The following is a 225,281-nucleotide window of genomic DNA, read 5'->3' as shown; positions in this document are numbered from 1 at the left end:
CCCGACCGCACCGTGGTCCCGAAGCGGCCGGCCGAGAGCGAGCGGACGCGGCTGTTCGCCCCGTCGGCGGCGACCACCAGGTCGGCGTCCGGGATGTCGTGGGCGTCGGTCACCGCGTGGTCGTGGCGGACGTCGACCCCGAGATCGGACGCCCGTCGGGCGAGGATCTCGAGCAGGGCCGCCCGTCCGACGCTGTAGCCGTAGCCCCCGAGGTGCGCGGTCCGCCCGTCCAGGGTGACGCGCTGTTCCCGCCACAGCGCCGACGCGGCCCGCAGCGCCCGGGCGCTCTCGGCGTCGTTGCGGTACAGCGTGTCGAGCAGGTTGTCCCAGTAGACGACCCCCCACCCGTAGGTCGCCCCCGGCGGGTCCCGGTCGATCACGGTGATCTCGTGTCCGCCGTCGCGCAGGGCCGCGGAGATGGCGAAGTAGAGGCCGGCGGGTCCCCCACCGACGCAGGTGATCTTCATGAGGGGGTTCCTTCGACGGACGGGTGGGCGAGGACCGGACGCCCGCGCGTGACGGGGTCGGGCCGGGTCGGGTGGTGGAGCCGGTAGAGCGAGGCGTACCGCCCCTCGGCGGCGAGCAGCTCCCCGTGGGTGCCGCGCTCGACGACGCGTCCGTGCTCCACGACGAGGATCCGGTCGGCGTGGGTGACGGTCAGCAGGTTGTGCGAGATGACGACGGTCGTCCGACCGGCCATCAGCCGCCGCAGCGGGGCCAGGATGCGTTCCCCGGCCTCGGCGTCGAGGCTCGCGGTGGGCTCGTCGAGGAGGAGGACCGGGGCGTCGCGGATCATGGCGCGGGCGATGGCGACCCGCTGGCGCTGACCGCCCGAGAGCAGGCGGCCGCGCTGCCCGACGCGTGTGGCGTAGCCGTCGGGCAGCGCGACGACGAAGTCGTGCGCGTCCGCGGCGCGTGCGGCCGCGACGACGGCGTCGTGATCGGCGTCGGGTCGCCCGGCGAGGATGTTCTCCTCGACGGTGCCGTCGAGCAGGAGCGTCTCCTGCAGCACGACCGCGACGGCGGCGCGCACGTCCCGGGGGTCGAGGTCCCGCAGGTCGTGCCCGTCGAGGGTGATCCGGCCCTCGGTGGGGTCGTAGAAGCGGAGCAGGAGCTTGAGCAGCGTCGTCTTGCCCGCGCCGCTGGCGCCGACCAGCGCGACGACCTCGCCCGGGGCGGCGGTCAGGTCGATGTCGTGGAGCACGTCCCGGGTCGTGTGGGGGTAGGAGAAACCCACGCCCTCGACGTGCAGCCGCCCCTGCGGGCGCCCGAGGGGGACGGGGTGGTCCGGGCCCGTGACCTCGGGCTGTTCGTCGAGCAGCTCGATGATGCGTTCCGCGCCCGCGGCCGCCCCGAACACGGTGTTGGACAGTTGGCCGAGGCTGCGCACCGGCGAGTAGAGCTGCGAGAGGTAGATGAGGAAGGCCAGCAGCCCGCCGAGGGTGATCTGCCCGAGGCTGAGCTGCCAGATGCCCACCCCGACGATGGCCATCACGCCGAGGACCTCGAAGACCTGGGTGACGGGGGCGAACAGGGCCCCGATCCGGGCGGTGGCGAGCTGGGCGTGCACGCTCTCCCCGGCCCGGCGGTCGAAGCGGTCCACCTCGGCCTGCTCGCGGCCGTAGGCCTGGACCAGGATCGCGTTGCCGAGGCTCTCCTCGGCGACGACGTTGATGAGACCGGTCCGGCGTCGCACCTCCCGCGAGCCGGCCTTGATGCGCAGGGAGAAGGCCCGGGCGAAGAGCCAGAACACGGGGACCGCGGCGAGCGCGACGAGGGTCAGGCGCCAGTTCAGGTACACCATCAACCCCGTGAAGAGACCGATCTGCACGACGGCGGACGCGGCCTGCGCCACTCCGGCGAGCAGCAGCGATTCGATCGCGGCGACGTCCCCCGTGAGGCGGGCGAGGATGTCCCCGAGCCGGCGTCGGTCGAAGAAGCCGACCGACAGGGTGTGCAGATGCGCGAAGACGCGGGTCCGCATCCGCCGCAGGAAGTTCTCCCCGATCCACGCCGCGAGGTAGGCATCGGCGAATCCGATCGCGCCGCCGAGCAGGGTGATCCCGACGTAGGTCGCGGCGACGGCGGGGAAGACCGAGAAGTCCCGCGGCGTGATGACGTCGTCGACGAGAATCTTGAACATCCAGATCGCGGCGGCGTCGGCGGCGGGCGAGACGACGACGAGGAGCAGGCTCAGGCACAGCCGGCCGCGGAACGGTCGGACCTCCGGGGCGAAGCGACGGAAGATCTGCCGTAGTGCCACGGGCGGGGCGGGCGCGACCACGTCGTCGCCGGCCTCCGGCGGGCGCACCAGCGCGCGCAGCATCCTGCGGATCACGACCTCCTCACGTCGTCCGCTCGGTCGGGAGGACGGCAGGCGGTGGTGGCCCCGGCTCGTGCGGAGCCACCACCCGGGCCGGTCGCTCAGCCGCAGTCCTTGCCGCCGTGCCAGCCGCCCCAGCCCCAGCCCTTGCCCCAGTCGTGGTGGTCGTCGTCGTCCTTGCTGCTCCAGCCGCCCCAGCCCCAGCCCTTGCCCCAGTCGTGGTCGCTGTCCTTGTCGTGGCCGCTCCAGCCGCCCCACTTGTCACCCATGTCAGACCTCCGCATTCGTGTTCGACCTCTTGGCGGTCCGTCCGACCGCCCTTCTCATAGGAGGTGGGCGTGCCCGATGGATTGGCTCCGACCGGGTCACCACCCGGATGGCGGAACGGTCGGACGTCGTTCGCGCGAACAAGGGTCGAAGGACCCGGATGCCCGACGGTGAAGTCGGGACCGTCGCGTCTGTCGCGCCACCGGTGGAGGGGTCATGCACTCCACGGGGAAGTCGACCGATGCCCGGGAGCGTGATGAGCGACGAAATGCTGCTGGCCGGATTCCGGGTCGGGGATCCGGAATTGAGCGTCGCGTTCGTGCGCCGTTTCCAGCCGGTCGTGTACGGGGCCGCGTTGAGCGTGCTCGGCGATCCCGTCAGCGCCGAGGACGTGGCGCAGCGCAGTTTCGAACAGGCGTGGCGGCGCGCGGCGACCTACGACAACCGGCGCGGCAGCGTCCGCATCTGGTTGGCCGGCATCGCCCGCCACGAGGCGCTGGGCACGGTGCAGCGCCGCGTGCCGACCCCGTCCGAGCCGACGGCCATCACCGCCATGATCGGGCACGAGCCCGCCGGCTGGGAGACCGATCCCGAGTGGATCCCGTCGACGGCACCGCTGCGTGCGGCGCTCCATGCGCTGCCGCTCGACCAGGCCCGCGCGGTGCTGCTGGCCGCCGTGCACGGGTACACCGCCGCGGAGATCGCCGAGCAGGAGCGCGTGCCGCTCGGCACCGCCAAGACCCGGCTGCGCGCCGCGGTGGGCAAGCTCCGCGACCTCCTGCTGCAACCGGCCGCGGACGGCGGGGTGTCGACCGACCGGCGGGACGACCGGTCGTGACCGGGCCCGCGTCCCGGGACGACCCGTGCGCCCACTTCCGCGACCTGGCCGCCGAGTACGCCGTCACCGACATCGACGGCCGGGAGCGCACCCGGCTCGTCGACCACCTCGAGCGCTGTCCGCCCTGCCGCCACGCGTCGTGCGAGTACGCCGAGGTCGCCGACGCGCTCCTCGAGGTCCTGCCGCGGGTCGAGCCCCCGCCCGGCTTCGCCGCGCGTGTCCTGGCCCGCCTGGAGCGCGCGCGCCGCGACGGTCCGGTGGTGTCCGCGCCGGCTGCCACCGCGCAGCCCGGCGCCGTGCGCCCGGCGAGCCGCCGCCACGCCCGGGACGGTCGTGACGCCCGGTGGATCGCCCCCGCGGCGTGCATCGTCCTCGTCGGGGTGGCGGGCGCCGTCGTCGTCGCGCTCGGCGCACCCGGGGCCCCCGAGCCGCCCGCCCCGCCGTCGGCCGTGGCGGCGACGGTGCCGGCGCCACCGAGCACCGGAGCGGTCCTGCACTCCCCGGTGACCCGCGGGCGGGAGCCGGTGGGAGAGATCTACGCCCACCCCGGTCGGCGCTCCGGCGACCCCACGTGGCTCTACCTCTCGCTCGACGGCGACGGGCCCGACACCGCGTCGGGGACGATGACGCTGCAGCTGTGCACCCGGGGCGGGGCGCGGAGCACCGCCGGGGCGCTCACCGTGACGGACGGGTACGGCGTCTGGGCCGGGCCCGTCCCCGCGGACCCGTTCGACCTGACCGGGGCGCAGCTCCTCCGGGCCGACGGCACCCGCTACGCGACCGCGGAGCTCGCCGACCCGTGAGGAGTCAGCCGTCCCGGCGTGCCATCCGCCAGAACGTCACGCCCACGCCGAGCACGACGTAGACCAGCGCCCGCAGCGACGACGACTCCAGCCCGTCGAGCGGCAGCGGGTCGCGGAGCACGTCGGTGCCGGCGCCGAAGCCGGTGGTGAGCAGGAGCGGCTGCAGCCAGTCCAGCGACGGGATCGCGCCGAGCACCCCGAACACGATCATCCCGCCGAGCACGCAGGCGAGGACGACCAGCGGGTGCTCGGTGAACGTCGAGATCGCCAGCGCCACCGCCCCGACCGCGAGGAGCTGACCGATCGTCCACACTGCGACGAGCGCGATCCGACCGAGCGCCTCACCGACGCCGAGGGTGGTCCCGGACAGCGTGATGAGCGAGCCCGGCCCGCCGACCACGACCGTCCCCGCGATCATCCCGACCACCGCGATGATCAGTACCGCGAGCACCGCCACGGTGATCACCCCGGCCGCCTTCATGACGACGAACCGTGCCCGGCCCACCGGCGCGACCAGCAGCCCGCGCAGCGTCCCGGACCCGGCCTCGCCGGCCACCGCGTCGGCGGCGGCCGAGGCCACGGCGAGCGGCAGCAGCAACGTCAGCGCCAGCCCGAGCGCGACGACGGGCAGGACGAAGCCGTTGCCCGCGACCTGCGCGATCAGCCCGCGGCCGCCCCGGCCGGCGACGGCGATCCCGATGGCGACCGCCACCGGGATCAGCGCCAGCAGCCCGAGCACGACGAGCGTGCGCGGGCGGCGGAGCACCCAGCGGACCTCGGCGCCCACCACGCGGCCGAGCGGGGCGTGGGTCCGTTCGAGTACCGCGGTCACGCGTCCTCCTCGGTCAGCCGGGCGAAGAGCTCCTCGAGGTGGGCCCGTCGTCGGGACACCTCCCACACGCCGACCCCGGCGTGCACCAGGGCCGCCACCACCTCCGGCGGGTCCACCTCGGTGACCGCCAGCGCGTCGTCCCGCAGGTACGCCGCGAACCCGGCGGCACGCAGGGCCGCGAGGCCACGGGCGGGATCGTCGACGGTGACGGCGAGCTCGCCGTCGGAGGCCAGCAGCGTCGCGAGTTCGCCCGAGACCAGCAGCGACCCCCGCGCCAGCACCGCGACGTGCGTGCACACCGCCTCGACCTCGGCGAGCAGGTGCGAGGACAGCAGCACGGTGGTGCCGGCCCCGTGCAGCTCGGCGATCACCCGCCGGACGTCCCGCGTGCCGGCCGGGTCGAGCCCGTTGGTCGGCTCGTCGAGCACCACGAGCCGGCGCGGCACGAGCAGCGCCGCGGCGAGCCCGAGACGCTGCTTCATGCCCAGCGAGTAGCCCCGGTACCGCCGCCGCGCCGCCTCGGTGAGCCCGACCCGCCCCAGCGCCGCGTCCACCGGCGCCCGCAGGTCACCGTCGAGGCGCGGCTCGCAGGCCGCGGCGCGGAGCAGGTTGTCCCGACCCGACAGGAAGGGGTGGAACCCGGGGCCCTCGACGAGCGCACCGACATCGGGGAGAGCCCGCTCGAGCTGCGTGCCGTCGTGCCCGAGCAGCTCGACCCGACCCGCCGTCGGCGCGGTCAGCCCGAGCAGCATCCGGATCAGCGTCGTCTTGCCCGAGCCGTTGGGCCCGAGGAGCCCGACGACCGCGCCGGCCGGCAGGTCGAGGTCGACGCCGTCGACGGCCGTCACCGATCCGTAGGTCTTCCGTAGATCGCGCAGCCGGGCTGCGGGCTCCAGCACGGTTCCCGACGACGGGTCGGTGCGGGTCTCCAGGGTCTGCTCGGTCACGCTCACGTCACTACCCCCCGTCGCTGCGCTCGCCTCACTTGGTACCCAGCGCCTCGGCCACGACGGGCTCCGGCACCGCGCCGACGGCGACGCGCCCGTCGTCGGTGACGATGGCCGTGCCGACCGCGGTCGTGATCGCCCGCCCGTTGCCGAACGGGCCGGTGACCGGCGTGCCGAGCGCGTTGAGGTCCGGGGCGCCCTGGGGCGCCTGCCGGCCCGGCTGCTGCGCCGGGCGCTGGAACACGACGACGCGGTCCCAGCCGTCGCCCACCGTGCGGGAGCCCTGCGGCGGGCCCTGGCGGTCGGGGGCGCCCGGAGCGCCCTGACCGCGGGCCGGGGCGTCCTTGACGGTGGTCCCGGGCGGCGGGGTGAAGGTGAACAGCGACGGGTCCTGCGGTCCGAAGGTGACGTCGTCGAACCCGATCTGCAGGGCCGGCGTGGCGGACCCGGTCGCGAGGACCGTGAGCTGCAGCGGGATGCGCTTCTCGGCGTCGACCGCGACGCGGACCTCGCGCAGCATCGTGCGCTCGGAGGGCTGCGGGGTCAGCACCAGCGTGTACGCGGGGCGCCCGGCGACCTCGGCGGTGCCGTCGACGGCGACCTGGCTGGTCTTCCGGAGGTCGCCGATGATCTGGGCGGACGCGCCGGCCGGGTCGGTCTGCGGGTCCTTCTGCTCCGGCGCGCCGCCCGTCGACCGGGTGGCCGTGCGGTCGGTCGCGTCGTAGACCCAGCGGGTGGTGCCGTCGGAGACGAGCGTCTTCTCGCCGTCACCCGAGGGCAGCGCGACGCGGCCCTTGCCGTCGCCGCCGGACCACACCCGGGCGCTCTGCTGGCCGTTCCCGAGCTGCGGGGCGCCGGGCAGGGCCGGCAGGCCGAGCTCGTTGTCGATCCCGACGGTGCCGTTGAACGGCCCCGGCTGCGCGGTCATCACGGAGGCGACGAGGTCCTCCGGACTCACCGGCGGCAGCTGCGGCTGTGCCGACGCCGTGCCGATCCCCACCACCCCGGCGACGACGGCCCCGGCCGCCGCCACCGCTCCCGCTGCCCCGAACCATCTGCGCCTCATGGGGACCATCCTGCGGCGCCGAGGCTGAGACCCTCACAGCGTCGTCGGGACTACCGTCGCGCACGTGCCCCGTGTGCTGGTGGTCGACGACGAGCCGGGGGTGCGCGCCGCGCTCGTGCGGGGGCTGGGCGCCGAGGGCATGGACGTCGTCGCCGTGGGCGACGGGCCGGCCGGGCTCGCCGAGGCGTCGACGGGCACGTTCGACGCGGTGGTCCTCGACATCATCCTCCCCGGGCTGTCGGGCTACCGGGTCCTCGAGCAGCTGCGCGCGGGCGGGATCGAGACGCCGGTGCTGCTGCTCTCGGCGAAGGACGGTGAGGTCGACCAGGCCGACGGGCTGGACCTCGGCGCCGACGGCTACGTCGTCAAGCCGTTCTCGTTCGTCGTGCTGGTCGCCCAGCTGCGGGCGCTCCTGCGTCGCCGCGCCCCGTCGGCGCCGCGCCTCGTGGTCGGGGCGCTCACGATCGACGGTGACGCGGCGACGTGGGGCGGCGCGGAGATCGGGCTGTCCGCGCGGGAGCTCGCCGTGCTGCGCCACCTCGCCGGTCGCCCCGGCGTGACCGTCACCAAGGACGAGCTGCTCGCCGACGTCTGGGGCGACGGTGCCGCCGCCCGCAACGTCGTCGAGGTGTACGTCGGCTACCTGCGCCGCAAGCTCACGTCCGTCGGCGCGGACGGTCTCGTGGTCACCGAGCGCGGACGTGGCTACCGGCTCCACCCGCCGTCGTGAACGCTCCGCCCCCCGCCCCGCGTGAGGGGAACCCTCGCACCGCAGGAGCGCTCGGATCCTCCCCCCACGGCATCAGCACCTGGTGGGCGCGGCGGACGCTGCGGACCCGGATCGCCCTGGTGGTCGGCGTGGTGGCGCTCGTGGTGCTCGGCGCGTTGGCACGTCTCGGTGCGGGGTTGCTGCTGTCGGCGGTCGTGGCGGCCGGCGACGGGGAGCTGCGCGACCGGGCGGTGACCGCGGCACCCGCCGTCCGGAACGGAGCGGCCCTGCCGCCGCCGCTGCGGGTGACCGACGTGGCCGGCGCACCGGCCGACGGGCGAGGCCCGCTGCCGTTGGCGGAGCCCGTCGTCCGGGCGCTCGCGACCGGGGAGCCGGTGACGGTGGCCGGGCCGGGCAGCGAACCCCGGCGGTGGGTGGCCGTGCCGGTGACGCTGCCGGACGGGACACCGCGCCTGGTCCTCGCCTCGCGCGACCTCCTCGGCGCGACCTCCCTGCTCGGTGACGCGGCGTTCTGGTTCGTGCCGGGGGTCGTGGTCGCGGCCTTCGCGCTCGCCGCGGCGGCCTGGTTCGCGGCCGGTGCGGCCCTGCGGCCGGTGCGCCGCCTGCGGATCGCGGCGTCGCAGGTGGGGGAGGGGGAGCGGCTGCCCGTGCCGCCCGCGCACGACGAGGTGGCCGCGCTCGCCGAGGAGCTGAACGCGCTCCTGGCGCGGCGCGACGACGCGGTCTCGACCGTCCGCCGCTTCGCCGACGACGCCGCCCACGAGCTGCGCTCACCGATCGCGTCGGTGCGCGCCCAGGCGGAGGTCGCGGTCGCGCACCCGCGGCAGGGGGAGGACACGGCGGCGTGGGAGGGCGTCGCGAAGGACGCGGAACGGCTGTCGACACTGGTCACCGACCTGCTCGCCCTCGCCCGGGCGGACGGTGGGCGGCTCCCGGAGGCCCAGCCGGTCGACCTGGGCGAGGCCGTCGCGGAGGCGGTGGCACGGCAGCCCGGCGGGGCGAGCGGAGCGACGGGGGAGAACGGGGGACCGGTGGTCACGGTCTGGGCGCCGGTTCCCGTCTCGGCGTCCACGACCCCGGCCGAGGTCGGGCTGGTCCTCGACAACCTGCTCGGCAACGCCCGCCGCCACGCGCGGACGGTCGTCCACGTCTCCGTCGTCCCCGCCGGGGGCCACGCCCGGCTGCTCGTCGACGACGACGGGCCCGGCATCCCCGACGACGAGCGGGCGCGGATCTTCGACCGCTTCACCCGGCTCGACGCCACGGGTGGCACGCCCGGCTCGGGGCTGGGCCTGGCCCTCGTGGCGCGGCTCGTCGAGAGCCGGGGTGGGTCGGTACGTGCCGCGCGGTCGCCCGAGGGCGGTGCCCGCATCGAGGTTCGCTGGCCGGCGGCGGCCTGAGCCCTACCCTCGGACCGGTGCGCGCGCGGATGGACACGGTCGGGACCGTCCGGCGACTCGTCCCGCCCGAGCGCCTGACGAGCCGCGTCACCGCGCTCGAGGACGCGTTCGTCATCGGGCACTTCGGCCTCCCGGCACCCCGGCCGGACCGACCCGTCGTCGTGACCGGGCTGGTCGACCGCGCGGTGACCGTGACGCCCGACGACGTCCGGGCGCTGCCCACGCACCGGGTCGAGTCCGTGCACGAGTGCTTCGGCAACCCGCTCGCGCCCGGCGAGTGGGTGCGCCGGGCGGCGAACCTGGTGTGGACCGGCGCGCGGCTCCGCGACGTGCTCGACCTCGCCGGCATCGGGGACGGGGCGAGTTCCCTCTGGGCGCGCGGCGCCGACCACGGCGAGTTCGGCGGCGCGTCCAGCCCCGACTACCTGAAGGACCTGCCGCTCGACGCGGTCCTCGACCGCGCCCTCGTCGCGCACACCTGCAACGGCGTCCGCCTGCCCACTGAGCGCGGCGGCCCGCTGCGGCTCGTCGTGCCCGGGTTCTTCGGGACGAACTCGGTGAAGTGGCTGACCGAGCTCACCCTCGCCGACCACCGGCCCGAGCACCTGTTCACCACGCGGCTCTACGTCCGTCCCGGTCCCGACGGCCGGTCGGTGCCGGTCCGGGAGCTCGACGTCACGTCGGTGCTCACGCGGGTCGCGGACGGGGTGGTCCACGGCTGGGCGTGGAGCTCCGTGCCGGTGACCCGGGTGGCGGTGACGGTGGACGGCGCGCCGGTCGCGGTCGAGCTGGACCGGGCGCGGGGCCGGGCCTGGCAGGGATTCCGGGCGCGGGTCGGCGCCGGCGGCACGGTCGTCGCGCGGGCCACCGACGCCCTCGGACGCACCCAACCGACCTCCGGCGCCCGCAACGCCGTCCACCGGCTGCGCGTGTGACCCACGTCGCCGTAGGCTCCGCCCCGGGAAGATCGACTCAGCGCGGAGGTCACACATGACCGGCACCGACCGGCAGGGCTACTACTCGCACGTCCAGCAGGGCGAGCACGAGTACTTCGACCTGGGCGGGTACGTCCTGCAGTCGGGCTACACGCTGCCGGGCGCGCAGCTGGCCTACCGCACGCACGGCACGTTGAACGCGAACAAGGACAACCTCGTCCTCTTCCCGCACATGTACTCGGGCACCCCGTCGTCGCTCGACGACTACATCGGCCCGGGGAAGCCGGTCGACACCGACCGGTACTTCGTGGTGTGCCCCGGCCAGCTCGGCGGCGGGATGTCGAGTTCGCCGTCGAACACGCCGCCGCCCTTCGACCGCGGCCAGTTCCCGTTCGTCTCGATCGCCGACGACGTGCTCGCGCAGTACAAGCTGGTCACCGAGCACTTCGAGGTCGAGCAGCTGCACGCGGTACTGGGCTGGTCGATGGGGGCCCAGCAGACCTACGAGTGGGCGGTGCGCTTCCCCGACATGGTGCCCCGCGCCGCCGCGTTCGCCGGGACCGCGAAGACCCCGGTGCACAACCAGGTCTTCATCGACCTGCACATGGAGCTGCTGAAGTCCGACCCGGCGTTCGCCGACGGCTTCTACGCCGACGCCGCGGACGTGCGCCTCGGCCTGACCCGGCACGCCATCGCGTTCTCGCTGGAGGGCTTCACGCACGAGTGGTACCGCGGCGAGCACTGGCGGGGGCTGGGCTTCGCCTCGGCGAACGACTTCCGGCAGAGCTTCATCCGCGGCTACTTTGCCCCGATGGACCCGAACAACCTCGTCACGCAGGCGAACAAGTGGTGGGCCGGGGACATCTCGCCCCACGGCGGCGGGTCACTCGAGGCGGCGCTGGGCAAGATCACCGCCCACTTCTTCGTCGTGCCGTTCGGTGGGGACAACTTCTTCCCCGTCGAGGACTGCGAGAACGAGGCCGGGCACCTGCCCCACGGCGAGCTGCGGGTCATCGACACCCCGGCCGGTCACTTCGCGATGTTCGGTCTGCGCCCGCAGGACATCGAGCGGATCAGCGCCGTCATCGTCGAGATGCTGTCGAGCCCGGGCTACACCGTCTGAGAACCTGGGCGCATGACCGTCCCGACGATCACGCTCCACGAGACCCGGCCCGACGTCGAGCCGGGTCTCGGGGCGCTGCGCGGCTACGTCGGCGACGTGCTCGGTCGGATGGAGGGGCGGCCCGCCACCGACGACGAGATCGACGCCTTCGTCGCGGCGAGCCCGCACGGCGGCCTCGTGCCGCCCGACGGCGTGTTCGTGCTCGCCCTCGCCGCCGACGGAGCGGTCCTCGGCTGCGCCGGGCTGCGCCTCCGCGGCGCGGACGTCCCCGACGACGCGGCCGAGATCAAGCGGATGTGGACCGCCTCCGCCGCGCGCGGGCTCGGCGTCGGGAAGACCCTCCTCGACGACCTGCTGCGCCGCGCCCGCGAGGCCGGCCGCGCGCGGGTCGTCCTCGACACGCGGGCCGACCTGGTCGAGGCGCGCACGCTCTACGAGCGGGCCGGGTTCGTCGAGGTCGACGCGTACAACGCGAACCCGTACGCGCAGGTCTGGTACGCCCTGGGCCTGCGGTGAGGCGGGTCGTCGCGACCCGGTACGTCACCCCGCTGCGCGAGGGCGGGTCGCTCCCCGGGCTGGTCGAGGCGGACGACCTCGGGACCTACGTCGTCAAGTTCACCGGCGCCGGGCAGGGCGTGAAGGCGCTCGTCGCGGAGGTCGTGGCGGGCGGCATCGGCCGGGCGCTCGGGCTGCGGGTGCCCGAGCTCGTCGTCGTGGAGCTCGACCCGGTGGTGGCGCAGTCCGAGCCGGACTGGGAGGTCCAGGAACTCCTCGCCCGCTCCGGCGGCGACAACCTCGGCATGGACTTCCTGCCCGGCGCGATCGGGTTCGACCCGGTCGCGCACACCGTCGACGCCGACGAGGCGGCGCGGGTGCTGTGGTTCGACGCGTTCGTCGAGAACGTCGACCGCTCCTGGCGCAACCCCAACCTGCTGCGCTGGCACCGCGACCTGTGGTGCATCGACCACGGCGCCTGCCTGTACTTCCACCACTCCTGGGCGCGCGCCGCCGCGGTGGTCGGCCGCGCCTACGACGCGTCCGACCACGTGCTCCTGCCCTTCACGACGCCGGGTGCGCGGGCCGCCGCGGACACGTCGCTCTCGCCGCTGGTGAGCCGCTCGATGCTGGAGGAGGTGGTCGCCGAGGTGCCCGACGACTGGCTCGTCGGGGGCTTCCCCTCGGGTTCTGGGACTGCCGACTTCCCGACGGCGGGTGCGGCGCGGGAGGCCTACGTCGAGCACCTGCTGGCGCGCGTGGCGGAGCGGTCGTGGGCCCCGTGAACACGTACGAATGGGCGCCGCTGCGCGTGGTGCCGCGCGTCGACCGCGGCGAGTGCGTCAACGTCGGCGTGCTGCTCTACTGTCGGCACGCGGTGGTGCTGACGATGCGGCTGGCGCTCGACGTCGAGCGGTTGTCGACGCTGTTCGCCGACCTCGACGTCGACGAGGTGGCCACGGCCGTCCGGGCCTGGCCGCGGGTCGTGGCGGGAGAGGGCCCGGCCGGCGCGCTGTCGCCCGGCGAGCGGTTCCGGTGGTTGACGGCGCCGCGCTCGACCGTGGTCCAGGCCGGGCCGGTGCACACCGGACTGACGTCCGACCCGGAGGCGGAGGCGGACAGACTGCTGTCGCGCCTCGTGTAGTCGAGTGTGCAGCGGAGCGTCGTTGCTGTCGTCCAGTGGCAGTTCCGCCACGTCGTCATGTCCGCCCCTCAACCGGTCGGCAGCAGTTCGAGTCCCTCGTGCTCGGCGAAGTCCTCGAGGTCGCGGAGGTTCAAGGTCGCGAGCGGGACGCCCCGGGCGAGGCAGCACGCGGCGATCCAGGTGTCGTTGGCCGGCCGCGGGCGGCCACGGAGCTGCGCGTAGGCCTGGAGTTCGCCCCAGCGGAGCGCGACGGCCTCGTCGTACGGCAGGACCACGAGTGCGGCGAGGAAGCTGCGCATCGCGGCGAGCCGGCGCGGTCCTCACCGCCGCACCAGCGTCCACACGGTGAGTTCGCCGAGCGTCACGAACGTGATGGCCGGGACGTGCCCCGTGACGCTCGCGGCGAGCGCTGCGGGTGCCCGCCCGAGGATCAGGGCGGAGGCGGCGTCCGTGTCGAGGACGACGAGGGTCACGAGCGTCGGCGCGAGGCGTAGAGATCGCGGAGGAAGTTCTCGTACTCCTCGTCCGAGGAGAAGGCGTCCTCGCGGGCGAGTTCGTCGGCGGAGCGCAGGGGCTTCGCGCCCCGCCGTCGGATGATCTCCTCGGTCGGGACGAAGTCGTCGCCGTGCTCGCGCCTCGATGTGGTCGACATGGCGATCACCTCCCCGCCGTCGAGGATGGCACGCGCGGCGTCACCCCGAGGTCCGTTTCGAACACTCCTCCGCGGCAGGAAAGCGTCGTTGCTGTCACTGGACGACAGCAACGACGCTCCGCTGCCACGAGCGGTGGGGCTCAGCCCACGACGCGCCGGCAGAACTCCAGGACCAGCGCCCACTGGAAGGCCCGCTGGGCGTTGTCGGCCGCACCGCCGTGGCCGCCCTCGACGTTCTCGTAGTACTCCACGGGGTGCCCGTACTCGCGCAGGCGCGCGACGAACTTGCGCGCGTGCCCGGGGTGGACGCGGTCGTCGCGGGTCGACGTGGTCACGAGGATCGCCGGGTACGTCGCGTCCTTCGCGAGGTGCTGGTAGGGCGAGTACTGCGAGATGAACGCCCAGTCGTCGGGGTCGTCCGGCTCCCCGTACTCCGCCTGCCAGGATGCGCCGGCGAGCAGCAGGTGGAAGCGCCGCATGTCGAGCAGCGGCACCATCACGACGACCGCCCCGAACAGCTCCGGGTACCGCGTGATCATCACGCCCATGAGCAGCCCGCCGTTGGAGCCGCCGTGGATGGCGAGCCGGTCCGGCGTCGTGATCCCGCGCTCGACGAGATCCCGCGCGACCGCCGCGAAGTCCTCGTAGGCCCGGTGCCGGTTCTCGCGCAGCGCCGCGGTGTGCCACTCCGGCCCGTACTCCCCGCCGCCGCGGATGTTCGCGACGACGTACGTCCCGCCCTGCGAGATCCAGCCCCGGCCCATGATCCCGGAGTACGACGGCGTCAGGGAGATCTCGAACCCGCCGTACCCGGTCATGAGGACCGGCCCGGCCTCGGCCGACTCCTTCCCGACGACGAAGTAGGGCACCTTCGTACCGTCGTCGCTCGTCGCGAAGAACTGCTGGACCGTGACGCCGGTGGTGTCCCAGAACCCGGGGGCGGACCGCAGTGTCTCCAGCGGCGCGTCCTCCTCCGCGGAGGCGCCCAGGACGGTGCGGGCGAAGGTGGACGGGCGGGTGAAGCCGTCGGTGTCGAGGAAGATCTCGTCGGACTCGTCGGGGTCGATCCCGACCACCGCGACCTCGGCGAACGCCTCACCGGTCGGCAGCTCGCGGCGCGCCCAGTCGCCCGCGGCCCACTGCTCCGGGCCCGACGGCGGGGTCAGCACCTCCAGCCGCGTCGCCACGTCCTCGAGCACGGTGAGGATCAGGTAGCTCTTCGTCCACGACCACCCCGAGAGCGACCGCGACGCCGTCGGTGTGAACAGCACCGTGTGCTCGCGGGAGCCGTTCAGGAACCCCTCGGCCTCGAACGCGAGCAGCGTGCCCGCGGGGTACTCGGTACCGGCGACCGTCCACGGCGACCGGGTGCGCACCAGCAGCCAGGCGCGGTCGAGGTCGGTGTCGGCGTCGGCCGGCGCCTCGATCTTCACGAGCGTGGCGTCGGGGCGGAGCACGAACTCCTCGACGGTGTGGAAGTCGGGGCTGCGCCCGACCATCTCGCGCTCGAACCCGACCGTCCGGTCCTTGCCGGCGAAGGCGGAGACGTCGGTCTCCTGCGCCTCGAAGACGACGGGTGCCTCGGCGACCGGGGTGCCGCGCGACCAGCGCCGCATCACCCGCGGGTAGCCCGACGTCGTCATGGAGCCGGGGCCGAGGTCGGTCCCGACGAACACCGTGTCGTCGTCGACCCACGAGATGCGGCTCTTGGCCTCGGGGAGGACGAAGCCGCCCTCGTCCGCCGTCAGGAACCGCTTCTCGGCGAGGTCGAACTCGCGCACGACCGTCGCGTCGGCGCCGCCGCGGGAGAGCTGGACGAGCGCGCGGGTGTAGTCCGGCCAGCGCGCCGCGGCACCGGCCCACACCCAGTTCTCGTCCTCGTCGCGGGCGAGGGCGTCGACGTTGAGCAGCAGCTCCCAGTCCGGGTCGCCGCTGCGATAGGCGTCGAGCGTCGTGCGGCGCCAGAGGCCGCGCGGGTGCTCGGCGTCCTGCCAGAAGTTGTAGAGCAGCTCCCCCCGACGGCGGGTGTAGGGGATGCGGTCGTCGGAGTCGAGTACCGCGCGGAGCCCGTCCCGGAGCTCGCCGAAGTGCTCGGTGTCGGTCAACCGGCCCAGGCTCTCGGCGTTGCGCTCACGGACCCACGACAGGGCCTCGTCGCCGGTGACGTCCTCGAGCCAGAGGTACGGGTCGTCGGTCTCGGGGGCGTCAGCGGAGGAGGTCACGTGATCAGTCTGCCCATCCGGGCGCTCCTCCGCCGGGAGCCGGGGCGGCGACGGGCAGTCCTTCCTCGCGCGCGGCGTCCGCGAGGCGGTGGTCGTAGGCCACGAACGCGGTCAGGTGTAGCACGTGATGTGCTACACGACCGGCGCCGACCCGGCGTCGGGAAGAGCCCCGGTGCGGAGCAGGGAGCGCCATTCCGACGGGCTCCAGTCGGCGGGCTCGGTGGACGCGAGGAACTCCCGCAGCACCGTGACGAAGCGTCGGGGGTCGGTGTGGAAGGGGAAGTGCCCCGCCCGCTCGAAGATCACCAGCCGGCTCGCCGGCATCGCCTCGTGCGCGGTGCGCCCGTGCTCGACCGGGACCACCATGTCGTCGGAGCCCCAGACCAGCAGCGTCGGCATGCCCGCCGTCAGGTAGCAGCGGTCGAGCATCGTCACGACCTGGCCGCGCCAGTCCACGACGGCGCGCAGCGTGCGCAGGAAGGCCGACCGGCTCGTGGCGTCGGGCAGGGCGTCGACGAGCCGGACGAGGTCCTCGGCGTCGCGGCCGAGCCCGGTGTCGAGCTGCTGGAGGAAGCGCAGCACCAGCTCCGTCTGGAACCGCACCCCGGGCCAGCCCAGGACGGGCAGCAGCAGGTCGGCCAGCGGGAGCGACGCAGCGCGCAGCGCGGGGGTGACCGAGCGGGCCACCCCGCCGGCGCCGACGAGCACGAGCCGCTCGGTGCGCTCGGGGTACTGGTAGGCGAACTGCATCGCGACGCCGCCGCCGAGCGAGTGGCCGACCAGCGTGGCGCGGTCGACGTCGAGGACGGAGAGCAGGTCGCGCATGCCGTTGGCGTAGGCGCCGATCGAGTAGTCGCCGCGGGGCTTGTCGGAGCCGCCGTGGCCGAGCAGGTCGGGGGCGATCACGGTGTGGTCGCGTGCGAGGTCGTCGAGCACCGGGCCCCAGGTCGAGGAGTCGTCGCCGATCCCGTGGATCAGCAGCAGCACCGGTCCGGTCCCGGCGCGACGGAACGCCCGCCGGTAGCCGTGGACCACGCGGTACTGGAGCGCCCACCGCTCCCCGGCGACCCGGCGTGCGACCGGACCGGGGGCCGGTGGGGCGCTTCCTCCCGCGAACAGGCCGAGCACGTGCTCCTCCTCGTCGTCGCCATCAGCGGCGGTCGAGCGTAGGAGTCGCGTGTGACGGGCCTGTTGCGATCACGCGGTCCCGTCCGTCTCGTCGGTCGCGTCCCCGTTCTCCGGGGCGTCGACCTCGGCGAGCAGTAGGTAGAGCCGACGGCGGGCCTCGTCGAGGACCTTCGTCGCCTCGGTCACCTGCTCGGGCGTGCCGACCTGCGCGACCTGGGCGACCGCCCCGGCCAGCCCGCGGCCCGCCGTGCGGAGGTCGCCGAACCCGTCCTGCGCGCCGGCCGCGACCTGCGACCACACGGCGTCGAGCTCGGCGGCGTGCTCGGTGACGTACGTGCGGCCGGCCTCCGTGAGGTGCACGAGCGTGCGCCCCTCCGACTTCTCGGTGTGCACCAGGCCCTCGTCGGCCAGCTGCGAGACGGTCGGGTAGACCGACCCCGGGCTGGGCTTCCACGAGCCGCCCGAACGCTCGGCGATCTCCTGGATGATCTGGTAGCCGTGGCGCGACTCCTCGCGGAGCAGGGCCAGGATGGCCAGACGGACGTCACCGCGCGAGCGGCGACCACGTCCGTGCGGGCCGTGGCCGTGGCGACCGGGACCGCGCTCCTCGGCGGGACCCTCGAAGGGACCACCCCGACCGCGACCACCGCGACCGCGGGGGCCGAACCCACCGGGACCGCCCGGGCCGAAGGGCGGCCCGAAGTCCATGCCGAAGGGGCCTCCACCCCGACGACGGGGCGCGCCGCGGCGGGAGTCGCCGGGCTCGCCGTGCTGAGGGCCGTGGTGGCCCCGCTTGTGCGCCCACCCGGGGCGCTCGTTGATGTCGAACATGTCGTCCGATCCTCTCGGTAGGTATCGCCGACTGTCGGCGATGGCTCAACGATATATCGCTACTGCCCCGGTGCGCAAGCGCAGGTGAGCACTAAGTGGGGTCATAGGCCCACTTAGTGCTCACCAGCCGAAGGCACCTAGTGGTGCTTCGCCCGCTCCACGGTGACCTCGAGGGCCGCCAGCAGCTCCCGGGCGGACTCCAGCGAGAGCTCCACCGCGACCCGGGAGCCCGGCTCACGCCCCAGGAAGTCGATGTTCACGGTGTGCGCGTCGGGCGCGTGGACCGGGTGGTCGTAGTAGACCGTCGCCTGGCTCATCGGCTGCCAGCCGTCACGGGTCTTCCCGCTCGACCGCGCGAGGGCGACCTTCTCCGTCGAGTAGGTGCACATCAGTTGCTCCCCACCACGTCCTGGTGCAGGTGCCGGGCGAGGAAGTCGGCCACCTTCGCCCAGCCGTCGACCGCCGCCTCCGGGCGGTACGCGGGCCGGTCGACGGAGAAGAACGCGTGGCCCGCGCCGTCGTAGCGGTGGAACTCGTAGGTCTTGCCGTTCTCCTGCAGCAGCTTCTCCAGCTCGTCGACCTGCTCCGGCGACGGGTAGGAGTCGTCGTTGCCGAAGAGGCCGAGCAGCGGGGCGCCGAGCTCGGGGATCCGGTCGGCCAGCGGCCCGACCTTCAGCGGGAACCCGTCCGGCGGGGTGCCGACGACGAAGGCGCCGTAGCAGTCGACCGTCGCCTGGACGTCGACCTCGATGCCGGTGAGCACCGCCTGCCGGCCGCCCGAGCAGTAGCCGATCGCGCCGACCGCCCCGGTCGCGTTCGGCAGGCTCCGCAGCCAGGCCGCGGCGCCGCGGGCGTCCCCGACGAAGCGCTCGTCGGGCACACCGCCCTGCGCCCGGGCGGTGGCCGCGGCGTCGTCGGGCTCGGCGTCCGGGGCCTCGCGCGTGTAGAGGTTCGGGCAGATCGCCGAGTACCCCATCGTCGCGAAGCGGCGGGTGATCTCCTTGGACTCCCGGTCGTAGCCGGGCATGTGGTGGATGACGATCATCCCGGGGTGCGGGCCCGGGTCCATCGGGCGGGCGGTGTAGGCCTCGATGAGGTCGTCGCCGTGGCCACGGATGCCGATCGTCTCCGCGAGGGTCGCGTCGTAGCGCATGGGTCGGATCAGAGCACTTCCCGACGACGGGTGCAGGTCAACCGGGTGCGGTGTCCCGTTTGAGGCGTCAACCGGTGCGGGACCCTCGCGCCGTGACCACCACGGACGCTCCGCCCGAGCCGGATCCCGCGACCGACGGCTCCGGCCGCCACGAGGCGGGGCCACGCCACGGCCGGGCGGGGGATCGGGGCGACACGACCCGGGACGAGGCCCTCGAGCGCACGTCGATCGTGCTGCGCGCCTACGCGAGTCCGCTGCCGCTGGGGCTGTTCGCCTTCGCGATCGGCAACGTCCTGCTGGCCGTGACCCACCTCGGCGGGTTCTCGCAGCAGGACGCCCGGGTCGTCATGGTCATGCTCGCGACCTTCATCGCCCTGCCGCAGTTCCTCGCCGCGGTCCTCGGGTTCCTCACCCGGGAGCCGCTGGTGGCGACGCTGCTGGGGCTGCTCGCGGTCACCTGGCCGACCGACGTGGTGGTGCAGGAGTACACCGGCGCCACCACGAGCGCCCCGCGCGGCGTGCTCTTCTGCGCCCTCGCCGGGGTGCTGGTGCTGATGGCGATCCCGGGTCTCACCTCGAAGCCGCTGTTCTCGGTCGTCCTGATCAGCGCGGCCCTGCGGTTCGTCGCGGGCGGGGTCTACGACATCACCGCCTCCGCCACGTGGATGCGGATCAGCGGGATCGTCGCGATCGTCGTCGCGGCCCTGGCCGCCTACCTCGCCACGGCTCTCGTGATCGAGGACGTCCGGCACCGCACCGTGCTGCCGGTGGGCCGGCTCGGCGGCACCGAGTCCCGCTCGGCGATGGAGGCGGGCCTCGCCGAGCAGACCCGGTCCCTGCCCCACGAGGCGGGCGTGCGGGCCCAGCTCTAGACGGTCAGGCCTGTCGGCGGTAGCGCGCGGGCCCGTCGTCGTACAGGTCGCCGCCGTGCAGGTCGTTGACGACGAGGGCCGGGAAGTCGGAGATCGTCAGCTTCCGCACGGCCTCGGCGCCGAGATCCTCGTAGGCGACGATCTCGGCCGAGGTGATGCACTGCGAGAGCAGGGCGGCCGTGCCCTCGATCGCGCCGAAGTAGACGCAGCCGTGCTCGAGCATCGAGGACTTCACCTCGGCGTTGCGCCGCCCCTTGCCGATCATCGCGGCCAGCCCCCGCTCGACGAGCGCAGGGGAGTAGGCGTCGCACCGGCTCGCCGTCGTGGGGCCGGCGCTGCCGATGACGTGGCCCGGCCGGGCCGGCGTCGGGCCGACGAAGTAGATCGTCGCGCCCGCGACGTCGAAGGGCAGGTCCTCGCCGGCCGACAGCGCCTCCATGAACCGCGCGTGCGCCGCGTCGCGGGCGGTGTAGACGGTGCCGTTCAAGGTGACGGAGTCCCCGGCGTGCAGGGCGGCGGGATCGGTCAGGGGGAGGTTCAGGGCGGTCACAGGGTCACGCTCCGCACCCGGTGGGAGTGGCAGTCGAGGTTGATCGCGACGGGGAACGCCGCGATGTGCGTCGGGTAGGCCTCGACGTGCACCGCGACCGTGGTGACGGTGCCGCCGAACCCGGCCGGCCCGATGCCGGTGGCGTTGATCGCGTCGACCAGCTCGGCCTCCAGCTCCGCGAGCTTCGGGTCGGGCGACGGCGATCCGGTGGGGTTCCGCGTGAGCGCCCGCTTGGCGAGCACCGCGGCCCGGTCGAACGTCCCGCCCATGCCGATCCCCACGGTGACCGGCGGGCTCGCGCTCGGCCCCGCCTTCTCGATGGTCTCGACGACGAAGCGCTTCATGCCCTCGACGCCCGCCGCCGGGGTGAGCATCCGCAGGGCGCTCATGTTGTCGCAGCCCGCGCCCTTGACCAGCAGCGTCAGCTCGATGCCCGAGCCGGGCACGAGGTCGTAGTGCACCATCGCCGGGGTGTTGTCGCCGGTGTTCACCCGGTCGACGGGCGAGCGGACGAGCGAGGCCCGCAGGTACCCGTCGGAGTAGCCCTCGGCCACCCCGCGGTCGATCGCCGCGGCCAGTGAGCCGCCGACGAAGTGGACGTCCTGCCCGATCGTCAGGAACACCACGGCGTACCCGGTGTCCTGGCAGAACGCGATCTGCTCGGCGGCCGAGACCCGGGCGTTCTCGAGCAGCCGGTCGAACACCTCCCGGCCGATGGGGGACTCCTCGGCGGCCCGCCCCCGCTGCAGCGCGGCGACGTGGTCCTCGCGCAGCTCGTGGTTGGCCTCGACGCACAACTTCCGGACGACGGCCTCGACCTCGGCGACGTCGACCGTGCGCAACTCGCTCACGCGGCCGACCTCACCACAGTGGCCCCCCGCGCGCACCACGTCGACCATGATCACGTCGGGGTGACCGCCACGGCGGCCACGAAGATCGACATCAGCCACGACGGTCCCGTCGACGTGATCACGACGGCGAGGCGAGGGGCGCCAGCTGCGCGGCGAAGGCGTCGAGCACTCCCCGGGCGGCCGCGGAGTCCCGGTCGACGAGGTACGCGATCGTCACGCCGTCGGTGACCACCACGAGCATCCGCGCCAGCTGCTCCACCGGCAGCGACCAGGTCACGCCGCACGCCGCGGCCAGGGACTCCAGCGTCGCCGCCGCCGTCCGGTGGTAGGCGTCGTACTGCCGCTGCGCGACCCCGGCGAGCGACGGCTCGTGCATCGCGTGATGGGTGAGCCCGGTCAGCACCACCTCCCGCTCCGGCGCCGCCTCGACCGTCGCCCACCACTGGCGCAGCGTCTCGCGCAGGGAGGCCCCGATCCCGCCGACGATGTGCACCCCGTCGGCCTGCGCGTCCCGCAGCGCCGCCACGGTCACCTCGGTGAGCTCGACGAACAGCTCCTCCTTCGAGGCGAAGCAGTAGTGGAACGCCGCGACCGGAGCGCCGGCCTCGGCGCAGATCCGCCGCGTGGTGGCGGCCGCGAAGCCCTCGGCGCCGATCACCCGGAACGCCGCCTCGACCAGCTGGCGCCGCCGGTCGGCCGCCGACACCCGTGCCACGGTTCCTCCCCAACTTGGACAACCGTCCCGGACGCTTGACTCAGTATGACGCAGGTCGCACGCTGGGCACCCATGGAGGCCGGCTACGCGAGCGCGTTCCCGCGGGTGCTGCGACGGTTCGCGCTGTTCGCGATCGCGTTCTCCGTCGTCTCGATCACCACCGGCATCTTCGTCAACTACGCTTACGGGCTGACCACCCTCGGGCCGGCGGCGGTGTGGCTGTGGCCGGTGGCCGCCGTCGGGCAGCTCCTCGTCGTGCTCGTCCTGGCGGAGCTGGCCGCGCACATGCCGCTCGCGGGAGCGAACTACCAGTGGTCGGCCCGCCTGGTGAACACCGGCTTCGGCTACACCGTCGGGGCGCTCGGCCTGCTGTACTCCGCCGTCGGGCTCCCCGGGATCGCGCTGGTCGGCCTCGCGCCGCTCGCGGCCACCGTGCTGGGGCTCGACGCGGCCGACCCGCTGACGTTGCTGCTCATCGCCGTGGTCGCGCTCCTGCTGGCGTACGCGGTCAACGTCGTCCGGGTCCAGCTCGCCGCGCGGGTGAACAACCTCGCGGTGTTCGCCGAGATCGCCGGCACGGTCGTGCTGTCGGTGCTCCTGCTGGTGCTGTGGGCGACCCACCGGGGCGCCACCCCCGACGGCGGGCACGGCGTCGGCTTCCTCGCCGCCGTCAACCCGGGCACGCCCCTGGCCGACGGCATCGTCGGCGGGGCGCTCATCGGCATCTTCACCCTCGTCGGGTTCGAGGCCGCGGCGGACATGGCCGAGGAGGCCGTCGACGCCCGCCGCACCGTCCCCCGCGCGATGATCGTCGCGGCGCTGGTGTCCGGGGTGCTCGGGCTGGTCGCCCTCGTCGGCTTCACCCTCGCGATCCCCGACCTCGGCGCCGTGGAGGCCTCCCCGGTCCCGCTGGCCGCGATCGCCACGTTCTGGCTGGGGCCGGTGCTCACCGACGTGTTCCTCGTGGTCGTCGTCTTCTCGATGTTCGCGCTGCTCGTGGTGGCCGCCGCGTCGAACTCGCGGCTGCTCTTCGCGATGGCCCGCGACGGGCTGCTGCCGGCCTCCCGGGCGCTGTGCCGGGTGAACGCGGCGACGGCGACGCCCGTGGTCGCCCTCGTCGTCAGCCTGGTCGTCTGCCTGGCCCTGCTCGCCTACGGCACGCTCGACGGCGCGGCCTTCACGATCCTCGTCGGCGCCACCGCCCTCGTGCCGTACCTGATCTACCTGCTGACGCTGGGTGGCTACCTCGCCCGGCGCAGGCGACTCCGGGACGACGGGCCCGCGCCGTTCTCGCTCGGCCGCGCGGCCCTGCCGGTGGCGGGCCTGGCGATGCTGTGGCTCGTGGTCGTGGTGGCCGCCCTGACGCTGCCGGAGGCCTTCCGCGCGGCCGACTACGTGGTGCTGGGCGGGCTCGCCCTCACCGGACTCTGGTACGTGGCGGTGCTGCGGCGCCGCCTGCGCGACGGGACGGCGGGGCTGCCGCAGGCCGACCCGTCGTCGGGAAAGGAACGAGTTGACCTGGCGTAACTGGGCGGGGAACCAGCGCACGACGCCCACCCGGCGGGTGGTCGCCCGCACCACCGACGACGTGGCGACGGCGGTGAAGGAGGCCGCTCGCGACGGGCTGCGGGTGAAGGCGACCGGGTCGGGCCACTCGTTCACCGGAATCGGCGCGCCGGACGGGGTCGCCCTGGCGGTCCCGTCACAGGGGGTGCCGGAGGTCCGCGGGATGCTCGCGACGGTGCCGGCGGGCATGACGATCCGGTCGCTCAATGCGGCGTTGTGGGAGCAGGGGCTCGCGCTGCCGAACCTCGGGGACATCGACGCGCAGACGATCGCCGGCGCGGTCGCCACCGGGACGCACGGCACCGGGGCGCGGCACACCGGCATCGCGGCGCGGATCCGGGCGCTGGCGATGGTGCTCGCGGACGGCACGGTGATCACGACGAGCCCGACCGAGCACCCGGAGATCTTCCGCCACGCGCGGCTCGGGCTCGGGGCGCTCGGCGTCGTCACCGCGGTGACCCTCGAGTGCGTTCCCGCCTTCGCGCTGCACGCCACGGAGGCCGCGATGCCGTTGGCGGAGGTGCTCGCGGGCTTCGACGAGCTGGCCGAGCGGCACGACCACGTCGAGTTCTACTGGTTCCCCCACACCGACGTCGCCGCGACGAAGCTGAACGACCGGACGACGGCCGAGGGCCCGACCCGCGGCCGGCTCGGCGCCTGGGTCGGCGACGAGCTGCTGGGCAACGGCGCGTTCGAGCTGGTGTGCCGGCTCGGGGCGGCGGCGCCGGGCGCGGTCCCCACGCTCAACCGCGTCATGGCGGGGCAGATGGCGAACGCGGAGTACGTCGACCGCTCCTACCGCGTGTTCACCAGCCCGCGGCGGGTGCGGTTCAAGGAGATGGAGTACGCCGTGCCGCGGGCGGCGCTGGGCGAGGCGTTCGCCGGGCTGCGCGCGGCCGCGGCCCGGCACGCGGCGGACGTGACGTTCCCGGTCGAGGTGCGGGTGGCCGCGGCCGACGACGTCCCGCTGTCGACGGCGTCGGGCCGGGACTCCGCCTACCTCGCCGTCCACGTCCACCACACGCGCCCGCACGAGGCGTACTTCGGCGCCGTCGAGGCGGTGATGACCGCCCTCGACGGCCGCCCGCACTGGGGGAAGCTGCACACCCGCACTGCGGAGCAGCTGGCCGCGTCCTACCCGGAGTTCGACGCCTTCGTGGCCCTGCGCGACCGGCTCGACCCCGAGGGCCGGTTCGACAACGCCCACCTCGGCAGGATTCTCGGCGGGCGCTGGGAGGGCCGGTGACGCAGCGTCTCGCCGACCTGACGACCCCGGCGCTCGTCGTCGACGCGGCGGCGCTCGAGTCGAACCTCGCGGCGATGGCCGCGCGGCGGCCGGGGGAGACCCTGCGACCCCACGTGAAGGCGCACAAGACGACGGCGCTCGCGGCCCGGCAGGCCGCGCACGGGGCGGTCGGCTTCACCTGCGCGACGATCCGCGAGGTCGAGGGCATGGCCGCCGCCGGGCTCGGGGCCGACCTGCTGCTGGCCAACGAGGTGCTCGACACCCGCCGCCTGGGACGGCTCGACGCGCGGGTGACCGTGGCGGTCGACTCCCCGGAGACGATCGACGCGGCCGCGGCGGGCGGGGTGCGCGAGGTGCTGGTCGACGTCAACGTCGGGATGCCGCGCTGCGGGTGCCGACCGTCCGACGCCGGAGCGCTCGCCGACCGGGCCCGCGCGGCGGGGCTCACGGTCCGCGGGGTGATGGGCTACGAGGGGCACCTGCAGGCGTGGCCGGACGTCGACGAGCGGGCGCGACTGACGGAGTCCGCCATGGAACTCCTGCTCGCCGCGCACCGCGACGTCGGCGGTGACGTGATCTCGGGGGGCGGCACCGGGACCGCGGCGTGCAACCCGTGGGTCACCGAGATGCAGGCCGGCTCCTACGCGTTGATGGACTCCGCCTACGCCGCGGCCGGGGTCGGGTACGTCCAGGCGCTGCACGTGCTGGGGACGATCGTGCACGTCTCGGCGGCCCGGCCGGACATGCCCGCGTACGCCGTCGCCGACGTCGGGCTCAAGGCGCTGGGCATGGACCACGGCAACCCGACGATCCCCGGCGCGCAGGTGTGGTTCTGCTCGGACGAGCACGTGACCTTCGCGGCGGACGACCCGGTGCGCGTCGGCGACCGGGTGCTGGTGACCCCCGCCCACGTCGACCCGACCGTCGCCTACCACGATCGGATGCACGTCGTCCGCGACGAGGAGGTCCTCGAGACCTGGTCGGTGGATCTGCGCGGCTGGTAGGGGTTAGACCTCCCCCCGTCACCGGGTACGGCAGGCCGGCAAGCCAGCTGAGTTCGGCCGTCCGCACCATGGCGGCCAGGAGGAGGAACGACCTGATGGACCTGTCGCGCACGCGGGAACTCTTCGAGCGGCCGGGGCCGTTCGCGACGGTCTACCTGGAGGCGACGAACCCCGGCGAGAACGCGGCCAAGCAGACCGAGCTGCGGTGGCGCGGGCTGGCGGACTCGCTGACCGAGCAGGGCGCCGACGACAAGACGGTCGCCGCCCTCGGCGAGGTCTTCACCGGGACGCGGCCCGGCGAGCTCGACGCGTACGGCCGGGTGGTCGTGGCGGCCGGCGGCGAGGTGCTGTTCGACGAGGCCGTCGAGGGGGTCGACCGGTCCGGCGACGTGGCGACCTGGTCGCCGCTGCCCGAGCTGGGGACGTACTTCCGCTCGCAGTCGGGGAGCGTCCGCGTGGTGCTCGCCGTCGTCGACCAGACCGGCGGGGACGTCTACCAGGTGGTCGCGTCCAACGTCGAGGGCGCCCGGGAGGTCTCCGAGGAGACGGTCCGCGGCACCGCCGTCGAGAGCGTGCACCGGCCGCGCGGGGGCGGCAACGCCCACAAGCAGCACCAGCGGCGGCACGCCGAGGCGAGCTACCAGAACGGCGCCGACGTCGTGAAGGGCATCCGGTCGGCGGTGACGTCGTTCCGCCCGGAGATGATCGTGCTCGCCGGCGAGGTCAAGGGCCGTGAGGTCGTCCGCCACGAGATGCCGAAGGATCTCCTCGAGCTGACCCACGAGATCGAGGCGGGCAGCCGGGCGGCGGGCGCCAGCGAGGACGCCCTCGAGGACGCGCTGCTCACGCAGGCCGGGCTCGCGGCCACCGCGCGCGAGACCTCGATCCGTGAGCGGTTCCAGGAGGCCAAGGCGCACAACACGGCGGCCGAGGGCCTCGAGGCGGTGATGGAGGCGGCCCGCAACGGTGCCGTCGACACGCTGCTGCTGGTCGACGGCTCGCACGTCGAGGGCGAGCTGTGGACCGGTGCCACGCCCGAGGCCATCTCCACGGAGAGGGACCGCGCGGCCTCGCTCACCGACGGCGAGGTCGTGCAGCGGCCCGCCGAGCAGGTGCTGCTGCGGACCACCGGCGCGCTGGGTGGCTCGGTCGCGGTGCTCGGTGCCGGCGCCGAGCTGGTCGACCACGTGGGGGCGCTATTGCGCTTCCCCGTCGGGGGCTGAGACCCCAGGTTCCTGGGATGGGCCGGTCGTGGCCTCCGACGGAGAGTGATGGTGCGCCGGGACACCGGCGCACCACCTCCCACCGGAAGGCCACGATCATGTCCGTCACCGACCCCGCCGCCCTGCACGACGCCTTCACCACGGCGATCAACACCTCCGACGTCGACGCCCTGGTGGCGCTCTACGAGCCCGACGGCATCGCCGTCGAACTCGACGGCTCCGAGTGCACCGGGGCCGGCCCGATCCGCGCGATGTGCGCCGCGATGGCCCAGAGCATCGAGACCATCCACGGCACCACCCGGAAGCTCTACGTCACGGGTGACCTCGCGTTGTCCTCGGGCCGGTGGACCGCGAAGGTCCGACTCCCCGACGGCACCCTGATCGACGCCGAGGGCGTCACCACCGAGGTGTCCCGCCGGCAGCCCGACGGGACCTGGCGGTTCGTCATCGACGACCCGCTGTTCTGATCCGGGTCCCCGACGACGGGTGCGGCCGGGTCAGGCGGGACCGGCGCCGGGACCGCCCGGGGCCGCCGGGCCGGCCGGTCCGGCGGCCGCCGGAGCGGGCGGTGCGGCCTGTCCTGCGGCCGGGGCCACGGCGGCCGGGCCCCCGACCGCCGCCGGCCCCCCGACCGCCGCCGGCCCCCCGACGCCCGGCCCGCCCGGGCCGGCGAGGCCCGTCCCGAGGATCACGGCGGTCCCCACGCCGAGCCCGAGGACGAACGCGACGGCCGCCCCGACCACGGCACGGCCGAACCCGCCACGCTCGTCGTGGTCCTCCCGTCGCGACGGCGGCCGCGTCCGGTCCCGCTCGTCGGAGAGGGCGCGTTGCCACTCGGTGAACCCCGGGATCCCGGCGGGACTCGCGGGCATCGTGGACTGTCGTTCGCTCATGGGGGCCACCGTGGGAGACGGAACTGAAGCCTCCCTGAGTCGGGGACCTTCCTCAGGTCGGCTTCAGCGCCCGGGTCAGCGCCGGAACACCACCCACCGCATCGCGGCGTAGACGAACACCACCTCGGCGACCGCGGCGAGCACCCGCGCCGCCAGCAGGGGCAGCCCGAGATGGTGCAGGCCGACACCCAGCCCGAGGACGATCCCCAGGTAGTTCACCGTCACGACGACGAGATAGCGGCGCAGCTCCGGTCCGACGGGCCGGTCGCCGGCGTCGAAGGTGAGGCCCTTGTTGAGCCCGAAGTTCACCGCCTGCGCCCCCAGGTAGGCCAGCGCGAAGCTCGCCCACACCGCGAGCCGCGCGACGTCCCGCAGGAGCGCGAGCAGCACGAGGTCGACGGCGAAGGAGACCGTGCTGATCAGCAGGAAGCCGGCGAACTCCGGCTGCACGGGGCGCGGCCAGACGCGGGACAGCAGGCCCGCCAGACGGGCGCGGACGACCCGGAAGGCCCGCACGGCACGGGACGGCCGCGTCCGGCTCCTCACCGGGTCAGCCTGCCCGCCCCCGGCGACCGGCACCCGACCTCCCGGTGGCGGCGGGGTGAAGCCGCGCCACCCGTCGTCGGGACCTACCCGAAGGTCTGCAGGGCCCGGATCTTGTTCGTGGCGTCGAGGGCGGCGACCTTGTAGGCCTCGGAGAGCGTCGGGTAGTTGAGGACGGCGTCGACGAGGTAGTCCACCGTGCCGCCGCAGCCCATGATCGCCTGCCCGACGTGCACGAGCTCCGTGGCCGAGGTGCCGAACACGTGCACGCCCAGCAGCGCGTGCGTGTCGGGGTGGACGAGCAGCTTGAGCATCCCGTAGTCGTCGCCGACGATCTGGCCGCGCGCGAGCTCGCGGTAGCGGGCGATCCCGACCTCGTAGGGCACGGCCTTCTGCGTCAGCTCCGCCTCGGTGGCGCCGCAGTAGGACACCTCGGGGATCGTGTAGATGCCGTACGGCGCCAGCGCGGCGTCCGCGTGGCCCACCGGCTCGTCGAACGCGTGGTACGCGGCGAGGCGGCCCTGCTCCATCGAGGTCGCGGCCAGTGCGGGGAAGCCGATCACGTCGCCCACGGCGTAGATGTGCGGCACCGAGGTCCGGTAGTGCGCGTCGACCGTCAGCCGACCCCGGGCGTCGGCCTCCAGACCCGCCTTCTCGACGGCGAGCTCGGAGGTCACGCCCTGCCGGCCTGCGGAGTACATGACGGTCTCGGCCGCGATCTTCTTGCCGCTCGCGAGGGAGGTGACGGTGCCGCGGTCGGAGACGGTGACCCCGGAGACCTCCTCGCCGAAGCGGAACGTGACGGCGAGGTCGCGCAGGTGGAACTTGAGCGACTCGACGACCTCGGAGTCGCAGAACTCGAGCATCGCCGGACGGCGCTCGACGACGGTGACGCGCGTGCCCAGCGCGGCGAACATCGAGGCGTACTCGATGCCGATGACGCCCGCCCCGACGACGACCATGCTCGCCGGGATCGCCTCCATCGCGAGGATGCCGTCGGAGTCGACGACGCGACGGTCGTCGAACTCGACCGACGGCGGCCGGGCCGGCTTCGTGCCGGTCGCGACGACGATCTTCGCGGCCGTGACGGTCTGGTGCTCCCCGCGGCGTTCGCCGAGCACCTCCACGGCGTGCTCGTCGAGGAACCGGGCGGCGCCGGAGAGCAGGTCGATCCGGTTGCGCTGCAGCTGCGCGCGGATCACCTCGACCTCGCGGCCGATGACGAAGTGGGTGCGGGCCAGGAGGTCCTGCACCGTGATGTCCTGCTTGACCCGGTAGCTCTCGCCGTAGAGCCCGCGCATCGCGTAGCCGGTCAGGTAGAGCACGGCCTCGCGCAGCGTCTTCGACGGGATCGTCCCGGTCTGGGTGCAGACCCCGCCGACCATCCCGCGCCGCTCCACCACGGCGACGCGTCTCCCGAGCTTCGCCGCCGCGATGGCCGCCTTCTGGCCGCCCGGGCCGGAGCCGATGACGAGCAGGTCGTAGTCGTGGGTCGCCACCTCGCGACTGTGACCGGCCACGCTGCCCGCGGCAAGCGCCCGCGCGTGACGGGCCGGTGAAGGCTCGACGGCCGGTGCGTCCGTCCGGGTGATCCGTGGATCCGGAGCGACCCCGCCCGAGTCAGTGCCCGTGTGAGCACCCGGAAGACATCCCGCAGAGCCTCCCGTCCCCGCCCCCGTCCCCGCCCCCGTCCCGCGCGGTCGCCGCGGCGGGGTCCCGACGAGCAGGTGGTCGTCTCGATCTCCGACCCCGCCGACCTCATCGCCTCCGTCCCGCCGCTGTTCGGCTTCACGCCGGAGGAGTCGCTGGTCGTCCTCGGCATGCACGGCCCGGAACGGAAGCGCCGCCTCGGCGCCTCGCTGCGCGTCGACCTCGGCGCCGCCCCGGAGGACGACGCCGTCCTCGCCGCAGCGGCCCGCGACCGGCTGGCACCGACCCGGCCGGACGCGGTCGTCGTCGTGGTCGTGTCCGCAGCCCACCCCGGGCCCGACGGCCGCCCGCCCGGGGCCGGGTTGGTCGACGCGGTCACCGACGCCTTCGCCGAGCTGCGGATCCCGGTCATCGGCGCCACCTGGACCGAACGGATCGCCGCGGGGTCCCCGTACCGCTGCTTCGAGCGCTGCGCCTGCTCCGGGACGCTGCCCGATCCCGGCGGCACCCGCACCGCCGCGGAGACCACGGCCCTCGGCCGGATCACCTACGGCTCCCACGAGGAGATGGCCGCGTCCCTCGCGCCCGACCCGGGTGCCGACTCCCGCCGTCGTCGGGACCTCGTGGACGAGGCGTTCCGGGCCGCGGCGCTCGACCGCGAGCTCGCGGGGGTGGCCGCGGCCCGGCGCGACCTCGAGGCGGTCCGACGGGCGGTCGCCGAGGTCGACGCGGGGGGCGGGCTCGCCGAGGAGGAGATCGCGCGGCTCGCGGTGGCGCTGTGCGACCCCCGGGTCCGCGACATCTGCCTGGGCTGGGCCGCGGGGTGCGACGACACGGTGGACCCGGCGGCGGCGGAGGAGCTGTGGCGTGTCCTCGTCCGCGCCGTGCCCGCCCCCGAGGTGGCCGAGCCGGCCACGCTGCTCGCCTTCGCCGCCCTCGACCACGGCGGGGGCGCAACGCTGACGACGGCGCTGGAGCGGGCGCGCGCCGCGGACCCCGACCACACCCTCAGCGGTCTCCTCGCCACCATGCTCGCCGCCGGTCAGACCCCCGAGGCCGCCCGGCGGATGGTCGAGCGCGCCGCGGCCGAGACCCGGGAGCGGCTCGCGGTGTGAGGTGGAGCGGTGTCCGGTGGGGCGGGTCAGCGCAGCGCGTCGAGCGCGGCGGGCAGCGCGGCCGGGGTGTCGACGACGGCGACCGCCCCGGCCCCGACCAGCTCGTCGCGCCCGCCGAAGCCCCAGCCCACCCCCACGCACGGCAGGCCGTGGGCGCGGGCGCCGTCGACGTCGTGGTGGCGGTCGCCGACGAGCGCGAGCACCGGCCCCTCGTGCGCGGCGAGCGCGAGCCCGACGACGGCGGCCTTGCCCTCGACGCTGCCGTCGAACTCGGCCCCGAACACCCCACCCGCGAGGTACTTGTCGAGGCCGACGTGGGCGACGACCTCGTGGGCGAAGGGGCGGGGCTTGCTCGTGGTGACGGCGAGGCGGTCGCCGCGGGCGGCGAGCTCGGCGAGCACGTCCGCCACACCGTCGTAGACCGTCACCTCGCGCACCAGGCCGCCGCCGTAGACCTCGCGGTAGGTCGCCATCATCGCGTCGGCGGTGGCGACGTCGACGCCGAGGACGTCGCGGAACGCCCGGGGGAACGGCGGGCCGATGAGGGCCCGGAGCTGCTCGTCGTCGGGCGCGGCGAGGCCGACGGCCTGCGCCGCGAGCAGCACCGACGCCCGGATGCCCGGCCCGGAGTCGACGAGCGTGCCGTCGAGGTCGAAGCAGATCAGGGGCGAGCGCAGCGACGGGGAGTGGCCCGGGGCGCTCACGCGGCTCACGCCGACACCCCACCCCGGGCGAACGCCCAGGCGTCGGCGACGATGCCGTCGAGATCGCCGCGGGCCGGGCTCCAGCCCAGGCGCTCGTGGGCGCGGGCGGCGGAGGCGACGAGCACGGCGGGGTCGCCGGCACGGCGGGGCGCGACGGCGGCGGGGATCGGGTGTCCGGTGACCCGGCGGCAGGCCTCGATCACCTCGAGCACCGAGAAGCCGGTGCCGTTGCCCAGGTTGCAGATCAGGTGCTCCCCGGGCGGGGCGTGGTCGAGGGCGCGCAGGTGGGCGTCGGCGAGGTCGTCGACGTGGATGTAGTCGCGCACGCAGGTGCCGTCGGGGGTGGGCCAGTCGTCGCCGTAGATCGAGACCTGCTCGCGCGTGCCCGCCGCGACCTGCAGCACCAGCGGGATGAGGTGGGTCTCGGTGGCGTGCCGTTCGCCGACGTCGCCGTGGGCGCCGGCCACGTTGAAGTAGCGCAGCGACACCGCGCCCAGCGCCCGGTCCGAGGCCACGGCGTAGGAGGTGATGGCGTGGTCGATCGCGAGCTTCGTGGCGCCGTAGGGGTTGGTCGGCCGGGTGGGGGAGTCCTCGGTGATCGGCGTGCTCTCCGGCTCGCCGTAGGTCGCGGCCGTCGAGGAGAACACCAGCCGCGGCACGCGGTGCGCGCGGATGGCGTCGAGCAGGGCGATCGAGGTCACGACGTTGCCGTGCCAGTACTTCGCCGGGTCGACCACCGACTCGCCCACCAGCGAGCGCGCCGCGAAGTGCAGCACGCCGTCGAAGCCCTCGGCCAGCACGTCGGCCGCCGCGGCCGCGACGTCGCCCTCGACGAAGGACGCGCCGGCGGGGACCGCGTCGCGGTGGCCGGTGGTGAGGTCGTCGAGGACGGTGACGTCGTGGCCCCCGTCCAGCAGGTGTGCGGTGCACACGCTCCCGACGTACCCGGCGCCCCCGGTGACGAGCAGCTTCATGGTCCCCGAGTCTGGCCTACCGGCCTGTGCCCCCGGTGAGCGGCGCCCCCGGGGGTGACGTCAGACCGCGCGGACGAGCACCGCGTGCGCGACGAGCGGGTCGACCTCGGAGCGCCGGCCGCCCGCGCCGACGTTCACGGCGTCGCCGAAGCGGGGGATGCCGACGACCTCGACGTCGCTGCCCGGCAGCACCCCCGCGGCCTTGAGCCCGGCCATGAGCGGCTCGTTGAGCTGCACGTGCTCGGCGATCCGGCGGATGACGACCTTGCCGCCGCCGGCCCGCGCGAACTCGTCGAGGCGGACCAGGCCGGCCTCGTCGGGCGTGGGAGTGCGGGTGGGCAGCTCCGTGCCGTTCCCGCGCAGCTCCTCGAGGCCCGGGATCGGGTTGCCGTAGGGGGACACGGCGGGCTCACCGAGCAGCGCGAACACCTTGCGCTCCACGGCGTCGCTCATCACGTGCTCCCAGCGGCACGCCTCGGTGTGCACCTGCTCCCACTCCAGGCCGATCACGTTGACCAGCAGGAGCTCGGCGAGCCGGTGCTTGCGCATGACCGAGACGGCCTTGCCGCGGCCCTCCGGGGTCAGCTCGAGGTGGCGGTCCCCGGCGACGTGGACCAGACCGTCGCGCTCCATCCGCGCCACCGTCTGACTGACGGTCGGCCCGCTCTGCTCGAGGCGTTCGGCGATGCGCGCGCGCAGCGGCACCACGCCCTCCTCCTCGAGCTCGTAGATGGTGCGCAGGTACATCTCCGTGGTGTCGATGAGGTCGTTCATCCCCACCCCTTCCGATCCTGATCACCAGTCTACCGAGGAGCACCACCCTGACCGGGGCAGGCACGATGGACCCCGTGCCGAACACCGAGGGCCCGCTCGTCGCCGCCGCCGATCTCGTCGCCGAGCTGGCCGGGGGCCCGGCCGGGACCGACGGCCGGCCCGTCGTCCTCGACGTGCGCTGGCGGCTGACCCCGCCGCCGAAGAAGCGCACGCGCCGCCGCCCCGACCCGGTGGGCGAGCCGGACTTCGACGCGGGCCACGTGCCCGGCGCGGTGTTCGTCGACGTCGACTCCGAACTCGCCGGGCCGCCCGGCCCGGCGGGCCGCCACCCGCTGCCCGACCCCGACGACCTCCAGACCACCCTGCGCCGCGCGGGCATCGGTCCGTCGACCCCGGTGGTCGTCCACGACGGCGTCGGGGCGGGCGACGGCATGGCCGCCGCCCGGGCCTGGTGGGTGCTGCGGTGGGCCGGGCTCGCGCCCGGGCAGGTCCGGGTCCTCGACGGCGGGTTCGACGCCTGGACCGCGGCCGGCGGCCCGACCTCCACCGTGTCGGGGGGCGTCCGGGCCCAGGGCGACGTCGACGTGGCGGGCGGTGCGATGCCGGTGCTCACCGCCGAGTCCGCGGCGTCGGTCGCGCGGGACGCGACCCTGCTCGACGCCCGCGCCGCCGAGCGCTACCGCGGGGAGACCGAGCCGATCGACCCCGTCGCCGGGCACATCCCGGGCGCGGTCAACGTGCCCGTCGGCCAGGTGCTCGCCGCCGACGGTCGCTGGCGCCCGCCGGCCGAGCTCGCGGAGCTGCTGGAACCCGTCGTCGGGACGGGCAGCGGCGCGTACTGCGGGTCCGGGGTGAGCGCGGCGATGCTCGTGCTCGCGGCCGAGATCGCCGGGGTGCGGCCGCCGGAGGACCCGCTGGCGCTCTACGTCGGCTCGTGGTCGAACTGGGTGGCGGGGAAGCGGCCGGTGGAGACGGGCGCGCCCCGGTAGCCGGTCGAGCGCCGCTCCGCTCCGTCTCCCTGGGTAGGTTCGCGGCCATGCGCGCCACGGTCGTCTGGGACGAGGCCCTGCTGGCCTACAAGCTGTCGAACGACCATCCGCTGCACCCGGTCCGGCTGGACCTGACGATGCGGCTGGCCCGGAGCCTCGGCGTGCTCGAGGGCGTCGAGCCCCTGGTCCCGACCCCGGCCCCCGACGAGGAGCTGGAGCGGGTCCACGTCGCCTCCTACCTCGACGCGGTGCGGCAGGCGCCGCGCCACGGGGACGACCCGGTGCACCAGCTGGGCACCAGCGACAACCCGATCTTCGAGGGGATGCACGACGCGTCGGCCCTGGTGGCGGGCGGGTCGATCGCGGCCGCCCGCGAGATCGCGGAGGGGCGGGCCGACCGGGCGGTCAACCTGTCGGGCGGCCTGCACCACGCGATGCGCGACCACGCGTGGGGGTTCTGCGTCTACAACGACTGTGCGATCGCGATCAGCTGGCTGCTCGACCACGGCTACAGCCGCATCGCCTACCTCGACACCGACGTCCACCACGGCGACGGCGTGCAGGCGGCGTTCCTCGACGACCCGCGCGTCATGACGATCTCGGTCCACCAGCACCCCCGGACGCTCTGGCCCGGCACGGGGTTCGCGTCCGAGCTGGGGGAGGGCGCCGCCGCGGGGACCGCGATCAACCTGCCGCTGCCGCCCGGGACGCGGGACCAGGCGTGGCTGCGCGCCTTCCACGCCGTCGTGCCGGGCCTGCTCCGGGCCTTCGAGCCGCAGATCCTCGTCACCCAGTGCGGCGCCGACACCCACCACGAGGACCCGCTCGCGGAGCTCTCGCTCACCGTCGACGGCCACCGGGCGATCTACCGGGCGTGCCGGGACCTCGCGACCGAGTACGCCGGCGGCAAGTGGCTCGTCCTCGGCGGTGGCGGCTACAACCTGTTCCGGGGCGTGCCCCGCTCCTGGACCCACCTGCTCGCCACCGTGCTCGACCGCGACGTCGACCCGGACCGGACGATCCCGGCGGAATGGACGTCACACGCCGCCACGCTGACGAACCGGCCGCTGCCGACGACGATGACGGAGGAGGCCCCGACGGACTGGACCCCGTGGGGCGGGTACACCGAGATCGACGTCGATCGCTTCGTCCTGGAGACCCGCCGTGCCGTGTTCCCACTGCACGGTCTCGAACCGCAGAACGTCCTGGACTGACCCATGAGCACATCCCCGGTCGAGGAGATCTCGAGCCTCGACGCGGCGACCACCCCGGTCACCGCCGTGCCCGACGCGCCCTACCCGCGGCACTGGGAGGCCGACGTCGTGGCGGCCGACGGCGCGACCGCGCACCTGCGGCCGATCACGCCCGACGACGCGGACGCGGTCGTCGCGTTCCACGGCCGGCTCTCCGAGCGGACCCGGTACTACCGCTACTTCAGCCCCTACCCGACGATCCCGCCGCGCGACCTGCAGCGCTTCGTCGAGGTCGACCACCACGACTCGGTCGCCCTCGTGCTCTGGCTCGGCGACGAGATCATCGCGATCGGGCGCTACGTGCGGCTCGGGGCGGACGACCCGTCGGCGGAGGTCGCGTTCGTCGTGCGCGACGACCACCAGGGCCGCGGCCTCGGCTCGATCCTGCTGGAGCACCTCGCCGCGGCCGCCGAGGAGGTGGGGATCAGCCGGTTCGTCGCGGAGGTCCTCGCCGAGAACCGCGCCATGCTGCACACCTTCCGCCAGGCCGGCTACGACGTGACCCGCGCCCTCGACGGCTCCACGCTGCACCTCGAGTTCGACGTGGCCGCCACCGACCGCTCCACCGAGGTGCGCCGCTCCCGCGAGCAGGCCGCCGAGGCGCGGTCCGTGTCCAACGTGCTCACGCCGCGGTCGGTCGCCGTGATCGGGGCCTCGACCGACGAGCGCAAGCTCGGCCACGTGGTGCTCCGCAACCTGCTGCTCGGCGGTTTCACCGGGCCGGTCTACCCGGTCAACCCGGAGGCCCGGTCGGTGCGCGGCGTGCGCGCCTACCCGACGGTCACCGACATCCCCGACGACGTCGACCTCGCCGTGCTCGCGGTCCCGCCCGAGGAGGTCGCGGGGGTCGTCGACGGCTGCCTGGCCAAGGGGGTCCGCGCCCTCGTCGTCGTGACGTCAGGTTTCGGGGAGACCGGGGACGCGGGCATCGCGCGGCAGCGCGAGCTCGTCACCGCCGCCCGCTCCCGCGGGATGCGCGTGGTCGGGCCGAGCGCGCTCGGCGTCGTGAACCTCGCGCCGGCCGTCCGCCTCAACGCCTCGCTCGCGCCGACGCTGCCGCCCCCGGGGCGCGTCGGGTTCTTCTGCCAGTCCGGGGCGCTCGGCATCCAGATCCTCGCCGCGGCCGCGCAACGGCGCCTGGGACTGTCGACCTTCGTCTCGGCCGGCAACCGCGCCGACCTGTCGGGCAACGACCTCATGCAGTACTGGGACACCGACCCCGGCACCGACGTCGTGCTGCTCTACCTCGAGAGCTTCGGCAACCCGCGCAAGTTCGCCCGGGTCGCCCGCCGCCTGGCCCGGCGCAAGCCCGTGGTGGCCGTCGCCTCCGGCCGGCACGCGACGCCCGGGCTCGCGGCGAGCACCTCGCCGCTGGAGGAGGCCTCGGTCGCCGCGGTGTTCGACCAGTCCGGCGTGATCCGGGTCAATTCGGTCGACGAGCTGTTCGACGTCGCGCTGCTCGTCGCCAACCAGCCGTTGCCGCAGGGCCCGCGGATCGGGGTCGTCGGCAACTCGAGCGCGCTCGGCGTGCTGGCGTCCGACGTCGCCCTCGCCCACGGGATGCACCTTGCGTTCCCGCCGGTCGACGTGGGCGCGATGGCCGACCCCGCCGAGCTCGCCGACGCCGCCCTGCGGGCCCTCGAGGACGACCGCTGCGACGCCCTCGTCATCGTGTTCTCCCCGCCGGTGGCCACCGACGGCGCGGAGCACGCGGACGCGCTCGCCGAGGTCGTGACCAGCGCCGACAAGCCGGTGACGACGACGTTCCTGGCCTCCTCGGGCGTGCCCGAGCACCTCGCGGTGCCCTCCGAGCACGGCGGCCCGGCCGTCCCCGCCCGTGGCAGCGTGCCCTCCTACCCTTCCCCGGAGCGGGCGGTCATCGCCCTGGCGCGGGTGGTCCGGTACACGCAGTGGCTCGAGCGGCCGGTCGGCGACTTCGTCGTCCCGCCGGGCTGTGACCTCACCGCCGCCCGGGTCTTCGTCGACGAGCTCGGGCCGATCGAGTCCGCCCTGGTGCTCGACGACGAGCGGACCGCCGAGCTGCTGCGGCGCGTCGGCATCCGGGTCGCGCCCTTCCGGCGGGCGCGCTCGCGCGACGAGGCGGTCGAGGCCGCCAGGGCGCTGCGCGAGCAGGGCGCCCACGAGGTCGTCGTCAAGACCGTGGTGCGGACGTGGCGGCACCGCTCCGACCTCGCCGGGGTGCGGACGGGCCTGAGCGACGACGAGTCGGTGGCCCACGCCTACCAGCAGCTCACCGACCTCTCCGGGTCACCGGAGGTCGACGTCCAGGTCCAGGTGCCGCCGGGGATGCCGGTGGTGGTGGAGCTGCGCGACGACCCGTCCTTCGGGTCGCTCGTGTCCTTCGGGCTCGCCGGGGTGGTCACCGAACTGCTCGGGGACCGCGCCTACCGCGCCACCCCGCTCTCGACGATGGACGCGCACACGCTCGTACGCGCCCCGCGGGCGGCGCCGATGCTCGACGGGTACCGCGGCGCCCGGCCGATGGACCTGACCGCGCTGGAGGACCTCCTGCTGCGCATCGGGCAGCTGGCCGACCACGTGCCGGAGCTGCGCTCCCTGGTGCTCGACCCGATCCTCGTGGCCGAGCGCGGGGTGCACCCGACGTCGATGCGGGCGGTCCTCGGGCCCCCGCCGGGCCCGCGCGACACCGGGCCGCGCCGACTCGGCGGGTGACCCGTGCGGGTGAGGCGCAGGGCTCCGAGGCGTCCGGTCGGGCACCATCGCCGACGATGCGTGCGCTGCCGATGATCGTGATGCTCGCCGCCGCCCTGGTGCTCGCCGCGGGCTGCGGCTCCGGGAACGGGGCCTCGGGGGCCTCCGGGGCCTCGGGGGCGGAGCCGCCGGCCTCCTCACCGGCGACGGTCCCCACCGGGGCCCCGCCCGGCGGCACGTCGACGCCCGCGGTGCCGGACGACCCGCTGATCGCCTCGCCCCCGCCCGGCGGCACCGCGCTCGATCCCGCCCGGGTCACGACGACGGGTCTGCCGGCCGGCTTCCCGACGCTCGTCTGGACCACCGGCCCCCGGACCCTCGGCGTGTACGGCCGGGCCGGCGGGTGCACGGAGGCGGCGGCGACGATCGTGGCGCAGACGGCCGAGGCGGTGACCGTGCGGGTCACGCAGACGTCGACCTCCACCGGGCCGTGCACCCGGGAGCTGCGCTACCCGGCGTTCGCGCTGCCGCTGGACGCGGACCTGGGGGAGCGGCGCGTGGTGCTCACCGGCGAGGTGCGCTGACGCCACGTCCGCGAGCGTGGCGCGCGACGGACGTCGGGTGCCCGCCGTGTGCCACCGCTGACGTCACGGCTCGGCGCTGCAGGGCAGAGGAACCGGGACGGCCCCCGGCCGTCCCGGCCCCTCGTCGCGGGTGACCGGGCAGGGTCACCGTGTCGGTGGCCGGGCAGCGGTACCGCCGTCCCGGCGTGCGCCCCGTCACACGTGGGCGCCGAGGAGAGCATGCCCCTGTCCGGTCGGAGGGGTCAAGCGACCGGACGGACGGGCCGTCCGTGAACTGATGACTCGATTCCGGAGCGCGGCGTCACGGAGGACGGTGCCCCGGAACGACGAACGGCCGATGCGGAACCCCGTTCGGGGTCCGCACCGGCCGTCCGGTGTCGCGGTGGGTGTCAGCTGGCCGCGTAGGCCTTGAGCCGCCGCGCGCGGTCGCCCTCGCGCAGCTTCGACATGACCTCGCGCTCGATCTGGCGGACGCGCTCCCGGGAGAGGCCGAAGCGCTTGCCAATCTGGTCGAGCGTGCGCGGCTGCCCGTCGTCGAGGCCGTAGCGCAGCCGGATGACGTTCTGCTCGCGCTCGTCGAGCGTGGCGATGACCCGACGCATGTCGTCGTGCAGCAGGCCCGAGATCACCGTCGACTCGGCGTCGGTGGCCTCGGCGTCCTCGATGAAGTCCCCGAGCGGGGCCTCCTCCTCGGACCCGACCGGCATGTCGAGGCTCACCGGGTCGCGGCTGTGGTCGAGCAGGTCGGCCACCTTCTCCACCGCGAGGCCCGACTCCTCGGCCAGCTCCTCGTTGGTGGCCTCACGGCCGAGGGTCTGGTGCAGGTCGCGCTTGATGCGGGCCAGCTTGTTGACCTGCTCGACCAGGTGGACGGGCAGGCGGATGGTGCGGGCCTGGTCGGCCATGCCGCGGGTGATGGCCTGGCGGATCCACCACGTGGCGTAGGTCGAGAACTTGAAGCCCTTGGCGTAGTCGAACTTCTCCACGGCCCGGATGAGGCCGAGGTTGCCCTCCTGGATGAGGTCGAGCAGCGGCATCCCGCGGCCGGTGTAGCGCTTGGCCAGCGAGACGACGAGCCGCAGGTTGGCCTCGAGGAGGTGGGCGCGGGCGCGACGGCCGTCGCGCGCCACCATCCGCAGGTCCTTGGCCCGCTCGGGGTCGATCTCGGCGGTCGGGTCCTCGAGGAGGTGCGCCGCGAAGACGCCTGCCTCGATGCGCTTCGCCAGCTCGACCTCGTCGGCGGCCGTCAGCAGCGCGGTCTTTCCGATACCGTTGAGGTAGACACGGACGAGGTCGGCGGCCGGGCTCTGGGCGTCGAGGTCGCTCTGGATCTCGGCCTCGGTCTGCAGCACGGTGGTCTCGGAGGTGTCGCCGTCGGGGGTCGACTCGGGCAGGACGGCCTCGGCAGGAACGTCGGAACGAGACGTCTGCGGGGCGAGTGTCGCCGTCATGGAATCCTCCCTGCGCAGCGCTGGTCTGGCGCGCCGCGTCACATGGTCGAACGCGCGGTGACGCGCGATCGTTCCCGCGTCCCGGGTCGTCCTCCGGATAGCCGCTTGTGACGGTGATGACGCGTGGTTCCGGTCATCGGGACACAACGGAGCACGACCTCCGGCCCCTCAGACCTCCACCAGCACGGTGAAGGGGCCGTCGTTCACGGATGCCACCGCCATGTCCGCGCCGAACGTGCCCGTGGCCACCGTCGCCCCGCGGGCCCGCAGGGCCTCCACCACGGCGTCCACGACCCGCTCGGCCGCCTCGCCGGGCGCCGCCGCCGACCACGAGGGTCGTCGTCCCCGGCGCGTCTCGCCGTAGAGCGTGAACTGACTCACGACGAGCAGTCCCGCGCCGGTGTCGGCGCACGACGCCTCGCGCACCCACTCCCCGTCGCTGCGCTCGCCCGGCCCGAGGATGCGCAGCTCGTGCAGTTTGCGCGCCATCGTCGTCACCGGCTCGTCCCCGCGTCCCGGGTCGTCGCGGTGCACGCCGAGCAGGACGAGCAGCCCCGGCCCGTCGAGGGCCCCGACGACGGTGCCGTCGACCGTCACCGACGCCTCGGTCACCCGAGCGACGACGGCCCTCACGGCGCCGCGTCCCGCGGCACCAGCAGCCCGTGCAGGAACAGGTCCCGGACGACGGGCAGGGCGGCCGCGGTGAGCTCCTCGGCGTCACGCCCGTGGGCGACCGCGAGCAGCTCCAGCAGGTCGGCCAGGGGCAGGTGGCCCCGGCAGCCGGCGAGCAGGGACTCGCCGAGCTCGTCGAGGTCGTGGCGCCACTGCGGGCCGTCGAGGCGCACCAGCGTGCCCCCGATCCGCCGCCAGCCCTCGTCGGAGCCGGTGTAGCCGCGCTCCAGCGCCGTGGTCGGCGGGGCGACGAGCGGCTCGTCGAGCAGGTCGTGGCCCCGCAGCCACGCCACCCGGTCCAGCCACGCCTCGATCTCCGGGCCGAGCGGGTCGCCGATCGCCTGGCGCATGTCCTCCAACACGACCGTGCCCTCGTCGCCCGCGGCCGTCCGGCGCAGCGTGACGAACCCGAAGCCGATCCCCACCACGTCGTGCGCGGCGAAGAAGTCGAGCCACTCGGCGCTCCGGGCGCGGCCGACGGGGGAGGCCGGGTCGACGCCGGCGTCGCGCAGCCAGGTGCCGACGTGCAGCGCCGGGTCGGCCACGTCACGCTGCACCACCCACGCGTCCAGCCCGCCCGGCGCCGCCGCCCGCGTGGCCTCCTCGACCCACTGCCGCGGCCGCGCGGTCCAGCCGGTGCCCGGCTCGTCGGCCGCCTGCAGGTCGGCGCCGGTGATCAGCCACGAGGCGAGCAGCTGACCGACCCCACCCGGCGTCAGGAAGGCGGGGAGGGTGGAGACGAGCAGGGCGGAGGCGCCGTCGCCGCCGAGCCCGGAGTCGCGGTAGACGTGCTCGACGGCGGGCGGGCCGGGGACGAACGGCGGGTTGCAGACGACCTGGTCGAAGCGGCGGCCCTCGACCGGCTCCCACCACGGGCCGGTGAGCACCTCGGCGTCGACGCCGGAGACCGCGAACGTCGCGCGGGCGAGGGTGTTCGCGCGGGCGGACACGTCGGTGGCCGTGAGGGTCGTGGCGTGTCCCGAGCAGTGCAGGGTCTGCACGCCGCAGCCGGCGCCGAGGTCGAGCAGGGTGCCGACCGGTCGGCGCACCGTCGCCCGCGCCAACGACATCGACGCCGCGCCCGCCCCGAGCACGTGCTCGACGTCCTTGCCCTCGCCGCCGTCGAGATCCGAGACCACCCACCAGGAGCCGTGCTCGTCGGCGTGGGGGCGCAGGTCCAGCCCGGCCACCACCCCGTCGCCGCGGCGGCCCAGGAGCCCGGCGTCGAGGAGCTCGTCCAGCGCCACGGGGGCGAACGCCGCGGCGGCCTCCCCGGGCGTCACCGTCTCCGCGAGCAGGAAGAGGCGGACCAGGACGGGGAACGGCCCGTCGTCGGGAAGGCAGCGCCTCGCGGGTTCCGGCTCGCCCCGGTCGAGGGCGGCCCCGGCCTCGGCGCCCAGCGCCTCCGCGACGCCGTCGACGGTGAAGCCGGCGGCACGGAACACCGGCCCGAGGCGGCCCGCGACGGCCGGGAGTCGATCGATCACGATCACAGTCTGGCCTCGTGATCGGTACACCGGTCCCGGGGTCACTGTGACGGGTTGCACTCCGCTCTCACGGGGAACACGCCGTCCGGACGAAGGGGACCCCGCCACGTCGGACGTGGCAGGGTTCTTCCACCGGGCCCGGCGTCGTGACCCTGCGCACAGGGGCTGCCTCGGGCCCGGAGCCAGTGGAGAAGCGACGAAGCGGAGGCCAGCGGATGTCGGAGCAGGGCTCGAGTCAGGGAAACACGTACCCGCCGGACCCGGAGCTGTCGAAGACCGCCAACGTGCGTCCCGAGATGAAGGAACAGGACCTCGAGGAGTTCTGGGACTCCCAGGCGAAGGAGCGGATCAGCTGGTTCGAGCCGTACGACACGGTTCTGGACTGGCAGCTGCCCTACGCCAAGTGGTTCGTGGGCGGCAAGCTCAACGCCTGCTACAACGCGGTCGACCGCCACGTGGAGAACGGGCAGGGCGACAAGGTCGCGCTGCACGTCGTCCCCGACGACGGGCCCGACTCCGCCGACGCGCGCGACATCACGTTCGCGCAGCTGCAGGAGCAGGTCGTGCAGTTCGCGAACGGGCTGAAGAAGCTCGGGGTGGGCAAGGGCGTTCCGGTCGGGATCTACATGCAGATGATCCCCGAGGCCGTCGTGGCGATGCTCGCGTGCGCCCGCCTGGGCGCCCCGCACACCGTCGTCTTCGGCGGGTTCTCGGGCAAGGCCGTGGCCGAGCGGTGCAACGACCTCGAGTGCAAGGTCCTCATCACCCAGGACGAGGCGATGCGCGGCGGCAAGGCCGGCGCCCAGAAGACCAACGCCGACGACGGCCTCGACAGCGCGGGCAGCACGACGGTCGAGAAGATCGTCGTCGTCAAGCGCACCGGCGGGGACATCCCGATGAACGACCGGGACGTCTACCTCGACGACCTGATCGACGGCGAGTCCTCCGACGCGGAGAGCTGCCCCTGCGAGCCGATGGAGTCCGAGGACCTGCTGTTCCTCCTCTACACCTCCGGCTCGACCGGCAAGCCCAAGGGCGTCGTGCACACCACGGGTGGCTACCTCACCGGGGTCGCGACCACCCACAACCTCGTCTTCGACGTCAAGGACGACTCGGTCTACTGGTGCGCCGCCGACATCGGCTGGATCACCGGGCACAGCTACATCACCTACGGACCGCTGGTCAACGGCGTCACCTCCGTCCTCTACGAGGGCGTGCCGGGCTACCCGGACAAGGAGGTGTGGTGGAAGATCGTCGAGAAGTACAAGGTCTCGATCCTCTACACCTCGCCCACCGCGATCCGCTCCCACATGAAGTGGGGCGAGCAGCACGCGCAGGCGCACGACCTGTCGTCGATCCGGATCCTGGGCAGCGTCGGCGAGCCGATCAACCCCGAGGTCTGGGAGTGGTACCGCAAGTACGTCGGCGGCGACAAGGCGCCGATCATGGACACCTGGTGGCAGACCGAGACCGGGCACATCCTGATCACGCCGCTGCCGGGGATCACGACGCTGAAGCCGGGGTCGGCGCAGCAGCCCTTCCCGGGGGTCCGGCCGGAGATCCGTGACGACGAGGGCAACGTCCTCGACGTCGAGCAGACCGGCAACCTCGTCCTCACCGCCCCGTGGCCCGGGATGATGCGCGGGCTCTACAAGGACGACCAGCGGTTCCGCGACACGTACTGGTCGAAGTACTCCGACGCCTACTTCGCGGGCGACGGGGCCAAGTACGACGCCGACGGCGACATCATGCTGATGGGCCGGCTCGACGATGTCGTCAACGTGTCGGGCCACCGCCTCTCGACCTTCGAGATCGAGAGCGCCCTGGTCGAGCACGAGGACGTGGCCGAGGCCGCCGTCGCCGCGCGCAAGGACCCGGACACCGGACAGGCGATCGTCGCCTTCGTGTCGCTCACCGGCGACAAGGAGGGCACCGACGAGCTCGAGCAGGCCCTGCGCGAGCAGGTCGCCCAGTCCATCGGGAAGCTGGCCCGCCCGGCGACCGTGATCTTCGCGCCCGACCTGCCCAAGACCCGGTCGGGCAAGATCATGCGCCGCCTGCTCAAGAACCTCGCCGAGGGCGAGGAACTGGGCGACACCTCCACGCTGGTCGACCCGTCCGTGGTCGAGGAGATGAAGAAGCAGATCAGCAACTAGGTGCTCCGCACGTGAGCACTCGTCCGTGCCGGAGCACGGATGAGTGCTCACGGCCGGAGGCACCTCCGTGCCCACACGGATGACCGCCGCCCGCTCGACTGACACGGTGCCCTCGGTGACGACCCCGGTGATCCTCTCCATGGGCACCGGTCACGTCGACGTCCGGGGGGCGTGCCCACGGCCCGGGGTCGTCGCCTCCCTCACGGCGCTGGTGACGGGCGCCGTGGCGGTGGGGTGGTTGGCCCCGCTCGCGGCGTACGACCCACTGACCTACGTCGCCGCCGTCGCCGTCGCGATGGCCGTCAGCAGCACCGGCGTCGTCCTGGCGCTCGACGACCAGCAGTCGGGCACCGGCCGTCTCCTCATCGCGGTCGCCGTGGTGTGGCTCTTCTCCTGGAGCAACGAGTGGCGCGTCGGCCCGCTCCCGCTGCTGTCCGGGATCGTCGGCCCGCTCTGGTACGTCCTCGGAGCGCTCGCGCTGCTGCGCTACCCGCACTCGCGCCTCGAGCGGCGGTACGAGCAGCTGTTCCTGGTGGTCCTCGGCGTGTGGGCGTGCGGCGGGGCGTCGGCTCTCGCCGCGCTCAGCCGTCCCGAGTGGTCCGGCTTCCCGCCTGACGCGGTGTGGCCCGCCGTGGTGGCGGACCCGGACCGGGGGACCTACGAGGCCCTGGCCACCGGGTGGTTCGCGGGCCTCGGGGCATGCTTCGCGCTCCTGCTCGTGCTGCTCGGCGCGAAGGTCCGCAGGTCGCGCGGGCTGGATCGACGGGAAATCCTCCCGCCCGCGTGCGCCGCCGGCGGTATCGCCGTCGCCGGGCTCGCCTACGTCGGGGTGCGGCTCGTCGACGTGCCCGCCGCGGTCCGTGACCTCTCCCTCCTCGTCGTCGCGGTCGCCGTGGCCTCGACGCCCATCGCGTTCCTCGTCGTCGCCGTCCGGTGGCAGGCGGCGCGGGCGGCGGTCGCGGCGCTCGTCGTCGAGCTGACGACGCGCACGCCCGGCTCCGCCGCCGTGAGCGAGGCGTTGCGGACGGCGCTCCGGGACCCCGGACTGCGGCTGTCGTACTGGAACCCGTCCGAGGGCCGCTTCGAGGAGGTCGACGAGCCGCCCGCCCTCGTTCCCGACGACGGGTGGCGGGTGGAACTCCGCGACGCCGACGGGGAGCCGTTGGCCGCGCTGGTGCTCGACCCGCTCCTGCGCCGCCACCCGGAACTGGTGACCGCCGCGGTCGGTGCCGGGGCGCTGGCCCTCGCGAACGGTCGCCTGCACCATCGGCTCCGGGCGCAGCTCGCGGAGGTGCAGGCCTCCCGGCAGCGGATCGTCACGGCGACCAGGGAGGAACGGCAGCGTCTCGAACGGGCGGTGCACGACGGGGCCCAGGGTCCGCTGGTCGCGGTGACCGCAGCGCTGTCGACGGTGCGGCTGCAGGTCCGGGACCGACCCGACGTCCTCGCGGCGGTCGAGCGGGCCCAGGACACGGTCAGGACGGCCCTGGGCGACCTGCGCGACATCGCCCGGGGCATCCACCCGATGGTGCTCAGCGAGGAGGGTCTGCGGGCCGCCCTCGCGCGGCTCGCCGAGGGGCTGCGGGTCCCGACGACGATCGACATCCCGGACACGCGGCTGCCCCGGGACGTGGAGAGCGCGCTCTACTACACCGCCGCGGAGGCCCTCACCAACGTCGTCAGGCACGCGGAGGCGACCCACGTCCACGTCGTGGTCGGCGTCGAGCGCGACGCCGCGCGCATGGCGGTGACCGACGACGGTCGGGGTGGGGCCGCGCCGGAGGGGGGTTCGGGGCTGCTCGGACTCCGCGACCGCGCCCGTGCCCTCGGCGGGGACCTCGCCGTGGCCGACGGCCCGACCGGTGGGACGTGCCTGGTGGTGACGATCCCGTGCGGGTAGCGCTGCTCGAGGACGGCGTCCTCCGGACGGCCCTGCGCTACCTGCTCGAGGCGGGTGGGTTCGACGTGATCGGCGATGCCGGCACCGCGTCGGAGTTCCTGGAGATCGTCGCGCGGGAGCGACCGGATGCCGCGATCCTGGACATCCGGCTCGAGCCCGGTTCCGACGACGCCTCCGGACTGGTCGTCGCGAGCCGGGTCCACGAGCTCGACCCGGGCATCGGGTTGCTCGCCCTGTCCATGTTCGACGACGTCACCTGGGCCGATCGGCTCCTCGAGCTGCGGGAACGCGGCATCGGCTACCTGTTGAAGGACCGGGTCGACTCCCCGCCGGTGCTCTTCGCCGCCCTGCACCGCATCCACGGGGGCGGGACCGCAATCGACGCGGGGATCGTCGAGCGGCTGGTGCGCTACCGGGACCGGCAGGGGAGCCTCGCGCGGCTGACCCACCGCGAGCGCGAGGTGCTCGGGCTCGTGGCCGAGGGCTTGTCCAACGCGGCGATCGCGGACCGCCTCGTGGTCGGGCGACGGACCGTGGAGACCCACGTCGCGAGCCTGTTCACCAAGCTCGATCTCGACGGAGAGCGCCACGACCGCCGGGTGGCGGCGGCACTCACCTGGCTCCAGGCCGGACCTCGCTGAGGCTCTCCGGCGGTCAGTCCTTCGGCGGCACCTCGCCGCGCAGGATCGCCAGCTCGTCGGTGACCCGGCCCATGATCCGGTCGGTCGCCTGCTGCAGGGCCGTGCGCTGTCCCTGTCTGCCGACCAGGTCGGCGAGGTCCACGGGCTCCCCGGCGAGCACCCGCAGGGTGGCGCGCGGGACCAGGGTCCCGACCTTCGCCCGGGGCGGGAGCAGGAAGTGCGCCCCCCACTGCCCGACCGGGATCACCGGCGCGCCGGTGGCCAGCGCCATCCGCGCGATCCCGGTGTGCGCCTTCTGCGGCCACCCGTCCGACTCGTAGGGGAAGCCACCCTCGGGGTAGACCACCACGCACTCGCCACGGTTCACGGCCTCGACCGCGGCCCGGTAGGCCTCGATGCCCGATGCCTTCCGGTCGACCGGGATGTGCCGGCCGCCGCGCAGCGGTGCGCCCACCACCTTCATGCCCCACAGCTCCTTCATCGCGAGGAACCGGGGGATGCGGCCCTGCGCCATGCAGTAGGCCACGAGCACGATCGGGTCCACGTGCGAGAGGTGGTTGACCGCCAGCAGCACGCCGCCCTGCTTCGGCAGGTGCCGGCCACCGCGGAAGTCCCAGCGCGCCACGGCCATGAGCACCGGCCACAGCACCTCGATGGCGAAGCCGTACCCGAAGCCGCGGTCCCGACGCGGCATGAGCAGCCAGATCAGCAGCTTGCGCCACAGCCGCATCGGCCGGCCCGGCGGGCGCCGGTCGTGCCCCTGCGCGATGCGCCGCACGGTCGGGTGCGGGCGCGGCTGCTCGGCGTGCTGCGGGGCCTGCGGCGCGTTCCCGACGGCGGGTGCGGGTCCCGGGTCCGGGGGCGGGGCCGCCAGCGGCGAGGACCCGTCGTCGGGAAGGGGAGGCTGCGGCGCCTGGGAGGACATGCCCCGGATCATGTCCTGTCGTTCGCCGTGCCCGCACGAGTAGTTCTCCGTGGCGCGTCCCGTCGCGTCGAACCGCCGGCGCCGCTGACCCGATGATCCTGCCGAGGTCGATCGAGACAGCAGGAGGACCCATGGCAGGCGCAGCGACCCGGGTGGCCCGGGCGGCGAGCAGGTTCGTCGAGGGGCAGCTGCCCGTCCGGATCCGCGCGTGGGACGGCAGCGAGGCCGGCGCGTCCCGGGAGTCGGGCGCTCCCGTCGTCGTCCTGAACCACCGCCGGGCGCTGCGGCGCCTGCTCTGGCAGCCGGGCGAGATGGGGTTGGCGCACGCGTACGTGTCGGGGGACCTCGACGTCGAGGGCGACCTCGGCGAGGGCCTCACCGCGATGTGGGGCCTCGTCCGCGACGGCGCGGTGCGCCCGCGCAAGCCCGGCGTCGCGGAGCTGCCCGGCCTGCTCGGCGGCGCGGCCCGGCTCGGGCTGCTCGGTCCGAAGCCGGCCCCGCCGCCCGAGGCGATCCGGCTGCCGCGCTTCGCGAAGCTGCACTCGAAGCTGCGCGACCGGGCGGTCATCCACCACCACTACGACGCCGGCAACGACTTCTACGAGCTCATCCTCGACCGGAACATGGCGTACTCGTCGGGCTACTGGGCGGACCTGTCGGCCCCGGTCACCGAGGCGAACCTGGTCGCGGCGCAGCACGCCAAGCTCGACATGATCTGCCGCAAGCTCGGGCTCGGCCCGGGGTCGACGCTGCTCGACGTCGGGTGCGGCTGGGGCTCGCTGCCCATCCACGCGGCCAAGTACTTCGGCGCGCACGTGCGCGGCGTGACGATCGCGACCGAGCAGCGCGACCACATCAACCAGCGGATCCGCGCCGAGGGCCTGGCCGACAAGGTGCAGGTCGACCTCGTCGACTACCGCGACGTGCCGACGCGCATCGAGGGCTACGGCGAGTTCGACGCGGTGTCGAGCATCGAGATGGGCGAGCACGTCGGCGACGGGAACTACCCGACGTTCGCCTCGATCCTGTTCGGCGCGCTGCACCCGGGCGGGCGGGCGCTCGTGCAGCAGATGTCGCGCCGGCCCGGTGACCACCCCGGCGGCGGCCCGTTCATCGAGACCTACGTGACGCCGGACATGGTCATGCGTCCCGTCGGCGACACCCTCACGCTGCTGCAGCGCGCGGGCCTCGAGGTCCGCGACGTCCACGTCATGCGCGAGCACTACGTGCCGACGTGCCGGGCCTGGATCGCGACGCTGGAGCGCAACTGGGACCGCGCGGTAGCGCTGGCCGGGGAGCGCGGCGCCCGGATGTGGCGGCTCTACCTCGTGGGAGCCGCCCTCGCGTTCGAGGAGAACCGCATGGGCGTGGACCAGATCCTGCTGGCGCGGCCGACGGCGACCGGTCGTTCCGGGATGCCGGCGACACGGGCCACGTTCGAGCCGGCGGTGGAATCCGCCCGGGCGGGTACCTCGGGCGCATGAGCTTCGACTGGGCGGCCGCCGGCATCCTGCTGGCGGTCGCCGTCGGCGTCGTGGTCGTGACCTTCGTGGTGACGCTGCTGGTGGCGCGGGCGGTGGGCAAGCACTCGGTCGTCGACGTGACGTGGGGCCTGGGGTTCGTGCTGATCGCGGTGTCGGCGTACGTGACGTCGGGGCTGCTCGGCGTCGGGAACGGCACCGTACGGCTCGTGGCGCTGCTGCTCCCGGTGATCTGGGGCCTGCGGCTCGCGATCTACATCGGCTGGCGCAACCACGGCAAGGGCGAGGACCCGCGCTACAGCGAGATGCTCGGCGACGACCACGCGCCGGGCGCGATCACCTGGACCGTGGTGCGCAAGGTCTACCTGACCCAGGCCGGGGTGCAGCTCGTCGTCGTGCTGCCCGTGCTCGCGGCGATGGTCCGCACCTCGACGGTGTCCGTGCTGCTGGTCCTGGGCGCGCTCGTCTGGCTCGTCGGGTTCTTCTTCGAGTCGGTCGGCGACGCGCAGCTCGCGCGGTTCAAGGCGAACCCCGACAACAAGGGGAAGGTCCTGGACTCCGGGCTCTGGCGCTACACCCGGCACCCCAACTACTTCGGCGACTTCTGCGTCTGGTGGGGCATCTTCCTGGTCGCCGTCGGGCACCCGGCGGGGCTGGTGACGGTGGTCGGGCCGGCGCTCATGAGCTACCTGCTCATCGGCGTGACCGGCAAGGAGCTGACCGAGAAGGGCATGTCCGACCGGCCGGGGTACGCCGAGTACGTCGAGCGCACCAGCGGCTTCTTCCCGCTGCCGCCCGGCTCCGCCCCCGCCCGTGCCACCTGAGGAGAACCCCGTGCCGCTTCCCGACGGCCTCGTCGAGCTGCTGCGCCGCCCGGCGCCGTGCTTCATCGCCACGCTCATGCCCGACGGGTCCCCGCAGATGACGGAGACGTGGGTCGACACCGACGGGGAGCACGTCGTCGTGAACGTCGTCGGCGGCATGCAGAAGGCGCGCAACGTCGCCCGCGACCCGCGCGTGGCGTTGAACGTCGCCGACCCGGACAACCCGTCGCGGTACTACGGCGTCCGCGGCCGCGTGGTGGAGACGACGACCGAGGGCGGGAAGGACCACATCGAGGAGCTCTCGCAGCGCTACCTCGGCCGGCCCTACCCGAACTTCTCCGGCAACCCCGACGAGACGCGGGTGATCCTCCGGATCGCCGCCGACTCGATCCACGCGCCCATGGGCTGAGTCCGTCCCTGGAACGAGCGGCCCCTTCGGTCGAGCTATTCGACCGAAGGGGCCCTTCGCGTGGAACGGCTCAGTTCTCCCGACGCTTGCGCAGCGTCGTGAGCGCGGAGTCGGCGTGCTCGTCGAACTTCATCTCCCCGGTGATCACCTCGAGCACCGTGCGGTCGGTGTCGATGACGAACGTCTTGCGCTTGATCGGCAGGACCGGCAGCCACGAACGCTTCGCGTCGAACTTCTTCGCGACCTCGCCCTTCGGGTCCGAGAGCAGCGGGTAGTCGAAGGAGTTCGCCTGCGAGAACGTGTGCTGCTTCTCCACCGAGTCGGCGCTGATGCCGACGCGCTGGGCGCCGACCTCGGCGAACTCCTGCGCGAGATCGCGGAAGTGGCAGCTCTCCTGGGTGCAGCCGCCCGAGCTGGCGAGCGGGTAGAAGAACAGGACCACCGGCCCGTTCGTCAGCAGCTCCGAGAGCGTCCGGGTGGCCCCGGTGTCGTCGGCGAGCGAGAAGTCGGGCGCGGTGTCTCCGGCCTTCATCAGTGGGGTCCCCTTCGTGACGGCGGGTGTCGGTCCGCGTTCGATCGCGATCCTCCCGCGGTTCACCCGTGATCCGGACCTCACGACCGGAACCGACCTGACGTCGGGAACGAGCCGAAGATGGAGACGTGACCCTTCCTCGTCTCGAAGCCGCCTCCCCGCACGGGGACGGCAGCGCCGGTGTCGTCCTCGTGCTCCACGGCGGGCGGCCCGACGGACACCAGGGGGCGGGCGGCTTCCTGCTCTCGCACGTGCGGATGGTGCCGTTCGGGCAGGCGGTGGCCAGGGCGGGCGCCCGGCGGGGGGTCGAGACCGATCTGCTCCGCTACCGGGTCCGGGGGTGGAACGCGCCGGAGCTCGACCCCGTGGTCGACGCCCGGTGGGCCCTCGACGACGTCCGGCGGCGGCACGGGGACGACGTCCGCGTGGTGCTGGTCGGGCACTCGATGGGGGCCCGGGCCGCGTTGCGGGTGGGGGGCGACCCGAACGTCGTCGGGATCGCGGCCCTCGCGCCGTGGATCGAGCGCAACGAGCCGTGGGAGCACCTGCGGGGGCAGACGCTGCTCGTGGCGCACGGCGACCGGGAGCGGATGACCGACCCGCGCGCCTCGTTGTGGTTCGCCCGCCAGGTCTCGACGATCAGCGACCGCGTGGCGCGCTTCGACGTGCACGGGGACGGCCACGCGATGCTGCGGCGGGCGGGGGAGTGGCACGGCCTCACCGCACGGTTCGCCCTGGCCGCCCTCGGCCTCGAACCGTTCGAGCCGGACGTCGCGAACGCGATGGCGGTCGGTGCCCCCGAGGGCCTGTCCGTCCCGCTCTCCGCCACCGTCTGAGGAGTCGCCCGTGTCCCGGGATCGTGTCGCCGTGATCGGGGCCGGCGTGTCCGGCCTGACCGCCGCCTACGTGCTGCAGCGTGCGCACGACGTCACGCTCTTCGAGGCCGAGTCACGCCTCGGCGGGCACGCGCACACGCACGACCTGGAGCACGTCAGCGTCGACTCGGGCTTCATCGTCCACAATCACGCGACGTACCCGAACCTCATCCGGCTGTTCGGCGAGCTCGGCGTGGCCACGCAGGACTCCGAGATGTCGATGAGCGTGCGCGACGACGCGACCGGTCTGGAGTACGCCGGCGCGCGGGGTGCGGCCGGGCTGTTCGCCCAGAAGCGCAACCTCGCGAACCCGCGCCACCTCGCGATGCTCGCCGAGGTCCTGCGCTTCCACCGCGCCGCGCGGCGGGTGCTCGCGGGCCACACCGACCTCGACGACGAGGTGACGCTCGGCGAGTTCCTCCGGGCGCACCGCTTCTCGCCCTACTTCGTGGACACGTTCGCGGTGCCGGTCGTGTCGGCGGTCTGGTCGTCGGGCGCGGAGCTCTCGATGCAGTACCCGGCCCGCTACCTCTTCGCCTTCCTGGCCAACCACGGGCTGCTCTCGGTCGGCGGGTCGCACCAGTGGAAGACGGTCGTCGGGGGCTCGGCGCGCTACGTCGAGAAGGCCGCGAAGGGGCTGTCGGCGGTCGAGGTGTCAACGCCCGTGCGCGCGGTCGCCCGTGTCGGCGAGGGCTTCGAGGTCCGGGACGACGCGGACGTGGCGCACACGTTCGACCGGGTGGTGATCGCTACGCACGCGCCGACCGCGCTGTCGATGCTGGCCGCGCCGACCACCGACGAGCGGACCGTCCTCGGGGCGTTCGAGTACTCCGCCAACGAGACCTGGCTGCACACCGACACGTCGATCCTGCCGAAGGCCCCCGCGGCCCGCGCCTCGTGGAACCTGCTGCGGGTCCCCGGCGACGACCGCGTGCTCGTCAGCTACGACATGACCCGCCTCATGCGGCTCGACGCGCCCGAGACCTACGTCGTGACGCTCAATGCGACCGACCGCGTCGACCCCTCGAAGGTCATCGCGACGATGGACTACGAGCACCCGGCCTACACGCCGGCCTCGGTCGCCGCGCAGCGGAAGCTGCCCGGGCTCAACGACGGCCGGATCGCCTTCGCCGGCGCGTACCACGGCTGGGGCTTCCACGAGGACGGCTGCGCCTCGGGAGTGCGCGCGGCCGCCTCGCTCGGGGTCACGTGGTGACGTCCCTGTACGAGGTGCTGGTGGAGCACCGGCGCTCGCAGACCCTGGACGACGCCTTCACCCACCGCATGTACCTGTGGCTGGTGGACCTCGACGACCTGCCGTCGTACCCGGGAGTGGCCTTCCGCGGCGCCGACCACCTCGGCGACCCCGACCGGTCGATCCGTGAGAACCTCGACGCCTTCCTCGCGGCGCAGGGGCGGGAACGGCCGGCCCAAGTGCTGATGCTCGCCCACCCCCGGACGTTCGGCTACGTCTTCAACCCGATCTCGCTGTACTGGGCCTACTCCGCGACGGGCGCGCTGTCCGCCGTCGTCGCCGAGGTCCACAACACCTACGGCGGTCGGCACCACTACCTGCTCGACGTCGACGACGCCGGCCGCGCGCGGGTGGACAAGGACTTCTACGTCTCCCCGTTCTTCCCGGTCGACGGCGAGTACCGGATGAAGGTGCCGGAGCCGGGGGAGACCCTCTCGGCCACGGTGGTGCTCCGGCGTCCGGATGCTGACGGCGAGCTCGTGACCGCCTTCGTCGCGACCATGCGCGGGACCCGTCGGCCGGCCACCCGACGGGCGTTGCTCCGGGCCGCGCTGCGGCACCCGCTCGTCACCCACCGGGTCTCGCTCGCGATCCGACGCCGCGGGGTGTCGCTCTACCTGCGCGGGCTCCCGGTCATCACGCGGACCCCCGCCGACGTCGACCGCGGGCTCGGCCAGCTCGAGCGGGTCTGACCCCTCCCGTCTCCCGAGCGGACGAGCCGCGGTGTGCGGTACCCGACGGTGCCCCGGCCCGGGCGTCGGGCGCAGACTGCCCGACGTGACCAGTGCCCCGCTCACGATCCGTCCCGCCGTCGCCGAGGACGTCGACGCGCTCCTCGCCCTCATCCACGCCGCGTACCGGGGGGAGGGCGGTCACAGCGGCTGGACCACCGAGGCGGAGCTGATCGCGGGGCCGCGCACCACCCGGGACCTGCTGGCCGCGGACCTCGCCGACCCGTCGATCCACCTGATGGTCGCGGGGGACCACGACGGGTGCTGCGCCGTGACGCACCGGGCGGGCGAGGAGGTCGCGTCGTTCGGCATGTTCGCGGTGCGGCCGGGCCAGCAGGGCACGGGGCTGGGCAAGGCACTCCAGGCGGCCGCCGAGGAGTACGCGCGCGCGGCCGGCGCGACGACGATGGAGCTGTGCGTCATCGACCGGCGCGCGGAGCTGATCGCCTGGTACGAGCGGCGCGGTTACGTGCGCACGGGGGAGACCCGGCCGTTCCCGTACGGAGAGCCCGGCGTGGGGTTCCCGAAGGACGACGACTTCCGGTTCGCGGTGCTGCGCAAGCCCCTATCCTGACCGGCGTGGCACCGCAGCTGACCCTGGCCCAGGACCCGGCGGCCGACGAGGTCCTCTCGCAGAACCCGCTCGCGCTGCTGATCGGCATGGTGCTCGACCAGCAGTTCCCGATGGAGCGCGCGTTCGCCGGGCCGGCGCTGCTGGCCGACCGGATCGGTGAGATCACGGCCGAGAAGATCGCGGACTACGACCACGACGAGCTCGTCGCCGCCTTCACCGGGCCGCCCGCGCTGCACCGCTACCCGAAGTCGATGGCCGAGCGGGTGCAGGCGGTGTGCCGGGCGATCGTCGAGGACTACGGCGGTGACGTCACGCGGATCTGGACCGAGGCGGCCGACGGCCGGGACGTGTTCCAGCGCCTCAACGCCCTGCCCGGGTGGGGGAAGATGAAGGCGCAGATCTTCACCGCGCTGCTCGGCAAGCAGCTCGGGCTGGACGCGGAGGGCTGGCGCGAGGCGGCCGGGAGCTACGGCGACGAGGGCTCGCGGCGCTCCATCGCCGACGTCGTCGACAAGACCACGCTCGCCGAGGTGCGCGACTTCAAGCAGGCCCAGAAGAAGGCCGCCAAGGAGAAGGCCGCCGCGAAGGACTGAGCCACGAGGCCGGACCGTCCGGGCTCGACGAGGTCGGCTACCGCAGCGCCTGACCCGGGTCCCGCGGGACCCGTCGTCGTGCGGTGGGATGGCGGCATGCGCACCGTGCACGTCGTCGGCATCGGAGCCGGCTCGCCCGGCCACCTCACGCTCGACGCGGTCGAGACGCTCTCGCAGGTCGACGTCGTCCTGCTGCTGCACAAGCGCGGCGCCGCCGACGAGCTGACCGACGCGCGGACCGCGATCGCCGAGCGCTTCGCGCCGCAGGCCCGCGTCGTCCGTCGTCAGGACGCGCACCGCGAACGCGGCACCACCGAGGAGGGCCGCTACCTGCAGACCACGCAGGAGTGGCGCGACGAGCGCCTCGCGCTCTACGAGGAGCTCCTCTCCGGCGAGGTTCCCGACGGCGGGTCGGTCGCCCTGCTGGCCTGGGGGGACCCGGGGATCTACGACGGCACCGTGGACACCGTCGAGCGGATCGTCGAGCGCGGCAACGTCGAGATCGCGTGGACCGTGATCCCCGGGATCTCGGCGCCGGCGGCTCTCACCGCCGCCCACCGCGTGACGATGACGCGGACCGGACGACCCGCCGTCGTGACCCCGGCGCGGCAGGTCATCGCGGGCACGCCGGCCGAGCGGGCCGACCTCGTCGTCATGCTCGACGGGGCCGACCAGCACGGGGTCGACGCGCTCGACGACGACGCGACGGTCTACTGGGGCGCCTACCTCGGCACGCCCGACGAGGCGCTGATCAGCGGGCGCCTCGGCGACGTGCGGGCCGAGATCCTGTCCACGCGCGCCGAGCTGCGCGAGCGCAAGGGCTGGATCATGGACACCTACCTAGTCCGCCGCGGCTGACTTCAGGCCCTTCTCCCAGCGCTCCTCGACGCGCCCGAAGCGCCAGGCCGCGAGGGCACCCACCCAGGCGAGGACGAAGAGCCCGACGATCCAGAACCCGACGTCGTCGAGGGGCAGGTTCGCGATCCAGGCGAGCGGGCCGTCGGTGATCTCGAACTGGTCGGTGAGGATCGAGACCAGCTCGATCAGGCCGATCACCAGCGCGACGACGACCGACAGCGACGTGATGGTGATGTTGTAGAAGACCTTGCGGACCGGGCGCATGAAGGCCCAGCCGTAGGCGAAGCACATGAACGCGCCGTCGAGGGCGTCGAACAGGCTCATGCCCGCGGCGAAGAGGATCGGCAGGACGAGGACCGCCCACCAGGGCAGGGTCGCGGCCGCGGCGCCGCCGGCGAGGACGAGCAGCGAGACCTCGGTCGCGGTGTCGAAGCCGAGCCCGAACAGCACGCCCACCGGGTACATGTGCCCGGGCCGGCGCACCGCCTTCGTCACGCGGCCGAGGAAGCGGTTCATGAAGCCGCGCTCGTCGAGGTGGCGCTCGAGCTCGGCCTCGTCGTAGTCGCCATGACGCATCCGGCGGAAGATCCGCACGATGCCGATCAGCACGACGAGGTTGATCACGCCGATGAGAATCAGGAAGACGCCGCTCACGGCCGTGCCGATCAGGCCGCCGATGACCTTGAGCGGGGAGCCGTCGTCGCCGATCTGGCTCGTGACGGCCCGTACGCCGAGGCCGAGGAGCAGCACGAGGACGAACACGATCGTCGAGTGGCCGAGGGAGAACCAGAACCCGACGGTGAGCGGCCGGGGCCGGCTCCCGTCCTCGCGGGCGTCCCCGTGCGAGCTCCGCTCCGCCCCGTCTCCCGACCGATCCGCCAGGAGCTTCCGCGTGGTGTTGTCGATCGCCGCGATGTGGTCGGCGTCGAACGCGTGCCGCATGCCGAGCAGGTAGGCGGTCAGGCCGAGGCCCAGACCGAACACGCCGGCGTCGCCCAGGTCGTAGTTGTTCGGGGCGATGAACACCGCCAGCACACCCCAGCCGACGACGTGCAGCAGGAGCACGGCGGCGGTCATCCCGGCGACGGACAGCTTCTCCGGCCGCGACATCGCGAGGCGACGCGTACGGGCGGGGGCGGTGGCGATCACGGACGGGGACAGTCCCCCGTCCGGATCACAGATGCAATATTTGTGCAGCTGTGTATGTCCGGCAATGACACCTGCTGTGCGGGATGTCCGGAATTTCGCGTCCTGATCACCCGGTCGACCCCTGCCCGATGCGGCAGTGGTCTCAGGTCGGGACCTCGGCGGCGGCGTGGGCACCCTGCGCGCGCAGCCACGCGACGAGGTCCTCGGCGCCCTCCTGCTCCGCGGCGTCCAGGGGTGTGAGCGACGTCCACGGCGGAATCCGGTCCGGCTCGGCCCCGGCAGCCAGGAGGAGTTCCGCGCACGTGCGGCGGCCGCCGTGGCGGGCGCCCCAGAACGCCGCGGCGATCTCGTCGTCCGTCGCCCCGGTCGCGAGCTCTGCGCGGACCCGGTCGTCGAGGCCCAGTGTCGCGGCGTCGACGAGCGTCGTCGCCGCACCGCGGGCGAGCAGCTGTTCGGCGGCGGCCCACTGCTTGAAGCCCCGCGCGTCGGCGATCGGGGCGCCGCCGCCCAGCACCGCGCCGGACGCCTCGATGTCGGCGCCCGCGTCGAGCAGCGCGTCGAGGGCCTCGACGTCGTCGCAGCTCGCGGCCCAGTGCAGCGGGGTCTCCTCGTGCGGACCGGCGAAGCGGGCGTCGACGTCGGCCCCGTGCTCGACCAGTAGTGCGATCGTCGCCGCGACCTGCGGGAGGTGTCCGGGCCAGTCGGTGGCGACGTGCAGCAGGGTGCGGGACACGGCGCCCGGCTCCGTCGACCCGATCCGGGCCGCGGCCAGACCCGGATGCTCGTCGAGCAACCGTCCCAGCCCGGCGAGGTCCCCCTGCCGGACCGCCTCGCTCGCCGCGATCGCGATCGGATCGTCCGCGCGGATCACCACGCCGGGCAGCGTCGCACGATCTCGGGCGGAGGCGCACCGGGACCGGTGGCACCGGCTCTGCGGGGCGGCCACCGGGGAGGCCCGTCCGAGCGACGAAACACGGCGTCATCCGGACGCAGCCATCGCGAAACACGGGCTTGCCAGGGTCGGCACGTGCCCGAACTTCCCGTCGTCGACGCCCACCGCCACCTCGGGGTGCTGCCCTCCTACCCGTTCTACGGCGGCCCGCCGGTCAACCCCGACATCGGGGCCCGGGAGACGGTCGACCAGCTGCGCGAGGACCTCGACGCGGAGGGGACCGAGCTCGCCGTCGTGATCCCGAACTACGGCGTCCCGGACCCGGCGCCGTCGTTCGCGCTCAACGATCTCGTGCTGGAGGCCGCGGCGAAGGACGACCGGCTCCGGGCGGGCATCTGGGCGTCCCCGCGGCCGCAGGACGCCGAGCACACGGCCAAGGCACTCGAGCTCGCGGCCGAGGACGCGGTCCGCGTCATCAAGATCAGCTTCTTGCTCGGGGGCTCGCCGACCGATGACGAGTGCCGCCCGCAGCTCGACGCCATCTTCGAGACCGCCCGACGGCACGACCGCGTGGTCCACGTCCACACCTCCCCGGGGGCGGCATCGGACATCGACCAGGTCGGCGAGCTCGTCGAGCGCTACGCCGACGACGTCAAGCTGCACCTCGTGCACCTCGGGGGCGGCATGAGCGGGCACATCAAGCTCGTCGGCGGCCGCTTCTTCGACTGGATCGAGGCCGGGAAGCAGGTCTACACCGACACCAGCTGGGCCATCGGCTTCGCACCGCGCTGGCTGGCCGCGGAGATCGAGCGGCGGGGGATCGGGCACGACCGCGTGCTGTTCGCCAGCGACGAGCCGTGGGGCGACCGGATCGGCGAGCTCGTGCGTATGCAGGCCGCCATGGGCGACGGTGAGCTCGGCCGGCTCACGCTCGCGGAGAACGCCCGGGCGCTGTACGCCTGATCAGGCCGCGTCCCGACGGCGGGTGTGCCCGGCGGGCCGCTCCCGGCCGCCGGGCGCGCGGCCCGACGGACGGCCGCCCTCGGGACGGGGAGCCGGGGCGGGCTGCCGGGCGAGGTGGAGCGCGAACGCGAACCCCACCACGACGAGGCCGTGCGCCAGGATGCGCGCCGGCTCGACCCGGCCGGCCGCGAGGTCGACGGCGCTCAGCGTGCCGAGCACGAGGATGAACGCGCCGAGCACCGGCAGCAGGCCGGCGACGTGCCGGACCCACCACGCCCCCGCGAGGAACGCGACCCCGAGCGCGATGTTCCAGGCCGCGGACTCGTGGCCCATGTGCGCGAGGTCCGCGCCCAGCATCACGCCGTCCCCGTGGTCGGTGGCGCCGCTCAGCGAGAGCACCCCGAGGACGAGCTGGACGGCCCCGACGACGGCGAGCCCCACACGGGCCACGCGGGGACCGACGCGTCGCCGCGGCGCCGCCGGGAGCACCCGCGCGACCAGGTCCGGGCCCGGGTCGGCGGGGGCCGTCCGCACCGACCGGGTGACGACGGCCGCGCTCTCCCGCCAGGCCCGGCACGCCGGGCAGACCTCGAGGTGCACGGCGGCCGCCGCACGGCCGTCGGCGTCGCTCTCGCCGTCGAGGTCGGCCGAGATCTCCTCGCGGCACTCCTCGCAGGTCATCCCCGGGTCTCCCGGGCGGTCGCGCCGGTGTCCGCCGCGAGGGCCTCGACGAGGTCGGCCCGGGCGCGGGCGACCCGGGACCGGATCGTGCCGATCGGGCAGTCGCACACCGCGGCCGCCTCGGCGTAGCCGAGCCCGACGATCTGCGTGAGCACGAACGCCTCGCGCCGGTCGGGGTCGAGGGCGTCCACCGCGGCCCGCAGCACCACGCCCTCGGCGACGTCGCCGAGCCGGGTGCGGCCGAGGGGCTCGTCGGCGTCGTGCAGCTCGGCGGGCGTGGCGGGACGGCGGGCGTTGCGGCGCAGGTGGTCGGCCGCGACCCGCCGGGCGATGGAGAGCAGCCAGGTCCGGGCCGGCGCCTCGCCGCGGAACATCGGCAGGGACCGGAACGCCCGCTCGTAGGTCTCCTGGGCCAGGTCCTGCGCCACACCCCGGTCGGACAGGTGGGTCAGCAGCCGCCAGACCTGCTGCTGGGTGAGCTCCACGAAGCGTGCGGCCGCCGCCCGGTCGCCGTCCCGGGCGAGCTCCGCGGCTCGGGTCACGGCGGCGTCGTCCACGCCCGGCACGGTAGCCCGGCGGGATCCGGACCCGCCGTGAGCACCCTCGCAGCAGGTCGGCGGAACTCCCGACGCCCGCGCGACGACGTCCTGGCGCCGGGAACTTCCCCGTGGTCCGCGACGACCGGACGGCCGTGGACTGCGAGGGATGTCGCGAGGGGATCTCCGCCGGACTCGACGGCGAGGCGGGCCCGCGGGAGGCCGCACGGACCGAGGAGCACCTGGCGGGGTGCGAGGCGTGCCGCGCGTGGGCCGACCTGGCGGCCGTGGTCACCCGCCGCGTGCGGACCGGCCCCGCGGACCCGGCGCCGGACCTCGTCACCGCCCTGGTCGGGCCGGAGCCCGCCCTCCCGGCGCCGTGCGGGTGTGCGGCGAGCTGCGGGTGCGGCTGCCGGCAGGGCCTCGCGTGCCGGTGCACCCCACGGGCGGCGTGAGGGGCGGCCGCCGATCCCCCGTGTCGGTCGGGGAGCGGACCGGGTAGCGCCTGGACGCAGGCGCGGACGCCATCGTGCCCGCGCTTACTGTTTCGGTTCACCGAAACCAGGGTGTTCACGCATCGAAAACCAGGCTTACGATGGTCCGACCACGACGACCGACGGGAGCCAGCGGTGACGGAGCGCCTCACGAGGGGAGCCCACCCCGGCGCGGAGGCGGGCACCTGCCTGATGGAGCAGGTCTCGCTGCTGGCCGGGGAGCGGTTCTCCGACCGGCCCCGCTGCACGGCGCCCGCGCTCGCCGCGCTCGCCCAGCAGGTCAACGACCGCGTCTCCGACGCCGCGCGCGACCGGCTCCTCCCGCTCGTCCCCACCCTCGCCGACGCCGCGAGCTGTGATCCCCGCGACGCGTGGTCCCTCGTGGCCACGTGCGCCCGGGTCGCGCTCGCCGTCCGTCCCGACGACGCGCCGTCCCGCCGGCTGCTCACCCGGGCCACGCGGGCGCAACGTCGCTGGAGCCGGGTGCGCCTCGACGGCGCCGCCGGTCGCATCGCCGGTCTCCGGGCGCTCCCGGACCTGACCGCGGCGTTCCACCGTGCGGCCGTGCTCGCGGGGCCAGCCGGCTCGCCGGAGCGGGACGACCGGCTCGTCGGGCTGCTCCATGACGCCGTGGGCGTGCGCGAGCACGAGGTCGCCACCGTCGCCTGAGCGGCCGCGTCACGGCTCCAGGGGGTCCACCCGGCCGGTGGTCAGGTGCTCGACGTGGAAGACGGCCTCGTCGAGCAGCTGGGCCACGTGGTCGTCGTGCAGGCGGTAGCGGATCTGGCGGCCGTCCCGTTCGCCGACGACCAGCCCGAGGTGGCGCAGCACCCGGAGCTGGTGGGACACCGCCGACTGCTCCATCCCCACGTCGGTGACGAGTTCCCCGACCGTGCGCGGCTCGGCGCGCAGCCGCAGCAGCAGGTGGACCCGACTCGGCGTCGACAACGCGTGCATGGTCCGCGCGACCGCGTCGACGGCCTCCCGTGGGACGGCGTCGGAGACCGAGTCCTGGCCGTGGCCCATGACGAGAGCCTACTCACCTGAGCGGTTGGTCAGACATGAAAGTATGAACCACCGTTCATCCGTGTGTATCGTGCCCGGTCGTGACCGCCCTCGACGACCGCCCCGTCGCACCTTTGGCCCGCACGCCGCGCCGGGCGCTCCTGCTGCGCCTGCCCGAGGCGCGCCGGGCCGGGCTCGCGCTCGCGGCGTTCGCCGTCGGCGGGCTGCTGGTGCTGCTCGGCGCGCCGGTGTGGGCGTGGGCTCCCGTCCTGGCCGTCTGCTTCGCGGCGGGCGGGCGGGACCCGGCGCTCGAGGGGCTCCGGGCGCTGCGCGGACGCCGCCTCGACGTCGACCTGCTCATGGTCGTCGCGGCCCTCGGGGCGGCCGCGATCGGGCAGGTCGTCGACGGTGCGCTGCTCCTCGTCATCTTCGCGACGTCGGGTGCGCTCGAGGCCTGGGCGACCGCCCGGACCGAGGAGTCGGTCGGCGGGCTGCTCGACCTCGCGCCCGCCCGGGCCACCCGGCTCGCGGACGGGGCGGAGGAGGACGTGCGCGCCGCGGACCTCGCGGTCGACGACGTCGTCCTGGTCCGCCCCGGCGACGCCGTCCCGGCCGACGGGGTCGTGCTCGACGGTGCTGCGGAGGTCGACCAGTCGAGCATCACCGGCGAGCCGCTGCCGGTCCCCAAGATCGCGGGCGCCGAGGTCTACGCCGGCACCGTCGCGGCCGGCGGGGCGCTGACGGTGCGGGTCGCCCGCCCGGCAGGGGAGTCCGTCGTCGCGCGGATCGCCGAGCTCGTCAGGGAGGCCGCCCGGACGAAGGCGACCACCCAGCTCGTCGTCGAGAAGGTCGAGCAGCGGTACTCGATCGGCATCGTCGTCGCGACCCTGGCGATCTTCGCGCTCCCGCTCGTCCTCGGCGCCACCCTCGACGACGCCCTGCTGCGCGCCATGACCTTCATGATCGTCGCCTCGCCGTGCGCGCTCGTGCTGGCCACGATGCCGCCGCTGCTCGCCGCCGTGGCTCACGCGGGCCGCCGCGGCCTGCTCGTGCGCTCGGCCCGGGTGATGGAGGGCCTCGGTGCGGTCGACGCCGTGGTGCTGGACAAGACCGGCACCGTCACGGTCGGCGCGCCGCGGGTCGTCGGGGCCCCGGACGACGAGGTGCTGGCGCTCGCCGCCGCGGTGGAGGCGCACAGCGAACACCCGCTGGGGCGCGCCGTCGTCGCCGCGGCCCGGGACCGCGGGCTCATCGTCGGGGAGGTCGCCGACTTCGTCGCCGAGCCTGGCGTGGGCGTGCGCGGCACGGTGGCCGGGCGGCGGATCGGGGTGGGCCGCGCCACCTCCGACCGGCGCGAGGGGAACCCTCGTGCCACAAGAGCGCTCGCATCCTCCCCTCACGACCACGGAGCCACCACGATCGTCGACGTCACCGACCTCGACACCGGACGGGTGTTCGGCACCCTCGCGATCGCCGACGCCCTGCGCCCCGACGCCGCGGCGGCCGTCGCCGCCCTGACGGCCCGCACCACCGTCCCGCCCGTACTCGCCACCGGGGACCGCGCCGACGCCGCGCAGGTCATGGCCGGCCGGCTCGGGGTGGTGGACGTCCGCGCCGGACTCCTGCCCGCGGACAAGCTGACCGTCGTCGAGGGGCTGCGGGCCGACGGGCGCACCGTGGCCGTCGTCGGGGACGGCGTGAACGACGCCCCCGCCCTGGCCGGCGCGGACGTCGGGGTGGCCATGGGCGGCGCGGAGCTGACGATGCGCGCCGCCGACGTCGTGGTGCTCGGTGACGACCTGCGCCGCCTGCCCTGGCTGCTCGACGTCGGTCGGCGGGCCCGGCGCACCGTCGTCGCGAACCTCGTCGTCGCCGGGACGATCGTCGTCGGGCTGGTGACGTGGGACCTCGTCGGGCACCTGCCCCTGGCCCTCGGCGTGGCGGGGCACGAGGGGTCGACGATCCTCGTCGCGCTCAACGGGCTGCGCCTGCTGCGGGGGCCACGACCCTGACGGTCCGTCGGCGCCGTGTGCCGGTCACGACGAGCGGGCTCCCCGGACGTTCGCCCGGAACGACGGGCCTCGACCACGAGTTGCTGCCCTTTCCCTGATGCAGCAAGCTCGCAACAGCGAAGCACTGGTCGATCGACCAGCGCACCACCCGAGGAGACGTGCGAGCGATGGCGGAGTACTCCCTGCCCGACCTGCCCTACGACTACGGCGCTCTCGAGCCCCACATCTCGGGCAAGATCATGGAGCTGCACCACGACAAGCACCACAACACCTACGTGACCGGTCTGAACACCGCGATCGACGCCCTCGCCGAGGCCCGCGAGAAGGACAGGATCGGCACCACGGCGCTGCTGTGGGAGAAGAACCTCGCCTTCAACTACGGCGGGCACATCAACCACACCGTGTTCTGGCAGAACCTCTCCCCGGACGGCGGTGACCGACCGACCGGCGACCTGGCCTCGGCGATCGACCGGGACTTCGGCTCGTTCGACCTGTTCCAGAAGCACTTCACGTCGGTCGCGACGACGATCCAGGGCTCCGGCTGGTCCGTCCTGGGCTTCGACACGCTCGCCCGGAAGCTGCGCATCTTCCAGCTCTACGACCAGCAGGCGAACGTGCCGCTCGGGATCGTCCCCGTCGTCATGCTCGACATGTGGGAGCACGCCTTCTACCTGGACTACCTCAACGTGAAGCCGGACTACGTGAAGGCCTGGTGGAACGTCGTGAACTGGGACGACGCCGCGAAGCGCTTCGAGTCCGCACAGGGCACGCAGCTCGTCTGAGCCCGCCCCGCAGAACCCGCGGTGATCGTTCCGACCAGCTCGATCCACCGCGCCGGCACCGGCCCCCGTGGGAGCTCCTCCCGCGGGGGCCGTCGTGTCACGGCGGGACGGGCGAACAGGATTGCCCGCCATGCCATCGGGGACCCGAGGTGGGACAGTGATGACAGGGAGGTGGTGTGAGTGAAGCGGCGTCAGGACGACGAGCCGGTGCTCATCACCGAGGCCGCCGTCTCGTTCGAGGACGAGTTCGCCGCCCGGAAGAAGCGCTACTCGTTGATCATGGCCTGTCGTATCCCGTGCCTCCTGCTGGCCGGGGTCTTCGGGATCGGTTTCAACTGGCCGTGGGTCGCGGTCGCGTTCATCGTGCTGTCGGTGCCCCTGCCCTGGGTCGCGGTGCTCATCGCGAACGACCGGCCGCCGAAGAAGTCGCAGAAGGTCAACCGCTACCGCTCCGACCGGACGGCCCTGCCCGCGGTCAGCGAGGCGCGGATCATCGAGGCGGCCGAGGTGCTCGACGCCCGCTCGCACCGCACCGACGGCCCCCGTCAGTCGCAGCAGGACGGCCCCGACCACGCGCCGCCCCGGACCGGGACGGGCGGCTGACCTGGGACTTCGGTCCGGTTCCGCGCCGCGTCACCACGCCGTCGGCCCCTGGGTCACAATGGAGACATGAGCCAGACCGCGGTCCTCCCCGACGTCCGCCCGGACGCCACGGATCGGACGAACGACGACGATCCGAAGATGTTCCACTACGTCCGCAAGGACAAGGTGGTCGAGAGCGCCGTCATGGGGAACATGGTCGTGGCGCTGTGCGGCGAGACGTTCCCGGTCACCCGCTCCCCGAAGCCCGGCTCGCCGGTCTGCCCGGCGTGCAAGGAGATCTTCAACAAGCTGCCGCGCGGCGGCGGGGACGACGAGTAGGAGCCCGTCCCCGTCCTGCCCACCAGCTCCCCGGAGGGTCCTTGACCACGCGCGCGCCCGGCCGCCCCGGCTCGACGACGTCGGAGACACCGTCGGCCCCACCCCTGCGGCAGTGGCAGCGGCGGGCCCTGACCCGCTACCTCGCGGAGCGCCCGAAGGACTTCCTCGCGGTCGCGACGCCGGGTGCGGGCAAGACGACGTTCGCGCTGCGGGTCGCGGCCGAGCTCCTCGGCGACCGCACCGTCGACACGGTGACGATCGTCTGCCCCACCGAGCACCTCAAGCACCAGTGGGCGGGCGCGGCGGCGCGGGCGGGCATCGCGATCGACCCCGAGTACTCGAACTCGGTCGGGAAGCTCTCGGCGGACTTCCACGGCGTCGCGGTGACCTACGCCCAGGTCGCGGCGCACCCGATGCTGCACATGAACCGCACCGAGTCGCGGCGCACGCTGGTGATCTTCGACGAGATCCACCACGCCGGGGACGCGAAGAGCTGGGGCGAGGCCACCCGGGAGGCGTTCGGAGGTGCCACCCGCCGGCTCGCGCTGACCGGGACGCCGTTCCGCTCCGACGACAGCCCGATCCCGTTCATCACCTACGAGCCCGACTCGGCGGGCGCGCTGCGCTCCAAGGCCGACCACTCGTACGGCTACTCCGACGCCCTCGCCGACGGCGTCGTGCGGCCCGTGGTGTTCCTGGCCTACTCCGGGCAGGCGTCGTGGCGCACGAGCGCGGGCGAGGAGATGACCGCCCGCCTCGGCGAGCCGCTCACCGCCGAGCAGACGTCGCGGGCGTGGAAGACGGCCCTCGACCCCAAGGGCGACTGGATGCCCGCGGTCCTGCAGGCCGCCGACACCCGGCTGACCCAGCTGCGCCAGGGCGGCATGCCCGACGCCGGGGGACTGGTCATCGCGACCGACCACACCACGGCGAAGGCCTACGCGAAGATCCTCCGCGGTCTCTCCGGCGAGGAGCCCGTCGTCGTGCTGTCCGACGACCCGAAGGCCTCCGGCCGCATCGCGACGTTCGCCGCGTCGAACGACCGCTGGCTGGTCGCGGTGCGCATGGTGAGCGAGGGCGTCGACGTGCCGCGGCTCGCCGTCGGGGTGTACGCCACCAGTGCCTCGACGCCCCTGTTCTTCGCCCAGGCGGTCGGCCGCTTCGTGCGGTCCCGGCGCTCCGGGGAGACGGCGTCGGTCTTCCTGCCCAGCGTTCCGACGCTGCTGGGCCTCGCCAGCGAGCTCGAGCTGCAGCGCGACCACGTCCTCGGCGAGCCGCACCGGCTCAAGGAGGGGCTCGACGACGAGCTCCTCGAGCAGGCCAACCGCACCGAGGACGAGCCCGGCGAGCAGGAGAAGAGCTTCGAGGCGCTCTCCGCCGAGGCCGAGCTGGACCAGCTGATCTACGACGGCGCGTCGTTCGGCACCGCGGCGGCCTCGGGCAGCGACGAGGAGCAGGACTACCTCGGGCTCCCGGGGCTCCTCGACCCCGACCAGGTGCGGGCCCTGCTCCGCAAGCGGCAGAGCGACCAGCTCGACGAGGAGGCCCGCCGGGTCCGGGAGGCCCCGCCCGAGCCGGCCGCCCCGCCGCCCGCGCGCCTGAAGCCCTCGGCGGCGGAGAAGCTCAAGGAACTGCGCCGCGAGCTCAACACGCTCGTCGCCGCGCACCACCACCGCACGGGGCAGCCGCACGGCGTGATCCACGGCGACCTGCGCAAGGCGTGCGGCGGTCCCGCGACTCCGGTCGCGACGGCGGAGCAGATCGAGGAGCGCATCACCACGCTGCGGTCGTGGCGTTCCCAGCCCGGGCGCTGACGACCGCCCGCAGCCGTACCGTCGTCGCTGTGCTCGACATCACACCTGTGGGTGACGGCTGCAGCCCGTGTCCGTCACGTCGCGATACGTGTCCGTCATGGACGACACGCGGTCGTCACGCACCGTCGCGGACGCGCGGGCCGGCCGGCCGGGGCGACACGACCGGGACGACGACGGCCGGTGACCGCCCGGACCACCCGACCGTGCGCGTCCCGTCGGCGTCCGTCGCGTGTCGCGACCGGTCCGCACTCGACCTTGTCCGCGCGGCGGCATCCGGGGGTGCACACACGACGACGGCGGGTGGGGACCGTCATGGTCCCCACCCGCCGTCGTGTCGAGCCGTCTCGCGGCGATCAGCGTCGCCGCAGGTCAGCGCGCCGTCAGACCGACTCCCCAGCCTGCACGTCGATGGAGAGCTCCTTCAGCTTCGCCTCGTGCGTACGGGCGTGGTGCCCGCAGAAGAGCAGCTCCCCGCCGGAGGGCAGGACGGCGCGGACCTTCGCCGCTGCACCGCAGCGGTCGCATCGGTCCGAGGCGGTGAGTTCTGGCCGGGTCAGAGTTCCGGGCATCGTCATCTCCCTCCGTTCGGAGACCGGCGTGGGAACCGGCCCCGCAGGCTCCGGCCGAGTGACCGTCGCCCCTCCACTGTGTCAGAACGAGGCGACGACCGCTCGTGTTCACGTCGTGCTTTGTCCTCGGTCACGTACCGCTCATCGACGGATTGCGACCGTTGTTATCGGGGAAGGCGGGAAACCACACGATGGTGAGTCGATCTTCGACGACGAGCGGTCTGCCCGCGCCGTTACTCTTCGTGCTCGGCGGCGCGTCGATGTACGTGGGCGCGGCCCTCGCCGTGGGCCTCTTCGAACGCGTGTCGCCCGCGGGGGTGGCGTGGCTGCGGCTGGCCGGCGCGGCCGTGGTGCTGGCGGTCTGGCGGCTGGCGGCCCGGCGCTGGTCCCGGTCCGAGCCCGTGCGCTGGACCCGCCGTCGGGTGCTCCTCGCGGGCGCCTTCGGTCTCGTCACGGCCGGCATGAACATCGTCTTCTACGAGGCGATCGCGCGGCTGCCGCTGGGCACCGCGGTCGCCGTGGAGTTCGCGGGCCCGGTGCTCGTGGCCGCGTTGGGCTCGCGGAGCTGCCGGGACTGGGCCGCGCTCGCGCTCGTGGTGCTCGGGGTGGCCCTCATCGCCGACGTCCGGCTGGAGGGCTCGCCCGCCGGCGTGGTGTTCGCGCTGCTGGCGGCCCTGCTGTGGGCGGGCTACATCGTGCTCGGCGCGCGCGTGTCGAGCGGCTCGGGGTCGACGGGGGAGGGCATCGACGGCCTCGCGATCGGCTTCGTCGTCGCGGCCGTCGTGCTCTCGCCCCTCGCGCGGACCACGGCCCCGATCGCCGGCGAGCCGCTGCTGCTCGGCGCCGCGCTCGCGCTCGGCGTGCTGTCCTCGGTGGTGCCCTACGTGCTGGACCAGGTCGTGCTGCGGCGCGTCGGGCGGGCCCGCTTCGCCCTGCTCCTCGCGCTCCTGCCGCTCACCGCCACCGTCGTCGGTCTCGTGGGGCTCGCGCAGGTGCCGGCGCCGCTGGAGGCGGTGGGGATCGCGGCCGTCGTCGTCGGGGTGGCGCTGCGCCGCGAGCCGGCGCCGACCGCCGACCCGCCCCCGGACTGAGCGCGAGGGGAACCCTCGTGCCACGAGAGCGCTCGAATCCTCCCCTTACGGACGCGGCGGGAGCCGCTGACTAGCCTCACCTGCGCTGAGCGTCGACGAGGGGTGGGGAACGTGTCCGAGGAGTCAGGCGAGCGCGGCCGGGAGCTCGCGGCGGCGCTGGTCGCCGACGGGGTGGCCGGGCTGACGATCGCGTGGGCCGACAACAACGGCATCCCCCGCTCGCGGACGGTCCCGGTGTCGGCGCTGCCGCAGGTGGCGGTGGCCGGGGTCGGCGTCACGCACCTGTTCGCCGTGTTCGACACGAACGACGCCATCGCCTTCGGCTCCCCGGGCATGCAGAACGCGTCGGGCGACGTGCGGCTCGTCCCGCAGCTCGACCGCGTCACCCGCCTCGCCGGGCAGCCCGCCTTCGCGTGGGCGCCCGGGAAGCAGGTCACCGCCGACGGCGGTCCGTGGGCGTTCGACCAGCGCTCGGTCCTCGAGCGCGTCGTCGGCCGGCTCGCCGACGACGGGTACCGCGCCCTCGTCGGCTACGAGATGGAGTTCGGGGTCTTCGAGCCGGAGACCGACCCGGAGGACGCCGAGCTCCTCCCCGCCCACCACGGACCGGCCTACAGCCCGCACGCCCTGCTGCCGATCGACGGCTTCATCGCCTCGGTGATGCGCGACGCGGAGGCGAACGGGCTGCGCCTGGGCCAGATCCACGCCGAGTACGGGCCCGCGCAGGTCGAGCTCTCGCTCGCCGCGTCCGACCCGCTCACGGCGGCCGACCAGCAGCTGCTCGCCCGCCAGACGATCCTCGCGGCGGCCGAGGCGCACGGGCTGCGGGTCTCCTTCGCACCGCTGCCGACGCTGAACGGCGCCGGGAACGGCTGGCACGTGCACACCTCGCTGTGGCGCGGGGACGAGAACCTGCTCGCGGGCGGGGCGGAGGGACCGCGCGGCACGGCGGGCGCGGGCTACATCGCCGGGCTGCTGCGCGACCTGCCCGCCCTCGCGGCCGTCACCGCGCCCTCGCAGGGCTCCCTGGCCCGGCTGCGGCCCGGGTTCTTCGCCGGAGCGTTCTCCGGCTTCTGGGGCGTGGAGAACCGCGAGGCCCCGCTGCGCTACGTGCCGGGGTCGGCGCTGCTCGGCGAGGACCACGCGAACGTCGAGCTCAAGACCTCCGACGCCTCGGCCAACCCGTACCTCGCCCTCGCCGCGATCCTGACGTCGGGGGTGGCCGGGATCGAGGAGAACCTCGTCCCGCCGGCCCCGACCGCGCAGGACCCGGGCACGTGGAAGAAGAAGGAGCGGGCCGCCGCCGGTATCGCGAAGCTGCCGGCCACGCAGGCCGAGCAGGAGGAGGCGCTGCGCGACAACCCGCGGGTGGCCGGCGTGCTGGGTGAGGACCTCCTCGAGGCGTTCCTCGCCGTCCGCCGGGCGGACGCCGCGTGGGCGGGCGAGAAGGACACCGAGGAGGTCCTCGCCGCCTGGCGGTGGAAGTACTGATCACCCGACGGTGGCGCCGTCCTCGCGCCGAGGAGACGTCCCGTCCGCGATCATCGGTGGTCGTGGCACACCCCGGACGTATCGCGGCGGGCGCGCTCGCGGGCACCGTCGTCCTGCTGCCCGAGGCCCTCGGGCTCGACCGGACGGCGCCGTGGCCGATTCTCGACGCGTTCCGCCGTCGCCTCGCCCTCGGCGCCGCCGGGCTCGCCGCCCTCGCGGCGGCCCGCCCCGGACCGCGGCGGGACCTCGGGATCGGCGTCGGGCTCGTGGCCGCCGCCGCCCTCGTCGTCTCGACCGTGCGGCACCGGCCCCGGACCGGCGGGGGCCCGGACGGGGAGCCGCTGGCCGTGCTCGGGTCGAACGTGTGGATCGGCCAGGCGGACCCCGGGGCGCTCGGGGCGCTGATCCGCCGGGAACGTCCCGACGTCGTGGTGCTCCTCGAGGCCGGCGACCACTTCCGGCGGGCACTCACCCCGGAGATCGACGACCTCGGGTACCGGGGCTGGTCGGCCGCGCCGGGTCGCGCCGAGGTCGAGGCCCGGGGCGCGGGGGACCACGCCGCGACCACGGTGCTGGCCGCCCCCGGGCTCGGCGACGTCACGGTCCGCGCGGTCACCCGGGACACGGCGTCGGGCTGGATCGAGCTCGCCGGCGGGGCGCTCGGCGACACCCGCGTGCTCGCCGTGCACCCCGCCGTCCTGCGGCCCAGCCGCACCCCCGAGTGGCGCCGCGAGCTCGACCGGCTCGCCGCCCTCGTCGCCGACGACCCGCGGCCCACGGTGGTCGTCGGCGACCTCAACGCGACGTGCGAGCACCGGGCCCTGCAGCGCGTGCTGCGCCGGGTCCGCTCGGCCGCGGCGGAGACGGGTCGCGCCCGGGAGGCGACCTGGCCGGCGGGGCGGCCCCGCCGACTCGGCGTCGCGATCGACCACGTCCTCGTGTCCGCCGCCGTGGGCGTCGGGTCCTTCGAGGTCCTCGACGTCGCCGGCAGCGACCACCGGGCGGTGCTGGCGCGGCTCAGGCGTCCGAGAGGCGGCGCAGTTCCTCGGGGCTGAGGCGCAGCGACACCGCGGGCAGGATCTCGCCCAGCTGGTGCAGCGTGCGTCCCGAGGCGATCGGGGCGCCCACGGTCGGCCGGGCGGCGAGCCAGGCCAGCGACACCGCCGCCACCGGCACGTCGTGCGCGGCCGCGATCTCGTCGAGGACGCCGAGCAGGGCCACCCCGCGGTCGTCGAGGTAGGCGCGGGCGCCCTCGACGCGGGCACCCGCCATCGCGCCGGAGGCGGCCCCCGAGTCGACGTCGTCCTGCCCGGGCCGGTACTTGCCGGTCAGGAAGCCCTTCGCGAGGCCGAAGTACGGGTAGCAGACGAGGCCCTCGCGCTCCACCAGCGGCGCCAGGTCGCGCTCGTAGTCCCGCTCGACGAGGTTGTAGTGCGGCTGGACCGCGGTGAACCGCGTGAGGTCGTGCTTGTCGGCCAGCTCGAGGGCGGACGCGAGGCGCTCGGCGTCGAAGTTCGACGCCCCGACGGCCCGGACCTTCCCGGCGCGCACCAGCTCGTCGAACGCGCCGACGTAGTCCTCCTGCGGGGTGTCGGGGTCGTCGCGGTGGGCGTAGTAGAGGTCGATGTGGTCGGTCTGCAGCCGACGCAGCGAGTCGTCGCAGGCGGCCCGGATGTTCTCCGGGCGCAGGCCCTTGCGCTGCTCCCAGGACCCGACCTTCGTCGCGATGACCACGTCGTCGCGGCGCCCGGTGCGCGCGAGCCAGTTCCCGATCACCGTCTCGGACTCGCCGCCGGAGTTGCCCTCCGCGCGCGCCATGTAGGAGTCGGCGGTGTCGATCATGCGGCCGCCGGCGTCGACGAACGCGTCGAGCAGGGCGTGAGAGGTCGGCTCGTCGGCGGTCCAGCCGAAGACGTTCCCACCCAGGCACAGCCCGTCGTCAGGAAGGTTGCTCATGCTTCCGGTCTACCCCGCCGGGCCCGGGCAGACCCTGCACGTGCCCGACGGATCTTGGTCGCGTGATCGGCCGGGTGGCAGGGTCCCGGGCCGTGGAGGAACTGCTCGGCGAGGTGGCCGCTCTCGGTGACGCACCGACCCTGCTCGTGGCCTGCGGGTTCGACGGGGCCCTCGCCCCGCCGGGCGACGACCGGGCGCTGCAGCAGTCCTCGGAGGCGCTCAACGTGCTGCTGGCCCTGCCCGGGACCACCGTCGCCGTCGTCTCGCGGCGCCCGGCCGACGAGGTCGCCGAGCTGATGTTCCTCTCCGGGGCGAAGGGCGGGCTGCGGACGATCACCCCGGACGACGTCGACCCGCTGCGCCGGGAGCTCGCCGCGGTCGCCCTCGTCGTCGACACCGACCCCGGGACGCTCGCGGGCCTGACGTCCGACGACCTGGGCGTCCTGGTCGACGAGGACGCCGACCCCGACGCGGACCCGGAGGAGGAGGGCCGCTACCGCGTCGCCGGGGCCGAGGACGTCGTCGACGTGCTGGAGGAGCTGGTCACCGCCCGCCGGTGAGCACCGACAGCACCGCGGCGTGCACCGACGGGCGGGCGATGAGCAGGTCGGGGGAGTACGGGTCGTCCTGCCCGTAAGGCACCGGCGAGCCGTCGATCCGGGTCGCGAGCAGGCCCGCGGCCATCGCGACCGCCATCGGCGCCGCGTTGTCCCACTCGTACTGCCCGCCGGAGTGCAGGTAGACGTCGGCCTCCCCGTCGAGCACCGCGAGCGTCTTCACCCCGGCCGCCGACCGCTTGACCAGCCGCACGGGGAACGCGCGCTCGACCGCGCGGAGCTCGTGCGGCGGGCGGGAGCGGCTCACGGTGACGGCCAGCTCGTCGCCCACCGGTGCGTCGGCGATGTGCTTCACGGTGTCGGAGTCGACGAGGGCACCGAGCCCCGGCACGGCGACCGCCCCCGCGGCCAGCTGCCCGTCCACGACGAGCGCGACGTGGACGCCCCACTCGTCGGTCCCGCGGCCGAAGCCGGAGGAGCCGTCCAGCGGGTCGACGATCCACAGGCGGCGGCCCCGTCGGTCGCGCGGGTCGAGGGAGCCCTCCTCGGAGAGCACGGCGTCGTCGGGCCGGCGCCGGGCGAGCTCGCGGGTGAGGTACTCGTGCGCCTGCTCGTCGCCCGCGTACTCGCGGTCGCGGCCGGTGGGGGTGGCGTCGCGGAGGTCGAGCAGCAGGCGGCCGGTCGCGTCGGCCAGCTCCCGCGCGAGCGCGGCGTCCTCCGCGTAGGCGGGACTGCCGGGGGTCACGGGTTCCTGGGAGCTCACCCCCCGATCTTCGCCCACGACGTCGGGTCGGTGCGCGGTGGCCGGGCGGGTGGCGTGCGGGCCGGCCGGGCGTCCGGGACCCTCACCGCCGTCGTTCAGGGCGTCTCCGCGGCGATCAGCACCCGCGCGAGCTCGTCGAGCATCGCGGCCCGCGCCCCGTCCCGCTCCGGGGCGGTCTGCGGGTTCTGGTCGAGCAGCAGGCGCGCGAGGCTTGCGAGGCTGACCACCTGGGCGCCGTACTCCTCGGGGCCGCCGAGCTCGCCGAGCAGGGCGCCCACGGCCGGGAGGTCCCCGGCGTCCATGGCGCGGATGACGGCCACACTGCGCTCGTGCACGTCGGCCGGGTCGGGGCCGGGGAGATCGTCCGCCTCGGGGTGCTGGCTCATGGCAGCGAGCATCACAGACCGGCCGCGGGCGGGCCCGGCGGGCTCGGTGCTCACGTGGGCTCAGCGCAGCGTGATGACGGACTTCGTGATCTGGCTGCGCGCCACGAGGCGGTCCCCGACGGTGGCGGTGGCGCTCACGAACCCGAGCCGACGGGTGCGGCGTTCCAGGGTCGCGGTCACCAGCACCTCCTCGTCGCGCTGCCCGGGACTGAGCAGCTGCGTCGAGATGTGGTGGGTGACGGCGTGCTCGTCGTCCGCGAGCTCCGGGAGCAGCGTCAGGAAGCCCTGCAGTTCGAGGATCGCGCCGAGCGCGCCCGCGTGCAGCGTCCCGCCCGGGTTGATGGCGAGGCCCCGCACCGGGAACAGCAGGCCCGCGGTGGGCGCGGCGGGGTCGGCCGGGCGGGCGCCGAGCGCCTCCTGCAGGGGGATCGCCAGCGCGGCGGCGGCACGGTCCGCGAGCGAGGGCGACAGCGGCGGGGTCAGCGGACGCCCTCGCGCCGCAGCACCGAGAGTGCCCACGCCGACAGGCCGCCGAGGACGAGGCACGCCGCGAGGAGGGCCGCGAACCACCACACGCCCGTCAGCACCAGCAGGACCGCCCAGAGCACACCCAGGGTCCCGTTGAACCACAGCAGGAACACGTAGCGGCGGCGTTCGTCGGGGCGGACCCGCTCGTCCATCGGCACCCCGTCACGGTAGCCGGTCAGAAGCGCAGCACCGGCTTGATGGTCCGCCCCGCGGCCGAGTCGGCGAACGCCTGCTCGATGTCGGCGAAGTCGTAGTGCCGCACGAGCTTGTCGAACGGGAACGGGGCGTTCGTGGCGGGCACGACGGCGGCGGTGGTCCTCATGGCCGCATCGAACCAGAGCGGGTGTCGGCCGACACCTCGTCGCCGTCACGACGGCGGGGCCGGCCGCACCGGTCACCGCCGCGGCGATGACGAACCGCCAGAACAGCACCGTGGGCACGTCGGTGGTGCGGGTGGCGAGCTTCGCGACGATGAACCCCGAGGCCCACAGCAGCACGAACAGAACGCTGAGCAGCGGGACGGTCCACCGCGACGACGTCACGAACGATCACCCAACGCGGGATCGTTCGCGGGCGCAACGACGGCGGCCGCAGCGCCCCTCCCGCCGGAGGGGCGGGCTGGTGGACCCAGCGGGACGGGGCCGTTCGCCCGTACCGGCCCGGCGGGGCCCGTGCCGTGCTGGGGGCCCCAGCCCGAGACCGTCGGAGGGACGCCGATGGAGCGCCGGCCAGACGTGGCGGACGGACACCCCGGACCGCACCCGGTGCTTTCCCCGACGGACGGCGTGACCGACGAGGGGGCCGGCAGCACGACGAGCCTGCCCCGCGGCGTCGTCCCGCTGCTCGGCGCCGCCGCGGTGGTGGTGTGCGCGGCCGCGGACTCGTGAGCGGACGGGCGGCCGTGCACCCGACGTCGACGACCTTCTCGGACCTGATGGAGCACGTCGCCCAGGGGTTCGAGGTGCTCGCGGCCGCCCTGCTCGTGCTCGGCCTCGTCGGCTCCCTGATCGATGCGGCCGTCCGGTGGGTCCGGACCCGCTCCGCGGGGCAGGCCTACGGGAGGGTGCGCGCGGCCTTCGGGGGCACCCTGCTGCTCGGCGTGGAGATCCTCGTCGCCGCCGATCTGGTGCGCACGATCGCGGTGGCGCCGACGCTCGAGAACGTGGCGGTCCTGGGCATCGTGGTGGTCATCCGGACCTTCCTCAGCTTCTCCCTCGAGGTCGAGATGGCGGGCGTCGTGCCGTGGCGCCGGGCGCTCGTGGGCGCCGACGTGCCGCGCCGGCCGACCACCCGCGCCGGGACCCGGGACGGTGAGCAGACCGAGGGCGGACACCGACCGGACCGCGCGGGCTGACGGGACCGGGTGGCTGCGGCGCTCGAGCGGCGGTGGCCGCCCGGGCGGCGCGGTCGGCCGGACGGGCCGACACACGACGACGGCCCCCGAGCCTCAGCTCGGGGGCCGTCGTCGTGCCGGGTCGGACGGGACCTAGTCCAGGTAGTCGCGCAGTACCTGCGAGCGCGACGGGTGGCGCAGCTTCGACATCGTCTTCGACTCGATCTGGCGGATGCGCTCGCGCGTCACGCCGTAGACCTGGCCGATCTCGTCGAGGGTGCGGGGCTGGCCGTCGGTGAGGCCGAAGCGCAGCCGGACCACGCCGGCCTCGCGCTCGGAGAGCGTCGCGAGGACCGACTGCAGCTGGTCCTGCAGCAGCGTGAACGAGACCGCGTCGACGGCCACGACGGCCTCGGAGTCCTCGATGAAGTCACCGAGCTGCGAGTCGCCCTCGTCGCCGATCGTCTGGTCCAGCGAGATGGGCTCCCGGGCGTACTGCTGGATCTCCAGCACCTTGTCCGGGGTGATGTCCATTTCCTTGGCCAGCTCCTCCGGAGTGGGCTCACGGCCCAGGTCCTGGAGCAGCTCGCGCTGGATGCGGCCGAGCTTGTTGATGACCTCGACCATGTGCACCGGGATGCGGATGGTGCGCGCCTGGTCGGCCATCGCGCGGGTGATGGCCTGGCGGATCCACCACGTCGCGTAGGTCGAGAACTTGTAGCCCTTGGTGTAGTCGAACTTCTCGACCGCACGGATCAGACCGAGGTTGCCCTCCTGGATGAGGTCCAGGAACGCCATGCCGCGGCCGGTGTAGCGCTTGGCCAGCGAGACGACGAGGCGGAGGTTCGCCTCGAGCAGGTGCGACTTGGCGCGCTCGCCGTCGCGGACGATCCAGCGCAGGTCGCGACGCATCTGCGTCTGCAGCTCCTGCTGGGTCTCGGCGACCTTGCGGAGGCGCTCCGCCGCGTAGAGGCCGGCCTCGATCCGCTTGGCGAGCTCGACCTCCTCCTCGGCGTTGAGCAGCGCCACCTTGCCGATCTGCTTGAGGTAGGCGCGGACCGAGTCGGCGGAGGCGGTGAGCTCGGCGTCCTTGCGCGCCTGGCGCAGCGCCTCGGACTCCTCCTCGTCCCAGACGAAGTCGCCGGACTTCTTGTCCTCTTCGGTGGGCTCCTCGGCCTCGACCTCCTCGACGACGACCTCGGCGCCGAGCGCCTCGACCTCCTCGGTGAGGTCGGCGTCGCCGGGGGCGTCCTCGAGCTCGCCCTCGGGGGCCTCGCCCTCGGCGCCCTCGGTCTTCGCGCCCTTCTTGGCCGGCGCGGCCTTCTTCGCCGGGGCCTTCTTGGCGGGGGCCTTCGTCGCGGCGGCGCCCTTCGGAGCGGCCTTCGTGGCGGTGCGTGCCCGGGTCTTCGGCGCCGCGGCGGGCGCGGCCGTGCCCGCGCTGTCCTCGGTCACCACCCCGAGCGGGCCGGAGGGCTGCTCCGCCGTGGCGGTGGTGGCACGACGGCGGGCGGAATCTGCGGCTGCCACAAACGACCTTTCGCGACGATCGACTGCTGGGGCGACGAGCGGACACCGGATCGACGGACGGGGCGCGGACGATCTCGACACGGAGTGTTCGGGAAGGTTTGGGCGCCGGGCCCGGCGGTGAACCGCCGCGTGCTGACGTCCATTGTAACGACGCCGGGTGATGGGCGCCCGTACCTGACGGCCCGAGCAGCGGCGTGGCGGGACGATCCGCCCGTCGTCGGGAAGAACCTGCAGGTCAGGGGCTCGTGTCCTCGGCGGCGGCCATGGCCGCGCCGACGATGCCCGCCTGGTTCTGCAACTGGGCGACCACGATCTCGGTCCGCGCCTCCAGCAGCGGCAGCCACTTGTCGGGCTTCTTGCTGACCCCACCGCCGAGGATGAACAGGTCCGGCCAGATGAGGTCCTCGAGGACCTGCAGGTAGCGGGAGAACCGCTTGGCCCACTTCGGCCAGGACAGCTCCTCGCGTTCCCGGGCCGCGGTCGACGCCCGGCTCTCGGCGTCGTGCCCGTCGACCTGCAGGTGCCCGAACTCGCTGGAGGGGAGCAGCCGGCCGTCGAGGAAGAGCGCCGAGCCGATCCCCGTGCCGATCGTGAGCATGCAGACCACGCCGCGCCGACCCGCCCCGGCGCCGAAGCGCACCTCCGCGAGCCCGGCCGCGTCGGCGTCGTTGAGCACGAACACCGGCCGGCGTCCGAGCCGCTCCCCGAAGAGCGTGACCGCGTCGGTGCCGGGCCAGGCCGGGTCGATGTTGGCGGCGGTGTGGGCGATGCCGGTCTTCACCACCGAGGGCAGCGTGATGCCCACCGGTCCGTCGTAGTCGTGCTCCGCCACCACGGCCGCGACCGTGTCGGCGACCGCCTCCGGGGTGGCGGGATGGGGGGTCTCGATCCGGACCCGCTCGGCGAGCAGTTCCCCGGTCCCCGTGTCCACCAGGTTGCCCTTCACACCGGTGCCGCCGACGTCGATCCCCAACCGTCGCATCTCGTTCACACCCCGTCCCCTCGTGCGATATCGGGCGAGCCTAGCCAGGTGTGGTCGGATGAGGACGTGGACGACCGGGACCCCCTCGCGCTCGAGAAGACCGCGATCGAGGTGGCGCAGGAGACCGCCGCGCTCGCCCTCGCGGTCCGCGACCGGGTGGTCGGCGACCGCTCCGTCGCGGACATGACGACCAAGAGCTCCGCCACCGACGTGGTCACCGCCGGCGACCGGGAGTGCGAGGCCCTCGTCCGGGAGCGCCTGGCGGCGCTGCGCCCCGACGACGTCGTGCTCGGCGAGGAGGAGGGCGGGGCGACCTCGGCGGCCCCCGGCCAGGTCCGTTGGGTGGTCGACCCCATCGACGGCACCGTCAACTACACCCACGGCCTGCCCTGGTTCTCCGTCTCCCTCGGGGTCGAGATCGACGGGCGGGCCGTCGCGGGCGCGGTGGTCGAACCCGTGTCGGGCCGCGTGTGGAGCGCCGCCGCGGGGCATGGCGCGCGCCTCGACGACCGTCCGCTGCGCGCGTCCGCGCTGGACCGGGTCGAGATCGCCGTCGTGGGCACCGGGTTGGCCTACGACCCGGCCCGCCGGGTCCGCCAGGCCGCCCTGATCGGTCGGGTCGCGGGGGCCATCGGCGACGTCCGCCGCCAGGGCTGCGCCTCCCTGGACCTGTGCTCGGTGGCCGCGGGCTGGATCGACGGCTTCTACGAGCACGGCCTCAAGCCGTGGGACTGGTGCGCCGGGGCGCTGATCGCCGAGGAAGCGGGGGCGGTGGTGCGCCGTCCGGTCACCGGACCCGTTCCCGACGACGGGTGGGGCCCGGAGGCGACCTTCGCCGCCGGTCCCGCGCTCGCCGGTCCGCTCGCCGACCTGCTGCGCGGCGCGGGGGCCTCGGAGCTGTAGGGGCTCCTGCGCGAGGGACTACTGCGAGCAGTCGACCTCGCGCAGCGTGGAGAGCGAGGTCGGGTCGGTGCCGGGCACGGCGGACCCGGACTGGTTGCCCCGGGCGAGCGCCTTGAGGGCCTCGTTGACCCCGGCGCCCACGGTGATGTCGCGGTAGTCGCTGCCCAGCGCGAGGTCCACCGCCGCCCCCTGGCGGCCGTCGTCGACCAGTTCGGCGCACGGCACCACGAGCGAGAGCGTGCGGGCGGCGGAGGCGCCGTCGGGCCCGTAGCGGATCTGGCCGACGCAGCTGAGGTCCTGGGCCGGGTAGAGCGGGTCGTTGTCGGGCTGGGCGGCCTCGGGCATGCCGAGCTCCCCGAGCTCCACGGCGGCGAGCTGGGCCTGGCCGCGCTGACCGGCACCGTTGAGCACGCGGACGGCGACGGCGGAGGGCGCGGCGGCGGCCGTCCGGTCGAGAGCGGTACGGGCCTGCACGGCGCCGCCCCCCGACGGCGGGGCGTTGCAGGAGGTGACCGACGTGGCCGTCGAGTTCACGAACACCACGATCCAGGTCAGGATGCTCGCGACGGCGAGCACGATCACCAGGAGAGCCATCGGCAGCAGGTGCCGCCGCCGGTACCCGCCGGCGCGCGGGAGGGGTGAGGAGGCGGCCACGCCCGGGAGCGTAGACGCCGGGGCGTCACGCCGACGTCTCCGCCGCAGCCGTGTCCGTGGCGACCGTTCGTCGTCATGGAATGGCGCGCGATCGAATTGTCGGGCAGGCCACACGGACGGACGGGCGAACCCATGGGCAGCCGCCGTCGGCGTCGGCTACCCTTCCGCCGCCCGCGGCACGGAAAGACTCTCGACAGCTTCGCCGGTGAGACCCGGGTCACTCAACCGACCGGCACAAACCGTTGTCGTCCCGCGTTGTGCGGGCGCACGACACACACGGCATGACGAGGGTGGGACACACCATATGGCGACCGACTACGACGCCCCGCGCCGCAACGAGTCCGACGAACTCGGGGAGGACTCGCTCGAGGAACTGAAGGCCCGCCGCAACGAGGCGCAGTCCGCGGCCGTCGACGTCGACGAGACCGACACGGCCGAGAGCTTCGAGCTCCCGGGAGCGGACCTGTCCGGGGAGGAACTGACCGTCCGGGTGCTGCCCAAGCAGGCGGACGAGTTCACCTGCGGCAGCTGCTTCCTGGTCCACCACCGGAGCCGGCTGGCCGAGACCCGCGGCAACGCGTTCATCTGCCGCGACTGCGCGGCCTGACGCTCCACGACACACCGACCGTCCGCCCGGTCCGGGACCTCCCCGGGCCGGGCTTCGCCGTCTCCGGGCCCGGTGTGCAGCGGCTCCTACTCGCCGCGGACCTGCGACAGCAGGCGCTCGGGGTGCCGGGTGGAGACCACCCAGTACGGCGTGGGGTCGTCGGGGTCGACGACCTCCAGGCGCACCGCGGGTCCGATCCAGGGCCGGTGCAGCACGAACGCCGTCGGGTCGAGCTGCGGGCCCAGCGCGCGCTGCTTGCTCTCGCCGCGCACCACGTCGGCGCGCCCGACGAACCGCACCGGCAGGTGCGCGGGGCCGGCCCAGACCTCGCGTTCGCCGTCGGCCCCGGTCGCGACGCCCACCCGCGTGCGGCCGATGCGTGCGAGCACCAGGACCGCGAGCGACAGCAGGATCACGTACGGCAGCCACGACCGCACCCCGGGGAAGCCCATGTGGACCTCGGCGGCGAGCAGGCCGGCCACGAGCAGCGACGGCGGCCATGCCCACCAGGGCAGACGGAGGCGTTCGAGGCCGGCCGGGGAGGCGCTCGGAGCGGGGGCTCGGGTCACGACACCAGGGTAGGACGACCGGGTGGGCCCGCGGGGACGGCCGCGGGGTGACAGCGGGGTGAGGGCGGGATGAGGGCGGCTCGCGGCTATCCTCGACCGCCGTGTCCGAGCTCGACCTCGTCCGACTCGATCCGGGGCTGCCGCCGCCCGGGCGTGCGCACGCGGACGACGCGGGGCTCGACCTCCGCGCCACGACCGATGTCGTGCTCGGGCCGGGGGAGCGGGCGCTGGTCGGCACCGGGGTCGCGATCGCGCTGCCGCCGGGCCACGTCGGTCTGGTCTGCGCCCGGTCGGGCCTCGCCGTCCGGGAGGGCGTCGGCCTCGTCAACGCCCCCGGGGTGATCGACGCGGGCTACCGCGGCGAGATCCGGGTGTGCCTGGTCAACCACGACCGGGAGCGGACCGTCCGGCTGCGACGCGGGGACCGGGTGGCCCAGCTGCTCGTCCAACGGGTGGAGCTGCCGACGGTGCGGGTGGTCGACACCCTCCCGGAGTCCGTCCGGGGCCCGAACGGGTTCGGGTCGACCGGGTCGGGTGACGACCTCGCGTGACCTGGGACCGTTTACATCACGAGAAGGTCACGGGCAGGGTATTGAGTACGGGGCGCACGGCGCCGATGGACAGTTCGACATAGGACGGGACGGCCGCACGGCGTGGCCGGTGACGAGGGAGCTCTGAGGGCAGTGGTCGCGACCGAGCCGGCACGCGGGCGGCACCGCAAGGGCCGCATCGCCCAGGTGCCCGGGCCCGGCGACCCCGCGGGCCGACGGCACCACCAGCACCACGGTCCCTGGGACGGCGAGAACGCCCCGCGGGACGGGCGGCTGCGCCTCGACCTCGGGTCGGTCCAGCTCCCCGTGCCCCCGAACGCCACGTTGATCGCCGAGCCCGACCCGTCGGGACCCCTGCGCGCCGTCCACGTGATGGTGCCCGAGGGTCGGCTCACGGTGAGCGCGTTCGCCGCGCCCCGCACCGGTGGGCTCTGGACCGAGCTCGTCGAGGAGCTCGCCGCCCAGCTGCACAACGAGGGCGCCACCATCCGGCGGGACCGCGGGGAGTGGGGCCGCGAGCTCGTCGCCCGCAACGGCGACGTCGTCGCGCGCGTCGTCGCGGTCGAGGGGCCGCGGTGGCTGCTGCGCGGGGTCGGCACGGGGCCGGCCCAGCACGCCCTGACGCTGCACGGGATGCTGCGCGAGATGGTCCGCGGCACCGTCGTCGTCCGGTCGCCCGACCCGCTGCCGGTGCGGTCGCTGCTGCCGCTCGAGGTGCCCGACGACGTGCCGGAGCCCTTCCGCGACACGCTGTACCAGACGCTGCCCACGCGGCCGCGTCAGATCGCGGGTCAGGACGGGCCCGTGATCCCGATGATGCTGCCGCAGAAGGCGGACTCGGGGACGTCCCCGGGGCGTTCCTGATCGAGTTATCCTGTCGAAGGGTCCAAGGTGGGGCCCGGGTGGCGCCCGCGGGCGCCTGCAGCGAGGAGCAGCGGGATGGGCAAGAGCCCCGGGTTCATGTCGCGGATGGTCAAGAAGCTCACGTCCGACGTGTCGGAGCTGGACGCGGAGGATCTGTCCGCCGAGGTCGAGCGCTCCGGGTGCCAGAAGGCCAGCGAGTGCGCCGGCACGGGCGAGGCGATCACCGTGAAGGGCCGCCTGCGGTCCGTGGAGATCTGCCCGCGGGACTCGGTCGCCACGTTGGAGGCCGAGCTCTTCGACGGGACCGACGGTGTCACCCTGGTGTGGATGGGCCGTCGTCGCATCCCCGGGATCGAGCCGGGTCGCACGGTGCGCGCGAGCGGACGGGTGGCGGTCCGCGACGGCCGCAAGGTCATCTACAACCCGTACTACGAGCTGCAGCGAGCCCCCTGACAGGAGCGCCTCATCACCCCCCAGCACCGCGCCGGGCCGGCCGGACGTCCGGCCCCCCGTTCCGGACCCGCCGAACCCCCCACCGTGTCCTTCGCCCCGGTGCGGCCGGACGCCCCGACCGCCCCCGTCGCGGGCCCGGGAGCGCCGGGCCCGGAGCCTGCGGCGGCCCCCGAGGTCCCGGAGGCCCCGGAGACGGCCGCCGAGGAGGGTGGGGAGCGCGCGCCCACGCTGCTCGAGCAGATGGGCGGGGTCGCCGGGGTGATCACCTCGGCGGTGCCGGTGGTGGTCTTCGTCCTCGTCCAGGCGGTGTTCAAGAACCTGGTGGCCTCCCTCGTCGCGGCGGTGGTCTCGGCGCTGGCGGTCGCCGTCTGGCGCCTCGTCCGGGGCGAGAAGGTGCAGCCGGCACTGTCCGGGCTCTTCGGCGTCGCCGTGTGCGCGTTCATCGCCTGGCGCACCGGGGAGGCCAAGGGCTTCTTCCTCCTCGGGATCTGGACGAGCCTGATCTACGGCGGGGTGTTCCTGCTGTCGGTGCTCGTCCGCCGCCCGCTGGTCGGCGTGCTGTGGCACCTCGTCAACGGCGACGGCCAGGGCTGGCGCCGCTCCCCGGCGCTGCTGCGGGCCTACGACCTCGCGACCCTGGCCTGGGTCGTCGTGTTCGGCGCGCGGTTCGTGGTGCAGCGCTGGTTGTACGACTCGGCCTACGCCGAGACCTGGCTGGGCTGGGTGCGCCTGGCGATGGGGGTGCCGCTGGCGCTGCTCGCCGCCGCCGTGACCGTCTGGGCGATCCGGCGGGCGACCGACGCGGCGAAGGCCGAGCAGGCCGAGGCGGCGGGAGCCACCGCGGTCTGACTCAGGTCTCGACCCGGGCCGCCATGGCGGCCTCGGCGAGGGCCCTGATGCCCGGCACGTCGGTCGCCGGCGCGCCGTCCGCCCACACCGCCGCGCGGGTCAGGGCGCGCGAGCAGTGCACGAAGCAGTCCTCCACCTCGACGACGAGCGCCAGCGGCGGCGGGTCCTCCCACAGCCCGAGGACGGCCGGGTCGTCGACGACGCGGGCACGGCCCGACACGCGCAGCACGTGCGTCACCCCGGGCACGAGGAACAGCAGCCCCGTACCCGGCCGCTCGAGCACGTTGCGCAGGGTGTCGATCCGTCGGTTGCCCGGCCGCTCGGGCAGGGCCAGGCGCCGCCCGTCGTCGAGCACGCGGACGAAGCCCGCGCGGTCGCCGCGGGGCGAGACGTCGAGCCCGCCGTCCGCCCGGCCCGAGGCCAGCACGACGAGGGGGGCGGCGGCCACGAACTCCGCTGCCGTCGGGTCGACGCGGTCGCCGACCTTCGCGACGGCGAGCGGGTGCGGCTCGTCCACCACCTCCCGCAGGTCGGCCTCCGAGGCGAAGGCACGGCCGTCGTCGGGAAGGGGGTCGGGAGCACGGACCGCGGGCGTGACCCGGTGCCGCCCGACGGGGACGACGAGCGGGGTGCCCGACACGGGGTCGGGGACCACGCGCGCGGGGATGCCGAAGACCCGTTCGACGACAGCCTCGGTGACGACCTCCGTCGGGGTGCCCTCGGCGACGACCGCCCCGTCGCGCATCGCGACGAGGTGGTCGGCGTAGCGGGCGGCGAGGTCGAGGTCGTGCAGCACCACGGCCACCGTCGTGCCCTCGCCGAGGTTGCGGTCGACGAGCAGGTCGAGCACCTCGACGGCGTGTGCCATGTCGAGGTAGGTCGTGGGTTCGTCGAGGAGCAGCGTCGGGGTGTCCTGCGCGAGCACCATCGCGATCCACACCCGCTGGCGCTGACCGCCGGAGAGCTCGTCGACCGGGCGTCCGGCGAGCTCTGCGACCCCCGTCGCCGTCATGGCGCGGGCGACCGCCGGGTCGTCGGCGGCGGTGCGGCCGCCGAACCAGCCCTGGTGCGGGGACCGGCCCCGCTCGACGAGGTCGGCGACCGTGATGCCCTCCGGGGCGACCGGGGACTGCGGCAGGATCCCGAGGCGCCGGGCGAGCTCGCGGGCGGGGAGCTCCCGCACGTCGGTCTCCTCGAGCAGCACGCGGCCGGCGGAGGGCGCGATCAACCGGCCGAGGCCGCGCAGCAGGGTCGACTTGCCGCAGGCGTTGGGGCCCACGATCGCGGTGATCCGGCCGGCGGGGAGGCGCACCGACAGCCCGTCGACCACGACGCGGTCGTCGTAGCGCAGGGTCAGGCGCTCGGCGCTCAGGCTCATGACACTCCTCTCGTGCGGGCCCGGGCGAGCAGCCACAGCAGGTAGGGGGCGCCGACGACGCCCGTGACGACCCCGACCGGCAGCGGGACGTCGCCCAGCAGGTGCCGGGCGACGAGGTCGGCGACCAGGACCAGCACGGCGCCGACCAGGGCGGCGTGCGGCAGCGAGGCGCGGCCCGGGCCGGCGAGGCGGGCGGCGACCGGACCGGACACCAGGGCGACGAAGGAGACCGGGCCGGCCACGGCGACCGCGGCGGCGACCAGGAGGACCCCGACCGCGAGCAGCGCGAGGCGGGCGCGCTCCACGGGCAGGCCGAGCGCGGCCGCGGCCTCGTCGCCGAGCTCGAGCCGGGGCAGGGCCCGGGCCGCCACGAGCGCGAGCGGGACGAGGACCGCGACGGCCACGAGCAGCGGGGTGGTCCCGGCCCACGTGACGCCGTTCAGGCTGCCGGTGAGCCAGAGCAGGGTCTGCTGGGCGGTGGTGAGGGAGGCGGTCGTCATCAGCCACGACACCACCGCGAGCAGCGCGGACCCGATGCCGACGCCGATGAGCACGAAGCGCACGCCGTGCAGGCCGCCCCCGGTGGCGCCGCGCCGGGCGAGGACGACGATGAGCGCCGCGGCGCCGGCCGCGCCCACCACGGCCGCCGCGGAGACCCCAAATCCCGAGAGCCCGAACACGGTGAACGCCGTGACCGCCGCGGCGCTCGCCCCGGCCCCGACGCCGATGACGTCCGGGCTGGCCAGGGGATTGCGGAGCAGCCGCTGGAACACCGCACCGGCGAGCCCGAGCGCGGCGCCGACGGCGACACCCGCGAGCGCGCGGGGGAGATGCAGCCGGGTGACGACGAACTCCACCCGGGCCGGTCCGGCGCCGACCAGGGAGGTCAGGAGGTCGCCCGGCGGGATGGGGTAGTCGCCGAGGGACACCGTCGCGAGGAACGCGAGCACCACCGCGGCCGTGAGGGCCGCCCCGGCCAGCCCGACCCGTCGTCGGGAACGGGCACGGGCGGCCAGGAGAGCCGCCGTCATCGCACGAACCGCTTCCGGCGCACGAACCACACGAAGACCGGCGCGCCGAGCACGGCGGTCACGATCCCGACCTGGACCTCCCGGGGCGCGGCCACGACGCGGCCGACGACGTCGGCGACGAGGAGCAGCGTGGGCGCGGCGAGGGCGGCGAGGGGGAGGAGCCTGCGGTGGTCGGGGCCGGCGAGCGCCCGGACGAGGTGCGGGACGACGAGCCCGACGAAGGCGATCGGGCCCGCGACGGCGGTGGCGGCGCCGGCGAGCACCACGAGCGCGACGCCGCAGACCGCGCGGTCGCGCCCCACGTGACGGCCGAAGGAGCGGGCGACGTCGTCACCGAGCGCCAGGGCGTTGAGGGCGTGCCCGCAGAGCAGGGCCAGAGCGAGGCCCGCTCCCACGAAGGGCGCGGCCTGAGCGGCGATCACGAGGTCGCGGCCGGCGAGCGAGCCGACCTGCCAGAAGCGGTAGTCGTCGAAGGCGTTCGGGTCGGTGAGCAGGATCGCGGTGGTCACGGAGCCGAGCCCGGCGGTCAGAGCGGCCCCGGCGAGCGCGAGGGTGGCGGGGGACGTCGCCGGCCGGCCCCCGACCCCGGCCACCCCGGCCACCCCGGCCACGATCAGCGCCGCGACCCCGGCTCCGACGAAGCCGAACCAGACGTAGGCGGTCAGCGACCGGGCGCCCAGCACCGCGATCGCGAGCACGACGGCGAGAGCCGCGCCCGTGTTGAGGCCGAGGATGCCCGGCTCGGCGATCGGGTTGCGGGTCAGTCCCTGCGCGAGGACCCCGGCCGGGCCGAGGGCGAGGCCGGCCAGCAGCCCGATCACGGTCCGGGGGAGGCGGACCTCGGTGATGACCAGGTGGTCGGAGTTCGTCGGGTCGAACGCGGTCAGGGCGTCGAGCACGACCGACGGGGGCAGCGCCCGGGGCCCACTCGCGAGGCTCGCGACGACCGCCGCGACCAGGAGGGCCGCCAGGAGCAGCGTCGTCGCCGTCCCCGCACCGCGCCGGGTACGGGGCGGTGCGGGGACGGCGGGAGCGACGGCGCTGCTGGTCACGGCCGGGTGCTCACTGCTTCGCGACCGCCGCGCCGACCGGCCCGACGATGCGGTCGAGGGCGTAGAGCTGGCCCGGCACCGAGGAGCTCGAGAACGCGTTGGACAGCGCCTCGTCGTCGAGCACGATCCCGCGCCCCGCGGCGACCGAGGGCACTGCGTTCCAGAGCGGGTCGCCGGTGATGTCCGCGGCGTTGCCGCTGATGGCCTGCATGATCGTCACGCGGGCGTCGAGGAGGTTCATCTGCTCGCGGCTCACCGGCACGGAGAAGCCCTGGGTGGGGATGTCCTCGACGGCGGGGGAGTTCACGAGCCCCAGCTCGCGGAGGAACTCGACCCGGCCGGTGCGCCCGACGTACGCCGCGTACTCGCCGAGGGTGTTCTTGGCGCCGGAGACGACCGTCGCGCCGTTCAGGGCGGGGTTCTGCTGGCGGGCCCGCGCGAACCGGTTCTCCAGCTCGGACTGCAGCCGGGCCGCCTCGTGGGACTTCCCGAGCGCCGCGCCGACCATCCGGAGCTGGTCGCGCCACGGCGTCAGGTAGTTCTCCCCGCCCGCCGGGATGCCCACGACCGGGACGCCGAGCTGCGCCAGCTGGTCGTGGCGCTCCCGCGTGCCCGAGGCGCGGGTGTCGAGGATCAGGTCGGGCTGCAGGGCGGCGACCTGCTCCAGGTCGACCTCGAGCGTCCCGAGCTTCTGCGGCGGGGTGGTGTAGCGCTGCGTCACCCACGGGCCGAGGCCGTCGCCGCCCACGGCGAGCCAGTCCGAGGCACCGACCGGCTGCACGCCGAGCGCGAGCGCGGTCTCGGCGTCGCTCCACCCGAGGGCGACCACCCGCTGCGGCGCCTGCGGCACGGTCACGTCCCCGAAGGCCGTCGGGACGGTGACGGGGAAGGTGCCGTCACCGGCCGGTGCAGGCGCGGCCTGGTCCGAGGCGCCGGAGGAGCATCCCGCCAGGAGGGCGACGAGCACGGCGACGACGGCGACGAGCGATCTACGCACCGAGGACCTTTCGGACAGAACGAGTGAGGCTCGCCTAACCTAACTCCTCCGACTCGATCGGACGCGACCCGGGTGACGCGGGTCCCTCAGGCCCCCGGCGTCGGCAACCCGCCCGCCTCCTGGACGGCGTGGGCGCGGGCGGTGTCGGCGGGCGTCCAGCCCGGGGGCGGCACGACGTCCATCCAGGCGTCCAGGGACTCCGGGCCGTAGTTGTGGCCGTGCCCGAACGGGACCTCCTGCGCGCGGATCATGTCCATCGTGACCTGCCAGAACGTCACGAGCGGCACCCACCGCACCGTCGGCAGGACGTCGTCGCCCCGCGGCTCGGCGAGCCAGTCCGGCCGCTCCCAGAGCAGGCACGGCGTCCACCACACCACCGGATCGCTCGGGTGCTGCAGGTACACGGTCCGCGGGGCGGGCCAGGGCGCGGGCGGGGTCGTCACCAGGCCCGGCGTGGCGCTGCCCCCGCCGAACCGCACCTGCCGCCCGTTCCCGACGACGGGTCGGACCTCCCGGGTGCCGGGGTCCCGGCCCGCGACGAGGGAGCGCCACAGCGTCGAGGAGTTCGGCGGACCGTTCCACAGCGCCCCGTCGCGGACCTGGTCGACCGACCCGAACGCGGCCTGCGACCCGAGCGCGCCGAGCGACTCGCCGAACACCACCACCCGCGGGCGGGGCTGCCCGGCCGGGAGCGCGTCGACCGCCGCCCGGACGGCGTCGTACATCGTGGTGCCGGCCGCGGCGACGCGGTCGCCGTCGAGCAGCAGCGACAGTGCGCTCGGCATCAGGGAGTACTGACTGGCGACGACGGCCGTGTCCCCGCCCCACGCCAGCTCCAGCGCGTCGACGGCCTCGGCGTCGACGAACCCCGTGCCCGTCGTCGTCAGGACCGCGACGACCGGGCGGTCGAAGGCGCCCGTGCGGCGCAGCTCGGCGACGGCGAGCCGCGCCCGCTCGCCGGCGTCGGCCGAGCTCCCGAGCCCGACGTACACCCGGATCGGCTCGACGGCGGGTCGGCCCGACGCCGCCGCGAGTGCGGCCGGGGACGGCCCGGAGGAGACGAAGGTGCGCCCGCCCCGTCCGAGGGAGTCCCAGCTCAGCAGGGAGGCAGGCGACCCGGAGCGCAGCGGCGAGGTGGGCGGCGTGGCCCCGCCGAAGACGCCGTCGTTCTGGCCGGCGAAGGCGCGGTCGAGCACCGTCCGGGCCGGGTTGACCCCGGGGATGCCGGCGACGGAGACCAGGGCCAGGACCACGATCACCGTCACGAGCCCCAGCACCCCCCGCCGCGGCCACCGGGGCAGGGCCCGCACACCGCGCACGATCGCGACCAGCACCGCGAGCACCGCCACTGCCACCGGCACGGCGAGCAGCCAGTCCGCGGCCGTCGGCGCCCGGACGCCGAGCAGGGCGGCCTGCTCGACCTGCCCGCGGTAGCCGGAGTGCAGCGCGAGGACGACGACGGGACCGAGCAGCATCGCCAGCAGCACCCACCCCAGCGCCCGGGTGGTGTCCGACGGACGGCGGCGCACGAGCGGGCGCCCCACCCGGGCGAGCACCACGCCGAGCAGATGGCCGGCCGCGAGCATCACGCCCGCGACGAGGCCCTGGGAGAAGCCGGTCCGCGGGACGAGCGTCGGCGCGCACGAGAGTGCCGCGAGCGCGACGCCGCACGTCAGGCCGAGCGGGTGCAGCGACCAGGTGCGACGGGGCGGACGCGGCGACACGCCCGCAGTCTGGCCCGGCGGGCGATCAACCGCGCGGGCGACGGACGGTCACGGCAGCGGCAGGGACGCGACCCAGTACTCGACGAAGCGGCCGTCGGCGACGCGGAGCAGGTCGTTGCCGACGAACGTCACCGGGTTGCCCTCCTGCGCGCCGCGACCGCGCCAGCGGCCCGCGACGAGGTCGCCGTCGACGAGCGGGCCGACCTCGACCACGAAGGTCAGCACGTCGAGCAGCCCGTGCGTCTCGTCGATGATCGCGGCGAGTTCGGCGGGGCCGTGGACGTCGCGGTCGGGCCAGTGCCCCACGAAGTCGGCCGCGACGATCTCCCCGGCCACCTCGACCGAGCCGTTCCACAGCTCGTCGATCCAGCGCCGGTAGAGCGCCCGCGGGTCCATGGCGCGCACCCTGCCAGTCACCGGGGTGACTCCGCGAACCACCGCACCCAACGACGTTGGCCGGGCGTCTCCACCGCGCGGCGGTGGTGGTGCGCCCGGGCCCAGGCCACGGCCTCGTCGGGCGCCAGGCCGTCGAGCGTCGCCAGGCACGCGAGCACGGTGCCCGTCCGCCCGATCCCGCCGCCGCACGCGACCTCGACGTCCTCCGTCGCCGCCCGCGTGTACAGCGCCTCGATGGCGGCGCGGGCCTCGTCGGGATGGCGCGGGGTCCGGAGGTCGGGCCACACGAGCCAGCGGCGGGGCCAGGTCATCCCTGGGTCACGACGACGGGCCGCGCGCTCCGACCCGAGGTAGAGACCGAAGGCCGGCGGTTCGGCGGGCGGGACCCGCAGGGAGCGGGCCCGGACCTCCCGGCCGCCCGGCAACGTGACCATCGACGATGTGGCCTTCCTGCCACCGGACGACAGCGACGACGCTCCGCTGCCACGGCCGGGGGCCTCAGATCAGCTCGCGCCCACCGGGGTCGCCCGAGGTGAGCACGGAGTGGATCTCGTCCTCGACCCCTTCGCCGGCCACGAAGAGCATCTCGTCGCCTGCCTCGAGCGGGTCGTCGGACTGCGGCACGATCACGCGGCCGCCGCGCAGGATCGCCACGAGCGCGGCGTCGGCCGGGAGCGGCACGTCGCGGACCGGGCGCCCGGCCAGCGCGGTGTCCTCGGGCAGCGTGACCTCGACCAGGTTCGCCTTGCCCTGGCGCAGGGTGAGCAGGCGGACGAGGTCGCCGACCGAGACCGCCTCCTCGACCATCGCCGCGAGCATGCGCGGGGTCGACACGGCCACGTCGACACCCCAGGACTCGGTGAACAGCCACTCGTTGCGCGGGTTGTTCACCCGCGCCACCACGCGTCGCACCGCGAACTCGGTCTTGGCGAGCAGCGAGACCACGAGGTTGACCTTGTCGTCGCCGGTCGCGGCGATGACGACGTCGCAGTTCTGCACCGACGCGTCCTCCAGCGAGGCGACCTCGCAGGCGTCGGCGTGCACCCACTCGGCCTGCGGCACCGCCTCGGGTGCCACCTCGGCGAGGTCGCGCTCGACGAGCATGACCTCGTGGCCGTTCTCGATCAGCTCGGCGGCGATGGACTTGCCCACCGCGCCGGCCCCGGCGATCGTGACGCGCATCGGTCTACCCCCGCTCCGTCGGCGCCGTCAGGGCCGCACCGGTGACCGCGGCGACGGTGCCGCTCACGGCGGCCGCGTACACGACGTCGTCGGCCTGGATGATCGTGTTCGGCCTGGTGAGCACGCCGGTGCCGAACCGCACGATGAAGGCGATCCGGCAGCCGGTGGCCTCCTCGAGGTCGGTGACGGGGTGGCCCGACCAGTCCTCGTGGAACGGCAGCTGCATGATCGCGACCGTGCCGGAGGGGTCCCGCCACGCCGTGGCCACGCCGTCGGGCAGCAGCATCCGCAGGAAGCGGTCGGTGGTCCAGGGGACCGTCGCGACCGTCGGGATGCCGAGCCGCTCGTAGACCGCCGCGCGCTTGGCGTCGTAGATGCGCGCGACGACGGTCTCCACACCGAAGGTCTCGCGGGCGACACGCGCGGAGATGATGTTGGAGTTGTCGCCGGAGGACACGGCGGCGAACGCCTGCGCCCGGTGGATCCCGGCCGCGGTCAGCACCTCGCGGTCGAAGCCCACGCCGACGATCTCCTGGCCGTGGAAGTCGCTGCCCAGGCGGCGGAACGCCTGCGGATCCCGGTCGACGACGGCCACCTCGTGGCCGAGCCGCTCCAGCGACAGGGCCAGCGCGGACCCCACGCGGCCGCAGCCCATGACGACGATGTGCACACGCCCTCCGGTCCCGCTCCCCACCACATGACGCGCGCACGGTATCCCGTGCACCCACCGCTCCCACGCCACCACCCGCTCGGCCTACGCTCTGTGGGTGCCCAGGCTCGCTACCGCGGCGAAACGCCTCGTGCTCGGACTGCCGTTCCGCAGCGACGAGCTCTCGGACACGCTGCTGCGCAAACGCATCGCGCTGCCGGTGTTCGCCTCCGACGCCCTGTCCTCCGTCGCCTACGCGCCGCAGGAGGTGTTCATCACCCTCTCGCTGGCCGGACTCGGGGCCTACGTCTTCTCCCCCTGGATCGGCTTCGCGGTGGTGGTGGTGCTCGCCACCGTGGTGGTCAGCTACCGGCAGAACGTCCACGCCTACCCCTCGGGCGGCGGGGACTACGAGATCGCGACGACGAACCTGGGCCGCCACGCCGGCCTGACCGTCGCCTCGGCGCTGCTGGTCGACTACACGCTGACGGTCGCCGTCTCGGTCTCCTCGGCCGCGGACAACCTCGGGGCGCTGATCCCGTTCGTCGGCGACCACAAGGTGCTCTTCAGCGTGCTCGCGATCGCCGTGCTGACCGCGATCAACCTGCGGGGCGTGCGGGAGTCGGGCGCGGCGTTCGCGGTCCCCGTCTACTGCTTCATCGTCTGCCTCGCCGGCATGGTGGTCGTCGGGGTGGTGCGGCTCCTGCTCGGCCAGGACATGGTGGCGCCCAGCGCGGCCTTCGACGTCCGGGCCGAGGCCGACCACCAGCTGTCCTCGCTCGCCCTCATGTTCATCGTGCTGCGCTCGTTCACCCAGGGCTGCGCGGCGCTGACCGGCGTGGAGGCCATCTCCAACGGCGTCCCCGCCTTCCGCAAGCCGAAGTCGCGCAACGCCGCAACCACGCTCGCGATGCTCGGCCTGATCGCGGTGGTGCTCTTCGGTGGCATGCTCGCGCTGGCCCGCGCCACCGGCGTGCACATGGCCGAGGACCCGGCGACGCAGCTCGTCGGCGCCCCGCCCGGGTACAAGCAGGAGACGCTGATCGCGCAGCTCGCGGAGACCATCTTCTCCGGGTTCCCGCCCGGCTTCTGGGCCGTGACGATCTTCACCGCGCTGATCCTCGTGCTGGCCGCGAACACCGCGTTCAACGGCTTCCCGGTGCTCGGCTCGATCCTGGCGCAGGACCGCTACCTGCCCCGACAGCTCCACACCCGCGGCGACCGGCTGGCCTTCTCCAACGGGATCCTCTTCCTCGCGTTCTTCGCGGTGGTGCTGGTCGTCGGCTTCTCGGCCGAGGTCACGGCGCTCATCCCGCTCTACACCGTCGGCGTGTTCGTCTCGTTCACGCTCTCCCAGCTCGGGATGGTGCGGCACTGGAACCGGCTGCTCGGCTCCGAGACCGACGGCGAGGCCCGCTCCGGCCTGCGGCGCTCCCGCCTCGTCTCCGGCTTCGGCGCGGTGATGACCGGCGTCGTCCTCGTGGTGGTGCTGATCACCAAGTTCCTCGTCGGCGCCTGGATCGCGATCGTCGCGGGCGGGCTCGCCTTCCTGCTCATGCTCTCGATCCGCCGCCACTACGACCGCGTGGCCGAGGAAATCGCGGCCCCCGAGGTCATCGACGCGGTGCTGCCCAGCCGCAACCACGCGATCGTGCTGGTCTCCACGGTGCACAAGCCGACGCTGCGGGCCGTGGCGTACGCCCGCGCGACCCGGCCGGACGTCCTCGAGGCGGTGACGGTCAACGTCGACGACGCCGACACCCGCAAGGTCACCTCGGACTGGGAGCGGCGCAACCTGCCGGTGCCGCTCAAGGTCCTCGAGTCGCCCTACCGCGAGATCACCCGGCCGATCCTGCAGTACGTCAAGCGCATCCGGACCGACAACCCGCGCGACGTGGTCACGGTCTTCATCCCCGAGTACGTCCTCGGGCGGTGGTGGGAGCAGCTCCTGCACAACCAGAGTGCGTTGCGCCTCAAGGGACGGCTGCTGTTCCAGAAGGGGGTGATGGTCGTCAGCGTGCCGTGGCAGCTCGAGTCGTCGCACCGGCTCGCGGCGCCGCGCCCGCAGGGTGCGCCCGGCCTCGCCCGCCGCGGGTACGCGGCCCCGCCCACCAACGGCGTGAAGCCCGGCTCGACGTCGGCGCCGCCCACCCCGTCCGCGTCCTCCGAGCGGGCGGACGTCCGGTGAGCGCCGGGGGAGACGGAGCGCAGCGGAGCTCGACCCTGGAGGTCGCCGGCGACACCGGGACCGACCGGCTCGACTGGACCGACCGCATGCTCGATCTCGAGGTGGGCGCGGTCGCCCACGGCGGGCACTGCGTGGCCCGGCACGAGGGCCGGGTCGTGTTCGTCCGCCATGCCCTCCCGGGCGAGCGGGTGCACGCCGTGGTGACCGAGGACCACGGCGGGTCGTTCTGCCGCGCCGATGCGGTGACGGTGCTCGAGGCGGCGCCCGGCCGGGTCGAGCCGGCCTGCCCGTGGGCCGGCCCGGGCGGCTGCGGCGGCTGCGACTGGCAGCACGCCGACCACGACACCCAGCGCGCGCTCAAGGGCGCCGTCGTCGCCGAGCAGCTCTCGCGGCTCGCCGGGATCGAGCGGGACGTGGTGTGCGAGGCCCTCCCCGGCGGCCCGCTCGGGTGGCGGACCCGGATGCGGATGGCCGTGACCGACGACGGGCGTCCCGGGCTGCGGGTGCACCGCAGCCACGAGGTGCTGCCGGTCGGCGACTGCCCGATCGCCGTGCGCGGGGCCCTCGACCCCGTCCTCGCGCACACGTGGACGCCGACGGCGGAGATCGAGATCGTGGCCGACGCCGCGGGCGAGACGCACGCCACGGAGCTCTTCGAGGGGACGCGGCAGCTCGAGATCGGCTCGGGGACCGCCCACGAGCACGCCGCGGGCCGCGACTGGACGCTGCCCGCGCCGGCCTTCTGGCAGGTCCACCCCGGGGCGGCCGACGCCGTCGTCGCGGCGGCCGTCGCCGGCGTCGGCGAGCTCGCGCCCGACGACGTCGTCTGGGACCTCTACGGCGGCGCCGGCCTCATCGCCGCCGCCCTCGCGGAGCGGGCGGGCACCGTCGTCGACGTGGAGTCCGACCCCGACGCCACCGCCGCGGCGGGGGAGAACCTCGCCGACCTCCCGGCCGCCCGCGTCGTGCGCGGCCGCGTGGAGAAGGTCCTGGACTCCCTCGCCCGCACCACGCCCCCCGACGTCATCGTGGCCGACCCGCCCCGCAAGGGCCTGGGCCGCGAGCTCGCCACCCGGATCGGGGCCGTCGGCGCCCGCCGGATCGTCCACGTGGCCTGCGACCCGGCCGCCCTCGCCCGGGACGTCGCGGCCCTCGGCGAGGCGGGGTACACCCTGGCCGACCTGCGCGTGTTCGACGCGTTCCCGATGACCCACCACGTCGAGTGCGTGGCGACCCTCGTCCGGACCTGACCCGTGGGCTCCGACGGCGGCAGCCTCGTGTCGCTGGGGTTGGTGCCGGCGGGCCCGGTGAGCTTCCTCGACGGCGTCCCGCTCGTCGACCACCACTGCCACTCGGTGATGGCCGACGACCTCGACCGGCCCGGGTTCGAGGCCCTGCTCACCGAGGGCGCCGGGCCCGCACCCGGGCTGTCGGCGTTCGACTCGCGGCTCGGCTTCTCGGTGCGGCGGTGGTGCTCCCCGGTCCTGGGGCTGCCACCCCACGCCCCGGCCGAGGACTACGTCGCGCGGCGGGCCGAACTGGGGGCCGGGACCGTGTCCCGGGCGATGCTGCGGGCCGCGGGCTCCGGGGTGCTGCTGGTCGACCACGGGTTCGCCGCCGGCGGCCTGCTCGGGCTCGACGCGCTGTCGGAGGTCGCGGGCCTGCCGGTCGGCGAGGTGGTGCGGCTCGAGGCGGTGGCCGAGGAGGTCGCGGACGCCGGGGTGGACGCCGCCGGGTTCGGCGAGGCGGTCGCCGCCGAGGTCGCCCGCCGCACCGACGCCACGCGCCGCCCGCTGCCGGTGGCCTGCAAGACCGTCCTGGCCTACCGCGCCGGGCTCGACGTCGACCCGCGCCGCCCGGAGCCCGCCGCCGTCGCCACGGCCGCCGCCGACTGGCTGCCCCGCCGGGCGCGTGACCGGGAGCCGCTGCGCGACCCGGTGCTGCTGCGCCACGGCCTCTGGGCGGGCCTGGACACCGGCCTGCCGCTGCAGCTGCACACCGGCTTCGGCGACCCCGACGAGGACCTCCACCGCGCCGACCCGGCCCTGCTCGCGGGCCTCGCGCGCCTCGTCGACCCCCTCGGCGTGCCGCTGATGCTGCTGCACACCTACCCGTACCACCGCCAGGCCGCGTGGCTGGCGCAGGTGTTCTCCTGCGTGTACGTCGACGTCAGCCTCGCGGTGCCCTATGTGGGGTCCCGGGCCCCCGAGGTGATCGCCGAGGTGCTGGAGCTGGCACCCTTCGGCAAGGTGCTCTACGCCTCGGACGCCTACGGGCTTCCCGAGCTGCACCTGCTCGGCGCGCTGCGCTTCCGGGCGGCCCTGGGCGGGCTGCTCGAGCACGCGTGCGCGACCGACGAGATCTCTCCCGCCGACGCCGAACGGGTGGCCACGATGATCGCGCGCGACAACGCCCTGCGGATCTACCCGCGGATCCCCGCGTGACGGTGGAGGTCCCCGTCTCGGGCGGTCCGCAGGTCCCCGACGCCGGGTCCGCCCGCGCCCCGCGGCCGGTGCCGGTCCCGCCGGCGCTGGCCGAGGCCCTCGAGGCGGAGCTGCCGGCTGCGGTCGCCCTGCGCCACGAGCTGCACCGCGAACCGCGGGTGTCGGGCGACGAGACGGACTCGCGCGACGCCGTCGCCCGCGCCCTGGACCGCACGCTGGAGCCGGTGGCCGGGACGGGCGGGATGCTGCGGCTCGGCGGGCCCGGTCCGGCCGTGGCCGTCCGCGGCGAGCTCGACGCCCTGCCCGTGCACGAGGCGACCGGCCTGCCGTTCGCCTCGCAGCGCGAGGGGGCCGCGCACGTCTGCGGCCACGACGTCCACACCGCCGCCCTCGTGGCGCTCGTGCGGGCGGTCGGGGCGGCGGGCCCGGAGCGGCTCGCGGCCCCGCTGCTGGCGGTCTTCCAGCCGCGCGAGGAGGCGGCCCCCAGCGGGGCGGGCGACGTCGTCGTCGACGCGGCGTTCCGGGCGCACGACGCCGGGGTGATGCTGGGCGTGCACGTCCAGCCCGAGCTGCCGCGGGGGATCGTGTCGGCCCGTCCCGGCCCGGTCAACGCGTCGGCCGACGAGGTCGAGATCACGATCACCGGTCGCGCCGGGCACGGCGGCTACCCGCACCGCACCCGCGACCCCGTGCTCGCGGTGGCCGCCGTGGTCGTCGCCCTGCAGCAGATCGTCGCCCGGCGGGTGAACCCGCTGGAGGCCGGCGTGGTGACCATCGGGCAGATCACGGCCGGCAGCGCACCCAACGTCGTGCCCGGGCGGGCGACCGCCCGGGGCACGGTGCGCGCCCTCGACGCCGACCGGGATGCGATCCTCGCCGCCATCCGCGAGGTGGTGGAGCACACCGCGGCGGCCCACGGCTGCACCGGTGAGGTCGCGGTGGTGCCGAACGAGCCCGCCGTCGTGAACGACGCGCGGCTGACCGCGGCGGTCGCGGCGACGCTGGGCGGGCGCCGCGGCGACGAGCAGGCGGCCCCCACCGGGCTGCGGCTCGACACCGGGTTCCGCTCCTGCGGCGCGGACGACTTCTCGCACTACTCGGCGGCGGGCATCCCCTCGACGATGCTGTTCGTGGGCACCGCGGACCCCGATGCCGTGCCCGGGTCCGCCCCCGGCCTGCACCATCCCGCGTTCTCGCCGGACGACGCGATGGTGGGCGAGGTCGCACGCGCCCTGCTCGCGGCCGTCGTGGCGGCGGGCCAGACTCTGGCTCCCACCGTGTCCCCGGCAAAAGAGGCCCCGTGACCGAGATCAGGCACTTCTCGACCGCCTTCCTGCGTGACCCGTTACACGTCGCCGCGCTGTTCCCGAGCTTCCCGCCGCTGTGCCGTCAGGCCATCGCGCCGCTCCCGGAGACCGGTGACCCCGTGGTGCTGGACCTCGGCGCCGGGACCGGGTCGGTCACCGACGAGATCCAGGAGCGGCTGCGGGGTCGAGGTCGCCACATCGCCGTCGAGATGGACGAGGACATGGCGGCGGTCCTGCAGCGGCGCCACCCCGAGGTCGAGGTGATGTGCACCGACGCGCACACCGCCGTGGAGAAACTGCTGGCCGAGGGCGTGCGGGCGGACCTGTCGGTGTCGGGCCTGCCGTGGCTCGCNNCCNCCCCGAAGGACCGGTCGATCTTCCCGCTGCTCGCGCGGCTGGCCGCTCCCGGCGGCGCCGTGACGCAGCTCGCCCACGCCTGGATCCGATTCTTCCCCACGGCCAAGCAGGTGCAGCGCAACCTCGAGGCGACGTTCGAGGAGGTGGTCGTCAGCCGCACGGTGTGGCTGAACGCGCCGCCGGCCGTGGTCTACGTCGCGCGGCGGCCCCGGACCGGCTGAACGCCCCGCGGGTGGGATCCCCGTCGCTCCGCTCGCCCCGCCGGGACGCGGCGCTCTCCGTAGACTGGCCGCCGTGAGTCTGCTCCAGCGCGTCCGAACCCCGGCCGACCTGCGGGCCCTGGACGCCGGCGAGGTCGACGCGCTCGCGGCCGAGATCCGGGGATTCCTGATCGACAAGGTCTGCCGGACGGGTGGGCACCTGGGGCCCAACCTCGGGGTCGTCGAGCTCACCCTCGCCCTGCACCGGGTCTTCGACTCGCCGCGCGACGCGCTGCTGTTCGACACCGGGCACCAGAGCTACGTCCACAAGATCGTCACCGGGCGCTCCGGGGCGTTCGACGGGCTCCGGCAGGGCGGGGGCCTCTCGGGCTACCCGAGCCGCGCGGAGTCCGAGCACGACCTCGTCGAGAACTCCCACGCCTCCACTGCGCTCTCCTGGGCCGACGGGCTCGCGAAGGCCGACCAGCTGCTCGGCCGCGACCGCTCGGTCGTCGCCGTCGTCGGGGACGGCGCGCTCACCGGCGGGATGTGCTGGGAGGCGCTCAACAACATCGCCGGGTCGGACCGCCCCGTCGTCATCGTGGTCAACGACAACGGCCGCTCCTACGCGCCGACGATCGGCGGGCTCTCCGAGCGGCTCTCGTCGCTGCGGCTCGCCCCCCGCTACGAGGACGTGCTGGAGCAGGGCCGGAAGGCCCTGCAGCGCATCCCCGTCGTCGGGAACGCCGTCTATTCCGCCGTGCACGCCGCGAAGGCGGGCGTGAAGGACGCGTTCTCCCCGCAGGCGCTGTTCTCCGACCTCGGCCTCAAGTACCTCGGCCCAGTGGACGGCCACGACACCGAGGCGCTCGAGACGGCGCTCGGTGCCGCGCGCGACTTCGGTGGCCCCGTGATCGTTCACGCCGTCACCAACAAGGGCCGGGGCTTCGCCTCCGCGGAGCAGGACCTCGCCGAGCAGATGCACGCGGTCGGCGTGATCGACCCCGAGACGGGCCTGCCGGTGGGGCCGAAGCCGCGGGAGTGGACCTCGGTGTTCACCGACGCGATGCTCGAGCTCGGCCGCGAGCGCTCCGACGTCGTGGCCATCACCGCCGCGATGCCCGGACCGACCGGCCTGTCCGCGTTCGGCGAGATCTACCCCGAGCGGCTCTTCGACGTCGGGATCGCGGAGCAGCACGCCATGACCTCCGCCGCGGGCCTCGCCCACGGCGGCCTGCACCCCGTCGTCGCCATCTACTCGACGTTCCTCAACCGCGCGTTCGACCAGCTGCTCATGGACGTGGCGCTGCACCGCGAGCCGGTCACCGTCGTGCTCGACCGTGCGGGGGTCACCGGCAGCGACGGCGCCTCCCACAACGGCATGTGGGACCTCTCGGTCATGGGCATCGTCCCCGGGCTGCGGGTCGCGGCCCCGCGCGACGAGGTGACGCTGCGCGAGGAGCTGCGCGAGGCCGTCGGCATCGCCGACGGGCCGACCGCGCTGCGCTGGTCGAAGGGTGCGGTGCCCAGCGCGGTCCCGGCCCTGCGCCGGCTGGGCCCGGCCACCGGGCCCGGTGGCGTCGACGTGCTCGCGGAGCCGGGCCGGCTCTCGCTCGCCGCGCCCCGCCCGACGGCGATCGAGCGGCTCGAGCGCGCCGACGACGAGCCGCCGCAGGTGCCCGACGTGGTGCTCGTCTGCGTCGGGGCGTTCGGCCAGCTCGGGGTGGAGGCCGCCGACCGGCTCACCGCCCAGGGCATCGGCGTCACGGTCGTGGACCCCCGCTGGCTGCAGCCGGTGCCCGCCACCCTCATCGACCTGGCGGCCTCGCACCGCCTCGTCGTCACCGTCGAGGACGGTGGACGGCACGGCGGGTTCGGCTCGTCGTTCGCCGACGCGCTTTCCGAGGCCGAGGTGGACGTGCCGGTGCGACGGATCGCGCTCGCGCAGGAGTTCCTCACCCACGACAGCCGGGGCGTGCTCCTCACGGCGGCAGGGCTGACCGACCAGGACGTTGCCCGGCGGGTCACGGAATGGGTCGCCGCCGCCCGCGGGGACGCCACCGCCTCGTCGCTCACGCACGACGAGCAGTCGGCCTCCTGAGAACGAGCGCCGGCGCCCAGCTGATTCTCAGCGTCCGTTCAGGCGTCGGGTGGCACAGTGGATGACGTGCGCATTCTGATCGTGGAGGACGAGCAGGCCCTGGCCGACGCGCTGGCGCGCGGGCTGCGGCGCGAGGGGATGGCCGTCGACGTCGCCTACGACGGCGACACCGGGTCGGAGAAGGCGTCGGTGACGCGGTACGACGTCGTCGTGCTCGACCGCGACCTGCCCGGCCGGTCCGGGGACGACCTGTGCGCCGAGATCGCCGGCGGCGTCACGCGCGTGATCATGCTGACCGCGAGCGGCACCCTGCGCGACAAGGTCGCCGGGCTCGCCCTCGGCGCGGACGACTACCTGGCCAAGCCCTTCGACTTCCCCGAGCTCGTCGCCCGCATCCGGGCCCTCGGGCGCCGGGCCGTACCCGCCACGCCGCCGATCCTGGAGGCCGCCGGCGTGGTGCTCGACCCGGCGAAGCGCACCGTCGTGCGCGAGGGCACGCCGGTCGACCTCACGCGCAAGGAGTTCGGCGTCCTCGAGGTGCTGATGGCCGCCGGCGGCGCCGTCGTCTCCTCCGAGGAGCTGCTCGAGCGCGTCTGGGACGAGAACGCCGACCCGTTCACCACCACGGTGCGGGTCACCGTCATGACGCTGCGCAAGAAGCTCGGCGAGCCCGGCATCATCGACACCGTGGTGGGCTCGGGCTACCGCGTCCGCAGCGACGCCCACGCGGGCGTCTGAGCCGTCCCGGGTGCTGCGTCGCCGGGTCCCGCTCGCCCCGCCCGACCTGCTCCGGCGCGGCGGCGGCCCGCCGACGGTGGTGGCGGTCCCCGGCAACGGGCTCTCGGTGGACGGCTGGCGCGCGCCGACCCGCCTGCTCGGGTCGGGGACGGCCGTCGTCGCGCTCCCGTCCTTCGGCCTGCCCGCCCGGCGTGCGGACCCCCTCGACCCGGCGTCGAACGCCGAGCGCCTGCTGGGCCGGCTGGACGAGCTGGGCGTGCGGCGCGCGGTGCTCCTGGGCCACTCGGCGAGCTGCCAGCTGGTGGCCGAGGCGGCCCGGCGGGCGCCGGAGCGGGTCGCGGGCCTGGTCCTCGTCGGCCCCACCACCGATCCGGTCGCCGCGACCTGGCCGCGCCTCGCCGGCCGCTGGCTCGCGACCGCGGCGCACGAGCCCCCGACGCAGGTGTCCCTCCTGGCGCGGGACTACACCCACGGCGGGCTGATCACCTTCGCCCGCGCCATGGACCGCGCCCGGCACCACGCGATCGGGCCGGTCCTCGCCGCGGGCCCGTGGCCGGTCCTGCTCGTGCGCGGGCCGGACGACCACATCGCGCCCGCCGACTGGCTCGATCGCCTCGCCGCGCTCCGACCGGGGATCACGGCGGTGACCATGCCCATGGGCGCCCACATGGTGCCCGTCACCCACCCGCACGAACTCGTCGCGGCGATGCGGGGGTTCGTGTCCGCGGTCAGGCCCGCCCCGTCGTGATCCCCAGCGTCGCCCGGGCCTCGGCGCAGCTCGCGGGGCGCCGCCCGGACGCGGCGAGCAGCTCGAGCAGTTCGTCGAGCAGCTCGTCGTTGGTGGGCGTGCGCGGACCGGAGTAGTCCTCGAGGCCCACGCGGACGTGCCCACCGCGTTCCAGCGCGAGCGCGGCCAGCCCGCAGCCGACCACGTCCCCGCCGAGCACGGCGACCGACCACGGCAGGCCCGAGCCGTCGAGCATCTCGCAGTAGGCGTCGAGCGCGCGCTCCGTGGGCGGGAGGCCGAACTGCAGGTCGCCCCCGAAGTACAGCTTGACCATCGCCCCCGCCGGCACCCGCCCGTGGCGCTGCAGGGTCAACGTGGTGCGCAGGAAGCCGGGTTCGAAGATCGAGACGGACGGGGCCGCGCCGAGCTCGCCGGTGCGCCGGAACATGTACTCGGTGTCGGCGATGCTGTTCTGGTAGGGCTCCGCGGCCGCCGCCGGCGCGCACTCGCCCGAGCCCAGGAGCCCGACGTTGACCGACCCCGGGTCCACCAGCGTCATGCCGCCGAGCCCGCGCCGTGCGAGCTCCTCGACGTGCGCCCACTTCTGCTGCACCGGGATCCCGCGCGCCCCGGCGCCCATCGTCGGGTAGAGCAGGGCGTCGGGATGGGCCGCGACGACGGGGCTCCAGGCCGCCACGTAGGGGTCGGGGGAGTGCACCGCGTCCGCGGTGAACATCGGCTCGTCGTTGTGGTTGTGGACGATCGCCGCGCCGCGGTCCAGGCACGCCACCATGTCGGCGGCGATCTCGGGCGGGGTCCGCGGGACGTGCGGGTTCGTCGCGCGGGTGGTGGTGCCGTTGACGGCGACCTCGACGATCACAGCGCTCATGGCCCGAGAGGATGCCGCAGTCCGGCCGCGCGCCGGACGGCTCCGTGGCGCGCGAGATCCACCCGATCGACGGAACGGGTGTCGAGAACCGTGTCCCGGTGTTCCGGGCTTCGTTCACCACACGTATTCGGACAGCGTCCCCGTGAGTGTCCGGAAGCTCCCCCCCTCGAGAGGAACCCCTCATCATGTCGATGATGCGCAAGGCCGTCCTGGCGTCCGCCCTGATCAGCTCGGGTCTCGTCTCCACCGCCGGCCTGGCGATGGCGCACGAGAGCGGCGCCGACACCGTCCAGCGGGGCCTCGTCAACTCCTCGGACTTCGCCCCCAACACCCCGGTCAACGTCTGCAACAACGACGTCCCGGTCAACGTCCTCGGCGTGCAGGTCCCGGTCCAGGACAACGCCGTGGCCGTGCCGGTCGCCTCGAAGGCCAAGGACGGCAACGGTGCGGCCATCGCCAAGAGCTGCCACGCGCCGGTCCACGCGGTCAACTAGTCGCGTCGTCACCGGGCCCGGGGTCGTCCGCCCGCGGACGCGGCCCCGGGCCCGTGGTGCGCCCATGGTGTGCCCGGGGTGACCCGTGACCCGGCGGACCTTCACCTCCCCGGTGCCCCGCCCGCCGTAGGCTCCGTGACCGTGCTGCGCCGCGAGGACCGGACCGGGTCGCGCCCCGCGCGGGCCCGCCGTCGCCGCGGACCCGGCCTGCGGGTGCGCCTGACGCTGCTCGCCACCGGCCTGGTCGCCGCGGTGAGCGCCCTGCTGCTCTGGCTGGGGTGGATGCTCGTCGGCGAGGTCGCGGCGAGCCTGCCCACCCTCCCGCCGGGGACGCCGGTCCTCGTCGACGGGGTCGCGGTGCCGGCCGGCGAGATCGCCGCCGCCCTCGGCCACAGTGCCCGCGCGGAGGTGCTGCAGGTCGGCTCGGTCGCGTTCGCGCTCGTGGTGCTCGCCGTCGCCGTGGTGTCGTGGGTGCTGACCGGGCACGTGCTCCAGCCGGTGCACGACGTCACCGCCACCGCCCGCCGTCTCTCCGCCGAGTCGCTCGACGCGCGGATCGACCTCGAGGGCCCGCGCGACGAGGTCGCCGAGCTCGCCGACACCTTCGACGAGATGCTCGACCGGCTCCAGGCGGCCTTCGACGCCCAGCGTCGGTTCGTGGCCAACGCGAGCCACGAGCTGCGCACCCCGCTGGCCGTCCTGCGCACCGAGATCGACGTGACGCTGGCCGACCCGGACGCCGACGTCGACGAGCTGCGGCGGATGGCCGGGGTCCTGCGCGACGCCACGAAGCGCGCCGAGGGCCTCGTCGACGGGCTGCTGCTCCTCGCACGCACCGAGGCGGCGGAGCGTCGCGCCTCCGACGGCGACGAGCCGGTCGACCTCGACCTCGCCGCCCACGGCGCGCTCGACGCGGTCCGCGCCGAGGTGGAGGGCCGGCGCCTGCGCGTCGAGGTCCACCCGGCGGCCGAGGGCGCCGTCGTCGTCGGCGACGCCGCGCTGCTGGAGCGGGTGGTGGGGAACCTCGTCGAGAACGCCGTGCGCCACAACGTCGACGGCGGCTGGATCACGGTCGGGACCGACCGCGCCGGGGACCGGGTCGACCTGGTCGTGGCCTCCTCCGGCCCGGTGCTCGACCCGGCCCGGGTGCCGGACCTCTTCGAACCCTTCCGGCGCGGCGCCGACCGGGTCGGACCCGGCTCGGGCCTCGGGCTCTCGATCGTGCGCGCCGTGGTCCGCGCGCACGGCGGCACCGTGTCCGCGGAGCCGGTGGAGGGCGGCGGACTGTCGGTGCGCGTGGGCCTGCCGGGTCAGGTCTCCGGGTCGCTGAACACGGGCGTGACCGTCCCGACCTGAGCGGGCGTGCCACCTCCGCTCGTGCTCCGGCGACGGCGGCGGCGCAGTGCCCGGCGGGGTCCGTCGGTCCCCTCGGGCGTCTCCGCCGTCCCGGTAGCGGTCCCGCCGGCCGGCGCGGCGGCGGGGGGTGGGGCGGTCTCGGCGAGCGCCGCGACGAGGCCGGGCAGTGCGAGCTCGCGCTGCCAGGGCCGGGCACCACCCGACGTCAGGAAGGCGTCCACCGCGTCGGCGTCGGCCGGGTCGGGCGGGGTCCAGCACAGCCGGCGCACGAGGTCGGGCTGCAGCAGGTTCTCCACCGGGGTGTCCCACTGCTCGGCCAGCGCGGCGAGGTGGGCGCGGGCCGCGGCGAGCCGCGCGGCGGCGTCCGGGTCCTTGTCGGCCCAGCGGTTGACCGGCGGCGGTCCGTCACCGGCGGGGGAGGGGTCGGGCAGCTCCTCGGCCGGGAGCCCGCGGCCCGTGCGCACCGCGCGCCACCACCGGTCGGCCAACCGCCGCTGCCGGCTGCCGCGGAACACCGGCATCTCGGTCAGGGCGTCCCGGTCGGCGGGCTCGCGCAGCGCGGCGTCGACGATCGCGGCGTCGGGCAGCAGCCGGCCCGGGGCGACGTCACGGGACTCGGCGAGTTCGTCGCGGGACTCCCACAGGGCGCGGACCACCGCGAGCTGGCGGGGCCGGCGCACCTTGTGCATCCCGGAGGTGCGGCGCCACGGCTCGGCGCGCCGCGGCGGGGGACCGGCGAGGCGGACGGCCTCGAACTCCTGGCGGGCCCACTCGGCCTTGCCCTGCCGCTCGAGGTCGGCGGCGAGCAGGTCACGCATGGCGACGAGCAGCTCGACGTCGAGCGCGGCGTAGACCAGCCAGTCGTCGGGCAGCGGGCGGGTCGACCAGTCCGCGGCGCCGTAGCCCTTGCGCAGGCGGACCCCGAGCAGGCGCTCGGCGAGGGGGCCGAGCCCGACGCGCGGGTAGCCCGCGAGGCGGCCGGCCAGTTCGGTGTCGAAGAGGGCGTCGGGGCGCATGCCGACCTCGGCGAGGCACGGCAGGTCCTGCGACGCGGCGTGGAGCACCCACTCGACGCCGCGCAGGGCGTCGCCGAGCACGGACAGGTCGCCGTCGAGCGCGATCGGGTCCACGAGGGCACTCCCCGCGCCCTCCCGGCGCAGCTGCACCAGGTAGGCCCGGGCGGAGTAGCGGAACCCCGACGCCCGCTCGGCGTCGACGGCGACCGGACCGCTGCCCGCGGCGAGGTCGTCGGCGAGCGCCGAGAGGCGGTCCCGATCGGTGATGATCTCGGGAACGCCGTCCGCGGGGGCGAGGAGCTCGGTGACGCCGTCACCGAGCTCCTCGCCCCCGTCGACGGGCTCCGGCGGTGCGGTGCTCAGCGGATGACGCCCGCCCGCATGGCCAGTGCGACCATCTGGGCACGGTCACCCGTGCCGAGCTTGCGGCCGATCCGCGAGAGGTGGCTCTTGACCGTGAGGGCCGAGAGGCTCAGCGCCTCGCCGATCTCCTTGTTCGAGCGGCCGTCCGCCACCAGCTGCAGCACCTCGACCTCACGGGCCGAGAGCTCCCGCGGGGTGTTGTCGGTCGCGGGCACCCGGGTGCCCGCCGCGAGCAGCGGGGCGACCGACGGGTCGGCGTAGAGGCCGCCCTCGAGGACCCGGCGCACGCCGTCGGTGACGATGCCCGGCGAGGCGGACTTGAGCAGATAGGCCTGCGCCCCGGCCTGGAACGCCGCCCGCACCGCGGACGGGTCGTCCGAGGCGGCCAGCACCACCACGCGGTTCCAACCCTGCGCCCGCAACTCCGCGATCAGGTCGAGCCCGGAACCGTCCGGGAGACCGAGGTCGAGGATCGCGAGGTCACACGGGCCGGAAGCGAGTGCTCGGGTCCTGGCCTCGGAGATCGAGGCCGCCTCGTGGACGGTGCCCGCGCCCATCGAGGTGAGTCGTTGCGCGATCGCCTCGCGCAACAGCGGGTGGTCGTCGACCACCAGCACCGAGAACATCTCTTCCCGCGGATGCGGGACCATGGCCGGTGGCAGCAGGCCACTCGCGACGCCGCGAAGTGCCATGCCTGGGCCCACGGTAGCCACGTCAACTACCTCCCTGAAGTCGGTCTTGCCCCCCGACGGACACACCAGGAACCCCGGTCGCCGACCGCGCCGCCGAACGGCCGAGGAAGTGCGTCGCGAGAGAACATATCCCCCCTGGCGAGTTAACGAGAGCATTAGGGCCAACTTCGCTCGGTGGAGTTTCGCCCGTTACGGGTCTCTGGTCACTCCTTGGCGTGAGCCTCGTACTCTCCGTGTGCTGTCCGTGACACTCTGTGTAGTCGATGTGACTGTCCGTCGCGAAAGGCTCCGATCGCCGCAGAGCCACTGCGCTCATCGGTCCAATATCATCCGAGTAACGGACGCAACACGACGGCAGCGTTCGGAGTCCGGGCCGTGACCCGCTCGCTGCCGGACGTTCACCCGCCCTCCGCAACGTCGCCGCCGGGCGGACGACCTGCGGAAATGGTCGAATCGGCACCAGTGGTACCGGGAAATCGCTGAGAGTTCGCTGAATGGTGAACTGCCGCCGGTCCCGAGTTGAGACGCGAGAACCGTCGTCGTCTCGATCGCACACGCGGGCGGAACGCACCGGCCGATGCACGTGCCGACGCGTCGGGAACCCGTCGGGGCACCCGACGACGCGCCGTGGGCGGGCGTCGGCGCTCAGCCGAGCCGGCGGGCGCCCAGGCTCGCGACGCCCACCGGCGGCAGCCCCGCCGCCGTCGCCAGCACCGTCGTGAAGGCGGTGCCGTGCTCGGTGAGGTCGGCCGCGGCGTCGCCCCCGTCGTCCCCGTCGGGCAGGACGGGGGTCCAGGACGCCCGGAGCTCGAGGTCGCACACCTGGGCGGGGCCCGAGATGTCGCCGAAGCGCACCGAGGAGGTCTGGGTGACGGTGCCGCCGACGGCCGTCGCCGCGGCCCCCGACTCCTCGAGCGCGCCGGTGAGCCAGGACCACGCGACCTCGGGCAGCATCGGGTCGTTCGCGTGCTCCGGGTCGAGCTCGGCGCGCACGAAGGTCACCAGCCGCAGCGTGCCGTCCCAGGCCTCCTGGCCCTCGGGGTCGTGCAGCAGCACGAGCCGGCCCGTCACGAGCACGTCCGGCTCGGGGTCGCCCGCCGCGGGCGGGGAGACCACCTCGGCGCTCCAGGCGGCCGACCACGGCGCCAGGCGCTGCGGCGGGCGCATCTCGGCCAGCTCGATCTCGGGGCGGGGACGCAGAGCGGCCAGCGACTCCACGGCCCGGCGGAACGTCTCGGGGGCGGTCGCGGGTGCCGTCACCTGCGGGAGCGTAGGTCGCGCCCGCCACGAGCGGCAGGGCGACGCGCCGGATCCGCGCCACGCCGATCGGACGGCCGTCCGCGTCGGCTGGCAGACTGGAGCCACCATGAGCGCCCCGACCCAGCCCGACCCGAACCCCGTCGTTCCCGGGGTCGCGGCCGCCGCGTCGGGGCCCGGCGGCACACGTCGTGACCTGCCCGGCTCGGCCTTCCTGACGGCGGCGCGGGGCGGGACGCCGGAGCACGTGCCGGTCTGGTTCCAGCGCCAGGCGGGCCGGTCGCTGCCGGAGTACCGGCGTGTCCGTCGCGGCACGGGGATGCTCGAGTCCTGCCTCACGCCGGACCTCGCGTGCGAGATCACGCTGCAGCCGGTGCGCCGCTACGGCGTCGACGCCGCGATCCTCTTCTCCGACATCGTCGTCCCGCTCAAGGTGGCCGGCGTCGGGGTGGACATCGTCGCCGGGACCGGCCCGGTGATCGACGCGCCCGTCCGCACGGCCGCCGACGTCGCGGCCCTGCCCGCGCTCGACCCGGAGCAGGCAGCCCCGGTCGCCGAGGCCGTGCGGCTGCTCGTCGGCGAGCTGGGTGACACCCCGCTCATCGGGTTCGCCGGCGCGCCCTTCACGCTCGCCTCCTACCTCGTGGAGGGCGGCCCGAGCCGCAACCACGAGCGCACGAAGGCGCTGATGCACGCCGAGCCGGAGACCTGGCACGCGCTGCTCGACCACCTCGCCGACCTCACGCTCACCTTCCTGCGCGTGCAGGTCGAGGCGGGCGTCGACGCGGTGCAGCTGTTCGACTCCTGGGCCGGGGCGCTCTCCGAACGGGACTACCGCGCCCTCGTCCTCCCGCACTCGAGGAAGGTGCTGGCGGGCCTGGCCGACGCGGGCGTCCCGCGGACGCACTTCGGCGTGGGCACCGGCGAGCTGCTCGGCGCGATGGGCGAGGCCGGCGCGGACGTCGTCGGCGTCGACTGGCGCGTCCCGCTCGACGCCGCGGCCCGCCGGGCGCCCGGGAAGGTGCTCCAGGGCAACCTCGACCCGGCGGTGCTCTTCGCCGGACCCGCCGTCGTGGACGCCGAGGTCCGGCGCATCGTCGCCGAGGGCCACGCGGCACCCGCCCACGTCTTCAACCTGGGCCACGGTGTGCTGCCCGAGACCGACCCGGACGCGCTGCTGCGCGTCGTCGAGACGGTGCACTCCCTGCCCGTCCGCGCGTGACCGGCCGGGTGCCCCGCGTCGTCGTGGTCGGCGGCGGGGTGGGCGGACTGGCCGCCGCCCACCGGCTGCGGACCACCCTCGGCGAGGCGGCGGACCTCGTCGTCCTCGAGTCCGCCCGGGTGCTGGGCGGGAAGCTCGCGGCGGTCGAACTCGGCGGTCTGCGGGTGGACGTGGGCGCGGAGGCGTTCCTCGCCCGACGGCCGGAGGCGGCCGACCGCCTCGTCGAGCTCGGGTTGTCCGACGACCTCGTGCACCCCTCCGCCGCGTCCTCCGGCATCCGCGCCGGGGGCGCCACGCACGCCATGCCCCCGCGGACGGTGATGGGCGTCCCGGCCGACCCACCCGCCGTCGGGAGCCTCCTGTCCGACGCCGGCCGGGCCGCGCTCGCCGCCGACGCCGAGCTCGGACCGGTGGCGTGGGACGGGGACGACAGCGTCGGCGCCCTCGTGCGGGCCCGGCTCGGCGACGAGGTGGCCGACCGGCTCGTCGACCCGCTGCTGGGCGGCGTGTACTCCGGCCGCGCGGACGCGCTCGGCGTGCGCGCGACGGTGCCCGCGCTGGCCGCGTCGCTCGACCGCGACCCGTCGTCCCTCGTGGCCGCCGCGCGCGCCGCCCTCCCGGGCGGGACCACGCCCCCCGGCCCGGTGTTCGGGACGCTGCGCACGTCGCTGGCCGACCTGCCGCCCGCCCTCGCCGTCGCGGCGCGCGCCGAGGTGCGGCTCGCGCGGACCGTGACCGCCCTGGAGCGCCGGGACGACGGGTGGCGGGTGGTCGCCTCCGGTCCCACCGGCACGGAGACCGTGGACGCCGACGGCGTGGTCCTCGCGGTGCCCGCCCCGGCGCTGCGCCGCCTGCTCGTCGACGCGGCCCCGGACGCCGCGGCAGCCGCGGCGGGTATCGAGCTCGCCTCCTCCGCCGTCGTCGCCCTGGCCCTGCCGCCCGACACCGATCTCGGGCGCCGCTCCGGGGTGCTGATCGGCTCGGGGGAGCGGCGCCCGGACGGGACGCCGTGGACGATCAAGGCGGTCACCGTGTCGTCGGTGAAGTGGCCGCACCTCGTCGGGGAGCACGCGGTGGTGGTGCGGGCCTCGATCGGCCGGTACGGGGAGCCCGAGGCGCTGCAGCGCGACGACGCGGAACTGGTCGCGGCCGCGCGCTCCGACCTCGCGGCGCTGCTCGACCTGCATGCGGAGCCGCTCGAGACGGTGGTCGCGCGGTGGGGCGGGGGACTGCCGCAGTACGGCGTCGGGCACGCCGCGCGGGCCGCGCGGCTCGAGGCGCTGCCGGCCGGGCTCGCCGTCGCCGGGGCGACGCTGCACGGGGTCGGGGTGCCGGCCTGCCTCGCGACCGGTGACGCCGCCGCCGCGCGGATCGCCGAGCACCTGGCGTCCCCCGCGAGCGGCCTCGCGCCGTGACGGCGCTCGGATCCTTCCCGCCCCGGCCGCGTGGCACCATGGAGCCGTGGCCAGGCTGAACTACGACGAGCTGAACTCCACGATCCGCTACGCGATGTGGTCGGTGTTCCGTACCGACCCGGCGAAGCTGGGCGACGACCGGCGCACCGCCGCCGAGGAGTTCGCCGCGGTGATCGACGAGCAGGAGGCCAAGGGCGTCGTCGTCCGCGGGGTGTACGACCTCGCGGGCATGCGGGCCGACGCCGACTGGATGGTGTGGACCCACGCGCAGGACGTCGAGGCGCTGCAGGCCACCTACACCGCGCTGCGCCGTACCGCGCTCGGCCGGGCCTCGGAGCCGGTGTGGTCGAACACCGCCCTGCACCGGCCCGCGGAGTTCAACAAGAGCCACGTGCCGGCCTTCATCGCGGGGGAGGAGCCGAAGGGCTACCTCTGCCTCTACCCGTTCGTCCGGTCGCTGGACTGGTACCTGCTGCCCGACCCGGAGCGCCGCCAGATGCTGGCCGACCACGGCAAGGCCGCCCGCGGCTACGCCGACGTCCGCGCCAACACCGTGCCCGCGTTCGCGCTGGGCGACTACGAGTGGATCCTCGCCTTCGAGGCCGACGAGCTCGACCGGATCGTCGACCTGATGCGCGACCTGCGCGCCACCGAGGCCCGCCGCCACGTCCGGGAGGAGACCCCGTTCTTCACCGGGCCGCGGGTCGAGCCGGGCGCCCTGCTCGCACTCTCGTGACCGGGGTCGTCACAGGGACCCGCGCCGTCGTCACCGGCGCCAGCCGCGGGATCGGCCGGGCCGAGGCGCTCGCCCTCGCTGCCGAGGGCGCCCGCGTGGTCGTCGGGTACGGCCGCAGCGCCGAGGCCGCCGACGCCGTCGTCGCGGAGATCACCGGGACGGGCGGGGAGGCGTACGCCGTCGCGGCCGACATGGCCGACCCGGCCGCCGTCACCGCGCTCATGGACCGCGCCGCCGAGCTGCTCGGCGGCCTCGACGTGCTGGTCTCCAACGCCGGCATCGAGCACTTCGGGGCGCTCGGCACGCTGACGGCCGAGGAGTTCGACCACGTCTTCGCCGTGAACACCCGCGGCCAGCTGCTCGCGGTGCAGGCCGCGGCGGCGCACATGGGACCGGGCGGGCGCATCGTCTGCACCTCGTCGATCGCCGCCTCCACCCCGGTGCCCGGCCACGCGCTCTACGCCGGGTCGAAGGCCGCCGTCGAGGCGATGGTCAAGGTCCTCGCGCTCGACCTGGTGCCGCGTGGGATCACGATCAACGCGATCGCTCCCGGCGGCACCACGAGCGACATGTCGGCGGAGAACGGCAAGCACTACGACAACGACCTCGCGCCGATCGCCTGGCCGATGGGCCGCTACGGCGAGCCGGAGGACATCACGCCGCTCGTGCGGTTCCTGGCCTCGCCGGAGAGCGGCTGGATGACCGGCCAGACGCTGCGCATCTCCGGCGGCCAGTAGCCGTCCCGACGACGGGTGCCCCGCACCCGTCGTCGGGAACGCTCAGGCCGTGGGCTCGAGACGCAGCGACACCGAGTTCATGCAGTAGCGGTCGTCGGTGGGAGTGCCGTAGCCCTCGCCGTGGAAGACGTGGCCCAGGTGCGAGTGGCAGGTGCCGCACAGCACCTCGACCCGGCGCATCCCCATCGTGGAGTCCTCGCGGAGGATCACGTTGTCGTCGCCGGAGGGGGCGTAGAACGACGGCCACCCGCAGTGGCTCGCGAACTTGGTCTCGGAGCGGAACAACTCCGCGCCGCACGCGCGGCAGTGGTAGACGCCCTCGGTGAACGTCTCGTCGTACTCGCCGGTGAACGGCCGCTCGGTGCCTGCCTGGCGCAGGACCTGGTACTCCTCGGGCGAGAGCTGCTCCCGCCACTCGGCGTCGGACTTCTCGACCTTCGGCTTGCCGATCGCACTGCTCATGCGACCAGGCTAGTACGGGTCAGCCACCCAGGTAGGTGCTCAGCACGAACTCCAGCACCCCGTAGATCACGTAGCCCGTGCCGAGCAGCACGAGGACCACGAGCAGCCACGCCGCCCAGTGCTGCAGCCCGCCGATCCGGTTGGCCGACTCCGCGAAGTCGCGCACCCCGTTCAGCTCGCCCTCGACGGTGAACATGGGGCGCACCCGCTCCATGCGGTCGAGGTGCTCGGCGAAGGCACGCGCCTCCGGGTCGTCGGGGTCGAGGCCGACGAGGTCGTCGGAGAATCTCCGCGCAACGGCGTCCGGATCTCCCGCCCAGGTCATGGCCGCCACGGTAGCCTTCGCGGCCGTGGCGCGGTCAGCGGCGGTGGAACTCGAGGTCGGCGGGCGCGAGGTGCGCGTCTCCAACCCCGACAAGATCTACTTCCCCGAGCCCGGAATCACCAAGCGGCAGGTGGTCGAGCACTACGTGGCCGTCGCCGAGCCGCTGCTCGGGGTGCTCCGCGACCGGCCGACCCACCTCAAGCGCTTCGTCGACGGCGTGACGGGCGAGTTCTTCTACCAGAAGCGGCTGGCCAAGGGCGCGCCCGACTACGTCGAGACCGTCCAGGTGCGCTTCCCCTCGGGACGCGCGGCCGACGTGCTGTGCCCGACCGAGCCCGCCGTCCTCGCCTGGGCGGCCAACCTCGGCACCTTCGACTTCCACCCCTGGCCGGTCCGCCGCCCGGAGGTCGACGCGCCCGACGAGCTGCGCATCGACCTCGACCCGCAGCCCGGCACCGACTTCGCCGACGCGGCCGTGGTCGCGGCGACGCTGCGCGAGGTGCTCGGCGACGCGGGGCTCGTCGGCTGGCCGAAGACGTCCGGCGGGCGCGGCATCCACGTCATGGTCCCCATCCGGGCCGAGTGGGACTTCGTCGCCGTGCGTCGGTGCGTCATCGCGATCGGCCGCGAGGTCTGCCGGCGGCTGCCGGACGCCGCCACCGTCGACTGGTGGAAGGAGGAGCGCGGCGAGCGCGTGTTCCTCGACTTCAACCAGGCCGCCCGGGACCGGACGATCGCCTCGGCCTGGTCCGTGCGTGGCACCCCGCGCGCCACCGTCTCCTTCCCGCTGACCTGGGCCGACCTGCCCGATGCCGAGCCCGACGACTTCACGGTGCTCACCGCCGCGGGGCTCTACGCCGAGCGCGGCGACGCCCACGCGGGCCTGCACGACGACCCGGCCGGGCTCGAGACCGCCCTGGAGTGGGTCGAGCGCGACCAGCGCGACCACGGGCTCGGGGACATGCCGTACCCGCCCGAGTACCCCAAGATGCCCGGCGAGCCGAAGCGGGTGCAGCCGTCGAAGGCCCGCGCGGACACCACCGGCAAGCAGGTCTAGTCGTCCAGCGCGGACTGCAGGGCGTCGCCGGTCGGGAGGCTCCCCCGCCGTCCGGCGGCCCCCGCCGCCAGGCCTGCCGCGACGACGGCGACCTCCAGCGCGTCCGCGAGTTCCTCCCCGGCGGCGAGCAGGAGGGCGAGGGCACCGAGCAGGGCGCTCTTCGCGCCCGCCGGGTCGACGACCTGGGTCGCGTGCGCCGGGAGCCGTCGCACCCGGCCGTCGTCGGCGAGCAGCACGCCGTCGGCCCCCAGGGTCACGACGACGGGTGCGCCGCTCCAGGAGTGCAGGGTCGCAGCCGCCTCGGCGGGAGCCCGTCGCGCGGCCTCCGCACCTGCTCCGCGCCGTACGAGGTCGGCCAGCTCGTCGGCGTCCGGGGTGAGCACGGCCCCGAGGTCGAGCAGCCCCACGACGGCGGGGATCACCGGGTCCGGGTCCAGCACGCAGGGCACCCGCCGGCCGGCCGCCGTGCCGACCGCGGCCGCCACGACCGCGGCCGACTGGTCGGTCCCGACCAGCACCGCGCCCAGCTCCTCGATCGCGTCCAGCGTGCGGCGCACCGGGTCGGCGTCGAGGTGGCCGTCGAGGGTCACCGCGTCGACCCCGACGCCCTCGCCGGCGAGCTCGTCGCGGACCCGGACGTCGGTGGCCGTCCCGACGACCCGAACCTCGGCTCCCAGCCGGGCGGCCGCGACGGCGGCGTCCGCGACCGTGCCGGGCACGGCGCCGACCACGGCGACGACGGGAGCACCAGCGGGTCCGCTCACGCCCCGCATCCTGGCCCGGGCCGCCCACGGCTGTCATGATCATCGAGCATCTGCCGCGGGCCCCGTCGTCGGAAGAGAGCGGTACCACGTGACCTGCGTCGCGTCGGGGGATCTCTTTCGGCCGGTCAGCGCCGTGCGCTGGGCAGAAGGGGGCCGACAGGGGGCGGGGACGGGCCTATCCTGCTCCGGGTGAAGGTGCTCCTGCTCGAGAACATCCACCCGACCGCCGCCGAGGCGTTCCGCCGCGCCGGGCTCGAGGTCGACGCCCGGCCGGGCTCGCTCTCCGGCGCGGAGCTCGTCGAGGCGCTCGAGGGGGTGTCCCTGCTCGGGATCCGCTCCAACACCACCATCACCGCCGAGGTGCTCGACGCCGGCAAGGACCTGCTCGCGGTCGGCTGCTTCTGCATCGGGACCAACCAGGTCGACCTCGCCGCCGCCGCGCAGCGCGGGATCGCGGTGTTCAACGCGCCGTTCTCCAACACGCGCAGCGTCGTCGAGCTCGTCCTCGGCGAGATCATCGCGCTCGCCCGGCGGCTCACCGAGAAGACGCAGCGGATGCACGAGGGCATCTGGGACAAGTCGGCGAAGGGCAGCCACGAGATCCGGCGGCGCACGCTCGGCATCGTCGGCTACGGCAACATCGGCACGCAGCTGTCGAACGTCGCCGAGGCCGTCGGTCTGCGCGTGATCTTCTTCGACACGGCCGACCGGCTCGCGCACGGCAACGCGACCCGGAAGGGTTCGCTGGAGGAGCTGCTCGCCGAGGCGGACGTCGTCAGCCTCCACGTCGACGGCCGCCCGGGGAACGCCGGCCTGTTCGGCGCCGAGCAGTTCGCCGCGATGAAGCCGCGCGCGATCTTCATCAACGCCTCGCGCGGCATGGTCGTGGACTACGACGCGCTGCGGGAGAACATCCTGAGCGGCCACATCGCGGGCGCGGCCATCGACGTGTTCCCGGTGGAGCCGAAGGCCCAGGGCGACGCGTTCGAGTCCCCGCTGCGCGGCCTCGACAACGTCATCCTCACCCCGCACGTCGGCGGATCGACCGCCGAGGCGCAGGAGGAGATCGGGCACTTCGTGTCCACCAAGCTGCTCGGCTTCGTGGGCGGCGGCTCGACGGCGCTCTCGGTGAACCTGCCCGAGGTCATGCCGCCGAACCCGCCCGGGGCCTACCGCATGGGCTACCTGCACTCCAGCGAGCCGGGCGTGCTGGCGGGGCTGAACAAGCTGCTCGCCGACAGCGGCGCCAACGTCATCGGGCAGGCGCTGTCCACCCGCGGCGAGCAGGGCTACGTCGTCACCGACACCGACAAGCCGCTGGCCGAGCACGTGCTGACCGAGCTGAACCGGGCGCCGCAGACCCAGTGGCTCCGGTTCTGGGAGCCGCAGGTCTAACCCGCGCTGCGCGCCGCGGCCGCCATCGCCTCGAGTCCGGCGATGAGGGTCGCGGCGTCGTGCGGGCCCTCGAGCCGGCGCGGTGTCCGCCCGGCCGACCCGAGGAAGAACGTCGGCGTGCCCGGCAGCTCGCTGGTGCGGGCGTCGATCTCGTCGTCGGCGACCCGGTTCGCGGTGTCGCCGTCGCGCAGGTCCTCCTCGAGGCGCTCCTGGTCGAGGCCGAGCGTCGCGGCGTGCTCGTCGAGGCTGTCGCGGTCGAGGGCGTCGGCGTGGGCGAACAGGTGGTCGTGCGCGTCCCAGAAGCGTCCCTGCTCGGCGGCGGCCTCGGAGAACTCGGCCGCCTGCCGGGCGTCGGGGTGGTACTCCTCGAGCGGGAAGTGCCGGAACACGTAGCGCAGCCGGTCGCCGAAGTGCTCCCGCACCTGCCGGATGCTGCCGGTCGCCCGCCCGCAGAACGGGCACTCGAAGTCGGCGTACTCGACGAGCGTCAGCGGCGCGTCGGCCGGCCCGCGGATGTGGTCGCGCCGCGGGTCGACCGGGCGGAGCAGGTCCAGCGACGGTCCCTCCGGCCGCGGGGCCGCCCGGAAGACGAGCGCGCCGACGAGCAGGGCGAGGACCGAGGCGGCCAGCACCCCGATGCGGGCCTGGTCGGCCAGCGCCGGCTGGTCGGCGAGCGCGAGGTCGATGATGAACAGCGAGATCGTGAACCCGATGCCGGAGAGCGCCGCGCCCCCCGCGACCTGCGGCATCGTCAGGCCCGGCGGCAGCTTCCGCCGGAGCAGCGCCGTGGCCCCGCTGATGCCGACGAACTTCCCGACGACGAGGCCGAGCACCACGCCCCAGGTCAGCGGCGAGGTCGCCGCGGCGCGCAGCGTCTCCCCGTCGAGCCGGACTCCCGCGTTGGCCAGGGCGAACAGCGGCACGACGATGAACGCGGTGTAGGGCTGGTAGAGGCGCATGAGGCGCTCGTTGACGCTGACGGCGCGGTCGAGCCCGAGCCGGGCGGAGCGGGCGTACTCCGGGTTCGGTGACTGCCGGAACCGGCGCGTCAGCTCGGCCGCCCGTTCCACCTCGCGGCGTTTCGGTGGGTAGACCGGCAGCAGCAGCGCGATCAGGACGCCCGCCAGCGTCGCGTGCACCCCCGACTCGTGCAGCGCCACCCACGTCACCAGCGACACGACGAGGTAGGCCCCGCCGCGCCAGACCTGCAGCCGACGCAGCTGCCACACCGCCGCGAGCCCGACGATCGCGACGAGCAGCGGCACCCAGTGCAGCTCGTCGGTGTAGACCAGCGCGATGATCGCGAGCGCCCCGACGTCGTCGGCGACCGCGAGCGTCAGCAGGAAGATCCGGAGCCGCTCGGCCCGCCCCGGCCCGACGACCGCCAGCGCCCCGAGCAGGAACGCCGTGTCGGTGGAGATGACGACGCCCCACGCCGCGGCGGCCGGTCCCGACGGGTTGAGCAGCAGGAACAGCACCGCGGGCAGGGCCAGCCCGGCCATCGCCGCCGCGAGGGGGACCGCGGCCTGCGACCGGTCGCGGAGCTCGCCGATCGCGAGTTCGCGCTTCACCTCGAGGCCGATGACGAAGAAGAACAGCGCCATGAGGCCGTCGTTGACCCAGTGCCGCAGGTCGAGATCGATGCCCGACCCGCCGACGGAGATCCCGATCCGGGCGTGCCAGAACACGTCGTAGGTCCAGCCCCACGGCGAGTTGGCCCAGATCAGCGCGAGCACGGTGGCGACCAGCAGGAACACCGCGGCGAGCGTCTCCGACGAGTCACCCCGCCGGGCCTCGGCGATGCGTTCCAGGACCCCGTGCAGCCGGCCCGGTCCGCGGAGGGTGGTCTCGGTCATCGGGGACGATTCTTCCCGACGACGGGTGTGGTGCGGGAGGGGTGCCTCGCGGTCGACCCGCCGTTCCGGACCTCAGGTGAAGACCGACCAGCACAGGTGGTTGCGTCGCTGCTGGTCGGACAGCACGAGCTCGCGCACCGCCTCGGGCAGCTGCGCCCGCTGCCACGCGCACTCGGCGCGCCCGGCCCCGTCGGCCTCCGACGCGGGCACGGAGACCCGGGCGGCCTTGATCGCGTAGGCGGCCGCGCCCAGGTCGTGCTCGGCCACGTGCGCGACCGCGCCCGCCTGGCCGGCGGCGTACGCGGCGAACCGGGCCGCGCCGCGGAGGTCGCGCGCCGCCCCCATGGCGTGACCACCGAGCGCGCGGGACTCCATCATCCGCACCTCGCCCCGCACCCACGCGCGGATGGCCCCGATCGCCTCGCGCGGGCGGGCGTCCTGGGGCCGGACCGACTCGAAGAGCCCCAGCACGTGCTCGGCGCACGCGGCCGCCCAGAGCGCGAGCCGGTGATGGTCCTCGTCGGTCAACAGCCCACCCCGGCGGAGGGTGACGAGCCGCGGGTCGCGCTCCGACGAGAGGATCACGCACATGCTCCCGTCGGCCGTGTCGAACGCCGTCGCTCCCGTCCGACGTCCGGGTGAACCCACCCCGAGGAGGACATCATGCACATCGTCGTCACCGCCTTCACCAGCCTCGACGGCGTCGTCCAGGCGCCCGGCGGCCCCGACGAGGACCGCGACGGCGGTTTCGCGCACGGCGGGTGGTCGATGCGCTACTTCGACCCGGCGGTCATGGGCGCGGCGTGGAACGACGTGCTGACATCGGCGGACGCGATGCTCTTCGGACGGCGTACCTGGGAGGTCTCGGGGCCGGCGTGGTCGAGCCAGGCGGGCGACCCCTTCGCCGACCGGATGAACGCCATCCCGAAGTACGTCGCCAGCCGGTCGTTGACCGACGCGGGCGCCTGGGCGAACTCGACCGTCGTCGCCGACCTCCACCACCTGCCGGAGGGCGAGGGTCGGCTCCTCGTCATGGGCAGCTCGTCGGTGGTCCGGGACCTCGTCGACGCCGACCTCGTCGACGAGTACCGCCTCATGATCGAGCCGGTCCTCCTCGGCGGCGGGAAGTCGATCTTCCCGACGCACGGGAACAGCCGGGGGCTCGAGCTGGTCGAGGCGACGACCGCCGCGACCGGCGTGCTCGTCTGCACCTACCGCAGGGCCTGAAGGGCCGCGGCGTGCACGGCGTGGTCGTTGAAGGCGAGCAGCCGCGGGGACGAGCCGGACGTGTCGATCCGGCACACCGCCGCGTCCTCGAGCCACATGCGCCACGCCACCTCGTCGCCGACCCCGAGCGCCCACGCGATCGCCGCCTTGATGGGGGAGACGTGGCTGACGACCACCACGTCGGCCACCGCCGCGTCGGCGACGAGGTCGGCGCAGGCCGCGCGCACCCGCGCGCCCACGGCGGCCAACGACTCGCCGCCGGCCGGCACGTGGTGGGGGTCGTCGCGCCACGCCTGCCACCCCGCGGCGTCGAGCGCGGCGGCCGGGCACCCGTCGAGGGCCCCGTAGTCCAGCTCGATCCACCGGTCGTCGATCTCGACCGGCACCCGGAACGGCGCCGCGGTCTGCCGGGCCCGCGTGAGCGGGCTGCAGACGAGGCGGGCGGGTCGGGGCAGGCCCCGCGCGAGCACGGCGGCCTGCTCGATCCCCGGGGCGCACAACGGCGGGTCGGCCCGGCCCAGCATCAGCCCGTGACGGTTCGCCTGCGTCTGGCCGTGGCGCACGAGGATGAGCATCGCGTCACGCTACTGACGCAGGACCTGTCCGGGAGACGCATCGAGCCGAGTTCGGCGCAGCGGCGGTGTCGCCCTCGACCGGACGGGGGAGTGCGACTCGACCGAGCAGGAGCCCGAGGCCCGGTGCACAGGAGACGAGGGCGAGGACGCCGTACGTCACCGCCGCCGCGAGGCCCGTGGCCGCCCCCAGCCCGGCCGCACCGAACGCCGCGGCCATCACGGCCTCGCGCGGCCCCCAGCCGCCCACGTTCACCGGCAGGCCCATGGCGAGCAGGGCCAGCGCGAGCAGCGGCAGCAGCTCCCCGACCGGTGCGACGGGGCCGGCCGCCACGGCCAGCAGCGCCAGGTGGCCCGCGGTCGCGACCACGGAGCAGCCGACGACCCCGGGACCGGTCCGACGGGTGAGCAGGCCCGCCCGCAGATCCGCGCCCACCGTCGACAGTGCCCCGCCGCCCCGGGCGCGGACCAGCGGCACGGCCGCGAGGGCCACCGCCGCCACGACGGCGAGCACCCACAGCACCGTCACGGGGTCGATGAGGTCCCGCACGGGTCCGGGCAGGACGACGAGCAGCACCGCGCACGCCGCGACGACCACCACCTGCCCCGCGACCCGTTCGAGCACCACCGCCCGCACGCCACGGGCGACGTCGGCGTTGCGGCGGCCGTGGTCGACGGCGCGGTGCACGTCCCCGAGCACGCCGGCCGGGAGGACCGAGTTGAGGAACTGCGCGCGGTAGCAGTCGGCGAGCGCCCGGCCGAACCCCAGACGCAGCCCCACGCCCCGTGCGACGAGGCACCACCGGGCGGCGGCCGCGGCCGTCGTCACCGACCCGATCCCGAGGGCCGCCGCCACGGCGCCGACGGAGACCGCCCGGAGCCCGTCGAGGACCGCGCCCGCGCCCAGATGTGCGACGACCGCGGCCACCAGCAGCACCCCGACGCCCAGCTTCACCGCTCTCACCGTGGGAGCCCCAGCACGTCGACGTGGCCCACCTCGACGGCGAACGGCGCGGTCAGCCGCCGCGCGAGGTAACCGTCCACGTCCAGCGTCGGGTCCTGCACGGCCGCGGCGTCGCACCAGCCCCGCAACCACTCCTCGGCGAGCGGCCGACTCCCCGCGCTCCCGCCGGCCAACCGCCACGGCGTCGTCTCCCGCCGCACCTCCATCCCGGCGCGTCCCAGCGCCGCGGCCACCCGGTCCGGCGCGTCCGGGCCCGCCAGGCCGTCCCTGCGCTGGTGGGCGTCGAACGCGGCCGCGAGCCGCGCGTCGTCGCGGTCCGCCGGGTCGAACCGCACCCGCCCCGTGACCGACAGGGCGAACAGCACCGCCGCCCCGGCCGCGGCGCACGCGTCCACGAGCGCCCCGATCTCCACGGCGCTCAGCAGGTCGAGCAGCGCCGAACAGACGACCACGTCGGTGCCGGTCAGGTCGATGTCCGCCACGGTCCCGACGACGGGGGTGGCCGGGACGGGCAGCGACGCGGCGGCCCGGCGGGCGAGGCCGGCGTCGCGGTCGTGCACGAACCACTGCTGCCGCGCCCGCAGGCGTGGCGCGAGCCAGCGGCCCATCGACCCGGTCCCGCACCCGAGGTCGCGCACCACCACCGTGCCGTGCGTCCCCAGCCGCTCGTCGAGGGCGGCGGCGAGCGTCCCGGAGCGGGCGGCGTGGTCGGCGGGCTCGCGGAGGGCGAGCCAGTCCGGGGTGCAGACGGGGGACCCGGGCGCGCTCAGCCGGGCCCGGGTCCGGACTCGGACCCGAGCGCGAGGCGCAGCCGGTGCACGGTCGTGGTCCACCCGGACAGCGTGCCCCGGCGACCCGACGCTGAGAGCCTCCACCCGCTCCGCCGCACCGGGTCCACCAGCCAGTCCCGGAGTGCTCCGGCGAGGGCACCAACGTTCTCAGCGGACACCCAGGCCGTCGGTCCGGCCTCCCGGATCCCGCCCACGTCGGCGGCCAGGACGGGGACGCCCCGGGCGAGCGCCTCGGTCACCACCATCCCGAACGTCTCGGTCCGCGACGGCACCACGAGCAGGTCCGTCGCCGCCCACACCGTCTCGAGGGCGGGCCCGGTCCGCGGCCCCGGCACGGTCACCCGGTCCGCCAGCCCGAGCGCCGCGATCCGCGCCCGCAGCCGCACCACGAACCCGGGGTCCCGCCCGACGGGCCCGACCAGAGCGGCCGTCCAGTGGAGGTCGCGCACCGCGGCGAGGGCGTCGACGAGGAGGTCCTGCCCCTTCGTCGGGGTCAGCGTGCCGAGGCACAGCAGCCGCGGCCGGGCGCCCGTCACCGCCGACCCCGGGGCGGTCGGGGCGGGGTCGGTGCCCGGCGGCGCCACCACCACCCGCGCCGGATCGACCCCGAAGGCCGGGACGAGCCGGCGCGCGGTCCACCGACTCGTCGTCGCGACCGCCGCGGCGTGCCGCAGGGTCGCGGTCTCGAGCGCCCGCAGCTCCCGGGCCCGGCCGGGAGCGAGCCCGCGTTCGTCGGCGAGCGGGAGGTGGACCAGCGGTACCAGCCGCAGCCGGGCGGCGTGCGGGGCGAGCACCTCCGGGGCGCGGCCGCCGACGAGCCCGTCCACCAGCACCGACCCGCCGTCGGGAACCCCGCGGAGCGCCGCCGCCAGCGCGGCACCGTCACCCACCGGCACGCGCAGCTCGCGCCAGCCCGAGAGCGCCAGGACCCGGCGGTCGTAGACGTTGCCGCCGCTGGGCACGGCGTCGATGTCGTCCGGGACGACGACGTGAGGAGCCACGACACTCACAGCGGACGCTCGTAGCCCGCCCGCGCGACGTGCGACTCGTGCAGCTCGACCGCGACCGTCGCGATCGCGCGGGCGCCCTCGCCCAGCGCACCGGTGTGGATCGCGGCCACGAGGCGGTCGGCGATCACGCGCGCGAGGAACTCCGTCGTCGTGTTCTCGCCGGCGAAGGCCTCGATCTCGTCGAGGTTGCGGTAGCGCAGGTCCGCCAGCGCGGCCCCGAGGGCGGCGGTGGCGAGGCCGATGTCGACGACGACGTTGTCGGCGTCGAGCCCGGGGCGGCGGAAGGTGGCGTCGACGACGAACGTGGCGCCGTGCAGCGCCTGCGCCGGGCCGAACACCTCGCCGCGGAAGCTGTGGGCGACCATCACGTGGTCGCGGACCGACACCGAGTACACCGGTCAGCCTCCGTAGTCGACCCGTACCGCGAGGCCCGGTGCCCCGGCGGCGAGCCGCGCCATGGTCTCCGGCAACGCCTCGAAGGGCACGGTGTCGGTGACGAGGGCATCGAAGCGGTCGTCGGCGAGCAGGTCGAGCGCGAGCGCCATCCGGTCGGCGTGGGAACGCCGGGCGCGGCGGGCGCCCGCGACCGTCCCCACCTGGCTGGAGCGCACCGCGAGCCGACCCGCGTGGAACCCCTCGCCGAGCGGCACCGACACCTCCCGGTCGCCGTACCAGGACATCTCGATCACCTCGCCCTCCGTGCCGAGCAGTTCCAGCGACCGGGCGAGACCGGCGGCCGTCGCGCTGGTGTGGAACACGAGGTCGCAGTCGCCGAGCGCCGCCCCGGGAGGAGCGAACCCGACGCCGAGCGTCGTCGCGACCGCCGCGCGGGCCGGATCGACGTCGACGAGCTGCACCCGCACGCCCGCGATCGTCGCGAGCAGCGCCGCGACCGAGCACCCCACCATCCCCGCGCCGACGACCGCGATCCGGTCACCGACCCGCGGCCCCGCGTCCCACAACGCGTTGACGGCGGTCTCGACGGTCCCCGCCAGCACCGCCCGCCCCGCCGGGACCGTGTCCGGCACGACCGACACCGCCGACGCCGGGACCACGAACCGCGTCTGGTGCGGGTGCAGGCAGAACACGTCGCGGCCGAGCAGCGCCGCCGGACCCGACTCCACCACCCCCACCGCCAGGTAGCCGGACGTCACCGGCCCCGGGACGTCGCCCACCTGGAACGGCGCGCGCATCCGCTCCGCCTGGCCGGGCGGCACCCCGCCGCGGTACACGAGCAGCTCGGTGCCCCGGCTGATCGCCGACCAGCGCGTCCGGACCAGCACGTCGTCGGGCCCGGGGTCGGGCAGGGCGAGGTCGACCACGGCGCTCTCGCCGGGACGGAGCACCTGGAACCGACGGGCGGAGTACACGGAGTTCCTCCTGCACGACGGGGTGCCGGTCACGGGGAAAATCGTGTCCCATGGCAGGTCCGGACGCGACCCCCGCGACGCCGCGGCGGGTGCGGCACCACCCCCTCGCCGTCCAGCTCACGACGGCGGGTGCCGCGGGTCTCGCGCTGCTCGCGGTCCTCGGCACGACGACGGGTCTCGGCGGCGTCGGGCTCGGCGGCGGGCTCCTCGTGCTCGCCCTCGGCGGGGCCCTGCTGGCGCGCTCCGGAGTGTCGTCGCTCGGCCCGGCGGGCGGCGTGACGCTGCTGCGCCTCGTCCTCGTCGCCGGCGTCGCGGCCCTGGTGGCGCAGCACCTCGCGGGCCGTCCGGTCCCGACCGCCGTCCTCGTCGGGCTCGCCGTCGCCGCCCTCGTGCTCGACGCGGTGGACGGATGGGTCGCCCGGCGCACCGGGACCAGCACCGACGTCGGCGCCCGCTTCGACATGGAGACCGACGCGTTCCTGCTGCTCCTGCTCGCGGTGCACGTCGCGGCCGACCTCGGCCCGTGGGTGCTGCTCGTCGGCGGGATGCGCTACCTCTTCGTCGCCGCAGGCTGGGTGTGGCCGTGGCTCGAGGGAGAGCTCCCGCCGCGGTACGCCGCGAAGGTCGTGGCGGCCCTGCAGGGGATCGCGCTCGTCGTCGCGAGCACCCGCCTGCTGCCCGGGTGGGCGGACGTCGCGCTGGTCGGGGCGGCGCTGCTCGCCCTGGTGTGGTCGTTCGGCGTGTCGGTCGAGCACCTGGCGCGGCAGCCCCGGACCCCGACGCCCGGGCCGACCACCCCCGCCGTCGGGCTGTCGTGGTGGCGCGGGCTCGCGACGGGGCTGGCCGTCCTCGCGCTCGTCGCCGCGCTGGTGGCGCCACGGGACCCGTCGGCGCTGGCCTGGGGCTCCTACCTGCGGGTGCCGCTGGAGGGCGTCGTCGGGCTCGCGCTGCTGGTGCTCCTCCCCGACCGCGCCCGCCGTCCCCTGGCCGTGGTGGCCGGGGTCGTGATCGGGCTCGGTGCCGTCCTCACCGCGTTCGACGTCGGGTTCGTCTCGGTCCTCGCGCGACCGTTCGACCCGATCCTCGACAGCCCGCTGATCGCCGACGGGGCCGGGTTCGTGGGCTCGACGTACGGGCCGGTGGCCGAGGTCGCGGCCGTGGTCGTGGCCGTCCTGCTCGCGGTGGTACTCGTCGGCGGCCTCGGGCTCGCGGCCCGCCGCGTCGCGGGCGCGGCCGACCGGCACCGCCGGGCGACGTTGCGGGTGCTGGGCGCGCTCGGGGGCGTCTGGCTGGTCGCCGCGGTCGCCGGCCTCACCGTTGCACCGGGCGTGCCCGTGGCCGCGGCGACCACCGCGGCCGCGACCGTGGACCGGGCGGCCCGCATCCGCACCGCGCTCGCCGACGCGGAACGGTTCCGCGCCGAGTCCGGGTCCGACGCCTGGGCCGCCACGCCCGGCCCCGACCTGCTCGGCGCGCTGCGGGGGAAGGACGTCGTCGTCGCCGTGGTCGAGAGCTACGGGCGCTCGGCCCTCGCCGATCCCGGTCTCGCCACGACCGTCACCCCGGCGCTCGACGCCGGCCAGGCCCGCCTCACCGGCGCGGGCTACGGCGCCCGCAGCGGCTTCCTGACGTCGAGCGTGGTCGGCTCGGGCAGCTGGCTCGCACACGCGACCCTGCTCTCCGGCCTCCGGGTCGACAACCAGCAGCGCTACCTCACGCTGACCTCGTCCGACCGGTTGACGCTCTCCGCCGCGTTCGCCCGGGCCGGGTGGGAGACGGTCGCGGTCCAGCCCGGGACCACCCGCGCCTGGCCCGAGGGACGGTTCTACGGCTACCGGCGGGCGTACTCGGTGCACGACCTCGGCTACCGCGGCCCGTCGTTCGGCTGGGCGTCGATGCCCGACCAGGTCGTCCTGGACCGGCTCTCGCGTCTCGAGCTGGACCGCCCGGACCGGGGGCCGGTGATGGCCGAGGTCGACCTGGTGTCGAGCCACGCCCCGTGGACCCCGCTGCCGCGCATGGTCGCCTGGGACGCGCTCGGGGACGGCTCGGGGTTCGCCGACCAGGCCGCGCCCGGCGCCGTCGGCCGCACCGACGCGCAGGTGCGCGCGGACTACGCGCGGTCGATCGCCTACACGACGGACGCGCTCACCTCGTGGGTGCAGCGCTCGGCGGATCCGAACCTCGTCCTCGTGGTGGTGGGGGACCACCAGCCGGCGCTCACGGTCACCGGGCCGGGCGCGGGACGCGACGTGCCGGTGTCGGTGGTCAGCCGGGATCCCGCCGTGCTCGACCGGATCGGGTCCTGGGGATTCACCCCCGGCCTGCGCCCGGCGCCCGACGCACCGACGTGGCCGATGGAGGCGTTCCGGGACCGGTTCCTCGCGGCGTACTCGGGGCCGCCGGGACAGTGACCGCCGTCACAGTGGACCTGGTTAACGCCGCGGTGCCGCGGAGCGACTCCTCCATCGAGCCCGGCGCCGTCAGACCCCCGACCTGACGGCCCGGGCTCGCTCATTCTCCGGGGCCCGCCATCCCGGGCGCGGACGCGCGACGGGCACCCGCCCGGCCGTCCCCCGACGGCGGCCGGAGCAGATGCCCGTCGCTGGATCAGCGTAACCCGTCCGTGGAACCGACCGAGCGGTCTGTCCCTCGCCGGAGGCGTGCCGGACGGCTACGAGGGTCGGAACAGATCGGCCTCCCGGGCCCGGCGACGTCGACCGTGACGGTCCCACCCCGCCAGCGGACGCGGCCCCAGCTGACCGCGCAGGCGCTCCACCTCGTCGGGCGTCGCGACCTCGACGACGCGGGCCCCGGCGCTCCGCGCGTCGGGCAGACCCTCGCGGACGCGGCGGAGGACCGCCTCCCACTCCTCGCCGGGCACCTGCGTGCTCACGGCCCGGATCACGGGCCCGGTGGACGCGGCGACGAAGGCCTCCAGCCCGTCGGCGAGCCGGCGCCAGAGGGCGGCCAGCCGTCCGAGGCGCCGGTGGTCGTCGGCGGTGGAGAGTGCGGCGGATCGGTGCGCGCGGTCGGCGTTCACGCCGCGGGTGCTCCGCCGGGCCTCCGCCACCGCGGCGCGCAACGACTCGCTCCCGGCCCGCCACGTGGGGTAGGGCAACGCCGCGGGCGCGTGGCGTTCGAGCAGGGGCCACAGGAGGGCCTCCTCGAAGCCGAGCTGGCCGATGAGGTCCTCGCACAGCTCCTCGACGAGCTCGGCGAACTCCGTCCACCGGCGCCGGTCGAGGTGGCGCGTACCCGCGAGCAGGCTCTCGACGAGGTCCGCGACCCGGTCGACGTCGCGTCGCAGCACCCGCCGACCCAGCTCGAACAGGAGCAGGTCGTCCGGCGTGCGGGGCAGCGAGGGATCCGGCTCCACACCCGCGATGATCGACGACGGCCCGGGGCGCGACCACCCGCGATCTCGACGCCGTGGCCGGCGCACGGGAGGCTGTGCCGCGTGCACGTCCTCGTCGCGCCGGACAAGTTCAAGGGCTCGTTGCCCGCCGTGGGCGTCGCCGAGGCGATCGCCCGGGCGGTGACGGGCCACGGGCACACCGTCGAGCTGTGCCCCATCGCCGACGGCGGGGACGGCACGGTCGACGCCGCCGTCGCGGCCGGGTTCGCACGCTGCGCCCTGACGGCCGCGGGCCCCACCGGCGAGCCGGTCGCGACCTCCTTCGCGCGCTCCGGGGACACCGCGGTCGTCGAGCTCGCCGACGTGTGCGGGCTCGTCCGCCTCCCCGACGGCGTCCTCGAGCCGTACACGTCGTCCACCCGCGGGCTCGGCGAGGTCGTCCGCGCGGCCCTCGACGCCGGGGTCTCCCGGATCGTCCTGGGACTCGGCGGCAGCGCCTCCACCGACGGCGGCGCAGGCCTCGCCCAGGCGTTGGGCGCGGTCCTGCGCGACGCCGACGGGCGGGAGCTCCCGGCCGGGGTCGGGGGCGGGGGACTGCCCGCCGTCATGACCGCGCAGCCGCCGCCCGCGCCCGGCGCGACGATCGAGGTGGCCTGCGACGTCGACAACCCGCTCCTCGGCCCGCACGGCGCCGCGGCCGTCTACGGCCCGCAGAAGGGCGCCGGCCCCGACGACGTCGACGCGCTGGACGCCGCGCTCGCGCACTGGGCCGACGTCGTCGGCCGGGAGTTCGCCGAGGTGCCGGGAGCGGGCGCGGCCGGGGGAGCGGGGTTCGGGTTGATGACGCTGCTCGGGGCACGCCTGCGGCCCGGGTTCGACCTCGTCGCCGACCTGCTCGGGTTCGACGAGCGGCTGGCCCGCGCCGACCTCGTCGTCACCGGGGAGGGGCGGCTGGACGCCCAGACGCTGCGGGGCAAGGGACCCGCCGGGGTCGCCGCCCGGGCCCGCGAGGCCGGCGTCCCGGTCCTCGCCGTCGCGGGCCGCGTCGACCTCGAGCCCGCCGCGCTCGCCGGGGCGGGCATCGTCGGGAGCGCGGCACTGGCGGACCTGGAGCCCGACCTCGAGCGGTCGCAGGCGAACGCGGCCGAGCTGATCACGCGGAGCGTGGATCAGCTGCTGCGCGCCACCCGGTAGATCGCCCCGGCGCCGTCGTCGGAGACGTAGAGCGCGCCGTCGGGGCCCGGCACCGCCGCGACCGGGCGCCCCCAGCGCGACCCGTCGGGGGCCTGGAAGCCGCCGACGAGGGTGCGCTGGTCGCTCATCCGGCCGCCCGACCACGGGAAGAACGACACCTCGGGCGCGCGCGGCGCCGTCCGGTTCCACGACCCGTGCACGCCGGCGACGGCGCCCTCGCCGAGCCCCGGGAGGTCGGCGAACGCGAGCCCGAGCGGGGCGGAGTGGGCGCCGAACGTCTGCTCGATCGGCGGCAGCGTGGCGCAGTCGAGCTTCGAGCCGTCCGCGTTGGTCTCGACGTCGCGGGTGAACGGCAGGTCGGCGGTGCGCAGCGGCGGGTCCGCCTGTCCGGGGCGCACGTCGGGCTCGGGGTTGCAGTACGGCCAGCCGAGGTCGCGCCCCGGCGTCAGCGCGGCCAGCTCCTCCGGCGGGTGGTCGTCGACGTACTCGGGCAGCACCTGGCCGAACTGCGCACCTGGCCACGGATAGGCGATGTTGTCGCGGTTGTTCACCGCGGTCCAGAGCCGGCCGTCGGGCGCGAAGGCCAGTCCGGTGCCGTTGCGCACTCCGCGGGCGAAGACCTCCGGGGTGTCCGATCCCGCCGGCACGCGCAGGATCGCCGCGCGCTGCGGGGTGGCGTCCCGGTCCTGCGGGGAGACGTTCGCGGTGGACCCGACGGAGACGTAGAGCGCCCTGTCCGGCCCCACGACCACGGTCTTCAGCGCGTGCGCGTAGGCGCCGCGCAGGTCGGGGCTCTTCGCGTCGGGCAGGTTCGACACCACGACGCGCTTCCCGGTCGCCGCGCCGTTCGCGTACGTGTAGGCGGAGACCTGGTCGCTCTCGGCGACGTAGAGCGTGCTGCCGTCGAAGGCCATGCCGTGCGGCTGCGTCAGGCCGGCGAGGAGCGTCGACCGCTGCGGCGGCGCCCCGTTCGTCCCGGGGACGAGGCGGGTCACCTCCCCGTCGCCGGGCAGCGACACCAGCAGCGACCCGTCGGGCGCCCACGTCTCCAGGCGTGCCTTCGGCACCCGCACCCACACCGTGACCGTCCAGCCGGGCGGGGTCAGCACCGTCCGGGCGCTGTCGAAGGGCGCGTCGCCCATCCCGGACGGGACCGTGACGCCGGTCGGCACCAGCCCGTCGGGCGTGGCCGCGACCGGCGCGGTCGCGGCCACCGGCGACGGCGCGCCCGCGGTGGTCGACCCGCCGCCGGCGGAGCAGGCGGACACGAGCAGGAGCAGGGCGGCGGCACCGGCCAGACCGAGTCGACGGGCGCGCACGTGACGGGGAGGGATCATCGCGCCCGCCAGCCTGACCCGTGCCCGCCCCGATCACCACTCGGGGGTGGGCGCGTGGCCTCAGCCGCCCGGGTGGAACTCCACCCAGAGGGCGCCGGGCTCCTCCACGGCGCTCGTCCGGACCGTGTAGCCGTGCCGCCCGGCCACCGCCGCCGCGGCGTCCCGGTTGGCCGCGCGGATGGTGCAGCCGACCGGGCGCTCGTGGCCGACGCGGGCCCCGAGCCAGCGGTCCAGTCGGGTGACCTCGTCCTCGACGGTCCGGGTCTCGATCTGGGTGGTCATGCGGGCTCCCGTCCGGGGTCGTGCGTCTCGTGGCGAGCTGAGTGTTGACCCTCATCGGCACGCGTGTCTACAGTCCTCGGCAGTTGATATATCAGTCGGCGATGTGGAGCGGCGATGAGCACGACGACGGTGGGGACCGGGCCCCGCACGGTCCTCGACGGGTCCCTCGCGGAGGTCGACCCCGAGGTGCACGCCGCGGTCGTCGGCGAACTCACCCGCCAGCACCGCACCCTCGAGATGATCGCCAGCGAGAACTTCGCGCCGGTCGCCGTGATGGCGGCGCAGGGTTCGGTGCTCACCAACAAGTACGCCGAGGGCTACCCGGGTCGGCGCTACTACGGCGGGTGCGAGCACGTCGACGTCGTCGAGACCCTCGCGATCGAGCGGCTGTGCGACCTGTTCGGTGCCGAGTACGCCAACGTCCAGCCGCACTCGGGCGCGCAGGCGAACGCCGCCGTCATGGCGGCGCTGCTCACCCCGGGTGACACGATCCTCGGCCTCGACCTCGCCCACGGCGGTCACCTGACCCACGGCATGCGGCTGAACTTCTCGGGCCGGCTCTACGAGGTGGCCGCCTACCACGTCCGTGCCGACGACCACCGCGTCGACATGGCCGAGGTCGCCCGCCTCGCCCGGGAGCACCGCCCGAGGCTGATCATCGCCGGCTGGTCGGCCTACCCGCGGCAGCAGGACTTCGCCGCGTTCCGCCGGATCGCCGACGAGGTCGGCGCCTACCTCATGGTCGACATGGCGCACTTCGCGGGCCTCGTCGCCGCTGGCCTCCACCCCTCCCCGGTGCCGCACGCGCACGTCGTCACCTCGACGACCCACAAGACGCTCGGCGGCCCGCGCGGCGGCGTCATCCTCGCCGCGGACCGCACCCTGGCCAAGCCGCTGAACTCGGCCGTCTTCCCCGGGCAGCAGGGCGGCCCGCTGGAGCACGTGATCGCGGCGAAGGCGGTGGCCTTCAAGCTCGCGGGCACCCCGGAGTTCCGCGAGCGCTGCGAGCGGACGCTCGCCGGGGCCCGCGTCCTCGCCGAGCGACTGCTCGACGCCGGCATCGGGGTGGTCTCCGGCGGCACCGACGTGCACCTGGTGCTCGTCGACCTCCGCGACCACCCGCTCGACGGGAAGCAGGCCGAGGACCGGCTGCACCGGGTCGGCATCACGGTCAACCGCAACGCCGTCCCGTTCGACCCGCGCCCGCCGATGGTCAGCTCCGGGGTCCGGATCGGCACCGCCGCGCTCGCCACCCGCGGCTTCACCGTCGAGGACTTCCGCGAGGTCGCCGACGTCGTCGCCCGGGCGCTGCAGCCCGACGTCACCGCGATCGAGCTCGACGCCCTGGCCTACCGCGTCGCCGCGCTGGCCGACCGCCACCCGCTGTACCCGGAGCTGCACCCATGAGCACCCCCGAGCACCCGGACTTCCTCTGGCGCACGCCCGAGCCGAAGAAGTCCTACGACGTCGTCATCGTGGGCGGCGGCGGGCACGGTCTCGCGACCGCCCACTACCTCGCGCAGAACCACGGCATCACGAACGTCGCCGTGCTGGAGCGGGGCTGGCTGGCCGGCGGCAACATGGCCCGCAACACCACGCTGATCCGCTCGAACTACCTGTGGGACGAGTCGGCGGCCATCTACGAGCACTCGCTGAAGCTCTGGGAGGGGCTCGAGGACGACCTCGGCTACCCGATCCTGTTCAGCCAGCGCGGCGTGCTGAACCTCGCCCACACCGAGCAGGACGTCCGCGACTCGGTCCGCCGGGTCGAGGCCAACCGGCTCAACGGGATCGACGCCGAGTGGCTCGGCCCCGACGAGGTGGCCAAGGTCTGCCCGATCGTCAACGTCTCCGACGACATCCGCTACCCGGTGCAGGGCGCCACCTACCAGCCGCGGGCCGGGATCGCGAAGCACGACTACGTCGCCTGGGGCTTCGCCCGCCGGGCCGACGAGGCCGGCATCGACATCATCCAGGACTGCGAGGTCACCGACTTCGTGGTCGACGGCGACCGCGTGACCGGGGTGCGCACCTCCCGCGGCGACATCGCCTGCGGCACCGTCGCGCTGTGCGCCGCCGGCCACACCTCGGTGCTGCTCGACCGGCTGGGCGTGCGGACCCCGCTGCAGTCCCACCCGCTGCAGGCGCTGGTGTCCGAGCTGCTCGAGCCCGTCCACCCGACGATCGTCATGTCGAACGCGGTGCACGTCTACGTCTCGCAGGCCCACAAGGGCGAGCTCGTGATGGGCGCCGGCGTCGACGGCTACAACGGCTACGGCCAGCGCGGCGCCTTCAACGTCATCGAGCGCCAGATGGCCGCGGCGGTCGAGCTGTTCCCGGTCTTCGCGCGCGCCCACCTGCTGCGCAGCTGGGCGGGCATCGTCGACGTCACCCCCGACGCCAGCCCGATCGTCGGCCACACCCCCTACGAGAACGTGCTGGTCAACGCCGGATGGGGGACCGGCGGCTTCAAGGCGACCCCCGGGATCGGCTGGGCCTTCGCCGACACCGTCGCCCACGGCCGGCCGCACCCGCTCGTCGCCCCCTTCGCCCTCGACCGGTTCGTCACCGGCGCGCTCGTCGACGAGCACGGTGCCGCCGGCGTCGCCCACTGATCCGCCCCGCACCCACCCCTCGCACCGACCCCGGAGACCGCCGTGCAACTGATCACCTGCCCCTGGTGCGGGCCGCGCGAGGAGACCGAGTTCCGCTACGGCGGCCAGGCCGACCTCGCCTACCCGGCCGACCCGTCCGCCCTCGACGACGAGCAGTGGGCCCGCTTCCTCTTCTTCCGCGACAACCCGAAGGGCGCCTTCGCGGAGCGCTGGTGCCACGACGCCGGGTGCCGCCGCTGGCTGCGCGCCGTCCGCGACACCCGCACCTACGTCTTCGCCGAGACCCGTCCGTACGGGAGGTCGACGGTATGACCCGCGTCGAGGGGTACGGCCGCATCGACCGCACCCGGACCGTCTCCTTCACCTTCGACGGCGTCCCCTACACCGGCCACCCGGGGGACACCGTCGCCTCGGCGCTGCTCGCGCACGGGGTGACCACCCTCGGCACGAGCGTCCGGCTCGGCCGGCCCCGCGGCGTCGTCGGCTCCTGGACCGAGGACCCCGGCGGCCTGGTGCAGGTCGAGGAGCCCTTCCCCGAGCCGATGCTGCTCGCGACGACGCTCGAGGTCACCGACGGCCTCGTCGCCCGCGGTGTCGCCGGCCGCGGCCGCCTCGCGCAGGTGGCCGACACCGCCCGCTACGACCACCGGCACGTCCACTGCGACGTCCTCGTCGTCGGCGCGGGCCCGGCCGGACTGGTCGCCGCCCGCGCCGCGGCGCGCGCCGGGCAGGACGTGGTGCTCGTCGACGACCGCCCGACCCCCGGCGGCACCCTCACCGGCACCGAGACCGTCGACGGCCGCCCGGCGACGGAGTTCGTCGACGCCGTCGTCGCGGAACTGGCCGCGGCCCCGCACGTCACCCACCTGCAGGCCACGACCGCCTTCGGCCACTACGACGACGGGTTCGTGCTCGCCCTCGAGCGGCACGGGGAGACCACGGGGCGCAGCGCCCGCCAGCGGGTCCACCGCATCCGGGCCGGCCGGGTGGTCGTCGCCGCCGGAGCGATCGAACGGCCGATCGTGCTCGAGGACAACGACCGCCCCGGCGTGATGCTGGCGTCCGCGGCCCGCGACCTGCTGCACCGGCACGGCGTGCTCGTCGGGCGCGAGGTCGTCGTGTTCACCGTCGACGACGCCGCCTACGCCGCGGCGCTCGACCTGCACGGGGCCGGGGCCGCCGTGCGCGTGGTCGACGGGCGCGCGCAGGCCCCGGCGGGCTGGGCCGCACGGTGCGCCGCGGCCGGCGTGCCCGTCGAGGCCGGCACCGACGTCCGGGGGACGCTGGGGACCGACCGGGTCCGCGCGGTGCTGGTGGGGGAGACCCGCCGCGAGGTGCCGTGCGACCTGCTCCTGGTCAGCGGCGGCTGGAACCCCACCGCCCACCTGTTCAGCCACGTCGGCGGGCCGCTCGCGTTCGACGACGAGCTCGTCGGCTTCCGGCCCGCGGCCGCGCTGCCGGGCACCACCGTCGTCGGGGCGGCCAACGGCACCTTCGCGCTCGCCGACGTGCTGCGCGAGGCGGGCGGCGCCGACGCACCGTCCGCCGAGCCCGAGGTGATCACCCCGCGCAGAACGCTCTGGCGCACCCCGGGCGACCCCGCCCGGCAGTTCGTCGACATCGCCCGGGACGCGACCGTGGCCGACGTGGCCCGCGCGGTCGGCGCCGGCATGACCTCCGTGGAGCACGTCAAGCGCTACACAACGATCGGCACCGCGCACGACCAGGGGAAGACGTCCGGCGTCGTCGCCTCCGGCATCACCGCCGAGCTGCTCGGCCGGCCGGTGGGCGCCCTCGGGACCACGACGTTCCGCCCGCCCTACACCCCCGTGCCGTTCGCGGCGCTGGCCGGCCGCGACCGGGGCGACCTCTACGACCCCGTGCGCACCACTCCGGTGCACCACCACCACGTCGCGGCGGGCGCCGTGTTCGAGGACGTCGGGATGTGGAAGCGCGCCCGCTACTACCCGCACCCCGGCGAGGACATGGCCACCGCGGTCCTCCGCGAGTGCGCCGCCGTGCGCCGCTCGGTCGGCGTCATGGACGGCTCCACGCTCGGCAAGATCGACGTGCGCGGGCCCGACGCCGCGGTGCTGCTCGACCACCTCTACACGAACCTCATGAGCACACTGAAGGTCGGGCGCGTCCGCTACGGCGTCATGTGCGGCGACGACGGCATGGTGCTCGACGACGGGACGGTGCTCCGGCTCGCCGAGGACCGGTTCCTGGTCACGACGACGACCGGCAACGCCGCCCACGTCCTGGACCGGATGGAGGACTGGCTCCAGACCGAGTGGCCCCACCTGCGGGTCCGGCTCACGTCGGTCACCGAGCAGTGGTCGATCCTGGCGGTCGCCGGGCCGCGGTCCCGGGACGTCGTCGGGCGGGTGTTCGCCGACGTCGACGTCTCGAACGACGCCTTCGGCTTCATGACCTGGCAGGACACGGCGCTCGACGGCGTCCCCGTCCGCCTGGCCCGCATCTCCTTCTCCGGCGAGCTCGCGTTCGAGGTCAGCGTCGCCTCCTGGTACGCCGCCGACCTGTGGGTCCGGCTCCTCGAGGCCGGCGCCGAGCACGGCATCACGCCCTACGGCACGGAGACGATGCACGTGCTCCGCGCCGAGAAGGGCTACCCGATCATCGGGCAGGACACCGACGGCACCGTGACCCCGCAGGACCTCGGGATGTCCTGGGTGGTCTCGAGGAAGAAGCCCGACTTCGTCGGGAAGCGCTCCTTCGCGCGGCCCCTGAACAGCGATCCCGGACGCAAGCACCTGGTCTCCCTGCTGCCCACCGACGCGGCGACGACGCTGCCCGAGGGCTCGCAGGTGGTGGCCTTCACCGACAGGGATCCAGAGCAGCACGCCGACAGGGGGGTCCTGCCCCCGCCGCCGGTCCCGATGCTGGGCCATGTCACGTCCAGCTACCGCAGCGCCGAGCTCGGACGCCCGTTCGCGCTCGCCCTCGTCCGGGGCGGCCGCGACCGCCTCGGCGAGGTCGTCGGCGTCCCCGTCGGCGACCAGCTGGTCGCCGCCCGGATCGGCGGGACCGTCCTGGTCGACCCCGAAGGAGCCCGTCGTGACGGCTGAACCCACGCTCACCGCCCGCCACCCGCTGGAGAGCCGCCGGGCGGCGCTCGAGGCCCTCCCCGGCGAGCCGACGATCACGCTCGACCCGCTCGTGAGCGCCGTCGACCTGCGGGTCGACCCCGAGCCGGCGACCCTCGCGGCCCTGGGCGCGGCGCTCGGCGGGACGCTCCCGCACACCGCCGACGCCTGGACCGCGATCGCCGACGGGCAGGCGCTGCGGCTCGGCCCCGACGAGTGGCTGCTCACCAGTGCCGCCGCGACCCCGCACGCGTGGGAGGACCGGGTGGACGCCCTCGCGGCCCCCCACGGCGGCATGGCCGTCGACGTCTCCGCGCAGCGCGTCGGGCTGCGGCTGCGCGGCCCGGGCGTCCGCGACCTGCTGGCGTTCACCTGCTCGATCGACCTGCGCCCGGCCGCCTTCGGGCGGGGCCGGTGCGCCCAGACGCTGCTCGGCCAGGCCGCCGTCCTGCTCGTCGCCCACGGCGACGACGACCTCGCCGTGCTCGTCCGCACCTCCTTCGCCGGCTACGTCGTCGACCGCCTCGTCGACCACGCCGGCGCCCGGACCTCCCGGCTCGCGCCGGTCTGACCACCCCACCCGCACGGACCCGTGGAGACGCCATGAGCACCACCCCCCGCGTCGTCGTCATCGGAGCCGGGATCGTCGGCGCCAACCTCGCCGACGAGCTCACCGCACGCGGCTGGACCGACGTGACCGTCCTCGACCAGGGCCCGCTGCCCCTGGCCGGGGGGTCGACCTCCCACGCCCCCGGCCTCGTCTTCGCCACGAACGCCTCGAGGACGATGACCGAGTTCGCCACCTACACCAAGCAGAAGTTCTCGGCGCTCGGCAGTGCTCCGGGGCAGGGGGACGGCGCCTGGTGCTTCAACCCGGTCGGCGGCCTCGAGATCGCGACGACCCCGGAGCGGCTGGCGGACCTGCACCGCAAGCAGGGCTGGGCCACGTCGTGGGGGGTCGGTGCCGAGGTCGTCGACCCGGCGCGCTGCCTCGAGCTGCACCCCCTGCTCGACCCGGACACGGTGCTCGGCGGCCTGCACACCCCGACCGACGGCCTGGCCAAGGCGTCGCGGGCGGTGACCGCGCTCATGCGGCGGGCGCAGGCGCGCGGGGCGGTGTTCCGCGGCTCGACCCGGGTCACCGGGATCTCGCAGCACGCGGGACGGGTCACCGGCGTCCGGACCGACGCCGGCGAGGTGCCGGCCGACGTCGTCGTCTCCTGCGGCGGGTTCTGGGGCCGGGCCCTCGGTGAGCTCGTCGGCATGCGGGTGCCGCTGCTGCCGCTCGCCCACCAGTACGTGTTCACGGGGCAGGTGCCCGCGCTGGTCGGGCGCAACGACGCCGCGATCGAGGCGCGGCTGCCGATCCTGCGCCACCAGGACCAGGACCTCTACTACCGCGAGCACGACGACCGGCTGGGCATCGGCTCGTACGCCCACCGGCCCATGCCGGTCTCCCTCGACGAGCTGCCCGACGTCGACGACGTCACCGAGTCCCGCCAGCCGTCGATGCTGCCCTTCACCGAGGAGGACTTCGCGCCGCAGTGGGAGCACAGCCGGACGCTGCTGCCCTCGCTGCGCGAGTCGAAGGTCGACCACGGCTTCAACGGCATCTTCTCCTTCACCCCCGACGGCGGACCGCTGATCGGGGAGTCGCCCGACGTCGCCGGCTTCTGGATCGCCGAGGCGGTGTGGGTCACCCACTCCGCGGGCGTCGCGCGCAGTGTGGCCCAGCTGCTCGTCGACGGGCGCAGCGAGACCGACCTGCACGGCTGCTCGGTGCACCGGTTCGAGGAGTTCGAGACGACCGACGAGTTCGTCTCCGAGACCGCGCAGCAGAACTTCGTCGAGATCTACGACATCGTGCACCCGCTCCAGCCGCGGCTCTCGCCGCGCGACGTGCGGGTCAGCCCGTTCCACGCCCGGCAGAAGGAGCTGGGCGCGGTGTTCCTGCAGTCCCACGGCTGGGAGCGCCCCCACTGGTACGAGGCCAACGCCGGCCTCGTCGCGGAGCTCCCGGCCGAGTGGGCGCCCCCGCAGCGCGACCCCTGGGCCGCGCGTTTCCACTCGCCGATCGCGGCGGCGGAGGCGTGGCGGACGCGCACCGCGGTGGCGATGTACGACATGACGCCGCTGACCCGGATCGAGGTCAGCGGCCCGGGTGCCGTCACGATGCTCGACGGCATCACCACCGGGAAGATGGACAAGTCGGTCGGGTCCGTGACCTACACCCTCGCCCTCGACGAGGCCGGCGGGATCCGCAGCGACCTGACCGTCGCGCGGCTCGGCGACGAGGAGTTCCAGGTCGGCGCCAACGGCCCGCTCGACGTCGACCACCTGCGACGCGTCGCGGCCGGCCATCCGGGCGTCCGGGTCCGCGACGTCACCGGCGGGACGTGCTGCATCGGCGTCTGGGGTCCGCTCGCCCGCGACCTCGTGCAGCCCCTCACCCCGGCGGATCTCTCCCACGAGGGCCTGAAGTACTTCCGCGCCACCCGGGCGGTGATCGCGGGGGTGCCGGTCGTCGCGATGCGGTTGTCCTACGTCGGCGAGCTCGGTTGGGAGATCTACACCGGCGCGGAGTACGGGCAGCGGCTCTGGGACGCGCTGTGGCGCGCCGGGCAGCCGCTGGGGGTCGTCGCCGCCGGGCGGGCCGCGTTCAACAGCCTGCGCCTGGAGAAGGGCTACCGCGCCTGGGGCACCGACATGACCACCGAGCACGACCCGTACGAGGCCGGCGTCGGCTTCGCGGTCCGTCCGTCCACCAAGGGCGACTTCGTCGGGCGGGACGCCCTGGCCGGGCGCAGCGCCGACACGGTGACCCGGCGGCTGACCTGCCTCACCGTCGACGACGGGCGCAGTGTCGTGCTCGGGCACGAGCCGGTGCTGGTCGACGGGCGTCCCGCCGGGTACGTGACGTCCGCCGCGTTCGGGCACACGGTGGGGCGGCCGATCGCCTACGCCTGGCTGCCGACGGGCCTCGCGCCCGGCGACCCGGTCGACATCCAGTACTTCGGGTCGCCCGTCCGGGCCACGGTCGCGGCGGAACCGCTGGTCGACCCGGAGATGACCCGCATCCGGCGTTGAGCCGGGCTCCCGTCCCAGGAGGCCGATCCGTGCGTACCGAGACCCTCGAGGGATACCTGGCGCACCTGGCGTCGCGCACCCCCGCGCCCGGCGGGGGCGCCGGCGCCGCGCTCCACGCCGCCCAGGGCGCGGCGCTGGTCGCGGCGGTGGCGCGCCACGGCGACGGCGGGCGGTCCGCCGCCCACGCCGACGTCATCGGGAAGGCGCGGGCGCGGGCCGACGAGCTCCGGGAGCTCGCCCTCGACCTCGCGGGGCAGGACGCCTACGTGTCCGCGGCGGTCCTCGACGCCCGGCGGCCCGCGCCGGACGACGAGCAGGCGGAGGCCCGACGGACGGAGGCGCTCGCGGGGGCCGGCCGCACCGCGGTCCGGGTGCTCGAGGTGACCGAGCAGGCCCTCACGCTCGCCGAGACGCTGCGGCCGCTGGGGGACCGCGCGGTCCTCCCCGACGTCGCGGCCGCCGCCGAGACGCTGCGCGCGGCCGCGGGGACGGCCCGTGTGAACGTCGAGGTGGCCCTCGCCGGCCTCGTCGAGCCCGTGGTCCGGGAGGAACTGCTCCAGGCCGTCGACCACGTCGACGACCTCGTCCTGCGGGCCGCCAAGGTGACGGCCGCGGTGCGCGAGCAGCTGCTCAGATGACCGCGCGGACCGCCTTCTCGAAGCCCTGGACGTGCTGGCGGGCCCGGCGGGCCGCGCCGTCGGCGTCCCCGTCGGCGATCGTGCGCAGGAGGCCCGCGTGCTCCTCGACGTGGGAGACGAAGTCCGGCATGCGGTCGAGGAACAGGCAGAAGATGCGGGTGGCGAGGTTGTCGTAGCGCACGAGGGTGTCCTCGAGGTGCGGGTTGCCGGCCGCCCGGTAGATCGAGCGGTGCACGCGGAGGTCCCAGCGCATCAGCTCGTCCCGCGTCAGCGACGGCACGTCGAGCCCCTCGGTGGCATCGGCGAGCTCGCGCAGCTCGGCCCGGGTCTCCGCCCCGGTCCCGTCCGCGGCGCGGCGGGCCGCCAGCGGCTCGAGCTGGACGCGGATCTCGGAGATGTAGGCCAGGTCGGTGATGTCGACGGCGGTGGCGAAGGTGCCGCGCCGGGCGTAGGAGACGACGAGGCGGTCGACCTCGAGGCGCTTCAGCGCCTCCCGCACCGGGGTGCGCCCGACGCCGAGCTCGGCGACCAGGCCGACCTCGTCGATCGGAGACATCGGCGGGATGTCCAACATGATCAGTTTGTCCTGGACGGCCGCGTAGGCCCGCTCGGACAGCGACAGCGGGCCACGGGCGCTCGGCGCCTCCGGGAGAACGGTCACCCGCTGATCGTACCGGGGTTGCGCGCAGTCTTCACAATCACGCCGACGACTCATATATTAGTGACGTACGAAGCGCCCGGCCGGTCAGGAGATCCCCGATGAGCCTCTCGGTGTTCGACCTCTTCAAGGTCGGGATCGGTCCGTCCTCCTCGCACACGGTGGGTCCCATGCGGGCCGCGTTCCGGTTCGCCACGCGGCTGCGGGAGTCCGGGCTGCTGGAGCGGGTCGACGGACTGCGCTGCGAGCTGTTCGGCTCGCTGGGCGCCACCGGGCACGGGCACGGCAGCGTGCCCGCCGTCGTGCTCGGCCTGCTGGGGGAGCAGCCCCACCTGGTGGACCCGGCGACCACCGGTCCGGCCGTCGCGGCGGTGCGGGCCGAGCGGTCGCTCCTGCTGGCCGGCAAGCACCCCGTCGCCTTCGACGTCGACACCGACGTCGTGCTCCACCGCACGGCGACCCTGCCGTTCCACAGCAACGGGATGGTGTTCACCGCCTGCGACGCGCACGAGGCCGTCGTCGAGCGCCGCGAGTACTACTCGGTCGGCGGCGGGTTCGTCCTCGACGAGGACGAGACCGGCCGACCCGTGCTGCCCGGGGCGGACGTCCCCGTCGCCCACCCGTTCGCCTCCGGCGACGAACTCGTCGCCCGCGCACGGGCGACCGGCCTGCGCGTCAGCGACGTGGTCCTCACGAACGAGGCGGCGTGGCGGAGCGAGACCGAGACCCGCGCCGGCCTGCTCCACCGCTGGGCGGTGATGCGCGAGTGCGTCGAGCGGGGGACGTCCGCGGAGGGGGTGCTGCCCGGGGGCCTGCGGGTCCGGCGTCGCGCCGCGGCCATGCGCCGTCGCCTCGAGGCGGACGCCGCGGCCGGGCTCGACACCCAGCCCGGCGACCACGTCGCGCTGTGGGCGCTCGCGGTCAACGAGGAGAACGCCGCCGGGGGCCGCGTCGTCACCGCCCCGACCAACGGGGCCGCCGGGATCGTCCCCGCGGTGCTGCACCACGCCGCGCAGGTGCTGCCCGCCTTCTCCGACGACCACGTCGTCCGGTTCCTGCTCACGGCCGGGGCCGTCGGGATGCTGTTCAAGCGCAACGCCTCGATCTCCGGGGCGGAGGTCGGGTGCCAGGGGGAGGTCGGGTCCGCCTGCTCGATGGCGGCCGCCGGGCTCGCCGAGCTCCTCGGGGGCACACCCGAGCAGGTGGAGAACGCCGCCGAGATCGGGATCGAGCACAACCTCGGGCTCACCTGCGATCCGGTGGGCGGACTCGTGCAGGTCCCCTGCATCGAGCGCAACGCGGTCGCCTCGGCGAAGGCCATCACCGCGGCGCGGATGGCCGTGCGCGGCGACGGCGCGCACCACATCTCGCTCGACCAGGCCATCGCGACGATGCGCCGGACCGGGGCCGACATGTCGGTCAAGTACAAGGAGACGGCCCGCGGGGGTCTGGCTCTCACCGTCGTGGAGTGCTGAGGAGACGATCATGACCGACACGCTGACCCTCACCCTGACCTGCCCGAACCGCAGCGGCATCGTCCACGCGGTCGCTGCCCACCTCGCCGCGCGCGGGTGCGACATCGTGGAGCACCAGCAGTTCGACGACCCGGTGCGCCGACGGCTCTTCATGCGGACCGCGATCGCCGTGCCGGACGGCATGACGGTCGACGAGGTGGCGGCGGGCTTCGACGCGGTCGCCGCCACCTTCGACATGGAGCACACGTTCCACCCGGCCCGCGCGGTGCGGGTCCTCGTGATGGTCTCGAAGCTCGGCCACTGCCTGAACGACCTCATCTACCGGTGGCGCACCGGCGGGCTGGACGCCGAGCTCGTGGGGGTCGTGTCCAACCACGAGGACCTGCGGTCGATGGCCGAGGCCGCCGGGCTGCCCTTCGTCCACCTGCCGGTGACGCCCGCGGGCAAGGCCGACGCCGAGGCGGAGCTCCTCGCCCTGGTCGAGACGCTGGACGCGGACCTGGTGGTGCTCGCCCGCTACATGCAGATCCTCTCCGACGCGACGTGCACGGCGCTGCGCGGCCGGGTGATCAACATCCACCACTCGTTCCTGCCGGGCTTCAAGGGCGCCAAGCCCTACCACCAGGCCTACGACCGCGGCGTCAAGCTCGTCGGGGCCACCGCCCACTACGTCACCGCCGACCTCGACGAGGGCCCCATCATCGAGCAGGAGGTCATCCGGATCGACCACTCCTACGACCCGCACGCCCTCCAGATGGTCGGCCGAGACGCCGAGGCGCTCGCGCTCTCGCGCGCGGTGCGCTGGCACTGCCAGCACCGGGTGCTGCTCGACGGCCACAGCACGGTCGTCCTGCGCTGACCGGAGTTCCCGACGGCGGGTCGGCGCGGGAGCCGTCGTCAGGACGTGTGGTGGCCGAGCTTCGCGGCGATCTCCGCCGCGCCCTCCCTGAGCTCGCCGACGACGGCCCGGGCCCGCCGTCGCGGCAACCGGTAGGCCGGGCCCGTGACGGACAGGGACGACCCGACGGTGCCGTCGGCCGAGAACACCGGCACCGCGACGGCGTGCATGCCCACCTCGAGCTCCTCGAAGGAGCGCGCGAAGCCCTCGTCGAACACGCGGGCGAGCTCGAGGCGCAGCGCCCCCGGCGTCACGATCGTCTCCTCGGTGAAGCGCTGCAGGGGGCGGCGCAGGACGCGGCGCCGGTCCTCGGTCTCCATCCAGGCGAGCAGGACCTTGCCGGCCGAGCTCGCGTGCAGCGGGGTCCGCCGGCCGACCCAGTTCTCGCTGACGACGGACGCGGTCCCGCTCTCCTGGGCGACGGTGATCCCGGCCTCCCCGTCGCTGACGGCGATGTTCACCGTCTCCCCGAGCGAGTCGGCGAGGCGCCGGCAGACGGGCTGCCCGAGGCGGGCGACGTCGAGCCGCGCCGTCGTGGCGGCCGCGAGCCGGATGAGGCCGAAGCTCAGCGCGTACTTCCCGCGCTCGCCGTGCTGCTCGACCAGGGACCGGTGCTCCAGCGCCGCGACCAGGCGCGAGGCCGTCGACTTGTGGACGTCGAGCGCCGCGGCGATGTCGGAGATCCCGGCCTCGCCCCGCTCCGCGATGATCTCGAGGATGGCCATCGCCCGGTCGACCGACTGGACCGCGCCGACCTTGCCGCCCCGGTCCGGCGCGACGTCGCGCGACTCCGACATCGGCCGGAGGCTACCGGTCGCCGTCGTCGGCCGTGTCGAGCGCGCGCGCGAGGTCGCGCAGCAGGAACGGCAGGCGCCCCGCGCACCGGGGGCACACGCAGTCGTGGCCGTGGACGGCGAGCTGGTCGGCCACCGCGAAGGCGTCGGCGAGGGGCTCGGTGTCGAGCGGGCGGGAGGCGGGGTCCGGGTCGGCAGTCATGGCTCGTCTCGTCCGGTGGCGGGGGCGGCGGGGTGGGTCGGGCCGGGTGGGTGGCAGCGCGGCGTCAGCCGACGCGCTCGCGGACCCAGTCGTGGAACTCCCCGATGTGGTGCTCGCTGGGCACCAGCACCCCGCCGCGGGCGTAGGAGCGCGAGTCCATCGAGACCTGGCACCGCTCGCAGGCGTCGAAGTCCTGCTGGTTGACCCGGTGGAAGAGCTCCACGGAGCGGTCGAGGTCGGCGCCGGAGTCGACGACCTCGGGGAGGTAGAGCCAGTCGCACACCACGAGCGTCCGCGCGGCGGTCAGCGGGAACATGCGGTGGAAGACCACGTGGTCGGGCACCAGGTTGACGAACACCTGCGGGCGCACCGTGATCGCGTAGTAGCGCCGGTCCTGCTCCGCGGCCACGCCCGGGATCCGTTCGTGGCCGGCCGACCCGTCGACGGTGAAGCCCGCGACGTCCTCGCCGAACGCCGCACCGTGCCCGACGAAGTACTGCGCGGCGAGGCCGTCGGCGAACTCCGGGAGCACCTCGGTGAGCTCGGGGTGGATCGTGCCGCAGTGGTAGCACTCCATGAAGTTCTCGACGATCTGCTTCCAGTTCGCCGCGACGTCGTAGGTGATGCGCCGCCCGAGCTTCAGGCCGGCGACGTCGTACCCGACGATCGCGTCGGGGGAGCCCAGCCGGGTCGTCACGTCCGCGACCACGGTCTCGTCGAACGACGGCGGCTCGTCGGCGAGGCAGACCCAGACGTAGCCGAGCCACTCCTGCACCGCGACGCGGTTCAGCCCGTACTCACGGCGGTCGATGTCGGGCATCGAGGCGATGTTCGGGGCCGCGATCAGCGTGCCGTCGAGACCGTAGGTCCACGCGTGGTACGGGCACTGGAAGGACCGCCGCACCGACCCCTTCTCCTCGGTGCACAGCCGGGCGCCGCGGTGGCGGCACACGTTGAGGTACGCGTGCACGGCGCCGGTGCGGCCCCGCGCCACGATCACGCTCTCGCGCCCCACCTGCACCGTCTCGAAGTCGCCCGCGGCCGGGATGTCCGCGGCGAGGACGGCGCAGAACCAGCCGCTCTCGAGGACGAGCGCCTGTTCGGCGGCGAAGATCGTCGGGTCGGTGTAGTACCGCCCGGGCAGCGTCGCCCGGAGGCTCGCGGGGAGCTGGGTGTCGGCCATCGAGCCGACGAACTCACCAGTGGTCATCGTGCGTGCTCCTCGACGGGGGTCGGCCGGGCGAGCGGGAGGATTCCGGGATGTCGGAACCTCGGCGGCTGAGTTGCGCGATCCGGAACGACTCTGCTCATCGCGCAACGACACCGTCCCGGGTGCCGGGGAGCCCTGTCAAGGGCCTGCTCGCCCTCCGGGCGTGATGTCCGCCCGGCGGTCGGTCCTTGACAACGCCGTCCGCGTCTTCCACCGTCTGTGTTGCGCATGAAGGATCACGTGCGCGTAGGACGCAACGTCGGTCCTCTCCCCGGTGCCGCGGCCGCGCGTTCGCGCCGTGGCGTCTCTCCCGCGTACGTAGGAGCGCGCATGAAGACGATCGCGATCGTGGGGGCCTCCGTCGCGGGGGTCCGCTCGGCGGAGGCCCTGCGGCGGGCCGGGTTCGACGGCAGGCTCGTCCTGCTCGGCGACGAGCCCCACGCCCCCTACGACCGGCCGCCGCTGTCCAAGGCCTACCTGGCTGGCCGGGCCGACGAGGCCGAGCTCGCCCTCCTGGACGACGACGACCTCGCCGACCTGTCGCTCGACCTGCGCCCCGGCGCCCGGGCCGTCGCCCTGGACAGCGCCGCCGGGCGGATCCGGCTGGCGGACGGCGCGGAGGTGGACGCCGACGGCGTCGTCGTCGCCACCGGCGGGTCCGCCCGGCGGCTGCCCGGCACCGAGGGCGTCGCGGGCGTGCACGTCCTGCGGACGCTGGACGACGCCCGCGGCCTGCGCGCGGAGCTCGTCCCGGGCGTCCGGGTCGTCGTCGTGGGCGGCGGGTTCATCGGGGCGGAGGTCGCCTCGACGTGCCGGGGCCTGGGGCTCGACGTCACCGTGCTCGACGGGCTGACCACGCCGCTCTCCCCGGTCCTCGGGGAGACGGTGGCGCGCCCCTGCGTGGCCCTCCACGCCGAGCACGGCACCATCCTGCACACCGGGGCGGTCGTCGCCGGGTTCGCCACCGCGACGACGGCGGCGGGGGAGCGGGTCACCGGGGTGCGGCTGCGCGACGGCCGGGAGGTCGCCGCGGACGTGGTGGTCGTCGGCGTCGGCATCGCGCCCACCACGGCCTGGCTGCAGGGCTCGGGGGTGAAGGTCGAGAACGGCGCGTGCACCGACGACGGCATGGTCACCGACGTCCCCACCGTCGTCGCCGTCGGGGACGTCGCCCGCTGGTCGCGCGGCCCGTCGTCGTACCGGCACGAGCACTGGACCAGCGCGGGGGAGCAGGCCGCGGTCGCCGCGACGAACCTGCTCGCGGGCACCACGGTGCGCACCGTCGCGCCGACGGGCTACGTCTGGTCGGACCAGTACGGCCGGATGCTCCAGCTCGCCGGGCACCCTGACCCCGCGGACACGGTCGAGGTCCTCTCCGGCGACGTCGACGACCGGCGCTTCGTCGCCCGGTACCGCGGGGGCGACGGCACGACGACGGGGCTGTTCGCGATGGGTGACCCCCGCGGCTTCGGCCGGCTCCGCCGCACCGAGCTGCCCCGCGCCGCCGTCCGCTGAGGCGGGTCCCCGGTCAGTCCCGGGGGTGCTCGAGGAAGACGCCGTCGGGGGAGCGCTCCGGCGGCGGGAGGTCCGCGCTCGAGGCGAGCGGCCGGGCCCCCGCGAGCGGCCGGCCGGCGCTCTCGGGGAGGAACGCCACGCTGACGATCCCGACGACCCCGGCCGCCACCAGGAACCACCCGGCCCAGTCGAGGTACCCGGTCGCCGTGGTGAGGGCGGCGATCGCGGTGGGCGAGGTGCCGGCGAAGACCGACACGGCGACGTTGAAGGTGAGGGCGAGGCCGCCGTAGCGCACCAGCGTGGGGAACACCGCGGGCAGCGTCGAGGGCGCCACCGCGGCGAAGCACACGAGGCATGCGCCCATCAGCGCGAGCCCGCCGACCTGGCCGACCGGCCCCTGGCGGAGCAGCCACACCGAGGGCAGTCCGGTGACGACGAGCGCGATGCCGCCGGTGAGCAGGACCGGCCGGCGGCCCACGCGGTCGCTCAGGCGCCCGACGGAGGTGATCACCGCCAGCATGCCCAGCATCACCGCGACCTGCAGGCCCGTGGCCGCGGCCGTCCCGCTGCCGGCCTCGCCGTACTCCACGAGCGTGCTGGTGAGGTAGGTGGGCACGTAGCTCGTCATCACGTAGTTCGCGACGTTCCAGGCGACGACCAGGCCGCCGGCGACGAGCACGCTCCGGCGGTAGCGCACGAGCACGATCCGCAGCGCGCGACGCAGCGGCATCCGCGAGACCGCGGGGGAGCGGTCCATGAGCTGGCGGAACGCGGGGGTGTCCTCCAGGCGCAGCCGCAGGTAGATGCCCGTCACGCCGAGCGGGAGCGCCAGCATGAACGGGAGCCGCCATCCCCACGCGAGCAGCGCGTCGTCGGGCAGCAGGGCGATGACCAGCGCGCTGGCCCCGGCGCCGAGGGTGTATCCCGTCAACGTCCCGAACTCCAGCCAGCTGCCGAAGAAGCCCCGTCGCCGGTCGGGCGAGTACTCGGCGATGAGCGTCAGCGCGCCGGTGTACTCCCCGCCCGCCGAGAAGCCCTGCAGCATGCGGACGACCAGGACCAGCACGGGCGCGGCGACGCCGATCGTGCCGTGCCCCGGCACGAGGCCGAGCAGGAGCGTGGCGGCCGCCATGAGCACGACGGTGGCGGAGAGGACCCTCGTGCGCCCCACGCGGTCGCCGAGCGGCCCGAAGACGAGGCCGCCGAGGGGGCGCATCACGAACGCCGCGGCGAAGGCCCCGAGGGTGTAGACGGTGGCCCACGGGCCGGCGTCGGGGAAGAAGACGCGCGAGAGCACCGTGCCGGCCAGGTAGGAGTAGAGCCCGAAGTCGTACCACTCCGCGACGTTGCCGACGGCCGCGGCGGCCGCGGCCCGGCGCAGCACGTACTCGCCCTCGACGGCCGGCGGTGCCCCGGCGCGCCGCCAGAGGTGCGGCTGGTCGACCATGCGGTTTTCCCCCGACGAGTACGGGACGGACGCGGGCGTGCCCGCAGTGTGTCATCCGGATGACGCTGCCATGGGCGACGTATTGACATATCAGTCGAGTACCAGCCGTGTCATCCAATGGCAACAGAAGGACGCGAAATCGTCCCCCGTCGCCCTTGACGGCGCTTCCCGGGATCGTCACGCTTGTGTTGCGGATCGCAGGACTGAGCGCGTAATACGCAACAGGAGCAGACATGATCTACGTGGGTGAGCTCGCGGACATCCCCGACGGCGAGTCGGTCCGGGTGGAGGGGACGGTCGCGATCGCGGTCTTCCACGTCGAGGGCGAGCTGTTCGCCATCGACGACACCTGCACCCATCAGGACGCGTCGCTCTCCGACGGGTTCCTCGAGGGGTGCGCGGTGGAGTGCCCGTTGCACGCCGCCTGCTTCGACCTGCGCACCGGGCGCCCCGACGGGCCGCCGGCGAAGAAGCCGGTGCGCACGCACGCGGTGAGCGTGACCGACGGGCAGGTCTGGGTCGTCGAGACCGTGGCCGTGCCCACCGCCGGGGTCATGGAGATGGCGCCGGCCGTCTGAACCGGCCCCGCGGCCCTACGATCGCAGGGTGACGACGAAGGTCGCGGTACCCCGGCCACCGGGCACGGTCCCACCCGCCCGCTTCCGGCCGCGGTTCCACTACGAACTCATCACCTGCGGCCTGCGGGGCCACGAGCTGCTCGGGACGGACGCCGCCGTCCTCGACTCGCCCGACCCCGGATTCGAGGTCGAGCAGGTGGTCCGGGAGGGCGAGGACTGCCGCTGGCACCGCTGCCTGCGCTGCGACTCGTGGGTGCCGCTGCCGCCTCCCGCCGCACCGAGCCGCGACCGGCTCCCCACCCGCGACGAGGTCGACCTCCCGCTGCGCGGCCGCGCGCTGCGCGACCGCTTCGTCCTGCGGCTCATCGCGATCGACCGCCTCCTGCACTTCCTGGGGCTCGGCCTCGCGGCGGTGGGGGTGTTCGTGTTCCTCGCCGACCGCGCGGCGCTGCGCACCCCGTTCTTCGCGGTGCTGGGGACCCTGAACACCATCGGGTTCGGCGAGGGCCTGCAGGACGGGTTCGTCGGCGAGCTGCGCAACGCGTTCACGGCGCAGGACCGGACCATCGTGCTCGTGGGCCTCGTCCTCGCGGCCTACGCGCTGCTCGAGGGCGTCGAGGCCCTCGGGCTGTGGTGGGGCAAGCGGTGGGCGGAGTACCTCACGCTCGTCGCGACGTCGGTGCTGCTCGTCCCCGAGATCTACGAACTGACCGGGCGGGTGACCCCGACGAAGGTCATCGCACTCGTCATCAACATCGCGGTGGTCGTATACCTGCTCTTCGCGAAGCGGCTCTTCGGACTGCGCGGCGGGGCGGCCGCCGAGGAGGCGGCCCGCGCCGAGGACCAGGGCTGGGACGCCCTCGCGCGCACCGCCCCGCGCTGACCACCCGCGGCCGGCCCGCGTCGCCCCGCGGTCAGGGCTCGCGGGCCGACCGGTAGCGCTCGGCGTCGGGACGCGGCCGTCGTCGCCAGTCCGACGCGGCCCAGCTGCGCGCCCACTCCGGCGTGGTCATGATCGGGACCAGGCCCTCCCACGACTCGGTCATCCGCGTCCACAGGTCGTCCGGGCCGTCGGCGAGGCCGTAGTTCCCGACGGCGACCGCGACGATCGCCCGCGCGGCGCGCACGGGGTCGACGCCGGGGGCCAGGAGCCCGGCCGTCTCGGCCTGCGCCAGCAGCTCGGCCGTGGAGGACTCCCAGGTCGCCATCCACGTCGTGCGGTGCTCCCGCAGGTCTGGTTCGGAGATCGCGCGGCTGATGCCGCGCACGAGCGGGTCGTGCATCCAGCGGGCGACGTAGGCGTCGGTCTCGAGCAGCAGCCGCCACATCGGGTCGGTCCCCCGCCGGGCGATCTCCTCGGTCATGAGCAGCCACGAGTCGCACACCTCGGCCAGCAGCGCCTCGGCGAGCGCGTGCTTGGACCGGAAGTGGAAGTACAGCGCGCCCTTGGTCAACCCGGCGACGGCGAGGATGTCGCTGAGGGCGGCACCGCGGTAGCCCTGCGCGTCGAAGACCGTGGCGGCGGCCAGCAGGAGCCGGCGGCGGGTGCGACGGGTCCGCTCCCCGACGTCGAGGTCGGCCCAGGCCGACACCGGGACGGGGAGTTCGGGGACCGACGTCGCGGGCTCGGACGGCGTCACGTCGATATCGTACGGTCCCGGACGATCATGGTCGCCGGAGGGCGTGGCGCGACGCGCGCTCCTCCCGGGCGGCCGCGAGCAGCGCGAGGACGGTCCGTGCGGTGCCCGGCGTCCCGGGGCCCGCCGGGCTGAAGGTCAGCATCGAGGTCCCCGCCGTCGCGTCCCGGGCCCACCGGCCGACCTCGTCGAAGATGGGCGTGGGCCGGAACGGGTCGACGTCGGAGGACCGGGCGGACGACATGCCGGATGACATGTCGGACGACGGTGCCACCGGCCGGCGGCCCGGCCCAGCGCCGTCATCACAACGGGCGTGGCCGTCCGCCCGTCCGGGGAACACCGGGCGCATGCGAGCCGTGGGAGTGACGGAGTTCGGCGGGCCCGAGGCCCTGCACGTCGTCGAGCTGCCGGACCCGGAGCCGGGACCCGGCGAGGTGGTCGTCGAGGTCGTGGCCGCCGCCGTCAGCCCCACCGACACGTTCACCCGCAACGGCGCCCGGGCCGAGGCGCTGCGGCACGACCCGCCGCCCTACGTGCCGGGCATGGACGTGGCCGGGACCGTCGTCGCGCTGGGCCCGGACACCGACGACGCCGGGCTCGCGGTCGGCGACCGGGTCATGGGCATCGTCGTGCCGTCGGGGTCCCACGGCGGCTACTCCTCCCGGATCGCGCTCCCGGTCGATTCGGTGGCGCTCGCGCCGGCGGGGGTCACCGACGCCGAGGCCGCGACGCTGCCCATGAACGGGCTCACCGCCCGGCTCGCCCTGGACCTGCTCGCCCTGCCCGCGGGCGCCACGCTCGCCGTGACGGGCGCGGCGGGTGCCTTCGGCGGCTACGTCGTGCAGCTCGCGAAGGCCGACGGGCTGCGCGTGGTGGCCGACGCGGCCGCGGCGGACGAGGACCTGGTCCGCCGCCTCGGCGCGGACGTGGTGGTCCCGCGTGGAGACGGCGTCGCGGACCGGATCCGGGAGGCCGTCGGGGGCGGGGTGGACGGCGTCGCCGACGGGTCCGTGCAGACCGATGAGCTGGTGCCGGCCCTGGTCGACGGCGGCCGGATCGCCACCGTGCGCGGCTACGCCGGACCCGAGGGCGGCAGCGGCCGGGGCATCACGTGGCACCCGGTGCGGGTCCGCGACTACGCCCGGAACCGCGCCGCCCTCGACCGGCTGCGCGAGCAGGTGGAATCCGGCGCGGTGACGCTGCGGGTGGCCGGGACGGTGCCGGCCGAGCGCGCGGCGGAGACCCACCGGCGGCTCGAGGCGGGTGGGGTCCGCGGGCGCCTGGTCATCACCTTCTGACCGACGGCTCCTGACCGACGGCTCCTGACCGACGGCCTCTCACCGACGGTCCGGGGCGTCAGACGGTCGGGAGCACCGCGATCACGAGGAGCGCGACGACGGCGAGCGCCATGCCCAGCCCCGCCACGGGACGCCGGAGCGCGGTGCGCAGGCCGACCGCGCCGGCGACGAGGCCGCCGAGGGCCAGCGCGATCCCGACGAAGCCGTCCCAGCCCAGGGCCATGCTGCCGAACGCCAGCGGGCGCAGGGAGACGAGCAGGGCCAGCACCCCGAGCGCCACGGACGTCGCCGCGGCCGGGTTGCCGGGGGTGCTCGGGTCGTCCGCGTCCTCGACGATGGGGGCCCAGCCACCGGTGGCCGGCGGGTAGGCGCCGTAGCCGTGTCCCGGGGGAGCCTGCCGGGGCATCCCGGGCGGCATCGTCGGCGGCGTCATCGGCGGCGGCGTCATCGGGGGCATCGTCGGGTGGGGCGCGTGGGGGGGCCCGGCTTGCGGCGGGCGACGGTCGGGCCGCATGGCACCGTCGCGCTCCTCCGACCCCGGTCCGGTCTGGTGTCCCGTGCCCTGACTCATGCCCCGCCCCCGATGGCGTCGGCGGCACCGCGCGGTCGCGGTGCCCTCGACCGGCGCATCGTCGGGCGGAGGGCCCGCGTTAACGCCCGACGCCGGATCGGGTGAACGGACCCTCAGCGAGCCCTCGGGCCGCGCTCAGTGGGCCTCGGCGTCGTGGGTCGCGTCCACGCACAACGTCCACAGCGCGGCCCGCTGCGCGGCGCTCTCCTCCCCGAAGAGGTAGTGCGTCGGGCGGGGCGCGCGGTCGTGCCAGAACAGTCCGCTGCAGTGGCCCGGCTCGGTGGCCGCCTGGAGCCACACCGCGGTGTCGGCGCCCTGCTCGGGCGAGCGCAACAGGGGACCGGTGAGCCGGTGGAAGCCGGGCAGCGAGTCCGCGACCCCCGGGGTGTCGGCCCAGCCGGGATGCATGCTGTGGACCACCACGCCCGCCGGGGCCAGGTCGTCGGCGAGGAGCTCGGCGAGGACCACCTGCATGCGCTTGGTGCGCGCGTACGCGGCGCCGCCGGAGTAGCGGCCCTCGGTGTACTCCGGGTCGTCGGTGCGCAGCGAGGCGGTGTACATCCCGCCCGAGGAGACGAGCACGACGCGGGCCGGGAGGCCCGGCCGGTCCGGCGGCGATCCGGCCCGCAGCAGCGGCAGCAGCTCGCGCGTGAGGAGGAACGGAGCGAGCACGTGGGTGGCGAGGCAGAGCTCGTGGCCCTGCCGGGTCTCGGTGCGCTCGGCGGGCAGCACCCCGGCGTTGTGGACCAGGCCGTGCAGGGCGAGCAGGCGGTCGCGGGCGTCGAGGGCGTAGCGGCGGACGTCCGCCAGGTCGGACAGGTCGCAGCGGGCGACCGTGATCCGCGCCTGCGGGTGCGTCGCGAGGATGGCGTCGCGGGTGGCCTCCCCGCGGGCGCGGTCGCGCACGACGAGCTCCACCGCGGCGCCCAGCCCGGCGAGGCCCGCCGCGGTGGCGGTCCCGAGCCCCGAGCTCGCGCCGGTCACCGCGACGGTGCGGCCCTGGAGGGCGTCCGGGGCGAGCGCGGGCCAGCTCGCGGAGCGGGCGAGGTAGCCCAGCCTCGAGTAGCCGGGGACGACGAGGCGGTCGAGCGCGGCGTCGACCAGGCGCGGGAGTCGCGGGAGCGGCACGGGACAGGATCCTACGGGCGCGGGGAGCACGCACGCAGGACCGTGATCATCGGCTCACGGTGCCCGTCGTCCGAGCTCCGCCGCGCTCCGTCTCACGGTGCTCCTGGTTCGAGCTCCGCTGCGCTCCGTCTCACGGTGGACAGACGGTCTCCTCGCGCGGCACGTCCTGGCGGAGCAGGTAGTCGTCCACGATCCCGCTGATGCACGGCGTGGCCGGGTACGCCCCGTGCCCGGCGCCGAGCCACGACACGAGCGCGGAGCCCTGCATCCCGGCCGCCACGCGCTGGCTCTCCGTGAGCGGGACGACAGGGTCGGCCGAGGTGCCGAGCAGGAGGGTGGGCACCGCGGTCCCGGCGAGCGGGGCCGGGACGTCCGTGGGCACCGGCCACGACGAGCACACCAGCGCCCGCTGCGCGAACCAGCCGCCGAACACCGGGTCGACGGCGCGTTCCCGGCCCGCGGCCTGGGCCACCTGGTCCACCGTCGGCCGCTCCGCCTCCTCGTTGCAGGTGGAGACCAGCCCGAGGTCGAACCCGCCGTCGTCCTCGGTCCGCGCGGCGAGGGCGAGGACCCCCGCGGGGTCCCCGGACCGCGCCGCGGCGAGGGCGGTGGCGAGCGCGGGCCACCGGTCGGGGTCGGCCAGGGCGGGCACGAGCACGCTGACCACGGTCCCCGCGGTCACCCGCCGTCCGGGGACCGCCCCGGTCGCGGTCGGCGAGGCCGGGAGCGGGGCCGTCCGCAGCCGGGCGACGAGGTCGGCGACGGCCCCCCGCGCGTCGGCGCCGAGGGGGCAGCCGGTCGCCGCGCAGTTCTGGGCGAACGCGTCGAGGGCCTGACGGGCGGCGGCGGCCCGCTGATCGGCGGTGAGGCCGACCGGGGCGGTCGGGTCGGGCAGCGCGTCGAGGACGAGCCGCCCCTGCTGCTCGGGGTGGTTCTGGGCCCACCGGGCGAGGGTGGCGGCGCCACCGCCGAGGCCGACGGCGTGCAGCCGCACCGCGCCCAGGGCGCGGCGGACCTGGTCGAGGTCGTCGGCGTCGGTCGCGGTGTCGTACTCGGTGAGGGAGTCCTCCAGCAGCTGCGAGCACGTCCGGGCCGCCGTCGCCGCGGCCGCCGCCAGGGGGGCGAGCGCGGTGGGGTCGGCGGCGGCCGGGTCGGTGTCGGCGAGGGCGGCCCGGGTGCCGGGGGTGATGCAGTCGACGCCGCCGGCGGACGCGCCCCGGACGTCCACGCCGTAGAGCGTGCGCCCGTCGAGCAGGTCGACGGGGGCCCGCGCGGCCAGTCGCACGGCCTGCTCGACCCCGGTCCGCCGCCCCGGGTCCCCGAGCACGGCGATCGGGACCGTGGGGACGCCGGGCGCCGGGCCGAGGGTCACGCGGACGACGTCGACCTCGGCGGCGCTGGTCCCCGAGCCGCTCGCGAAGGCACCCCCCACCGGCACCGACGCGCACCCCAGCCGCAGGTCGCGCCCCCCGAACGCCGCGGCGCCCCCCAGCCGGGTGAGCTGCCCGGCGGTGCACTCGGTGAAGTCGAGCTGCGGGCTGGACGCGATCAGCGGGGGCAGCAGGGACGGCGGCGGGGACGGCGGGGCGGAGGTCCCCGAGGGCGGGGCGGCGGGCTCGTCGCTGTTCACGGTGGCGACCGGCGGGCGACGGCTCGGGCCGACGGCACACCCGGCGAGGACCACCGCGAGCAGCACGAGGAGCAACCACCTGGGACGACGGATGGCGGGACCTCTCGACGGGCGGGGACGGGCGCGCGCCCATGATGCCCGGCGTCCGGTCGCCCCGCGGTGAGGGCCCGGGAGCAGGCCCCGGGAGCGCCCTACCGGGTCGGCGGCAGGATGTCGGCGAGGTCGAAGCTGGTCGGGCGGTCCAGCTGGTCGTAGGTGCACGACGACGGGTCGCGGTCCGGGCGCCAGCGCACGAACTGCGTGGTGTGCCGGAAGCGGTCGCCCTCGAGGTAGTCGTAGCGCACCTCGACGACCCGCTCGGGCCGCAGCGGCACGAACGACAGGTCCTTGCCCGCGTTCCACCGGCTGGTCTCGTTCTTGCGCGGGGTGCGCTCGCCCTGCTCGTGCGCGGCCCAGTTCCACGGGTGGTCGTCGAAGGTCGTCACCAGCGGCGCCAGCTCCGCCATGAGCTCCCGACGGCGGGCCATGGTGAAGGCACCGACCACGCCCACGCTCGCGAGGGTGCCGTCGGCGGTGTGGAGCCCGAGCAGCAGCGACCCGAGCGCGTCCGGCCCGGACTTGTGCACCCGGTAGCCCGCGACCACGCAGTCGGCGGTCCGCACGTGCTTGATCTTGCTCATGACGCGTTTGTCGGGCTGGTAGGTCAGGTCCGGCTTCTTCGCGATGAGCCCGTCCAGCCCCGCCCCCTCGAAGCGGACGAACCAGTCCTGCGCCTCGTCGTGGTCGGTGGTCATCGGCGTGACGTGCACCGAGGCCCGGTCGTCCACCGCCTCGACGAGGCGGGCGCGGCGCTCGGCGAACGGGCGCCGGGTCAGGTCCTCGTCGTCGAGCGCGAGCAGGTCGAACGCCACGAACGACGCGGGGGTCTGCTCGGCGAGCAGGGTGACCCGGGAGACGGCGGGGTGGATGCGCTGCTGGAGTGCCTCGAAGTCCAGACCGTGCCCGTCGGGGGTGGCGACGATGATCTCGCCGTCGACCACGCAGCGCGGGGGCAGGTGCTCCCGGAGGGCCTCGACCACCTCCGGGAAGTACCGCGTCATCGGCTTGGTGTTGCGGCTGCCGATCTCCACCTCGTCGCCGTCGCGGAACACCACGGCCCGGAAGCCGTCCCACTTCGGCTCGAAGCACTGGCCGTCCGGGATCGACGTCACGGGCTTGGCCAGCATCGGCAGCACCGGGGGCATCACGGGCAGGTCCACCGCGACAGTCTCCCCCTCCCGTCCCGTCCTACTGCACGCGCGGGCTGTGCGAGGCCGTCGCGTCGAGCTCGAGGCGGACCGCCGTGGGCAGGGCGTCCACCGAGAAGGCCTGGCGCGCCCGGGCGAGGACCCGGCCGTCGATGTCGGCCCAGACGTCGCGCACGTCGGTGCCCTCGACGAGCCACAGCGACATCCGCAGCGCCGGCCGGCGCTCGGTGCCGACCATGCGGACGCGCGCGCGGCTGACGCCGTCGATGGCCTCGGCGTCGTGCCGGACGGCGTCGGCGACGGCGGAGTGGTCGACGGTGAGGCGCTCGCCGGGGGTCTCGGAGAGCACCACGTCCGGGCGCGGCTCGGGGCGCAGCGACCGGACCGCCCAGACCAGCCCGACGACGAGCAGCACGACCCCCGCGGCGATCGCGATCCAGCGGGTCAGGTCGACGTTCCGGGCCACCCAACCCGTGAGGACGGGGTCGAACAGCGGGCGCTGGGCGCGGTTGGACCCGAACACGCCGGCGCCGAGCAGGACGACCAGCACCCCGAGTGCGAGCAGGACGAGGCCCGAGAGGACGACGAGCGTGCGGTCGCCCGCGGCGGAGCGGGCGACGGCGGCCCGGGAGCGACGGCTCACTTGACCCCCTTGGTGGCGGCGACGGAGACGGAGACCCGCGGGCGGCGGGCGAGCGGGAGGCGGCCGAGGACCTCGTCGACACGCTCGCGCAGCGCCGTGCGGACCTCGTCGGGCGGGTCGAGCGTGCCCGCCTTCACGACCACCTTCTTCTGCGAGGCCACCACGGACGCCGACACGACGTCGGCGTGGGACCGGACCTCGTGCCCGACGGCCCGGGCGAGCGAGCGCGGGGAGGTGGTGACGGTGACCTCGGGGACCGGCTCGGTGAGCGCGACGTCGTGCCGGCGGGCCACCAGGCCGACCAGGAGCACGAGCAGGCCGACCACGCCGACGCCGATCGCGACGCCGCGCACGGTGCCCGACGACCAGGTCAGGCCGGCGACCGTGGCCTGCCAGGTCGGCCACGGGACGACGAGCGGCGACGACGCGGGCGCGACCCAGGCGACGATCACCTCGAGGGCGGTCACCACCCCGATCGCGGCGACGAGCAGACCGAGCAGCGGCGAGAGCAGCCGCAGGACGACACGCATCACTGCACCCGGGAGGTCGGGGCCGGTGGGCCGGAGGGGATCGAGAGGGCGGAGACGGTGACGTCGAGCGAGCGCACCGCGTACCCGGTGAGGGTCTGGATGCGGTCCCGGACGTTGCCGCGGACGGCCTCGACGGTGAGCGCGATCGGCGCGGGGTAGGCCAGTGGCACCTCGAGCCGCAGGTCGACCTGGCCGCCGTACCCGGACACCTTGGCCGAGGACCCGGCCTCGCCGAACCCCAGCCCGGCGACCCGGCGCTCGGTGCGCACCGTGCCCTCGGTGGAGTCCGCCGCGTGCTCCGCGATGCGACGCACCACGCCGAACGCGATGTCGAGCCGCCCGCGCTCGCCGACCTCGTCGGCGGCGTCGACGGGCGGCGACGCGACGACCGGCACCGGGGTGGTGGCGTCCGAGGACGGGGTGCTCATCGGTCGCGACCGCGGCCGGTGAACTGCGTGATGTCGAGCTCGCCGTCGAGCACGCGGCCGACGACGAGACCCAGGATGCCGAGGACGAGGGCGATGAAGAAACCGACGAGACCGCCGGCGGCGGCCGCGACGCCGAGCAGGAGGCCGACGAACAGGCCGGCCGTGGTGGCGCTCATGGGGGACCTTCCGGTTGCGTGGGGGTTCAGACGACCCGGCGGATACGGACCGGGTTGAGCGGGGCGCGGCCCAGCCAGCGACGGCCGGCCCGCAGGGTGCGGGGGACGACGTGGCCGGAGACCGCGACGATCGGGGCGTCGAGCCGCGGGTCGTCGTCGGCGATCCGCCACCGCGGCGCGGCGTCGGTGCCGGCCGGGTCGTGCCCGCCGTCCCCGTCCGGGACGGCCTCGAACGGGGAGCGACCGGCGCGGAACGCCGCCAGACCCCGGCGGAAGGTCTCCGGGTCGCCGCCGACGTCGGGGTGGTGCCGACGGGCGAAGGCCCGGAACTCGCCGGCCGGGGTCGGGGCGGCGCTCACGGGGTGCTCACGACCGCGCGCGCCCGGTGGCCGCGGCGGCCTCCGCCGGGTCGGTCGGGTCGGCGAGGTCGGTGACGACGACGTCGACCCGACGGGCGCCGGTCTCGGCCGCGACGAGGGCGCGCAGCGCCTCGACGGTCGGCCGGACCCGGGCACCGAGGCGCAGCACCACGCTGATCCGGGTCGGCTCGTCCGCGTCGCCGAGGGCGACGCCGACCAGCCGACGGCCGGGCAGGTAGGTGGCCACGGAGCCGAACGTCCCACCGGACAGGCGGACGACGTCCGGGTGGGCGAGGAGCGCCCCCGCGACACGCTCGGAGAGCGAGCCGAGGCCCGGGGCGTCGGGCGAGCCCGGGGACACGGCCCGCACGCCCGCCGCCGCGGCCGTGCCGAGCTGCGGGCCCGATGGTGGCACCGCGCCCGCTCCGACGGCCGGGCCCCGCCCGGCGGGGCCGCTCACTCGACCCGCGAGGTCGGGGCCGGCGCGGGCTCGGCGTCGTTGTCGTCGCCGGGCATGTGGATGTCGTTGACGGCGATGTTGACCTCGATGACCTCGAGGCCGGTCATCTGTTCGACGGCGCCGATGACGTTGCGTCGCACCGCGCGGGCGAGCTCGACGATCCCGGCGCCGTACTCGACGACGATGTCGAGATCGATCGCGGCCTGCTTCTCGCCGACCTCGACCTGTACGCCCGCCGCCTGCGAGGTGCCGGTGCCGCCGGGGATGCGCTCGCGGATCGCCCCGAAGGCGCGGGAGACGCCGCCGCCCATCGAGTAGACGCCGGAGACCTCGCGGGCCGCGATGCCGGCGATCTTCTGCACCACGCCGGAGGCGATCGTGGTCTTGCCCTGGCCCGAGTCGTCGGCGAGACGGGCGGGGTTGGCGCCACCGGTCCGCGGCGCGGCCGGCGTGGTCGTGGCCGAGTCGGAAGGGGTCGTCATGAGGGGCGCTCCTCTGCGCAGGGGTTCGGGGGGCGGTCGTGCACCGCCGTCGGCTGCGACCGCTGTGCGGGGCCGACTACCCGTCCGACACCCTGCGACGGAAGACCGTCACGGATTGTCACTCGAACGGACGAACGGCGTACCGCAGCAACAGTCCGTCGTCGTGCGCCAGGGCGGAGACGAGGTGCAGCGGCAGCGGCACCGGGAGCTCCGGACCGGCCAGGATGCGGCCGGGTCCGGAGCCCACCAGTTGGGGGGCGAGCGACAGACACAGCTCGTCGACCAGCCCGGCGCCCGCGAAGGACCCGACGAGGGCCGGTCCGCCCTCGCAGAGCACCCGGCGGCACCCTCGGGCGGCGAGGGCGTCGAGGACGGCGGCGGGGGAGAGGTCGCCCGCGTCGAGGACCTCGGCGACCGCGCCGTAGCGCCGGCGCGCCTCGGGCGCCGCCCCGGTGGTGGTGACGACGAGCGGGGGGACGGCGGTGTCGGTGAACAACGCGGCCCCCGGATCGAGGCGCGGCGCGGCCGTCACCACGGCGACCGGGGGCACCGCGGCCTGGCCGCGCGCCCGCCGCCGGGCCCGTGCGGGCGCCGACGTCCGCGCCCCCCGGTAGTTCTCGGCGCGGACCGTGCCCGACCCGGCCACGATCACGTCGGCCAGCTCCCGGAGCACCCCGAAGACCGTCCGGTCACCCGGTGCGGCCAGACCGGTGGAGCGCCCGTCGACACTCACCGCGCCGTCGGCGCTGGCGACGAAGTTGACCCGGACGAACGGCCGGTCGGCAGGCGCGGGGTGGGTGTAGAGGTCCGCGAGGGCGGTCCGGTCGAGTTCCCCGGCCGGACCGCCCGGCGGCCACACGTGCCTCACGGCCGCCTCACTGCTGCGTGCGCTGCTGCAGGTCGTCGATCGCGCGGGACGCCTGCGACTTCGTCAGGTCCGCCGGCGGCTCCTCCCCGGCCCGCTGGGCGAGCGTCTCCAGGTAGCTGGCCTGCGGGCCCGTCATCGGCTCGTCCCCGGTGACCCACTGGTCGGTGGGCCGTTCCTGGCGGTCCGAGTCGGCCGAGCCCTGCAGCCGCTCGATCTCGTCGGATGCCTGCGCCTTCGTCAGGTCGGTGGGCGGCTCCTCGCCCGCCTGCTGCGCCAGCGTCTCGAGGTAGCTGGCCTGCGGACCGGTCATCGGCTCGTCGCCGGTGACCCAGTTCGCCGGGTCCTTCTCCGCGACGGACCCCTCGCCCTGCTGCTTCACCTCGTGCGGATCCGGAGGTGTGACGCCCGTGTGACGGGCAGGGTCTTGGCCGGACGGCGTGTCGCCCGGCAGACTGTCCCGCGTGTCGGTCTCGCTCATGATGGCTCCCGAGGTCTCGGCCGTCGTGCGGCGTGGTCGGCTGGTGACGGGCGACGATCGGACCGCGGGTCGGCACAGACCCGCCGCTCGATCGAACACCCGTTCGACACGGTAACGGCATACCCCGACACCGGGGCCCCGATACCCGACGGTCCCCGCAGATCGGGCTGCGGCAGGGACCGTCGGACGACCGGGACCGGCCGCCCGCCGCGGTGACCCCGCGCGGCGAGCCGGACGCCGTACCACCACCACACGTGCCACCGCCGCGGACAGCGTCGTCCCCGCGCGGTGACACCCGGGCGGCCGGCTCGTTGCCGCAACGTGGCGATCAGCACGGTTCGGATCGGTCGGCGATGCGTGCGCTCGGCGATCGCCACCGTTAACGTCAGGTTGCTTGGGCCACCACCCGGCTCGACGTCCGGCGCGGGACGCACGGACGCGACCCGGCCGACGGAGCCGGCCCGATCCCCAGCACACCGCCCGCCTCCCGGGCGGCACTCGCGTGCCGCCCGCCGATCCAGCCCGGGGACGTCCCGGTGCGAACGCTCCGCATCCGGACCAGTTCCGGGCCACCACACGACGACGACGGGAGGGCACGAGGCCGTGACCATCACCTCCGGGGCAGCCGCCGACGGCACCGCCGCCACCACCACGACCCCTGCCACCAGCCCCACCACGACGGCCCCCGCGCCGCAGGGGCTCTACGACCCGGCCCACGAGCACGACGCGTGCGGGGTCTCCTTCGTCGCCGACATCGCCGGTCGCCGTGACCACGGCATCGTCGCCAAGGGGCTGACGGCGCTGATCAACCTCGAGCACCGCGGTGCCCGTGGTGCCGAGCACGCGACCGGGGACGGCGCGGGCATCCTCATCCAGCTCCCGGACGGCCTCTACCGCCCGGTGCTCGCCGAGCAGGGCGTGACGCTGCCCGGGGCAGGCCGCTACGCCGCCGGCGTGGCCTTCCTGCCCGCGGACCCGGAGCGGGCCGCCGAGGCGGTCGCGATCGTCGAGCGGCTCGCCGCCGAGGAGGGCGTCGACGTCCTCGCCTGGCGCGAGCTGCCCGTCGACCCCGACGGCGCGGGCATCGGCCCGACCGCCCGCGAGGTCATGCCGACCTTCCGGCAGCTGTTCGTCGGCCTCCCGGGCGGCGTGGACGCCGTCGTCGACACCCCGAACGCGGGCGACGACGCGGCCGGCATCGAGCTCACGATGGAGCGCCGTGCCTTCGCGCTGCGCAAGCGCACCGAGCACGAGACCCGGGCCGCGGGCTGCGAGACGTACTTCCCCTCGCTGTCGAGCCGCACCGTGGTCTACAAGGGCATGCTCGCCGAGGAGCAGCTCGGCCCGTTCTACGCCGACCTCACCGACGAGCGCACCACCAGCTCGATCGCCCTGGTGCACAGCCGGTTCTCGACGAACACCTTCCCTGCCTGGGGCCTCGCGCACCCGTACCGCTACCTCGCGCACAACGGCGAGATCAACACGCTGCGCGGCAACCGCAACTGGATGCGGGCCCGCGAGTCGATGCTCTCGACCGGCGCGTTCTCCACGTACGACATGGACCGGCTGTTCCCGATCGTCACGCCCGGGGCCAGCGACTCGGCGAGCTTCGACGAGGTGCTGGAGCTGCTGCACCTCGGTGGCCGGTCGCTGCCGCACGCCGTGCTGATGATGATCCCGGAGGCGTGGGAGAACCACACCGAGATGGACCCGGCGCGCCGGGCCTTCTACCGGTACCACTCCACGCTCATGGAGGCCTGGGACGGTCCCGCGCTCGCGGCCTTCACCGACGGCTCCGTCATCGGCGCCGTGCTCGACCGCAACGGGCTGCGTCCCGCCCGGTACTGGGTCACCGAGGACGGCCTGGTCGTCCTCGGCTCCGAGGTCGGCGTGCTCGACATCGAGCCCTCGGCCGTCGTACGCAAGGGCCGGCTCGAGCCCGGCCGCATGTTCCTCGTCGACACCGTCGGGCGCCGCATCGTCGACGACGACGAGATCAAGGGCGAGCTGGCCGCCGAGCACCCGTACGCCGAGTGGCTGCACGCCGGGATGATCGAGCTGGCCGACCTGCCGGCCCGCCACCGCGTGCCGTTCGACCACGACGTGCTGGTCCGCCGGCAGCAGACCTTCGGCTACACCGGCGAGGAGCTCACGCTGCTCCTGCGCCCGATGGCGACGGGCGGCGCCGAGGCCACCGGCTCGATGGGGAACGACGCGCCCCTCGCGGCGTTCTCCAGCCGCAGCCGCTCGCTCTACGACTACTTCACCCAGCTGTTCGCGCAGGTGACCAACCCGCCGCTGGACGCCTACCGCGAGGAGCTCGTCACCTCGCTGCAGGTCCAGCTGGGCTCGGAGACCAACCTGCTCGAGGTCTCGCCGGCGTCCTGCCGCCGCGTCGTCCTGCCGCTGCCCGTCATCGACGACGACGAGCTCGCGCAGCTGGTCGGCATCAACGACGACGGGAACCTGCCGGGCTTCGCCCCGCACGTCGTCTCCGGGCTCTACGAGGTCGGCGGCGGAGGTGAGGCCCTGCGCGGTCGCCTCGCCGAGATCCGCGCGGAGGTCTCGGCCGCGATCGCCGAGGGCGCCCGCGTGATCATCCTGTCCGACCGCAACTCCGACGCCCGGTTCGCGCCGATCCCGTCGCTCCTGCTCACCGGCGCGGTGCACCAGCACCTCGTGAGGGAGAAGACCCGCACCCGGATCGACCTCGTCGTCGAGGCCGGTGACGTCCGCGAGACCCACCACGTCTCGCTGCTGCTCGGCTACGGCGCCTCCGCGGTCAACCCGTACCTGGCCCTCGACTCGGTCGCGGACCTCATCGACCGTGGCGTCATCACCGGCGTCGGCGTGCCCACCGCCACCCGCAACGTTGTCGAGGCGCTGGCCAAGGGCGTCCGCAAGGTCATGAGCAAGATGGGGGTCTCCACGGTCGCGTCCTACATCGGCGCGCAGATCTTCGAGGCCATCGGCCTCGGGGAGGAGGTCGTCGAGGACTGCTTCACCGGTACCACGTCGCGCCTCGGCGGCATCTCCTACGACGTCCTCGCCGAGGAGGTCGCGATCCGCCACCGCGTGGCGTGGCCGGCCGACGGCGTGCACGCCGCGCACCGCGAGCTCGTGGTCGGCGGGGAGTACCAGTGGCGCCGCGAGGGCGAGCTGCACGTCTTCAACCCGCACACGGTGTTCAAGCTGCAGCACTCCACGCGCACCCAGAACTACGACACGTTCAAGGAGTACACGCGCGCCGTCGACGAGCAGTCGAGCGCGCTGCTGACGCTCCGCGGGCTGTTCGGGTTCAAGGACGGCGACCGCACGCCGGTGCCGATCGAGGAGGTCGAGCCGGTCTCGGCGATCGTCAGGCGGTTCAACACCGGTGCCATCTCCTACGGGTCGATCTCGCAGGAGATGCACGAGGTCCTCGCGATCGCGATGAACCGGCTCGGCGGGCGCTCGAACACCGGTGAGGGCGGCGAGGACCCGTCGCGCTTCACCCGCGACGCGAACGGCGACTCGCGCCGCTCCGCCGTCAAGCAGGTGGCCTCCGGTCGCTTCGGCGTGACGAGCGAGTACCTGGTCAACGCCGACGACATCCAGATCAAGATCGCGCAGGGCGCGAAGCCCGGCGAGGGCGGGCAGCTGCCCGGCCACAAGGTCTACCCCTGGATCGCGAAGACCCGCTTCTCGACGCCGGGGGTGGGCCTGATCAGCCCGCCGCCGCACCACGACATCTACTCGATCGAGGACATCGCCCAGCTGATCCACGACCTGAAGAACGCCAACCCGGCGGCGCGGGTCCACGTCAAGCTGGTGAGCCAGGTCGGGGTCGGCACCGTCGCGGCCGGCGTGTCCAAGGCCAAGGCCGACGTCGTGCTCATCTCCGGGCACGACGGCGGGACGGGGGCCTCTCCGCTCTCGTCGATCAAGCACGCGGGCGGTCCGTGGGAGCTCGGCCTCGCCGAGACCCAGCAGACGCTGCTGCTCAACGGTCTGCGCGACCGCATCGTGGTGCAGACCGACGGGCAGCTGAAGACCGGCCGCGACGTGATGATCGCGGCGCTGCTCGGCGCCGAGGAGTACGGCTTCGCGACGGCGCCGCTGGTGGTCTCGGGCTGCATCATGATGCGCGTCTGCCACCTCGACACCTGCCCCGTGGGCGTCGCGACGCAGAACCCGAAGCTGCGCGCCAAGTTCGACGGCAAGGCCGACTACGTCGTGGCCTTCATGGAGTTCATCGCGCAGGAGGTGCGCGAGCACCTCGCGGCACTGGGCTTCCGGTCGCTGGAGGAGGCGATCGGCCACACCGAGGTGCTCGACACCCGGGCGGCCGAGTCGCACTGGAAGGCCGAGGGTCTCGACCTCGCGCCGATCCTGCACCGGCCGGAGCTCCGCGGCTCCTTCGCCGAGCAGACCCTGTTCTGCTCGAAGAGCCAGGACCACGGCCTCGACAAGGCGCTCGACCACACCCTGATCCAGCTCGCCGAGGGTGCGCTGGCGAACGGGTCGCCGGTGCACCTCGAGCTGCCCGTCCGCAACGTCAACCGCACCGTCGGCACGATGCTCGGCAGCGAGGTGACGAAGCGCTGGGGCGGGGCGGGGCTGCCCGACGACACGATCGACGTGACCTTCACCGGGTCCGGCGGGCAGTCGTTCGGGGCGTTCCTGCCGCGCGGGGTGACCCTGCGGCTGATCGGCGACACGAACGACTTCTGCGGCAAGGGCCTCTCCGGCGGGCGCATCAGCGTGCGGCCGCACCCCGACGCCCCGCTCGTGGCCGAGGACAACATCGTCGCCGGCAACGTCATCGCCTACGGCGCCACCGAGGGCGAGATCTTCCTGCGCGGGAAGGTCGGCGAGCGCTTCTGCGTGCGCAACTCCGGGGCGCACGCGGTGGTCGAGGGCGTGGGTGACCACGGCTGCGAGTACATGACCGGGGGCCGCGCGGTGATCCTCGGGCCGATCGGGCGCAACTTCGCGGCCGGCATGTCCGGCGGCGTGGCCTACGTGCTCGACCTGCCCGAGCAGCGGGTGAACCACCAGATGGTGGAGCTGGAGGTGCCGGACGCCTCCGACCTCGAGGAGCTGCGGGCCCTCGTGGAGAAGCACTACGCGGCGACCGACTCCGCCGTCGCGCACGGGCTGCTCACCGACTGGGAGACCGCGGCGATGCGGTTCACCAAGGTCATGCCCGTGGACTTCAAGCGGGTCCTGGAAGCGACCGCCGACGCCGAGCGCGACGGCCGCGACGTGAACGACGCGATCATGGAGGCCGCTCGTGGCTGACCCCCGCGGATTCCTCACCACCGGCCGCGAGCTGCCGCGCCGCCGGCCCGTCGACCTGCGCCTGAAGGACTGGCACGAGGTCTACGAGGAGCTCAACGAGACGACGCTCAAGAAGCAGGCCGGGCGTTGCATGGACTGCGGCATCCCGTTCTGCCACCAGGGCTGCCCGCTCGGGAACATGATCCCGGAGTGGAACGACCTGGTGTGGCGCGACGACTGGTCGGAGGCCATCGAGCGCCTGCACGCCACGAACAACTTCCCGGAGTTCACCGGGACGCTGTGCCCCGCCCCGTGCGAGGCGGCGTGCGTGCTCGGGATCAACTCGGACCCGGTCACCATCAAGCAGGTCGAGATCGAGATCATCGACCGTGCCTGGGAGGAGGGCTGGGTCCGCCCGGAGTTGCCCGAGACGAAGACCGGGTTCTCGGTCGCCGTCATCGGCTCCGGTCCGTCCGGCCTCGCCACCGCCCAGCAGCTCACCCGCGCCGGGCACGACGTCACCGTGTACGAGAAGGCCGACCGCATCGGCGGCCTGCTGCGCTACGGCATCCCCGAGTTCAAGATGGAGAAGCGTCGGCTCGACCGGCGGCTCGGGCAGATGGCCGCCGAGGGCACGCACTTCGTCGCGGGCGTCGAGGTCGGCGGGTCCGGCCCGCACGACATCTCCGTGGCCGAGCTGCAGGAGCGCTTCGACGCGATCGTGCTCGCCGTCGGCGCCACGGCGTGGCGGGACCTGCCCATCCCGGGCCGGGAGAACCACGGCGTGCACCAGGCGATGGAGTACCTGCCCCCGTCGAACCGGGTGCAGCAGGGCGACTACGCGCGCTCCGACATCGACGCCGAGGGCAAGCACGTCGTCGTGATCGGCGGCGGGGACACCGGGGCCGACTGCGTCGGCACCGCCCACCGGCAGGGCGCCGCCTCGGTGACCCAGCTGGAGATCATGCCGATCCCGCCGGCCGACCGGCCCGCCTCGAACCCGTGGCCGACCTACCCGGCCGTCTTCCGGGTCTCCTCGGCCCACGAGGAGGGCGGCGAGCGGCTGTTCTCGGTGAACACCGAGGAGTTCCTCGGCGACGAGCACGGCCACCTGCGGGCGCTCAAGCTCGTCGACGTACAGCGCGTCGAGGGGAAGTTCCAGCCGGTCGAGGGCAGCGAGCGCGAGATCCCGGCCGACCTCGTGTTCCTCGCGATGGGCTTCCTCGGCCCGCAGCGCGAGGGCCTGGTCGAGGCGCTCGGGGTCGAGCTCGACGACCGGGGCAACGTCCGCCGCGACGCCTCCTACGAGACGTCGGTGCCGAACGTGTTCGTCGCCGGCGACGCCGGCCGCGGGCAGTCGCTGATCGTGTGGGCGATCGCGGAGGGCCGCTCGGCCGCCCGCGGCGTCGACGAGAAGCTGACCGGCCGCACCGTCCTGCCGCGTCCGATCAACCCGGGGGACCGGGCGTTCGCGTAGGTGCCGCCACCCCTGAACCTGACGAACGGGTCGTTCGTGCCGATACAGCGCACGAACGACCCGTTCGTCAGGTCGGGGGCGGTCGGATTCAGGCGCTCCTGCTCACGAGCGGGCTCGTGTTGATGGCCGGCACGGTCACCTGCAGCCGGTGCGAGGTGACCTGCCAGAACCGGCGCTCCGGGTCCAGCGTGCGCCACGTCTCGGCGGCCTCGTGCACCTCCTCGTGCGCGAGCCCGTCCCGCGGCACGACCCCGGCGTTCGCCCGGAACCCGAACCGCCGCCGGTGCGCCGCGGCGGGGACGACCCCGAGGGCGGACGCCAGGGCCGCCCACGCGTCCACGGCGCTGCCGTGCACGCTCACCGTCGTCGGGCCGACCCCGTCCCCGAGCAGGACGGTGTAGGCGCTGACCGCGTCGTACGTCACGGATTCCTCCTCCTGCCCCCGAGGTGGGAGCGGCCTGTCCAGCACAACGGCCGAGCGCCCCCGCGAGCCAGCCGACACGCAGGTACCCGCGCCGGACTGAACCGATCCCGCGTCGGGTGGTCCACTCCAGCGGAGGTCACTCGACCGGCCGTACCGCCAGGCGATCCGGCCCCGGGCGGGGTCAGACCCGCTCGCAGCGCAGCAGCACGATGACCACGTCGCGGGAGTCGAGCAGCCCCCCGAGCACGGCGGTCTGCTCCTGCGCCTGGTGCCAGGCCGGGTCGTCGGCGTGCCGGTCGGCCAGGAAGGACTCCACGGCGTCGGCGCGGCGGGTCCACGCCGGGGGCGCGTCGGGCAGCGTCGAGGCCTCCACCCGGTCGTGCACCCGGAACCCGGTGGCGGCGAGGTCGCGGTGCAGGTCGACGTCGGTGGGGAAGGAGTTGGACTCCAGGTCGCCGGCCCGCTCGCCGCGGGCGACGAGGACGAGCAGCCCCAGTCGGCCGCCGGGGCGCAGGACCCGGTGCAGCTCGGTGAGCACGGCGCGCTTGTCCGGCACCGTGTCGAGCACGCCCAGGGCCCAGGCGGCGTCCACGGTCCCGTCCGCCAACGGCAGCTCCTCGGTCCACGCCGCCACCGCGGGGTGCCCGAAGAGCCGGACCGACGCGGTGGCCGCGTGGACCATCGGCTCGGCGAGGACGACGGGTCCGCGCCAGCGCCAGGAGTACTCGGTGACCAGCCACGCCGTCGGGCCGCCGAGGCCGGACCCGGCGTCGAGGAACCGGTCGCCGTCGGTCAGCTCGAGGCCGTCCGCCAGCCACGCCAGGTCCGCCGGCCGCCCGGAGCCGCGGCAGGCGGCCGGGATCGCGAAGTCCGTGCCGAGCTCGGCCACCGCCTCCTCGGTCCACGCCGCCACGGTGTCGAACTCGACCTCGAGCGCCTCCTGCACCCCACGCCCCCTCACCCGGGGCGGAGGGACTCGCTCCCCGCCCGGTGGGCCGCGCGCACGCGACGACCCACCTCGGCCTTCAGATCGGCCGCTGGTACCCACCCGGCACTCGAACCCACACCGGACAGATTGACCCCGACGACGCCCTCGAGGGCGAGCAGCGCCCGCGCCTCGGCGACGGCCACCTCGATGCCGGCCTCGACCGGGTCGTCGGCGTCGAGCACCGTCGCGACGGCCGCCGGGTCGAGGTCCAGACCGGGGAGGTCGGCGAGCGCGCGGGCGGTGCGGGCGTCGGTGAACACGGCGACCCCGGCGATCACCGGGATGGTCACCCCCGCCGCGCGACCCGCCGTCAGGAAGTCGTCGAGCACCGCAGGGGAGGCGACGTGGTTGGTGACGACGAGCCGGGCCCCGGCGGCCTGCTTGGCGGCGAGGGCCGCGGCGCGGCCCGCGAGCGGCGGGGCGGCGGGCGCGGCGGTCGCCGTGGCGACGAGCCCGGCGGAGGCCGCGAGGTGGGCGAGCCGGGTGGCGTCGAGGTCGAAGACCTGGGTGGCGCCCGCGCCGACCGTCGTGCCCGCGCCGCTGCCCGGGCGGCTGTCCCCGGTCACGCACAGCACCCCGCCCACGCCGAGCGCGGCCAGCCCGACGACCTCCTGCTCGAGCACCACGCGGTTGCGGTCCCGGCAGGTCAGCGTCACCCACGGCCGCGTGCCGAGCTCCAGCAGCTGGGCGGCGAGCATCGTGGGCGGGAAGTCGGCGCGGTCGTGCAGGTCGGCGACGAGCAGGGCGTCGGCGCCCTCGGCCAGGCGCGTGGCGACGGCGCGCAGCGTCGCGGGGTCCCGGGCGGGGACCGAGAGGTCGGAGAGGACCAACGGCGGGTCCACGACGGCGGGGGCGTCCGGCTCGGGCCCGTCCCAGGGCTTCACGGGGGTCTCGGAGGTCCACGGGCAGGGGAGCGCCTCGTCGAGCTCGCAGGCCCCGGAGGGCCGGACCCCACCGCACGGGCCGTACTGCATCCGCTTGGGGCAGCTGATCACCGCGCGGGGGTGCCCCGCCCGCCCGTCCGGCATCCCTCCCGGGCGGGTGCCGGCCGCGCACCCGGCCCGACGATCAGGCGACGCGGCGGGCGAGGTCCAGGAGGCCCGCGGCGCGCAGGCGGTCGACGACGAACTGGTCGGCCAGCGGCAGGCCGTCGACGAGGATGCGGCCCCCGACGAGGGTGGCGCGGCCCGCGGCGAGGGCGGCGAGGACGGCACGCTCACGGGCGGGGAGGGCATCGGTGGCGGCGGTGACGGGCGTGACGGCGGTGACGGGCACGGCGGGCTCCTCGGGTCGTCGGTGATGAGGAGAAGCGTGGCGCGCGCCGAGGTTGCGCCCCCCCGGGATCGCGCCCCACGTCCGGGTGGGATCAACCACCCGCCAGCAGGACGACGACGACGACGAGGGCCGCCGCCACGAGCAGGACCACGAGGACCAGCAGCGCGATCCGGCCGCGTCCCGACCGCGGGGCGGTCGGCGCCGGTGGCCCCGCCGGCCGGGCCCCCGGGACGGCCGGTGGAGGGGTGGGTGCTCCGGGCGGGACGGCGGGGAACGGGCCCGAGGTCGGCGGACCGGCCCGGCCCGGGCCGGGCGGTGGCGGGGCGGGCCGGAGCCCGGTACCGGGCGGTCCCGTGCCGGGCCGTCCCGTGCCGGGTGGCGGGGGCGTCGCGGGTCGGCCGGGGCCTGGGACCGGCCCGGCCGGTACCGGCTGCACGCCCCTCGGGCGCGCCCCGGCCCCGCGCACGCCGCCCGTGCCGGGAGCGATGCGCACCGTCGTCGTCCGGCCGTCCTCGACGGGCGGACGCAACGGCGTCAGCCGGGTCCGTCCGTCCGGCTCGTCCGCCGCCGTGGCGGTGCCCTGTGCCGCCCCGACGCGCACGGCGCCCAGCGCCACCACGTGGTCGGGACGCGCCTCCACCACCACCGGCGCCGCCACCGCGGCCCGCACCGACCGCACGACCAGCGGCACCCGGGCGGACCCGCCCACCAGCAGCACCGCCTGCGGTTCGACGCCGGCGGTGTCGAGGGCCTCCCGGAGTGTCGCGACGACCCGGCGCACCACGGGGACGATCCGCTCCTCGAACGCCGCCCGCCGCACCGTCACGTCGACGTGGCGGCCCGGCAGCAGCAGCGGGACCACCACCTCGTCGTCGGCCGAGAGGGCCTCCTTCGCCGCGAGGCAGTCGGCGTGGAAGCGGGCCAGCGCCGATCCCGACGACGGGTCCTCCGGGTCCAGGTCGCCCAGCAGCCCGCCCGCGAGGTCGTCGACGACGCCCGCGACGGCCTCGTCGAGGTCGTCGCCCCCGAGCCGCTCCACCCCGACCGGGACGCCGACGACGATCCCGTCCCGCACCACGGCCGCCTCGCAGGACGTCCCGCCCAGGTCCAGCACCGCGAACGGCGCCCCGGCGGGGAGACCCCGCGCGGCCGCGACCTGCCGGACGGCGGCCTCGGGGTCGGTCACCGTGCGGACGTCGTCGATCCCGGCCGCGGTCGCGACGTCCTCGAACAGTCCGCGCCGGTACGGCCCCCACGAGGCCGGATGGGTGAGCACCACCCGGCCCGGCCGGTCCCCGCGGACGGCCGTGGCCCGGTCGACCGCGGCGCGCAGCAGCGCGCCGAGGAGGCCGACGGGGGTGGCCGTGTGCTCCCCGAGCACGACCGGGGTCGGGTCACCGAGGCGGCGCCGGACGGCCCGCACGACCCGGTCCGGCTCGCGCGACGCGCGACGCAGCGCCCGGTCGCCGGTGACGACCGTCCCGTCGACCCGCCGCGCGACGACGGCGGGCGCGAGATCCCCGCGGTCGCCGAGGGCCACGGTCGCCACGTGGTCGGCGTCCCCGGCGGCGGCTGCGACCGTGGTGGTCCCGAGGTCCACGCCGAGGACGTAGGACACGGTCCCTCCCGGCAGCAGCGACGATCTCGACGGATCGTAACCAGCGATAGTGCGAACGGGCGAGGGTTTCGGGCACGATCCCGACATGCGCCACGGATCGTCACACCGCGTCCCCGTCAAGGGGGTCAGCCCTACCCGTCGGGAGGGCGCGCCCCCTGGCCGTGCCGCGCGCGGCCGCCGCAGACTCCCGGGCATGACGACGGCGGACGACCCCACCGGTCGTCGGGACCGCCGGCGCGACCAGTGGCAGCGGCGCCGTCGGCTCGAGCGCCGGCTCCACGACGGCGCCGCCCTGCGCATCTCCTCCCTCGCGCTGCGGCTCGGGGTGCTCGACGCGCCCCGGGAGCAGATCGACGCGCTGCAGGGCGAGGTGGCCTCCGCGCTGGACGAGCTGCGCGCGGTGGCCGCCGGGATCTACCCGCCGCTGCTGCACGAGGCCGGACTCGGGCCGGCCCTGCTCGAACGGGTCCGGGCCACCGGGGCCGACGTGGCGCTCGACGTCACCGACTCCCGCTGCGGGCCCGCCGCCGAGGGCGCGGCCTACTTCGCGCTGGTCGAGGTCCTCGCGACGAGCGACGGCCCGCTCGCGGTCACCGCCCGACGCGACGGCACCGACCTCGTCGTCACGATCGCCGGGGCCGACCCCGCGCTCGCGGCCGCCGTCGCGGACGAGGCGACGCCGCTGGGCGGGGACGCCCACGCGGCGGCGGGGACGATCGTCGGGAGGTTCCCGTGCGGGTAGCGCTGGCCGAGGACGGGGCCCTGTTCCGGCAGGGCCTGGTGATGCTGCTCGAGGCGGCCGGGCACGAGGTGGTCGCCGTCGAGCCGGGCGGGGACGAGCTCCTGCGCGCCCTCGCGGGGCGGCCGGTGGACGTGGCGGTGCTCGACATCCGGATGCCGCCCGAGCCCGACGGCGGCCTGGTCACCGCCGAGCGGCTCCGGGCGAGCCACCCGGACACGGGGCTGCTGTTCCTCTCCCACTACGCCGAGTCGCACTACCTGGTCCGCATCCTCGAGATCGGCACCGAGCGGATCGGCTACCGGCTCAAGGAGAAGGTGGGCAGCGTCGACGTCCTGTCCGACACCCTGACGCGCATCGCCGAGGGCGAGATCGTCATCGAACCGGTGCTGGCACGGCGCCTCGTGGAGAAGCCGCGCACCGACCGGGCCGACGTCGTCGCGGCGCTGTCCGACCGGGAGCGCAGCGTGCTGGAGCTGATGGCCGAGGGCCGGGCGAACGGGGCGATCGCCGCGCAGCTCTTCGTCAGCGGCAAGGCCGTGGAGAAGCACATCGCCAGCATCTTCGACAAGTTCGGCCTGCACGCGGACGCGACGGAGAGCAACCGGAGGGTCCTGGCCGTGCTCACCTATCTGCGCTCCCAGCGCGGCGAGGCGTAGACGACACCCGAGCCGCTGCCTACGCTCCGTGCCCAGGAGCCTGGCGGAGGAGTGGAGACCATGACGACGGGTGGGCTGCGCGCGCTCGCCGTCGCCGGGGTGGTCGCCGTCTGCGTGCTCCTCGCGGTGGTGTCCGGCGAGCTCGCGCTCGGGGCCGCCGGGCCGGTGCTCGCCCCCTTCGCCGGCGTCGGGCTCGCCGCGGCGGTGCTCGCGGCCGTCGGGCTCGCCGGGCCGGACCGGGCCACGCTGCGGTCGTCCGACGTCGGCCGGTCCGTGGTGCTGGCCGCGAGCGGGGACGTCGGCTCGCTGCCCGCGCTCGCCGGGGTGCTGCGCGAGGGCACCCGGGCCGCGCACGCGGACGTCTGGCTCGCCGACGGCGACGGCCTCGTGGGGCAGGCGGGCGAGCGGGTCGGGGACCTGGCGACGCTGCTGGCGCGCCCCGACGTCGACCACGCCCACCCCGTCCTCGACCACGCCGTCCTCGACCACGCGGGTGGCGCCCCGGAGCTGCGGGCGGTCCTCACGATCGGCAAGCCCGGCCGCCCGGTCACGGCCGCCGATCGCGCGCTGGTCGCCGATGTCAGCGAGGCGACCGGCCTGCTCGTGCGCGGACTGGCCCGCGGCGAGGAGCTGCGCGCCCGGGTCGCCCGGGTCGCCGAGCTCGCACGGGAGACCGAGGAGTCGCGGCGCCGGCTCGGGCGCGCCCGCGAGGCCGAACGGCGACGGCTGGCCGCCGAGCTCGCCGATGTCACGACGGACCGGTTCGCCGCGTTGCGCCGCGCCGTCGACGACGCGGCCGAGGTCATCGACGACGGCCTCGCCCCGGACGCGGACGACGACGACCGGGCCGAGGCCGCGGACCTGGCCCGCCACCACCTCGACGTCGCCCGCGTCCGGCTCGAGGACCTGCTCGACCGGTTCCGGGTGATCGCCCGCGGCGTGCACCCGGCGGTGCTGCGCGACCAGGGCCTGCGGGCCGCGCTCGAGGAGGTCGTCGCCGACCTGCCCCGTCCGGTGCGCCTCGTCGGGCGCCTGCCCGGCCGACTGCCCCGGGAGGTGGAGTCCGGGCTGTACCACGCCGCCGTCGCGACACTCGCCGCCGTCCCGGGCGACGCGCCGCTCGAGGTGACCCTCGGGCTGGCGGGCGGCCGCGCCACCGTCGAGGTCACCCTGCCGCCCCGGTCCGGCGGAGGAACGGACCCGGCCGTACCGGCCGACGAGGCCGACCGGCTCGCCGCGCTCGGCGGGGCGGTCGACGTCGACACCGGCGGGCTGCGGCTCTGGCTGCCCGTCGAGCTCTCGCCGGAGGCCCAATGACGACCCGCGCCGCGGCCAGGTTCCCGGCCGCCACGACGACTGCTGCCACGACCACCGCTGCCACCACCGCTGCCACCACCACCGCTGCCACCACCGCCGTCGCGTCGCGCCGGGCCGCCCCGGCCCGGGCGGCCTTCTGGCTGGTGTTCGGCGTCGTCACCGCGATGACGCTGGTGTGGCTGGTGGTGGGGGCGGTCGTGGCCGTGACCGGCCCCGCCGGGCCGACGGCGCTCGACGAACCGCCCGGCCAGGCCGTCGTCGACTACGCGGCGAGCGGGGTCAACCTCGTCGTCGCCGTGGTCCTGCTGCGCGCCGGCGGCACCGCGTGGCCGACCCGGCTGCTGGCCCTCGCCATGGTCGGCTCGGCGGGCGCCTTCAACCTGCAGGCGCACGCGGCCACCCTCGCGGTCCGGACCGCGACGGGCCTGGAGATCGGCGAGCTGCACCAGGTGCTGCTGCACGGCGTCGCCGGCGCGGCGTACGCCGGGGCGTTGCTGACCTTCGTCGGGGGGCCGAGCGGCCGCCGCGCGCGGGTCCTGGTGCCGGTGGTGGCGGCGGTCCTGTTCCTCGCGGGCCTCGGCACGGCGCTGCTGCCGCACACCGTGAGCTGCGTGGTGTTCTTCGGGTTCGGGGTGCCGCTGCTCGGGACGGCGGCGGTCGGCCCGGCGGTGCAGCGCGGACCCGACCGGGAGGCCCGGGCCCGGGCGCGGCTGCTGACCAGCGTGCTCGTCGCCGCCCTCGGCGCGGTGCTGGTGCTCGCGCTGCTGACCCTCGTGCTGGCCCTGCTCGGCCGCCCGGGCCTGACCCTGGACGACCCCACCGTCCGGCACGGCGGGGCCGGCGTCGGCCTGCCGCTCGCACTGCTGTTCTGGTTCGCGCGGCTGACGGCGGCCGTGGTCGCGCTGGCCGTCCTCGCCGCGCGGCGGGCCCGCTCCGCCGAACGGCTGCTGCACCGGGGCCTCGCGGTCCTGCTCGTCGTCGTGACCCTCGGCGGCCTCGCGGTGCTCGTCGCGGCGCTCGTGTCCGCCCTGCTCGGGCGCGTCTCGGGCGGGACGGTCACCGGGTGGGTCGTCGCCACGCTCGGGGTCGCGGTCCTCTGGGGGTCGGTGTCCCGGGCCGCCGACCGCCTCGCCGAGCGTCTCCTGCACGGCGACCGCGCCACCCCGGCCGGGGTCCTCGCCGGGCTCGCCGCGGCGACCCGCGGCGACACCGCGCTCGAGGGTGTGCCCGAGGCCGTCGGGCGGGCCCTCGGGGCCCGGTCGGTCCGCCTCGTCGTGCACCGGGACGGCCTGCGGGACCGGGTCCTCGCGTGGCGGGGACCCGGAGCGGGCGAGGAGGAGGTCCGGTTCGGGGTGCACCACGGCGGGCGCGAGATCGGTGCGCTCGCCGTGGACGCCGAGGCCCTCGCCGGGGGCGGCGACCGCACCCGGCTGGTCGCGGAGGTCGCCGACGGTCTCGGCGGGGTCGTCGCCGCACACCGGCTCGAGATCGAGCTCGAACGCCAGCTGCGCGCCGGGGTCGCCCACGCCGAGCAGATCGCGGCCGCCCGCCGCCGACTGGTGGCCGAGACCGACGCCGAACGACGGGGCCTCGAGCGTGACCTGCACGACGGTGCCCAGCACCACCTCGTCTCACTGCGCCTCACCCTCGGTCTCGTGGAGCACCTGGTCGGCGCCGGCCGTGTCGCCGAGGCCCGCGAGCGCCTGGCCGTGCTCGTCGAACAGCTCGACGCCGCCGAGGCGGTCCTGGCGCAGACCGCGAGCGGTGTCTCGACGGCGACCCTGACCCGGCTCGGCCTGGTCGGGGCCCTGACGGCCGACCTCGCGGGCGACCCGACGGTCACCGTCGCCGCCGACGGGGTCGGTCGCCTCGACGAGGCGGTGGAGAGCGCCGCCTACTTCGTGTGCCTGGAGGCGGTCAACAACGCCCGCAAGCACGCGGGCGGGGCGGCGGTCCAGGTCCGGCTCGCGGAGCGGCCGGGGACCCTGACGCTGGAGATCGCCGACGACGGTCCGGGTTTCACCGCCGGTCGGGACGGCCCCGGGCGCGGGCTGCGCAACCTCGCGAGCCGCCTGGCGCGGGTCGGTGGGCACGTGACGGTCGACCCGAGGCCGGGGGAGGGGACGGTGGTCCGGGCGGAGATCCCGCTCGCCCCCGCCGTCGCCGACGGTCCGGGACCGGGCGACGGTGCGGCGACGGGCTTCGTCGCCGCGCTCGTGGCGGAGACCGGCCCCACCGCGCGGGCCCCGGAGCGGGCCGGTGCGTCGCCGCCCGTCGGGGCGCCGCGGCGGCGACCACCCGACGGTGCGACGGCCGTCGTGGACACCCGCCTGCCCGCCGTCGTCCCGAGCCTCGGGACCGGCCCCCGGGCGCCGGTCGGGGCGGTCGGGGCACCCCTGCCCGATCCGGGGTCCGGGGTGTTCACCTCGACCCAGGCCCTGGTGCGCCGGGCGCTGGAGCGGGTGCCGGTCGGGGACCCCGCCGCGGGGACGCTCACCTCGCTCGCCGTCGCGCTCGCGGCCCCGTGGCGCTACGGCGTCACCGGACCGAGCCCGCGCGACTGCGCGGCCGTCGCGGCGGTGCTCGCCGGGGTCGTCGAGCGGCCCGCGGCGGTCGTCGACCTGGCCGCGCGCGCCGCGCTCGGCCCGCTCGCCCCGGACGAGGTCGTCGACGGGCTCGTGCTGCTCGCGGAGGACGACCGGGGGACGCGGGTGCCGCCGTGGCTGGAGGTGGTCCCCACGGTCGGCGCCCGCGTCGTGCCGGCGGTCTCGGTGTCGGTCGAGGACCCGCTGACCGGGACGGTGCGGGTCGCGCTGCCGGGGCCGGACGCCCTCGGCGGCCGCAACGTCGGACGGCTCGCGACGACGCTGGTGGCCCGGTGCCGCCCTGCGGCCGCGCGTCGCCGGGCGGGCGCCGCGCTGGACGCCGCGGAGCGCCTCGTCGCCGCTGCACCCGGCCGGGCGTGGACCCGGTGGCTCGCCGTCGAACTCGACCGGGTCCGCGCGGCCGGGGCCCGGGAGCTCGCCGAGGCCCGGCTGGCCGAGGAACTCGAGGCCGGGCGGGTCGCCCTGCCGGACGCCCGGCGCGCGGCGGCGGCCCGGCTGCTGGCCGGCGGGGACCCGCGGACCCGGCTGGGCGCCGACGTCGGTGCGGAGCGGTCCGAGCTCGCCCGCCTCGCCCGCGAGCAGCGCGCGGCGTGGGCGCGGCTGGGGGGCCACCCCGCGAGCGGTCGGGCGGTCCGTGAGGCGGCCGCGGTGCTGGTCGCGGCGTGCGAGGCGCTGCTCGGGGCGGTGACGGCGGACGGGACCGGGCCCGACCCGTCGTCGTGACCGGTCAGTTCGTCCGGACCACCGGGTCGGCGAGCTCGTCGTGCCACACCGCCGTGCGTGGCCGGTAGGCCGCCGCGCACACCACCTGCTGCTCGTCGAGCATCCGCTCGAAGGCGGGGACGGTCTCGGCGACCTCGGCCGGGCAGCAGTGTGTGGACAGCTCCACCCGCTCGCGGCCGCTGGGGAAGCGGAAGTGCTCGAGGTCGGCCCGCCGCAGCCCCCACCGCGCGGCCGCGACCTTGACGCGGCTGACCACCAGCGGGCCGTGCACCCGCAGCTCGCGCAGCCGCCGGTTGTCGACGGTGTCCTCGCCCCCGTGGCAGGCCCACGCCCGCTGCGCCGGGGAGAGCAGGTCGGCGCCCGCCCCCGTGCCCTCGATCGCCCGGCCGGCCGCACCCGGGTCGACGTCGTGGCGGACCTCGACGTCGAGCCAGAGCCCCCCGGGGACGACGTCGAGCTCCACCCGCCCGCCCCGCGGCGTGCCCCGGCGGGCGCACGAGCCGACGCGGCGGGCCGAGACCGCGAGGTCGTAGCGCCCGCGGGCGCGCCGGCGCAGCCGGACCTCGACGCCCACCCGGAGCAGGTCGAGGCCCGGGGTGTCGACGAGGTAGCTGCGCCGGGTGCTCCACGTCGGGGCGGCCCGGCCGGTGAGGGCCTCGGCGGCGGGGCCCGCGGGTCCGGCGAGCAGCGCCTTGAGCTCGACCGAGTCGGCGAGGCCGTCGGTCACGCTGAGCCGCGACAGGGCCTCGGGCGTCCCGAACCTGGCCACGTGATCGACCTCCCGGGAGGAGTCGCCGGCGGTCCCCGTCGTCCCGCCGGAGGGTGACCCTACGGCTCATCACCGAGCGCGACGAGGGGGTCACCGAGATCGACATCCGGGTGGTCGTCCACGATCGGCTTGCCGTCGTCCGGCGCGGTATCTATGGTCGGAAGTGGCTCAGCACACACCGCCGGGCGACTGTTCTCGTGCAGTCGTCGTCCTTCGCGGCGTGTCCTGCCGCCCAGCGGCCGACGTCGTCGGCCGAACGGTCGATCCGACCGTGGCGGCATCGTGTGCGCATCCGCCGGACCCTCCGGTGCGGGAACGCCGCGCCGGCACACGGCGAGGGGCCGGGTCCCGGCCCGCTCGCGCTCGACGCCGCCCCACTCCGCCGTGCCCCCGCCGGGCGCGGCGAGGACCAGTGCACTCGCGACGAGGAGGGACGGGGAGATGACGGCCACGGCAGACGAGCGAGCGGACGTACTCCACAAGGCGGGACTCGACGGCCAGAACCGCACCACGCTGGGGCGGATGCTCGGCACCGGCGACGTCGGCTACGCCGAGGAGGGCGACGACGGCGTCATGCGCGCCACGGTGCGCATCCCCGAGGACCAGCTGATCTTCGATCCGAGCATCATCGTCTTCCCGCACGGCGGGGACATCGAGCTCACGATCATCAACGACGACAAGAACACCCACTGCGCCCTGCTCCCGCACAACGGCGACCCCAAGATCATCTGGCTGGTCAACCACTCCAAGGGCACGGCGCGGCTGAACCTCGACGGTCCCGGCGCGTACTGGTACGGCTCCACGACCGGCAACGACGAGGGCCGCGGGCTGACCGCCGCCCTGGTCATGGGCGGCGAGGTGCCCGACTCGGCCAAGCTCGACCGCCCGCCGCAGCCCCGTCCCTGAACCGCCGACCCGAGAGGAGCACACGATGACCGACTACGTTGACGCCGGCGAGGCCGTCGCCCACCGCACGCTCTCCAACGTCAAGGGCGAGGCGCCCGCGACCCGCAACGTCGACTACGAGCGCATCCAGGGTGCCCGGTCGGAGCCGGAGAACTGGCTCACGTACTACGGGACCTACGACGGCCAGCGCTACTCGACGCTGAACCAGATCACCAAGGACAACGTCCGTCGGCTGGTGCCGGCGTGGGTGTTCCAGGCGGGGTCGACCGGGATGCACTCCGGCGCCTCGACCTACTCCTTCGAGGCCACCCCGCTCGTCGTCGACGGCGTCATGTACGTCTCCGGCCCCGACGGCAAGGTGTGGGCGATCGACCCGAAGACCGGCGAGGAGCTCTGGCGCTACAAGCACGCGTCGCCGTTCGACACCTCGCTGTGCTGCGGGAACGTCAACCGCGGCGTCGCCGTGGGCCACGGCAAGGTGTACATGTACACCCTGAACGCCCACCTGATCGCGCTCGACGCGACCTCCGGCGAGAAGGTCTGGGACACCACCAACGGCGACGTCCGGGCCGGTGAGAGCGGCTCGGCCGCCCCGCTGATCGTCAAGGACATGGTGGTGGTGGGCAGCGCCGGCGGCGAGTTCGGCGTCCGCGGCCACCTCGACGCGTTCGACGCGGAGACCGGCGAGCGCCGCTGGCGGTGCTACACCGTCCCGAAGCCGGGGGAGCCGGGCTCGGAGACGTGGCCGGACGACGGCGAGGCCTGGCAGCGCGGCGGCGCGAACTGCTGGATCACCCCGACCTACGACCCGGAGCTCGAGCTGCTGTTCCAGGGCACGGGCAACCCGGCGCCCGACTTCGACGGCGGGGTGCGCGAGGGCGACAACCTCTACACCGACTCGGTCGTGGCCATCGACGTGAACACCGGCGAGATCCGGTGGCACTACCAGTTCACCCCGCACGACCTGTGGGACTACGACTCCACGATGGAGAACCTGCTCTTCGACGCCCCGGACGGGCGCAAGCTGCTCGCCCACGCGGACAAGAACGGGTACTTCTTCGTCATCGACCGCACCAACGGCGAGCTCGTGCGGGTCTTCCCCTTCGTCGACCGCATCACCTGGGGCGAGATCAGCGCCGACGGCAAGGTGACGCCGAAGATCTACCCCGACGAGGAGGGCGTCCCCGTCCACTTCTGGCCCGGCCCGGCCGGGGGCAAGGAGTGGACGCACATGTCCTACAACCCTGAGACGGGGTTGATCTACATCCCCGTCCAGGAGGTGGGCGCGACCGCCACCCGCCGGCGCCGGGAGTTCAAGGAGTCGATCCCCTACTGGGGTGCCGGCGTGGCCGTCGACCTCGACGACCACTACGGCTTCGTCAGCGCGGTCGACCCGCTGACCGGCGAGGAGAAGTGGCGCTGGAACCACGAGTACCCCATGTGCGCGTCGAACGTCACGACGGCCGGTGGACTCGTCTTCCAGGGGACGCCCAGCGGCGAGTTCGTGGCCCTCGACGCGCAGACCGGCGAGAAGCTGTGGCAGTTCCAGTGCGGCAGCGGCCACCACTCGAGCCCGGTCACCTTCGAGGTGGACGGGCGGCAGTACGTCGCGGTTCCCACCGGGTGGGGCGGCTGGGTCGAGGGCTTCCTGCCCGGCCTGCTCGGCGCCGCCGCGGGTGACGCGCTGTTCTGTTTCGCACTGCCCGAGGACTGAGTCCGCGGGAGAATGGACGAACCGAATTCGAGGAAGGGAGGTCTGGACATGGAGTGGGAGACCCCGGAGTTCACCGAAATCGGTGTCGCCCCTGAGGTGACGATGTACGTCGCCCAGTTGGACGACTGATGTGAGAAATGCCGCCAGGGGCGTCGGAGACATCCGGCGCCCCTGATCGGCGTGGAATCCCGGAATTGGGGAAACCGATGAGTGCGCCGCCCGTGGCGAGCAAGTGGATCTGCACGATGTGCGGACTCATCTATGATCCGGAGGAAGGAGACCCCGACAGCGGCGTCCCACCCGGGACGCCCTTCGAGGACCTCCCCGACGACTGGATGTGCCCGATCTGCGGCGCCGAGAAGGCGGATTTCCGCGAGGTGCAACCGGGAGAGGATCTCGACCTATGATCACCGGGTACGGCCACTTCGTCCAACTCGCGGAGTCGCTGCAGTGGGACGAGCAGGCCATCGACCTGAGCGGCGACGTCGAGGCGTGGCGCCGACTCGAGGCCGCCGAGAGTGAGCGGGTCCTCGGCCTGATCGCCGGGTTCTGCGTCGGCGAGATGTCGGTCGCCACCCACCTCGGCTCGTTCGAGGAGAAGGCCACCACCGACGACCAGATGGCCGGCTGCTTCCGCGCCCAAGCCCGTGACGAGGCACGGCACGCCCGCTTCTTCGACCGGGTCGCCGGCGAGGTCCTCGGGATCCCCGGCGAGAGCCTGGCCGACCGGCTCGAGACCCTCCGCGAGCACGTCAGCCCCGAGCTGCTCGAGCTGTTCGAGGAGCGGCTGCCCACCCTCGCCGCGGACCTCGCCGCCGGGGAGAAGGACCTGACTGCGGCCGTCAGCCTCTACCACATGATCCTCGAGGGCGTGGTCCTCACGGCGGGCCAGCACGCCCTGCTCGCCGCCCTCGACCGCTGCTCGGTCAGCATGCCCGGCGTCCACAAGGGGATGGAGCTGGTGCTGCGCGACGAGCGCTGGCACATCGGGTTCGGGTCCCGCGTGATCCAGAGCGCCGACGTCGTCTCCGACGAGATGGAGGAGCTCCTCCAGCAGGGCATCAAGGCCGCGAACGCCTGGGGCGAGCTGATCGACCGCCAGGACATCGAGAAGGTCGAGCAGCTGCACAAGCGCCGCCTCAAGTCGGTCGGGATCAAGTTCTGGTGAGGGAGTCGTGAAGGTCCGCGTCCTCGGGTCGTCCGCCGGCGGCGGGCTCCCGCAGTGGAACTGCTCCTGCGCCGGCTGCACGGCCGCGCGGGCGGGAGAGGTCGAGCCGCGCACGCAGTCCTCGATCGCGGTCGTCGACGAGTCGGCCGCCGGTCCCCGTGCCTTCCTCGTCAACGCCTCACCCGACGTCCGCCAGCAGCTCACCGCCTCGCCCGCCCTGCACCCGGGCAGCACCCGGCGCAGCCCCATCGAGGCGGTCCTGCTCACCGACGCCGAGATCGACCACACGCTCGGCCTGCTCATTCTGCGCGAGGGCGCGGGGGTGACGGTGCACGCGACGGCCGCGTCCGAGGCGGTGCTGCGCGAGGGCACGGGCTTCCTGACGACGCTGGAGGCCTACTGCCCGGTCACGGTGGTCCCGGTGGGCCTCGGGGTCGAGGCGGCGCTCACCGACGACCTGACCTACACCGCGTTCGACCTGCCCACGGGCAAGACGCCGCGGTTCCCGGTCCGGGGCGAGCGGAGCGACGGGGGGTCTGCCGGCGGCCCCGAGGAGGGTCGCGTCGTCGGCTACCGGTTCCACGACCGCCGCACCGGCGGCGTCGTCGTGTACGCCCCGGGCGTGGCCGACCTCGCCCCGCTGCGCGCGGCCTGCGACGGCGCGGACCTGCTGCTGGTCGACGGGACCTGCTTCCACGACGACGAGCTCGTCCGGCTGGGGCTCGGCCGCAAGACCGCGGCCGACATGGGCCACGTCGCGCTCGAGCGGTCGCTGGACGCGCTGGCCGACCTGGGGGTGCCCCGGGTCGTGCTGGTGCACGTCAACAACTCGAACCCGATCCTGCTGCCCGGGGCCGCGGAAGGCCTCGTCGTCGGGAAGGCCGGGGTGGAGATCGGGACCGACGGGACGGAGTTCTCGGCATGACGGCCGTGAGGGACACGCAGCGCAGCGGAGCCGGACCGTGGGAGGCCGACGCGACGCTGACCGACCGCCTGCGCTCGCAGGCGTCGCGGTACCACGCCGCGCACCCCTTCCACGTGCGCATGAACGACGGCGAGCTCTCCCCGGCCCAGATCCGCGGGTGGGTGGCGAACCGGTTCGCCTACCAGGAGGCCATCCCGATCAAGGACGCGGCGATCCTGTCGAACTGCCCCGACGTCACGGTGCGGCGGCGCTGGATCCGGCGGATCACCGACCACGACGGCGCCGGCGACGACCCGGGCGGGACCGAGGCCTGGCTGCGCCTCGGCGAGGCCTGCGGGGTGCCGCGGGAGGAGATGACCTCGCACGTGCACCTGCGACCGGGGGTGCGGTTCGCGGTCGACGCCTACATCACCTTCGCGCGGACCAGGCCGTGGCCGATCGCGGTGGCGTCGTCGCTGACCGAGCTGTTCGCGCCCGACCTCATGGCGACCCGGCTGGCGGCGTTCGAGAAGTACTACACGTGGATCGACCCGGCGGGGCTGCAGTACTTCCGCAACCGGCTGTACCAGGCCCCACGCGACTCCGAGCACGCCCTCGAGGTGGTCCTGGAGCACTGCCGGACCCCCGAGCTCGAGCAGGCCGCCTACGACGCGCTGGCGTTCAAGAACGACGTGCTGTGGTCGATGATGGACGCCATCGACGCGGCGTACCCGGCATGACTCGGGACGCGCAGCGAAGCGGAGCCGGTCCGTTGACGCAGTCGTTCCCGACGACGGGTGTGCCCCGGCTGGGGCGGGGCGTGAAGCTGCGCTACGACCGCGCCCGCGAGCGGCACGTGCTGCTGCTGCCCGAGACCGTCGTCGTCCTCAACACCACCGGCACCGCGATCCTCGAGCTGTGCGACGGGCAGCGGACGGTGGCCGACATCGTCGACGCGCTGCGCGAGACGTACGCGGACGTGCCCGAGGGGCAGGTCGTCGCGTACCTGGCGAAGCTCGCGGAGCGTCGACACCTGGAGATCACCGATGGAGATTGACGGTCCCCTGGGGCTGCTGGCGGAGCTGACCTACCGGTGCCCGCTGGCGTGCGCGTACTGCTCGAACCCGGTCGAGCTCGCCGCGTACCGCGAGGAGCTCACCACCGCCGAGTGGCAGCGGGTGATCACCGAGGCGGCCGAGCTGGGCGCCCTGCAGTGCCACCTCTCCGGCGGGGAGCCGCTGCTGCGCCGCGACCTCGCCGACCTGGTGCGCACCGCCGCCGAGCAGGGCCTCTACACGAACCTCGTCACCAGCGCGCTCGGGTTCACCGCGGCCCGGGCGGCGGAGCTGCACGACGCCGGGCTCGACCACGTGCAGGTGTCCCTGCAGGCCGACGAGCCGCAGCTCTCGGACCGGATCGCGGGCTCGCCGTCGTTCGCCCGCAAGATCGAGGCGGCGCGCCGGGTGCGGGAGCTGGGCTGGCCGCTGACGCTCAACGTCGTGCTGCACCGGCAGAACATCGACCGGGTGGCCGAGGTCCTGGCCGCCGCGGAGGAGCTCGAGGCGGACCGCATCGAGCTGGCCAACACCCAGTACTACGGCTGGGCCGCGGTGAACCGGGCGGCGCTGCTGCCCTCGCGGGACCAGCTGGCGGCCGCGGAGGTGGTGGTCCGCGCGGCGAAGGAGCGGCTGCGCGGGCGCATGGAGATCATCTACGTGATCCCGGACTACTACGCGACCTACCCGAAGCCCTGCATGGGCGGCTGGGGCGCACGGCAGCTCGTCGTCGTCCCGACCGGGGACGCCCTGCCCTGCCTCGCGGCGCACGACCTGCCCCTGCCGGCGGCGAACGTGCGCGAGCACCCGCTGTCGTGGATCTGGCGGGACTCGCCGATATTCTCGGCGTACCGCGGCACCGACTGGATGCAGGACCCGTGCCGCTCGTGCGCCCGGCGCGAGGTCGACCTCGGGGGCTGCCGCTGCCAGGCGTTCGCCCTCACCGGCGACGCCACCCGCACCGACCCGGTGTGCCACCTCGCGCCCGACCACGACGTCGTCGAGGCGGCCGTGGCCGAGGCGAACGCGGCGTCCCGGCCGGTCGAGCTGCCGTTGGTGGCAAGGAGCTTCCGCAGGTGAGCACTAAGTGGGGCTATAGGCCCCATTAGTGCTCACCTGCGCAGCACCTACTTGTCCACCGGCAGTCCGCCGAAGGCCACGAGGCTGATGACGAAGTAGGCGACGTAGAGGCCGAGCAGCACGACGCCGTGCCAGCGGCGGAGGCGGCCGGTGGCCATGAAGCCCGCCGCGATCGCCGTCATGACGACGAGGACCGGCAGGTGCCAGGTGACCACGTCGGTGTCGACGGCGATGGCCCCGCCGGCGAGCAGGATGACGCCGAGCTTGCCGGTCACGGAGAAGACGACGCTGCCGATGACGTTGGCGACCGCGATCTCGGGCGCACCGCGACGCTGCGGCTCGGCGGTGAGGAAGATGTCCTCCAGCGAGAGCGCCACGGTGGCCACGGTGACGCCGAAGACGGTCCCGTCGATGCCGAGCGTGCGGATCACGCCCTCGGTGGCCTGTCCCGCGGCCACCGCGCCGATGACGAGGCCGACGAGCGCCAGCACGGCCAGCCCGAGCCCGAGGCCGGGCGAGTGGCTGCGCGCCCGCAGGAAGCCCTGGTCGATCCGCAGGTCCGGCGGCAGCGTGAAGTGTCCGCCCGACGGCGGCGGCACGTCCTCGACGGTGACCGGCCCGCCGCGCGCGCCGACCCCGACCTTCTCCAGCTGCTCGTAGACCTCGGCGTTGCGGAACACGGGTTTGCGCGCCGCGTACTCGCGCCAGGCGACGAACCCCACGAAGGCCACGAACAGCGCCACGAGCACGATCCCGGACGTCACCGTGAAGAACCCGGTGAGGGCGAACGCGAGCATGACGACGGGTGCGAGCACGAACAGCGCGAGATAGCTGCGCGGGACGTCGACCTCGCACGGTGCGACGACGGCGGAGATGGCGAGCACGAGGCCCGTCAGCGCCACCGTCGTCCCGATCACCGTTCCGAGGGCGACATTGCTGAGGTCCTCGACATTGAGTGCGATACCGAAGGCGAGATCGTCGAACTCGATCCCGGTGAAGATCACGGCGATCAGGAACAGCGAGATCGTCCACCGACTCGCCACGCCGACGAGATAGCCGATCAACTTCTCCGCACTGAACACCAGCACCGCGATGCCGATCACGAACAACAAGATCGATTCCATGTACGGTGCTCCCCGCCGAGCTCGATCGCCACGATGTGCATGCCACGATGTGATCGCGTTCGATGGTGATCGGCATCACGCGGCGAGACAACGGGTCGAACGGCGGGGATCCGGGGACGGAGGGAATGGTGGTCGTGCGCTATCCGGTATTGCGCATTCCCGCCGAGATGCCGTTGACCGTGAGCAGCAGGGCCCGCTGGAGGTCGGGGTCGGGCTCGCTGACGGTCCGGCGCTCGGCCAGGGCGTGCACCTGCAGGTGGTGCAGGGGCTCCAGGTAGCTCTCGCGGACCTCGAGCGTCTGGCGCAGCAGCGGGTTGTTCGCGAGCAGGGCGTCGCCGGGGGACAGGGCGAGGACCTCGCGCAGCGTCAGCGCGTGCTCGGCCTTGATGATCTCGAAGACGTTCTGGAGCTCCGGGTCGACCAGCTCGGCGACGTAGAACCCGGCGATGCGCATGTCGGTCTTCGCCAGGGTCATCTCGACGTTGGAGAGCAGGTTCGCGAAGAACGCCCAGTCCTTCATCTCCTCGATGACGTCGTCGTAACCCGCCTCGCGGGCCGCCTTCAGCCCCGAGCCCAGCCCGAACCAACCCGGCACGATCATGCGGGTCTGCGTCCAGCCGAACACCCACGGGATGGCCCGGAGGTCGTCGAGCGAGGCGTCGCCGCCGGCGCCGGGCCGCTTGCCGGGACGCGACCCGACGTTGAGCATCGAGAGCTCGTCCACCGGGGTCGCCTGGGTGAAGAAGTTGGGCAGCCCCTCGTGGCCGACGAGCCCGGAGTAGGCCTCCTGCGCGGCGTCGCTGATGACGTCCATCGCCTCGTCCCAGCGCTTGAGCTGGTCGGCGGGCACCCGGCTCGTCTGGTGCAGCAGCGTCGCCTCGAGCACCGCCGAGAGCATGATCTCCAGGTTGTCCTCGGCGAGGCTCGGCAGCGAGTACTTGTCCGAGATGACCTCGCCCTGCTCGGTCACCTTCATCACCGCGTCGACGACGCCGTGGGGCTGCGCCGCGATCCCCTCGGCCGCCGGGCCGCCGCCGCGTCCGACCGACCCGCCCCGGCCGTGGAAGAGCCGCAGCCGCACGCCGTGCTTCGCCGCGACGTCGCGCAGCTGGCGCTGCGCGGTGTGGATGGACCACTGGCTCGTCGTGATCCCGGCGCCCTTGTTGGAGTCCGAGTAGCCCAGCATCATCTCCTGGACGTCGCCGCGGGCCGCGACGATCGCGCGGTACGACGGGTCGGATAGCATCCCGTCGAGGAGATCGCCGGAGATCTTCAGCTCGGTCGCCGTCTCGAACAGCGGCACGATGTCGATCGACGAGCGCGCCCCGTCGACGGTCAACTCGATCAGGCCGGCCTCGCGCGCGAGGACCGCCACGGCGAGGACGTCGTCCACGTTTTGGGCCATGGACATGATGTAGGTGTGCAGGGCCTCCTCGCCGTAGGTCTCCTGCACCTCGCGGATGGTGTCGAAGACCTCCAGGGTTTCGCGGAAGCTGTCGTCGCCGATGGCCTGCCAGTTGCGCCGCGGGGTCAGCGCCCGCCGCCCGGCCAGCTCGGCGGACAGCACCTCGATCCGGTGGGCGTGGTCGAGCTCGCCGTAGGGCGTCTCCAGCTCCCCGAGCCGGTCGAACAGCGCCGCGAGCGCGGTGTGGTGGAACTTGGTGTGCTCGCGGACGTCCATCGACGCGAGGTGCAGGCCGACCGCGTTCGCGGTGCGCATGACGTCGCGCAGCGTCCCGTCGGCAATCCGGTCGCCCTGGTGGGAGCGCAGCGAGCGGTCCATCACCTCGAGGTCGTGCAGGTACTCCGTCGAGCCCAGGTAGTCGCGGCCGGGGACGTGCGGGGTGCCGGCGGCGTAGCGGGCGCGGGTGTTCTCGAGCCGGGCGTACACGTAGGAGCACTTGAGCCGGTAGGGCTCCTCGGCGTTGAGCCGCACGAACCGGTCGTAGATCTCCGGCAGGTGGCGCCGGTCCTTGGCGAGGCTGCGGCGCAGGTCCTCGCTGACACCCACCAGCCGGGTCGACATCGAGAGCTCCTGCACCAGCTCCTCGATCAGGCCGAGCTGGATGCGCACGCCGCGGTCGGCGTAGACGGTCATGACGTCGGTGGTGAGCTCCGCGGTCACGTTGGGGTTGCCGTCGCGGTCACCGCCCACCCAGCAGCCGAGCACGAGCGGCCGGGCGCCCTCCGGCAGGTGCAGCCCGACGCGGTCGAGCTCCTCGTCGAGCACGGTGAGCACCTCGGGGACGGCGTGACGGCCGAGCTGCTCGAGGTAGTAGGCGACCGAGCGGGCCTCGTCGAGCACCGTGGGGCGCTCCGGGCGGATCTCGTCGGTCTGCCACATGAGGTCGACGAGGCGCGCGAGCTTGGTCTCCGCGACGTCCTCGGGCAGCCCGTCGCCGAGGATGCCCGCGATCGCCCGCAGCTTGCCCAGCACCGACTGGCGCTGCGCCTCGGTGGGGTGCGCGGTGAAGGTGGGCTTGAGCTGCAGGCGGGACAGCGCGGTCGCGACCTCGTCCGGGTCGGCCTCGGTGACCAGCCGCTCCGCGAGCAGGTGGATCGGGCCCTCCCCGCCCTCGTGCACCGCGCGCCGCTCCGAGGCCCGGTGGGTCTGCTCGGCGACGTTGGCCAGGTGGAAGTACGTGGCGAACGCGCGGGCGAGCACGGCCGCCGTCCCGGGGTCGAGCGAGGCGAGCAGGTCGCGGATCTCGGTGTCGCCCCGCTCGGGCACCTCGCGGACGAGGTGGCGCACCTTCTCGACGAGGTCGAGCATGTCCTCGCCGTTCTGCCGCGCCAGGGTCTTCCCCAGCAGGGTGGACAGCCGGCGGATGTCGGTGCGCAGCGCGGAGTGCTCGGACTCGGAGGAGACGCTGGACTCGTTCGAGACGGTGTCGGAACGGCGGCCGGTGCTCATCTGCGACGTGTCTCCTCGCGCGTGGGGTCAGCGGACGCCCACGCCAGCGGGGGACGTCGGCCATCGTTCCCCGGAAGACGGTTCCCGTACACCTGCGCGGGGGAATCTCGGGTCACGTGAGCACCACTGCCGGCAACACGAAGGCCTACGCCGACTCCAGCGGCTCGTTCAAGCGCCGCGGGCCCCGGTTCACCGACCGGATCGTCGCGGACCCGTCGGGCGAGGGGGAGTGGCCCGCGGAACCGGGGCGCTACCGCCTCGTCGTCTCCCTCGCCTGCCCGTGGGCGCACCGCTCGGTCATCGTGCGCCGCCTCATGGGCCTCGAGGACGCGATCTCGCTCGCCGTCACCGACCCGCTGCAGGACGACCGGTCCTGGCGGTTCTCGCTCGACGAGGGCGGCGTCGACCCCGTCCTCGGCTACACCCACCTCGAGCAGGCCTACCTCGCCCGCGACCCGGAGGACGGCACCGAGAACGGCGTCTCCGTCCCGGCGATCGTCGACGTCCCGTCGGGGCATCTCGTCACGAACGACTACCCCCAGATCACGATCGACCTCGGGCAGCAGTGGCGCGCCCACCAGCGCGCCGGGGCCCCGGACCTCTACCCCGAGGACCTGCGCGCCGAGATCGACGAGGTCAACGAGGGCGTCTTCCACGACGTCAACAACGGCGTCTACAAGGCCGGGTTCGCGACGCGGCAGACCCGCTACGAGGAGGCCTACAACGCCCTCTTCGCCCGGCTCGACGAGCTCGACGAGCGGCTGGAGAACCAGCGCTACCTCGTGGGCGACCACATCACCGAGGCCGACATCCGGCTCTTCACCACGCTCGCCCGCTTCGACGCGGTGTACCAGTCGCACTTCAAGTGCAACCGGCAGAAGCTCGCCGAGTTCGGCGCGCTGTGGGCCTACGCCCGCGACCTCTACCAGACCCCCGGGTTCGGCGACACGGTCGACTTCGACCACATCAAGCGCCACTACTACATGGTCCAGACGACGATCAACCCGACGCAGATCGTCCCGCTCGGCCCGGAGCCGTCGGCCTGGTTGACGCCCCACCACCGCGAGGAGCTCGGCGGCTCACCGTTCGGCCCGGAGGGCACCGCCCCGGAGCCGCTGGAGCACCCGCTGCGGCCGCTGGCGCCGATCGACATGTGAGGCCGCCGTCGCCCGGGGTAGCCCGAGGTCGTGAGCGCACCGAAGAACGTGGCCGAGCACGTCCTCGACCGCCTGGCGGCCTGGGGCGTGCACCGCTTCTACGGCTACCCGGGGGACGGCATCGGCGGGATCTTCACCGCCCTGCCGGGCCGGGAGGACGCGGAGTTCGTGCAGGTCCGGCACGAGGAGACGGCCGCCTTCGCCGCCTGTGCGGACGTCAAGTACGGCGGCTCGCCCATCGGCTGCTGCGTCGTGACCAGCGGCCCGGGCGCCATCCACGCCCTCAACGGCCTGTACGACGCCAAGCTCGACCACCAGCCCGTCGTCGCCCTCCTCGGGCACACCGCACAGACCGCGCAGGCCGGCGGCTACTACCAGGAGGTCGACCTCGGCACGCTGTTCGCCGACGTCGGGGGCTACGTCGCCGAGGTGAAGGACCCCTCGCAGGTGCGGCACATCGTCGACCGGGCCTGCCGCTCCGCGCTCGCCGACCGCACCGTCTCCGTCGTGATCCTGCCCAGCGACGTGCTGGAGGAGAAGGCCGTGCCGGAGCCGCCGGACGCGCACGGCTACTACCAGACCTCCGCCGTCCCGTCGTCCGACCCGGGCGCCCCGGCACCGGCGGCTCTCGAGGCCGCGGCCGCGGTGCTGAACGCGGGGGAGAAGGTGGCGGTCCTCGCGGGGGCGGGTGCGCTCGGGGCGTCGACCGAACTGACGGAGGTCGCGAACCGGCTGGGCGCGGGCCTGACCACCGCCCTGCTCGGCAAGGGCGTCATCGACGAGCGCTCGCCCTGGAACTGCGGCGCGATCGGCCTGCTCGGCACCACGGCCTCGTGGCACCTCATGCGCGAGTGCGACACCCTGCTCATCGTCGGCTCGACGATGCCCTACACCGAGTACTACCCGGCCCCCGGCCAGGCCCGGGCGGTGCAGATCGACGTCGACGGGTCCCGCTGCGGCATCCGGTACCACACCGACGTCAACCTCACCGGCGACGCCGCGACGACCCTGCAGGCCCTGCTCCCGCTCCTGCAGGACAAGACCGACCCCACCTGGCGGGCGCACGTCGAGCGGTGGACCGCCTCCTGGCGCGAGTACTCCGAGCAGCGCGCGCACCAGCACACCTCGGCGCTCAACCCCGAGCTCGTGGTCCGCGGCCTCGACGAGCGCCTGCCCGACGACGCCCTCGTCGCCGTCGACTGCGGCACCGCCACGTCCTGGTACGCCCGCGACCTGTCGCTGAAGCCGAGCCAGCGCGGCTCGCTGTCCGGCACGCTCCTGTCCATGGGCGGCGCCCTGCCGTACGCGATCGCGGCGAAGACCGCGCACCCGGACCGACCCGTCGTCGGGCTGGTGGGCGACGGCGCCATGCAGATGAACGGGGTCAACGAGCTCATCACCGTGGCCCGCTACTGGCGGACCTGGGCCGACCCGCGGATGGTTTTCCTCGTCCTCTCCAACGACGACCTCTCCTACGTCTCGTGGGAGACGCGCGGGATGCTCGGCGAGGCACCGGACCCGCAGTCGCAGTCCCTGCCCCCGATCCCGTACGCGGAGTGGGCGAAGCTCCTCGGGCTGGGCGGGGTCACCCTCACCGAGCGCGCCGACATCGGGGCCGCCTGGGACGCCGCGCTGGCCGCCGACCGGCCGTTCGTCATCGACGCCAAGGTCGACAAGGACATCCCGCTGGTGCCGCCGCACGTGACCCTCTCGCAGGCGTTCAACACGGCCCGCTCGCAGGTCTCCGGGGACCCCGACATGCTCTCGATCATCGCCAACGGCGTGCGGGAGACGGTGGGCGCCAAGGCCCGCTCGCTGCTGGGCCTCGCGCCGAAGGACTGAGCCGCGACCCCTACGGTGGGGGCATGGCAGTCACCGTGGAGAACGCCGACGACCTCACCCGTGCCCCGGGTGCGTCGGTCACCCCCGACACCCTCCCGAGCGACCTGGACATCACCGACCTCGTCGTCGGCGGCGGCGCCGAGGCGAGCCACCGCGACACCGTGCAGGTGCAGTACGAGGGCCGCCTCGTGTCGAACTCCTCGGAGTTCGACTCGTCGTGGAGCCGCGGCGGGGCGCCCGTCGAGTTCCCGCTCGGGCAGGTCATCGACGGGTTCAAGCTGGGCATCTCGGGCATGCGCGAGGGCGGCCGCCGCATCCTCGTCGTGCCCCCGCACCAGGGCTACGGCCCGCAGGGCGCCGGCGGCGTCATCCCGCCGAACGCCCACCTGGTGTTCGTCGTGGACCTCGTCAAGGTCAACTAGACGGACCCGGGCCGGCCCGCTCCCGACGTCGGGAACGGGCCGGGCCGGGCGGTCAGGCCGTCGCCGCGGCGGCGAGCCCGGCCAGCACGCCGTCGATCACCCCCGCGACCGTGTCGAGGTCGTCCTTCCCGTACGCCGCCATGATCGGGCCGAAGCGGTCGTAGGACACGTGGGTGACGCCCTCGGCGTCCTCGTGGACGAGCATCTGCGTCGGGAGGTGCAGCCCGACCTCGGGACCGCCCGCCGCGAGCAGCTTGCGCGCGGTGAGCGGGTTGCCGAGCACGAAGAGCTTGGCGCGCATCGGCGTCCCCGCGAGGGTGGCCACGCGCCCCCAGTCGAGGAACCCGACCTCGATGAGGTTGCTGCGCCCCGCGAATCCCGCGCACTCGGCGCTGAACTCCTCCCACGTCGCGCTGCCGGCCAGTCGGTCCATCAGACGGTCGGTGGACGCGGTGCCGAGCTCCGCCCGGAGGTCGGCGACGACCTCGTCGAACGGCTTCGTGGACGTGACGTCGACGTGCTCGCCCCGGTACCCGGTGTTCCCGGGCGTGGTGGTCGCGGTCATGGCCGGCCTCCGTCGGTCGGCGGGGTGCGCCGGGATCGGGTCGTCACGGGCGGGCGGCCAGGGCCGTCTCGGCCATCACCTGATAGCCCTTGTCGTTCGGGTGCAGGTTGCCCGCACTCGCGAGGTCGGGGCGCAGCGAGTTCGGGTTGGCCGGGTCGAGCAGCGCCTTGTCGAAGTCGATGACCGGCGCGTACCGGCTCTCGCGGATCCACGCGTTGACCGCGAGTCGCTTGGCCACGACGTCGGGCAGCGAATAGGTCTCGAACAATCCGCGTGCCGGCCAAGTCAGGTCCCCGCTCGGGGTGATGGTGGTCGCGAACACGACGATTCCCCGACTGCGGGCCATGTCGATGAACTGCTTCATCCCGTCGATGACCTGCTGGGCGGAGATGCGCTCCGGGTGACGTCCCGGGGCCCCGATGAACGGCGGGTTCGCGAGGTCGTTGATGCCCACCTGCAGGATGATCGCCCGCACGCGCGGGAGGTTCACGACGTTGAGGCCGAACGAGTTCAGCGAGCTCGGGCCGATGTTGTCGAACAGGAGCCGTTGGCCGGCCACGCCCTGGTTGATCACCGAGATGTTCCGGCCCGCCAGACCCTGCGCGAGGTAGTCCGGGTAGCGGTGGTTCGCGTTGATCGTCGACATGCGTCGTCGACGGGGTCGCGGACTTCGGACTCGCGGCCGTCGGTGAGGTCCTCGGGACGGCGAACGCGCTGCGGGCGGACATCCCCTCGCCCCCGCCGCCCTGGAAGATCACGATCCTCGGGTCGTCCCCCTCGGTGCGGACCGGAGCGGGCCACGTCGTCAGCGCCGCCGTCGCGGACCCCGACACCTACCGGCCCGACCTGCTCGTGGTGCCCGCCACGAACGTCAAGGAGGCCGAGGGACTGATCGCCACGGTGACCTCGCCGAGCCACGCCCCGGCCCTCGAGCTGATCCGGGCGACCGGCGAGCGCGGCGTCCCCCTCGCCGCCGCCTGCACCGGCACATTCTTCCTCGCCGAGGCCGGCGTCCTCGACGGCCGGACGGCCACCACGAGCTGGTGGCTCGGTCCGCTCTTCCGCCGGCGCTACCCGCGGGTGCGCCTCGACGACAGCTGCATGCTGTGCCGGTCCGGCCCGGTCACGACGGCCGGGGCGGCCATCGCGCACGTCAACCTCGTCCTGTCCCTCGTGCACGCGGCGAGTCCCGTCCTCGCCGAGCGGGTGTCGCGCTACCTGTTGATCGGCGAGGGCGGGAACAGGCCGAGTTCGCGATCCCGTCGGTCGTGGCCCGGGCCGACCCCGTGGTCGCCCGGTTCGAGCAGTGGGTCCGGTCCCACCTCGACGACCACGGTGGTGTCCCCGTCGCGGCCCGGGCGCTCGGGGTCTCCGAGCGCACCCTGCAGCGGGCCACCGCGTCGGCGCTGGGGGTCTCGCCGCTGGACTTCATCACCGCGATCCGGGTGGAGCACGCCGCGCACCTGCTCCGCACGACGGACCTCAGCACCGAGGCCGTCGCCGAGCGGGTCGGTTACGCCAACGCGAGCACACTCCGCAGCGTCGTCCGCCGCCACCGAGGCGTGACGGTGCGCGAACTGCGGGCCGGGCCCTCGGTGGCGTGACCGCGGCGTCACGCGTCGCCGCCCGGACACGGGAGCCCCGGGTTACCTCTAGGGTGGCGCGGCGGTACCGGTTGGTACCGCCGCGTACCCCGAGGAGGTCGATCGTGCCCGAGAAGGCGCCGGACGTGGTGGTCAGCGAGATCGTGGACGCCCCGCCGGAGAAGGTGTGGGAGCTCGTCGGCGACCCCGCCCGCATCGGGGAGATCTCGCCCGAGTGCTACCGGACCCGCTGGCTCGGCGGCGCCACCGGCCCTCGGCCGGGCGCGCGCTTCATCGGCTGGAACCGCAAGGGCCTCCTGCGCTGGCCGACGACGAGCACCGTCGCCGAGTACGACCCCGCCCGCCACATCAGCTGGGACGTCGACGTCGCCGGCCAGTCGGTCGCGCGCTGGAGCTTCACCCTGGAGCCCGAGGGCACCGGCACGAAGGTCACGCAGCGCTGGATCGACAAGCGCACCGCGATCGCCGCGCTCGTCGGCCGGGGCCGCACCTCGGACAGCCCGTCGCACAACCGCGAGGGCATGACCCGCACGCTCGCGACGGTGAAGGCGCGCGTCGAGGGGTGATCGTCGGGAAGGTCCGGGCTCGCCTCACGGTCACGGTCGCGTTCCAGGCCGAGACCGTGTGGCGCCGGGCCCGGCCGCCGCGCGCCCGGGAGTCCTCGAAGGACGTCGTCGGGGTCGCCCGTTAGCGTGGAGCCGTGCGAGTGGCGACCTGGAACGTGAACTCCGCGAAGGCCCGCGAGCCGCGCCTGCTGGGCTGGCTCGACGAGCGCGCGCCCGACGTCGTGTGCCTACAGGAGACCAAGCTCTCCGACGAGGCGTTCGACGAGACCTTCGGCGCCGCCCTGGCCGAACGCGGCTACGAGGTCGCCCACCACGGCGAGGGCCGCTGGAACGGGGTGGCGCTGCTGTCGCGCATCGGTCTCGACGACGTGGTCAACGGGCTCCCGGGTGCGCCCGGCTACCCGCACCAGGAGGCCCGCGCGGTCACCGCGACCTGCGGGGACATGCGCGTGACCAGCGTGTACGTGCCCAACGGCCGCACCGTGGACGACCCGCACTACGCCTACAAGCTCGAGTGGCTCGGCGTGCTGCGCGACATGGTGGAGGCCGGCGAGCCCGACCGCACGATCGTCGCCGGCGACTTCAACATCGCGCCGGCCGACCTCGACGTCTACTCCGTCGAGGTCTTCGCCGAGTCCACCCACGTCACCCCGCCCGAACGCGAGGCGCTCGCCGCGATCGAGAAGGCCGGGCTGCACGACGTGATCCGCGACCGCTGGGTCGACGTCCCCGCCTTCACCTACTGGGACTACCGCGGCGGCGCCTTCCACCAGGACCGCGGCATGCGGATCGACCTCGTCCTCGCGGGCGCCCCGATCGCGGAGCGTCGGCAGGCCGCCTGGGTCGACCGGCAGGCCCGCAAGGGCACCGGCCCGTCCGACCACGCCCCGGTGATCGTCGACCTCGACACCGCGCCCGACGGCGACATCGGCCCCGTCGTCCCGCCGCCCTCGCTCGGCGCGAAGAAGGGTGCGCCGCGGCGGAAGAAGGCCTGAGTCGCGCCGGCGGTCCGCTGGTCGGGCCGGAGGCGGAACCGTGGTGGATCATCCGAGTCGCGGTGACTCGGATGATCGGGTGCGCTTCGCGTCGGCGGTCGGCTGGTCGGGCCGGAGGCGGAACCGTGGTGGATCATCCGAGTCGCGGTGACCCGGATGGTCGGGAACGCTTCGCGCCGGGGGTCGATTGGTCGAGCCGACGGGCGGCGAGGTGGTGCCTGCTCGAGCTCGGTGTGCAGCGACAGCGGGTGCGGACGCACGACGTTCACCGTTCCGCCCCCCGCGTGGCGAGCTGCGCGCGATGCTCGACGTCGTGACCGACGACCACACCGAGCGGAAGGCTGCGGTCGAGGCCGCGACGGAGGAGCTGACGGCCCTCGTCGTCGACCATCTCGTTCCGGTCGTGCACCGCTTCCGCATCGCGACCGCGCGGCGGCTGGAGCTCGGCCTGCCCGAACTGCTGTGCCTCGACCTGCTGCGCCACCTCGGGCCGCTGCCGAGCGGCACCATCGGCGAGCGCGTCGGCCTCACGCGGAGCACGGTGTCGAAGATGCTCCGTCGGCTGGAGGACGGTGGGCACGTCCGGCGGGAGGCCAGTGCCGGGCACCGCCAGGGCGTCGAGGTGTGGCTCGTGCCGCACGAGGAGCGGGACCGGATCGTGGCGTCGTTCCGGACCGCCGTCCGCGACCTCGTGCGCGCGACGGTGACCACCTACGGGCTGTACCGCCCCGACCGGCGTGCCCGCGCGGCCGGTCAGCTCCTCCATCTCGTTCACGCGCTGCACCTCGTGGCGAGCAGCGAGGCGGACCGGGCGTGGTGGCGGGCGGCAATCGTGCGTCGACGGCGCGCCCGCCGAGCGAAGGGGCTCCCGTGAGCGGTCCTCAGACCGCCTCGAACGGCCCCACGTGCGTCACGTGGACGACGGCCGAGCCGACCTCGTCGGAGGCGTCGAGGTCGACCGTGGCGGTGATGCCCCAGTCGTGGTCGCCCTCCGGGTCGTCGAAGACTTGGCGGACCTCCCAGGTACGGCCCCGGTCGACCACGCGGAACAGCGCGGGGCCGCGGGCCTCGGGGCCGGCGCCGAGCGTGGGGTACTCGTCGAAGTAGTCGAGCATCGCCTCGGACCACGTCTCGACCGACGGGCCCTCGTCGCCCGACAGCTCGGCGAGATCGCCGGGCACCCGGCGCGCGAACAGCTCGACGCGGCGGAACATCTCGTTACGCACGAGCACCCGGAACGCCCGCTCGTTGCGGGTGACCGGCGGCGGACCCTGGTCGATCGGCGCGGCGTCGGTGCCGGCCGCGTCGAGCTCGGTCGGGTTCGACAGCGTCTCCCACTCGTCGAGCAGCGAGGAGTCGGTCTGGCGGACCAGCTCGCCCAGCCACGCGATGAGGTCGTCGAGGTCGTCGGTGCCGGCCGACTCGGGGATCGTCTGGCGCAGCGCCCGGTAGGCGTCGGTGAGGTAGCGCAGGACGAGGCCCTCGGAGCGGGCGATCTTGTAGTGCGAGACGAACTCGACGAACGTCATCGCGCGCTCGTAGAGATCGCGGACGACGGCCTTGGGGGACAGCTCCGCGTCGCCCACCCACGGGTGGCCCTTGCGGTAGGTCTCGAAGGCGGGCTCCAGCAGCTCGGCGAGCGGCTTCGGCCAGGTGATCTCCTCGAGGCGCTCCATGCGCTCCTCGTACTCGAGCCCCTCGGCCTTCATCGCGCCCACGGCCTCGCCCCGGGCGGCGTTCTCCTGGGCGCGCAGGATCTGCTTCGGGTCGTCGAGCGTCGACTCGACGACGCTCACGAGGTCGAGCGAGTAGGTGGGGGACTCGTCGTCGAGCAGCTCGAACGCGGCCAGCGCGAACGGGGACAGCGGCTGGTTGAGGGCGAAGTCGACCTGGAGGTCGTCGACGAGGCGGACCGTGCGACCGGCCTCGTCGGGAACCTTCAGCACCTCGATGACGTCGGCCTCGATGAGCCCGCGGAAGAGCTGGATCGCTCGCAGGATCAGCTTGCGCTGGGTGGGGCGGTCGGCGTGGTTGTCCTCCAGCAGATGGCGCATCGCCGGGAAGTACGGCCCGGGGCGCTGGGCGACCTGCAGCAGCATCGCCGTCGTCACGCGCATCTGGCTCGTGAGCTGCTCGGGCTGGGCCTCGACCAGCTTCTCCATCGTGCGCTCGGACCACGACACGAATCCGTCGGGCGCCTTCACCCGCACGACGCGCCGCTGCTTCTTCACGTCGTCGCCGGCCTTCGCGAGCCGCTTGGCGTTCTCCACCTCGTGCTCGGGGGCCTGCACGACGACGAAGCCGGCCGTGTCGTAGCCCGCCCGCCCGGCGCGGCCCGCGACCTGGTGGAACTCGCGGGCGCGCAGGTGGCGCACCCGCTGGCCGTCGAACTTGGTGAGCGCGGTGAACAGCACGGTGCGGATCGGGATGTTGATCCCGACGCCGAGGGTGTCCGTCCCGCAGATGAGCTTGAGCAGCCCGGCCTGGGCGAGCGTCTCCACGAGCCGGCGGTACTTCGGCAGCATCCCGGCGTGGTGCACGCCGATACCGTGGCGGACGAGCCGGGACAGGGTGCGCCCGAACCCGGCGGTGAAGCGGAAGGAGCCGATGAGCTCGGCGATCTGCTCCTTCTCGGCCTTCGTCGAGACGTTCAGGCTCATGAGCGCCTGCGCCTGCTCGATCGCCGCGGCCTGCGTGGTGTGCACGATGTAGACCGGGGCCTGCTTCCCGGTGATCAGCTCGGAGATCGTCTCGTGCAGCGGGGTGGTCGACCAGCGGAACGAGAGCGGCACCGGGCGCTCGGTGTTCGTGACGACGGCGGTCTCCCGCCCCGTCCGCCGTGTCAGGTCCTCCTGGAAGAAGGACACGTCGCCGAGGGTCGCGCTCATCAGCAGGAACTGGCACTGCGGCAGCTCGACGAGCGGGACCTGCCACGCCCACCCGCGGTCGGGGTCGGCGTAGAAGTGGAACTCGTCCATGACGACCTGGCCGATGTCGGCCGCGGCGCCCTCGCGCAGCGCCCAGTTGGCCAGCACCTCGGCGGTGCAGCAGATGACCGGCGCCTCCGGGTTCACGGCGGCGTCGCCGGTGAGCATCCCGACGTTGGCGTAGCCGAGCTGGGCGCCCAGGGAGAAGAACTTCTCGCTGACCAGGGCCTTGATCGGCGCGGTGTAGACGGTGCGCTCGCCGCGTGACATCGCCGCCACGTGGGCGCCGAGGGCGATGAGCGACTTCCCCGAACCGGTCGGCGTCGAGACGATGACGTTGGCGCCCGTGACGAGCTCGATGAGCGCCTCGGCCTGGGCCGGGTACAGCTCCAGACCGCGTTCGGCCGCCCAGGCCGAGAAGCCCTCGAACAGGTCGTCGGGGTCGGCACCGGGGGCGGGAAGCAGGGACGGAGCGCTCATCGCCCTCCATTGTCCCCGTTCCCGGCCGGTCCCCGCCCGGGTGGTGCCGGCAACCACTGCACTGTCCGGAGGATGACGGGCGACCGCGTGACCGAGTGGGTACACGCGGCCATGACCTTGACGTCGTCCTCGAAGTCCACCCCGAAGGCTCCGTGGCTCCCGCGCGTGCTCGGCGCCGCGACCGCCGCCTACAGCGTCGCGATCATCGCGAAGCCCGAGCTGTTCGCCCGCCCGACCAAGCTGGCTCCCGACGGCGGGTCGCTCTCGCGCGGCACGGCGATCGGCATCCGTGCTCTGGGCGGCCGCGACCTCGCCTCGGGACTCGCGATGGCGTTCGCGCCGGAGGGGCAGCCGCTCCGCACGGCGACGGCGGTGCGGGTGGGCTCGGACGTCGTCGACCTGGTGCTGCTCGGTGCGAGCCTGCCCGACCGGGAGGCGCGCACGAAGGCGATCGCGGTCGCGGGCGTCTGGGGCGCGCTGTGTGCGCTGGGGTGGTGGCTCGCCTGAGCCGGACGCGCTGTGGGGGCGGTGCGGGTTACGCCGACTCGGCGTCGGCGGGCTGCGGCACGGGCTCCACGCGCAGGTGGTAGACACCGGCACCGTCGGTGAGCGGATGGAGGTCGTAGTGGTGCACGACCTTCGGACCGTCGTGGAGGTGGGTGTGGGTCACCGTCGGCAGCGGGGCGCCGTGGCGTGCCTCGCGGACCTCCACCCGGCCGTCGAGCGGACCACCGAGGTAGAGCAGGACGGCATCCGTGTCGTCGTCGTCGGACATGGTCTGCCTCCTCGCGAGGTCGCGGTTCCGCCACAGGGTAGGTGGGTGCGGAGTCCGGCGCTGCCTCCGTCCGGGGCAACCTATGACGGCGGGTGACGATGCCGTGACCGAGCGCGAACTCGATGACCAGGTCACGAGCTGGACCACCCCCGGAACGGCCCCGTTGGTGCCGGAGGTGACCCTCCTGCTCGCCGACGACATCCACCGCACCTGGTCCGAGACCGACGAGGCGGCCCCGCCGTTCTGGGCCTTCGCCTGGGCCGGCGGGCAGGCGCTCGCACGCTGCGTGCTCGACCGGCCCGACCTCGTCGTCGGGAAGAAGGTCCTGGATCTCGCGAGCGGGTCGGGCATCGTCGGGATCGCCGCGCTGCGGGCGGGGGCGACGTCGGTGGTCGCCTCGGACCACGACGCCCGCGCTCGCGTGGCGACCGCGCGGAACGCGGCGCTCAACGGGGTCACCGTGGACGTCGTCGGGGATCTCATGGCGGGCGAGGGCCCCGAGCTCGACGTCGACGTGATCCTCGCCGGCGACGTGTTCTACGAGCAGCCGATGGCGCGGCTCATGCTGGAGTTCCTCGACGAGGCGACGGGTGTGGGGATCGAGGTCTACGTCGGCGACCCGGGGCGGGAGTACCTGCCCCGGCGTCGGGTGGAGGCGCTCGCCACCTACGACGTGCCGGACACGACGGACCTGGAGGGCCGGTCGGTCACGCCCACGACGGTGCACCGCCTCGTCTGACGGGTAAGCAGGCCGACGTGGCTGATCTCTTCTCCCCGTTCACGCTCAAGGGCGTGACGCTGCGGAACCGCATCGGGATGTCGCCGATGACGATGCACGCCTGCGAGGACCGCAGCGGGCGCATGAACGACTACCACGTCATGTACCTCGGGGCCCGCGCCGCGGGCGGCTTCGGGCTGATCTTCCCGGAGCAGGTCGCGATCGTCCCCGAGGGCCGCACGACGGTGGACTGCGCGGGCATCTGGGACGACGGCCAGATCGAGGGGCACGCCCGGGTCACGGGGATCATCCGGCGGCAGGGCGGGGTCGCGGGGATCCAGCTCGGACACACCGGCCGCAAGGGCAGCGAGGTGGCCAAGCACGACGAGATCGACGGCCTGCGCGGAGGTTCCCAGCTCCCGCCGGACCACGATCGCGGCTGGCAGGTCAGCGGCCCGTCCGCGGTGTCCTATGACGACGGGACGCACGACAACCCGGTCCACGCGCTCACCGTTGAGGAGATCCACGGTCTGCACCGCTCCTACGCCGACGCGGCTCGCCGGGCCGCCGACGCCGGGTACGAGTGGCTGCACATGCACTTCGCCCACGGCTACCTCGCGGGCGAGTTCTTCTCCCCGCTCGCCAACCGCCGCGACGACGAGTACGGCGGCTCGCTGGAGAACCGCGCGCGGTTCCTGCTCGAGGCGCTGGACGCGGTGCGGGAGGTGTGGCCCGAGCGCCTGCCGTTGACGATGCGGCTGGGCTCGGACGACTTCCACCCCGAGGGCGTGCAGTTCGACGAGTCGGTCCAGGCCGTGGCGTGGATGGCCGAGCACGGGCTCGACATGGCGGACATGAGCATGGGTTTCAACACCGCGAAGCCGCCGATCCGGCCGCCGTTCGACCGCGCGGGCTTCATGGCCGAGCGGGCCGCGCGGGTGCGCAAGGAGGTCGGGATCCCGACGATGGCCAGCTGGAACCTGGGCCGCCCGCAGGACGCGGATGCGGCGATCCGCGACGAGTGGGTCGACCTCGTGCTCCTCGGCAACCCGGCGTTGGCCAACCCGCACTGGCCGGTCTGGGCCGCCCGCGAGCTCGGGCACGAGCGGCCGTTCTCACTGCTGCCCGACGACTGGCGGTGGTGGTTGGAGAACTTCCGCGGGCCGGCCGAGAGCATCGGCCTGCCGCCCGTCGCGTCGTAGGTCAGCGCAGGTCGAGGTTCGCGACGTCGTCGGCCACGACCGCCGGCCGTGCGTCGGGGGCCACGGTCTCGACGCGCAGGTCGCGGACGGTGATGCCGCTCGCGTGCCGCATCCACAGGCCGTGGGCCGGCAGGACGCCGAACATCGTGTGCTCCGGGTAGGCCGCCGCGACCTCGGGGATGCCGGTGCGGCGCGCGTCGGCGGGCGTGCCCCCACCGGGCGTCGTGACCTGGAGGTCCTCCAGGATCACGTCCTCGACCGGGAACCCGGGCAGGCCCGCGATGCTCATGACGTCGCCGGACGGTGGGCCGACGGCGCGGCTCACGGTCGCGCGGAGGCGACGGACCTGCACGGCCCGGAGCGCCCCGACCGGCCGGGGCCGGACGACGTCCGCGAGCCCGTAGTCGAACCCGCGGTTCCCGCGCCGGACGGCGAGCGGGGCCGCGACGTCGTGCATGACGAGGTCGGTGGCGACGACGTCCTCGAGGTCGCCGCCGTCGACGGTCTGGAGCTTGAGCCCGCCGAGCCGGCACTCGTGGAGTACGCAACGCTCGAGGCGGATCCGGCGGAACCCGCCCAGGGACTGGGTGCCGAGCTTCAGGCCGGCGCAGCGGGAGCTGAGGGTGCAGCCGGTGACGAGGACGTCCCGGCACGGCTGCGGGTAGGAGCTCTTGAGCACGACCGCGTCGTCGAGGGTGTCCACGCGGCAGTCGCTCACGACAGCGCGGGCGCAGCTGTCGACGACGATCCCGTCCTGGTGCACGTGCTGCGACGACAGGACGGTCAGGCCCCGGACCTGCACGTCCTCGCACTGGGCCAGGTGGACCGTCCACATCCCGGCCTCGCGCAGGGTCACGTCCCGCAGGGCGACGGACCGGCAGCCGCGGAGGAACACCATGCGTGGGCGCGGGCCGGTGGCGATCTCGGGGTCGGGTGTCAGGACCTTCGGGAACGCCCGGCCCGACCCGTCGATCGTCCCGGCGCCCTCGATCGTGACCCGCTCGGCGTCCCGCGCGTAGAGCAGCGCCCAGACCCGTCGGCCGCCGATGTCGAGGTCACGCACTCCGAGGTCGTGCGCCGGGTAGTCGGCGATGTCGGGGCTGCCGAGGAGCGTGGCGCCGGGGGAGAGGTGCAGCGTCACATCCGACCGCAGCTCGACCGTCCCGGACAGGAACGTCCCCGCGGGCAGCAGGACGGTGCCGCCGCCCCGGGCGGCCGCGGCGTCGACGGCGGCCTGGATCGCCGCCGTGTCGCGGGTGGTCCCGTCGCCCCGGGCGCCGAACGCGCGGACGTCGAGGGGCCCGTTCCCGACGGCGGGTCGCGGCGCCGCGTCCGCGGTGGTCAGGGCGGTCGTGGCGGCCAGGCCGAGCCCGGGCAGGACGGACGCGAGGAACCGACGGCGTCGGAGGGGCACCGGTGCCTTCCCTGTCGTGATGTCGACGGTCCAGTGTCGCTCCGGGGGCATGAACGGGCCGTGCAAAGCGGGGAACGGGATCGCGAGGAACCGTAGGGGCGGTCGCTGGGTCGTCGAGTGGCGTGTCTGGTGCATCCCGGTTCGGGAAGTTGCTCCGTTCGCCGCTTGATCTTGTCGAACATGTGTTCGATACTGGGTGCATGGCGATCGAGGCAGGGTCCGACCCCGAGACGGGGTCGCCACTGCCGTGCCCGCCGGGGGACGAGGAACCCGACGAGCCGTCGTTCGAGCTGCCCGGTGACGCCGAGCTGNGAGATCCGCGCCTGGGCCATCAGCAACGGAGCGGCGCTGGCCGAGCGGGGCCGGATCCCCGGCTACGTGGTCGAAGCGTTCGAAGCCGGCGACGCCTCGAAGCTGACCGACGGCGTAAGAGCCGNTGATGCGACCGCCGCGCCCGGGACGTCGCCGGTTGATACCGCCGAGCAGAGCACACCGGAGGACCGCGGCGAGGAGCCGCGCGGTCGCGACGGCCTGACCGCCTCTGAGCGCGAGACGATCCGGGAGTGGGCGGTCAACGAGGGCATCGAGGTCAAGTCCCGCGGCATCCTCAAGAAGGACCTCATCTCCAACTACGAGGCCTCATCAGCCCGCCAGGCTTGAGCACGTGCCGCCGGCGCCGACCTCGGTCGGCCGCCGGCGACGCCGCGATAAGCCCACATATCGCGGCATCTGCGCACCGAGATCGAGGCCGGGACGCTCTTCGGTCGGCTGGCCACGCCCCCTGCCGTCGTCGCGCGCGCATGGTTGTCAGGAGCCCGGAAGGACCAGCCCGCTCTGGTAGGCGAGGACGACGGCGTTTGTGCGATTCTGTGAGCCAGTCTTCATCAGGATGCGGTTGACATGAGTCCGTGCGGTGGCCTCAGCGACCGTGAATTCAGCCGCGATTTCGGCGTTCGAATGGCCTTGGGCCATCAGGATAAGAACCTCACGCTCCCGGTCGGTGAGCCGCGCGAGCCGCGCCGCTAGGTCGTGCCGCTGCGGGTCGGTCGCCGCGACCGCGGCGATCACGCTGGCGGCCACTCCGGGATCCAGCCAGGCGTCACCGGCTGCCACGCGTCGAACCGCGTCCGCGAGTTGGCTCGGCGCCGCATGCTTGAGCAGATAGCCGCTCGCCCCAGTGCGCAGAGCCGCATACACGGACTCGTCCTCGTCGAACGTCGTAAGGATGAGGACCGGAGCGAACTCGACGACGGCCCTGGTTGCGGCGATCCCATCCATTCCGGGCATGCGGAGGTCCATGAGGACGACGTCAGGGGATATGCGCTGCATCGGAGTGGGCACGTTGATCGGGGACCACGCAGTGGTTGGCCCCGAGCTGCGACACGCTCGGGACGACGTGACGGAGATTTCTGGCCCCACCCCTGTCGCGTCGGCGTCATGCTGGCGGCGTCCACGGGTGGGAGGGGCCGGATGTGGGGTCGCGAGTGCAGGTCTACGACGCAACCCGCCGCGATCACCGCCGCGCGGAGCTCTCGATCCGCGAGTTCACCGTCCAACACGGGTGCACCGGCGCACGGTGCGCCAGGCGTCGGAATAGCCAGGCCCCGCCACCCCGGAAGCCACGGACCTTCTCGGCGCCGAAGTTGGCGCCCGTGTCCCTGCCAGCTGCCGCCCTCGCACTCTGGCCAGCAGTCCCGGCGATCCCGGGGACCTGCCGCGCGGCGACCGCACCGGCCTTCCGGATGATCCTGACTTGTAAGTTGTAGCCGTGGACGAGGAACCGACTGCTGACATCCTCATTGAGAGCGAAGCGACCGAAAGAGACAGAGAGGTCGTGTATGCCGTTGCGCAAGCCTCGGGGGTGACTTGCACGGTCGAACGTCGACTCATCCTAGAGTCAGCGGGCGAGCTTCCTTGGCAGGTCACTGTCCTGATGAGTGTGAGCTCCAGCTTTATCGCTGCTAGCTTGAAGAGCGGTACAGATGCAGCGGCGCGACATCTGAAAGAATTCATCGAAAAGCTTCGGCAGGCGCGGCAAGATTCCACCGGCCGTGATGGCATAGTCTCAATCGGAACGGCAATGGGTGACACAATTCCCGGAGGTTCCGACCTCCCTGTGGCTGCCTACGTGAAGGCGTTCAAATTCCTTCACGAACATGGCCGCTTACCTGGCGGCTTCTACTGGGACAACGAGGCCGAGAAGTGGCGTGATCCGTTCGCAGACTGACGAGTGTCCGCGCTCTCCTTTGCGAGGAGTAGGTGTGAGACCGCATCACGGGAGGCGGACTCAAGACCCTAATAGTCATATCTTTCGGAGAGCTGCAACCCAGTGGGCGATCTGCCCAGACTGCCACGCATTGATCGCTGACGATAACGTATACTTGGCAATCTTGTTGCGTGTTTCTTCCGATATGAAGCCTATAGGCCATCTTTCTGGTCAGGTCGAAGATTCCGCGAAGGGGCGGGGAATCCTTGGCCCAATAGAAGGTGACGCGGCGGCTTAGCCCGGGCGGCTCTGACCTAATCGTATCCAGCGTAATTGTCCGGTCCATCCGCGCCATATTGCGCTCCCTCGTGGTAATAGGGTGCGTCGCTATTGTAGACACGGTCGCTGCCGTACTCTCCGGGCCTGTAAATCTCTTGTACGTCCAGCGGCCGAGAGTGCTTATCCGCGGACGTTGCCGTGTAATCGGCGTGGTGCGAGCGCTGGATCGATGAGTTGGTCGGCGCAAGTTCCGGCTCGATCCGGCGGGCGTCGAGGGCGGGAATGGGGCGATGACGATCTTCAATTGTTGCTCTTGCGACGGCCTCGACTTCGGTCCTCCACGAAGCCCACGGATCAGTTCCGAAAGCCCGCACAATGATCCCGATGAGTTCCTTTTCGTGCGAACGCTTGAGCCGGATCCCTTCGCTCTCAGTTGAGTAGTGAAGCTTGCCGAGCTGGTCGGCGAACAACACCGCGGAGAATTGATCGCAGTCGTGATGGGCCTTGAGATTGGTCAGGTGAACCTCGGGGTGTCGGGCTTCGAATGCTCGTCGGAGGTCGCGGCCGCGGTGCGTGGCGTTGGATCGTTCTCGTTCAAAAGCCTGCCTCTTTGCCCGCCGTGCCCGCTGCACCCGCATCAGCCAGGGAAGGTGCAGCGCGGCTAGCAATAGGCCGGAAACGAGCACCGCGACAATTCCGCGCATGGCGCCGCCGTCTTGGCTGACCCCGATCACCACGGCTGCCGAGACCCAGGCATACGCAACATAGACGATGACCATCACTCAGCCCGCCCCGTCCAAAACGGTCCTGTCATCTGGCTCTCCTCGTCTGCGAGGGCTTGCCGCTCATCGGCTCCGGCGCTCCGTTGAGGCATGTTGCGGGTCTGCAGTCTGGTATCGCCACAGGCTGATCGTTGAGCGGGCAATTTCGATGGGCAAGTGGCTGGCGAGCGCCCAGCCGCGCTCGCCTCCGTCGGCGTCGAACGAGGGGAGACCGCGCGAGTGGGGAAGTTTGACCTCCGATTGGCGTGCGCTGGTGCGGGACAGCGATTCGGGGAGAGGGGCGAGAGCGCCCGCAAGAAGCAGGGTGCCGTCCGCGCGACTGCTCGGGGGCATGTTACGGATCCAGCCGAGCGAACGATGAACACGAGAGGTTATCGACGACTCGTCGCACGACGGGCGAGGGGACATGGTGGACTATATGGACAGACGATGTCTTTCCTGTCATTCGGCGGCTGCGGGATCGGCGAGGTTCTGCACTAGGTGTGGCGCGGAGCTCAACCGACCGCTGACCGCTTCTGAGACATCGAGCGCTGGTCGCGACACCTCAACGGTCGATCCTCGACCTGGAGGACCTTTGCGTGACTGGACCACCCCGAACCGGCCGCGACCGATCACTCGGACGCCATCAGTGCCGCATGATCCCCTGCCACGGAGCGCGACCTCGAAGCCGAGGGCACCTCGGTTCGAGCACATCAAAGAGCAGGCTCGTTTCCAACCAGCTGCACTTCAGTCTTCAGACCCGACTCCGCAGCCGCCGGGGCACGTACCTCGAGGCCGCGAGCGAGGCCGTTCACCGGCGCCCCAGGCGGCCGGGGATGTTGATCGCGTTGGCCCTCGGTGTCCTCGTGGCCGTCGGGCTGGCTACGGCATTAGTCGTACTTCGCGGCGGCGGATCTGCTCCCACAATCTCGGCCGGTATGACTGATGAGGCGTACTTCGCAGCGTGCGCTCAGTTGCCCAAGTCGGCAGCTCTTGTCCTGCGAGTCGGTTGCGACACGTCGCGGGCAATAAAAGAATTGAACGACTGCCGAACGCAACTTGCACAGCAAAATAATGTCAGCTTACCTGCGAACAGCCTCAATGCTCGCCGCTTCAGCGCCCTCTACTACGATCTTGTAGATCTGACCGACCCTCATGACGCGAGTGCTGCGCACAACTTCACCTACTACTTCATAGGGCCGGTCACTCAGTCTCAGATCGACTCCTTGGATGTCGGCGCGACGCAGTGCGATGCGAGCTACCGTGTGAGCGCGGAAAACAACAGCGTCCCCTTCCATGCGATCGGAGGGGAGGCGCAGCAGCTGTGCGTTGGAGAATTCGTCAGTCTGCCAACTGATTCAGCCCAGCTCGCTGCCGCTTGCGAGAACAAGCATTTCGATAGCAGCCTGCAGATTCGACTCCCGAACTTACCACCTCTAACTGGAGACGCTGCGTTCGCGTTTGCGAACTCAATCGCGACAGAAGATGACCAGTTTGCGCTCAACGCAAATCCCGACAGCGATATCAAATCGCCACTAGTGGAATGGATGATCCTTCACTGCGACTACGTCGGCTGCTCGATGCAACTCGAAGCGTCTTGAAGAGCGACTGGCCGCATAGAGAGTGACGAAGGACTACAGAGCGTGCTCGTTCTTGGCGTGCAGCGATAGTCCCCGAGGTCTGGGATCGCATAAGCCTCGGCGAAAGGCGTGGGGACCACTCTGCGCAGCGTGCGGCACCATCACGAGGTCGGCCTGCTGCCCGAGCCCGTGCGACGGGCGAACGGGTTCAAGCCATACGGCGTCGCCCACCTCGTCGGGCTGGTGCGCATCAACCGGTTGTCCGATCTCGGATTCTCGTCGCCGCGGATCGCCGCGCTCGGGGACGGTGACGAGCACACCGTCGAGGCGCTACGTGTTCTGGATGGCGATCTGGTCCGCGAGATCGACCGGCTGCGAAGCGGCGGGCCGAGCTGGCGACGATCATCGACGGCTCGGTGCCGACGGACCTACCGGAAGCGATTGCCGGCGCCTCGGTCCGGGACGACTTCTTTACACGCGATCGCGATCTCGTCACCGTGCTCTCCCGAGTGCTCGGGCCGGACGAGCTGGAGTTCTACGCCGGGGTGCTCGACGGCGAGGACCCGACGGACGGGGCGCCCGCGCCGCGTTCGAGGACCTGCCGGCCGAGGCCGTTGAATCGTTGCCTGTCGATCCCAGCCCTGTCGATCTCAGCCGCGGGGTCGCCGACGACGTGCGCCTGCTCGAGAACGCATCGCCCGGCTTCCTCGAGCTCGGCCGACGCGCGTCCGTGGCGATGCCGCGATATCGCCTGTTATCGCGGCATCAGGAAGGGCTCGTCGGTCGAGCGCCACCGGCTGATCGGCGGCCTGGGTTCACGCCATGAACCCGTCCGTGGACGCAGAGCCGCGCCGCTTCGGCGCCCGGGAGGGCTCACACCCCTCCCGGGCAGGGTGAATCCGAAGGAAGGAGCCGACCGAGACAGGTGGGTCGGTGATCGGGTTCGCCGAGGTGGCTGTGCGGGGGCTGATCGTGACCGGCGAACCCATGAGCAGCGCCGACGATCTGGTGGTGGTGCAGTGCCTCCACGTCTTCGACGACGACCGCGGCCTGCTCTCGGTGCGGGTCGAAGATGCGGGTTAGGCGTCCGCGCCGGCTTCGTCGGGAACGACGATGAGGCCCTGGAGGAGCTGGGCGACCTCGCGCCGGAGCGAGTCTGCCGTGTGTCCCTCGCCGGGGCGGTACCAGCGCGCGATCGAGGTCAACATGCTGTTGAGCAGCTTCGCCGTGACGGCGGGGTCGATCCCGGCCCGGACGGTGCCCTCCTCGATGCCCTGCCGGAGGAGGCGTTCGGTCTCGCGGTCCACCTCGTGCGCCCAGGCCTGATAGTTCCGGCGGGCGGGTGCGGACAGCTGGTGCTGGTCGGCGAGCAGTACCTGGTAGTACGCCGTGTGCCGGCACGCCGCGTCGACGTGGAGGGCGACGAAGGCGTGAATCTTCGAGGTCACGCTTTCGTCGCCGGTCACGATCGCGGAGATGCCCTCCCGTAGCGGATAGATGACCTGTTCGACGATCGTCTCGAGCAGTCGCTGCTTCGAGGCGACGTACTGGTAGATCGTCGGCTTGCTGACACCCGCCTCGGCGGCGATCGCGTCGAGCGTGGAGTCGGCGTACCCGTAGCGCTCGAACACCCGTGCCCCGGCGGCCACGATCGTCTGGGGATCGACCGTGCGGCGTCGTCCCATCACGGCCGCCGGTCGGTCACGGGCCTGCTCACGCTCCCAATCTAGGCGATAGAGCTACCGGGACGGCTCTCAGTGGTCGACCTCCCTTCGTCGTGGCTGCTCGCAGCACCTCTTGACGGTGACCTGCCACCTTGGTTTTACTGACCAGGCAGTTAATCAAAGGAGGTCTAATGCGAGCAGTCGACATCGTCGGGATCGGCATCACCGGCTTCGGCAAGCAGGAGGGGGAGAGCTGGCGGTCGCTGGCTGCGACAGCTGTGACCCGAGCGCTCGGCGACGCGGGCGTGGCCGTGTCGGAGGTGGACCTGCTGGCGTCCGGCAATGCCATGGCCGGCCTGCTGGGCGGGCAGGAGATGGTGCGCGGCCAGGTCGTGGCGGGTGCCGCGGGTCTCGCGGGCGTCCCCGTGGTCAACGTCGAGAACGCCTGCGCGACCTCCTCCACGGCGATGCAGGTCGCACTCGACGGTATCCGTGCGGGTTCCTACGACACGGCCGTCGTCGTGGGCAGCGAGAAGATGACCGGGCAGGGCACCCGCGCTGCGCTCGGCGCCATGACGAGCGCGGTGGAGCTGGAGCGCATCCCGGAGATCACGCGGGACCTCACGGGCAGCGACGAGCCGGCCGGGTCGTTCTTCATGGAGGTCTACGCCCGCATCACCCGCGACTACATGCAGCGCTCGGGCGCCACGGACGCCGACCTCGCCGACGTCGCGGTGAAGAACTCCCGCCACGGGACGCTGAACCCGAACGCCCAGTACCGCCGCGCCCGGACCCGGGACGAGGTGCTGGGAAGCCGGTTGATCGCCGACCCGCTGCGCACCCTGATGTGCTCGCCGATCGCCGACGGGGCGGCCGCCCTCGTGCTCCGCGCCACCGAGCGCGTGGAGGCGGACGTGGCGCCGGTGCGGATCCTGGCCTCGGTGCTGGGATCGGGGCTGCCGGGAACGACCGGCCCGATGCTCGAGGAACGCACCGCCCGCCGCGCCTACGAGCAGGCCGGCGTCGGGCCGGAGGACCTCGACGTCGTGGAGGTCCACGACGCAGCCAGCCCGAACGAGCTGCTCATGTACGAGGAGCTCGGTCTGTGCGCGCCCGGTGGCGGGCCGAAGCTCCTCGCCAGCGGCGCCACCACGCTCGGGGGCCGGGTGCCCGTCAATCCCGACGGGGGACTGGTGTCCCGCGGCCACCCCGTCGGCGCCACCGGGGTCGCGCAGATCGTCGAGCTGGTGACCCAGCTGCGGGGACGGGCGGGGGAGCGACAGGTCCCCGGCGCGCGCACCGCGCTCGCCGAGAACGCCGGCGGCTACCTGCACCCCGACGCCGCCGCCTGCACCGTGACCGTCCTCGGGGTCGGACGATGACCGACCCCGAGCCGGTCGTCCTCGTCGAGCGACGCGGTGCCGCGCTCCGGCTGCGGCTCAACCGGCCTCGGGCTCTCAACAGCCTCACCCCGGAGATGATCGACGAACTCGACCGGGGACTCGACACCGCGGCAGACGACCCGAGCATCCGGGTGGTCGTGGTGGGCGCCGTCGGCCGGGCCTTCTGCGCCGGTGCCGACCTCGCGGGGGTGCTCGCCCGCACCACCGACGACGACCGGACCGGCGGCCACGCGAGTGAGCTCGGCTTCCTGGTCCGGGTCGGCGAGGTGTTCGACCGCATCGAGCGCTTCGACAAACCGGTGCTCGCCGCGGTCGGTGGGACGGCCGTGGCGGGCGGGCTCGAGCTCGTGCTGGCCTGCGACCTCGTCGTCGCCACCCGCTCGGCGAGCTTCGGCGACGCCCACGCCAACTACGGAATCCTGCCCGGAGGTGGGGGATCGGTGCGCCTGCCCCGACGGGTCGGGGCCGCGCGGGCCCGGCATCTCATGCTCACCGGCGTCACGCTGCCCGCCGAGCGGTTCGTCGCCACCGACCTGCTCACCGAACTCGTCGAGGACGCCGAGCTCGACGCGACCGTCGAGGCCCTGGTCACGCGGATCGCCGCGACGAGCCCGCTGACGACCACTGTCATGAAGCACCTCGTGGCCGACGCGGCGGAGACCCCGAGCTCGATCGGGCTGCGCCGGGAGCAGCAGGCGCTCGCGACCCACACCCACTCCCAGGACTACCGCGAGGGCCTCGCCGCCTTCGCCGGCAAGCGGGCCCCCCGCTTCGTCGGGCACTGATCCCACCCAGAGCCGAAAGGAACCGCGTGAACCTCCTCAGCCTCAAGGGTCGCACCGCGCTGATCACCGGAGCCGGGCAGGGCGTTGGCGCCCAGGTCGCCCGCCACTGCGCCGCCCACGGAGCCCGTGTCGTCGTCAACGACTTCCACGCCGAGCGGGCCGAGGCGGTCGCCGCGGGGCTCCGCGACGAGGGCGCCCAGGCGACCGCCCGCACCTGCGACGTCACCGACTACGAGGCGGTGTCGGCCATGGTCACCTCCGCCGCCGAGGAGTTCGGCCCGGTCGACGTGCTGGTCAACAACGCCGGCAACGCGGGCCCGTCTGCGGACCCGATGGCCCCGGCGCCGCCGTTCTGGGAGAGCGAGCCGGCCGACTGGAAGCCCTGGGTCGACGTCAACTTCTACGGGGTGCTGAACGCCAGCCGGGCCTGTGTACCCGCCATGGTCGAGCGCGGGCACGGCCGGGTCATCACCGTCATCAGCGACGCCGCCCGCGTCGGGGACGCCCAGCTCGCGGTGTACGGCGGCGCCAAGGCGGGCGCCGCCGGCTTCTCCCGCGGCCTCGCCCGCGCGGTCGGCCGCCACGGGATCACCGTCAACTGCGTCGCGCTCTCCGCGGTCCGCACCCCCGGCGTCGCGACGGCCGTCGAGGACGCGTCCCTGGTCAAGGCGATGCTGCGCCAGTACTCGATCCGCCGGCTCGGGGAGCCCGACGACGCCGCCAACCTGGTGCTCTTTCTCGCCTCCGACGCGGCCACGTGGATCACCGGCCAGACCTACCCCGTCAACGGCGGCTTCGCGGTGAGCACGTGAGCGCCGACGGGACCGCCCCGGCGATCGACCTCTACCTCTACCGCAACGACGCCGGCTCGACCCGCACCCGGATCCGGCAGGTCGAGCAGGGCGGCTTCGACGGCCTGTTCGTCGGGGAGACCAGCTCCGACCCCTACCTCAGCCTCACCCTCGCCGCTGCCGACTCGGACCGCGCCACCCTCGGCACCTCGATCGCGCTCGCGTTCCCCCGCAGCCCGATGACGACCGCGGTGGCCGCCTGGGACCTGCAGCGCGCGTCCGGTGGTCGGTTCGTCCTCGGGCTCGGGTCCCAGGTCCGCAAGCACGTCGAGCGGCGCTTCTCCGCGCCCTTCGAACGACCTGCCGCCCGCCTCGCCGACTATGTGCGCGCGGTCAAGGCGAGCTGGTCGGCGTTCTCCGGGGAACGGCCCCTCGAGCACCACGGCGAGTTCTACACGCTGGACTTCCTCCCCGAGATGGTTCGCCCTGCGCCTCTCGACGGCCCGCCGCCGCCGATCTACCTGGCCGCGGTCGGCGCCACGATGTTCCGGAACGCCGCCACGGTGGCCGACGGGGCGCTCGTGCACCCCATGCACACCCTCGACTACCTGCGCGAGGTCATCGAGCCGGCGATCGCCGGAGGACTGGAGCGCGCCGGACGGGAACGCCCGGACTTCGCCCTCTCCATCACCACCCTCGCGATCGTCGCGGAGTCCGACACGGAAGCCGAGCGCGACGCGGTGCGGGCGCAGTTCGCCTTCTACGCCTCCACCCCCGCCTACCGACCGATCCTCGAGCTTCACGGCTGGGGCGGGACCGGGGACCGGCTCCATGAACTCGTCCGCGCCGGGTCGCCTCCGCGGGACCTCGGCGCCGCCGTCCCCGACGAGGTCCTCGACGCCTTCTGCGTCGTCGCCGACACCTGGCCCGCCGCCATCACGGCGGCCCGCGAGAAGTACCGCGGCGTCGCCGACCGCGTCATGTTCCAGGCCCCCGTCCCGCCCGACATCACCGTGCCTCGATGAGGAGCACCCCATGGCCCACCCCAGCCTGACCGACCTGACCTACGGGGACCTGGTCGTCGAGGCCCTCTCCCGGTTCCCCGACCGTGACGCCTTCGTGCGCGACGACCGGCGCATGACCTACGCCCACGCCGCCGACCTGCTCTCCCGCATCCAGCAGGTCCTGGCCGGCCACGGCATCGGACGCGGCGCGGCGGTCGGCGCGCTGAGCCCGAACGAGCCCGAGACCTGGCTCGTGCAGGCGGCGAGCTACCTGCTCGGGGCCCACTACACCGGCCTGCACCCCCTCGCCTCCGTCGAGGACCACGTCACCGTCTGCGACGACGCCGGCATCACCGTGCTGGTCGTGCACCGCGACCACGCCGCCGCCGGAGCCGCGATCGCCGCGCGGTCCTCGACCGTGCGCCACGTGCTGTCGATGGGCGACGACGACCTCGGGCCCGACCTGCTCACGCTCGCCGATCGGTACCCCTCGCGCCCGCTCCGACGTGGCCCCGCCACCGAGGACGACATCTCCTGGCTCACCTACACCGGGGGCACCACCGGAGCGCCCAAGGGCGTCGCCGTGCCGCACCGGGCGATGGCCGCGCTCTGCGAGGCACTGCCGGTCGGCTGGAGCATGCCCCGTAGCGCCCGGTACCTGGTCGGATCGCCGATCACCCACGCCGGGGGACTACCGATCCTGCCGGTGCTCCTCGGCGGCGGCACGGTCGTCCTCCAGCACGGCTTCGACCCGGGACGCTGGCTCCACGCGGTCGAGAGCGAGCACATCTCCTTCGCCTTCGTGGTCCCGACGATGCTCTACAAGCTGCTCGACCACGCCACCCGCCCGTCGGGAACGACCGCGAGCCTCGAGACCGTCGTCTACGGCGCCGCCCCGATGAGCCCGACACGCATCGCGGAGACGCAGGAGCTGCTCGGGCCGGTCCTCGTCCAGGCCTACGGCCAGACCGAGAGCCTCGCGATGGGCACCAGCCTGCGCGCCGACGAGCACGACCCCCGACACCGTCCCGACCTGCTCACCTCCTGCGGTCGGCCGGTGCCCGGCACCCGCGTCACCGTGCTCGACGAGGAGGACCAGCCGGTACCCGACGGCACCGTCGGGCAGCTCTGCCTGCGCTCCCGCGCCGTCATGAACGCCTACTGGGGCCGCCCCGACCTGACCACGGAGACCCTCAGCAGCGGCTGGCTGCACACCGGCGACCTCGGCTACCGCGACGACCACGGCTACTTCCACCTGGTCGACCGCACCAAGGACCTCATCATCACCGGTGGGTTCAACGTCTACCCCAAGGAGATCGAGGACGTCATCGCCGCCCGTCCCGAGATCTCCGGCGTCGCGGTGATCGGGGTTCCCGACGACCGCTGGGGCGAGGCCGTGACCGCCGTGGTCACCGTGAGGCCGGGCGCCGAGCTCGACCAGGCCGCCCTGATCGCCGACGTCCGAGCCCGCAAGGGCTCTCACCAGGCCCCCAAGACCGTGGAGCGGGTGGCCGAGCTGCCCACCACCGTCGTCGGGAAGATCGACAAGAAGGCACTGCGCCGGCGGTACTGGGCCGAGGGCGAGCGCGGGGTCCACTGACTCTCACCGAGACCGCGCACGACTGCGAGGTGAGCGACGCGGCCCCGGCGCCAACTGCTGCTCAGAACTCGTCGAACGCCGCGGGAGAGCAGTCGCGTGACCGCGACGGGCTGACGGCCGCAGAAGAACTGAGGCGGCCGCAGCCGGCGCCGAGGTCGCGCCGGCAATGCCTCGATCAGCCCACTTATTGCGGTATCGAGTCACGGGCGAAACGAGGTCGACCGTGAAGAGTCCTCTCTTGCTCCGAACGACCTCTAGCCCGACCAAGAGCATCTGAGGACGGTGTCCTTCACCGTCGATACCGCCCGGGGAGGCAACCATGCCATATGGCCGATGCGTGATCTACTCGTTCTCCGGCGACCCCGAGGAGGTCACGGAGAAGTCGAGGAACGGCATCTTGCCGATCTTCAAACAGCAGCCTGGGTTCATTGCCTACGGTGTCATGATTCAAGACGGTCAGATCGTTTCGGTCAGCGCGTGGGCCTCTGAGGCAGATGCTCAGGCCGCCGACGATGCGGCGAAGCAGTGGGTGTCGGAGAACATGGACGCGAAGGTGGTCAACAGCTTCGTAGGCGATTACGCCTGGTTGGAATTCGCTCAGCAGTGACAAGCGGTGTCCAGCCATGCCGGGCAGGTGCGTGGAGATGCCACGCAGTATTGGCCCGCCATCTCGGCTCGCCACGGAGCTCATCGCGGCCGGGCCGCCGGCCATCAGGGTCCGAGCCGGTCTGATCGGTAGGCGGTCCCGGGGCGTTCGGCTTCATAGTCGCGGCATCGACCGGCTCCAGGTGGCGCAACGCGATGAGTTCGGGCCGCACATCGGATTCATCGCGTGAAGCCCGTTCCAGGAGGCGGCCGATCGTGGACGGGCAACGCCAAGGGCGTCACCGGACCGCACGCCCGGTGCCGTGAGTGTGGGTCCGAGTCGGCTGAGTGCCGATGTGGTCAGGAAGCGGACCTCGGGCGCGACCCGAAGCTCGAGGTGGAACGCCACGATCGCTGCTACTTGATCAACGCCTGGACCTCACGGAACGCGGGGTTCTCGCTGGAGCCGAGCCACTCGAAGACCACCATCTCGGTGGTCACCACCTCGACTCCGTGGTCGCGCATCCGCGCCAGCGCCGCGTCGCGGTTCTCCGGCGCGCGGCTGCCGATCGCGTCGGCGACCACCGCCACGTCGTGCCCGGACTCCCGTAGGGCGAGCACGGTCTGCAGCACGCACACGTGCGCCTCGCACCCGCACACCACTGCGCGCGCCCGTAGCTCCAGGGACGCGGCGAACGTCGACTTCGCGACGGCGGGTCCCGGCAGGACCGCCGCGATCTCGTCGACCGTGGGCCCGAGCTTCGCGGGGTCCTGCTCGGTGGTCGTGACCGGCACTGCCAGCCGGGTCGCCGCCCGGACGAGGCGCCCGGCGTTGCGCAGCACCTCGGGGCCGCCCGAGATCGCGGGCATCAGCCGCTCCTGCAGGTCGACGACGAGCAGGGCCGAGGAGTCCGCGGAGAGCGCCGGCATGCCGCGACCCTAGGCGAGCTCACGAGGCAACTCGGGTCCGAGGCAGCGCCACCACATCGTGGATTCGCCACCCGGCGGGGCGTCCGTCACGTGTGGCGACCGCTTTGCGACGCTCCGTGCATGACCATCGGGGGGACGATCCTGGGCACGCCGCTACCGGCGGCTCCACCACCAGAACCACGCCGGCGCTGGGTCACCGATCCGCGGCTCGTCGAGCATCTGCCCCCCGTGCTTGCCGTTGTCATCTTCGTCGGCGTCTTCTTCCGGATCCGGCAACGGTGGTTCATGCCCGGGTTTCCCGCCGCCGGGTACACCGAGTGGGTCGTCCGGTCGACCGTCGAGGGCACCGCCATCGCGCCGAACCAGTACCGGCCGCTGATGCCCTGGGTGATGGCGTTGCTCGCGGACGTCGGTCGCGTCCCGCTTCCGACCGCCATCCTGGCCGCGGACGCGGCGCTGCTCGCCGTCGCTCTGATCCTGCTGTACCGGCTCTCGATGCGCCTCGGAGCGAGCTGGCTCATGCTTGCTGCCGCGGCCGGATGGGCGTGGTTCGCAGTCAAGCTCGACCACTGGCACCCCGAGATCATGCTGCTCACCTGCATCGTCCTCGCCGTGACGCTGCTGCTCTCCGGACCGTGCCCGCCGGCGCTGCACCTGACCGCGCTGGGACTGCTCACCTGCGGGGCGCGTACCGACTACGCCGCAGGTCTCGGTCTGGTCGTGCTCGTTGTGGGCATGGTGCGCCGTCGCCGGCTGCTGATCGACGCGGGCGTGCTGATCGGCATCGTCGCGCTGGGCATGACGGTGGTGCTGGCCGAAGTGCTCTACCCGCAGGCCCGATACCAGGTGGACGTCGTGCAGGTCCCGTTCAACGTGACCCCGGGGTCGTTGGTCTTCGTGCTGACGTTCTACGGCCCGCTGCTGGTGGCCCCGGCGCTGCTCGCCGTACGTCGTCGAGCGTTCCCACCGCTCGCCGTGGTCATCGGCTGGTTCCTCGTCGAGTTCGCCGCGACCTTCGTGATCGGGCGGCCCGAGGAGTCCCGGCTGTTCATGCCGTTGGTGCCGGCCTGTGCGGTTGCCGCCGCCGTCGCCTGGCGCGAATTGCGCCGGGACGTCGACGCCGAGCGCATGAGCTCCCACCGCAACGGAGGTGGCGCCGCGTCGGGCCAGGCGGTAGATCACTGCCCATGACCACAGCGTCCGGCGTCCCGCGCGGCAGCTCCGCTGCGCTGCGTGCCGCACCATCCGGCGTCCCGCGCGGCAGCTCCGCTGCGCTGCGTGCCGCACCATCCAGCGTCCCGCGCGGCAGCTCCGCTGCGCTGCCTGCCACGGCGGGGTGGACCGAGCGGGTCGAGCATTACCGGGAGCGGTTCGCGACGTTCCTGATTGTCGAGGTCGGGCCGCTCGAGGAGGAGCTGGCCCGCCAGGACGTCGGGACGCCGTTCAACCCGCACCTCGACGAGGCCGGCCGGATGCACCCCGCGGTGTGGGAGGCCCGGCGGGAGGCGCAGCGCCGGTCGGCGGCGGCCGGGCTGTACGCGCCGCACGTACCCGGACCGGACACGACGCGGTTCACGCGACCCGAGATGCAGCACGTCGAGGAGTTCGTCTACCACCGCAGCGGGCTGGGGTTGGGGCTCGCGGCCCTGGCGTGGACCGAGGGCCCGAGCGACGCGATCGAGTACTGCTCGCCCGCCGCCCGCGAGCACTGGGTCGACCCGCTGAAGCGCGCCGAGATCACCGCCGCGTTCGCGAACACCGAGCCCAGCGTCGGCACCGACGTGCTGGCCATCTCCACCCACGCCCGCCGCGACGGCGACGACTGGATCCTCGACGGCCACAAGGCGTGGATCACGAACGCCCACTTCTGCGACGTCATCCAGGTCACCGCGGTCACCGAGCCCGGCGCCGGGACGCGCAGCCTGACGATGTTCCTCGTCGACGCGAACGCGCCCGGCGTCACCCGGGGCCGCGACATCCCGACGATGCTCGACGACGGCCTCACCGGCGAGCTGCACTTCGACGGCGTCCGCATCCCGGCCGAGGACGTGGTGGGGGAACCCGGCGACGGCTTCGCGCTGGCCATGACGTGGATCAACTGGCGCCGCATGATCCGCGGCGGGATGTGCGCCGGGTGGGGGCAGTGGCTGCTGGAGCGGGCCGTCGACCGAGCGCGCACCCGCAGCGTCGGCGGGCGTCCGATCGCCGAGCAGCAGGTCGTCGCGCACATGCTCGCCGACATGGACGCCGACGTGTACAGCGCCCGGGCGGCGTCCCTGCAGCTGCAGGTCGACCTCGAGGCGCTGCCCGGCGGCCCGGCCGCGGTGCCGCTCGACCCGGCCGGCCCTCGGCTGATGAGCCTGCTCAAGGTGATCAACGACGAGGCCTTCTTCCGGGTCGCCGACCGCGCGATGCAGGTCCACGGCGGTGCGGGCCTGCGGCGGGGCTCGCCCGAGGAGAAGCTCTTCCGCATCGCCCGGAACCTCAAGATTCCCGCGGGAACGGACGAGATCCAGCGGAACGCGATCGCCCGGGGACTGCTGCGGTGACCCTCGCCGCCGTCACGGGCCGCTTCCAGCCGGTGCACGCGCAGCACCTCGAGCTGTTCGCCCACGCGCTCGCCCACCACGACGAGCTCGTGGTGGCCGTGACCAACCCGGACCGGCAGGCCCGTCGTCGGGAACCGACCTCGGAACACCGCCACACCGATGCGGCGAACCCTTTCACGTTCTTCGAGCGGCTCCGACTGCTCGGGGCCGCGCTCGCGGGGGCGGGGCTGACGGCGACGGTGGTGCCGTTCGACCTCACCCGCCCCGCGGTCTGGCCCGAGTACGTGCCGCTCGACGCGGAACAGTACGTCCGCGCGTACTCGTCATGGGAGGTCGAGAAGGCCGACCAGCTGCGGGCGGGCGGCTACGCCGTGACCGTGCTCGACGGCGACCCCGCCGCGAAGCTCGACGCGACCGACATCCGGGCGGGGTTCGACGACGGGTCGTGGGTCGACCTGGTGCCCTCCTCGACCGTCCCCGTCCTGCGGGCCCTGCTGTGACCCTCCCGCCCGGCTACGGCGAGACCCAGCCCCGGCTCGTCGACGACCGGATGCCGGTCGTGCTCGTGGTGCTCGACGGGCTCGGCGACCGTCCGGTCCCGGACCTCGGTGGTCGGACCCCGGCCGAGGCCGCCCGCACCCCGGTGCTGGACGCGCTCGCCGCCCGCGGCTGTTCCGGGTGGCACCTGCCGTTCGGGTGGGGTCGCGGGCCGGCGTCCGAGCTCGCGCACTGGGTGATGTTCGGGTTCGACGACGTCCCGTTCCCGGGCCGGGCGGTGCTGGAGGGCCTCGGCGCGGGTGTCGAGGTGCCGGTCGGGGTCGCGGTGTCCCACACGGCGTTGCGCTCGTCGCGGGTCGAGGACGGCCGCGTCTGGATCACCGGCCGGTGCGCCCCCGACGACGAGGCCGACGCCACGGCGCTGTTCGACGCACTCGCGCCGGTGGCCGCCGCCCACGACGTCGGGCTGCTGCCGCTGGGGCGGCGCGGGGAGGCGCTGCTGACGCTGCCGGGTCACGACGACGGGTCGGTCACCGACTCCGACCCCTTCTTCGAGGACCGTCACCCGTGGCTGGCCGTGCAGCCGTGCACCCCGTCGGCGGCAGGGACGGCCACGGCGTTGACGGCATTCCTGCGGGAGGCCCGGGCCACGCTGGTCGGCCACCCCGTGAACCGCCGCCGCTGGGGTCGCCCGCCGCTGGACGTGCTGACGACGAAGTGGTCCGGACGACGGAACCCGCTGCCCTCGTTCGTCGCGCAGACCGGCGTGGCCGGGGCCGCCGTCACCTCGACCGGCCTCTACCGCGGCCTCGCCGCCCTGCTCGGGATGGCCGCACGACACCTCGCGCCCGCACCCGACGTCGGGACCGACCTCGCGGCCCGGCTCGACGCGACCCGGGAGCTGATCGCGGCCGGCGCGCAGTTCGTGCACGTGCACACCAAGGCCACCGACGAGGCGGGCCACACGAAGCGCCCGCGGGCGAAGCTCGAGGTGCTCGAGGCGGCCGACCCCGGGCTCGCCGGGCTGCTCGACCTCGCCGACCACGCGGTCGTCGCCGTGACGGGCGACCACGCGACGCCCTCGACCGGCGGGGTGCTGCACACCGGCGACCCGACCCCGCTCGTCGTCGCCGGCCCGACCGTGCGGCCCGACCCGGTGGCCGCCTTCGGCGAGGCGTCCGCCGCGGGCGGCTGGTACGGACACGTGAGGGCCGCCGAACTGCTGCCGCTGCTGTTCGGGCACGCGAACCGGCCCGACTTCCTCGGGCACCGGCCCACCCCGCGCCGCACCCTCGCGCTCCCGGACGACCCGGTGCCGATGCCGCCCTGAGGCGGCTCAGGTCAGTGCCATCCCCGGCACGCGGGCCCGGATCGCCGCCATCTCCGCCTCGTCCGAGACCCCCTGGAAGTCGTGGCGCGGGGTGCGGAGAACTCTCCGTTTCGTCGAGGGGGCGACCATCGAGCAGGGACCGGCGCGCGCCGACGCGCGGCAGAACCGGGCGCGCATCCTGGAGGTCGCGGCCGAGGCCCTCGCGCGCGACGCGGACACCTCGCTGAACGCCGTTGCGAAGCTGGCCGGGGTCGGGGCGGGCACGCTGTACCGGCACTTCCCCCACCGGGAGGCGCTCGTGCTGGCGGTCTACCGGTCGGAGGTGCAGCGCCTCGTCGACCGGGTGCCCGAGCTCCTGGCCGGGTCGCCGGCGGTGGCGGCGCTGCGGACCTGGTTCGCGCAGCTGGCCGGGTACATCCGGATCAAGCGGGGACTCTGGGACGCGTTGACCGCGGCCGGCCACGACGCGGCGACCGCCGAGTCGTACGGACCCGTGATCGGGGCCATCGGCGCCCTGCTCGCCGCGGGCGAGGCCGACGGCAGCATCCGGCCCGGGCTCGACCCCGACGACGTCCTCATGCTGATGAGCTCCGTCTGGCGCGTTCCCGACGGCGAGCAGGCCGACCGACTCCTCGATCTCGTCATCGGGAGCCTGCGGGCCGACGCCGGACAGCGTGACCAACGGGACGAACGGGATCATCCGGCGTGCTGACCAGCGACGATCCGAGCATCCGGGCCCCGCGGGTCGATCGCCGGTGGCACACTTCGCGCATGACGACGACCGCGGACGCACCCGCCGTCGACACCGTCGACGCCCGCCCCGCCCCTGCGGCTCCCTCTGCCCCGGCGGCGCCGCCGGCGCCCGCGCCGGTGCGGCAGGACCCGTCGTCGGGAAGGGGGAGCGCTACCCCCTGGCTGCTGGCGTTGCTGGTGCTCGTCACCGGCATGTTCATGTCGGTGCTGGACGTCAGCATCGTCAACGTCGCAATCCCGTCGATGCAGAAGGACTTCGGGGTCACCACCGACGAGATCCAGTGGGTGTCGACGGCGTACTCGCTCGCGCTCGGCGTGATCGTGCCGGTCAGCGCATGGCTGGGGGAGCGGCTCGGGCTCGGGCGCGCCTACGTCGTGTCGCTGATCGGGTTCGGCCTGGGGTCCGCGCTGTGCGGGCTGGCGTGGGACATCAACTCGATGATCGCGTTCCGCATCCTGCAGGCGATCCCCGGCGGGATCATCCCCGTCGTCGCCCTGTCGATGGTCTACAAGATCGTCCCGCGGGAGAAGATCGGCGCGGCGATGGGGCTCTACGGGCTCGGGATCGTCTTCGCGCCCGCCGTCGGGCCGACCCTGGGCGGCTACCTCGTCGAGTACGTCGACTGGCGGCTGATCTTCTTCATCAACGTCCCGATCGGGATCGTCGGCGCGATCGCGGCGATCGTGTGGCTGCCGATGGGCACGGGGGTGCGCGGGAAGCGCTTCGACGTCCTCGGCTTCCTGACGATCGCCGTGGGCCTGTTCTCGCTGCTGCTCGCCCTCTCCGAGGGACAGTCGTGGGGGTGGACGTCCTACCCGGTGCTGATCCTGCTGACGGTCGGGCTGCTGTCCCTGGCACTGTTCGTGGTGATCGAGCTGGAGGTCGACGAGCCGCTGCTGGACGTGCGCGTGTTCTCGTACTGGGCCTTCACGAACTCGTTGCTGCTCATCGCGGTGCTCTCGGTGGGCCTGTTCGGGGTCCTGTTCTTCATCCCGCTGTTCCTGCAGCAGAGCCAGGGTCTCGGCGCGTTCGACACCGGCCTGCTGCTCCTGCCGCAGGCCGTGGTGATGGGCATCCTCATGCCGGTCGCGGGCCGGCTCTACGACAAGATCGGGCCGCGGTGGCCCGCCGTCATCGGGCTAACGATCCTCGCCCTGGGCACGTGGATGCTCCGCGACCTGTCGATCGACACGTCGTGGTCGGAGCTGCGGTGGATCCTCGTCTTCCGCGCCGCCGGGATGGGGCTCGCGATGATGCCGATCATGACCGGTGGCATCTCCGCCGTGCCGCCCGACCGCGTGTCCGGGGCGAGCGCGTTCAACAACGTCGCCCAGCGCACCACGTCGGCGATGGGCCTGGCCGCGCTGACGGCGCTGCTGTCGGCGCAGCAGGCCCAGGAGGCCGGCGACACCGGGGCCGCGATGCGCATGGCGCCGCACACGCCGATGCTCCAGCAGTACATGAGCTACTCCCAGGTCCAGGCCCACTCCTTCGTCACCGCCATCGACGACCTGATGATGGTCACGGCGGCCCTCACCGCGGTCGGTGTCCTGCTGGCCCTCCGGCTGCGCTCCGGACCGGCACCGAAGACGTCGCCCGGACCCGCCGTCATGGAGTGAGGCCCCGCGCCTCGACGACGTCTCCCGCAGTTCGGCGGGCTCGGCGCACGGGCCGCTCGGACCTTGTGGCCCGCTCGGGCGCTCCGACAGGGGTTCACGGGTCGACGTCTTAGTGAGTCGCGGCAAACGCGTGCCGTAGCCCTTGCACGAGGTCGTCGAGTGGCGTGTCCGGTGCATCCTGTTCGGGAAGTTGCTCCGTTCGCCGCTTGATCTTGTCGAACATGTGTTCGATACTGGGTGCATGGCGATCGAGGCAGGGTCCGACCCCGAGACGGGGTCGCCACTGCCGTGCCCGCCGGGGGACGAGGAACCCGACGAGCCGTCGTTCGAGCTGCCCGGTGACGCCGAGCTGNCGTGGNGGGCGGCGCTGGATGCCGGGGTGCCGGCGCGGGAGTGCCCGTGGCCCGACGACGAGCCGGTCACTGAGGAGCCGGCGTGGGCCGTGCCCGGGGTGTCGACCGGCGAGGCA

General features: G+C 74.3%; 232 protein-coding genes and 4 pseudogenes (1 of these 236 running past the window's edge). 127 read left to right on the top strand and 109 right to left on the bottom strand.

The genetic code is table 11. The features are described 5' to 3' along the window. From A3CO_RS0122950 to A3CO_RS38795, 3 genes are all read right to left on the bottom strand, one after another. Positions 1-467, bottom strand: the 5' end (the start) of a protein-coding gene (locus A3CO_RS0122950) for an FAD-dependent monooxygenase (protein WP_018334596.1). Its footprint begins 862 nt before the window's first position; only the first 467 of its 1,329 coding nucleotides appear in the window; the start codon lies at positions 465-467; its stop codon lies off the left edge, out of view. After that, positions 464-2,338, bottom strand: coding sequence for an ABC transporter ATP-binding protein (locus A3CO_RS33925; RefSeq protein ID WP_245561574.1), 1,875 nt, complete (start codon positions 2,336-2,338; stop codon positions 464-466). Before A3CO_RS33925 ends, A3CO_RS0122950 begins: the two co-directional genes overlap by 4 nt. Before the next feature lie 86 nt (positions 2,339-2,424). Next, positions 2,425-2,592 carry a hypothetical protein gene (locus A3CO_RS38795; RefSeq protein ID WP_018334594.1) on the bottom strand — a complete coding sequence of 56 codons (168 nt, stop codon included), beginning with the start codon at positions 2,590-2,592 and terminating at the stop codon, positions 2,425-2,427. A 254-nt stretch (positions 2,593-2,846) separates the two neighbouring features. Here A3CO_RS38795 and A3CO_RS0122935 point away from each other — a divergent pair, with 254 nt between their 5' ends. Continuing rightward, positions 2,847-3,428, top strand: coding sequence for an RNA polymerase sigma factor (locus tag A3CO_RS0122935; RefSeq protein WP_026204904.1), 582 nt, complete (start codon positions 2,847-2,849; stop codon positions 3,426-3,428). Beyond that, on the top strand, positions 3,425-4,231 hold the full coding sequence (locus A3CO_RS37660) for a zf-HC2 domain-containing protein (RefSeq protein WP_026204903.1): 807 nt from the start codon (positions 3,425-3,427) through the stop codon (positions 4,229-4,231). Before A3CO_RS0122935 ends, A3CO_RS37660 begins: the two co-directional genes overlap by 4 nt. Before the next feature lie 4 nt (positions 4,232-4,235). Here A3CO_RS37660 and A3CO_RS0122925 read toward each other — a convergent pair whose 3' ends face one another. Genes A3CO_RS0122925 through A3CO_RS0122915 form a run of 3 tightly spaced genes read right to left on the bottom strand, consistent with a single transcriptional unit; the run spans position 4,236 to position 7,076 of the window. Beyond that, positions 4,236-5,063: an ABC transporter permease subunit gene (locus tag A3CO_RS0122925; protein WP_018334592.1), complete on the bottom strand. Its 828-nt coding sequence runs from the start codon at positions 5,061-5,063 to the stop codon at positions 4,236-4,238. Beyond that, complete coding sequence (locus tag A3CO_RS0122920) at positions 5,060-6,010, bottom strand: ABC transporter ATP-binding protein (RefSeq protein WP_018334591.1); 951 nt, start codon at positions 6,008-6,010, stop codon at positions 5,060-5,062. Before A3CO_RS0122920 ends, A3CO_RS0122925 begins: the two co-directional genes overlap by 4 nt. Positions 6,011-6,044: 34 nt before the next feature. Further along, complete coding sequence (locus A3CO_RS0122915) at positions 6,045-7,076, bottom strand: LolA family protein (protein ID WP_157647803.1); 1,032 nt, start codon at positions 7,074-7,076, stop codon at positions 6,045-6,047. A 73-nt stretch (positions 7,077-7,149) separates the two neighbouring features. Here A3CO_RS0122915 and A3CO_RS0122910 point away from each other — a divergent pair, with 73 nt between their 5' ends. Genes A3CO_RS0122910 through A3CO_RS0122880 form a run of 7 tightly spaced genes read left to right on the top strand, consistent with a single transcriptional unit; the run spans position 7,150 to position 12,903 of the window. After that, the gene (locus tag A3CO_RS0122910; RefSeq protein ID WP_018334589.1) at positions 7,150-7,806 is read left to right on the top strand and encodes a response regulator transcription factor; all 657 of its coding nucleotides are present in this window, start codon (positions 7,150-7,152) and stop codon (positions 7,804-7,806) included. Further along, a complete protein-coding gene (locus tag A3CO_RS40140) occupies positions 7,803-9,206 on the top strand; it encodes a HAMP domain-containing sensor histidine kinase (RefSeq protein ID WP_281167698.1) in 1,404 nt (467 codons plus the stop codon). The genes A3CO_RS0122910 and A3CO_RS40140 overlap by 4 nt, the downstream gene beginning before the upstream one ends. A 17-nt stretch (positions 9,207-9,223) precedes the next feature. Continuing rightward, complete coding sequence (locus A3CO_RS0122900; RefSeq protein ID WP_157647801.1) at positions 9,224-10,141, top strand: molybdopterin-dependent oxidoreductase; 918 nt, start codon at positions 9,224-9,226, stop codon at positions 10,139-10,141. Positions 10,142-10,196: 55 nt separating this feature from the next. Next, positions 10,197-11,264, top strand: coding sequence for an alpha/beta fold hydrolase (locus tag A3CO_RS0122895; RefSeq protein WP_018334586.1), 1,068 nt, complete (start codon positions 10,197-10,199; stop codon positions 11,262-11,264). 12 nt (positions 11,265-11,276) lie between these two features. Then, positions 11,277-11,780, top strand: coding sequence for a GNAT family N-acetyltransferase (locus A3CO_RS0122890; protein WP_018334585.1), 504 nt, complete (start codon positions 11,277-11,279; stop codon positions 11,778-11,780). Then, entirely contained in the window at positions 11,777-12,544 is a 768-nt protein-coding gene (locus A3CO_RS0122885; RefSeq protein WP_018334584.1) for a HipA family kinase, read from the top strand. The genes A3CO_RS0122890 and A3CO_RS0122885 overlap by 4 nt, the downstream gene beginning before the upstream one ends. Next, on the top strand, positions 12,541-12,903 hold the full coding sequence (locus A3CO_RS0122880; protein WP_157647800.1) for a DUF3037 domain-containing protein: 363 nt from the start codon (positions 12,541-12,543) through the stop codon (positions 12,901-12,903). The genes A3CO_RS0122885 and A3CO_RS0122880 overlap by 4 nt, the downstream gene beginning before the upstream one ends. Positions 12,904-12,971: 68 nt before the next feature. Here the strand turns inward: A3CO_RS0122880 and A3CO_RS39175 are convergent, their stop codons facing one another. From A3CO_RS39175 to A3CO_RS0122840, 8 genes are all read right to left on the bottom strand, one after another. Next, on the bottom strand, positions 12,972-13,202 hold the full coding sequence (locus A3CO_RS39175) for a PIN domain-containing protein (RefSeq protein ID WP_018334582.1): 231 nt from the start codon (positions 13,200-13,202) through the stop codon (positions 12,972-12,974). 21 nt (positions 13,203-13,223) lie between these two features. Beyond that, the gene (locus A3CO_RS39170; RefSeq protein ID WP_018334581.1) at positions 13,224-13,376 is read right to left on the bottom strand and encodes a PIN domain-containing protein; all 153 of its coding nucleotides are present in this window, start codon (positions 13,374-13,376) and stop codon (positions 13,224-13,226) included. Then, positions 13,373-13,555: a hypothetical protein gene (locus A3CO_RS0122865; protein ID WP_026204900.1), complete on the bottom strand. Its 183-nt coding sequence runs from the start codon at positions 13,553-13,555 to the stop codon at positions 13,373-13,375. The genes A3CO_RS39170 and A3CO_RS0122865 overlap by 4 nt, the downstream gene beginning before the upstream one ends. 140 nt (positions 13,556-13,695) lie before the next feature. Next, entirely contained in the window at positions 13,696-15,777 is a 2,082-nt protein-coding gene (locus A3CO_RS0122860; protein WP_018334579.1) for a prolyl oligopeptidase family serine peptidase, read from the bottom strand. Positions 15,778-15,909: 132 nt separating this feature from the next. Continuing rightward, complete coding sequence (locus A3CO_RS0122855) at positions 15,910-16,905, bottom strand: alpha/beta fold hydrolase (RefSeq protein ID WP_018334578.1); 996 nt, start codon at positions 16,903-16,905, stop codon at positions 15,910-15,912. A gap of 69 nt (positions 16,906-16,974) precedes the next feature. Continuing rightward, the gene (locus A3CO_RS33920; protein WP_018334577.1) at positions 16,975-17,736 is read right to left on the bottom strand and encodes a PadR family transcriptional regulator; all 762 of its coding nucleotides are present in this window, start codon (positions 17,734-17,736) and stop codon (positions 16,975-16,977) included. Positions 17,737-17,873: 137 nt separating this feature from the next. Continuing rightward, positions 17,874-18,125, bottom strand: a complete 252-nt coding sequence (locus A3CO_RS0122845) for a DUF6295 family protein (RefSeq protein ID WP_018334576.1) — start codon at positions 18,123-18,125, stop codon at positions 17,874-17,876. Next, on the bottom strand, positions 18,125-18,889 hold the full coding sequence (locus tag A3CO_RS0122840) for a dienelactone hydrolase family protein (RefSeq protein ID WP_018334575.1): 765 nt from the start codon (positions 18,887-18,889) through the stop codon (positions 18,125-18,127). The genes A3CO_RS0122845 and A3CO_RS0122840 overlap by 1 nt, the downstream gene beginning before the upstream one ends. A gap of 92 nt (positions 18,890-18,981) precedes the next feature. On the opposite strand from A3CO_RS0122840, the gene A3CO_RS0122835 reads away from it, so the two are divergent. After that, positions 18,982-19,761 carry a GPR1/FUN34/YaaH family transporter gene (locus tag A3CO_RS0122835; protein WP_018334574.1) on the top strand — a complete coding sequence of 260 codons (780 nt, stop codon included), beginning with the start codon at positions 18,982-18,984 and terminating at the stop codon, positions 19,759-19,761. 4 nt (positions 19,762-19,765) lie between these two features. Here the strand turns inward: A3CO_RS0122835 and A3CO_RS0122830 are convergent, their stop codons facing one another. The 3 genes from A3CO_RS0122830 to A3CO_RS38405 all read right to left on the bottom strand — a co-directional run bounded on the left by A3CO_RS0122830 (position 19,766) and on the right by A3CO_RS38405 (position 21,877). Continuing rightward, entirely contained in the window at positions 19,766-20,311 is a 546-nt protein-coding gene (locus A3CO_RS0122830) for a FumA C-terminus/TtdB family hydratase beta subunit (protein ID WP_018334573.1), read from the bottom strand. After that, positions 20,308-21,162 carry a fumarate hydratase gene (locus A3CO_RS0122825; RefSeq protein ID WP_211214533.1) on the bottom strand — a complete coding sequence of 285 codons (855 nt, stop codon included), beginning with the start codon at positions 21,160-21,162 and terminating at the stop codon, positions 20,308-20,310. The genes A3CO_RS0122830 and A3CO_RS0122825 overlap by 4 nt, the downstream gene beginning before the upstream one ends. 118 nt (positions 21,163-21,280) lie before the next feature. Then, entirely contained in the window at positions 21,281-21,877 is a 597-nt protein-coding gene (locus A3CO_RS38405; RefSeq protein WP_026204898.1) for a TetR/AcrR family transcriptional regulator, read from the bottom strand. A gap of 72 nt (positions 21,878-21,949) precedes the next feature. Between A3CO_RS38405 and A3CO_RS33915 the strand changes: the two genes are divergently transcribed. The 5 genes from A3CO_RS33915 (at position 21,950) to A3CO_RS0122795 (ending at position 27,383) form a co-directional block, all read left to right on the top strand. Then, a complete protein-coding gene (locus A3CO_RS33915; RefSeq protein WP_018334570.1) occupies positions 21,950-23,404 on the top strand; it encodes an APC family permease in 1,455 nt (484 codons plus the stop codon). Continuing rightward, complete coding sequence (locus A3CO_RS0122810) at positions 23,391-24,689, top strand: D-arabinono-1,4-lactone oxidase (RefSeq protein ID WP_026204897.1); 1,299 nt, start codon at positions 23,391-23,393, stop codon at positions 24,687-24,689. The genes A3CO_RS33915 and A3CO_RS0122810 overlap by 14 nt, the downstream gene beginning before the upstream one ends. After that, positions 24,686-25,693 carry an alanine racemase gene (locus A3CO_RS0122805; RefSeq protein ID WP_018334568.1) on the top strand — a complete coding sequence of 336 codons (1,008 nt, stop codon included), beginning with the start codon at positions 24,686-24,688 and terminating at the stop codon, positions 25,691-25,693. Before A3CO_RS0122810 ends, A3CO_RS0122805 begins: the two co-directional genes overlap by 4 nt. A 95-nt stretch (positions 25,694-25,788) precedes the next feature. Beyond that, positions 25,789-26,916, top strand: a complete 1,128-nt coding sequence (locus A3CO_RS0122800; protein ID WP_018334567.1) for a baeRF2 domain-containing protein — start codon at positions 25,789-25,791, stop codon at positions 26,914-26,916. 98 nt (positions 26,917-27,014) lie between these two features. Then, positions 27,015-27,383 (top strand): YybH family protein, encoded by a 369-nt coding sequence (locus tag A3CO_RS0122795; RefSeq protein WP_018334566.1) that lies wholly within the window; start codon positions 27,015-27,017, stop codon positions 27,381-27,383. Positions 27,384-27,413: 30 nt separating this feature from the next. On the opposite strand, the gene A3CO_RS39165 is transcribed toward A3CO_RS0122795, so the two are convergent. The 3 genes from A3CO_RS39165 to sthA form a co-directional block, all read right to left on the bottom strand. Further along, positions 27,414-27,809 (bottom strand): hypothetical protein, encoded by a 396-nt coding sequence (locus A3CO_RS39165; protein ID WP_211214532.1) that lies wholly within the window; start codon positions 27,807-27,809, stop codon positions 27,414-27,416. A gap of 75 nt (positions 27,810-27,884) precedes the next feature. Beyond that, positions 27,885-28,355: a GtrA family protein gene (locus A3CO_RS33910; protein ID WP_157647797.1), complete on the bottom strand. Its 471-nt coding sequence runs from the start codon at positions 28,353-28,355 to the stop codon at positions 27,885-27,887. A gap of 83 nt (positions 28,356-28,438) precedes the next feature. Further along, positions 28,439-29,851: a Si-specific NAD(P)(+) transhydrogenase gene (sthA, locus tag A3CO_RS0122780; RefSeq protein ID WP_018334564.1), complete on the bottom strand. Its 1,413-nt coding sequence runs from the start codon at positions 29,849-29,851 to the stop codon at positions 28,439-28,441. A 228-nt stretch (positions 29,852-30,079) separates the two neighbouring features. On the opposite strand from sthA, the gene A3CO_RS33905 reads away from it, so the two are divergent. Continuing rightward, a complete protein-coding gene (locus tag A3CO_RS33905; RefSeq protein WP_018334563.1) occupies positions 30,080-31,117 on the top strand; it encodes a DUF4192 domain-containing protein in 1,038 nt (345 codons plus the stop codon). 26 nt (positions 31,118-31,143) lie between these two features. Here A3CO_RS33905 and A3CO_RS0122770 read toward each other — a convergent pair whose 3' ends face one another. Genes A3CO_RS0122770 through A3CO_RS0122760 form a run of 3 tightly spaced genes read right to left on the bottom strand, consistent with a single transcriptional unit; the run spans position 31,144 to position 33,569 of the window. Further along, entirely contained in the window at positions 31,144-31,830 is a 687-nt protein-coding gene (locus A3CO_RS0122770) for an HAD hydrolase-like protein (RefSeq protein WP_018334562.1), read from the bottom strand. Continuing rightward, positions 31,827-32,795: a UDP-glucose 4-epimerase GalE gene (gene galE, locus A3CO_RS0122765; protein ID WP_018334561.1), complete on the bottom strand. Its 969-nt coding sequence runs from the start codon at positions 32,793-32,795 to the stop codon at positions 31,827-31,829. The genes A3CO_RS0122770 and galE overlap by 4 nt, the downstream gene beginning before the upstream one ends. A gap of 60 nt (positions 32,796-32,855) precedes the next feature. After that, positions 32,856-33,569 (bottom strand): iron-dependent transcriptional repressor DtxR, encoded by a 714-nt coding sequence (locus tag A3CO_RS0122760; protein WP_018334560.1) that lies wholly within the window; start codon positions 33,567-33,569, stop codon positions 32,856-32,858. A 65-nt stretch (positions 33,570-33,634) separates the two neighbouring features. Here A3CO_RS0122760 and A3CO_RS0122755 point away from each other — a divergent pair, with 65 nt between their 5' ends. Genes A3CO_RS0122755 through A3CO_RS36220 form a run of 4 tightly spaced genes read left to right on the top strand, consistent with a single transcriptional unit; the run spans position 33,635 to position 39,068 of the window. Then, positions 33,635-34,558 carry a sulfurtransferase gene (locus A3CO_RS0122755; RefSeq protein WP_018334559.1) on the top strand — a complete coding sequence of 308 codons (924 nt, stop codon included), beginning with the start codon at positions 33,635-33,637 and terminating at the stop codon, positions 34,556-34,558. A 47-nt stretch (positions 34,559-34,605) separates the two neighbouring features. Beyond that, entirely contained in the window at positions 34,606-35,772 is a 1,167-nt protein-coding gene (locus A3CO_RS0122750; protein WP_018334558.1) for an acetoin utilization protein AcuC, read from the top strand. A gap of 3 nt (positions 35,773-35,775) precedes the next feature. Further along, entirely contained in the window at positions 35,776-38,505 is a 2,730-nt protein-coding gene (locus A3CO_RS0122745; RefSeq protein WP_018334557.1) for a bifunctional acetate--CoA ligase family protein/GNAT family N-acetyltransferase, read from the top strand. A 56-nt stretch (positions 38,506-38,561) separates the two neighbouring features. Next, positions 38,562-39,068, top strand: coding sequence for a hypothetical protein (locus A3CO_RS36220; RefSeq protein ID WP_157647796.1), 507 nt, complete (start codon positions 38,562-38,564; stop codon positions 39,066-39,068). Between the two features lie 389 nt (positions 39,069-39,457). On the opposite strand, the gene A3CO_RS0122735 is transcribed toward A3CO_RS36220, so the two are convergent. The 3 genes from A3CO_RS0122735 to A3CO_RS0122725 form a co-directional block, all read right to left on the bottom strand. Next, positions 39,458-40,519, bottom strand: coding sequence for a sigma-70 family RNA polymerase sigma factor (locus A3CO_RS0122735; protein WP_018334555.1), 1,062 nt, complete (start codon positions 40,517-40,519; stop codon positions 39,458-39,460). A 168-nt stretch (positions 40,520-40,687) separates the two neighbouring features. Next, positions 40,688-41,152: a D-aminoacyl-tRNA deacylase gene (dtd, locus tag A3CO_RS0122730; protein WP_026204889.1), complete on the bottom strand. Its 465-nt coding sequence runs from the start codon at positions 41,150-41,152 to the stop codon at positions 40,688-40,690. Then, on the bottom strand, positions 41,149-42,684 hold the full coding sequence (locus tag A3CO_RS0122725) for a DUF7782 domain-containing protein (RefSeq protein ID WP_018334553.1): 1,536 nt from the start codon (positions 42,682-42,684) through the stop codon (positions 41,149-41,151). The genes dtd and A3CO_RS0122725 overlap by 4 nt, the downstream gene beginning before the upstream one ends. Before the next feature lie 209 nt (positions 42,685-42,893). Here A3CO_RS0122725 and acs point away from each other — a divergent pair, with 209 nt between their 5' ends. The 3 genes from acs (at position 42,894) to A3CO_RS0122710 (ending at position 47,375) form a co-directional block, all read left to right on the top strand. Next, positions 42,894-44,834: an acetate--CoA ligase gene (gene acs / locus A3CO_RS0122720; RefSeq protein WP_018334552.1), complete on the top strand. Its 1,941-nt coding sequence runs from the start codon at positions 42,894-42,896 to the stop codon at positions 44,832-44,834. A 115-nt stretch (positions 44,835-44,949) separates the two neighbouring features. Next, complete coding sequence (locus A3CO_RS0122715) at positions 44,950-46,734, top strand: sensor histidine kinase (protein WP_245561572.1); 1,785 nt, start codon at positions 44,950-44,952, stop codon at positions 46,732-46,734. Further along, positions 46,725-47,375: a LuxR C-terminal-related transcriptional regulator gene (locus A3CO_RS0122710; protein WP_018334550.1), complete on the top strand. Its 651-nt coding sequence runs from the start codon at positions 46,725-46,727 to the stop codon at positions 47,373-47,375. The genes A3CO_RS0122715 and A3CO_RS0122710 overlap by 10 nt, the downstream gene beginning before the upstream one ends. 13 nt (positions 47,376-47,388) lie before the next feature. Here the strand turns inward: A3CO_RS0122710 and A3CO_RS0122705 are convergent, their stop codons facing one another. Then, entirely contained in the window at positions 47,389-48,300 is a 912-nt protein-coding gene (locus A3CO_RS0122705; protein WP_245561571.1) for a lysophospholipid acyltransferase family protein, read from the bottom strand. Between the two features lie 131 nt (positions 48,301-48,431). On the opposite strand from A3CO_RS0122705, the gene A3CO_RS0122700 reads away from it, so the two are divergent. Genes A3CO_RS0122700 through A3CO_RS0122690 form a run of 3 tightly spaced genes read left to right on the top strand, consistent with a single transcriptional unit; the run spans position 48,432 to position 51,014 of the window. Next, on the top strand, positions 48,432-49,784 hold the full coding sequence (locus A3CO_RS0122700; protein ID WP_033414847.1) for an SAM-dependent methyltransferase: 1,353 nt from the start codon (positions 48,432-48,434) through the stop codon (positions 49,782-49,784). Then, complete coding sequence (locus A3CO_RS0122695) at positions 49,781-50,605, top strand: DUF1295 domain-containing protein (RefSeq protein WP_018334547.1); 825 nt, start codon at positions 49,781-49,783, stop codon at positions 50,603-50,605. The genes A3CO_RS0122700 and A3CO_RS0122695 overlap by 4 nt, the downstream gene beginning before the upstream one ends. A gap of 10 nt (positions 50,606-50,615) precedes the next feature. Continuing rightward, positions 50,616-51,014, top strand: coding sequence for a PPOX class F420-dependent oxidoreductase (locus A3CO_RS0122690; protein WP_018334546.1), 399 nt, complete (start codon positions 50,616-50,618; stop codon positions 51,012-51,014). A 70-nt stretch (positions 51,015-51,084) separates the two neighbouring features. Here the strand turns inward: A3CO_RS0122690 and A3CO_RS0122685 are convergent, their stop codons facing one another. Beyond that, positions 51,085-51,546, bottom strand: coding sequence for a peroxiredoxin (locus tag A3CO_RS0122685; protein ID WP_026204886.1), 462 nt, complete (start codon positions 51,544-51,546; stop codon positions 51,085-51,087). Between the two features lie 128 nt (positions 51,547-51,674). Here A3CO_RS0122685 and A3CO_RS0122675 point away from each other — a divergent pair, with 128 nt between their 5' ends. From A3CO_RS0122675 to cobF, 6 genes are all read left to right on the top strand, one after another. Then, positions 51,675-52,382 (top strand): alpha/beta hydrolase, encoded by a 708-nt coding sequence (locus tag A3CO_RS0122675; protein ID WP_051086045.1) that lies wholly within the window; start codon positions 51,675-51,677, stop codon positions 52,380-52,382. Positions 52,383-52,392: 10 nt separating this feature from the next. Further along, a complete protein-coding gene (locus A3CO_RS0122670; protein WP_018334542.1) occupies positions 52,393-53,637 on the top strand; it encodes an NAD(P)/FAD-dependent oxidoreductase in 1,245 nt (414 codons plus the stop codon). Next, entirely contained in the window at positions 53,634-54,368 is a 735-nt protein-coding gene (locus tag A3CO_RS0122665) for a DUF1365 domain-containing protein (RefSeq protein WP_018334541.1), read from the top strand. The genes A3CO_RS0122670 and A3CO_RS0122665 overlap by 4 nt, the downstream gene beginning before the upstream one ends. An 85-nt stretch (positions 54,369-54,453) precedes the next feature. Next, complete coding sequence (locus A3CO_RS0122660; protein ID WP_018334540.1) at positions 54,454-54,981, top strand: GNAT family N-acetyltransferase; 528 nt, start codon at positions 54,454-54,456, stop codon at positions 54,979-54,981. A 5-nt stretch (positions 54,982-54,986) separates the two neighbouring features. Then, positions 54,987-55,574, top strand: coding sequence for an HhH-GPD-type base excision DNA repair protein (locus A3CO_RS0122655; RefSeq protein WP_018334539.1), 588 nt, complete (start codon positions 54,987-54,989; stop codon positions 55,572-55,574). 96 nt (positions 55,575-55,670) lie between these two features. Beyond that, entirely contained in the window at positions 55,671-56,432 is a 762-nt protein-coding gene (gene cobF / locus A3CO_RS0122650; protein ID WP_018334538.1) for a precorrin-6A synthase (deacetylating), read from the top strand. Here the strand turns inward: cobF and nicT are convergent. Together nicT and A3CO_RS0122640 are read right to left on the bottom strand one after the other, a co-directional pair. Next, positions 56,415-57,542, bottom strand: a complete 1,128-nt coding sequence (nicT, locus tag A3CO_RS0122645) for a Nickel transporter NicT (protein ID WP_051086065.1) — start codon at positions 57,540-57,542, stop codon at positions 56,415-56,417. The genes cobF and nicT overlap by 18 nt on opposite strands. Before the next feature lie 181 nt (positions 57,543-57,723). Continuing rightward, a complete protein-coding gene (locus tag A3CO_RS0122640; protein WP_018334536.1) occupies positions 57,724-58,455 on the bottom strand; it encodes an ankyrin repeat domain-containing protein in 732 nt (243 codons plus the stop codon). 153 nt (positions 58,456-58,608) lie between these two features. On the opposite strand from A3CO_RS0122640, the gene A3CO_RS0122635 reads away from it, so the two are divergent. Continuing rightward, the gene (locus A3CO_RS0122635; protein WP_018334535.1) at positions 58,609-59,436 is read left to right on the top strand and encodes an amidohydrolase family protein; all 828 of its coding nucleotides are present in this window, start codon (positions 58,609-58,611) and stop codon (positions 59,434-59,436) included. Here A3CO_RS0122635 and A3CO_RS33895 read toward each other — a convergent pair whose 3' ends face one another. Further along, positions 59,437-60,117, bottom strand: a complete 681-nt coding sequence (locus tag A3CO_RS33895; RefSeq protein WP_018334534.1) for a zf-HC2 domain-containing protein — start codon at positions 60,115-60,117, stop codon at positions 59,437-59,439. It abuts the gene before it with no gap. Then, positions 60,114-60,674 (bottom strand): sigma-70 family RNA polymerase sigma factor, encoded by a 561-nt coding sequence (locus tag A3CO_RS0122625; protein ID WP_018334533.1) that lies wholly within the window; start codon positions 60,672-60,674, stop codon positions 60,114-60,116. Before A3CO_RS0122625 ends, A3CO_RS33895 begins: the two co-directional genes overlap by 4 nt. Positions 60,675-60,784: 110 nt before the next feature. On the opposite strand from A3CO_RS0122625, the gene A3CO_RS33890 reads away from it, so the two are divergent. Together A3CO_RS33890 and A3CO_RS36215 are read left to right on the top strand one after the other, a co-directional pair. Then, positions 60,785-61,108: a zf-HC2 domain-containing protein gene (locus tag A3CO_RS33890; protein ID WP_026204884.1), complete on the top strand. Its 324-nt coding sequence runs from the start codon at positions 60,785-60,787 to the stop codon at positions 61,106-61,108. 174 nt (positions 61,109-61,282) lie between these two features. Then, positions 61,283-61,816 (top strand): hypothetical protein, encoded by a 534-nt coding sequence (locus A3CO_RS36215; protein ID WP_018334532.1) that lies wholly within the window; start codon positions 61,283-61,285, stop codon positions 61,814-61,816. A gap of 9 nt (positions 61,817-61,825) precedes the next feature. Here the strand turns inward: A3CO_RS36215 and A3CO_RS0122610 are convergent, their stop codons facing one another. Beyond that, positions 61,826-62,173, bottom strand: coding sequence for an ArsR/SmtB family transcription factor (locus A3CO_RS0122610; RefSeq protein ID WP_018334531.1), 348 nt, complete (start codon positions 62,171-62,173; stop codon positions 61,826-61,828). A gap of 80 nt (positions 62,174-62,253) precedes the next feature. On the opposite strand from A3CO_RS0122610, the gene A3CO_RS0122605 reads away from it, so the two are divergent. The 5 genes from A3CO_RS0122605 (at position 62,254) to A3CO_RS0122585 (ending at position 67,681) form a co-directional block, all read left to right on the top strand. Beyond that, on the top strand, positions 62,254-64,164 hold the full coding sequence (locus A3CO_RS0122605; protein ID WP_018334530.1) for a heavy metal translocating P-type ATPase: 1,911 nt from the start codon (positions 62,254-62,256) through the stop codon (positions 64,162-64,164). 167 nt (positions 64,165-64,331) lie between these two features. Further along, positions 64,332-64,946 (top strand): superoxide dismutase, encoded by a 615-nt coding sequence (locus A3CO_RS0122600; RefSeq protein WP_018334529.1) that lies wholly within the window; start codon positions 64,332-64,334, stop codon positions 64,944-64,946. Between the two features lie 180 nt (positions 64,947-65,126). Beyond that, positions 65,127-65,549 carry a DUF3099 domain-containing protein gene (locus tag A3CO_RS33880; RefSeq protein ID WP_018334528.1) on the top strand — a complete coding sequence of 141 codons (423 nt, stop codon included), beginning with the start codon at positions 65,127-65,129 and terminating at the stop codon, positions 65,547-65,549. A 66-nt stretch (positions 65,550-65,615) separates the two neighbouring features. Then, positions 65,616-65,867: a DUF3039 domain-containing protein gene (locus A3CO_RS0122590; protein ID WP_018334527.1), complete on the top strand. Its 252-nt coding sequence runs from the start codon at positions 65,616-65,618 to the stop codon at positions 65,865-65,867. Positions 65,868-65,908: 41 nt separating this feature from the next. Beyond that, positions 65,909-67,681 carry a DEAD/DEAH box helicase gene (locus tag A3CO_RS0122585; RefSeq protein WP_018334526.1) on the top strand — a complete coding sequence of 591 codons (1,773 nt, stop codon included), beginning with the start codon at positions 65,909-65,911 and terminating at the stop codon, positions 67,679-67,681. Between the two features lie 380 nt (positions 67,682-68,061). On the opposite strand, the gene A3CO_RS0122575 is transcribed toward A3CO_RS0122585, so the two are convergent. Further along, positions 68,062-68,256: a DUF7455 domain-containing protein gene (locus A3CO_RS0122575; RefSeq protein WP_018334524.1), complete on the bottom strand. Its 195-nt coding sequence runs from the start codon at positions 68,254-68,256 to the stop codon at positions 68,062-68,064. A gap of 185 nt (positions 68,257-68,441) precedes the next feature. Between A3CO_RS0122575 and A3CO_RS0122570 the strand changes: the two genes are divergently transcribed. From A3CO_RS0122570 to A3CO_RS0122560, 3 genes are all read left to right on the top strand, one after another. Further along, entirely contained in the window at positions 68,442-69,341 is a 900-nt protein-coding gene (locus A3CO_RS0122570; protein WP_033414846.1) for an EamA family transporter, read from the top strand. 111 nt (positions 69,342-69,452) lie between these two features. Continuing rightward, positions 69,453-70,832 carry a type I glutamate--ammonia ligase gene (locus tag A3CO_RS0122565; protein WP_026204883.1) on the top strand — a complete coding sequence of 460 codons (1,380 nt, stop codon included), beginning with the start codon at positions 69,453-69,455 and terminating at the stop codon, positions 70,830-70,832. Positions 70,833-70,894: 62 nt separating this feature from the next. Then, entirely contained in the window at positions 70,895-71,887 is a 993-nt protein-coding gene (locus A3CO_RS0122560) for an endonuclease/exonuclease/phosphatase family protein (RefSeq protein ID WP_157647794.1), read from the top strand. On the opposite strand, the gene A3CO_RS0122555 is transcribed toward A3CO_RS0122560, so the two are convergent. Further along, positions 71,850-72,788 (bottom strand): aldo/keto reductase, encoded by a 939-nt coding sequence (locus A3CO_RS0122555; RefSeq protein ID WP_018334520.1) that lies wholly within the window; start codon positions 72,786-72,788, stop codon positions 71,850-71,852. The two genes, A3CO_RS0122560 and A3CO_RS0122555, sit on opposite strands and share 38 nt — an antisense overlap. Before the next feature lie 92 nt (positions 72,789-72,880). On the opposite strand from A3CO_RS0122555, the gene A3CO_RS0122550 reads away from it, so the two are divergent. Then, on the top strand, positions 72,881-73,348 hold the full coding sequence (locus tag A3CO_RS0122550) for an HAD family hydrolase (protein WP_157647793.1): 468 nt from the start codon (positions 72,881-72,883) through the stop codon (positions 73,346-73,348). On the opposite strand, the gene A3CO_RS0122545 is transcribed toward A3CO_RS0122550, so the two are convergent. From A3CO_RS0122545 to A3CO_RS38390, 5 genes are all read right to left on the bottom strand, one after another. After that, positions 73,332-74,108: a 3'(2'),5'-bisphosphate nucleotidase CysQ gene (locus tag A3CO_RS0122545; protein WP_018334518.1), complete on the bottom strand. Its 777-nt coding sequence runs from the start codon at positions 74,106-74,108 to the stop codon at positions 73,332-73,334. The genes A3CO_RS0122550 and A3CO_RS0122545 overlap by 17 nt on opposite strands. A gap of 95 nt (positions 74,109-74,203) precedes the next feature. After that, positions 74,204-74,494 (bottom strand): hypothetical protein, encoded by a 291-nt coding sequence (locus tag A3CO_RS0122540; protein WP_157647792.1) that lies wholly within the window; start codon positions 74,492-74,494, stop codon positions 74,204-74,206. A 60-nt stretch (positions 74,495-74,554) separates the two neighbouring features. Then, complete coding sequence (locus A3CO_RS0122535; RefSeq protein WP_018334516.1) at positions 74,555-75,013, bottom strand: PaaI family thioesterase; 459 nt, start codon at positions 75,011-75,013, stop codon at positions 74,555-74,557. After that, entirely contained in the window at positions 74,974-75,180 is a 207-nt protein-coding gene (locus tag A3CO_RS38395; RefSeq protein ID WP_018334515.1) for a hypothetical protein, read from the bottom strand. Before A3CO_RS38395 ends, A3CO_RS0122535 begins: the two co-directional genes overlap by 40 nt. Positions 75,181-75,197: 17 nt before the next feature. Next, entirely contained in the window at positions 75,198-75,344 is a 147-nt protein-coding gene (locus A3CO_RS38390; RefSeq protein WP_018334514.1) for a hypothetical protein, read from the bottom strand. 561 nt (positions 75,345-75,905) lie between these two features. Here A3CO_RS38390 and A3CO_RS33875 point away from each other — a divergent pair. Further along, positions 75,906-76,376: a DUF1622 domain-containing protein gene (locus tag A3CO_RS33875; RefSeq protein WP_245561570.1), complete on the top strand. Its 471-nt coding sequence runs from the start codon at positions 75,906-75,908 to the stop codon at positions 76,374-76,376. A 132-nt stretch (positions 76,377-76,508) separates the two neighbouring features. On the opposite strand, the gene A3CO_RS0122510 is transcribed toward A3CO_RS33875, so the two are convergent. Together A3CO_RS0122510 and ppgK are read right to left on the bottom strand one after the other, a co-directional pair. Next, positions 76,509-77,882 carry an RNA polymerase sigma factor gene (locus tag A3CO_RS0122510; protein ID WP_026204878.1) on the bottom strand — a complete coding sequence of 458 codons (1,374 nt, stop codon included), beginning with the start codon at positions 77,880-77,882 and terminating at the stop codon, positions 76,509-76,511. A 235-nt stretch (positions 77,883-78,117) separates the two neighbouring features. After that, the gene (gene ppgK / locus A3CO_RS0122505; RefSeq protein WP_033414884.1) at positions 78,118-78,864 is read right to left on the bottom strand and encodes a polyphosphate--glucose phosphotransferase; all 747 of its coding nucleotides are present in this window, start codon (positions 78,862-78,864) and stop codon (positions 78,118-78,120) included. Positions 78,865-78,930: 66 nt separating this feature from the next. On the opposite strand from ppgK, the gene A3CO_RS0122500 reads away from it, so the two are divergent. Next, on the top strand, positions 78,931-79,767 hold the full coding sequence (locus A3CO_RS0122500) for an inositol monophosphatase family protein (protein WP_018334509.1): 837 nt from the start codon (positions 78,931-78,933) through the stop codon (positions 79,765-79,767). Positions 79,768-79,785: 18 nt separating this feature from the next. On the opposite strand, the gene cei is transcribed toward A3CO_RS0122500, so the two are convergent. Next, positions 79,786-80,421: an envelope integrity protein Cei gene (cei, locus tag A3CO_RS33870; RefSeq protein ID WP_018334508.1), complete on the bottom strand. Its 636-nt coding sequence runs from the start codon at positions 80,419-80,421 to the stop codon at positions 79,786-79,788. A 304-nt stretch (positions 80,422-80,725) separates the two neighbouring features. Between cei and A3CO_RS0122490 the strand changes: the two genes are divergently transcribed. Next, a complete protein-coding gene (locus tag A3CO_RS0122490) occupies positions 80,726-81,028 on the top strand; it encodes a DUF4193 domain-containing protein (RefSeq protein WP_018334507.1) in 303 nt (100 codons plus the stop codon). Positions 81,029-81,114: 86 nt separating this feature from the next. Here A3CO_RS0122490 and A3CO_RS0122485 read toward each other — a convergent pair whose 3' ends face one another. Continuing rightward, entirely contained in the window at positions 81,115-81,597 is a 483-nt protein-coding gene (locus A3CO_RS0122485; RefSeq protein ID WP_018334506.1) for a DUF3093 domain-containing protein, read from the bottom strand. A gap of 101 nt (positions 81,598-81,698) precedes the next feature. On the opposite strand from A3CO_RS0122485, the gene dut reads away from it, so the two are divergent. The 4 genes from dut to A3CO_RS33860 all read left to right on the top strand — a co-directional run bounded on the left by dut (position 81,699) and on the right by A3CO_RS33860 (position 84,314). Next, positions 81,699-82,148 carry a dUTP diphosphatase gene (dut, locus tag A3CO_RS0122480; protein ID WP_018334505.1) on the top strand — a complete coding sequence of 150 codons (450 nt, stop codon included), beginning with the start codon at positions 81,699-81,701 and terminating at the stop codon, positions 82,146-82,148. A 132-nt stretch (positions 82,149-82,280) separates the two neighbouring features. Next, positions 82,281-83,012 carry a DUF3710 domain-containing protein gene (locus tag A3CO_RS33865; RefSeq protein WP_018334504.1) on the top strand — a complete coding sequence of 244 codons (732 nt, stop codon included), beginning with the start codon at positions 82,281-82,283 and terminating at the stop codon, positions 83,010-83,012. Between the two features lie 75 nt (positions 83,013-83,087). Continuing rightward, positions 83,088-83,465 (top strand): OB-fold nucleic acid binding domain-containing protein, encoded by a 378-nt coding sequence (locus tag A3CO_RS0122470; RefSeq protein ID WP_018334503.1) that lies wholly within the window; start codon positions 83,088-83,090, stop codon positions 83,463-83,465. A gap of 84 nt (positions 83,466-83,549) precedes the next feature. Next, a complete protein-coding gene (locus A3CO_RS33860; RefSeq protein WP_018334502.1) occupies positions 83,550-84,314 on the top strand; it encodes a DUF3159 domain-containing protein in 765 nt (254 codons plus the stop codon). Between the two features lies 1 nt (position 84,315). Here the strand turns inward: A3CO_RS33860 and A3CO_RS40260 are convergent, their stop codons facing one another. The 9 genes from A3CO_RS40260 to A3CO_RS0122420 form a co-directional block, all read right to left on the bottom strand. Beyond that, positions 84,316-85,692: an MSMEG_1061 family FMN-dependent PPOX-type flavoprotein gene (locus tag A3CO_RS40260; RefSeq protein WP_018334501.1), complete on the bottom strand. Its 1,377-nt coding sequence runs from the start codon at positions 85,690-85,692 to the stop codon at positions 84,316-84,318. Beyond that, complete coding sequence (locus tag A3CO_RS33850) at positions 85,689-86,723, bottom strand: FecCD family ABC transporter permease (protein WP_018334500.1); 1,035 nt, start codon at positions 86,721-86,723, stop codon at positions 85,689-85,691. Before A3CO_RS33850 ends, A3CO_RS40260 begins: the two co-directional genes overlap by 4 nt. After that, positions 86,720-87,775 carry a FecCD family ABC transporter permease gene (locus tag A3CO_RS0122450; protein ID WP_018334499.1) on the bottom strand — a complete coding sequence of 352 codons (1,056 nt, stop codon included), beginning with the start codon at positions 87,773-87,775 and terminating at the stop codon, positions 86,720-86,722. The genes A3CO_RS33850 and A3CO_RS0122450 overlap by 4 nt, the downstream gene beginning before the upstream one ends. Positions 87,776-87,785: 10 nt before the next feature. Beyond that, on the bottom strand, positions 87,786-88,772 hold the full coding sequence (locus A3CO_RS0122445) for an iron-siderophore ABC transporter substrate-binding protein (RefSeq protein WP_018334498.1): 987 nt from the start codon (positions 88,770-88,772) through the stop codon (positions 87,786-87,788). A gap of 86 nt (positions 88,773-88,858) precedes the next feature. Next, positions 88,859-90,496: an alpha/beta-hydrolase family protein gene (locus tag A3CO_RS33845; RefSeq protein ID WP_018334497.1), complete on the bottom strand. Its 1,638-nt coding sequence runs from the start codon at positions 90,494-90,496 to the stop codon at positions 88,859-88,861. A 48-nt stretch (positions 90,497-90,544) separates the two neighbouring features. Continuing rightward, on the bottom strand, positions 90,545-90,892 hold the full coding sequence (locus A3CO_RS0122435; protein ID WP_018334496.1) for an ester cyclase: 348 nt from the start codon (positions 90,890-90,892) through the stop codon (positions 90,545-90,547). Between the two features lie 17 nt (positions 90,893-90,909). Further along, positions 90,910-91,326, bottom strand: coding sequence for a protein-tyrosine phosphatase family protein (locus tag A3CO_RS0122430; RefSeq protein ID WP_018334495.1), 417 nt, complete (start codon positions 91,324-91,326; stop codon positions 90,910-90,912). Positions 91,327-91,390: 64 nt separating this feature from the next. Beyond that, the gene (locus A3CO_RS0122425; RefSeq protein ID WP_018334494.1) at positions 91,391-92,074 is read right to left on the bottom strand and encodes a potassium channel family protein; all 684 of its coding nucleotides are present in this window, start codon (positions 92,072-92,074) and stop codon (positions 91,391-91,393) included. Between the two features lie 4 nt (positions 92,075-92,078). Then, positions 92,079-92,744, bottom strand: coding sequence for a potassium channel family protein (locus A3CO_RS0122420; RefSeq protein ID WP_018334493.1), 666 nt, complete (start codon positions 92,742-92,744; stop codon positions 92,079-92,081). Between the two features lie 97 nt (positions 92,745-92,841). Between A3CO_RS0122420 and A3CO_RS0122415 the strand changes: the two genes are divergently transcribed. The 8 genes from A3CO_RS0122415 (at position 92,842) to A3CO_RS39160 (ending at position 102,806) form a co-directional block, all read left to right on the top strand. Continuing rightward, entirely contained in the window at positions 92,842-94,911 is a 2,070-nt protein-coding gene (locus tag A3CO_RS0122415) for an APC family permease (RefSeq protein WP_084682139.1), read from the top strand. 86 nt (positions 94,912-94,997) lie between these two features. After that, positions 94,998-96,161 (top strand): class I SAM-dependent RNA methyltransferase, encoded by a 1,164-nt coding sequence (locus tag A3CO_RS0122410; RefSeq protein ID WP_026204876.1) that lies wholly within the window; start codon positions 94,998-95,000, stop codon positions 96,159-96,161. Between the two features lie 3 nt (positions 96,162-96,164). Further along, the gene (locus A3CO_RS0122405; RefSeq protein WP_018334490.1) at positions 96,165-97,355 is read left to right on the top strand and encodes an amidohydrolase family protein; all 1,191 of its coding nucleotides are present in this window, start codon (positions 96,165-96,167) and stop codon (positions 97,353-97,355) included. Further along, a complete protein-coding gene (locus A3CO_RS33840) occupies positions 97,352-98,659 on the top strand; it encodes a M20 metallopeptidase family protein (protein ID WP_018334489.1) in 1,308 nt (435 codons plus the stop codon). The genes A3CO_RS0122405 and A3CO_RS33840 overlap by 4 nt, the downstream gene beginning before the upstream one ends. Continuing rightward, on the top strand, positions 98,656-99,240 hold the full coding sequence (locus A3CO_RS0122395; RefSeq protein WP_018334488.1) for a class I SAM-dependent methyltransferase: 585 nt from the start codon (positions 98,656-98,658) through the stop codon (positions 99,238-99,240). The genes A3CO_RS33840 and A3CO_RS0122395 overlap by 4 nt, the downstream gene beginning before the upstream one ends. Positions 99,241-99,313: 73 nt before the next feature. Continuing rightward, the gene (gene dxs, locus A3CO_RS0122390; RefSeq protein WP_018334487.1) at positions 99,314-101,320 is read left to right on the top strand and encodes a 1-deoxy-D-xylulose-5-phosphate synthase; all 2,007 of its coding nucleotides are present in this window, start codon (positions 99,314-99,316) and stop codon (positions 101,318-101,320) included. A 66-nt stretch (positions 101,321-101,386) separates the two neighbouring features. Beyond that, entirely contained in the window at positions 101,387-102,058 is a 672-nt protein-coding gene (locus A3CO_RS0122385) for a response regulator transcription factor (RefSeq protein ID WP_018334486.1), read from the top strand. A 10-nt stretch (positions 102,059-102,068) separates the two neighbouring features. Next, positions 102,069-102,806, top strand: a complete 738-nt coding sequence (locus tag A3CO_RS39160; RefSeq protein ID WP_018334485.1) for an alpha/beta fold hydrolase — start codon at positions 102,069-102,071, stop codon at positions 102,804-102,806. Here the strand turns inward: A3CO_RS39160 and A3CO_RS33830 are convergent. After that, entirely contained in the window at positions 102,787-103,674 is an 888-nt protein-coding gene (locus A3CO_RS33830) for a beta-keto acid cleavage family enzyme (protein ID WP_033414844.1), read from the bottom strand. The genes A3CO_RS39160 and A3CO_RS33830 overlap by 20 nt on opposite strands. A gap of 194 nt (positions 103,675-103,868) precedes the next feature. Between A3CO_RS33830 and A3CO_RS33825 the strand changes: the two genes are divergently transcribed. Beyond that, entirely contained in the window at positions 103,869-104,168 is a 300-nt protein-coding gene (locus A3CO_RS33825) for a hypothetical protein (RefSeq protein WP_157647790.1), read from the top strand. A 135-nt stretch (positions 104,169-104,303) separates the two neighbouring features. Further along, positions 104,304-105,524 (top strand): HAMP domain-containing histidine kinase, encoded by a 1,221-nt coding sequence (locus A3CO_RS33820; RefSeq protein ID WP_018334482.1) that lies wholly within the window; start codon positions 104,304-104,306, stop codon positions 105,522-105,524. Between the two features lie 131 nt (positions 105,525-105,655). Here the strand turns inward: A3CO_RS33820 and A3CO_RS33815 are convergent. The 3 genes and pseudogenes from A3CO_RS33815 to A3CO_RS0122350 form a co-directional block, all read right to left on the bottom strand. Then, positions 105,656-106,810, bottom strand: a pseudogene (locus tag A3CO_RS33815) (HRDC domain-containing protein); the annotation flags it as partial. 89 nt (positions 106,811-106,899) lie between these two features. Beyond that, positions 106,900-107,595 (bottom strand): response regulator, encoded by a 696-nt coding sequence (locus A3CO_RS33810; protein WP_372460436.1) that lies wholly within the window; start codon positions 107,593-107,595, stop codon positions 106,900-106,902. Between the two features lie 645 nt (positions 107,596-108,240). Continuing rightward, a complete protein-coding gene (locus A3CO_RS0122350) occupies positions 108,241-108,855 on the bottom strand; it encodes a DUF3000 domain-containing protein (RefSeq protein WP_018334479.1) in 615 nt (204 codons plus the stop codon). A gap of 106 nt (positions 108,856-108,961) precedes the next feature. On the opposite strand from A3CO_RS0122350, the gene hemE reads away from it, so the two are divergent. Genes hemE through A3CO_RS0122330 form a run of 4 tightly spaced genes read left to right on the top strand, consistent with a single transcriptional unit; the run spans position 108,962 to position 112,962 of the window. Continuing rightward, positions 108,962-110,074, top strand: coding sequence for a uroporphyrinogen decarboxylase (gene hemE, locus A3CO_RS0122345; protein WP_018334478.1), 1,113 nt, complete (start codon positions 108,962-108,964; stop codon positions 110,072-110,074). Beyond that, positions 110,071-111,489, top strand: a complete 1,419-nt coding sequence (hemG, locus tag A3CO_RS0122340; RefSeq protein WP_018334477.1) for a protoporphyrinogen oxidase — start codon at positions 110,071-110,073, stop codon at positions 111,487-111,489. The genes hemE and hemG overlap by 4 nt, the downstream gene beginning before the upstream one ends. A gap of 46 nt (positions 111,490-111,535) precedes the next feature. Further along, positions 111,536-112,225 carry a hydrogen peroxide-dependent heme synthase gene (gene hemQ, locus A3CO_RS0122335; protein WP_018334476.1) on the top strand — a complete coding sequence of 230 codons (690 nt, stop codon included), beginning with the start codon at positions 111,536-111,538 and terminating at the stop codon, positions 112,223-112,225. Next, a complete protein-coding gene (locus A3CO_RS0122330) occupies positions 112,222-112,962 on the top strand; it encodes an SDR family oxidoreductase (protein WP_018334475.1) in 741 nt (246 codons plus the stop codon). Before hemQ ends, A3CO_RS0122330 begins: the two co-directional genes overlap by 4 nt. A gap of 42 nt (positions 112,963-113,004) precedes the next feature. On the opposite strand, the gene msrB is transcribed toward A3CO_RS0122330, so the two are convergent. Both msrB and A3CO_RS0122320 read right to left on the bottom strand, forming a co-directional pair. After that, positions 113,005-113,424 carry a peptide-methionine (R)-S-oxide reductase MsrB gene (msrB, locus tag A3CO_RS0122325; RefSeq protein ID WP_018334474.1) on the bottom strand — a complete coding sequence of 140 codons (420 nt, stop codon included), beginning with the start codon at positions 113,422-113,424 and terminating at the stop codon, positions 113,005-113,007. 19 nt (positions 113,425-113,443) lie between these two features. Beyond that, positions 113,444-113,749, bottom strand: a complete 306-nt coding sequence (locus tag A3CO_RS0122320) for a hypothetical protein (protein WP_033414874.1) — start codon at positions 113,747-113,749, stop codon at positions 113,444-113,446. Between A3CO_RS0122320 and A3CO_RS0122315 the strand changes: the two genes are divergently transcribed. Next, on the top strand, positions 113,748-114,806 hold the full coding sequence (locus A3CO_RS0122315; RefSeq protein ID WP_018334472.1) for a DNA polymerase domain-containing protein: 1,059 nt from the start codon (positions 113,748-113,750) through the stop codon (positions 114,804-114,806). The two genes, A3CO_RS0122320 and A3CO_RS0122315, sit on opposite strands and share 2 nt — an antisense overlap. Here the strand turns inward: A3CO_RS0122315 and A3CO_RS33805 are convergent. Further along, complete coding sequence (locus A3CO_RS33805) at positions 114,803-115,570, bottom strand: PfkB family carbohydrate kinase (RefSeq protein WP_157647788.1); 768 nt, start codon at positions 115,568-115,570, stop codon at positions 114,803-114,805. The genes A3CO_RS0122315 and A3CO_RS33805 overlap by 4 nt on opposite strands. Positions 115,571-115,759: 189 nt before the next feature. On the opposite strand from A3CO_RS33805, the gene serA reads away from it, so the two are divergent. Beyond that, on the top strand, positions 115,760-116,965 hold the full coding sequence (gene serA, locus A3CO_RS0122305) for a phosphoglycerate dehydrogenase (RefSeq protein WP_018334470.1): 1,206 nt from the start codon (positions 115,760-115,762) through the stop codon (positions 116,963-116,965). Here serA and nhaA read toward each other — a convergent pair. Together nhaA and A3CO_RS0122295 are read right to left on the bottom strand one after the other, a co-directional pair. Continuing rightward, positions 116,962-118,821, bottom strand: a complete 1,860-nt coding sequence (gene nhaA, locus A3CO_RS0122300; protein ID WP_018334469.1) for a Na+/H+ antiporter NhaA — start codon at positions 118,819-118,821, stop codon at positions 116,962-116,964. The two genes, serA and nhaA, sit on opposite strands and share 4 nt — an antisense overlap. 72 nt (positions 118,822-118,893) lie before the next feature. After that, positions 118,894-119,406, bottom strand: coding sequence for a putative immunity protein (locus A3CO_RS0122295; protein WP_026204872.1), 513 nt, complete (start codon positions 119,404-119,406; stop codon positions 118,894-118,896). 78 nt (positions 119,407-119,484) lie between these two features. Between A3CO_RS0122295 and A3CO_RS0122290 the strand changes: the two genes are divergently transcribed. Further along, positions 119,485-120,048: a dihydrofolate reductase family protein gene (locus A3CO_RS0122290; RefSeq protein WP_018334467.1), complete on the top strand. Its 564-nt coding sequence runs from the start codon at positions 119,485-119,487 to the stop codon at positions 120,046-120,048. Here A3CO_RS0122290 and A3CO_RS33800 read toward each other — a convergent pair. Genes A3CO_RS33800 through A3CO_RS0122260 form a run of 6 tightly spaced genes read right to left on the bottom strand, consistent with a single transcriptional unit; the run spans position 120,033 to position 124,755 of the window. After that, positions 120,033-120,623, bottom strand: coding sequence for a histidine phosphatase family protein (locus A3CO_RS33800; protein WP_018334466.1), 591 nt, complete (start codon positions 120,621-120,623; stop codon positions 120,033-120,035). The two genes, A3CO_RS0122290 and A3CO_RS33800, sit on opposite strands and share 16 nt — an antisense overlap. Before the next feature lie 4 nt (positions 120,624-120,627). Then, the gene (locus A3CO_RS0122280; protein WP_018334465.1) at positions 120,628-121,575 is read right to left on the bottom strand and encodes a lysylphosphatidylglycerol synthase domain-containing protein; all 948 of its coding nucleotides are present in this window, start codon (positions 121,573-121,575) and stop codon (positions 120,628-120,630) included. Between the two features lie 5 nt (positions 121,576-121,580). Further along, positions 121,581-122,417, bottom strand: coding sequence for a class I SAM-dependent methyltransferase (locus tag A3CO_RS0122275; protein ID WP_018334464.1), 837 nt, complete (start codon positions 122,415-122,417; stop codon positions 121,581-121,583). Beyond that, a complete protein-coding gene (locus A3CO_RS0122270; protein WP_033414842.1) occupies positions 122,351-123,376 on the bottom strand; it encodes a glycosyltransferase family 4 protein in 1,026 nt (341 codons plus the stop codon). The genes A3CO_RS0122275 and A3CO_RS0122270 overlap by 67 nt, the downstream gene beginning before the upstream one ends. Positions 123,377-123,381: 5 nt before the next feature. Then, a complete protein-coding gene (locus A3CO_RS0122265; RefSeq protein ID WP_018334462.1) occupies positions 123,382-123,780 on the bottom strand; it encodes a 6-pyruvoyl trahydropterin synthase family protein in 399 nt (132 codons plus the stop codon). A gap of 3 nt (positions 123,781-123,783) precedes the next feature. After that, the gene (locus A3CO_RS0122260; RefSeq protein WP_018334461.1) at positions 123,784-124,755 is read right to left on the bottom strand and encodes a zinc-dependent alcohol dehydrogenase; all 972 of its coding nucleotides are present in this window, start codon (positions 124,753-124,755) and stop codon (positions 123,784-123,786) included. A gap of 50 nt (positions 124,756-124,805) precedes the next feature. Here A3CO_RS0122260 and A3CO_RS0122255 point away from each other — a divergent pair, with 50 nt between their 5' ends. Beyond that, positions 124,806-127,169, top strand: a complete 2,364-nt coding sequence (locus A3CO_RS0122255) for a CDP-alcohol phosphatidyltransferase family protein (RefSeq protein ID WP_018334460.1) — start codon at positions 124,806-124,808, stop codon at positions 127,167-127,169. Between the two features lie 260 nt (positions 127,170-127,429). Here the strand turns inward: A3CO_RS0122255 and A3CO_RS36205 are convergent, their stop codons facing one another. Beyond that, positions 127,430-128,134 carry a hemerythrin domain-containing protein gene (locus tag A3CO_RS36205; protein WP_018334459.1) on the bottom strand — a complete coding sequence of 235 codons (705 nt, stop codon included), beginning with the start codon at positions 128,132-128,134 and terminating at the stop codon, positions 127,430-127,432. Positions 128,135-128,215: 81 nt separating this feature from the next. Here A3CO_RS36205 and A3CO_RS0122240 point away from each other — a divergent pair, with 81 nt between their 5' ends. Further along, complete coding sequence (locus tag A3CO_RS0122240) at positions 128,216-129,307, top strand: glycerate kinase (protein ID WP_018334458.1); 1,092 nt, start codon at positions 128,216-128,218, stop codon at positions 129,305-129,307. On the opposite strand, the gene A3CO_RS0122235 is transcribed toward A3CO_RS0122240, so the two are convergent. Together A3CO_RS0122235 and A3CO_RS0122230 are read right to left on the bottom strand one after the other, a co-directional pair. Next, the gene (locus tag A3CO_RS0122235) at positions 129,283-130,644 is read right to left on the bottom strand and encodes a PQQ-dependent sugar dehydrogenase (protein WP_033414840.1); all 1,362 of its coding nucleotides are present in this window, start codon (positions 130,642-130,644) and stop codon (positions 129,283-129,285) included. The two genes, A3CO_RS0122240 and A3CO_RS0122235, sit on opposite strands and share 25 nt — an antisense overlap. Before the next feature lie 60 nt (positions 130,645-130,704). Continuing rightward, on the bottom strand, positions 130,705-130,926 hold the full coding sequence (locus tag A3CO_RS0122230; protein WP_018334456.1) for a hypothetical protein: 222 nt from the start codon (positions 130,924-130,926) through the stop codon (positions 130,705-130,707). Between the two features lie 114 nt (positions 130,927-131,040). Between A3CO_RS0122230 and glyA the strand changes: the two genes are divergently transcribed. The 7 genes from glyA to A3CO_RS0122195 are packed head-to-tail and all read left to right on the top strand — an operon-like array spanning position 131,041 to position 140,373. Continuing rightward, positions 131,041-132,333 carry a serine hydroxymethyltransferase gene (glyA, locus tag A3CO_RS0122225; protein ID WP_018334455.1) on the top strand — a complete coding sequence of 431 codons (1,293 nt, stop codon included), beginning with the start codon at positions 131,041-131,043 and terminating at the stop codon, positions 132,331-132,333. Continuing rightward, positions 132,330-133,541 carry a sarcosine oxidase subunit beta family protein gene (locus tag A3CO_RS0122220; RefSeq protein ID WP_018334454.1) on the top strand — a complete coding sequence of 404 codons (1,212 nt, stop codon included), beginning with the start codon at positions 132,330-132,332 and terminating at the stop codon, positions 133,539-133,541. Before glyA ends, A3CO_RS0122220 begins: the two co-directional genes overlap by 4 nt. 42 nt (positions 133,542-133,583) lie before the next feature. Beyond that, positions 133,584-133,853 carry a sarcosine oxidase subunit delta gene (locus A3CO_RS0122215; RefSeq protein ID WP_018334453.1) on the top strand — a complete coding sequence of 90 codons (270 nt, stop codon included), beginning with the start codon at positions 133,584-133,586 and terminating at the stop codon, positions 133,851-133,853. Beyond that, complete coding sequence (locus A3CO_RS0122210) at positions 133,850-136,630, top strand: 2Fe-2S iron-sulfur cluster-binding protein (RefSeq protein WP_018334452.1); 2,781 nt, start codon at positions 133,850-133,852, stop codon at positions 136,628-136,630. The genes A3CO_RS0122215 and A3CO_RS0122210 overlap by 4 nt, the downstream gene beginning before the upstream one ends. Then, complete coding sequence (locus A3CO_RS0122205) at positions 136,620-137,219, top strand: sarcosine oxidase subunit gamma (protein WP_018334451.1); 600 nt, start codon at positions 136,620-136,622, stop codon at positions 137,217-137,219. Before A3CO_RS0122210 ends, A3CO_RS0122205 begins: the two co-directional genes overlap by 11 nt. A 32-nt stretch (positions 137,220-137,251) precedes the next feature. Further along, positions 137,252-139,735 (top strand): GcvT family protein, encoded by a 2,484-nt coding sequence (locus A3CO_RS0122200; protein ID WP_018334450.1) that lies wholly within the window; start codon positions 137,252-137,254, stop codon positions 139,733-139,735. Positions 139,736-139,764: 29 nt separating this feature from the next. Further along, positions 139,765-140,373, top strand: a complete 609-nt coding sequence (locus A3CO_RS0122195) for a cyclodeaminase/cyclohydrolase family protein (protein WP_018334449.1) — start codon at positions 139,765-139,767, stop codon at positions 140,371-140,373. On the opposite strand, the gene A3CO_RS0122190 is transcribed toward A3CO_RS0122195, so the two are convergent. After that, a complete protein-coding gene (locus A3CO_RS0122190) occupies positions 140,366-141,034 on the bottom strand; it encodes a GntR family transcriptional regulator (protein WP_018334448.1) in 669 nt (222 codons plus the stop codon). The two genes, A3CO_RS0122195 and A3CO_RS0122190, sit on opposite strands and share 8 nt — an antisense overlap. Positions 141,035-141,132: 98 nt before the next feature. Here A3CO_RS0122190 and A3CO_RS0122185 point away from each other — a divergent pair, with 98 nt between their 5' ends. After that, positions 141,133-142,506 (top strand): L-serine ammonia-lyase, encoded by a 1,374-nt coding sequence (locus tag A3CO_RS0122185; protein ID WP_018334447.1) that lies wholly within the window; start codon positions 141,133-141,135, stop codon positions 142,504-142,506. Positions 142,507-142,516: 10 nt separating this feature from the next. Continuing rightward, positions 142,517-143,365 (top strand): formyltetrahydrofolate deformylase, encoded by an 849-nt coding sequence (gene purU, locus A3CO_RS0122180; protein ID WP_018334446.1) that lies wholly within the window; start codon positions 142,517-142,519, stop codon positions 143,363-143,365. A 38-nt stretch (positions 143,366-143,403) separates the two neighbouring features. Here purU and A3CO_RS0122175 read toward each other — a convergent pair whose 3' ends face one another. The 3 genes from A3CO_RS0122175 to A3CO_RS0122165 all read right to left on the bottom strand — a co-directional run bounded on the left by A3CO_RS0122175 (position 143,404) and on the right by A3CO_RS0122165 (position 145,583). Further along, on the bottom strand, positions 143,404-144,201 hold the full coding sequence (locus tag A3CO_RS0122175) for an IclR family transcriptional regulator (RefSeq protein WP_018334445.1): 798 nt from the start codon (positions 144,199-144,201) through the stop codon (positions 143,404-143,406). A 10-nt stretch (positions 144,202-144,211) separates the two neighbouring features. After that, on the bottom strand, positions 144,212-144,400 hold the full coding sequence (locus A3CO_RS0122170) for a hypothetical protein (RefSeq protein WP_018334444.1): 189 nt from the start codon (positions 144,398-144,400) through the stop codon (positions 144,212-144,214). 64 nt (positions 144,401-144,464) lie between these two features. After that, the gene (locus A3CO_RS0122165) at positions 144,465-145,583 is read right to left on the bottom strand and encodes an aromatic ring-hydroxylating oxygenase subunit alpha (RefSeq protein WP_211214541.1); all 1,119 of its coding nucleotides are present in this window, start codon (positions 145,581-145,583) and stop codon (positions 144,465-144,467) included. Positions 145,584-145,940: 357 nt separating this feature from the next. Between A3CO_RS0122165 and A3CO_RS0122160 the strand changes: the two genes are divergently transcribed. Continuing rightward, positions 145,941-147,125, top strand: coding sequence for an NAD(P)/FAD-dependent oxidoreductase (locus tag A3CO_RS0122160; RefSeq protein WP_018334442.1), 1,185 nt, complete (start codon positions 145,941-145,943; stop codon positions 147,123-147,125). 13 nt (positions 147,126-147,138) lie between these two features. Here A3CO_RS0122160 and A3CO_RS0122155 read toward each other — a convergent pair whose 3' ends face one another. Beyond that, positions 147,139-148,572 (bottom strand): MFS transporter, encoded by a 1,434-nt coding sequence (locus tag A3CO_RS0122155; protein WP_018334441.1) that lies wholly within the window; start codon positions 148,570-148,572, stop codon positions 147,139-147,141. A 233-nt stretch (positions 148,573-148,805) separates the two neighbouring features. Between A3CO_RS0122155 and A3CO_RS0122150 the strand changes: the two genes are divergently transcribed. Next, positions 148,806-149,150 carry a bifunctional 3-phenylpropionate/cinnamic acid dioxygenase ferredoxin subunit gene (locus tag A3CO_RS0122150; RefSeq protein ID WP_018334440.1) on the top strand — a complete coding sequence of 115 codons (345 nt, stop codon included), beginning with the start codon at positions 148,806-148,808 and terminating at the stop codon, positions 149,148-149,150. Between the two features lie 28 nt (positions 149,151-149,178). After that, the gene (locus A3CO_RS0122145; protein ID WP_018334439.1) at positions 149,179-150,033 is read left to right on the top strand and encodes a DUF2127 domain-containing protein; all 855 of its coding nucleotides are present in this window, start codon (positions 149,179-149,181) and stop codon (positions 150,031-150,033) included. Positions 150,034-150,064: 31 nt separating this feature from the next. Here the strand turns inward: A3CO_RS0122145 and A3CO_RS38785 are convergent, their stop codons facing one another. Together A3CO_RS38785 and A3CO_RS0122135 are read right to left on the bottom strand one after the other, a co-directional pair. Then, positions 150,065-150,790: a TetR/AcrR family transcriptional regulator gene (locus A3CO_RS38785; RefSeq protein WP_018334438.1), complete on the bottom strand. Its 726-nt coding sequence runs from the start codon at positions 150,788-150,790 to the stop codon at positions 150,065-150,067. A 25-nt stretch (positions 150,791-150,815) separates the two neighbouring features. Beyond that, positions 150,816-151,043 (bottom strand): hypothetical protein, encoded by a 228-nt coding sequence (locus A3CO_RS0122135; protein WP_157647786.1) that lies wholly within the window; start codon positions 151,041-151,043, stop codon positions 150,816-150,818. Positions 151,044-151,134: 91 nt separating this feature from the next. Between A3CO_RS0122135 and A3CO_RS0122130 the strand changes: the two genes are divergently transcribed. After that, positions 151,135-152,085, top strand: coding sequence for an alcohol dehydrogenase catalytic domain-containing protein (locus A3CO_RS0122130; RefSeq protein ID WP_026204866.1), 951 nt, complete (start codon positions 151,135-151,137; stop codon positions 152,083-152,085). A gap of 58 nt (positions 152,086-152,143) precedes the next feature. Here the strand turns inward: A3CO_RS0122130 and A3CO_RS0122125 are convergent, their stop codons facing one another. From A3CO_RS0122125 to A3CO_RS40470, 14 genes and pseudogenes are all read right to left on the bottom strand, one after another. Further along, positions 152,144-152,533: a hypothetical protein gene (locus A3CO_RS0122125; RefSeq protein ID WP_018334435.1), complete on the bottom strand. Its 390-nt coding sequence runs from the start codon at positions 152,531-152,533 to the stop codon at positions 152,144-152,146. 258 nt (positions 152,534-152,791) lie between these two features. Continuing rightward, on the bottom strand, positions 152,792-153,784 hold the full coding sequence (locus A3CO_RS0122120; RefSeq protein WP_018334434.1) for an SDR family NAD(P)-dependent oxidoreductase: 993 nt from the start codon (positions 153,782-153,784) through the stop codon (positions 152,792-152,794). A 130-nt stretch (positions 153,785-153,914) separates the two neighbouring features. Beyond that, positions 153,915-155,480, bottom strand: a complete 1,566-nt coding sequence (locus A3CO_RS0122115) for an alpha/beta hydrolase (RefSeq protein WP_018334433.1) — start codon at positions 155,478-155,480, stop codon at positions 153,915-153,917. 125 nt (positions 155,481-155,605) lie between these two features. Further along, positions 155,606-156,673 (bottom strand): ATP-dependent DNA ligase, encoded by a 1,068-nt coding sequence (locus A3CO_RS0122110; RefSeq protein WP_018334432.1) that lies wholly within the window; start codon positions 156,671-156,673, stop codon positions 155,606-155,608. 28 nt (positions 156,674-156,701) lie between these two features. Then, positions 156,702-157,304 carry an alkaline shock response membrane anchor protein AmaP gene (locus A3CO_RS0122105; protein ID WP_018334431.1) on the bottom strand — a complete coding sequence of 201 codons (603 nt, stop codon included), beginning with the start codon at positions 157,302-157,304 and terminating at the stop codon, positions 156,702-156,704. Beyond that, positions 157,301-157,834 (bottom strand): DUF6286 domain-containing protein, encoded by a 534-nt coding sequence (locus tag A3CO_RS37645; protein ID WP_026204864.1) that lies wholly within the window; start codon positions 157,832-157,834, stop codon positions 157,301-157,303. Before A3CO_RS37645 ends, A3CO_RS0122105 begins: the two co-directional genes overlap by 4 nt. Beyond that, complete coding sequence (locus tag A3CO_RS33790) at positions 157,834-158,262, bottom strand: Asp23/Gls24 family envelope stress response protein (protein WP_018334429.1); 429 nt, start codon at positions 158,260-158,262, stop codon at positions 157,834-157,836. The genes A3CO_RS37645 and A3CO_RS33790 overlap by 1 nt, the downstream gene beginning before the upstream one ends. After that, on the bottom strand, positions 158,259-158,438 hold the full coding sequence (locus A3CO_RS0122090) for a hypothetical protein (RefSeq protein WP_018334428.1): 180 nt from the start codon (positions 158,436-158,438) through the stop codon (positions 158,259-158,261). The genes A3CO_RS33790 and A3CO_RS0122090 overlap by 4 nt, the downstream gene beginning before the upstream one ends. A gap of 26 nt (positions 158,439-158,464) precedes the next feature. Further along, positions 158,465-158,797 (bottom strand): hypothetical protein, encoded by a 333-nt coding sequence (locus A3CO_RS0122085; protein WP_018334427.1) that lies wholly within the window; start codon positions 158,795-158,797, stop codon positions 158,465-158,467. Positions 158,798-158,804: 7 nt separating this feature from the next. After that, on the bottom strand, positions 158,805-159,257 hold the full coding sequence (locus tag A3CO_RS0122080) for a hypothetical protein (protein ID WP_018334426.1): 453 nt from the start codon (positions 159,255-159,257) through the stop codon (positions 158,805-158,807). Further along, positions 159,254-159,739: an Asp23/Gls24 family envelope stress response protein gene (locus A3CO_RS0122075; RefSeq protein WP_018334425.1), complete on the bottom strand. Its 486-nt coding sequence runs from the start codon at positions 159,737-159,739 to the stop codon at positions 159,254-159,256. The genes A3CO_RS0122080 and A3CO_RS0122075 overlap by 4 nt, the downstream gene beginning before the upstream one ends. Before the next feature lie 118 nt (positions 159,740-159,857). After that, positions 159,858-160,607 (bottom strand): pyrimidine reductase family protein, encoded by a 750-nt coding sequence (locus tag A3CO_RS33785; protein ID WP_018334424.1) that lies wholly within the window; start codon positions 160,605-160,607, stop codon positions 159,858-159,860. Between the two features lie 7 nt (positions 160,608-160,614). Further along, positions 160,615-160,770 (bottom strand): annotated as a pseudogene (locus A3CO_RS40475) (DUF3072 domain-containing protein); the annotation flags it as partial. Between the two features lie 36 nt (positions 160,771-160,806). Next, a pseudogene (locus A3CO_RS40470) lies at positions 160,807-160,986 on the bottom strand (DUF3072 domain-containing protein); the annotation flags it as partial. 702 nt (positions 160,987-161,688) lie between these two features. On the opposite strand from A3CO_RS40470, the gene gltB reads away from it, so the two are divergent. Both gltB and A3CO_RS0122055 read left to right on the top strand, forming a co-directional pair. Then, positions 161,689-166,368 carry a glutamate synthase large subunit gene (gltB, locus tag A3CO_RS0122060; protein WP_018334422.1) on the top strand — a complete coding sequence of 1,560 codons (4,680 nt, stop codon included), beginning with the start codon at positions 161,689-161,691 and terminating at the stop codon, positions 166,366-166,368. Further along, positions 166,361-167,824 (top strand): glutamate synthase subunit beta, encoded by a 1,464-nt coding sequence (locus A3CO_RS0122055; RefSeq protein WP_018334421.1) that lies wholly within the window; start codon positions 166,361-166,363, stop codon positions 167,822-167,824. The genes gltB and A3CO_RS0122055 overlap by 8 nt, the downstream gene beginning before the upstream one ends. 88 nt (positions 167,825-167,912) lie before the next feature. Here the strand turns inward: A3CO_RS0122055 and A3CO_RS0122050 are convergent, their stop codons facing one another. The 5 genes from A3CO_RS0122050 to A3CO_RS33770 all read right to left on the bottom strand — a co-directional run bounded on the left by A3CO_RS0122050 (position 167,913) and on the right by A3CO_RS33770 (position 172,129). After that, entirely contained in the window at positions 167,913-168,248 is a 336-nt protein-coding gene (locus A3CO_RS0122050; protein ID WP_018334420.1) for a hypothetical protein, read from the bottom strand. 181 nt (positions 168,249-168,429) lie between these two features. Then, positions 168,430-169,194, bottom strand: a complete 765-nt coding sequence (locus A3CO_RS0122045) for a class I SAM-dependent methyltransferase (RefSeq protein WP_018334419.1) — start codon at positions 169,192-169,194, stop codon at positions 168,430-168,432. Positions 169,195-169,205: 11 nt separating this feature from the next. Further along, positions 169,206-170,231 carry a methylenetetrahydrofolate reductase C-terminal domain-containing protein gene (locus A3CO_RS0122040; RefSeq protein ID WP_245561569.1) on the bottom strand — a complete coding sequence of 342 codons (1,026 nt, stop codon included), beginning with the start codon at positions 170,229-170,231 and terminating at the stop codon, positions 169,206-169,208. Between the two features lie 73 nt (positions 170,232-170,304). After that, a complete protein-coding gene (locus A3CO_RS0122035) occupies positions 170,305-170,511 on the bottom strand; it encodes a hypothetical protein (protein ID WP_018334417.1) in 207 nt (68 codons plus the stop codon). 91 nt (positions 170,512-170,602) lie between these two features. Next, the gene (locus A3CO_RS33770; RefSeq protein WP_051086044.1) at positions 170,603-172,129 is read right to left on the bottom strand and encodes an Hsp70 family protein; all 1,527 of its coding nucleotides are present in this window, start codon (positions 172,127-172,129) and stop codon (positions 170,603-170,605) included. A gap of 193 nt (positions 172,130-172,322) precedes the next feature. Here A3CO_RS33770 and A3CO_RS39150 point away from each other — a divergent pair, with 193 nt between their 5' ends. The 4 genes from A3CO_RS39150 to A3CO_RS36200 are packed head-to-tail and all read left to right on the top strand — an operon-like array spanning position 172,323 to position 178,173. Next, complete coding sequence (locus A3CO_RS39150) at positions 172,323-172,871, top strand: histidine kinase (RefSeq protein ID WP_018334416.1); 549 nt, start codon at positions 172,323-172,325, stop codon at positions 172,869-172,871. Next, positions 172,862-173,527 carry a response regulator transcription factor gene (locus A3CO_RS0122020; protein WP_018334415.1) on the top strand — a complete coding sequence of 222 codons (666 nt, stop codon included), beginning with the start codon at positions 172,862-172,864 and terminating at the stop codon, positions 173,525-173,527. Before A3CO_RS39150 ends, A3CO_RS0122020 begins: the two co-directional genes overlap by 10 nt. Before the next feature lie 60 nt (positions 173,528-173,587). Continuing rightward, the gene (locus A3CO_RS0122015) at positions 173,588-174,844 is read left to right on the top strand and encodes a hypothetical protein (protein WP_157647784.1); all 1,257 of its coding nucleotides are present in this window, start codon (positions 173,588-173,590) and stop codon (positions 174,842-174,844) included. Continuing rightward, positions 174,841-178,173: a sensor histidine kinase gene (locus tag A3CO_RS36200; RefSeq protein WP_051086043.1), complete on the top strand. Its 3,333-nt coding sequence runs from the start codon at positions 174,841-174,843 to the stop codon at positions 178,171-178,173. Before A3CO_RS0122015 ends, A3CO_RS36200 begins: the two co-directional genes overlap by 4 nt. 4 nt (positions 178,174-178,177) lie before the next feature. Here the strand turns inward: A3CO_RS36200 and A3CO_RS0122005 are convergent, their stop codons facing one another. Further along, entirely contained in the window at positions 178,178-178,942 is a 765-nt protein-coding gene (locus tag A3CO_RS0122005) for a hypothetical protein (RefSeq protein WP_018334413.1), read from the bottom strand. Positions 178,943-179,383: 441 nt separating this feature from the next. Here A3CO_RS0122005 and A3CO_RS0121995 point away from each other — a divergent pair, with 441 nt between their 5' ends. The 9 genes from A3CO_RS0121995 to pqqE all read left to right on the top strand — a co-directional run bounded on the left by A3CO_RS0121995 (position 179,384) and on the right by pqqE (position 185,769). Beyond that, entirely contained in the window at positions 179,384-179,848 is a 465-nt protein-coding gene (locus tag A3CO_RS0121995) for an MSMEG_3727 family PQQ-associated protein (protein ID WP_018334411.1), read from the top strand. A 25-nt stretch (positions 179,849-179,873) separates the two neighbouring features. Then, a complete protein-coding gene (locus A3CO_RS0121990) occupies positions 179,874-181,562 on the top strand; it encodes a PQQ-dependent dehydrogenase, methanol/ethanol family (RefSeq protein ID WP_018334410.1) in 1,689 nt (562 codons plus the stop codon). Positions 181,563-181,574: 12 nt separating this feature from the next. Beyond that, entirely contained in the window at positions 181,575-181,691 is a 117-nt protein-coding gene (gene pqqA, locus A3CO_RS33755) for a pyrroloquinoline quinone precursor peptide PqqA (protein ID WP_018334409.1), read from the top strand. A gap of 92 nt (positions 181,692-181,783) precedes the next feature. Beyond that, positions 181,784-181,969, top strand: coding sequence for a rubredoxin (rd, locus tag A3CO_RS0121980; protein WP_018334408.1), 186 nt, complete (start codon positions 181,784-181,786; stop codon positions 181,967-181,969). Further along, positions 181,966-182,730, top strand: a complete 765-nt coding sequence (locus tag A3CO_RS0121975) for a ribonucleotide-diphosphate reductase subunit beta (RefSeq protein ID WP_018334407.1) — start codon at positions 181,966-181,968, stop codon at positions 182,728-182,730. Before rd ends, A3CO_RS0121975 begins: the two co-directional genes overlap by 4 nt. A gap of 7 nt (positions 182,731-182,737) precedes the next feature. Then, positions 182,738-183,655 (top strand): pyrroloquinoline quinone biosynthesis protein PqqB, encoded by a 918-nt coding sequence (gene pqqB / locus A3CO_RS0121970; protein ID WP_018334406.1) that lies wholly within the window; start codon positions 182,738-182,740, stop codon positions 183,653-183,655. Next, positions 183,652-184,374, top strand: a complete 723-nt coding sequence (gene pqqC, locus A3CO_RS0121965) for a pyrroloquinoline-quinone synthase PqqC (RefSeq protein ID WP_018334405.1) — start codon at positions 183,652-183,654, stop codon at positions 184,372-184,374. The genes pqqB and pqqC overlap by 4 nt, the downstream gene beginning before the upstream one ends. Before the next feature lie 32 nt (positions 184,375-184,406). Next, on the top strand, positions 184,407-184,691 hold the full coding sequence (gene pqqD, locus A3CO_RS0121960; RefSeq protein ID WP_026204861.1) for a pyrroloquinoline quinone biosynthesis peptide chaperone PqqD: 285 nt from the start codon (positions 184,407-184,409) through the stop codon (positions 184,689-184,691). Then, positions 184,681-185,769: a pyrroloquinoline quinone biosynthesis protein PqqE gene (pqqE, locus tag A3CO_RS0121955; RefSeq protein ID WP_018334403.1), complete on the top strand. Its 1,089-nt coding sequence runs from the start codon at positions 184,681-184,683 to the stop codon at positions 185,767-185,769. Before pqqD ends, pqqE begins: the two co-directional genes overlap by 11 nt. A gap of 47 nt (positions 185,770-185,816) precedes the next feature. Here the strand turns inward: pqqE and A3CO_RS0121950 are convergent, their stop codons facing one another. Both A3CO_RS0121950 and ppc read right to left on the bottom strand, forming a co-directional pair. Next, positions 185,817-186,893, bottom strand: a complete 1,077-nt coding sequence (locus A3CO_RS0121950; protein WP_018334402.1) for a sodium:calcium antiporter — start codon at positions 186,891-186,893, stop codon at positions 185,817-185,819. Between the two features lie 139 nt (positions 186,894-187,032). Beyond that, positions 187,033-189,807, bottom strand: coding sequence for a phosphoenolpyruvate carboxylase (gene ppc / locus A3CO_RS0121945; RefSeq protein WP_018334401.1), 2,775 nt, complete (start codon positions 189,805-189,807; stop codon positions 187,033-187,035). A gap of 116 nt (positions 189,808-189,923) precedes the next feature. On the opposite strand from ppc, the gene A3CO_RS0121940 reads away from it, so the two are divergent. From A3CO_RS0121940 to A3CO_RS33750, 3 genes are read left to right on the top strand one after another with little or no spacing between them, the layout of a single operon-like run. After that, entirely contained in the window at positions 189,924-190,964 is a 1,041-nt protein-coding gene (locus A3CO_RS0121940) for a glutathione S-transferase family protein (RefSeq protein ID WP_018334400.1), read from the top strand. A 30-nt stretch (positions 190,965-190,994) separates the two neighbouring features. Further along, positions 190,995-192,806 (top strand): thiamine pyrophosphate-requiring protein, encoded by a 1,812-nt coding sequence (locus A3CO_RS0121935; protein WP_018334399.1) that lies wholly within the window; start codon positions 190,995-190,997, stop codon positions 192,804-192,806. Between the two features lie 23 nt (positions 192,807-192,829). Next, entirely contained in the window at positions 192,830-193,228 is a 399-nt protein-coding gene (locus tag A3CO_RS33750; protein WP_018334398.1) for an FKBP-type peptidyl-prolyl cis-trans isomerase, read from the top strand. Positions 193,229-193,280: 52 nt separating this feature from the next. Here A3CO_RS33750 and A3CO_RS0121925 read toward each other — a convergent pair whose 3' ends face one another. Continuing rightward, positions 193,281-193,793: a DUF302 domain-containing protein gene (locus A3CO_RS0121925; RefSeq protein ID WP_018334397.1), complete on the bottom strand. Its 513-nt coding sequence runs from the start codon at positions 193,791-193,793 to the stop codon at positions 193,281-193,283. Positions 193,794-193,836: 43 nt separating this feature from the next. Then, positions 193,837-194,439 carry a GDSL-type esterase/lipase family protein gene (locus A3CO_RS33745; protein WP_018334396.1) on the bottom strand — a complete coding sequence of 201 codons (603 nt, stop codon included), beginning with the start codon at positions 194,437-194,439 and terminating at the stop codon, positions 193,837-193,839. 134 nt (positions 194,440-194,573) lie between these two features. Between A3CO_RS33745 and A3CO_RS40465 the strand changes: the two are divergent. From A3CO_RS40465 to A3CO_RS33735, 6 genes and pseudogenes are all read left to right on the top strand, one after another. Further along, a pseudogene (locus A3CO_RS40465) lies at positions 194,574-194,951 on the top strand (DJ-1/PfpI family protein); the annotation flags it as partial. 110 nt (positions 194,952-195,061) lie between these two features. Continuing rightward, positions 195,062-195,397 carry a helix-turn-helix domain-containing protein gene (locus tag A3CO_RS39140; protein ID WP_018334394.1) on the top strand — a complete coding sequence of 112 codons (336 nt, stop codon included), beginning with the start codon at positions 195,062-195,064 and terminating at the stop codon, positions 195,395-195,397. A 104-nt stretch (positions 195,398-195,501) separates the two neighbouring features. Beyond that, positions 195,502-195,963: an SRPBCC family protein gene (locus tag A3CO_RS0121905; protein WP_018334393.1), complete on the top strand. Its 462-nt coding sequence runs from the start codon at positions 195,502-195,504 to the stop codon at positions 195,961-195,963. After that, positions 195,960-196,088, top strand: a complete 129-nt coding sequence (locus A3CO_RS40130) for a hypothetical protein (protein ID WP_018334392.1) — start codon at positions 195,960-195,962, stop codon at positions 196,086-196,088. Before A3CO_RS0121905 ends, A3CO_RS40130 begins: the two co-directional genes overlap by 4 nt. Positions 196,089-196,097: 9 nt before the next feature. Beyond that, positions 196,098-196,958, top strand: coding sequence for an exodeoxyribonuclease III (locus A3CO_RS0121895; RefSeq protein ID WP_033414837.1), 861 nt, complete (start codon positions 196,098-196,100; stop codon positions 196,956-196,958). A gap of 301 nt (positions 196,959-197,259) precedes the next feature. Continuing rightward, a complete protein-coding gene (locus tag A3CO_RS33735; protein ID WP_018334390.1) occupies positions 197,260-197,832 on the top strand; it encodes a MarR family transcriptional regulator in 573 nt (190 codons plus the stop codon). 7 nt (positions 197,833-197,839) lie between these two features. Here the strand turns inward: A3CO_RS33735 and A3CO_RS0121885 are convergent, their stop codons facing one another. After that, entirely contained in the window at positions 197,840-200,365 is a 2,526-nt protein-coding gene (locus A3CO_RS0121885) for a DEAD/DEAH box helicase (RefSeq protein WP_018334389.1), read from the bottom strand. 72 nt (positions 200,366-200,437) lie between these two features. Here A3CO_RS0121885 and A3CO_RS0121880 point away from each other — a divergent pair, with 72 nt between their 5' ends. Continuing rightward, positions 200,438-200,872: a hypothetical protein gene (locus A3CO_RS0121880; protein WP_018334388.1), complete on the top strand. Its 435-nt coding sequence runs from the start codon at positions 200,438-200,440 to the stop codon at positions 200,870-200,872. A gap of 28 nt (positions 200,873-200,900) precedes the next feature. On the opposite strand, the gene A3CO_RS33730 is transcribed toward A3CO_RS0121880, so the two are convergent. Next, positions 200,901-201,140, bottom strand: a complete 240-nt coding sequence (locus A3CO_RS33730) for a hypothetical protein (protein WP_018334387.1) — start codon at positions 201,138-201,140, stop codon at positions 200,901-200,903. Positions 201,141-201,243: 103 nt separating this feature from the next. Here A3CO_RS33730 and A3CO_RS0121870 point away from each other — a divergent pair, with 103 nt between their 5' ends. Then, positions 201,244-201,879, top strand: coding sequence for a class I SAM-dependent methyltransferase (locus tag A3CO_RS0121870; protein WP_018334386.1), 636 nt, complete (start codon positions 201,244-201,246; stop codon positions 201,877-201,879). Between the two features lie 17 nt (positions 201,880-201,896). Then, a complete protein-coding gene (locus tag A3CO_RS0121865) occupies positions 201,897-203,060 on the top strand; it encodes an oxidoreductase (protein ID WP_018334385.1) in 1,164 nt (387 codons plus the stop codon). Between the two features lies 1 nt (position 203,061). Here the strand turns inward: A3CO_RS0121865 and A3CO_RS0121860 are convergent, their stop codons facing one another. Next, positions 203,062-204,474, bottom strand: a complete 1,413-nt coding sequence (locus A3CO_RS0121860) for a glycoside hydrolase family 28 protein (RefSeq protein WP_018334384.1) — start codon at positions 204,472-204,474, stop codon at positions 203,062-203,064. Positions 204,475-204,654: 180 nt separating this feature from the next. On the opposite strand from A3CO_RS0121860, the gene A3CO_RS0121855 reads away from it, so the two are divergent. Beyond that, positions 204,655-205,134: an Lsr2 family DNA-binding protein gene (locus A3CO_RS0121855; RefSeq protein ID WP_084682128.1), complete on the top strand. Its 480-nt coding sequence runs from the start codon at positions 204,655-204,657 to the stop codon at positions 205,132-205,134. A 147-nt stretch (positions 205,135-205,281) separates the two neighbouring features. Here A3CO_RS0121855 and A3CO_RS0121850 read toward each other — a convergent pair whose 3' ends face one another. Next, positions 205,282-205,773 carry a LuxR C-terminal-related transcriptional regulator gene (locus tag A3CO_RS0121850; RefSeq protein WP_169510968.1) on the bottom strand — a complete coding sequence of 164 codons (492 nt, stop codon included), beginning with the start codon at positions 205,771-205,773 and terminating at the stop codon, positions 205,282-205,284. 469 nt (positions 205,774-206,242) lie between these two features. On the opposite strand from A3CO_RS0121850, the gene A3CO_RS38380 reads away from it, so the two are divergent. After that, positions 206,243-206,701 (top strand): hypothetical protein, encoded by a 459-nt coding sequence (locus A3CO_RS38380; protein ID WP_157647782.1) that lies wholly within the window; start codon positions 206,243-206,245, stop codon positions 206,699-206,701. A 293-nt stretch (positions 206,702-206,994) separates the two neighbouring features. On the opposite strand, the gene A3CO_RS38375 is transcribed toward A3CO_RS38380, so the two are convergent. Further along, positions 206,995-207,741, bottom strand: a complete 747-nt coding sequence (locus A3CO_RS38375; protein ID WP_157647781.1) for a hypothetical protein — start codon at positions 207,739-207,741, stop codon at positions 206,995-206,997. Positions 207,742-208,658: 917 nt separating this feature from the next. Between A3CO_RS38375 and A3CO_RS38370 the strand changes: the two genes are divergently transcribed. From A3CO_RS38370 to A3CO_RS38365, 3 genes are all read left to right on the top strand, one after another. Beyond that, positions 208,659-209,321, top strand: a complete 663-nt coding sequence (locus A3CO_RS38370) for a hypothetical protein (protein WP_157647780.1) — start codon at positions 208,659-208,661, stop codon at positions 209,319-209,321. 108 nt (positions 209,322-209,429) lie between these two features. Further along, positions 209,430-209,918 (top strand): helix-turn-helix domain-containing protein, encoded by a 489-nt coding sequence (locus A3CO_RS40460; RefSeq protein WP_425393421.1) that lies wholly within the window; start codon positions 209,430-209,432, stop codon positions 209,916-209,918. 315 nt (positions 209,919-210,233) lie between these two features. Further along, positions 210,234-210,383: a hypothetical protein gene (locus tag A3CO_RS38365; RefSeq protein WP_018334380.1), complete on the top strand. Its 150-nt coding sequence runs from the start codon at positions 210,234-210,236 to the stop codon at positions 210,381-210,383. Here the strand turns inward: A3CO_RS38365 and A3CO_RS0121835 are convergent. Further along, positions 210,380-210,985 (bottom strand): TetR/AcrR family transcriptional regulator, encoded by a 606-nt coding sequence (locus A3CO_RS0121835; protein ID WP_018334379.1) that lies wholly within the window; start codon positions 210,983-210,985, stop codon positions 210,380-210,382. The genes A3CO_RS38365 and A3CO_RS0121835 overlap by 4 nt on opposite strands. 170 nt (positions 210,986-211,155) lie before the next feature. Here A3CO_RS0121835 and A3CO_RS0121830 point away from each other — a divergent pair, with 170 nt between their 5' ends. The 6 genes from A3CO_RS0121830 (at position 211,156) to A3CO_RS0121805 (ending at position 217,154) form a co-directional block, all read left to right on the top strand. After that, positions 211,156-212,346 carry a thiolase family protein gene (locus A3CO_RS0121830; RefSeq protein ID WP_018334378.1) on the top strand — a complete coding sequence of 397 codons (1,191 nt, stop codon included), beginning with the start codon at positions 211,156-211,158 and terminating at the stop codon, positions 212,344-212,346. Next, positions 212,343-213,152 carry an enoyl-CoA hydratase/isomerase family protein gene (locus tag A3CO_RS0121825; RefSeq protein WP_018334377.1) on the top strand — a complete coding sequence of 270 codons (810 nt, stop codon included), beginning with the start codon at positions 212,343-212,345 and terminating at the stop codon, positions 213,150-213,152. The genes A3CO_RS0121830 and A3CO_RS0121825 overlap by 4 nt, the downstream gene beginning before the upstream one ends. Before the next feature lie 26 nt (positions 213,153-213,178). Continuing rightward, on the top strand, positions 213,179-213,964 hold the full coding sequence (locus A3CO_RS0121820; RefSeq protein ID WP_018334376.1) for an SDR family NAD(P)-dependent oxidoreductase: 786 nt from the start codon (positions 213,179-213,181) through the stop codon (positions 213,962-213,964). Beyond that, the gene (locus A3CO_RS33725) at positions 213,961-214,968 is read left to right on the top strand and encodes a TIGR03617 family F420-dependent LLM class oxidoreductase (RefSeq protein WP_018334375.1); all 1,008 of its coding nucleotides are present in this window, start codon (positions 213,961-213,963) and stop codon (positions 214,966-214,968) included. The genes A3CO_RS0121820 and A3CO_RS33725 overlap by 4 nt, the downstream gene beginning before the upstream one ends. Positions 214,969-214,978: 10 nt before the next feature. After that, positions 214,979-216,547: an AMP-binding protein gene (locus A3CO_RS0121810; protein WP_018334374.1), complete on the top strand. Its 1,569-nt coding sequence runs from the start codon at positions 214,979-214,981 to the stop codon at positions 216,545-216,547. Positions 216,548-216,884: 337 nt separating this feature from the next. Beyond that, positions 216,885-217,154: a hypothetical protein gene (locus tag A3CO_RS0121805; RefSeq protein WP_018334373.1), complete on the top strand. Its 270-nt coding sequence runs from the start codon at positions 216,885-216,887 to the stop codon at positions 217,152-217,154. Positions 217,155-217,549: 395 nt separating this feature from the next. Here A3CO_RS0121805 and A3CO_RS0121800 read toward each other — a convergent pair whose 3' ends face one another. Further along, positions 217,550-218,062, bottom strand: a complete 513-nt coding sequence (locus A3CO_RS0121800) for an isochorismatase family protein (protein WP_018334372.1) — start codon at positions 218,060-218,062, stop codon at positions 217,550-217,552. 228 nt (positions 218,063-218,290) lie between these two features. Between A3CO_RS0121800 and A3CO_RS0121795 the strand changes: the two genes are divergently transcribed. From A3CO_RS0121795 to A3CO_RS0121770, 6 genes are all read left to right on the top strand, one after another. Then, on the top strand, positions 218,291-219,253 hold the full coding sequence (locus A3CO_RS0121795) for a hypothetical protein (RefSeq protein WP_018334371.1): 963 nt from the start codon (positions 218,291-218,293) through the stop codon (positions 219,251-219,253). Further along, positions 219,250-220,611, top strand: coding sequence for an acyl-CoA dehydrogenase family protein (locus tag A3CO_RS0121790; protein WP_018334370.1), 1,362 nt, complete (start codon positions 219,250-219,252; stop codon positions 220,609-220,611). Before A3CO_RS0121795 ends, A3CO_RS0121790 begins: the two co-directional genes overlap by 4 nt. Then, positions 220,608-221,111, top strand: coding sequence for an adenylyltransferase/cytidyltransferase family protein (locus A3CO_RS0121785; protein WP_018334369.1), 504 nt, complete (start codon positions 220,608-220,610; stop codon positions 221,109-221,111). Before A3CO_RS0121790 ends, A3CO_RS0121785 begins: the two co-directional genes overlap by 4 nt. Next, positions 221,108-222,439: a BPG-independent phosphoglycerate mutase family protein gene (locus A3CO_RS0121780; RefSeq protein WP_018334368.1), complete on the top strand. Its 1,332-nt coding sequence runs from the start codon at positions 221,108-221,110 to the stop codon at positions 222,437-222,439. Before A3CO_RS0121785 ends, A3CO_RS0121780 begins: the two co-directional genes overlap by 4 nt. Positions 222,440-222,530: 91 nt before the next feature. Next, complete coding sequence (locus A3CO_RS0121775) at positions 222,531-223,151, top strand: TetR/AcrR family transcriptional regulator (protein ID WP_018334367.1); 621 nt, start codon at positions 222,531-222,533, stop codon at positions 223,149-223,151. Positions 223,152-223,210: 59 nt separating this feature from the next. Further along, the gene (locus A3CO_RS0121770; RefSeq protein WP_157647778.1) at positions 223,211-224,812 is read left to right on the top strand and encodes a DHA2 family efflux MFS transporter permease subunit; all 1,602 of its coding nucleotides are present in this window, start codon (positions 223,211-223,213) and stop codon (positions 224,810-224,812) included. The last annotated feature ends 469 nt before the right edge of the window (positions 224,813-225,281 follow it).

This window comes from Actinomycetospora chiangmaiensis DSM 45062, assembly GCF_000379625.1.
Lineage (GTDB): Bacteria > Actinomycetota > Actinomycetes > Mycobacteriales > Pseudonocardiaceae > Actinomycetospora > Actinomycetospora chiangmaiensis.
This window is presented reverse-complemented; position numbering and strand designations above follow the sequence as displayed.

Bases quoted from the DNA above. Each gene is read 5' to 3' on its own strand.
- A3CO_RS0121810 (WP_018334374.1), top strand. From the start codon at position 214,979: ATGGCCCACCCCAGCCTGACCGACCTGACCTACGGGGACCTGGTCGTC.
- A3CO_RS39165 (WP_211214532.1), bottom strand. From the start codon at position 27,809: ATGAGCGAACGACAGTCCACGATGCCCGCGAGTCCCGCCGGGATCCCG.
- A3CO_RS0122755 (WP_018334559.1), top strand. From the start codon at position 33,635: ATGGACCCCGTGCCGAACACCGAGGGCCCGCTCGTCGCCGCCGCCGAT.
- A3CO_RS0122845 (WP_018334576.1), bottom strand. From the start codon at position 18,125: ATGTGCACCTACTCGACGGAGAAGGTCGCCCTCGCGCGGTCGAGCGGG.
- A3CO_RS0121975 (WP_018334407.1), top strand. From the start codon at position 181,966: ATGATCACCGGGTACGGCCACTTCGTCCAACTCGCGGAGTCGCTGCAG.
- A3CO_RS0122915 (WP_157647803.1), bottom strand. From the start codon at position 7,076: ATGAGGCGCAGATGGTTCGGGGCAGCGGGAGCGGTGGCGGCGGCCGGG.
- A3CO_RS36200 (WP_051086043.1), top strand. From the start codon at position 174,841: ATGACGACCCGCGCCGCGGCCAGGTTCCCGGCCGCCACGACGACTGCT.
- glyA (WP_018334455.1), top strand. From the start codon at position 131,041: ATGAGCACGACGACGGTGGGGACCGGGCCCCGCACGGTCCTCGACGGG.
- A3CO_RS0122540 (WP_157647792.1), bottom strand. From the start codon at position 74,494: ATGAGCCAGCACCCCGAGGCGGACGATCTCCCCGGCCCCGACCCGGCC.
- A3CO_RS0122220 (WP_018334454.1), top strand. From the start codon at position 132,330: ATGAGCACCCCCGAGCACCCGGACTTCCTCTGGCGCACGCCCGAGCCG.
- A3CO_RS0122160 (WP_018334442.1), top strand. From the start codon at position 145,941: ATGAAGACGATCGCGATCGTGGGGGCCTCCGTCGCGGGGGTCCGCTCG.
- A3CO_RS37645 (WP_026204864.1), bottom strand. From the start codon at position 157,834: ATGCGTGTCGTCCTGCGGCTGCTCTCGCCGCTGCTCGGTCTGCTCGTC.
- A3CO_RS0122015 (WP_157647784.1), top strand. From the start codon at position 173,588: ATGACGACGGGTGGGCTGCGCGCGCTCGCCGTCGCCGGGGTGGTCGCC.
- A3CO_RS0121950 (WP_018334402.1), bottom strand. From the start codon at position 186,893: ATGGAATCGATCTTGTTGTTCGTGATCGGCATCGCGGTGCTGGTGTTC.
- pqqA (WP_018334409.1), top strand. From the start codon at position 181,575: ATGGACGAACCGAATTCGAGGAAGGGAGGTCTGGACATGGAGTGGGAG.
- A3CO_RS0122425 (WP_018334494.1), bottom strand. From the start codon at position 92,074: ATGCGCGTCACGATCGCCGGGGCCGGCGCGGTGGGCAAGTCCATCGCC.
- msrB (WP_018334474.1), bottom strand. From the start codon at position 113,424: ATGAGCAGTGCGATCGGCAAGCCGAAGGTCGAGAAGTCCGACGCCGAG.
- A3CO_RS0122685 (WP_026204886.1), bottom strand. From the start codon at position 51,546: ATGAAGGCCGGAGACACCGCGCCCGACTTCTCGCTCGCCGACGACACC.
- A3CO_RS0121825 (WP_018334377.1), top strand. From the start codon at position 212,343: ATGACCGACCCCGAGCCGGTCGTCCTCGTCGAGCGACGCGGTGCCGCG.
- A3CO_RS0122935 (WP_026204904.1), top strand. From the start codon at position 2,847: ATGAGCGACGAAATGCTGCTGGCCGGATTCCGGGTCGGGGATCCGGAA.
- A3CO_RS33825 (WP_157647790.1), top strand. From the start codon at position 103,869: ATGCGCAAGGCCGTCCTGGCGTCCGCCCTGATCAGCTCGGGTCTCGTC.
- A3CO_RS0122435 (WP_018334496.1), bottom strand. From the start codon at position 90,892: ATGGACCCGCGGGCGCTCTACCGGCGCTGGATCGACGAGCTGTGGAAC.
- A3CO_RS33895 (WP_018334534.1), bottom strand. From the start codon at position 60,117: ATGACCTGCGAGGAGTGCCGCGAGGAGATCTCGGCCGACCTCGACGGC.
- A3CO_RS33790 (WP_018334429.1), bottom strand. From the start codon at position 158,262: ATGAGCACCCCGTCCTCGGACGCCACCACCCCGGTGCCGGTCGTCGCG.
- A3CO_RS33920 (WP_018334577.1), bottom strand. From the start codon at position 17,736: ATGTTCGACATCAACGAGCGCCCCGGGTGGGCGCACAAGCGGGGCCAC.
- A3CO_RS0122555 (WP_018334520.1), bottom strand. From the start codon at position 72,788: ATGAGCAACCTTCCTGACGACGGGCTGTGCCTGGGTGGGAACGTCTTC.
- galE (WP_018334561.1), bottom strand. From the start codon at position 32,795: ATGAAGCTGCTCGTCACCGGGGGCGCCGGGTACGTCGGGAGCGTGTGC.
- A3CO_RS0122125 (WP_018334435.1), bottom strand. From the start codon at position 152,533: ATGACGCCGCCGCCGATGACGCCGCCGACGATGCCGCCCGGGATGCCC.
- A3CO_RS0122165 (WP_211214541.1), bottom strand. From the start codon at position 145,583: ATGGCCGACACCCAGCTCCCCGCGAGCCTCCGGGCGACGCTGCCCGGG.
- A3CO_RS33800 (WP_018334466.1), bottom strand. From the start codon at position 120,623: ATGCTCATCCTCGTGCGCCACGGCCAGACGCAGGCGAACCGTCACGGG.
- A3CO_RS0122185 (WP_018334447.1), top strand. From the start codon at position 141,133: ATGAGCCTCTCGGTGTTCGACCTCTTCAAGGTCGGGATCGGTCCGTCC.
- A3CO_RS0122170 (WP_018334444.1), bottom strand. From the start codon at position 144,400: ATGACTGCCGACCCGGACCCCGCCTCCCGCCCGCTCGACACCGAGCCC.
- pqqC (WP_018334405.1), top strand. From the start codon at position 183,652: ATGACGGCCGTGAGGGACACGCAGCGCAGCGGAGCCGGACCGTGGGAG.
- A3CO_RS0122795 (WP_018334566.1), top strand. From the start codon at position 27,015: ATGTCCGTCACCGACCCCGCCGCCCTGCACGACGCCTTCACCACGGCG.
- A3CO_RS0122090 (WP_018334428.1), bottom strand. From the start codon at position 158,438: ATGAGCGCCACCACGGCCGGCCTGTTCGTCGGCCTCCTGCTCGGCGTC.
- A3CO_RS0122570 (WP_033414846.1), top strand. From the start codon at position 68,442: ATGGTGAGTCGATCTTCGACGACGAGCGGTCTGCCCGCGCCGTTACTC.
- A3CO_RS0122760 (WP_018334560.1), bottom strand. From the start codon at position 33,569: ATGAACGACCTCATCGACACCACGGAGATGTACCTGCGCACCATCTAC.
- A3CO_RS0122600 (WP_018334529.1), top strand. From the start codon at position 64,332: ATGGCGGAGTACTCCCTGCCCGACCTGCCCTACGACTACGGCGCTCTC.
- nicT (WP_051086065.1), bottom strand. From the start codon at position 57,542: ATGTCGCGGCCGGAGAAGCTGTCCGTCGCCGGGATGACCGCCGCCGTG.
- A3CO_RS0121800 (WP_018334372.1), bottom strand. From the start codon at position 218,062: ATGCCGGCGCTCTCCGCGGACTCCTCGGCCCTGCTCGTCGTCGACCTG.
- A3CO_RS0122075 (WP_018334425.1), bottom strand. From the start codon at position 159,739: ATGACGACCCCTTCCGACTCGGCCACGACCACGCCGGCCGCGCCGCGG.
- A3CO_RS38795 (WP_018334594.1), bottom strand. From the start codon at position 2,592: ATGGGTGACAAGTGGGGCGGCTGGAGCGGCCACGACAAGGACAGCGAC.
- A3CO_RS0122320 (WP_033414874.1), bottom strand. From the start codon at position 113,749: ATGACCTGGGCGGGAGATCCGGACGCCGTTGCGCGGAGATTCTCCGAC.
- A3CO_RS0122895 (WP_018334586.1), top strand. From the start codon at position 10,197: ATGACCGGCACCGACCGGCAGGGCTACTACTCGCACGTCCAGCAGGGC.
- A3CO_RS0121835 (WP_018334379.1), bottom strand. From the start codon at position 210,985: ATGGGACGACGCCGCACGGTCGATCCCCAGACGATCGTGGCCGCCGGG.
- A3CO_RS40260 (WP_018334501.1), bottom strand. From the start codon at position 85,692: ATGAGCCTGAGCGCCGAGCGCCTGACCCTGCGCTACGACGACCGCGTC.
- A3CO_RS0121990 (WP_018334410.1), top strand. From the start codon at position 179,874: ATGACCGACTACGTTGACGCCGGCGAGGCCGTCGCCCACCGCACGCTC.
- A3CO_RS0122610 (WP_018334531.1), bottom strand. From the start codon at position 62,173: ATGGGCCACGGCCAGGACTCGGTCTCCGACGCCGTCCCACGGGAGGCC.
- A3CO_RS0122705 (WP_245561571.1), bottom strand. From the start codon at position 48,300: ATGTCCTCCCAGGCGCCGCAGCCTCCCCTTCCCGACGACGGGTCCTCG.
- A3CO_RS0122430 (WP_018334495.1), bottom strand. From the start codon at position 91,326: ATGGTCACGTTGCCGGGCGGCCGGGAGGTCCGGGCCCGCTCCCTGCGG.
- A3CO_RS0122130 (WP_026204866.1), top strand. From the start codon at position 151,135: ATGCGAGCCGTGGGAGTGACGGAGTTCGGCGGGCCCGAGGCCCTGCAC.
- A3CO_RS0122410 (WP_026204876.1), top strand. From the start codon at position 94,998: ATGCTCGATCTCGAGGTGGGCGCGGTCGCCCACGGCGGGCACTGCGTG.
- nhaA (WP_018334469.1), bottom strand. From the start codon at position 118,821: ATGACCGAGACCACCCTCCGCGGACCGGGCCGGCTGCACGGGGTCCTG.
- A3CO_RS0122575 (WP_018334524.1), bottom strand. From the start codon at position 68,256: ATGACGATGCCCGGAACTCTGACCCGGCCAGAACTCACCGCCTCGGAC.
- A3CO_RS0121925 (WP_018334397.1), bottom strand. From the start codon at position 193,793: ATGACCGCGACCACCACGCCCGGGAACACCGGGTACCGGGGCGAGCAC.
- A3CO_RS33735 (WP_018334390.1), top strand. From the start codon at position 197,260: ATGCTCGACGTCGTGACCGACGACCACACCGAGCGGAAGGCTGCGGTC.
- A3CO_RS0122150 (WP_018334440.1), top strand. From the start codon at position 148,806: ATGATCTACGTGGGTGAGCTCGCGGACATCCCCGACGGCGAGTCGGTC.
- ppgK (WP_033414884.1), bottom strand. From the start codon at position 78,864: ATGCGACGGTTGGGGATCGACGTCGGCGGCACCGGTGTGAAGGGCAAC.
- A3CO_RS0122175 (WP_018334445.1), bottom strand. From the start codon at position 144,201: ATGTCGGAGTCGCGCGACGTCGCGCCGGACCGGGGCGGCAAGGTCGGC.
- A3CO_RS0121880 (WP_018334388.1), top strand. From the start codon at position 200,438: ATGACGGGCGACCGCGTGACCGAGTGGGTACACGCGGCCATGACCTTG.
- A3CO_RS38370 (WP_157647780.1), top strand. From the start codon at position 208,659: ATGACTGATGAGGCGTACTTCGCAGCGTGCGCTCAGTTGCCCAAGTCG.
- A3CO_RS0122155 (WP_018334441.1), bottom strand. From the start codon at position 148,572: ATGGTCGACCAGCCGCACCTCTGGCGGCGCGCCGGGGCACCGCCGGCC.
- A3CO_RS33810 (WP_372460436.1), bottom strand. From the start codon at position 107,595: ATGGCACTTCGCGGCGTCGCGAGTGGCCTGCTGCCACCGGCCATGGTC.
- A3CO_RS0122210 (WP_018334452.1), top strand. From the start codon at position 133,850: ATGACCCGCGTCGAGGGGTACGGCCGCATCGACCGCACCCGGACCGTC.
- A3CO_RS0121995 (WP_018334411.1), top strand. From the start codon at position 179,384: ATGACGGCCACGGCAGACGAGCGAGCGGACGTACTCCACAAGGCGGGA.
- A3CO_RS0122840 (WP_018334575.1), bottom strand. From the start codon at position 18,889: ATGCGCTACGACGCGACCCTCGCGGAGACGATCGGCATCCGTGGCCAC.
- A3CO_RS33750 (WP_018334398.1), top strand. From the start codon at position 192,830: ATGGCAGTCACCGTGGAGAACGCCGACGACCTCACCCGTGCCCCGGGT.
- A3CO_RS33850 (WP_018334500.1), bottom strand. From the start codon at position 86,723: ATGACGGCGGCTCTCCTGGCCGCCCGTGCCCGTTCCCGACGACGGGTC.
- A3CO_RS36220 (WP_157647796.1), top strand. From the start codon at position 38,562: ATGCGTGCGCTGCCGATGATCGTGATGCTCGCCGCCGCCCTGGTGCTC.
- A3CO_RS0121770 (WP_157647778.1), top strand. From the start codon at position 223,211: ATGACGACGACCGCGGACGCACCCGCCGTCGACACCGTCGACGCCCGC.
- A3CO_RS0122700 (WP_033414847.1), top strand. From the start codon at position 48,432: ATGGCAGGCGCAGCGACCCGGGTGGCCCGGGCGGCGAGCAGGTTCGTC.
- A3CO_RS0122470 (WP_018334503.1), top strand. From the start codon at position 83,088: ATGGGCAAGAGCCCCGGGTTCATGTCGCGGATGGTCAAGAAGCTCACG.
- A3CO_RS39150 (WP_018334416.1), top strand. From the start codon at position 172,323: ATGACGACGGCGGACGACCCCACCGGTCGTCGGGACCGCCGGCGCGAC.
- A3CO_RS0122290 (WP_018334467.1), top strand. From the start codon at position 119,485: ATGCACATCGTCGTCACCGCCTTCACCAGCCTCGACGGCGTCGTCCAG.
- A3CO_RS33745 (WP_018334396.1), bottom strand. From the start codon at position 194,439: ATGTCGACGATCAACGCGAACCACCGCTACCCGGACTACCTCGCGCAG.
- A3CO_RS0122890 (WP_018334585.1), top strand. From the start codon at position 11,277: ATGACCGTCCCGACGATCACGCTCCACGAGACCCGGCCCGACGTCGAG.
- purU (WP_018334446.1), top strand. From the start codon at position 142,517: ATGACCGACACGCTGACCCTCACCCTGACCTGCCCGAACCGCAGCGGC.
- A3CO_RS33915 (WP_018334570.1), top strand. From the start codon at position 21,950: ATGGAGGCCGGCTACGCGAGCGCGTTCCCGCGGGTGCTGCGACGGTTC.
- A3CO_RS0122745 (WP_018334557.1), top strand. From the start codon at position 35,776: ATGAGCACATCCCCGGTCGAGGAGATCTCGAGCCTCGACGCGGCGACC.
- ppc (WP_018334401.1), bottom strand. From the start codon at position 189,807: ATGAGCACCGGCCGCCGTTCCGACACCGTCTCGAACGAGTCCAGCGTC.
- A3CO_RS33730 (WP_018334387.1), bottom strand. From the start codon at position 201,140: ATGTCCGACGACGACGACACGGATGCCGTCCTGCTCTACCTCGGTGGT.
- A3CO_RS0122135 (WP_157647786.1), bottom strand. From the start codon at position 151,043: ATGTCATCCGGCATGTCGTCCGCCCGGTCCTCCGACGTCGACCCGTTC.
- A3CO_RS0122490 (WP_018334507.1), top strand. From the start codon at position 80,726: ATGGCGACCGACTACGACGCCCCGCGCCGCAACGAGTCCGACGAACTC.
- A3CO_RS0121885 (WP_018334389.1), bottom strand. From the start codon at position 200,365: ATGAGCGCTCCGTCCCTGCTTCCCGCCCCCGGTGCCGACCCCGACGAC.
- cobF (WP_018334538.1), top strand. From the start codon at position 55,671: ATGCGCACCGTGCACGTCGTCGGCATCGGAGCCGGCTCGCCCGGCCAC.
- acs (WP_018334552.1), top strand. From the start codon at position 42,894: ATGTCGGAGCAGGGCTCGAGTCAGGGAAACACGTACCCGCCGGACCCG.
- A3CO_RS0122695 (WP_018334547.1), top strand. From the start codon at position 49,781: ATGAGCTTCGACTGGGCGGCCGCCGGCATCCTGCTGGCGGTCGCCGTC.
- A3CO_RS0122865 (WP_026204900.1), bottom strand. From the start codon at position 13,555: ATGTCGACCACATCGAGGCGCGAGCACGGCGACGACTTCGTCCCGACC.
- A3CO_RS38390 (WP_018334514.1), bottom strand. From the start codon at position 75,344: ATGAGGACCACCGCCGCCGTCGTGCCCGCCACGAACGCCCCGTTCCCG.
- A3CO_RS39175 (WP_018334582.1), bottom strand. From the start codon at position 13,202: ATGCGCAGCTTCCTCGCCGCACTCGTGGTCCTGCCGTACGACGAGGCC.
- A3CO_RS0122590 (WP_018334527.1), top strand. From the start codon at position 65,616: ATGAGCCAGACCGCGGTCCTCCCCGACGTCCGCCCGGACGCCACGGAT.
- A3CO_RS0122750 (WP_018334558.1), top strand. From the start codon at position 34,606: ATGCGCGCCACGGTCGTCTGGGACGAGGCCCTGCTGGCCTACAAGCTG.
- pqqE (WP_018334403.1), top strand. From the start codon at position 184,681: ATGGAGATTGACGGTCCCCTGGGGCTGCTGGCGGAGCTGACCTACCGG.
- A3CO_RS0122255 (WP_018334460.1), top strand. From the start codon at position 124,806: ATGGCAGGTCCGGACGCGACCCCCGCGACGCCGCGGCGGGTGCGGCAC.
- A3CO_RS33830 (WP_033414844.1), bottom strand. From the start codon at position 103,674: ATGAGCGCTGTGATCGTCGAGGTCGCCGTCAACGGCACCACCACCCGC.
- A3CO_RS0122235 (WP_033414840.1), bottom strand. From the start codon at position 130,644: ATGATCCCTCCCCGTCACGTGCGCGCCCGTCGACTCGGTCTGGCCGGT.
- A3CO_RS0121850 (WP_169510968.1), bottom strand. From the start codon at position 205,773: ATGGACCTCCGCATGCCCGGAATGGATGGGATCGCCGCAACCAGGGCC.
- A3CO_RS0121790 (WP_018334370.1), top strand. From the start codon at position 219,250: ATGACCACAGCGTCCGGCGTCCCGCGCGGCAGCTCCGCTGCGCTGCGT.
- A3CO_RS0122200 (WP_018334450.1), top strand. From the start codon at position 137,252: ATGAGCACCACCCCCCGCGTCGTCGTCATCGGAGCCGGGATCGTCGGC.
- hemE (WP_018334478.1), top strand. From the start codon at position 108,962: ATGAGCGCCCCGACCCAGCCCGACCCGAACCCCGTCGTTCCCGGGGTC.
- A3CO_RS0122800 (WP_018334567.1), top strand. From the start codon at position 25,789: ATGGACCTGTCGCGCACGCGGGAACTCTTCGAGCGGCCGGGGCCGTTC.
- A3CO_RS0122735 (WP_018334555.1), bottom strand. From the start codon at position 40,519: ATGACGGCGACACTCGCCCCGCAGACGTCTCGTTCCGACGTTCCTGCC.
- A3CO_RS0122315 (WP_018334472.1), top strand. From the start codon at position 113,748: ATGGCCGCCACGGTAGCCTTCGCGGCCGTGGCGCGGTCAGCGGCGGTG.
- A3CO_RS0122230 (WP_018334456.1), bottom strand. From the start codon at position 130,926: ATGACCACCCAGATCGAGACCCGGACCGTCGAGGACGAGGTCACCCGA.
- A3CO_RS0121830 (WP_018334378.1), top strand. From the start codon at position 211,156: ATGCGAGCAGTCGACATCGTCGGGATCGGCATCACCGGCTTCGGCAAG.